Source organism: Solibacillus sp. FSL H8-0538, from assembly GCF_038003525.1.
Lineage (GTDB): Bacteria > Bacillota > Bacilli > Bacillales_A > Planococcaceae > JBBOPI01.
Window position 1 is genome coordinate 1,787,472 of the sequence record NZ_JBBOPI010000001.1, and the last position, 230,686, is coordinate 2,018,157.

General features: G+C 37.7%; 219 protein-coding genes, 3 pseudogenes and 3 riboswitches (2 of these 225 only partly in view). Of the genes and pseudogenes, 93 read left to right on the forward strand and 129 right to left on the reverse strand.

What is annotated here, in order from left to right; all coding sequences use genetic code 11:
• Positions 1-1,155: the 5' portion of a right-handed parallel beta-helix repeat-containing protein gene (locus tag MHH87_RS08405; protein ID WP_340748865.1), read on the reverse strand. 780 nt of this gene lie to the left of the window's left edge; 1,155 of the gene's 1,935 nt are visible here — the first part of the coding sequence; its start codon is at positions 1,153-1,155; its stop codon lies beyond the left edge, outside the window.
• 273 nt (positions 1,156-1,428) lie between these two features.
• Between MHH87_RS08405 and MHH87_RS08410 the strand changes: the two genes are divergently transcribed.
• From MHH87_RS08410 to MHH87_RS08435, 6 genes are all read left to right on the forward strand, one after another.
• Complete coding sequence (locus tag MHH87_RS08410; protein ID WP_340748866.1) at positions 1,429-2,550, forward strand: AAA family ATPase; 1,122 nt, start codon at positions 1,429-1,431, stop codon at positions 2,548-2,550.
• Positions 2,551-2,584: 34 nt separating this feature from the next.
• On the forward strand, positions 2,585-4,078 hold the full coding sequence (locus MHH87_RS08415; RefSeq protein WP_340748867.1) for a vWA domain-containing protein: 1,494 nt from the start codon (positions 2,585-2,587) through the stop codon (positions 4,076-4,078).
• A 94-nt stretch (positions 4,079-4,172) separates the two neighbouring features.
• Positions 4,173-5,003 carry a DUF2785 domain-containing protein gene (locus MHH87_RS08420; protein ID WP_340748868.1) on the forward strand — a complete coding sequence of 277 codons (831 nt, stop codon included), beginning with the start codon at positions 4,173-4,175 and terminating at the stop codon, positions 5,001-5,003.
• Positions 5,004-5,355: 352 nt separating this feature from the next.
• A complete protein-coding gene (gene acnA / locus MHH87_RS08425) occupies positions 5,356-8,061 on the forward strand; it encodes an aconitate hydratase AcnA (RefSeq protein WP_340748869.1) in 2,706 nt (901 codons plus the stop codon).
• A 453-nt stretch (positions 8,062-8,514) separates the two neighbouring features.
• Positions 8,515-10,650, forward strand: coding sequence for a 5'-nucleotidase C-terminal domain-containing protein (locus MHH87_RS08430; protein ID WP_340748870.1), 2,136 nt, complete (start codon positions 8,515-8,517; stop codon positions 10,648-10,650).
• Between the two features lie 357 nt (positions 10,651-11,007).
• On the forward strand, positions 11,008-11,262 hold the full coding sequence (locus tag MHH87_RS08435) for a hypothetical protein (protein WP_340748871.1): 255 nt from the start codon (positions 11,008-11,010) through the stop codon (positions 11,260-11,262).
• 31 nt (positions 11,263-11,293) lie between these two features.
• Here MHH87_RS08435 and MHH87_RS08440 read toward each other — a convergent pair whose 3' ends face one another.
• From MHH87_RS08440 to MHH87_RS08450, 3 genes are all read right to left on the reverse strand, one after another.
• On the reverse strand, positions 11,294-11,626 hold the full coding sequence (locus tag MHH87_RS08440; RefSeq protein ID WP_340748872.1) for a nucleoside triphosphate pyrophosphohydrolase: 333 nt from the start codon (positions 11,624-11,626) through the stop codon (positions 11,294-11,296).
• Positions 11,627-11,722: 96 nt separating this feature from the next.
• A complete protein-coding gene (locus tag MHH87_RS08445) occupies positions 11,723-12,016 on the reverse strand; it encodes a YxcD family protein (protein WP_340748873.1) in 294 nt (97 codons plus the stop codon).
• Positions 12,004-12,477: a hypothetical protein gene (locus tag MHH87_RS08450; protein ID WP_340748874.1), complete on the reverse strand. Its 474-nt coding sequence runs from the start codon at positions 12,475-12,477 to the stop codon at positions 12,004-12,006. Before MHH87_RS08450 ends, MHH87_RS08445 begins: the two co-directional genes overlap by 13 nt.
• Positions 12,478-12,828: 351 nt before the next feature.
• On the opposite strand from MHH87_RS08450, the gene MHH87_RS08455 reads away from it, so the two are divergent.
• The 7 genes from MHH87_RS08455 (at position 12,829) to MHH87_RS08485 (ending at position 19,420) form a co-directional block, all read left to right on the forward strand.
• Complete coding sequence (locus MHH87_RS08455; protein WP_340748875.1) at positions 12,829-13,812, forward strand: diaminopimelate dehydrogenase; 984 nt, start codon at positions 12,829-12,831, stop codon at positions 13,810-13,812.
• 134 nt (positions 13,813-13,946) lie between these two features.
• Complete coding sequence (locus tag MHH87_RS08460; protein WP_340748876.1) at positions 13,947-14,207, forward strand: YhdT family protein; 261 nt, start codon at positions 13,947-13,949, stop codon at positions 14,205-14,207.
• Positions 14,207-15,652 carry a sodium/pantothenate symporter gene (gene panF, locus MHH87_RS08465; protein ID WP_340750940.1) on the forward strand — a complete coding sequence of 482 codons (1,446 nt, stop codon included), beginning with the start codon at positions 14,207-14,209 and terminating at the stop codon, positions 15,650-15,652. The genes MHH87_RS08460 and panF overlap by 1 nt, the downstream gene beginning before the upstream one ends.
• A gap of 245 nt (positions 15,653-15,897) precedes the next feature.
• Positions 15,898-16,632: a GTP cyclohydrolase II gene (locus tag MHH87_RS08470; protein WP_340748877.1), complete on the forward strand. Its 735-nt coding sequence runs from the start codon at positions 15,898-15,900 to the stop codon at positions 16,630-16,632.
• 11 nt (positions 16,633-16,643) lie between these two features.
• On the forward strand, positions 16,644-17,753 hold the full coding sequence (ribD, locus tag MHH87_RS08475) for a bifunctional diaminohydroxyphosphoribosylaminopyrimidine deaminase/5-amino-6-(5-phosphoribosylamino)uracil reductase RibD (protein WP_340748878.1): 1,110 nt from the start codon (positions 16,644-16,646) through the stop codon (positions 17,751-17,753).
• Positions 17,750-18,832: an FAD-dependent monooxygenase gene (locus MHH87_RS08480; RefSeq protein ID WP_340748879.1), complete on the forward strand. Its 1,083-nt coding sequence runs from the start codon at positions 17,750-17,752 to the stop codon at positions 18,830-18,832. The genes ribD and MHH87_RS08480 overlap by 4 nt, the downstream gene beginning before the upstream one ends.
• Positions 18,833-18,850: 18 nt before the next feature.
• A complete protein-coding gene (locus MHH87_RS08485) occupies positions 18,851-19,420 on the forward strand; it encodes a 5' nucleotidase, NT5C type (protein WP_340748880.1) in 570 nt (189 codons plus the stop codon).
• A 65-nt stretch (positions 19,421-19,485) separates the two neighbouring features.
• Here the strand turns inward: MHH87_RS08485 and MHH87_RS08490 are convergent, their stop codons facing one another.
• Complete coding sequence (locus MHH87_RS08490; RefSeq protein ID WP_340748881.1) at positions 19,486-20,163, reverse strand: M50 family metallopeptidase; 678 nt, start codon at positions 20,161-20,163, stop codon at positions 19,486-19,488.
• A gap of 372 nt (positions 20,164-20,535) precedes the next feature.
• Here MHH87_RS08490 and MHH87_RS08495 point away from each other — a divergent pair, with 372 nt between their 5' ends.
• Positions 20,536-21,117 carry a hypothetical protein gene (locus MHH87_RS08495; protein ID WP_340748882.1) on the forward strand — a complete coding sequence of 194 codons (582 nt, stop codon included), beginning with the start codon at positions 20,536-20,538 and terminating at the stop codon, positions 21,115-21,117.
• 171 nt (positions 21,118-21,288) lie between these two features.
• On the opposite strand, the gene MHH87_RS08500 is transcribed toward MHH87_RS08495, so the two are convergent.
• Positions 21,289-21,666 carry a nucleotide excision repair endonuclease gene (locus MHH87_RS08500; protein WP_340748883.1) on the reverse strand — a complete coding sequence of 126 codons (378 nt, stop codon included), beginning with the start codon at positions 21,664-21,666 and terminating at the stop codon, positions 21,289-21,291.
• Positions 21,667-21,926: 260 nt separating this feature from the next.
• Between MHH87_RS08500 and MHH87_RS08505 the strand changes: the two genes are divergently transcribed.
• The 7 genes from MHH87_RS08505 to MHH87_RS08535 all read left to right on the forward strand — a co-directional run bounded on the left by MHH87_RS08505 (position 21,927) and on the right by MHH87_RS08535 (position 26,837).
• Entirely contained in the window at positions 21,927-22,223 is a 297-nt protein-coding gene (locus MHH87_RS08505) for a hypothetical protein (protein WP_340748884.1), read from the forward strand.
• Positions 22,220-22,795 (forward strand): GNAT family N-acetyltransferase, encoded by a 576-nt coding sequence (locus tag MHH87_RS08510; RefSeq protein ID WP_340748885.1) that lies wholly within the window; start codon positions 22,220-22,222, stop codon positions 22,793-22,795. The genes MHH87_RS08505 and MHH87_RS08510 overlap by 4 nt, the downstream gene beginning before the upstream one ends.
• Positions 22,796-23,164: 369 nt before the next feature.
• Complete coding sequence (locus MHH87_RS08515) at positions 23,165-23,938, forward strand: hypothetical protein (protein WP_340748886.1); 774 nt, start codon at positions 23,165-23,167, stop codon at positions 23,936-23,938.
• Complete coding sequence (locus tag MHH87_RS08520) at positions 23,935-24,288, forward strand: GntR family transcriptional regulator (RefSeq protein ID WP_340748887.1); 354 nt, start codon at positions 23,935-23,937, stop codon at positions 24,286-24,288. Before MHH87_RS08515 ends, MHH87_RS08520 begins: the two co-directional genes overlap by 4 nt.
• Before the next feature lie 13 nt (positions 24,289-24,301).
• Positions 24,302-25,003 carry an ABC transporter ATP-binding protein gene (locus tag MHH87_RS08525; protein ID WP_340748888.1) on the forward strand — a complete coding sequence of 234 codons (702 nt, stop codon included), beginning with the start codon at positions 24,302-24,304 and terminating at the stop codon, positions 25,001-25,003.
• Positions 25,004-25,921, forward strand: coding sequence for an ABC transporter ATP-binding protein (locus tag MHH87_RS08530; protein WP_340748889.1), 918 nt, complete (start codon positions 25,004-25,006; stop codon positions 25,919-25,921).
• Positions 25,890-26,837 carry an ABC transporter permease gene (locus tag MHH87_RS08535; RefSeq protein WP_340748890.1) on the forward strand — a complete coding sequence of 316 codons (948 nt, stop codon included), beginning with the start codon at positions 25,890-25,892 and terminating at the stop codon, positions 26,835-26,837. The genes MHH87_RS08530 and MHH87_RS08535 overlap by 32 nt, the downstream gene beginning before the upstream one ends.
• 167 nt (positions 26,838-27,004) lie before the next feature.
• Here MHH87_RS08535 and MHH87_RS08540 read toward each other — a convergent pair whose 3' ends face one another.
• Together MHH87_RS08540 and MHH87_RS08545 are read right to left on the reverse strand one after the other, a co-directional pair.
• The gene (locus MHH87_RS08540) at positions 27,005-27,628 is read right to left on the reverse strand and encodes an STM3941 family protein (protein ID WP_340748891.1); all 624 of its coding nucleotides are present in this window, start codon (positions 27,626-27,628) and stop codon (positions 27,005-27,007) included.
• A 251-nt stretch (positions 27,629-27,879) separates the two neighbouring features.
• Positions 27,880-29,691, reverse strand: coding sequence for an alpha/beta fold hydrolase (locus MHH87_RS08545; protein ID WP_340748892.1), 1,812 nt, complete (start codon positions 29,689-29,691; stop codon positions 27,880-27,882).
• 437 nt (positions 29,692-30,128) lie between these two features.
• On the opposite strand from MHH87_RS08545, the gene MHH87_RS08550 reads away from it, so the two are divergent.
• The 13 genes from MHH87_RS08550 to MHH87_RS08610 all read left to right on the forward strand — a co-directional run bounded on the left by MHH87_RS08550 (position 30,129) and on the right by MHH87_RS08610 (position 42,961).
• Positions 30,129-30,995, forward strand: a complete 867-nt coding sequence (locus MHH87_RS08550) for a MurR/RpiR family transcriptional regulator (protein WP_340748893.1) — start codon at positions 30,129-30,131, stop codon at positions 30,993-30,995.
• A gap of 5 nt (positions 30,996-31,000) precedes the next feature.
• Entirely contained in the window at positions 31,001-32,152 is a 1,152-nt protein-coding gene (locus MHH87_RS08555; protein WP_340748894.1) for a M20 peptidase aminoacylase family protein, read from the forward strand.
• A complete protein-coding gene (locus MHH87_RS08560) occupies positions 32,133-32,942 on the forward strand; it encodes a GNAT family N-acetyltransferase (RefSeq protein WP_340748895.1) in 810 nt (269 codons plus the stop codon). Before MHH87_RS08555 ends, MHH87_RS08560 begins: the two co-directional genes overlap by 20 nt.
• A gap of 4 nt (positions 32,943-32,946) precedes the next feature.
• Positions 32,947-34,053 (forward strand): o-succinylbenzoate synthase, encoded by a 1,107-nt coding sequence (gene menC / locus MHH87_RS08565; protein ID WP_340748896.1) that lies wholly within the window; start codon positions 32,947-32,949, stop codon positions 34,051-34,053.
• 11 nt (positions 34,054-34,064) lie between these two features.
• Positions 34,065-35,120: a YkvI family membrane protein gene (locus tag MHH87_RS08570; RefSeq protein ID WP_340748897.1), complete on the forward strand. Its 1,056-nt coding sequence runs from the start codon at positions 34,065-34,067 to the stop codon at positions 35,118-35,120.
• Between the two features lie 256 nt (positions 35,121-35,376).
• Positions 35,377-35,952 carry a TlpA disulfide reductase family protein gene (locus MHH87_RS08575; RefSeq protein WP_340748898.1) on the forward strand — a complete coding sequence of 192 codons (576 nt, stop codon included), beginning with the start codon at positions 35,377-35,379 and terminating at the stop codon, positions 35,950-35,952.
• A gap of 66 nt (positions 35,953-36,018) precedes the next feature.
• Entirely contained in the window at positions 36,019-36,627 is a 609-nt protein-coding gene (locus MHH87_RS08580) for a VTT domain-containing protein (RefSeq protein ID WP_340748899.1), read from the forward strand.
• Positions 36,628-36,688: 61 nt separating this feature from the next.
• The gene (locus tag MHH87_RS08585; protein ID WP_340748900.1) at positions 36,689-37,420 is read left to right on the forward strand and encodes an alpha/beta fold hydrolase; all 732 of its coding nucleotides are present in this window, start codon (positions 36,689-36,691) and stop codon (positions 37,418-37,420) included.
• A gap of 500 nt (positions 37,421-37,920) precedes the next feature.
• A complete protein-coding gene (locus MHH87_RS08590) occupies positions 37,921-38,256 on the forward strand; it encodes a MerR family transcriptional regulator (protein WP_445683120.1) in 336 nt (111 codons plus the stop codon).
• A gap of 34 nt (positions 38,257-38,290) precedes the next feature.
• Positions 38,291-39,622 (forward strand): hemolysin family protein, encoded by a 1,332-nt coding sequence (locus MHH87_RS08595; RefSeq protein WP_340748901.1) that lies wholly within the window; start codon positions 38,291-38,293, stop codon positions 39,620-39,622.
• Positions 39,623-39,709: 87 nt separating this feature from the next.
• Positions 39,710-40,537, forward strand: a complete 828-nt coding sequence (locus tag MHH87_RS08600) for an EcsC family protein (protein WP_340748902.1) — start codon at positions 39,710-39,712, stop codon at positions 40,535-40,537.
• 371 nt (positions 40,538-40,908) lie between these two features.
• Complete coding sequence (gene abc-f, locus MHH87_RS08605) at positions 40,909-42,546, forward strand: ribosomal protection-like ABC-F family protein (RefSeq protein WP_340748903.1); 1,638 nt, start codon at positions 40,909-40,911, stop codon at positions 42,544-42,546.
• A gap of 79 nt (positions 42,547-42,625) precedes the next feature.
• The gene (locus MHH87_RS08610) at positions 42,626-42,961 is read left to right on the forward strand and encodes a hypothetical protein (protein WP_340748904.1); all 336 of its coding nucleotides are present in this window, start codon (positions 42,626-42,628) and stop codon (positions 42,959-42,961) included.
• A 26-nt stretch (positions 42,962-42,987) separates the two neighbouring features.
• On the opposite strand, the gene MHH87_RS08615 is transcribed toward MHH87_RS08610, so the two are convergent.
• A complete protein-coding gene (locus tag MHH87_RS08615; protein ID WP_340748905.1) occupies positions 42,988-43,815 on the reverse strand; it encodes a TetR/AcrR family transcriptional regulator in 828 nt (275 codons plus the stop codon).
• Between the two features lie 93 nt (positions 43,816-43,908).
• Here MHH87_RS08615 and MHH87_RS08620 point away from each other — a divergent pair, with 93 nt between their 5' ends.
• The 9 genes from MHH87_RS08620 to MHH87_RS08660 all read left to right on the forward strand — a co-directional run bounded on the left by MHH87_RS08620 (position 43,909) and on the right by MHH87_RS08660 (position 54,116).
• Positions 43,909-46,995, forward strand: a complete 3,087-nt coding sequence (locus MHH87_RS08620; protein WP_340748906.1) for an efflux RND transporter permease subunit — start codon at positions 43,909-43,911, stop codon at positions 46,993-46,995.
• A 179-nt stretch (positions 46,996-47,174) separates the two neighbouring features.
• A complete protein-coding gene (locus MHH87_RS08625) occupies positions 47,175-47,822 on the forward strand; it encodes a nitrous oxide reductase accessory protein NosL (protein WP_340748907.1) in 648 nt (215 codons plus the stop codon).
• A gap of 114 nt (positions 47,823-47,936) precedes the next feature.
• Entirely contained in the window at positions 47,937-49,130 is a 1,194-nt protein-coding gene (locus MHH87_RS08630; RefSeq protein WP_340748908.1) for a right-handed parallel beta-helix repeat-containing protein, read from the forward strand.
• Positions 49,127-49,576 (forward strand): nitrous oxide reductase accessory protein NosL, encoded by a 450-nt coding sequence (locus MHH87_RS08635; RefSeq protein ID WP_340748909.1) that lies wholly within the window; start codon positions 49,127-49,129, stop codon positions 49,574-49,576. The genes MHH87_RS08630 and MHH87_RS08635 overlap by 4 nt, the downstream gene beginning before the upstream one ends.
• Positions 49,573-50,391 (forward strand): ABC transporter permease, encoded by an 819-nt coding sequence (locus MHH87_RS08640; RefSeq protein WP_340748910.1) that lies wholly within the window; start codon positions 49,573-49,575, stop codon positions 50,389-50,391. The genes MHH87_RS08635 and MHH87_RS08640 overlap by 4 nt, the downstream gene beginning before the upstream one ends.
• Positions 50,388-51,071, forward strand: a complete 684-nt coding sequence (locus MHH87_RS08645; RefSeq protein ID WP_340748911.1) for an ABC transporter ATP-binding protein — start codon at positions 50,388-50,390, stop codon at positions 51,069-51,071. The genes MHH87_RS08640 and MHH87_RS08645 overlap by 4 nt, the downstream gene beginning before the upstream one ends.
• Positions 51,068-51,601 (forward strand): TlpA disulfide reductase family protein, encoded by a 534-nt coding sequence (locus tag MHH87_RS08650; RefSeq protein ID WP_340748912.1) that lies wholly within the window; start codon positions 51,068-51,070, stop codon positions 51,599-51,601. Before MHH87_RS08645 ends, MHH87_RS08650 begins: the two co-directional genes overlap by 4 nt.
• Before the next feature lie 211 nt (positions 51,602-51,812).
• Positions 51,813-53,012: an iron-containing alcohol dehydrogenase gene (locus MHH87_RS08655; RefSeq protein ID WP_340748913.1), complete on the forward strand. Its 1,200-nt coding sequence runs from the start codon at positions 51,813-51,815 to the stop codon at positions 53,010-53,012.
• A gap of 369 nt (positions 53,013-53,381) precedes the next feature.
• On the forward strand, positions 53,382-54,116 hold the full coding sequence (locus tag MHH87_RS08660; RefSeq protein WP_445683121.1) for a GH25 family lysozyme: 735 nt from the start codon (positions 53,382-53,384) through the stop codon (positions 54,114-54,116).
• Between the two features lie 382 nt (positions 54,117-54,498).
• Here MHH87_RS08660 and MHH87_RS08665 read toward each other — a convergent pair whose 3' ends face one another.
• On the reverse strand, positions 54,499-54,858 hold the full coding sequence (locus tag MHH87_RS08665) for an MmcQ/YjbR family DNA-binding protein (RefSeq protein ID WP_340748914.1): 360 nt from the start codon (positions 54,856-54,858) through the stop codon (positions 54,499-54,501).
• A gap of 241 nt (positions 54,859-55,099) precedes the next feature.
• Between MHH87_RS08665 and MHH87_RS08670 the strand changes: the two genes are divergently transcribed.
• Positions 55,100-55,297 carry a hypothetical protein gene (locus tag MHH87_RS08670; RefSeq protein ID WP_340748915.1) on the forward strand — a complete coding sequence of 66 codons (198 nt, stop codon included), beginning with the start codon at positions 55,100-55,102 and terminating at the stop codon, positions 55,295-55,297.
• A 1,225-nt stretch (positions 55,298-56,522) separates the two neighbouring features.
• On the opposite strand, the gene MHH87_RS08675 is transcribed toward MHH87_RS08670, so the two are convergent.
• Entirely contained in the window at positions 56,523-56,735 is a 213-nt protein-coding gene (locus tag MHH87_RS08675) for a helix-turn-helix domain-containing protein (protein ID WP_340748916.1), read from the reverse strand.
• Between the two features lie 360 nt (positions 56,736-57,095).
• Here MHH87_RS08675 and MHH87_RS08680 point away from each other — a divergent pair, with 360 nt between their 5' ends.
• On the forward strand, positions 57,096-57,299 hold the full coding sequence (locus MHH87_RS08680) for a hypothetical protein (RefSeq protein WP_340748917.1): 204 nt from the start codon (positions 57,096-57,098) through the stop codon (positions 57,297-57,299).
• 80 nt (positions 57,300-57,379) lie between these two features.
• On the opposite strand, the gene MHH87_RS08685 is transcribed toward MHH87_RS08680, so the two are convergent.
• On the reverse strand, positions 57,380-57,616 hold the full coding sequence (locus MHH87_RS08685) for a gamma-type small acid-soluble spore protein (protein WP_340748918.1): 237 nt from the start codon (positions 57,614-57,616) through the stop codon (positions 57,380-57,382).
• Positions 57,617-58,388: 772 nt separating this feature from the next.
• Between MHH87_RS08685 and MHH87_RS08690 the strand changes: the two genes are divergently transcribed.
• On the forward strand, positions 58,389-58,556 hold the full coding sequence (locus MHH87_RS08690; RefSeq protein WP_340751056.1) for a hypothetical protein: 168 nt from the start codon (positions 58,389-58,391) through the stop codon (positions 58,554-58,556).
• Between the two features lie 177 nt (positions 58,557-58,733).
• Positions 58,734-59,159, forward strand: coding sequence for an acyl-CoA thioesterase (locus MHH87_RS08695; protein ID WP_340748919.1), 426 nt, complete (start codon positions 58,734-58,736; stop codon positions 59,157-59,159).
• A gap of 137 nt (positions 59,160-59,296) precedes the next feature.
• Here the strand turns inward: MHH87_RS08695 and MHH87_RS08700 are convergent, their stop codons facing one another.
• Complete coding sequence (locus MHH87_RS08700) at positions 59,297-60,757, reverse strand: IS1182 family transposase (RefSeq protein WP_340748920.1); 1,461 nt, start codon at positions 60,755-60,757, stop codon at positions 59,297-59,299.
• Positions 60,758-61,338: 581 nt separating this feature from the next.
• Here MHH87_RS08700 and MHH87_RS08705 point away from each other — a divergent pair.
• A complete protein-coding gene (locus MHH87_RS08705) occupies positions 61,339-65,103 on the forward strand; it encodes an AAA domain-containing protein (protein ID WP_340748921.1) in 3,765 nt (1,254 codons plus the stop codon).
• 11 nt (positions 65,104-65,114) lie between these two features.
• Entirely contained in the window at positions 65,115-65,873 is a 759-nt protein-coding gene (locus MHH87_RS08710) for a nucleoside-diphosphate sugar epimerase (protein WP_340748922.1), read from the forward strand.
• 235 nt (positions 65,874-66,108) lie between these two features.
• On the opposite strand, the gene MHH87_RS08715 is transcribed toward MHH87_RS08710, so the two are convergent.
• Positions 66,109-67,569, reverse strand: coding sequence for an IS1182 family transposase (locus tag MHH87_RS08715; RefSeq protein WP_340747541.1), 1,461 nt, complete (start codon positions 67,567-67,569; stop codon positions 66,109-66,111).
• A 413-nt stretch (positions 67,570-67,982) separates the two neighbouring features.
• Between MHH87_RS08715 and MHH87_RS08720 the strand changes: the two genes are divergently transcribed.
• Both MHH87_RS08720 and metA read left to right on the forward strand, forming a co-directional pair.
• On the forward strand, positions 67,983-68,873 hold the full coding sequence (locus MHH87_RS08720; RefSeq protein ID WP_340748923.1) for a hypothetical protein: 891 nt from the start codon (positions 67,983-67,985) through the stop codon (positions 68,871-68,873).
• Between the two features lie 61 nt (positions 68,874-68,934).
• Positions 68,935-69,041: riboswitch (SAM riboswitch) on the forward strand.
• Between the two features lie 105 nt (positions 69,042-69,146).
• Positions 69,147-70,085 (forward strand): homoserine O-acetyltransferase MetA, encoded by a 939-nt coding sequence (gene metA, locus MHH87_RS08725; RefSeq protein WP_340748924.1) that lies wholly within the window; start codon positions 69,147-69,149, stop codon positions 70,083-70,085.
• A 103-nt stretch (positions 70,086-70,188) separates the two neighbouring features.
• Here metA and MHH87_RS08730 read toward each other — a convergent pair whose 3' ends face one another.
• The 3 genes from MHH87_RS08730 to plsY form a co-directional block, all read right to left on the reverse strand.
• Positions 70,189-70,818, reverse strand: coding sequence for a YczE/YyaS/YitT family protein (locus MHH87_RS08730; protein ID WP_340748925.1), 630 nt, complete (start codon positions 70,816-70,818; stop codon positions 70,189-70,191).
• A gap of 258 nt (positions 70,819-71,076) precedes the next feature.
• Positions 71,077-71,370: a HesB/YadR/YfhF family protein gene (locus tag MHH87_RS08735; RefSeq protein WP_340748926.1), complete on the reverse strand. Its 294-nt coding sequence runs from the start codon at positions 71,368-71,370 to the stop codon at positions 71,077-71,079.
• A gap of 106 nt (positions 71,371-71,476) precedes the next feature.
• Complete coding sequence (gene plsY / locus MHH87_RS08740) at positions 71,477-72,079, reverse strand: glycerol-3-phosphate 1-O-acyltransferase PlsY (RefSeq protein WP_340748927.1); 603 nt, start codon at positions 72,077-72,079, stop codon at positions 71,477-71,479.
• A gap of 316 nt (positions 72,080-72,395) precedes the next feature.
• Between plsY and parE the strand changes: the two genes are divergently transcribed.
• From parE to MHH87_RS08755, 3 genes are all read left to right on the forward strand, one after another.
• Positions 72,396-74,366: a DNA topoisomerase IV subunit B gene (gene parE / locus MHH87_RS08745; protein ID WP_340748928.1), complete on the forward strand. Its 1,971-nt coding sequence runs from the start codon at positions 72,396-72,398 to the stop codon at positions 74,364-74,366.
• A 2-nt stretch (positions 74,367-74,368) separates the two neighbouring features.
• Positions 74,369-76,795: a DNA topoisomerase IV subunit A gene (gene parC, locus MHH87_RS08750; RefSeq protein WP_340748929.1), complete on the forward strand. Its 2,427-nt coding sequence runs from the start codon at positions 74,369-74,371 to the stop codon at positions 76,793-76,795.
• A 316-nt stretch (positions 76,796-77,111) separates the two neighbouring features.
• Positions 77,112-78,725 (forward strand): SWIM zinc finger family protein, encoded by a 1,614-nt coding sequence (locus tag MHH87_RS08755; protein ID WP_340748930.1) that lies wholly within the window; start codon positions 77,112-77,114, stop codon positions 78,723-78,725.
• Positions 78,726-78,799: 74 nt separating this feature from the next.
• On the opposite strand, the gene MHH87_RS08760 is transcribed toward MHH87_RS08755, so the two are convergent.
• The 5 genes from MHH87_RS08760 to MHH87_RS08780 form a co-directional block, all read right to left on the reverse strand.
• On the reverse strand, positions 78,800-79,234 hold the full coding sequence (locus MHH87_RS08760) for a hypothetical protein (RefSeq protein WP_340748931.1): 435 nt from the start codon (positions 79,232-79,234) through the stop codon (positions 78,800-78,802).
• Positions 79,235-79,961: 727 nt separating this feature from the next.
• Positions 79,962-81,506, reverse strand: a complete 1,545-nt coding sequence (locus MHH87_RS08765) for a solute symporter family protein (protein WP_340748932.1) — start codon at positions 81,504-81,506, stop codon at positions 79,962-79,964.
• Positions 81,503-81,829 carry a DUF485 domain-containing protein gene (locus MHH87_RS08770; RefSeq protein WP_340748933.1) on the reverse strand — a complete coding sequence of 109 codons (327 nt, stop codon included), beginning with the start codon at positions 81,827-81,829 and terminating at the stop codon, positions 81,503-81,505. Before MHH87_RS08770 ends, MHH87_RS08765 begins: the two co-directional genes overlap by 4 nt.
• A 454-nt stretch (positions 81,830-82,283) precedes the next feature.
• On the reverse strand, positions 82,284-83,834 hold the full coding sequence (locus tag MHH87_RS08775) for a solute symporter family protein (RefSeq protein ID WP_340748934.1): 1,551 nt from the start codon (positions 83,832-83,834) through the stop codon (positions 82,284-82,286).
• Positions 83,831-84,175 carry a DUF485 domain-containing protein gene (locus MHH87_RS08780; RefSeq protein WP_340748935.1) on the reverse strand — a complete coding sequence of 115 codons (345 nt, stop codon included), beginning with the start codon at positions 84,173-84,175 and terminating at the stop codon, positions 83,831-83,833. Before MHH87_RS08780 ends, MHH87_RS08775 begins: the two co-directional genes overlap by 4 nt.
• An 820-nt stretch (positions 84,176-84,995) precedes the next feature.
• Between MHH87_RS08780 and MHH87_RS08785 the strand changes: the two genes are divergently transcribed.
• Positions 84,996-85,514 (forward strand): GNAT family N-acetyltransferase, encoded by a 519-nt coding sequence (locus MHH87_RS08785; RefSeq protein ID WP_340748936.1) that lies wholly within the window; start codon positions 84,996-84,998, stop codon positions 85,512-85,514.
• A 252-nt stretch (positions 85,515-85,766) separates the two neighbouring features.
• On the opposite strand, the gene MHH87_RS08790 is transcribed toward MHH87_RS08785, so the two are convergent.
• Together MHH87_RS08790 and MHH87_RS08795 are read right to left on the reverse strand one after the other, a co-directional pair.
• Entirely contained in the window at positions 85,767-86,144 is a 378-nt protein-coding gene (locus tag MHH87_RS08790; RefSeq protein WP_340748937.1) for an rRNA methyltransferase, read from the reverse strand.
• Between the two features lie 528 nt (positions 86,145-86,672).
• Positions 86,673-89,843 carry an ATP-binding cassette domain-containing protein gene (locus MHH87_RS08795; RefSeq protein ID WP_340748938.1) on the reverse strand — a complete coding sequence of 1,057 codons (3,171 nt, stop codon included), beginning with the start codon at positions 89,841-89,843 and terminating at the stop codon, positions 86,673-86,675.
• 289 nt (positions 89,844-90,132) lie between these two features.
• Here MHH87_RS08795 and MHH87_RS08800 point away from each other — a divergent pair, with 289 nt between their 5' ends.
• Entirely contained in the window at positions 90,133-91,512 is a 1,380-nt protein-coding gene (locus tag MHH87_RS08800) for a nucleoside-diphosphate sugar epimerase (protein WP_340748939.1), read from the forward strand.
• A 36-nt stretch (positions 91,513-91,548) separates the two neighbouring features.
• Here MHH87_RS08800 and MHH87_RS08805 read toward each other — a convergent pair whose 3' ends face one another.
• From MHH87_RS08805 to MHH87_RS08835, 7 genes are all read right to left on the reverse strand, one after another.
• The gene (locus tag MHH87_RS08805) at positions 91,549-93,261 is read right to left on the reverse strand and encodes a putative bifunctional diguanylate cyclase/phosphodiesterase (protein ID WP_340748940.1); all 1,713 of its coding nucleotides are present in this window, start codon (positions 93,259-93,261) and stop codon (positions 91,549-91,551) included.
• Between the two features lie 235 nt (positions 93,262-93,496).
• Complete coding sequence (locus MHH87_RS08810) at positions 93,497-93,664, reverse strand: transcriptional regulator (protein WP_340748941.1); 168 nt, start codon at positions 93,662-93,664, stop codon at positions 93,497-93,499.
• A gap of 1 nt (position 93,665) precedes the next feature.
• Positions 93,666-93,821 (reverse strand): transcriptional regulator, encoded by a 156-nt coding sequence (locus MHH87_RS08815; RefSeq protein ID WP_340748942.1) that lies wholly within the window; start codon positions 93,819-93,821, stop codon positions 93,666-93,668.
• Positions 93,822-93,981: 160 nt separating this feature from the next.
• Positions 93,982-94,935: a tyrosine recombinase XerC gene (locus tag MHH87_RS08820; RefSeq protein ID WP_340748943.1), complete on the reverse strand. Its 954-nt coding sequence runs from the start codon at positions 94,933-94,935 to the stop codon at positions 93,982-93,984.
• A gap of 291 nt (positions 94,936-95,226) precedes the next feature.
• Positions 95,227-95,541: a DMT family transporter gene (locus MHH87_RS08825; RefSeq protein ID WP_340748944.1), complete on the reverse strand. Its 315-nt coding sequence runs from the start codon at positions 95,539-95,541 to the stop codon at positions 95,227-95,229.
• Position 95,542: 1 nt separating this feature from the next.
• On the reverse strand, positions 95,543-95,878 hold the full coding sequence (locus tag MHH87_RS08830; protein WP_340748945.1) for a DMT family transporter: 336 nt from the start codon (positions 95,876-95,878) through the stop codon (positions 95,543-95,545).
• Positions 95,879-95,932: 54 nt separating this feature from the next.
• A riboswitch (guanidine-I (ykkC/yxkD leader) is annotated at positions 95,933-96,030 on the reverse strand.
• A 454-nt stretch (positions 96,031-96,484) separates the two neighbouring features.
• The gene (locus tag MHH87_RS08835) at positions 96,485-97,366 is read right to left on the reverse strand and encodes a tyrosine-type recombinase/integrase (RefSeq protein WP_340748946.1); all 882 of its coding nucleotides are present in this window, start codon (positions 97,364-97,366) and stop codon (positions 96,485-96,487) included.
• A gap of 357 nt (positions 97,367-97,723) precedes the next feature.
• On the opposite strand from MHH87_RS08835, the gene MHH87_RS08840 reads away from it, so the two are divergent.
• Positions 97,724-98,521, forward strand: coding sequence for an enoyl-CoA hydratase/isomerase family protein (locus tag MHH87_RS08840; protein WP_340748947.1), 798 nt, complete (start codon positions 97,724-97,726; stop codon positions 98,519-98,521).
• A 24-nt stretch (positions 98,522-98,545) separates the two neighbouring features.
• Here MHH87_RS08840 and MHH87_RS08845 read toward each other — a convergent pair whose 3' ends face one another.
• Complete coding sequence (locus MHH87_RS08845) at positions 98,546-99,361, reverse strand: hypothetical protein (protein WP_340748948.1); 816 nt, start codon at positions 99,359-99,361, stop codon at positions 98,546-98,548.
• 199 nt (positions 99,362-99,560) lie between these two features.
• Here MHH87_RS08845 and MHH87_RS08850 point away from each other — a divergent pair, with 199 nt between their 5' ends.
• Positions 99,561-100,721 carry an aminotransferase class I/II-fold pyridoxal phosphate-dependent enzyme gene (locus tag MHH87_RS08850; RefSeq protein ID WP_340748949.1) on the forward strand — a complete coding sequence of 387 codons (1,161 nt, stop codon included), beginning with the start codon at positions 99,561-99,563 and terminating at the stop codon, positions 100,719-100,721.
• 198 nt (positions 100,722-100,919) lie between these two features.
• Positions 100,920-101,297, forward strand: a complete 378-nt coding sequence (locus MHH87_RS08855; RefSeq protein WP_340748950.1) for a VOC family protein — start codon at positions 100,920-100,922, stop codon at positions 101,295-101,297.
• 225 nt (positions 101,298-101,522) lie between these two features.
• Here MHH87_RS08855 and MHH87_RS08860 read toward each other — a convergent pair.
• The 3 genes and pseudogenes from MHH87_RS08860 to MHH87_RS08870 form a co-directional block, all read right to left on the reverse strand.
• Positions 101,523-101,726: pseudogene (locus MHH87_RS08860) on the reverse strand (IS5/IS1182 family transposase); the annotation flags it as partial.
• A gap of 366 nt (positions 101,727-102,092) precedes the next feature.
• A complete protein-coding gene (locus MHH87_RS08865; RefSeq protein WP_340748951.1) occupies positions 102,093-103,325 on the reverse strand; it encodes an AI-2E family transporter in 1,233 nt (410 codons plus the stop codon).
• Between the two features lie 76 nt (positions 103,326-103,401).
• Positions 103,402-104,340 carry an LCP family protein gene (locus tag MHH87_RS08870; RefSeq protein ID WP_340748952.1) on the reverse strand — a complete coding sequence of 313 codons (939 nt, stop codon included), beginning with the start codon at positions 104,338-104,340 and terminating at the stop codon, positions 103,402-103,404.
• Positions 104,341-104,531: 191 nt separating this feature from the next.
• On the opposite strand from MHH87_RS08870, the gene msrA reads away from it, so the two are divergent.
• The gene (msrA, locus tag MHH87_RS08875) at positions 104,532-105,050 is read left to right on the forward strand and encodes a peptide-methionine (S)-S-oxide reductase MsrA (protein WP_340748953.1); all 519 of its coding nucleotides are present in this window, start codon (positions 104,532-104,534) and stop codon (positions 105,048-105,050) included.
• 177 nt (positions 105,051-105,227) lie between these two features.
• Here msrA and recQ read toward each other — a convergent pair whose 3' ends face one another.
• A complete protein-coding gene (gene recQ, locus MHH87_RS08880) occupies positions 105,228-107,003 on the reverse strand; it encodes a DNA helicase RecQ (RefSeq protein ID WP_340748954.1) in 1,776 nt (591 codons plus the stop codon).
• Between the two features lie 407 nt (positions 107,004-107,410).
• Here recQ and MHH87_RS08885 point away from each other — a divergent pair, with 407 nt between their 5' ends.
• The 4 genes from MHH87_RS08885 to MHH87_RS08900 all read left to right on the forward strand — a co-directional run bounded on the left by MHH87_RS08885 (position 107,411) and on the right by MHH87_RS08900 (position 108,755).
• On the forward strand, positions 107,411-107,614 hold the full coding sequence (locus tag MHH87_RS08885; RefSeq protein WP_340748955.1) for a helix-turn-helix transcriptional regulator: 204 nt from the start codon (positions 107,411-107,413) through the stop codon (positions 107,612-107,614).
• Positions 107,611-107,985, forward strand: coding sequence for a hypothetical protein (locus tag MHH87_RS08890; RefSeq protein WP_340748956.1), 375 nt, complete (start codon positions 107,611-107,613; stop codon positions 107,983-107,985). The genes MHH87_RS08885 and MHH87_RS08890 overlap by 4 nt, the downstream gene beginning before the upstream one ends.
• A 93-nt stretch (positions 107,986-108,078) precedes the next feature.
• The gene (locus MHH87_RS08895) at positions 108,079-108,540 is read left to right on the forward strand and encodes a DUF2691 family protein (protein ID WP_340748957.1); all 462 of its coding nucleotides are present in this window, start codon (positions 108,079-108,081) and stop codon (positions 108,538-108,540) included.
• 59 nt (positions 108,541-108,599) lie between these two features.
• On the forward strand, positions 108,600-108,755 hold the full coding sequence (locus tag MHH87_RS08900) for a hypothetical protein (protein WP_169786300.1): 156 nt from the start codon (positions 108,600-108,602) through the stop codon (positions 108,753-108,755).
• A gap of 553 nt (positions 108,756-109,308) precedes the next feature.
• Here the strand turns inward: MHH87_RS08900 and MHH87_RS08905 are convergent.
• The 4 genes from MHH87_RS08905 to MHH87_RS08920 all read right to left on the reverse strand — a co-directional run bounded on the left by MHH87_RS08905 (position 109,309) and on the right by MHH87_RS08920 (position 112,224).
• The gene (locus MHH87_RS08905; RefSeq protein WP_340748958.1) at positions 109,309-109,911 is read right to left on the reverse strand and encodes a LysE/ArgO family amino acid transporter; all 603 of its coding nucleotides are present in this window, start codon (positions 109,909-109,911) and stop codon (positions 109,309-109,311) included.
• A gap of 393 nt (positions 109,912-110,304) precedes the next feature.
• Positions 110,305-111,084 (reverse strand): ABC transporter permease, encoded by a 780-nt coding sequence (locus tag MHH87_RS08910; protein WP_340748959.1) that lies wholly within the window; start codon positions 111,082-111,084, stop codon positions 110,305-110,307.
• Positions 111,081-111,989 (reverse strand): ABC transporter ATP-binding protein, encoded by a 909-nt coding sequence (locus MHH87_RS08915; RefSeq protein ID WP_340748960.1) that lies wholly within the window; start codon positions 111,987-111,989, stop codon positions 111,081-111,083. Before MHH87_RS08915 ends, MHH87_RS08910 begins: the two co-directional genes overlap by 4 nt.
• A complete protein-coding gene (locus MHH87_RS08920) occupies positions 111,970-112,224 on the reverse strand; it encodes a PLD nuclease N-terminal domain-containing protein (protein ID WP_340748961.1) in 255 nt (84 codons plus the stop codon). The genes MHH87_RS08915 and MHH87_RS08920 overlap by 20 nt, the downstream gene beginning before the upstream one ends.
• Before the next feature lie 188 nt (positions 112,225-112,412).
• Here MHH87_RS08920 and MHH87_RS08925 point away from each other — a divergent pair, with 188 nt between their 5' ends.
• Complete coding sequence (locus tag MHH87_RS08925; protein WP_340748962.1) at positions 112,413-112,955, forward strand: helix-turn-helix domain-containing protein; 543 nt, start codon at positions 112,413-112,415, stop codon at positions 112,953-112,955.
• 99 nt (positions 112,956-113,054) lie between these two features.
• On the opposite strand, the gene MHH87_RS08930 is transcribed toward MHH87_RS08925, so the two are convergent.
• From MHH87_RS08930 to MHH87_RS08950, 5 genes are all read right to left on the reverse strand, one after another.
• Complete coding sequence (locus MHH87_RS08930; RefSeq protein ID WP_340748963.1) at positions 113,055-113,690, reverse strand: pentapeptide repeat-containing protein; 636 nt, start codon at positions 113,688-113,690, stop codon at positions 113,055-113,057.
• A gap of 370 nt (positions 113,691-114,060) precedes the next feature.
• On the reverse strand, positions 114,061-115,026 hold the full coding sequence (locus tag MHH87_RS08935; protein ID WP_340748964.1) for a hydroxymethylglutaryl-CoA lyase: 966 nt from the start codon (positions 115,024-115,026) through the stop codon (positions 114,061-114,063).
• A 37-nt stretch (positions 115,027-115,063) separates the two neighbouring features.
• Complete coding sequence (locus MHH87_RS08940) at positions 115,064-115,360, reverse strand: hypothetical protein (protein WP_340748965.1); 297 nt, start codon at positions 115,358-115,360, stop codon at positions 115,064-115,066.
• 419 nt (positions 115,361-115,779) lie between these two features.
• Positions 115,780-116,742, reverse strand: coding sequence for a hypothetical protein (locus MHH87_RS08945; RefSeq protein ID WP_340748966.1), 963 nt, complete (start codon positions 116,740-116,742; stop codon positions 115,780-115,782).
• A 139-nt stretch (positions 116,743-116,881) separates the two neighbouring features.
• Positions 116,882-118,063 (reverse strand): MFS transporter, encoded by a 1,182-nt coding sequence (locus MHH87_RS08950; protein ID WP_340748967.1) that lies wholly within the window; start codon positions 118,061-118,063, stop codon positions 116,882-116,884.
• A gap of 282 nt (positions 118,064-118,345) precedes the next feature.
• On the opposite strand from MHH87_RS08950, the gene MHH87_RS08955 reads away from it, so the two are divergent.
• On the forward strand, positions 118,346-119,950 hold the full coding sequence (locus MHH87_RS08955) for an ABC-F family ATP-binding cassette domain-containing protein (RefSeq protein WP_340748968.1): 1,605 nt from the start codon (positions 118,346-118,348) through the stop codon (positions 119,948-119,950).
• A gap of 526 nt (positions 119,951-120,476) precedes the next feature.
• Positions 120,477-121,151: a hypothetical protein gene (locus MHH87_RS08960; RefSeq protein ID WP_340748969.1), complete on the forward strand. Its 675-nt coding sequence runs from the start codon at positions 120,477-120,479 to the stop codon at positions 121,149-121,151.
• A 453-nt stretch (positions 121,152-121,604) separates the two neighbouring features.
• Here the strand turns inward: MHH87_RS08960 and MHH87_RS08965 are convergent, their stop codons facing one another.
• Positions 121,605-121,805, reverse strand: a complete 201-nt coding sequence (locus MHH87_RS08965; RefSeq protein WP_340748970.1) for a cold-shock protein — start codon at positions 121,803-121,805, stop codon at positions 121,605-121,607.
• Positions 121,806-122,030: 225 nt separating this feature from the next.
• Positions 122,031-122,330: a DUF1033 family protein gene (locus MHH87_RS08970; protein WP_340748971.1), complete on the reverse strand. Its 300-nt coding sequence runs from the start codon at positions 122,328-122,330 to the stop codon at positions 122,031-122,033.
• Positions 122,331-122,455: 125 nt separating this feature from the next.
• Between MHH87_RS08970 and MHH87_RS08975 the strand changes: the two genes are divergently transcribed.
• The 4 genes from MHH87_RS08975 (at position 122,456) to MHH87_RS08990 (ending at position 126,511) form a co-directional block, all read left to right on the forward strand.
• Entirely contained in the window at positions 122,456-124,180 is a 1,725-nt protein-coding gene (locus MHH87_RS08975; protein WP_340748972.1) for a globin-coupled sensor protein, read from the forward strand.
• Between the two features lie 57 nt (positions 124,181-124,237).
• The gene (locus tag MHH87_RS08980; protein ID WP_340748973.1) at positions 124,238-124,519 is read left to right on the forward strand and encodes an acylphosphatase; all 282 of its coding nucleotides are present in this window, start codon (positions 124,238-124,240) and stop codon (positions 124,517-124,519) included.
• A 223-nt stretch (positions 124,520-124,742) separates the two neighbouring features.
• Positions 124,743-125,393, forward strand: coding sequence for a 5-bromo-4-chloroindolyl phosphate hydrolysis family protein (locus MHH87_RS08985; RefSeq protein ID WP_340748974.1), 651 nt, complete (start codon positions 124,743-124,745; stop codon positions 125,391-125,393).
• Positions 125,393-126,511, forward strand: coding sequence for a toxic anion resistance protein (locus MHH87_RS08990; RefSeq protein ID WP_340748975.1), 1,119 nt, complete (start codon positions 125,393-125,395; stop codon positions 126,509-126,511). The genes MHH87_RS08985 and MHH87_RS08990 overlap by 1 nt, the downstream gene beginning before the upstream one ends.
• A gap of 107 nt (positions 126,512-126,618) precedes the next feature.
• On the opposite strand, the gene MHH87_RS08995 is transcribed toward MHH87_RS08990, so the two are convergent.
• From MHH87_RS08995 to dapF, 13 genes are all read right to left on the reverse strand, one after another.
• Complete coding sequence (locus MHH87_RS08995) at positions 126,619-126,816, reverse strand: DUF6501 family protein (protein ID WP_340748976.1); 198 nt, start codon at positions 126,814-126,816, stop codon at positions 126,619-126,621.
• 402 nt (positions 126,817-127,218) lie between these two features.
• Positions 127,219-127,953 (reverse strand): amino acid ABC transporter ATP-binding protein, encoded by a 735-nt coding sequence (locus tag MHH87_RS09000; protein ID WP_340748977.1) that lies wholly within the window; start codon positions 127,951-127,953, stop codon positions 127,219-127,221.
• Positions 127,954-127,964: 11 nt separating this feature from the next.
• On the reverse strand, positions 127,965-128,699 hold the full coding sequence (locus MHH87_RS09005) for an amino acid ABC transporter permease (RefSeq protein ID WP_340748978.1): 735 nt from the start codon (positions 128,697-128,699) through the stop codon (positions 127,965-127,967).
• Positions 128,700-128,901: 202 nt separating this feature from the next.
• Complete coding sequence (locus tag MHH87_RS09010; RefSeq protein WP_340748979.1) at positions 128,902-129,726, reverse strand: transporter substrate-binding domain-containing protein; 825 nt, start codon at positions 129,724-129,726, stop codon at positions 128,902-128,904.
• 115 nt (positions 129,727-129,841) lie between these two features.
• Positions 129,842-130,025, reverse strand: a riboswitch (Lysine riboswitch).
• 92 nt (positions 130,026-130,117) lie between these two features.
• A complete protein-coding gene (locus tag MHH87_RS09015; RefSeq protein ID WP_340748980.1) occupies positions 130,118-130,975 on the reverse strand; it encodes a transglutaminase family protein in 858 nt (285 codons plus the stop codon).
• 51 nt (positions 130,976-131,026) lie between these two features.
• A complete protein-coding gene (locus MHH87_RS09020) occupies positions 131,027-131,977 on the reverse strand; it encodes an alpha-E domain-containing protein (protein ID WP_340748981.1) in 951 nt (316 codons plus the stop codon).
• Entirely contained in the window at positions 131,970-133,421 is a 1,452-nt protein-coding gene (locus MHH87_RS09025; protein ID WP_340748982.1) for a circularly permuted type 2 ATP-grasp protein, read from the reverse strand. The genes MHH87_RS09020 and MHH87_RS09025 overlap by 8 nt, the downstream gene beginning before the upstream one ends.
• Before the next feature lie 219 nt (positions 133,422-133,640).
• Positions 133,641-134,876: a 2-oxoglutarate dehydrogenase complex dihydrolipoyllysine-residue succinyltransferase gene (gene odhB / locus MHH87_RS09030; protein ID WP_340748983.1), complete on the reverse strand. Its 1,236-nt coding sequence runs from the start codon at positions 134,874-134,876 to the stop codon at positions 133,641-133,643.
• A 100-nt stretch (positions 134,877-134,976) separates the two neighbouring features.
• Positions 134,977-137,784, reverse strand: a complete 2,808-nt coding sequence (locus MHH87_RS09035; protein WP_340748984.1) for a 2-oxoglutarate dehydrogenase E1 component — start codon at positions 137,782-137,784, stop codon at positions 134,977-134,979.
• A gap of 226 nt (positions 137,785-138,010) precedes the next feature.
• The gene (locus MHH87_RS09040) at positions 138,011-139,423 is read right to left on the reverse strand and encodes a HAMP domain-containing sensor histidine kinase (protein ID WP_340748985.1); all 1,413 of its coding nucleotides are present in this window, start codon (positions 139,421-139,423) and stop codon (positions 138,011-138,013) included.
• Positions 139,420-140,091, reverse strand: a complete 672-nt coding sequence (locus MHH87_RS09045; RefSeq protein WP_340748986.1) for a response regulator transcription factor — start codon at positions 140,089-140,091, stop codon at positions 139,420-139,422. The genes MHH87_RS09040 and MHH87_RS09045 overlap by 4 nt, the downstream gene beginning before the upstream one ends.
• Positions 140,092-140,331: 240 nt before the next feature.
• On the reverse strand, positions 140,332-142,386 hold the full coding sequence (locus tag MHH87_RS09050) for a diguanylate cyclase domain-containing protein (protein ID WP_340748987.1): 2,055 nt from the start codon (positions 142,384-142,386) through the stop codon (positions 140,332-140,334).
• Complete coding sequence (gene dapF, locus MHH87_RS09055; RefSeq protein WP_340748988.1) at positions 142,387-143,370, reverse strand: diaminopimelate epimerase; 984 nt, start codon at positions 143,368-143,370, stop codon at positions 142,387-142,389. It lies immediately after the preceding gene.
• 341 nt (positions 143,371-143,711) lie between these two features.
• Here dapF and MHH87_RS09060 point away from each other — a divergent pair, with 341 nt between their 5' ends.
• Entirely contained in the window at positions 143,712-144,260 is a 549-nt protein-coding gene (locus tag MHH87_RS09060; RefSeq protein ID WP_340748989.1) for a GNAT family N-acetyltransferase, read from the forward strand.
• 566 nt (positions 144,261-144,826) lie between these two features.
• Here the strand turns inward: MHH87_RS09060 and MHH87_RS09065 are convergent.
• Entirely contained in the window at positions 144,827-145,906 is a 1,080-nt protein-coding gene (locus MHH87_RS09065) for an undecaprenyldiphospho-muramoylpentapeptide beta-N-acetylglucosaminyltransferase (protein WP_340748990.1), read from the reverse strand.
• 129 nt (positions 145,907-146,035) lie between these two features.
• Here MHH87_RS09065 and MHH87_RS09070 point away from each other — a divergent pair, with 129 nt between their 5' ends.
• On the forward strand, positions 146,036-147,379 hold the full coding sequence (locus tag MHH87_RS09070) for an MATE family efflux transporter (protein ID WP_340748991.1): 1,344 nt from the start codon (positions 146,036-146,038) through the stop codon (positions 147,377-147,379).
• A gap of 53 nt (positions 147,380-147,432) precedes the next feature.
• On the opposite strand, the gene MHH87_RS09075 is transcribed toward MHH87_RS09070, so the two are convergent.
• The 11 genes from MHH87_RS09075 to MHH87_RS09125 form a co-directional block, all read right to left on the reverse strand.
• The gene (locus MHH87_RS09075; RefSeq protein ID WP_340750946.1) at positions 147,433-148,497 is read right to left on the reverse strand and encodes a Ger(x)C family spore germination protein; all 1,065 of its coding nucleotides are present in this window, start codon (positions 148,495-148,497) and stop codon (positions 147,433-147,435) included.
• The gene (locus tag MHH87_RS09080; RefSeq protein WP_340748992.1) at positions 148,473-149,513 is read right to left on the reverse strand and encodes a GerAB/ArcD/ProY family transporter; all 1,041 of its coding nucleotides are present in this window, start codon (positions 149,511-149,513) and stop codon (positions 148,473-148,475) included. The genes MHH87_RS09075 and MHH87_RS09080 overlap by 25 nt, the downstream gene beginning before the upstream one ends.
• Positions 149,510-150,943: a spore germination protein gene (locus MHH87_RS09085; protein WP_340748993.1), complete on the reverse strand. Its 1,434-nt coding sequence runs from the start codon at positions 150,941-150,943 to the stop codon at positions 149,510-149,512. Before MHH87_RS09085 ends, MHH87_RS09080 begins: the two co-directional genes overlap by 4 nt.
• A 116-nt stretch (positions 150,944-151,059) precedes the next feature.
• A complete protein-coding gene (locus MHH87_RS09090; RefSeq protein WP_445683122.1) occupies positions 151,060-151,755 on the reverse strand; it encodes a CAP domain-containing protein in 696 nt (231 codons plus the stop codon).
• A gap of 441 nt (positions 151,756-152,196) precedes the next feature.
• The gene (locus MHH87_RS09095) at positions 152,197-153,099 is read right to left on the reverse strand and encodes a CobW family GTP-binding protein (protein ID WP_340748995.1); all 903 of its coding nucleotides are present in this window, start codon (positions 153,097-153,099) and stop codon (positions 152,197-152,199) included.
• A 67-nt stretch (positions 153,100-153,166) separates the two neighbouring features.
• A complete protein-coding gene (locus MHH87_RS09100; RefSeq protein WP_340748996.1) occupies positions 153,167-154,678 on the reverse strand; it encodes a lmo1851 family serine protease in 1,512 nt (503 codons plus the stop codon).
• 563 nt (positions 154,679-155,241) lie between these two features.
• On the reverse strand, positions 155,242-155,580 hold the full coding sequence (locus MHH87_RS09105; protein WP_340748997.1) for a GIY-YIG nuclease family protein: 339 nt from the start codon (positions 155,578-155,580) through the stop codon (positions 155,242-155,244).
• Between the two features lie 13 nt (positions 155,581-155,593).
• On the reverse strand, positions 155,594-156,343 hold the full coding sequence (locus tag MHH87_RS09110) for a DUF2087 domain-containing protein (RefSeq protein ID WP_340748998.1): 750 nt from the start codon (positions 156,341-156,343) through the stop codon (positions 155,594-155,596).
• A gap of 385 nt (positions 156,344-156,728) precedes the next feature.
• Complete coding sequence (locus tag MHH87_RS09115) at positions 156,729-157,760, reverse strand: beta-carotene 15,15'-monooxygenase (protein ID WP_340748999.1); 1,032 nt, start codon at positions 157,758-157,760, stop codon at positions 156,729-156,731.
• 143 nt (positions 157,761-157,903) lie between these two features.
• Positions 157,904-158,281 carry a VOC family protein gene (locus tag MHH87_RS09120; RefSeq protein ID WP_340749000.1) on the reverse strand — a complete coding sequence of 126 codons (378 nt, stop codon included), beginning with the start codon at positions 158,279-158,281 and terminating at the stop codon, positions 157,904-157,906.
• Positions 158,282-158,517: 236 nt separating this feature from the next.
• Entirely contained in the window at positions 158,518-159,375 is an 858-nt protein-coding gene (locus tag MHH87_RS09125; protein ID WP_340749001.1) for a DUF6612 family protein, read from the reverse strand.
• 918 nt (positions 159,376-160,293) lie between these two features.
• Here MHH87_RS09125 and MHH87_RS09130 point away from each other — a divergent pair.
• Complete coding sequence (locus MHH87_RS09130; protein ID WP_340747541.1) at positions 160,294-161,754, forward strand: IS1182 family transposase; 1,461 nt, start codon at positions 160,294-160,296, stop codon at positions 161,752-161,754.
• Positions 161,755-161,960: 206 nt separating this feature from the next.
• Here the strand turns inward: MHH87_RS09130 and MHH87_RS09135 are convergent, their stop codons facing one another.
• From MHH87_RS09135 to MHH87_RS09145, 3 genes are all read right to left on the reverse strand, one after another.
• Entirely contained in the window at positions 161,961-163,427 is a 1,467-nt protein-coding gene (locus tag MHH87_RS09135; protein WP_340749002.1) for a protein adenylyltransferase SelO, read from the reverse strand.
• 115 nt (positions 163,428-163,542) lie between these two features.
• A complete protein-coding gene (locus MHH87_RS09140; RefSeq protein ID WP_340749003.1) occupies positions 163,543-164,073 on the reverse strand; it encodes a D-glycero-alpha-D-manno-heptose-1,7-bisphosphate 7-phosphatase in 531 nt (176 codons plus the stop codon).
• A 236-nt stretch (positions 164,074-164,309) separates the two neighbouring features.
• On the reverse strand, positions 164,310-164,465 hold the full coding sequence (locus tag MHH87_RS09145; protein WP_340749004.1) for an aspartyl-phosphate phosphatase Spo0E family protein: 156 nt from the start codon (positions 164,463-164,465) through the stop codon (positions 164,310-164,312).
• Positions 164,466-164,760: 295 nt separating this feature from the next.
• Between MHH87_RS09145 and MHH87_RS09150 the strand changes: the two genes are divergently transcribed.
• Positions 164,761-166,425 (forward strand): S-layer homology domain-containing protein, encoded by a 1,665-nt coding sequence (locus tag MHH87_RS09150; protein ID WP_340749005.1) that lies wholly within the window; start codon positions 164,761-164,763, stop codon positions 166,423-166,425.
• Between the two features lie 21 nt (positions 166,426-166,446).
• Here MHH87_RS09150 and MHH87_RS09155 read toward each other — a convergent pair whose 3' ends face one another.
• From MHH87_RS09155 to MHH87_RS09190, 8 genes and pseudogenes are all read right to left on the reverse strand, one after another.
• Positions 166,447-167,499: a hypothetical protein gene (locus tag MHH87_RS09155; RefSeq protein WP_340749006.1), complete on the reverse strand. Its 1,053-nt coding sequence runs from the start codon at positions 167,497-167,499 to the stop codon at positions 166,447-166,449.
• A 429-nt stretch (positions 167,500-167,928) separates the two neighbouring features.
• Entirely contained in the window at positions 167,929-168,396 is a 468-nt protein-coding gene (locus MHH87_RS09160) for a GNAT family N-acetyltransferase (RefSeq protein WP_340749007.1), read from the reverse strand.
• A gap of 272 nt (positions 168,397-168,668) precedes the next feature.
• Positions 168,669-169,015 (reverse strand): annotated as a pseudogene (locus tag MHH87_RS09165) (YrdB family protein).
• 311 nt (positions 169,016-169,326) lie between these two features.
• Positions 169,327-169,869: a GNAT family N-acetyltransferase gene (locus MHH87_RS09170; protein ID WP_340749008.1), complete on the reverse strand. Its 543-nt coding sequence runs from the start codon at positions 169,867-169,869 to the stop codon at positions 169,327-169,329.
• A 95-nt stretch (positions 169,870-169,964) separates the two neighbouring features.
• Positions 169,965-170,390: an NUDIX hydrolase gene (locus MHH87_RS09175; protein ID WP_340749009.1), complete on the reverse strand. Its 426-nt coding sequence runs from the start codon at positions 170,388-170,390 to the stop codon at positions 169,965-169,967.
• Positions 170,391-170,810: 420 nt separating this feature from the next.
• Positions 170,811-170,954 carry a hypothetical protein gene (locus MHH87_RS09180; protein ID WP_340749010.1) on the reverse strand — a complete coding sequence of 48 codons (144 nt, stop codon included), beginning with the start codon at positions 170,952-170,954 and terminating at the stop codon, positions 170,811-170,813.
• 133 nt (positions 170,955-171,087) lie between these two features.
• Positions 171,088-171,246: a hypothetical protein gene (locus tag MHH87_RS09185; RefSeq protein ID WP_340749011.1), complete on the reverse strand. Its 159-nt coding sequence runs from the start codon at positions 171,244-171,246 to the stop codon at positions 171,088-171,090.
• A 198-nt stretch (positions 171,247-171,444) separates the two neighbouring features.
• On the reverse strand, positions 171,445-171,738 hold the full coding sequence (locus MHH87_RS09190) for an RNA polymerase alpha subunit C-terminal domain-containing protein (RefSeq protein WP_340749012.1): 294 nt from the start codon (positions 171,736-171,738) through the stop codon (positions 171,445-171,447).
• A 640-nt stretch (positions 171,739-172,378) separates the two neighbouring features.
• On the opposite strand from MHH87_RS09190, the gene MHH87_RS09195 reads away from it, so the two are divergent.
• Complete coding sequence (locus MHH87_RS09195; protein ID WP_340749013.1) at positions 172,379-172,876, forward strand: sigma-70 family RNA polymerase sigma factor; 498 nt, start codon at positions 172,379-172,381, stop codon at positions 172,874-172,876.
• Complete coding sequence (locus MHH87_RS09200) at positions 172,869-174,062, forward strand: hypothetical protein (RefSeq protein ID WP_340749014.1); 1,194 nt, start codon at positions 172,869-172,871, stop codon at positions 174,060-174,062. The genes MHH87_RS09195 and MHH87_RS09200 overlap by 8 nt, the downstream gene beginning before the upstream one ends.
• A gap of 398 nt (positions 174,063-174,460) precedes the next feature.
• Here MHH87_RS09200 and MHH87_RS09205 read toward each other — a convergent pair whose 3' ends face one another.
• From MHH87_RS09205 to MHH87_RS09280, 15 genes are all read right to left on the reverse strand, one after another.
• Entirely contained in the window at positions 174,461-174,943 is a 483-nt protein-coding gene (locus tag MHH87_RS09205; RefSeq protein WP_340750948.1) for a GNAT family N-acetyltransferase, read from the reverse strand.
• An 873-nt stretch (positions 174,944-175,816) separates the two neighbouring features.
• Positions 175,817-176,329 carry a hypothetical protein gene (locus MHH87_RS09215; protein WP_340749015.1) on the reverse strand — a complete coding sequence of 171 codons (513 nt, stop codon included), beginning with the start codon at positions 176,327-176,329 and terminating at the stop codon, positions 175,817-175,819.
• A 213-nt stretch (positions 176,330-176,542) separates the two neighbouring features.
• Complete coding sequence (locus MHH87_RS09220; RefSeq protein ID WP_340749016.1) at positions 176,543-176,680, reverse strand: hypothetical protein; 138 nt, start codon at positions 176,678-176,680, stop codon at positions 176,543-176,545.
• A 492-nt stretch (positions 176,681-177,172) separates the two neighbouring features.
• Entirely contained in the window at positions 177,173-178,141 is a 969-nt protein-coding gene (locus MHH87_RS09225; protein ID WP_340749017.1) for a transglutaminase-like domain-containing protein, read from the reverse strand.
• 537 nt (positions 178,142-178,678) lie between these two features.
• Positions 178,679-179,209: a hypothetical protein gene (locus tag MHH87_RS09230; protein WP_340749018.1), complete on the reverse strand. Its 531-nt coding sequence runs from the start codon at positions 179,207-179,209 to the stop codon at positions 178,679-178,681.
• 325 nt (positions 179,210-179,534) lie between these two features.
• Positions 179,535-179,744: a hypothetical protein gene (locus tag MHH87_RS09235; RefSeq protein WP_340749019.1), complete on the reverse strand. Its 210-nt coding sequence runs from the start codon at positions 179,742-179,744 to the stop codon at positions 179,535-179,537.
• A gap of 274 nt (positions 179,745-180,018) precedes the next feature.
• Entirely contained in the window at positions 180,019-180,195 is a 177-nt protein-coding gene (locus MHH87_RS09240) for a hypothetical protein (RefSeq protein WP_340749020.1), read from the reverse strand.
• Between the two features lie 32 nt (positions 180,196-180,227).
• Positions 180,228-180,896, reverse strand: a complete 669-nt coding sequence (locus tag MHH87_RS09245) for a ribonuclease H family protein (protein ID WP_340749021.1) — start codon at positions 180,894-180,896, stop codon at positions 180,228-180,230.
• A 437-nt stretch (positions 180,897-181,333) separates the two neighbouring features.
• On the reverse strand, positions 181,334-181,954 hold the full coding sequence (locus MHH87_RS09250; RefSeq protein ID WP_340749022.1) for a hypothetical protein: 621 nt from the start codon (positions 181,952-181,954) through the stop codon (positions 181,334-181,336).
• Between the two features lie 12 nt (positions 181,955-181,966).
• Positions 181,967-182,545, reverse strand: coding sequence for a hypothetical protein (locus tag MHH87_RS09255; protein ID WP_340749023.1), 579 nt, complete (start codon positions 182,543-182,545; stop codon positions 181,967-181,969).
• Between the two features lie 228 nt (positions 182,546-182,773).
• On the reverse strand, positions 182,774-183,787 hold the full coding sequence (locus MHH87_RS09260; RefSeq protein ID WP_340749024.1) for a DUF4179 domain-containing protein: 1,014 nt from the start codon (positions 183,785-183,787) through the stop codon (positions 182,774-182,776).
• Positions 183,784-184,347: a sigma-70 family RNA polymerase sigma factor gene (locus tag MHH87_RS09265; RefSeq protein ID WP_340749025.1), complete on the reverse strand. Its 564-nt coding sequence runs from the start codon at positions 184,345-184,347 to the stop codon at positions 183,784-183,786. The genes MHH87_RS09260 and MHH87_RS09265 overlap by 4 nt, the downstream gene beginning before the upstream one ends.
• Before the next feature lie 258 nt (positions 184,348-184,605).
• Complete coding sequence (locus MHH87_RS09270; RefSeq protein WP_340749026.1) at positions 184,606-185,049, reverse strand: hypothetical protein; 444 nt, start codon at positions 185,047-185,049, stop codon at positions 184,606-184,608.
• 161 nt (positions 185,050-185,210) lie between these two features.
• Positions 185,211-185,594, reverse strand: a complete 384-nt coding sequence (locus MHH87_RS09275) for a hypothetical protein (protein WP_340749027.1) — start codon at positions 185,592-185,594, stop codon at positions 185,211-185,213.
• A 146-nt stretch (positions 185,595-185,740) separates the two neighbouring features.
• Positions 185,741-186,724 (reverse strand): YeiH family protein, encoded by a 984-nt coding sequence (locus MHH87_RS09280; protein ID WP_340749028.1) that lies wholly within the window; start codon positions 186,722-186,724, stop codon positions 185,741-185,743.
• Positions 186,725-186,855: 131 nt separating this feature from the next.
• Between MHH87_RS09280 and MHH87_RS09285 the strand changes: the two genes are divergently transcribed.
• Together MHH87_RS09285 and aspA are read left to right on the forward strand one after the other, a co-directional pair.
• Positions 186,856-187,677 carry a LysR substrate-binding domain-containing protein gene (locus tag MHH87_RS09285; RefSeq protein WP_340749029.1) on the forward strand — a complete coding sequence of 274 codons (822 nt, stop codon included), beginning with the start codon at positions 186,856-186,858 and terminating at the stop codon, positions 187,675-187,677.
• Positions 187,678-187,850: 173 nt separating this feature from the next.
• Positions 187,851-189,272 carry an aspartate ammonia-lyase gene (aspA, locus tag MHH87_RS09290; RefSeq protein ID WP_340749030.1) on the forward strand — a complete coding sequence of 474 codons (1,422 nt, stop codon included), beginning with the start codon at positions 187,851-187,853 and terminating at the stop codon, positions 189,270-189,272.
• A 177-nt stretch (positions 189,273-189,449) separates the two neighbouring features.
• Here aspA and MHH87_RS09295 read toward each other — a convergent pair whose 3' ends face one another.
• The 7 genes from MHH87_RS09295 to MHH87_RS09325 all read right to left on the reverse strand — a co-directional run bounded on the left by MHH87_RS09295 (position 189,450) and on the right by MHH87_RS09325 (position 192,091).
• Positions 189,450-189,776 carry a YnfA family protein gene (locus MHH87_RS09295; protein WP_340749031.1) on the reverse strand — a complete coding sequence of 109 codons (327 nt, stop codon included), beginning with the start codon at positions 189,774-189,776 and terminating at the stop codon, positions 189,450-189,452.
• Between the two features lie 94 nt (positions 189,777-189,870).
• Positions 189,871-190,317: a DUF4362 domain-containing protein gene (locus MHH87_RS09300; protein ID WP_340749032.1), complete on the reverse strand. Its 447-nt coding sequence runs from the start codon at positions 190,315-190,317 to the stop codon at positions 189,871-189,873.
• 29 nt (positions 190,318-190,346) lie between these two features.
• Positions 190,347-190,571 (reverse strand): hypothetical protein, encoded by a 225-nt coding sequence (locus MHH87_RS09305; RefSeq protein WP_340749033.1) that lies wholly within the window; start codon positions 190,569-190,571, stop codon positions 190,347-190,349.
• Between the two features lie 27 nt (positions 190,572-190,598).
• Positions 190,599-190,745, reverse strand: coding sequence for a hypothetical protein (locus MHH87_RS09310; protein ID WP_340749034.1), 147 nt, complete (start codon positions 190,743-190,745; stop codon positions 190,599-190,601).
• A 100-nt stretch (positions 190,746-190,845) separates the two neighbouring features.
• Entirely contained in the window at positions 190,846-191,256 is a 411-nt protein-coding gene (locus MHH87_RS09315; RefSeq protein ID WP_340749035.1) for a hypothetical protein, read from the reverse strand.
• On the reverse strand, positions 191,253-191,468 hold the full coding sequence (locus MHH87_RS09320) for a helix-turn-helix transcriptional regulator (RefSeq protein ID WP_340749036.1): 216 nt from the start codon (positions 191,466-191,468) through the stop codon (positions 191,253-191,255). Before MHH87_RS09320 ends, MHH87_RS09315 begins: the two co-directional genes overlap by 4 nt.
• Before the next feature lie 260 nt (positions 191,469-191,728).
• Complete coding sequence (locus MHH87_RS09325) at positions 191,729-192,091, reverse strand: DUF5412 domain-containing protein (RefSeq protein WP_340749037.1); 363 nt, start codon at positions 192,089-192,091, stop codon at positions 191,729-191,731.
• A gap of 492 nt (positions 192,092-192,583) precedes the next feature.
• Between MHH87_RS09325 and MHH87_RS09330 the strand changes: the two genes are divergently transcribed.
• The 4 genes and pseudogenes from MHH87_RS09330 (at position 192,584) to brnQ (ending at position 196,722) form a co-directional block, all read left to right on the forward strand.
• Complete coding sequence (locus MHH87_RS09330) at positions 192,584-193,294, forward strand: polysaccharide deacetylase family protein (RefSeq protein WP_340749038.1); 711 nt, start codon at positions 192,584-192,586, stop codon at positions 193,292-193,294.
• A gap of 161 nt (positions 193,295-193,455) precedes the next feature.
• Positions 193,456-194,469: pseudogene (locus MHH87_RS09335) on the forward strand (IS1595 family transposase).
• Between the two features lie 120 nt (positions 194,470-194,589).
• Complete coding sequence (locus tag MHH87_RS09340) at positions 194,590-195,033, forward strand: WapI family immunity protein (protein ID WP_340749039.1); 444 nt, start codon at positions 194,590-194,592, stop codon at positions 195,031-195,033.
• A 396-nt stretch (positions 195,034-195,429) separates the two neighbouring features.
• Positions 195,430-196,722, forward strand: coding sequence for a branched-chain amino acid transport system II carrier protein (gene brnQ, locus MHH87_RS09345; protein WP_340749040.1), 1,293 nt, complete (start codon positions 195,430-195,432; stop codon positions 196,720-196,722).
• A gap of 152 nt (positions 196,723-196,874) precedes the next feature.
• On the opposite strand, the gene MHH87_RS09350 is transcribed toward brnQ, so the two are convergent.
• The 5 genes from MHH87_RS09350 to MHH87_RS09370 all read right to left on the reverse strand — a co-directional run bounded on the left by MHH87_RS09350 (position 196,875) and on the right by MHH87_RS09370 (position 201,974).
• Positions 196,875-197,351, reverse strand: coding sequence for a hypothetical protein (locus tag MHH87_RS09350; RefSeq protein ID WP_340749041.1), 477 nt, complete (start codon positions 197,349-197,351; stop codon positions 196,875-196,877).
• Between the two features lie 196 nt (positions 197,352-197,547).
• The gene (locus tag MHH87_RS09355) at positions 197,548-198,813 is read right to left on the reverse strand and encodes a M48 family metallopeptidase (protein WP_340749042.1); all 1,266 of its coding nucleotides are present in this window, start codon (positions 198,811-198,813) and stop codon (positions 197,548-197,550) included.
• Between the two features lie 21 nt (positions 198,814-198,834).
• Positions 198,835-199,479 (reverse strand): SIMPL domain-containing protein, encoded by a 645-nt coding sequence (locus MHH87_RS09360; protein ID WP_340749043.1) that lies wholly within the window; start codon positions 199,477-199,479, stop codon positions 198,835-198,837.
• 137 nt (positions 199,480-199,616) lie between these two features.
• Positions 199,617-200,396 (reverse strand): YqhG family protein, encoded by a 780-nt coding sequence (locus tag MHH87_RS09365; protein ID WP_340749044.1) that lies wholly within the window; start codon positions 200,394-200,396, stop codon positions 199,617-199,619.
• A gap of 48 nt (positions 200,397-200,444) precedes the next feature.
• Complete coding sequence (locus tag MHH87_RS09370; RefSeq protein WP_340749045.1) at positions 200,445-201,974, reverse strand: DEAD/DEAH box helicase; 1,530 nt, start codon at positions 201,972-201,974, stop codon at positions 200,445-200,447.
• 491 nt (positions 201,975-202,465) lie between these two features.
• On the opposite strand from MHH87_RS09370, the gene MHH87_RS09375 reads away from it, so the two are divergent.
• Positions 202,466-202,627 carry an aspartyl-phosphate phosphatase Spo0E family protein gene (locus MHH87_RS09375; protein ID WP_340749046.1) on the forward strand — a complete coding sequence of 54 codons (162 nt, stop codon included), beginning with the start codon at positions 202,466-202,468 and terminating at the stop codon, positions 202,625-202,627.
• 97 nt (positions 202,628-202,724) lie between these two features.
• Here MHH87_RS09375 and MHH87_RS09380 read toward each other — a convergent pair whose 3' ends face one another.
• Both MHH87_RS09380 and MHH87_RS09385 read right to left on the reverse strand, forming a co-directional pair.
• Positions 202,725-202,913: a hypothetical protein gene (locus MHH87_RS09380; RefSeq protein ID WP_340749047.1), complete on the reverse strand. Its 189-nt coding sequence runs from the start codon at positions 202,911-202,913 to the stop codon at positions 202,725-202,727.
• Between the two features lie 67 nt (positions 202,914-202,980).
• A complete protein-coding gene (locus MHH87_RS09385) occupies positions 202,981-203,493 on the reverse strand; it encodes a hypothetical protein (RefSeq protein WP_340749048.1) in 513 nt (170 codons plus the stop codon).
• Between the two features lie 582 nt (positions 203,494-204,075).
• On the opposite strand from MHH87_RS09385, the gene MHH87_RS09390 reads away from it, so the two are divergent.
• Together MHH87_RS09390 and MHH87_RS09395 are read left to right on the forward strand one after the other, a co-directional pair.
• On the forward strand, positions 204,076-204,363 hold the full coding sequence (locus tag MHH87_RS09390) for a PadR family transcriptional regulator (protein WP_340750952.1): 288 nt from the start codon (positions 204,076-204,078) through the stop codon (positions 204,361-204,363).
• Positions 204,350-204,961, forward strand: coding sequence for a DUF2812 domain-containing protein (locus tag MHH87_RS09395; protein ID WP_340749049.1), 612 nt, complete (start codon positions 204,350-204,352; stop codon positions 204,959-204,961). Before MHH87_RS09390 ends, MHH87_RS09395 begins: the two co-directional genes overlap by 14 nt.
• Before the next feature lie 107 nt (positions 204,962-205,068).
• Here the strand turns inward: MHH87_RS09395 and MHH87_RS09400 are convergent, their stop codons facing one another.
• Entirely contained in the window at positions 205,069-205,626 is a 558-nt protein-coding gene (locus MHH87_RS09400; RefSeq protein ID WP_340749050.1) for an NUDIX hydrolase, read from the reverse strand.
• A gap of 180 nt (positions 205,627-205,806) precedes the next feature.
• On the opposite strand from MHH87_RS09400, the gene MHH87_RS09405 reads away from it, so the two are divergent.
• Together MHH87_RS09405 and MHH87_RS09410 are read left to right on the forward strand one after the other, a co-directional pair.
• On the forward strand, positions 205,807-206,358 hold the full coding sequence (locus tag MHH87_RS09405; protein WP_340749051.1) for a glycerol-3-phosphate acyltransferase: 552 nt from the start codon (positions 205,807-205,809) through the stop codon (positions 206,356-206,358).
• The gene (locus tag MHH87_RS09410) at positions 206,359-207,918 is read left to right on the forward strand and encodes an aminotransferase class V-fold PLP-dependent enzyme (RefSeq protein ID WP_340749052.1); all 1,560 of its coding nucleotides are present in this window, start codon (positions 206,359-206,361) and stop codon (positions 207,916-207,918) included. It begins immediately after the preceding gene.
• Positions 207,919-207,964: 46 nt separating this feature from the next.
• Here MHH87_RS09410 and MHH87_RS09415 read toward each other — a convergent pair whose 3' ends face one another.
• The 4 genes from MHH87_RS09415 to MHH87_RS09430 all read right to left on the reverse strand — a co-directional run bounded on the left by MHH87_RS09415 (position 207,965) and on the right by MHH87_RS09430 (position 212,340).
• Positions 207,965-208,687, reverse strand: coding sequence for an AAA family ATPase (locus MHH87_RS09415; protein WP_340749053.1), 723 nt, complete (start codon positions 208,685-208,687; stop codon positions 207,965-207,967).
• A gap of 102 nt (positions 208,688-208,789) precedes the next feature.
• Positions 208,790-209,317 (reverse strand): hypothetical protein, encoded by a 528-nt coding sequence (locus MHH87_RS09420; protein WP_340749054.1) that lies wholly within the window; start codon positions 209,315-209,317, stop codon positions 208,790-208,792.
• Positions 209,307-210,779 (reverse strand): FAD-binding oxidoreductase, encoded by a 1,473-nt coding sequence (locus MHH87_RS09425; RefSeq protein ID WP_340749055.1) that lies wholly within the window; start codon positions 210,777-210,779, stop codon positions 209,307-209,309. Before MHH87_RS09425 ends, MHH87_RS09420 begins: the two co-directional genes overlap by 11 nt.
• A gap of 187 nt (positions 210,780-210,966) precedes the next feature.
• Positions 210,967-212,340 carry a hypothetical protein gene (locus tag MHH87_RS09430; protein WP_340749056.1) on the reverse strand — a complete coding sequence of 458 codons (1,374 nt, stop codon included), beginning with the start codon at positions 212,338-212,340 and terminating at the stop codon, positions 210,967-210,969.
• A gap of 277 nt (positions 212,341-212,617) precedes the next feature.
• On the opposite strand from MHH87_RS09430, the gene MHH87_RS09435 reads away from it, so the two are divergent.
• Together MHH87_RS09435 and MHH87_RS09440 are read left to right on the forward strand one after the other, a co-directional pair.
• Positions 212,618-213,217: a LysE family translocator gene (locus MHH87_RS09435; protein WP_340749057.1), complete on the forward strand. Its 600-nt coding sequence runs from the start codon at positions 212,618-212,620 to the stop codon at positions 213,215-213,217.
• A 175-nt stretch (positions 213,218-213,392) separates the two neighbouring features.
• Positions 213,393-213,590, forward strand: a complete 198-nt coding sequence (locus tag MHH87_RS09440; protein ID WP_340749058.1) for a YwbE family protein — start codon at positions 213,393-213,395, stop codon at positions 213,588-213,590.
• Between the two features lie 317 nt (positions 213,591-213,907).
• Here MHH87_RS09440 and MHH87_RS09445 read toward each other — a convergent pair whose 3' ends face one another.
• Positions 213,908-214,633, reverse strand: coding sequence for a hypothetical protein (locus MHH87_RS09445; protein WP_340749059.1), 726 nt, complete (start codon positions 214,631-214,633; stop codon positions 213,908-213,910).
• 167 nt (positions 214,634-214,800) lie between these two features.
• On the opposite strand from MHH87_RS09445, the gene MHH87_RS09450 reads away from it, so the two are divergent.
• Positions 214,801-215,535 (forward strand): ZIP family metal transporter, encoded by a 735-nt coding sequence (locus MHH87_RS09450; RefSeq protein ID WP_340749060.1) that lies wholly within the window; start codon positions 214,801-214,803, stop codon positions 215,533-215,535.
• Between the two features lie 114 nt (positions 215,536-215,649).
• Here the strand turns inward: MHH87_RS09450 and MHH87_RS09455 are convergent, their stop codons facing one another.
• The 7 genes from MHH87_RS09455 to MHH87_RS09485 all read right to left on the reverse strand — a co-directional run bounded on the left by MHH87_RS09455 (position 215,650) and on the right by MHH87_RS09485 (position 223,268).
• Entirely contained in the window at positions 215,650-216,120 is a 471-nt protein-coding gene (locus MHH87_RS09455) for a homoserine dehydrogenase (protein WP_340749061.1), read from the reverse strand.
• 800 nt (positions 216,121-216,920) lie between these two features.
• A complete protein-coding gene (locus MHH87_RS09460; protein WP_340749062.1) occupies positions 216,921-217,976 on the reverse strand; it encodes a 2,3-butanediol dehydrogenase in 1,056 nt (351 codons plus the stop codon).
• Positions 217,977-218,245: 269 nt separating this feature from the next.
• Positions 218,246-218,938, reverse strand: coding sequence for an AIM24 family protein (locus MHH87_RS09465; RefSeq protein WP_340749063.1), 693 nt, complete (start codon positions 218,936-218,938; stop codon positions 218,246-218,248).
• A gap of 433 nt (positions 218,939-219,371) precedes the next feature.
• A complete protein-coding gene (locus MHH87_RS09470) occupies positions 219,372-219,893 on the reverse strand; it encodes a hypothetical protein (RefSeq protein WP_340749064.1) in 522 nt (173 codons plus the stop codon).
• Positions 219,894-220,046: 153 nt separating this feature from the next.
• Complete coding sequence (locus MHH87_RS09475) at positions 220,047-221,123, reverse strand: LolA family protein (protein ID WP_340749065.1); 1,077 nt, start codon at positions 221,121-221,123, stop codon at positions 220,047-220,049.
• 13 nt (positions 221,124-221,136) lie between these two features.
• Positions 221,137-222,576 (reverse strand): sensor histidine kinase, encoded by a 1,440-nt coding sequence (locus MHH87_RS09480; RefSeq protein WP_340749066.1) that lies wholly within the window; start codon positions 222,574-222,576, stop codon positions 221,137-221,139.
• Positions 222,573-223,268 carry a response regulator transcription factor gene (locus tag MHH87_RS09485; protein WP_340749067.1) on the reverse strand — a complete coding sequence of 232 codons (696 nt, stop codon included), beginning with the start codon at positions 223,266-223,268 and terminating at the stop codon, positions 222,573-222,575. The genes MHH87_RS09480 and MHH87_RS09485 overlap by 4 nt, the downstream gene beginning before the upstream one ends.
• Before the next feature lie 265 nt (positions 223,269-223,533).
• Here MHH87_RS09485 and MHH87_RS09490 point away from each other — a divergent pair, with 265 nt between their 5' ends.
• Together MHH87_RS09490 and MHH87_RS09495 are read left to right on the forward strand one after the other, a co-directional pair.
• Entirely contained in the window at positions 223,534-223,836 is a 303-nt protein-coding gene (locus MHH87_RS09490) for a hypothetical protein (protein WP_340749068.1), read from the forward strand.
• Between the two features lie 842 nt (positions 223,837-224,678).
• Positions 224,679-226,664: a methyl-accepting chemotaxis protein gene (locus MHH87_RS09495; RefSeq protein WP_340749069.1), complete on the forward strand. Its 1,986-nt coding sequence runs from the start codon at positions 224,679-224,681 to the stop codon at positions 226,662-226,664.
• Positions 226,665-226,813: 149 nt separating this feature from the next.
• Here the strand turns inward: MHH87_RS09495 and MHH87_RS09500 are convergent, their stop codons facing one another.
• The 4 genes from MHH87_RS09500 to MHH87_RS09515 form a co-directional block, all read right to left on the reverse strand.
• On the reverse strand, positions 226,814-227,761 hold the full coding sequence (locus tag MHH87_RS09500) for an LCP family glycopolymer transferase (RefSeq protein ID WP_340749070.1): 948 nt from the start codon (positions 227,759-227,761) through the stop codon (positions 226,814-226,816).
• 255 nt (positions 227,762-228,016) lie between these two features.
• Positions 228,017-229,570: a YndJ family protein gene (locus tag MHH87_RS09505; RefSeq protein WP_340749071.1), complete on the reverse strand. Its 1,554-nt coding sequence runs from the start codon at positions 229,568-229,570 to the stop codon at positions 228,017-228,019.
• Positions 229,539-229,973, reverse strand: coding sequence for a DUF4166 domain-containing protein (locus tag MHH87_RS09510; RefSeq protein WP_340749072.1), 435 nt, complete (start codon positions 229,971-229,973; stop codon positions 229,539-229,541). Before MHH87_RS09510 ends, MHH87_RS09505 begins: the two co-directional genes overlap by 32 nt.
• 173 nt (positions 229,974-230,146) lie before the next feature.
• Positions 230,147-230,686 carry the 3' portion of a DoxX-like family protein gene (locus MHH87_RS09515; protein WP_340749073.1) on the reverse strand. 120 nt of this gene lie beyond the right edge of the window, so the window shows 540 of its 660 coding nt (coding positions 121-660); its start codon lies beyond the right edge, outside the window; it ends in the stop codon at positions 230,147-230,149.

The window sequence follows — 230,686 nt, forward strand, 5'->3', positions numbered from 1 at the left end:
CAGCTCTGCACCAATAGCTGTCATTGCAGTATTGGCATTATGAGCCACAATACAATCCACGACGGCACATGTTGCCGATTTTTCAATAAAAATACCCACTTGTCTACCTTCTTTAATGACACTATCTTTCAGTGTACAAATCGAATTCTCAGTAACGAATAGCTGTGACAGAACATTCGCGGCGAACGTTGTTTCAATAAAATTAACGATGGATTTTTCACGTACTTGAACTCCAACACCTTCGCAACTATGCACTTGGCTATAGGTCATATTAAGCCTAGATTCGACCGTTGCCTGCACATTGGCGATTTTATGATGGGCAATAATACAGTGATTGAGCTCTGCTTCTGCATGCTCACGTAGCATAATACCCGATTCCATCCCATGTTGAATATCGCAGTTGTTCGCCTCTAAATTGCTTAGCTGTATCCACAATTGTGGCAGCTGGTGATGTGAAAGAGAAGTACCATGCAGTGTAATAACACTATTTTTAGTAGCATAAATACCATTACCAGACCCGTGTTCAATTGTGCTACCAATATCAGAAAATTGCGATTCATTTTGGACAATTACTTGCGTGCCGGTTTGGCGATGAAGTTTTACATTCTCTGTTTGAACGCGAGACTTAGTTTTTATCCAAAATGCATGCTTCGAATGGTGACATTCACTATCTGTCATAGTAATCGCTGATTGCTCCAGTAAAATATGCGCTTTTCCGTTATGCTCGAACACGCAGTCGCGAATCGTAGCTGAGCTGTCATTTAATAACGCAAGCCCAACGTCAGTAGCGTGTTTAACTGTACAACCAGAAAGCTTAGCGAAACCACCATTTAACGATAAAATCACACTTGTTAGCTGGCCATGCAACGTGCAGTTTTTAAAGATAGCCTTGCCTTCAACGTATATTTGAACAGTAGGTTGTATCGTCAAATTATTAAAGCTTACAGTTACATCTTTTGGAATAATAATTATGCCTTCTAATAACACATCATCCTGTTCTTTTGCATAAATGGTTACGTATTGATTAATTGTTAATGATTCTTTATATTTACCCGATGCGAGCTGGATTTCATCGCCTCGATTTGCTTTATCTACCGCACGTTCAACCGTCTTAATCGTAGAAAAAACAGAGGTTGAAACTTTAATGATCGCCATACGGACCCTCCTAATTTAACAGGCTATTACACATTATTTTCACGAACTTAATCCGTTAAACAAAAAAAATTCAAATTTAGCTTATTTTGGTATTTAATAGGTCTAATAGTTAATAGATTATTTCATAAAAAACCGCTTTGATGGCAAACTGTTTTTTTATTAACACTTTATATATAGTGCTTACAACTGATTTATATGTACCGTTGTCACAATGTTTAAAATTATTGCTCCAGGTGTAACGTTAGAGTAAGCATAAAGAAAGGAGAGCGTGCGATGTCATTCACACGATTACAGCAAATTCAACAAAGTTTAAACAGCAAATTTTACGATCGCGAGGCGGAAATTGAAGCGCTGATGACGGCTCTTCTTGCAAGACAGCACATCTTATTTATTGGACCAGCTGGAACCGGCAAAAGTGCGTTGTCTTCAATGCTAGGTGAAATGGTTGAAGGAAGTCATTATTTCCAACATTTACTGACTCCATTTAGTACGCCAGAAGAATTATTCGGCGTGCTATCACTGAAGGATTTAGAACAGGGTGTCTACAAGCGAAATGTGACAGGGATGCTTCCAGAGGCACATTTTTCATTTATTGATGAAATTTTTAAGGCCAATTCCGCGATTTTAAATTCATTGCTCACGTTAATTAATGAACGCGTTTTTTATAATAACGGCGTACCAATTCAATCACCGCTTATGACGATCGTTGGTTCTTCGAATGAGTATATTGAAGAAGGTGAAGGACTAGAAGCATTATTTGACCGCTTCCTGTTGCGTTATGAAGTCGATTATATTCGTGAGCAGGATGAATTCATTGCGATGTTGAAAAACGATCAAAACTTACTTGTGCCAAAGCTAACATTACAGGAATTGTATGAGCATCAGGAGCGTGTACAGAACGTGCATATTTCAGATAATGTATTCTCCTCTATTGCAAAAATTCGTCAAAGTCTACATGACGAAGGAATTCGCCCATCTGATCGACGCTTTAAACAATCTTTATCCATTTTAAAAGCAAAGGCATATTTGGATAATCGGCAGGAAGTATCACGCTCGGATTTATTATTACTAGTGAACGTTCTATGGGAAACAATTGAACAACGTGAAAAAACTGAAGAAATCATTAATGACATTGCACTTGATACGATTGAATCGTTTATTAATCGAGTTGGTCCAGAATTTGAACTGATTTTACTTCACTTGCAAAATGCGATGATAAGTAACGCTCCGAATTCTCGCTCTAGAATAAGTGAACTGTTAATGCAAGGTAAAACACTGTTTTTAGAAGTGCAGGCGATGAATCGTGAAGCACCAAATCGTCAGGAATTACAAGCATTAAAAAACGATATTCATAAGCGTCTGCTCAAAATGACAACAGATGTCATTGGATTTTAACTATGAAAAGTTGTGAGTAAGTGGGGAAATGGAGATGAATGATATAGCTGTATTGTATAGTCGGTCTATTTTTCAAATTTCTTCCCAGCAACGAACGCGCTTTAATGAGCTTGCAAAAATGGCAAAAATGCTACATGACAGCTGTCAGGAAGGCGAACAAGTATTACCGGGATTTACGAATATTATTGGGGATGTATGGATTGCATTTTATGCATTATACCCAGAACTCATACCGAATGCAGAGCAAATTGATGAAATGCAGCATAAATTTATTGGGAATTTGATAACTACAGATGATTATGTTCGCTGGCATACATTAACAGAGGGTGACGAGCTACTATCAGCTTTAACTGCGATTGCCATTACAGAACAACTGAAAAAAACATTGCAGGATAATAAGGTAGCTCGGCAAGCGTCTGCACAAATAAAGCTTGCGGAGCGAAGTATGGAGCACGCACGTAAGCAATTGCAGGAGCTCCGCAAGAAAATGTTAGACGCCAGTTTGACTCAAGCAGAAAAAGAGCGGGTAGCTATGCAGAAAGATATGATTCAGCGGCGCTTACTAGCAGCAAAACAGGATATGGTACAGGGGAATCGTACACTGTGTCAGCAAGTAGTACAAATGGACGGTAAGCATATTGGGGATATGATACAGTTGAGTGTCAAAAAAGTGAAAAATACGAGGAATGCCATAGTTGCGGTTGGCACGATGGACGGCAGAAAAATGGGGCAGGTCCCGCTAAGCGATCAGTTTGAGCTGGCAATACTAATCCGTCAGCAAAAAACTTTAAAAAAAATCGCGGATATGGCAGGGCGCTTTAAGAAAATGGCGCAAAAAAAGCAAAAAACAAAACAGCGCATGACGATGGAGCGTAAAAATGTCATGTTTGGTCAGGAAGTTTCACGATTATTGCCAACAGAGCTTGCTAATTTAATTTCTCCGTATCGTAAGCTAGATTTTTTAAGACGTTATGGCGAGCAGCAAACGCTCGTTTTTGATATAAAAGGAAAAGATCGCCGCGGCAAAGGGCCTATTATTATTTGTATGGATGAAAGCAGCTCGATGTCGTCCATTAAAGAGCAAAGTAAGGCGTTTTGTATGGCACTGCTCATGATAGCACGCAAGCAAAAACGTGATTTTGCCATCATCCCTTTTGCGAGCAATATCGGTGAGGTGCAAATTTTCCACAAAGGACGTGCCACAATTAATGAGCTCATTTATTTTAGTGAAAACTTTTTAGGCGGCGGTACAAACTACGAAAAACCGCTCCGTGCCTCACTTGATATTTTCATGCAAAGTAATTTCAGCAAGGCAGATTTACTATTTGTCACAGACGGTTCCAGCTTTTTACCGACTTCGTTTATAGAGGAATTTAATACAATAAAAAAGACAAAGCAGTTTGAATGCACGGCTATTTTGCTGACGAATTTATACAATGCCGTAGATTTGACTATTGTTGAACGGTTCTCAGATAAAATCATAGAAGTGAATGATTTATTTGAAGCAGATGACGCGTTTTCTATTTAATGAAATTATATAATCTTGTATCCTTCTCTAGATTAAACGGCGTTGGTCTCGTAAAATGACTAACAGAGGCTGTTCAATGGAGGAGGATTTTTTTTTGAAAGAAAAATTAATGCAACTGCTTGCAATGGACTTTGCAGCACGTCAGCAATATATAAATGAATCAGGCGAAGAATTATTACAGGAAATGCTACTGAACATAGGGGTTACTGACGATGAACTGCGGGATAAACTCAATTACCGTGTGTTTATCGAGCTACTGAGTGCACAACTTTGGACACCTAAGCAAATGACACATCTCGCTACCGTACTCATTACGAATAACTACCTATACTATAAGGTAGAAGAACAGGACAAGGATTCGGTGTTTACGCGCTCGTTTTCTGCGCTTTGGCTAGCGGGGCTATTACAAGTTGATCGCCAGCTACATTTTTTAACTGACGATACGGCTCGTCAGGTGATAAATGTGACATTACCGTATTTGCAGCGTGAACGAGACGTGCGCGGTTTTGTAGAAGAACAGGGGTGGGCACATGCGGTAGCGCACGGTGCAGACTTAGCCGTTGCTGTCGTAAATCATCCGCTATTTCAAGTAAGTGATGCTCCGGTGTTATTACAAGGGGTGAAGGAGGTATTATGGAAGGACTCCGTGTATACAGATGATGAGGATGAACGCCTTGTGAAAGTTATTGAAGCGCTGATCGCCATGGATTTCCCAGAAGAGGTGCTAGTGGAATGGGTTGAACAAATATTTGATAAGCTTGACCTCCACTTATATGAAATTGGTTATACACCCGCATTTTTTGCAGCACGAACAAATACATTACATTTTATAAAAACATTATATTTCACCTTGAAATTTAGTAATCAGTATAATCAGCTGCGGGGTGTTTGTTCCATCTTTATAGGGAAATGGATGAAATATTAGATTTCTATAATTTTAGATTTGTATTAATTGGCAGGATGATTTAGTTTTTATGATAAAAAATTTTGAAACTCACAAAATAGTAGTCAAAACATGAACGTATTACTAATGCTGTGATAAAAAACATTATTTTTATATCACACAAAATAATACGTGAACACGGTATTATTTATTTTGTAGATGTTTGTTTCTATTCGAGCATAATTACGTATTTCCGATAGGTCATAAATAAAACTTATCGCAAAAGATAATAATAATGCAATTTACTTATGTTTAATAATGCGCTATGATAAATCTTGGAGAAAAGAAGCTCTACATAACCTTTTCTATATGAAAAAATAGGGGGAACATAAAAATGGCACAAGAGAATTTACACAACAGCCGTGCTTCATTTGACGTAAACGGAAAGTCTTATAACTACTACCGTTTAGCTGCAATCGAAGAAGCAGGAATTGCAAACGTTTCACGCCTTCCTTACTCAATTAAAGTATTATTAGAATCTGTATTACGTCAATACGATGCTTACGTTATTAAAGAAGAGCACGTAAATGAATTAGCAAAATGGGGTAAAGATGCTAACACTGAAGCAGAAGTACCATTCAAACCATCTCGCGTAGTTTTACAAGATTTCACTGGTGTACCAGTAGTAGTTGACTTAGCTTCTCTACGTTCAGCAATGAAAGAAATGGGTGGAGATCCTGATAAAATCAACCCAGCAATCCCAGTTGACCTTGTAATTGACCACTCAGTACAAGTTGACAAATACGGTAATGCAGCTGCATTACAAGCTAATATGGACCTTGAATTCGAACGTAACGCTGAGCGTTATAACTTCTTAAAATGGGCTCAAACTTCTTATGATAACTTCCGCGCTGTACCACCAGCAACTGGTATCGTACACCAAGTTAACTTAGAATACTTAGCACCAATCGTACACGTTAAAGAAAATGCTGACGGTACATTTGAAACATTCCCAGACTCAGTAGTAGGTACTGACTCACATACAACAATGATTAACGGTATCGGCGTACTTGGATGGGGCGTAGGTGGTATCGAAGCTGAAGCTGGAATGCTTGGACAGCCTTCATACTTCCCAATTCCTGAAGTAATCGGTGTTAAATTAGTAGGCGAACTTCCAAACGGAACAACTGCTACTGACTTAGCATTAAAAGTTACTCAAGTACTACGTGCTAAAGGTGTAGTTGGTAAATTCGTTGAGTTCTTCGGACCTGGCGTACCTAATTTACCACTTGCTGACCGTGCAACAATCTCTAACATGGCGCCTGAATACGGTGCTACTTGTGGTTTCTTCGCAGTTGATGAAGAATCACTTAACTACATGCGCTTAACTGGCCGTGACGAAGAGCACATCGCTGTTGTAGAAGCTTACTTAAAAGCCAACGACATGTTCTTTGATGCAGCTTTAGAGCCTGTATACACTGATGTATTAGAAATTAACCTTGCAGACATCGAAGCAAACCTTTCTGGTCCTAAGCGTCCACAAGATTTAATTCCTCTTACTGAAATGAAAAAAGTATACCGCGAATCTGTAGTAGCTCCTCAAGGAACTCAAGGTTTCGGTTTAAATGAAGATGAATTTACTAAAACTTCAACTGCTAAATTTGCAGAGGGCGATGTAGAAATTCCTGCAGGTGCAGTAGCAATCGCTGCTATCACTTCATGTACAAATACATCTAACCCATACGTTCTTTTAGCTGCTGGTTTAGTAGCGAAAAAAGCAGTAGAAAAAGGAATCAAACCTGCGAAATGGGTTAAAACTTCTTTAGCACCAGGTTCTAAAGTAGTAACTGGTTACTTAGAAGATTCTGGCTTACAACAATACTTTGATGCAATCGGCTTCAACACAGTTGGTTACGGTTGTACAACATGTATCGGTAACTCAGGTCCATTACTTCCAGAAATCGAAGACGCAATCAAATCAAATGATTTATTTGTAACTTCTGTACTTTCTGGTAACCGTAACTTCGAAGGCCGTGTTCACCCATTAGTAAAAGCTAACTTCTTAGCATCACCACCACTTGTTGTTGCTTATGCATTAGCTGGTACGGTTGATATCGATCTACAAAATGATTCTTTAGGGAAAGACAAAGATGGCAACGATGTATTCTTCGCTGATATCTGGCCTTCAACTGAAGAAGTGAACGAAGTATTAAACAAAGTAGTTACTCGTGAATTATTCCAAAAAGAGTATGAAACAGTATTTACTGCAAACGAAGCTTGGAATGCAATTGAAACATCAACTGAGTCTCTATACACATTTGATGATAAATCAACTTACATCCAAAACCCACCATTCTTCCAAGGTTTAGCGAAAGAGCCAGAAGCAATTCAAGGCTTAAATGGCTTACGCGTAATCGCGAAGTTCGGTGATTCAATCACAACTGACCACATTTCTCCAGCTGGTGCAATCGGTAAAGATACACCTGCAGGGAAATATTTACAAGAAAATGGCGTTGCAATTCGTGACTTCAACTCTTATGGTTCTCGTCGTGGTAACCATGAAGTAATGATGCGTGGTACTTTTGCAAACATCCGTATCCGTAACCAAGTTGCTCCAGGTACAGAAGGTGGATTCACTACTTATTGGCCAACAGGCGACGTAGAGTACATCTATGACGCATGTATGAAATACCAAGAAAACGGTACTGGCTTAGTAGTATTAGCTGGTAACGACTACGGTATGGGATCTTCTCGTGACTGGGCTGCAAAAGGTACATTCCTACTTGGAGTGAAAACTGTAATTGCGCAAAGCTACGAACGTATCCACCGTTCTAACTTAGTAATGATGGGTGTTCTTCCATTACAATACTTAGCTGGTGATTCTGCTGAATCTTTAGGCTTAACTGGTAAAGAAGAAATCTCTGTAAACATTACTGATGACGTGAAACCACGCGACATCTTAACAGTAACTGCTAAATCGGAAGACGGCACAGTTATTACTTTCGATGCTTTAGCTCGTTTTGACTCAGAAGTAGAAGTAGACTACTACCGTCACGGTGGTATCCTACAAATGGTATTACGCGCGAAAGCTGCTGAATAATATCTATTTAAAAAAGACCAAAATCCTTAATGGATTTTGGTCTTTTTTGTGGATAAGAAAGTAGTACTATTATGTAATTTCTAGGCATTGGCGCCGTACGCTCGAGGTCGCGTACTTCCTTCAGGTGAAAGTGTTGGATTGGATCGTTTACTTTCGCTTCGGACTCTCGACGCACAAGGACGTGCTAATACCGACAATGCTTGTCGCGTGCAAACGGGGGATACGCTCTTCTTAATGTGCAGGACATGGCCGCCAACTAGATAATGGAAATAAACTGTGGCTGCTGGAATATTCGAACGACTGAGCTGTTTCCCAAAGTCTATTAAACTTACTTTTGAACATAGCTTTATTTTTTACATAAATGTAACTAGAAAGATATGGCGTTATTTGGTTTATTTAGGTAAAATTAAGTTGTTAGATAAAAATTATATAACTGAGAGGGGTTTATTTTTAATGAAGAAATCTCGTAAATTTTATACTGCAGCACTTTTATCATCAGTTACAGCAGTTGCAGTTGGGGTAACAGGTGTATCGGCAGCGCAATCATTTTCTGATGTTAGTGAATCACATATCCATTCTGAAAGCATTGAGCTTTTAACGAAAGCGGGTATTATTAAAGGCTTTAGAGATGGCACTTTTAAACCAGACGCATCAGTAACAAGAGGTCAAGCAGCGAAAATGATCGTTGGAGTGTTAGGGTTAGATACTAAAGATGTGACAAATCCAAATTTTGCAGATATTAAGCCATCAAACCAATATTACAATGCAATAGCTATACTTGAAAATTTAGGATTTGTGAAAGCATTTGAAGATAATACATTCCGTCCTTCAGCACCAATTACACATGCAGAAGCAGCAGCAATTTTTACAACTATTGGTGAACTAACTACCGATGAAGCTCTTGCACTAGTAACTGGATCAGGTATTGAATTCAATCCTACTAAAAATACGACACGTGCTGAGTTAGCTAGTATACTGGCTCTTATTCTTCTCGCTGGCGAAGAAGAGGAAGTTGAAGGTTATGAATTATCAATTCTTCATGTCAATGATACGCACGGACGTGTCGAAACTTTCCCTCAATTAATAACAGCAGTAAAAGAGCAAAAAGCCGAGAAACCGGATGCTTTATTACTTCATGCAGGTGACGCATTTAGCGGGACGCTTTATTTCAATGAGTTTTTAGGACAAGCAGATGTCCAGTTTCTAAATGCAATGGAATTTGATGCAATGACGTTAGGTAACCATGAATTCGACTTAGGTGGATCAGCAGAAGGACACAAAGCATTAGTTGATTTCATAAAAGCGGCGAAGTTCCCAATTCTTACGTCAAACGTTAATTTCTCTGGAGATGCAAAGTTTACAGGCTTATTTACGGACTTGATTTCAAGCGAACCTGAAAACGGCAAAATCTACTCAGGTATGGTGAAAGAAATTAACGGCGAAAAAGTAGGTATTTTTGGTTTAACAACTGAAGAAACGAAAGATATCTCCTTCGTTGGCAGTGTGAAATTCGAAAACTATATTGAAGAAGCGAAAAAAGCAGTTGCAGCATTCGAAGGAATGGGTGTCAACAAAATTATCGCTTTAACTCATTTAGGCTATGACGACAATTCAAAAGTTGACAATGATTTACTACTAGCAAAAAATGTACCTGGCATCGATATTATCGTTGGTGCCCACTCACATACGCAATTAGACGAGCCAATTGTAGTTGATAAAAATACAGTGGGTGAAGCGAAGGATGCGACAATTATTGTACAAGCAAATGAATACGGTAAATACTTAGGTACATTAGATGTAACATTTGATGAACAAGGGGCTGCCATTGAATACGGAGGTGAGTTATTAAAAATCGCTGACTATGTGGCAGATGAAACAGCTACAGCGATGTTAAAGCCATATAAAGAAAAAGTAGATAGCATTTCAAAAATCGAAATTGGCGTCACGCTTAAAGAAGACCTTGTCAGTCCAAGAGCGACTGAAGCACAGCCGAATGCGACAAGCGTTCGTAATAGCGAAACAGCACTAGGTAATATTATTACTGACGGCATGTTAGCGAAAGCACAAAACTTCACAAAGAAAACAGTCGTAATGGCTCTACAAAACGGTGGTGGTATCCGTGAGGCAATTCCAGCAGGTAAAGTTACAGTAGGTCAAGTGATTACAGTACTTCCATATGGAAATACTCTTGCTTTAATGGACGTAACAGGTGCTGAACTAAAAGCTGCAATGGAAGTATCTGTGAAAAATGCACCAGCTGAAAATGGTGGCTTCTTACATGTTTCAGGAGCAAAAGTAGTTTATGATTCGTCAAAAGAGTCAGGTAAACGTCTTGTGTCATTACAATATTTAGATAAAGCAACTGGTAAATATGTTGATGTGAAAGATGGCGAAACATATACAGTTGCAACAAATGCCTTCACAGCAAAAGGTGGAGACGGATTCTCAATGTTTGCAAAGGCATATGAAGAAGGCCGTGTAACAGATTTAGGTCTGTCAGATTGGGAAAACTTCAGAGATCAGCTAAAATCATTAACAGAAATTAAAACAACTACAGAAGGTCGTATTACAGACGCTGCAGTTAAATAAGGTATACCGGGAACTACTCCAAAACAAAATTTTGGAGTAGTTCTCTTTTTTGGAAAAATACTTTTCACACTAGGAACGAAAATGTCCACTAGTGGACATTTTCGTCGGCTATAAGAGTTAACAACTAACTATTAGCCAGACTATTAAGTAGAAACTGTTTCTATATAAACCTGTATAGAAACGGCTTTTCTCTATTGGACTATACTATTTACCTATTTCGTTCAAGCTTCAATTAATATCAAATAACCAATGCCATAAATGTAAATATATAGTAGTATAATAGAAAGACGCATCTTGCCAAAAATAGGGCGAGATACTGTCCTTTCTTATCTACTAAAATAGAATGGAGGGGGTTAAATGGATCGTTTTTTAATATTTGCTTCACTATATGATGGTCGAAATTATTTGCTGCATTTTGATGATTTTGAAGTTTTTGAATGTCTCCATAAAATTCCGACCCCTGAAGGCTTGTGGGCAGTTGGACAATGGCCTTTGTATACGGAAGCGGAAATTACGTTTTTTGTAGAGCTCATTAGCGGAAATGTGAGAAACTATTATATTTTAGATCGTAAAGTGAATCGCAAAGAATTTGTTAATCTTGATATAAAATAAGCACGGGCAGCCAACTAGCTACCCGTGCTTTTTATTCGTCATTATTGGATATTTCGTTTAAAAAAATCCCTTTTTCAAAACCGCCTTTAAGCTTCTTTTTAGCCGAGCGAATACTTTCGAATTCTTCGAGCGAAACGTCATGTAGCTTCACTGCGGCATAAATTAATTCAACTATGTCTACTAATTCCTCTAGAGCCTCGACTTTTCCGCTAGCCGTGCTATATTCACTTAATTCCTCAAATAATTTATTCGTAATTTCATGCTGATGCTCAAGTGGGGATAATAGCTTTAATGAATAGCTACCACCATCTTTTGTCACGAGGGAAGGGACTTTATCGCGTACAAGTTTGTTTAATTGAATCATGTTACAACCTCCTATACATATCCATATCATACCAAATTGTATTAGAAAGTTATACTTGCTTAACTAAAAAAATCGACGCCCGAAGACGCCGATTGGTTACCATTCAATATTCGCAATAATACCTTCTTCATCATGCAAATCAAGCATAATACGCGCAGACATTGAATCGCGTCCAAGCTGCTCATCAATGTAAAGACGAAGTGCAGTAATAAAGTTCACCGTATTGTAAACGTCCATTTGACCATTGAGATAAGCTTCCGCTGAAAAGCCAGCTACATCATCATACATTAGTTCAATTTCTACTGTTTCGGGCTGTACGTTTTTAAAACGTGCATGGAAAAGGCAAAGTGCATTCGTAATATCTTGTTCTAGTAATGTTAGTTTTTCCAACCGTCAGATACCTCTTTGTCTTTTTTACGTGTAACCATTTTAAAGATCTTTACTAGGAAGAAGATAATGGCACCAATTGCTAATGCATTAATCGCAAAGCCAAGGATTGAACCGATTAAGCCCATATCACCAAAAATGCTACCGAAAAGCATACCAGCTATACCACCGATTAATAAACCTTTCATTAAGCCCCCAGCACTAAAGCCACCTTTAGATTTTTCAGGTGTTTTTGTTGAATCTGTTGTTTTATTAGTAGTTGTTGGATTTTGATTTGTTGTTGTGTCTGTATCTTTATTTTGGATGTTTGTATTATTATTCGTGTTTGAGTTGTTATTGTAGCTTTTCTTACCGGATTTGTAAGATTTTGCTTCAACTTGATGTTCATCACCGAAAAATAACGTTGTTCCGACACTAGAAAACATTAATGTCATTGCTAAAAAAATTGCTGTTAGTTGTTTCATGTTGATCCCCCAAAATTTATTAAACATAACGATTGTATGCTTTTACTTTATTAGTATATCAAAATTTTCTGAGACTGAAAAATGATAAGTACGGAATGCTTGTGCATTTACGTGATTTTTTCTTATATCAGGAAGAAAAAATGTTATTATATTTTGATCTAATCAATTAGGAGAGTTTTTTCATATTAACAGATGCCGCTAGTTTTGTTACCATTCTCAGCTTTATTGTAAAAACAGTTGTGTATTTTTATACTTAATTGTATGATGAATTATAAATTTAGAGGCTATTCAGAATTTACATCATCATGTTAATTATTTCGAATTAGCCTGCCTATTATGGGAGGAAATTATATGAGTAAAACTCGAATTGGGATTGTCGGTTACGGAAATCTAGGACGTGGTGTAGAGGCTGCAATCAGTCAAAGCCCAGATATGGAGCTTGTGGCGGTTTTTACACGTCGTGATCCATCTACAGTAAGCATTCAAACAGCTGGTGTTGCCGTACATTTAGTAGAGGAAGCACCTGATTTTAAAGGTCAAATTGATGTCATGATCTTATGTGGTGGCTCTGCAACAGATTTACCAGAACAGGTTCCACATTTCGCGCAGTGGTTTAATACAATCGATAGCTTTGACACACATGCAAAAATCCCGGAATTTTTTGATGCTGTAGACGATGTGGCTACAGAAAACGGTAAGGTGTCAATTATTTCTGTAGGTTGGGATCCAGGGCTATTTTCATTGAATCGTTTACTTGGTGAAGCAGTATTACCAGTAGGAAATACATATACATTTTGGGGTGAGGGCCTTAGCCAAGGTCACTCTGATGCAGTTCGCCGCATTGAAGGCGTGAAAAATGGTGTTCAGTACACATTACCAATTGAAGCAGCTGTAAACCGTGTACGTAGTGGTGAAAATCCAGAACTATCAACACGCGAAAAACATGCACGTGAATGCTTCATCGTACTTAAAGAAGGCGCAGATGCTTCAAGAATCGAGCAAGAAATTATTACCATGCCAAACTATTTCTCAGACTATGACACAACAGTAAACTTCATATCTGAAGAAGAGTTAAAAGCTAACCATGCTGGTATGCCACATGGCGGATTTGTAATTCGTTCAGGAGAAAGTGGCGCAGGGGACAAGCAAATTTTAGAGTTCTCACTTAAACTTGAAAGCAATCCAATGTTTACTTCAAGTGTCCTCGTAGCGTATGCACGTGCTGCACATAAACTAAATGCTGAAGGCGCACGCGGTGCAAAAACGGTATTTGATATTCCATTTGGCTTATTATCACCAAAATCAGCGGCAGATTTACGCAAAGAACTTCTATAATATTTGGACGAAATCGTTTCGGCGGTTTCGTTTTTTGATTTTAAGAAATATGCATGATAAACCTTCCATTCTTCATGCTTCATAAGTATGATAAAGGAGTCTCTTTTTAAAAAGGTAAGAAAGGATTGATTTTTGTGCAAGATAAACGGTTTAAAATTGCACATCGCGAAGCATTAATGGGTGTCGTGTTAGTCGTGATCAATTTTTCGATTTGGTACGGCTTTGCATATGGTTTAGGTTCAGGTGACCCGCTCGAATATAGCTATGTATTCGGTTTCCCTGCATGGTTTTTCTATAGCTGTATTGCAGGAACGATTTTCATGATTGTGCTTATTTCGTTAACAATGAAGCTCTTTTTCAAAGAAGTGCCGTTTGAAGAGGAGGATGATCAATGATACATTGGCAAGTTATCATACCACTTGTAATCTTTTTAATCGCTATATTTGGGATTGGCATTTGGGCAAATAAAAAAGTGCGTACGTCAGATTCGTTTATGCAGGAATATTTCCTTGGCGGACGTGAAATGGGCGGTTTTATTCTTGCTATGACGATGATGGCAACTTACGGGAGTGCATCAAGCTTCATCGGAGGTCCAGGTGTTGCTTATAATAAAGGACTCGGCTGGGTGTTGCTTGCAATGGCACAGTTGCCTGCAGGTTATTTTGTATTAATAGTACTTGGTAAGAAATTTGCCATTGTGGCGAGACGCTTTGAAGCGATTACTTTAATTGACTTCTTAAAGAAGCGCTACGAGAGCAATGCAGTCATTATTATTTCAGCTATTAGTATTATTGTCTTTTTATTTGCGTCCATGACTGCACAGTGGGTAGGGGGTGCGCGTTTAATTGAGTCATTAACTGGATTAAATTACACGGCTTCACTACTTATTTTTGCGGCTTCTGTATTAGTGTACGTTGTTATTGGTGGTTTCCGAGCTGTGGCATTAACGGATGCTTTGCAAGGTTCTGTAATGATTATTGGGACAATCATTTTACTAGTTGGAACAGTTATCGCTGGTGGAGGCGTTGAAAACATTATGCATAGCTTAGTGGCGGAGAATCCGGACTTTATTTCTCCATTCGGTGCTGACGGTTCACTGACGCCGCTGTACGTATCCACGTTTTGGATTTTAATTGGTCTGGGTGTCATAGGACTACCGCAAATTGCGGTACGTGCGATGAGCTATAAGGATTCAAAAAGCTTACACCGCGCGATCATTATTGGTACAATGGGTATCGGGACAATCATGTTCGGCATGCATTTAATCGGTGTGTTAGCACGTCCTGTTTTACCAGGCATTGAAATTGGCGATAAAGTAATGCCGCTTCTGACGTTGGAAGTATTACCTCCATTACTAGCGGGCGTTGTACTTGCTGCTCCTATGGCAGCTATTATGTCAACTGTAAATGCGCTGCTTATTTTAGTTAGCTCGACCGTTGTGAAGGATGTATATTTAAATTTTATTAATCCGAACGCGACCGAGCAGCAAATTAAGTCACGTAGCTTCTGGGTTACAACGATTATCGGAATGGCCGTTGTATTATTTGCACTTAATCCACCAGACTTCCTTATTTGGTTGAACCTGTTTGCATTCGGTGGACTAGAATCAGCATTTTTATGGAGTGTCATTTTCGGGCTATACTGGAAGAAGGCAAATAAATACGGGGCTGTTTCTTCGATGGTTGTTGGTTTAGTCCTTTATATTGCCATTGACCGATTTGCACCACATGTATTTGGTATGCACACAGTTACGCTTCCTATTGTTATTTCACTCATTGTATTTGTAGTAGTGAGCTTAGTCACACAAAAAACGAAAAATTTACAAGAATATCATTTTTAGTGAGTTAATAATAAAAGAAAGCAGGTGAACGTCGCGACGTTTCACACTGCTTTTTTAGTGGATAAGAAATGATAACTTTTCCATCCAGATAAGTAAGGACATCACTTGCCCTATTTTGGGGGAGCTGTATCTTTCTAATACTTTGTAGATTAAGTTACTATGGATTGACGTTCTCGGCTTATTAACGTATACTAGGTTACATAAAGTAAGTTTAAAATAAAAAATTAACGAAATTGGTGATATAGATGAAAAACACAGTGGATATTTTACGTGACAAAATGCAGTTAGTTGCGCGTAATGATCAACAAAATTTAAGCGTAGTAGGACCCGTGAAACTTCCAATCAAGCAAGGCGATTTTGAAGCAACGTTCCAGTGGTATTCATGGTTAACGGTTAATGCAACGGACTCAAAAGAAGATGTCCTACAGTCATTAGCAAAATCAAACTTAGCATTCGGCCAGCAGTCGTCAGTTTTAGTCTATGGTGATTTTGCAAACGCAGATGATGCGCTTATCCGTATGCATAGCATTTGTCACACAGGTGATATTTTTGGAAGCCAGCGTTGTGATTGCGGTTATCAATTACACGAATCGATGAAAATGATTGTTGAGCACGGCTGTGGTGCCATTTTCTATTTAGCCGATCATGAAGGCCGTGGTATCGGATTATTCTCAAAATCATTAGCTTATTTATTACAAGAAGAAGGCCATGATACAGTTGAGGCAAATCATGCATTAGGCTTTGAAGATGATACTCGCTCTTATGAAGACGCTATTAAAGTGCTAGAGGTTCTACGTCAAAAGCCAGTAACGCTCATTACAAATAATCCCAAAAAACTCGCTGCGCTAAAAGAACATGGCTTACTTGCAGCTGGAAACGTACCATTATGGGGCGGATTAACTGATACGAACCGCTTCTACCTAGAAACGAAAGTTAAGAAATCTGGTCATATATTAGAAAAAGAAACTTTAATCGTCTAGGGGGAAGTCTCATGAAAACCGATCAACAGTATATGCGGCTTGCACTTGATTTAGCAAGTAGTGCTAAGGGGAATACCAATCCTAATCCACTTGTAGGAGCTGTCATTGTCAAAAATGGTGTTATTGTTGGCACTGGTCTACACCGTAAAGCAGGGGAGCCCCATGCTGAGGTACATGCGTTTAATATGGCTGGTGAGCATGCAAAGGGCGCTACTCTATATGTAACGCTTGAACCGTGCTCACATTATGGCAAAACACCACCTTGTGCGGAACTTGTAAAGGAATCAGAAGTAGCTAGAGTTGTTGTAGCGATGCAAGATCCAAATCCAAAAGTGGCGGGGCGTGGCATACAGCTCCTACGTGATGCAGGTATTGAAGTAGAGGTAGGCGTGTTAGAGGACGAAGCAAGACGGTTAAATGAACGCTTTATTCATAATATGATTACAGCTCGTCCGTTCGTTATTTCTAAGTTTGCAATGACGTTAGATGGTAAAATTGCTACGCATACAGGTCATTCACAGTGGATTACAGGTGAAGCAGCGCGCGCAGATGTGCATATGCTTCGGCATGAAGTAGACGCCATTTTAGTAGGAGTAGGCACAGTACTAGCCGATAATCCTTCCCTTACGACGCGCTTACCACAGGGCGGCGGCAAAAATCCTGTGCGAATTATTTTAGATAGCAATTTGCGAACGCCACTTGATGCCAATGTGATGAATACGGCAGAGGCAAAAACGATTCTTGTGACGAGTGAGAACGCAGATTTGGAAGCTGTTGCTTTCTATGAAAAAAAAGGCATACAAGTGATGGTCGTTCCGCAAACAGAGCTTGGTCTTGATTTAGAGGCAGTGCTAATGCAACTTTATAAACTAGGTGTTACAGATATTCTTGTTGAAGGCGGTGGTGCAGTTAATGCATCATTCCTACGTGCAGGCCTTATTGATAAATATTTCGTCTATGTTGCACCGAAAGTATTAGGTGGCAGAAATTCAGTTACACCGTTCACTGGTGAAGACATTGAAACAATTGATGCCGCACAGCTGGTTGAATTTGGTGAAGTCGAAAAAATCGGTGATGACTTGCGTATTACGGCGTACCCAAAACAAGGTGATACGCAGTGAATGTGAAAGTTGATGTATGTATTGTAGGGGCAGGTCCGGGCGGCGCGCTCCTTGCTTATTTACTAGCGAAGAAAAATGTTTCTGTTATGTTAGTAGAACGTACAAATCAATTAGCAAAAACATTTCGCGGGGAGCATTTAAATGAAGAAGGCGAAGCGATTTTAAAGAAATATGAGTTATTTGATGAGGTTGAAAAACTCGGCTTATTACGAATGGAAACGCTTGAATACTGGCATGAAGGGAAGTTATTTAAAACTATTGCCCCTGATCCAAACGTCGGTCACTTAGGAATCCATGTCCCGCAGGCGCATTTACTACAAGTAATTACCGATGCTGCACAGAAGTTTCCGTCTTTCAACTATATGTTAAATACGACCGTAAAAGAGTTACTACAGGATGGAAATGGGCGTTATTATGCGGTAAAAGCGCTGCAAGGTAATGAAGAAGTGATTATTGAAAGCGAGCTCATAATTGGTGCAGATGGGCGTTCTTCAACGGTTCGTAAAAAAGCGGATATTGACGTGACGATTCGTAATCATGGCTATGATTTACTATGGGCAAGAATTCCAACTCCGAATAATTGGTCACCATCGATTAAAATGGCGTTAATTGGGGGGATGCAAATTTCCTTATTTACACAGGCAAAAGGCTTTATTCAAATCGGTTGGAATATCGAAAAAGGTTCCTATTCAACTTTGCGTAAACAGCCATTTACACCGTTTATTGAACAACTCATTGCGGCTTTTCCAGAGTTACAAGAAACAGTTCATGGAAATATCCAATCATGGCAGGATTTTGTGCTGCTTGATGTATTTAGTAGTACAACGGAAAATTGGGGTAAAGACGGCGTAGTGCTTTTAGGTGATGCCGTGCATACAATGACTCCAACTGGTGCATTTGGCTTAAACAGTGCAATGAGAGATGCAGATATTTTGTCAAACCTTATTGATAAAAATTATCTTGCACAACTTGATTTATTATTGTGCGCAACAGAACGGCAAAGAGAGGTAGAAAAGATTCAGGCGATCCAAATTGAAAAAGAGCAAGGTTTTGCTGCACAATTTGATATCGTGTTGTAAGTAGTAGGAGGATATACCATGAAATTTGGTTTTGATATTGACGATACATTAATAAATTTACGAGAGCACGCCTTTCATTTATATAATAATAAATTAGCTAAGGAACTCGGACTGGATGTGTTCCGCGCCATTCCAACAGTAGAAATTCATGAACCGTTCGGGCTGACAAAAGAACAAGGCAGCAACATGTGGGTAAACAGTATGGAAGAGATTTATTTTACAGACTGTCCGGCATTTGAAGGGGCTCTTGAAGTGTTACTCGCATTAGAGCGTGATGGTCACGACATATACTATATAACATCTCGTCCGAAGCACTATTGCACGAATACGCGTGAATGGATGAAAGCGCAAGGCTTCCCAGTAAAGGACGAAAACTTCTTTTGTGGAATGCAGGACGATGAAAAAATTGCCACGATTAAAACGCTTGAGCTAGACTATTATTTTGATGATAAGCCAGCTGTACTTGAAACATTAAGGAACGTACCAACGAAAGTATTCGTCATTGATCAATCGTACAATCAAAACGTTGCCATGCCGCGCATGAAAAATTGGGCGGAGTTTAGTAAGTTAGTGTTTTCGATTAAATAAATAAAACAGATGAAATCAAAATGACGATTTCATCTGTTTTTTTTAGTGGTAAGCGCTTTTGAAGATTAAAGAAAGATTAAAGCGCTAATAATTCCTGTAAGTACAGATTGAATCAAAAATAAAAAAGACCAAATCTTTGCTGGAATCCAAGTATTCTTCGACAATGACGTTGCATCATTATCCTCACCAGGAAATTTAAATGTGAAAAGTAAAATTCGAAAGCCGGAGTAAACCGCTGAGATCAATAGTATACTGCTTAAGAAAATGGCAGTATGCGTAATAATGATTGGATTATTAAAATAAAGAATCCAACCAAGTAAACCAATAAACCCAATAATCCAACAGAATCCATATAGATTTCGAATGAAAATAAGTGAAATGAAGGACATAATCATATAAGAAATGATAATCCATTGAAAGTTTTCTAAATACATCAGATTAAAGAAGAAAATCGATATTAAGCATGGTAGCGTGTAACCAGAATACGTAACTAGAACGCGGCTAAACCAATTATTTGAACTACTACGTACATGACCACTCAAATTATAATGTAATTTCATTTCCAAAACCTTTCCTCTTGTAAGAACAGTCGTAATCGCATGAGAAAATTCATGAACAAGTGTATAAGATAACTGGATAATACTACTGAAAAATGAAAGTAATTTACTTGAACGTTTGTAATAGTGAAGAATTTCATCGATAAATACAGTGACACTTGCTAAAACTAGATAACCCAAAATCATAAAAACCTCTTTTAGTATTCTTTTTTATTTATTATAATACACAATTTACAAAAATGAGCTGTAGAAATATGAGAAATAGAAGGGCTTACTTATATTCTATTATTTAGAGTAAAAAGTAAAATACTAGGTTGATGGGTTAGTTGATGAACATGTTCTAATACAAATTTTCAGCAATATATAACCGTGTTGACCAAGCAGTTTTTAATTTTGAACAGAATCCATAATACTTATTTGAAAGGTTGGGGAAAGTTATTAATTAATAATACCAAATTAGGATTCTCTTTTCGCTAGGTGGAAAATATGGTATCGTTTTAGTACTACTCAAGGGTTTGAAATGACCGATAGAGTGATGAGAAAAGGGGGTCATTTCTAATGACAAATAACGATCCGAAAACTCAGTATAATGGCATAATTTTATTAACATCTTATTTACAACGCGTCTTTGTTGCAGAAACAATTTATCAACGTGTTAAAAAGGGCCATTTGGGGATACGTTATTCAGAAGCAAAGGCATTACTAGATGAAACGTATACCATTCTTCCGGTTGTTGAAAAAACGAAACAACTATCAGTGGCTCAAAAAGCACAACTTCAATTAATAACAGAAAAAACACTCGCATTAATGAAGGGCTATTTTAAGCAAATGCCATTATCATTTAATGACAAACTTGCACTTGTTGGATCTTCTCTATATGGTGAGCAAATGATGAATAATGGGGTAATCCGTCTAGGTAAGCTATTTAATGTAGAAGTAAACAAGGATTTTCATATGCGTACGCAGTTTTACGAGGATCGCACAAAGATGGTTGATTTTCTAGTGAATTCGATTCACCATAACGAGCAGCCAGATGTGAACTTAGTGAAACCGATTGAGACATGGGTGGTAGACATCTTACGTCAAAAAGACTATGTACTTGCTGATATGAATAAAATCAGCGAAATGATTGGATTTTAATGGAGAAGCACCTTTCTTATTGAGGAGCGTTTTTTAGTGTAAAACTTGCTCATCCACATAAGTAAAGACATGAACTAGCCCTATTTTGGGTGAGTTGTATCTTTCAATTTTTGATTAGGAAGACAAAAATAAAAACAGCCAGGCGTAAAAAATAGCCTGGCTGTTTATTAATTAACGTTCGAAAAATACTTTATCTAAATTGTATTTAGCACGTAATGTATTGATCGCGTATGTTTCGTAAATTTCACGTTCCATTGGATCTTCGATTTCATATACTTCGATTTTGAAAATTTCATCACGGTGTTTAACCATTGGAGAAACATTATCTTCAAAATGCTTTTTAATACGTTGACGAATTTTACGTGCTTTCCCTACGAATAAAAGCTCGTTTTTTTCGTTGTAGAAGAAGAAAATACCACCATTTTCACGAGTGATTTTATGGAAATCGATAAATCCGTGGTAAGGTGTAATTTCTACATCTCCTGGCTTTAACACTTGTTCACGTTGGCGAATAACTAAGTCTGGTTTTGGTAATTCAATTTTAATCAAAACAATTCACGTCCCTCATATTATTAAGACTCTATTGTACAATACAAATGCCCAATTCGCTATTAAAATCCCTAAAATAATTATTCACGACGAAACTACAGGGTATTGCGGTTATTTGTCGAAAATTAGTATTAATAAAAAACAAATACAATTCATATTATCCGACGCTTAGTGTTCTTTTTTTATTTTTTACACTCGCACCAAATTTTATTGAAAATCAATAATAACAGACGTGAATTACTAATAAAGGAGCACACAAGATGCCATTAGAAGAATCAAACAACTTTAGTCTATTAGCTATACAAAGCTTTATGGGGAAATACACACGTGATATTATTGCTGATTTAAACATCATTCGTGGCTTAGAGGTTGCACCTGGCTTTGCGAAAACAGCAATGGGCGCGAAAATACTTGGAGAAATTGTAGGAAAAATGCTACAGTATTTGTCACGTTTTCATCTAGGTCATTATCATGATAATGCTTACGCATTTTTAGCATCAGACGAGACAAGTTACAATATGGATCATTTACTTCATATGGATGGTGGTATGATATGAAGCAAGATATTATTTTAGAAAACGATGTTGTCCTTTTACGTAGAATGACGATGGATGATGTGGATTCCATTGCATTAGTTGGCTTAGATGAGCGTATTTGGCCGTACTTATCGGTAACACTTAGAACACGCGAAGATGTAGAGCAGTATGTAAAAATAGCAGTTACCAACCAAATAACCGACACAGAATATCCGTTTGTTATTATTGAAAAACAAACGGGCAAGCTAGTCGGCTCAACAAGATTTATGAATATTTCTGAACAGCACAAGCATTTAGAAATTGGCTCCACATGGTTAATACCTAACGTCTGGCGCACAGCCATCAATACGAATTGTAAGTATTTATTATTGCACTATTGCTTTGAAGAACTCGGACTAAAACGTGTGCAAATTAAAACGGATGATGAAAATATGCGCTCGAAGCTAGCCATTGCTAGAATAGGTGCAAAGTTTGAAGGCATTCTTCGTCAACATATGATTCGAAAAGATGGCACAATGCGAAATACGGCTATGTTTAGTGTTGTCTGTTCGGAGTGGCCGGAGACGAAGGGACATATTCAAAAATTACTATAGGTTAATATAATGCAAAAAGCTTAGTCTAATTGGCAGACTAAGCTTTAACCTTATTGTTATTGAACTGCTACAATACCTAAAACTAGAAAATCCCCCACGTCCGAACGACTAATGTATTAATCAGCACAAACGTCGACAATAAAACGGACAACTAAAATATCTCCGGGTAAAAATACAATTCATGTAGAACCATTCCCAATAACCTTAGCTAACCCAATTTAACAGGCCTCATAAATTTCCTTTCGCATATACCAATTTCGAAGTAGGGAAGAGCTTAAAATCAATTATTAATTTTTTCCAATTTTTATTGTATAATTCCTAAATGTTAGTGTATTATGTTACTAGTACACTATGACGTGAGGTGATGGAATGAAGAAATTTAACGGATTACTGAAGAAGGAGTGGGTACTGTACCGCCTTTGGATATTTGCTGCCTTTATGATGGGCTTGGCGATTTTATACTTATTGCCGTTTGCTCTTAGTAAAGGGAATCTAGAATTAATAACGGATGAGTTACATTTTGGTTTAATGATGGCCACATTAGTGATGGGCAGCCTATTTATTCTCATCCAGTTTTTATCAAGCATTCGGAGCGATGTGCATAAAAAGGATATTTGGTTACATTCAACGAGTTCCATAGTGCAACTACTAGGTGTGAAGATGCTATTTACCGGAGTAAGTTATTTAGTCTATATGGTATTGTTTACATCACTTGGTATGTATACAGTAAATGATCTATATGAAGGCAGTTTCCCACAAATATTATTTTTGCAAAGCATTATTGTTGGAGTAGCATTATCAGCGGAAGTTGTCTTCTTTGTAACTATTATAGTTTTTTATGCACTCTATTTAACACTAAAACGTTACATCGGGCGCTTTGCAATCCTCATTACCGCAATCTTATTTTTTGTAATAAATGGGGCAATATTCACCTTTGAAAACACCAGTCTATATGCAGTACTGTTTTATTACGGTCAGATTGATCTAAACCCATTACTAAGTTATTTACCTTCTCCAATAACGCCATCATTAACAATGGCATTTGGCACCATTTATATGGCTGAACAAATCGTTTCCTTGCTACTCCTTGTTATCCTGTTCATAGTTGGCGCAAAATGGACGGAGAAGGTGGTATTAAAATGACAGTGGATTTCTCCAAGGACAAACCTATATACAGTCAGCTAGTTGATCGACTTTGTGGAGAAGTCATTAAGGGAGAATTGAAGCCAGGGGACCGTTTACCGTCCGTTCGAGAATATGCGCTGGAATCAGGTGTCAATGTGAATACCGTACAACGCGTGTATAAGGAGCTTGAAGCGATGGAAATGACTGACACAAAACGTGGGCAAGGAACCTTTATTACGATGAATGAACAACGTATTGCCGAGCTACGTGAGACGATGAAGCGCCAGCTAGCACAGAGCTTTTTAGCATCTATTGAAGCATTTGGTTTTACGAAAGAGGAGATCATCGAGGTATTACGAAACAAATAAAGAGGTGAACAGAATGCTACAGTTATCCAATGTATCCTTTAAATATGTAGGAAAAGACGTCTTGAGTAAGATTGACCTTACAATCCCATCCGGACAAATTATCGGGCTTGTGGGCGAAAATGGTAGTGGGAAATCAACGCTTCTGAAAATAATAACGGGGCTCCTTACACCAACTACTGGGACCGTTACTCTATACGGCGTACCTGTTACACGAAAGAGCGCCAAGTCCATCGCATTTATGCCAGATACTGATTTGTTTTACGAATACTATACGGGCGAAGAGCTCTTTCAGTTTTATGCTTCGCAGTTTAGCGATTTCAATTATGATAAAGCATGTATGATTGCAGTCGATTTGCAAGTTGAGATGCGGACAAAGTTAAAAAATCTGTCAAAAGGAAATCGAGGCAAGATGAAAATGGCTGCGACACTTGGCAGGAATGTTCCGTATTACATTTTAGATGAACCGTTTGGCGGTCTAGATCCCATGGCGAGAGAGGCACTCATTAAAGCGCTAATCCGTTTTAGTGATGCCGAAAGTCAAACGATTTTCTTATCTACACATGAAGTACAAGAAGTAGAGCCAATTTTAGACAAAATTCTACTACTAGCTAATGGGGAAATTGCGGCGCAGGAAGAAATCGAGGATATCCGCAATTTCACGCAGCAAGATGCCGTCCAATGGATGAAGTCACTATATAAAAACGAGGTGAGGTAAATGGAACCAATTGTACAACTTAAAAATTTATCTAAAACAATTAAGGGCAAGCAAATTATTGATCAATTGACGCTGGACTTATACCCAGGTCAAATAACAGGATTCTTAGGTCCAAATGGGGCAGGAAAAACGACAACAATCCGAATGATGACGGGCCTAATGCATCCAACTGCCGGGGAGGTCATTATTGACGGACAATCGCTAACGGAGCATTACGAGGAAGCCATTAGTAAGGTTGGTGTCATTGTAGAAAACCCGGAAATGTACAAGTTTATGTCAGGCTACAAAAACTTACTACATTTCGCGCGTATGCATAAAAACGTCTCAAAAGAGCGTATTAATGAAGTTGTTCGCCAGGTTGGGTTAGAAAACCGCATTAACGAAAAGGTTTCAACTTATTCACTTGGTATGCGCCAACGTCTTGGCCTAGCACAGGCTCTACTGCATCATCCGAAGTTTCTTATTTTAGATGAACCAACAAATGGTCTGGACCCAGCTGGTATTCGTGAATTCCGTCAATACTTACGTCAAATTGCTGAAAATGAAGGCGTATCGGTTTTTGTATCCAGTCATTTACTGTCAGAAATTGAACTAATGTGCGACCGTATTGCCATCATTCAAAACGGTAGGCTTATTGATTTACGTGAGATGAATCAAGACACGGCGACCGTTTATTACGTAGAGGCAACACCAACTGTCGAGGCAAGTGCTGTACTAGACGAGCTAAGCATTTCATACAAAGTAAACGGCAGTGGATTGGAGCTGGATGTGGAAAAACAGCAAATTCCAGCAATCGTGACAACGCTCGTGAATCGTAATATTCACGTATACGCGGTTCAGCCAAAGCAACAAACATTAGAAGATCAGTTTTTAGAAATGACAGGAGGTGGCCAAATTGCTGAAGCTAATACAAAATGAGTGGATGAAACTTTGGGCAAAAAAAGCGTCATGGGTAATGCTTGCTCTACTAATTGTCATCATCATTCTTCCAACAGCGATTACGAAATACTATGAGTTGAAAAATCCAGAAGAACGAACATGGCAGGAAATCGAAGAACAAAACATCACAGCGAATGAAGAACTACTTGCGAGCGGCGATCTACCTCTTGAAAATACAGGTATTATCGACGAGCAAATTGCTATCTCAAAATATCGTCTTGCGAATGACATCCCCAACGACAGTTCAAAAAGTGTGGAAGGTACAGTGTCTTACGGTATTGATTTAATTATGCTCATCACTTTGTTTACGGTCATTGTTGCAGCAACGATTGTTTCCAGTGAATTTTCAACAGGCACAATTAAAATGCTGTTAACGCGTCCTGTATCACGCGCCAAAATTTTAACATCCAAGCTACTAACGGTATTTTTATACGGGATACTGTTAATCGTTGTCAATCTAATCGTTTCATATTTAGTCGGCCTCGTCGTTTATGGAGCAGGTTCAGGGATCGCATTATCGTTTGTGGACGGGGTAGTCGTAGAGGAGAGCGTTTGGGGGAACTTAAGTTACATATTACTGTTATCATTCGGTGACTTTATTATGTCTACACTGTTTGCCTTCTTAATCGGCTCAGTCTTCCGCTCAAGTTCACTTGCAATCGGACTGACAATGTTCATCTCATTTATGGGCTCAATGATTGTCGCCTTTTTAAGCCAATACGCGTTCGTCAAATACATCTGGCTCACACATAGCAATTTAACACAATACGCATACGACAACGTAATGGTAGAAGGTATTACCATGCCAATGTCATTGACGGTCCTCGCGATATACGCGGTGATTTTCTTAGTTATTAGCTATGGGTCATTTATGAAGCGAGATGTGACGGCTTAATAGGTGAAGGAAGGAACACCGTCTTTTCGTAAGACGGTGTTTTGATTTTGGTGGATAAGAAAGTATAATTTTCCCATCCACATAAGTAAGGACATCAACTCGCCCTATTTTAGGCGAGTTGTGTCTTTCTAATGAACGGGGTTGGCAAATACCAGTTAATGTATATTTTATTGTGATGATTGTAAACGAAATTTATAACCTTCAAAAAAGGAATTCATTATATGGTTTAGTTGTTCACCTGTCACATTTATTGCTGTTTGAACAGTAATAGTAACTTGACCAAAACCGAATTTTAAATTTCCGCGCATGGCTATTCTTTTTAGAGCAGGTAACGTATTTATAAATGTATCTCCTTCAAGTAAGTACACCGAAATAAGTTGTTGTCCATTAATAATGACAAGTTCAATTTTTTCAACGGATTCCCACTTAATGAAATCACGAATCGCCAAAGCTGATGAAAAATCATAAAATCCATTTTCATTGACGATTACTAATTTTCTACGACTAAACAATTGTTTAGTCGAATAAAGCATTGCAAAACCAAAAATTATTGTTCCCAATATACCAATTCCAAAATATAAACTGCTATTAACTACATGTTGAATATCAGTAGCACCGAACAATCCTAGAAATAGATTTATAATTTTAAAAGCCTTTTGATTAGAGAAATTATCTTGAACTTCAAAACTTATGGATAAAACAAATAAACTACCTGTAACCATGACAAGTGCGAGAAACGTTAATAATAACAACCTACGTTTACTTTCGTAAACTACAAACTCTCTTATCAAAACATCTCCTCTCTAAATTTCTTCATTTCATAATTATATTATTATTAGTTCAAATTATGAGGCTGAAAAAGAAGAACTACAGTATAAAAGTCAAATACATTTACGACACTCCGTATGAACGTCTAGGGAACATAGAATAATAAAAAGCGTATCAGAACATTCCTAATACGCCTTTTTGTCTTCATATTTAGTATTCTAGTTTGCCAAATCATAATGTACCGAAACTGTTATACATCTCAATGTTTGGACTTTTATTTATTAATGTACTGCTTAAGCGTTGTGACGAGTTTCTCGTGTAAAGGAAGTTTTGGCTGACTATACGTTGCCAGATTAGCAGTCCGATCTGCTGGTGCCTCTTTTAAAATATGATTCATGCCCTCAATGACAATCGTTTCATCCGCTGATTTACGTAATGCTTCTGCATCTGTTACTGAAACTTGAATATCAGTGGAGCCTTGTACGACATATTTTTTTGCAGTCACTTTTTGTAACTCTGCGACTGGATCATAATTCATCCATGAAATTAAGTAGGGCTGAGAAGCAGGGGCAAAAACAGAAGCAAGCTCTGGTGACATCTTTTCAACTGTTTTTCCAACTTTCAATGAATCTATTATTGTTTTACTTTCTGCTAGTAAATTTGCAGGTAGCTGCGCGCTTAACTGCTCGTATAATACTTCTTCAATTGGTCTTCCTGCACCTGCTAGTAAAGTGATCGAGTTTACATCTTGCTGTTGTGCCGCAAGTGTTGCTAGGAGCGCACCTTCACTATGACCAATAATATGAACAGAGCTAAAGCGTACGTCATCCTTCGCAAATTTTGCAATGCTTGCTACATCACTTGCAAAATCATCAATCCTTAATGCAGTAACATCCTTAACTAAGGTAATGTTGTCACCAATTCCACGCTTATCATAACGGATTGTAGCAATGCCCTGTGCAGCTAAACTTTCAGCAAGCATTTTATAGCTATTACTTGTCATACCACCTGCATTGCCGTCCTTATTCGTTGGGCCAGAGCCTGCAACGATGATTGCAACAGCAGAAGGTGACTTTGTAGGAAGTTCAAGGGCTGCTTTTAATGTACCACCTTTAACGGGAATGCTAATTGTTTCATAAGTAAGTTCAATTTCTGGCTCTTTTTCATAGTGGGTGAACGTAATAGGAAATGGCACGCCACTTTGAACAAAGCTTCCTTCAATTGAATCACCTTTTAATGTACCTGAAATAACGACAGGAATGCCTTGTAGGTTAATCATCATTTCAAAAGAATCCCCATTGTAACTTACGGACTTGACAGGGAAGTCTTTTATACCCTGAACTGGAACAGAAAGAGTGCCGCCATTGCCATCTAGCGAAATGATAATTTCCAGCGTGCTATTCGGAATTTCAATTTTGCCCATCCATTGGCCTTGTAATGAAGCGTTGATATTGTTTTCCTCCGCTACAAGTTTCAGTGCACGGTGTAGAAATACAGCGAAATGCTGGCGTGATACGTTCTCTAATGGTTTGAAGTTCCCATTATTTCCGGTTGTTATTTTGTTTGAATAAATTGTCTCAATGTATTCTTTAGCCCAAAAATCTTTCGTAACATCAGGGAAAGTCGTATCTCCTTTAGCGGATAAATTTAATGCCAGGGCTAAAATTTTCGCCATTTGTGCTCGCGTAAGCGGCTGGTCGGGATTAAAATAGCCGTTAGAACCATCTACTATACCTGCACGGTAAAGCTTTTGAATATCCTTATAATAAGAATGAGATGGAGGTACATCTTTAAAGCTAGTAGTTTCACGTATAGGTTCTAGTGGCAATGCTTTTGAGAGAAGCACCGCTACATGCTTCCTGCTTATATGTGCATTTGGATTAAATGAACCATCAGTATAGCCAGTAATAATTCCAAGATCAGTTAATTCGTGAATGATTTTATAATACTGATTGGATTCGGTTACATCTGTAAATTTTTTAGCATATGTTGCAGCCTCTACATAATTAGTATTCATTGGTGATACTGCAACCGGTGTGGCAACTGCAACTGCAAGTACAGATAAAAGAGCTCTCTTTCGTTTCATGTCAATCTCCTCCGGTAATTTCAGATTATTCTCACGAAATATTTTACCATATTTAGGTTGTAATAGAGGAGTTCCGGACGCCCTATTATTGTACTTAAAATATGTTATTTATCGACTATACCTCCTACCAACTTTTTTAAATTCAAATTCCTCTTTTCAGCACACTCCAATAAAAAACTATATTTTCAGAACAGCACACACAATTAATGTTATAAATTTTTTTATTCCCAAATTAACAACTTCTAGCATAAATCCACGTTAGCGAGAAGAGATAAGTATGTTTGTGACGTTTTATTACCAAATAAAGTAACTGAATAGTTCAAATATAACGAAATTTCAGAAAACATATTGAAATCTGAAAAAATGCATGTTAGTATGAAACACATTAAATGAAGCCAAAACTTCTTTAGATAAAATAAATGAAGGAGGAACTTCGTTTGGGGCAAAAAAATTTAGTACAGCACAAAATACAAGCGCATTTTCACCAGTTGTCAAAAGGGCAACAGAAAGTAGCTTCGTTTGTGTTGGAGCAGTTAGATTATGTAGCAATGCATAGTGCTTCTGAGGTTGGAAAACGAGTCGGAGTTAGTGAAACGACTGTTATTCGATTTTGTTTTGCACTTGGACTAACGGGTTATGGACAATTGCAAAAAGAATTGACAGCACAGCTTTTACAAAAAAATGAAAGTACACTTGGTGATTATTTACACGACAAACAATCTCTTTTGACGCAACGCCGTTTTCATGAGCAATCTATATCTCGTGATGCTAAACGATTAGTCGAAGTAGCAAAGCAAATTGATGAACAACAATTTTTAATAGTTGCTGCGGCTATGCATAAAGCAAAGAGTATTTATGTAATAGGGCAAGGGAGTTCCGGAATGGCAGCACAGTGGCTTTATTTTACGCTCAGCTTATTGAGACCCCATGTGAAGCTTGTAAATAATGAATCGAGTGAAATATTAAGAACACTGCAGGAGATTGATAATTATAGCTTAGTCTTTGTGTTGTCGTTTCACCGCTATTATAAAGAACCTCTAGCGTTTGCTGAAGCCGTGAAAGAGCAATGCCAGATGGTCGTAGGTATTACAGATCATATCCTAGCACCTATTACACAAATAGTGCCAAATAACTTCATATTACAGTCCGAAAATACATCGACACTCGATGCCATGCCAGTCTTGATTTCGTTTTTAAATACGTTAGTGGCAGCGATGACTGCTGAAGACAAAGATTATTACGACAAGCAGCGTATTAAGTATGATGATTTTAATGGCAGTTTTATATCAAATAGATGGAGTTGAGAAGCATGAATGATCGTTCGGAATTACAACGAAAGATGCAGGGAATATTTGCACATTTACATAACCATCCCGAGGTAAGCTGGCAAGAGCATGACACAACAACTTATATCGTAAAGCTGTTACAGGAAGTAGGGCTTGAGCCACAAACATTTGATGATATACCAGGCTTATATGTTGATATCGGTCAAGGTACTCCGGTCGTTGGGCTTCGGACAGACATGGATGCTTTATGGCAAGAAGTAGACGGGCAGTTTCAGGCAAATCATTCTTGCGGACATGACGGACATATGACGATGGCGATTGGTGCAGCTTTATTGCTAAAGGAGCAAAAAGATACGTTACCAGGAGCAGTGCGATTGCTTTTCCAACCAGCTGAAGAAAAGGGGGAGGGGGCACTGGCACTAGTCGAAAAAGGACTTGTGGATGATTTATCATACTTATTCGGTGTTCACGTACGCCCTTTCATTGAACTTGATGATGGCAAGTATGCTCCAGCACTGCATCACGGTGCAGCAAAATTATTTAAAGGTGTTATTCACGGGAAAGAGGCGCACGGTGCGAGACCTGAGCAAGGGATTAACACGATTGAAGTTGGTGCAGCTATTGTAAATGGTTTGAGTAGTTTACACATGGATCCAAACGTATCGTCATCAGTCAAAATGACACAATTTCAGGCGGGTGGTGAATCAGTCAATATTATTCCAGGAAAAGCAACGTTTAGTATCGATGCTCGTGCACAAACAAATGAAGTGTTGACCCAACTCGAAGAAGGAATAAAGCGTGTCATTCGTAGTGTAGACTTGCAATTTGGAGCACATATTGACTTAACGCTCGGGGCAAATATTGTCGCCGCACAACCAAATGATCAAGCGATTCGTTTTATGGCGCAAGCGATTGAGGATGTGACAGGTAAAGCTGCTTTAGCCCCTGAGATTATTATACCGGGCGGCGAAGATTTTCATTATTACACATATAAGCGTCCCCATATTAAAGCAACAATGCTAGGGCTCGGTTGTGGGGTAACGCCGGGATTACATCACCCGAATATGACATTTAATGAAGAGCGTCTTATTACGGGGGCATTTATATTAGCAAATACCGTGGAACGGGCATTACAACATGAAAGAAGCGAACTACATGAAGATACGAGAAATTAAAACAATTCAAGAACTTGAGCAAGTCCAACAATTAGAATGGGCTGTTTGGGGTACAGCGACGATTCCCGTGCACCAAACATTAACAGCGGTCAAAAATGGTGGCATCGTCGTTGGTGCATTCGATCAAGATAAGTTAATTGGCTTTAGCTACGGCTTTGGTGGGTTTAAACATGGTAAATCCTATTTGTGTTCACATATGTTAGGTATTGATGAAAATTATCGTTCAAAGGGTATTGGAGAAGCTTTAAAATACGCACAACGCGACATCGCGATTGAAAAAGGATATACCATGATGCTTTGGACTTATGATCCACTCGAAACACGTAATGGCTATTTAAATTTAACAAAGCTACATGCAATCTGTGATACATATGTTGAAAATTGTTACGGTGAGATGCAAGACGGGCTCAATAAAGGGTTGCCTTCTGACCGACTTGAAGTAAATTGGTACTTAACATCGGACTATGCTAAGAAGAAACAACAAATCGAACTAGGTGATGCGAAATATTTAGGAAATGTGACATGGAATGCGGCAGGACTACCGATTTTGACAGCATTGCCAGTAGTCGATCAATTCACTGAGCAAGCGTATATTGTGCCTGTTCCAAAAGACTTTCAAGATTTAAAAACGATCGAACCCGATTTAGCATATGACTGGCGTATGAAAACGCGTCAGCTATTTAAAGCATTATTTGCCCAAAACTACGTGGCAATCCGTCTTGAACAAGATGAAAAGATGAATAAATATATCTTCATTTTAAAACAACAACATTTATTTGAAGGAGCATAACAACATGAAAATTAATGAAATTACAATTCGTCACGTACAAATGAAACTCAAAGACCCATTCACAACGAGTTTCGGAACATTCGACAATAAAGACTTCTTACTACTAGAGGCGCGTGATGTAGATGGCACAATTGGTTGGGGAGAATCCGTGGCATTCCATTCACCATGGTATAACGAAGAAACATTAAAAACGAACTGGCATATGCTCGAAGATTTTTTAATTCCAATGGTGTTACATAAAGAAATCAACCACCCCGACGAAATTAACGAAATGTTTTCAGCAATTCGCAAAAATAATATGGCGAAGTCGACAATTGAAGGTGCAGTGTGGGACATTTACGCACAGCAAACGAATCAATCACTTGCACAAGCTTTAGGTGGGAAAAAAGAGGAAATTGAAGTCGGTATTAGTATCGGAATCCAAAGCTCAATCGAAAAGCTACTTACCCTGGTAGATGGCTACGTTAAAGAAGGCTACAAACGAATCAAAGTTAAAATAAAGCCAGGCTGGGACGTAGAGGTGATGCGCACATTACGTGAAAAATTCCCAACTGTTGCATTCATGGCGGATGCTAACTCAGCGTACCGTTTAGAAGATATCGACATTTTGAAGCAACTTGATGCATTTAATTTAACAATGATTGAGCAGCCTCTAGCATCAGACGATATTATCGACCATGCCACATTACAAAAACAAATTCAAACACCGATTTGCTTGGATGAAAGTATCCATTCACTAGAAGATGCTCGAAAAGCAATTGAGTTAGGTAGTACACGCATTATCAATATTAAAATCGGGCGTGTCGGTGGCTTAACAGAATCGAAGAAGATTCATGACTATTGCGAAGAAAAGGGTATTCCAGTTTGGTGTGGAGGCATGTTAGAGTCAGGAATTGGCCGTGCACATAATGTTGCATTAACAACATTAACAAACTTTATTTTGCCAGGGGATACAGCTGGGTCAAACCGCTACTGGGAAAAAGACATAATCGAACCAGAAGTGATCGTAGAAGATGGTTACATTACTGTTCCACAACAAGCTGGTATCGGCTATGCAGTAAATAAAGAAACAATTGATACATTTACCGTATCCAAAAAAACTTATAATTAATAGGAGATATTATGAAACAGAGTATACAAATAGGGGGTGCCTTCGTCGGCTTAATCGTCGGCGCAGGCTTTGCCTCAGGACAAGAAATCATGCAATATTTTACGAGTTTTGGTATTTGGGGAATTGTCGGAGCCTTTATCGCAACAATTGCTTTTGGGTTTATCGGCATGACGCTTGCACAGCTCGGAACAGATTTACAAACAACGTCACATAAAGATGTAATTTATTTAATCGGTGGGCGCTATGTTGGGTTTATTCTAGATTTTTTAATTACGTTTTTCCTATTCGGCGTAGCAGTTGTCATGTTTGCTGGGGCAGGTTCGACATTTAGTCAAATGTTTAATGTAAACCCGATGATTGGTAGCTTGATTATGATCGTGGCAACAATTTTAACGCTAATGTTAAACGTAAAAAACATTATTAATATTATTGCGGTTGTTACACCTTACTTACTGGGCATTATTTTTATCGTGTTAGCTTATTCGATTTTCACAGCAGATTTAACATTTTCTGAGCAAAATAGTATTGCGCAGCAACAAGCCTCCGCTGCTCCAAACTGGCTATTAGGCGCTCTACTTTATGTGTCCTATAATATTGCAGCCGGAGCGGCAATGTTAATTGTTATGGGTGGAACTGTCAAGGATCGTAAAGTAGCAGGTCGCGGTGGTATTATCGGTGGTATTTTGCTTGGTTTACTCATTTTACTAATTAACTTTGCTATGTTATTAAAAATTGATGTTGTCGGTGGAGTGGATATGCCAACGCTACAATTAGCAAACCAAATTCATCCAGCAGTTGGAATGCTTATGTCTGTCGCATTACTAGGTATGATGTACAATACAGCAGTTGGGATGTTCTATGCATTTGCAGTACGATTTGTAGCACCTGAACATAAATATTTTAAACCGAGCATTATTGGTATTGGGTTAGCTGGGTTTGCTGCTAGTTTAATCGGCTTTACAACACTTGTAGGAAAAGTTTATTCAACAATGGGGTATCTTGGTTTTGTATTAATTTTAGCAGTCATCATTGCTTGGGTTCGTAAACTTCGTAGTTCAAAAGCATAACGCTTTAAATTATCTGAATATTTAAATTTTAATAATTAGTGTTTCAGTTGAATAAATCTAATAAACTTAAAGAAACCTGTAAATCGCAATAGATTTACAGGTTTTTTTTAATAACCCAACCTTAACATTATCCCCTTTTTGAGAAGGAATGAAGTAATATTACTCGTTTTTTAACTGTATATTTAAGCAATATGCTTCTTGCAAAGCCGTTATTTATTAAAGTTAATTATGGCTATTAAAGGAGAGTCGCTAAAAAATGAAAAAAAATCTCTTTTCACTAACAATTGTTATGATTTTAATATTGATAGCTGTTGTTAATTTAACGAAGGGAGAGGAAACGGATATTCAAGTCAAAAAAGAAATCGAAGTAATTGCCAATGACACAGTGGAAGAATCATTTAACGAGGGTAGTCTACTCAAAAATGTAGCACAAGATTTCATATTGGAAACGGCAGGTGGTGCACCGGTGCGTTTGTCGGACTATAAAGGAAAAAAGGTCATTTTAAATTTTTGGACTACATGGTGTCCACCATGTAAAGCGGAGATGCCTCATCTGCAAACATTCTATGAAGAAAATAGACAGGATGAGGTAGAAATTTTATCGATTAATCTAACGCAACTGGATCATGGGCTAAAAACGATCCAAAATTTTATAGATAACTATCAATTAACGTTTCCCGTTGCTTTGGACAAAAAAGACATAGTCGGGCAAATGTATGAGATTATGACAATTCCCACAACATTTTTTATTGATGAAAACGGCGTTATTCAGCAAAAAATTATTGGACCCATGGATAAAGAATCTATGAAGCAAGCAATCGAAACATTCTGAGCTGAAATGAAGTCAGGTGAAATAAAACCAATTTGAGGTGAAAGGGTGCGACAGTTTCTTTTAGAAATGGAGCAGATTGACGTAGCACTGCAAAATTTTCTAGATGAATACGGATTATATATTTATAGTTTGCTATTTTTGATTATATTTTTGAAAACCGCTTTTGTCGTACTAACTTTTTTACCTGGCGATGTAATTGTTTTTGTCAGCGGTGCACTTGTTGCAATGGGTGAATTAAATCTTTTTATTCTATTCCCGTTATTAGTAGTAGCCACTATTTTAGGAGACTGTCAGAACTATTATATTGGGAAAATTGGGAGGAAGTTGAACAAGAAAAGTTTTCTTATTCCTAAAGCTACCTTAGAAAGAGCAAGACAATTCATCAATCACCAAGGACATAATGCCATATTATTTGCCCGGTTTGTTCCCTTTATGCGCACGACAATACCTTTCATCTCCGGATATACCAACTACACATTTCGCACTTTTTTATTATTCAATACAATTGGAGCTCTATTCTGGGTAATATTATGGCTTATGGCGGGGTTATTACTTGGGAAATTACCCATTATTGAAGAACATATGACCGTCTCGCTTGCACTCATTTCCTGTATCCCATTTTTAGTGCCCATCGTTTTGTTCATACGCAAAAAAATGCGAAAAGTCACGTCTTAAAGTTTCATTTCCTCAAAACAAGGCAATGTATATAGTAGCACTAACTTAGGAGGGTTCTACTATGTTACATTACGAAAGAATTGGCGCGGGTGAGGTATTAGTGCTTGTTCATGGTTTTCTTGGAGGCAATACCATTTTTAGCAAAGTGATTGAACGACTTCAGCAACACTTTGACGTCATTCGTATTGATTTACCTGGGCACGGGAAAAGTGCGATGGAGCGAGTGCAGTATTCGGTTTATGATTATGCCGAGGCTATAGCAGAAGTACTAAAGCATGAATATGTGGAGAAGGCATACTGGCTCGGGCATTCGATGGGCGGCTATATTACACTAGCGGCACTAGAGAAGAACTTGGCGCCAATAACAAAGGTGGTACTCGCATATTCTTCGGATGCTTCGGATACGGACGAGGCTAAGGAAAAACGCACGGAGCAGCAGGAAAATCTTCGCCAAGATGGTGTGAAACCACTCGTTGACCGCGTCATAGCAGCATTTTTTGCAGACGATGCGCGTGAAGAAGATATTCAGTTCGCCAAGGAAGTGGCTTATGCAGGAACAGAGGACGGGCTTATTGCAGCGCTACAAGCTATGAAAGAGAGGCCAGATCAGCGCGACTTTCTTCAAAAAATTAGTACGCCAATTTTATTGTTGCAGGGCAGTGAAGATAAAATTGTCAAGCCGATTGAATTAGGCAATTCAAACATTAAGAAAGTGATAACAAAAACAGGTCATCTTGGCATGCTAGAAGATCCAGATGCCTTTGTAAACGCAGTTGTAGGATTTTTAAAGTAAGCTCGGCATATGCTGAGCTTTTTATTTGGACTATAGAAATTTCATTGTTGTTAATATATCGCAATTTGTCTCAAACGGCGAAATTGACATACAACTTATTTGAAATTAAGTGAAAATGGCACTTATTTTTGGTTAAGTTGTATGTCCAAATCGTCTATTTTTATTTTTGGGGAAAATAAATTGCATTGTTGCTATTTTTCAGGGGATTTTTACTCGTATTCACGCCAAGCAAGCCACTAAATCTGTGGCTAGCAAAACGTCACCTCAATGTGACATCCCTTCAATGACTAACATCGAGTTGGCCTCAAGCGAGAATGCTTCAGAAAATCAAAATCAGCAAACTGATCTTCTATTTATTAACAGAGTTAAAAAGTTTGCATACGATATAACTAATACGTTATACTTTAAACCACAACGTGATAGTTTAGGAGTGATTCTTTGGGAACGAGAAACTAAAAATTGGTGAGTTAGCCAATCAATCAGCTGTCACAAAGCGGACGATAGATCATTATACAAACCTAGGACTTCTAACAGTTGAACGCTCTGTCTCAAATTATCGCTATTATGATAAAGAGATGATAGAACGAATTCATTGGATTGAAAAACTAAAGAAAACAGGTAAATCATTAGATGAGATTCGGGCTTTGCTTCAAGTTGAGACGTTAGTTGAAGAAGAAATAGATATTCAAGAAATTCGTCTGCAAATGCGGAAGCTTGAAAAAGATGTAGTCACGTTAATGGGCCAGATGGATGAAAAACAAATACAACAAATGAAAAAAAAGGTGTCGCCAGAAAGTGTGGCACTGATTCAATCACTATTATTGCTTGTACCTTAGGAGGTGACGTTCTACTCCAGAGTAGAACACTTTATTGACCATTATTAATTTAGCTATATTTACAATTTTAATTGCTTTAACGGCTTTCTTCGTCGCAACCGAGTTTGCCGTTGTAAAAGTACGACAGTCACGAATTGACCAACTTGTTGCGGAAGGAAAAAAAGGCGCACTCAATGCGAAACAGCTGACAACACATTTAGATGAATACTTATCTGCCTGCCAGTTAGGAATTACCGTAACGGCACTTGGTATTGGTATGGTTGGCGAATCAACATTTGAATTTATATTACACCCGCTATTTGAAACGATAGGTATTCCAAAAGATAATATTCATTTCTTTACAGTAGGTGCTGCGTTTGTAATTGCAACATTCCTACATGTAGTAGTAGGTGAATTAGCACCAAAAACAGTTGCAATTCAAAAGGCAGAGCAAGTTACTTTATTATTTGCGAAACCTATTATGATTTTCTACAAAATTTTGTATCCATTTATTTGGTTCTTAAATGGTTCTGCACGTGTACTAGTAGGTTTATTTGGCATGAAGCCTGCAAGTGAACATGAGCTATCTCATACAGAAGAAGAGCTACGTCTTTTACTATCAGAAAGCTTTAAATCTGGTGAAATCAATAAAAACGAATTAAAATACGTGAATAATGTATTTGAATTTGACGATAAAATTGCACGTGAAATTATGGTGACACGCACAGAAATAGTAGGTTTTGAGAAGAACACGTCATTCCAAGAAGTGCTTACGACCATTTCGGAAGAGCGCTATACACGTTATCCAATTTATGTGGGAGATCGTGATCAAATTATCGGATTTTTAAATATTAAAGACTTTTTAACACTAGGAATGAGCAATCGAATCACAGAGGAAAACTTCTCTTTAGAAAACTTTACAAATCCAGTCATTAATACGATTGAAACAACGCCAATACATGTATTACTTCAAAAAATGCAAAAAGAACGTATCCATATGGCGATTCTATTGGATGAATATGGCGGTACGTCAGGATTAGTGACAGTTGAAGATATTTTGGAAGAGCTAGTTGGTGAAATTCGTGATGAATTTGATGGAGATGAAATTCCTGACATTCGTAAAGTCGGGGAAGACCATTACATCATTTACTCAAAGGTACTTTTAGATGATGTAGCTAAGCTGTTAAATATCGATTTAAAAAATAATGCAGTCGATACAATCGGCGGTTGGTATTTCACACAAGATACCGAATTAGACGTAAAGAAACCGATCAATTTCCAAGGCTATGCGTTTCACATTAAAGAAAAAGATGGTCATGTTTTACAATATATAGAAGTAAAAAAAGCAGAAAAACCAGCAACACTTGAAACCGTTTTAGTAGATTAACGTTTAAGAGAAGAAGGCATGCTAGATGTCTTCTTCTCTATTTGTATCAAGAGCAAGAAAAAAGCTATGGATAAGGGAATGAATTAAATGGACACTAGAGAACAATTAACAACACATTTGCAAGAAATTGAAGCGTGGGAAAAGGACCAAAAAGGATTATGGTTTTGGGAGAAGTTAGGCCGCCTACCTTTTAAGCTATTAGATAAGATGACACCGAGTTTCATCCAGGATAAAATTGGAGTATTGGTCGCTGAATTAGGGAGTTATATTCAAACCGGTGGAAAATATTTAATCAATGAACAATCCATGATTCAGAAAATACGTAATGAATCTTCCTATAAAGATATCCATACGATACCTGATATCGGGAAAATGCCCTTAGAAGATATGATTACGCTTAGTAAAAAACTTCAAAAGGATCGTGTGAAGTTAGCAACTGTACAAGGTGCTTCTACTGGCTTCGGTGGACTCTTTACACTGGTCATCGATATTCCTGTAATTTTAGGGATGGCATTGAAATCACTTCAAGAGATCGCAATTATTCACGGCTATGATCCAAATGATATACAAGAGCGTATTTTCATTGTCAAATGTCTACAATTCTCTTCGGCTGATATTGTCGGGAAGGAATCGATATTGAACGAACTTTCTTCCATGAATGAAAATAAAGATGCATCGGAAAATATGATTTCTCAGCTTAAAGGCTGGCAAGAAGTATTTTTTACATACCGTGATCAATTTGGTTGGAAAAAGCTCTTTCAAATGGTACCAATAGCGGGTATGATTTTCGGCGCATATGCAAACAAAGGCATGATTCAAGATATTACCGAAACAGGTATTATGCTTTATCGAAAAAGACGTATTTATGAAAAATTTAATGAAATAGAGCAAAGAGAAAATTCCGTGATTGAATAGCTTACGAATTTATAGCTTCTTACCATTTTGCAATAATAAGTTAATTAATGAATTTATTGAGATCCCCATCTAAGTAGCAATTTTACACATTTAGATGGGTTTTATCTATAAAATAAATTACCTAAAATTTGTCTTATCATATGTTTAACAGCACCTACTAATAACAGAAGGGAAGATGGGTGGCCGATGATTAACTAATCTGATTTGTAATATTTGAAAATTATTTTTCAAAGTACAGAATTGGATTAGTCTGCCCATTTTTCTTTAAGCTATTGTTTAAATAGCTCTATTTGGTGGGCAAAATAGGACTAATCCTTCCAAATTTATTTTGGGGGGATTTTATTGTTCCCCCTAATCGAGAGGGCGATAATATGCAAGAATTAGCTAAATTAAATAACGTCAAATTAGAACACGTAGATCGTATGCTATTGGAAAATGCAAATGCAACAATTAGTCACGGAGAGGTAATTGGTTTGATTGGACGTAATGGGGAAGGTAAATCTACATTACTACAACTGATACTCGGACATGTAAAACCAAAGAAAGGCCAAATTGAATGGAAAAATAATGAATTGGAAGTTTATTTAGTGGAACAAGAAATACAACATTATACTGCTGAACATATTAATGCACTCGAAGTTGCAATTATGGCAAAGTGGCATATACCTGATATTTCATATGAAAAGCTAAGTGGTGGGGAAAAGCTCAAAACACGTTTAGCAAAAGGTTTTTCATTAGTTCCACATATTTTGCTTCTTGACGAACCAACAAATCATTTAGATATAGAAAGTACAAAAATATTAGTGAACCAAATTAAAGATTATAAAGGAACAATTGTTGTCGTTTCCCATGATCGTTATTTTTTAGATCAAGTAGTGACTAAAATTTGGTCAATTGAACACCAAAAGCTGATTGAACAAAAAGGAAATTATTCGCACTATATAAATGTTCGTGAACAAAAGAGACGAACGCAACAAAAAGCGTATGAAAAACAACAAAAGAACATGGAACGGATTGAAAATCAAATGAATGAACTCTCTTCTTGGTCACAAAAAGCACATGCTCAATCAACGAAGCAAGAGGGCTTTAAAGAGCATTATCGTGTAAAAGCGAAACGAATGGATACGCAAGTGAAATCGAAGCGTAAACGTCTTACAAAAGAATTAGAGGTTGCAAAGGTTAACCGTGTTGAGGAAGATCAGGCTATCCAATTTTCACTAGAAGCAAATACAAAGGTTGGTAAACGATTTTTAGAAGTAAAAAATTTGAAAAAGACTTTTGGGGAACGGCTTTTATTTGAACGTACAAATTTCACTATTCAATATGGTGAAAAATTGGCGCTTATCGGTCTAAATGGTAGTGGAAAAACAACTTTTTTAAATATGGTGATGAGCAATGAGCAAGCTGAAGGTGAAATTTGGATTTCTCCATCTGCAAATATTGGCTATTTAACGCAACAAGTTTTTGATTTGCCATTAGAACAAACCCCCGCACAATTATTTGAACGAACATCTTTTCAAGAACGAGGCAAAGTGCAAAATTTAATGAAACATTTAGGATTTACTTCATGCCATTGGGATATACCAATTGAGCTGATGAGTATGGGGGAACGGATTAAGTGTAAGCTGATGCTATATATACTCGAAAAAAAAGATGTGCTGATTTTAGATGAACCGACCAATCATTTAGACTTACCGTCCAGGGAGCAATTAGAAATAGCATTAGCACAATATCATGGGACACTTATAGTCGTATCCCATGATACCTATTTTTTAGAAAAAATAACAAACAACCAATTGCTTTTCGAAAATGGGCGTATTGTGAAAAAGATAAGTTCTTCAAGTGAAATACTAGATTCAGTAGAAGAATTACGGTTAAAACTTGAAACCGCACGACAAGAAGTATTGGGAAAACTAAGTTTCTTATCCCCAACCAGTCCTGAATACAAAGAATTGGATGCAAAGTTTTTTGAATTGACGAAACAAATTAAACGCTTAGTAGATCAATAATGAAATTACCTGCTTTCAATAATGATAATAATAATAATTCGAGATACGAAATCCTTGGCGCCTACATGAGGATTTCCGCTTGAAGCAACAAATGGGCGTGTGCGGTTTCCTGAGCATTGTCATGATTGTTGAGAATAATAAACGTCTTAAACTAGTTGGGCAACGCCGCGATGGGGATTATGCGGCTGTCCTTGAAAAATTACTCGGTGCTCCTGTGACAGCACGTCCAATTCCTGTATTAGCAGAAGTACTTAAAAAGGAAAAGTGCTTATTCGCAAAGAAAATTGAAGTGCTTTATGATGTAGCACCGGTTGAACTAAGAGCGTTCATATCACAAGAACTTTCAGCAACACAATTCGAAGTCCAAGAAATTTTAAGCCAGCGCTATTACGAGTATAAATATAATCAAAAATGAGCTACGCAGGCGTGCGTAGCTTATTTTTACTTATCCATATAATTTTTAATAAGGTAACAACACCAATTACATTGCTGATTTTGTTTTAGATTGGCAAGCATCCCATTGACAATGGCTGGTCGTGGAGTTGCAAGCTGTAGCTGCTCGGCTAAAACTGTTAGTGAATCAAGCTCTACTGGATCTGTAAGATTGCTTTCCAGTTCTTCAATTTCCTCCAAAATAGCTTCCTTTGTTACTGTACCAGTTTGAGAAAACATTTTAACCATTGTCTCCGTAACAAAAGTCTGCTTCGAATGGTTTGCTAGTATATTAGTTTTTTCAACTAAGCTTTTTGATAGTTCCTCTAATTTAAAATCCTTCTTTAATGAGTACAGCACTTGGGCATAGGATTTAATAAATCCTTTTATTATAATCATCAAATCATACTTTGTCTGTTCAACAAGTTCACCATATAACTCGTCAATTAATTGAAGTAACGCTTTATTTGAAACATTTTCATAAAATGTGACCTTTTCTAGAAATTCCTCACTTATAGTCTGAACTGGTTCTTTTATAAATAGCTCTGCAAAGCCCGCATAACGCTCCAACACCTTAAACGTAGATACATAATATAAAAACAGCTTTTCTTGTGGATTTTTTATATGACTGACTGCTTGGTCAATCTGCTCAATGATGTTTTTCATAAAGTAATCAATCATCGCCAATATGAGTTCATCTTTTGATTTGAAGGATAAATAAAAAGCGCCTTTTGATATTCCACAATGCTCCGTGATTTGCTGAACAGACGTCGCTTCAATGCCTCTTACAGCAAACAATTCGATCGCTGAATCAATAATTAATTGTTTTTTTGTCATAATATTTCGACGCTCCTTTAAATTGACAATTGACTAATTAGTCATTAGTATAGATTGTGGTAATAAGTAAGTCAAGAAAGGTAAGGTGTACAGGTGAGATCTCTAGTAAACTTCGTCCTGAAAAACAAGCTCGCAGTATGGTTATTAACAATCATCATTACTGTTTCGGGTATTTATTCAGCGACACGCATGAAAATGGAAACCATTCCGGATATTTCGATTCCTTACTTAATGGTTATGGACATTTATCCTGGGGCAACTCCAGAGCAAGTGATGGAAGGTGTATCTATACCTTTAGAAAAAGCAATTGAAAATTTAGAAGACATTAAAGGTGTTTACTCTACATCGAGCTCGAACATGTCTAGTATTCAAGTTGAATATGAATACGGCATTGATATGGACGAGAAAAAACGTCAGTTAGAGTCAGCACTGGATGCAGTAACATTACCTGAAGGTGCACAAGAGCCGACAATTATGGCGATTAGCATGAATATGATGCCAGTTGTTGCGTTATCTGTTAGTAGTTCAGAAGAAGATATTGTTGAATTAACATCAACAGTAGAAAACATGCTACTGCCAAAAATCGAAAAAATTGAAGGTGTCGCATCTGCCACGATTACTGGGCAGCATATTGAAGAAGTAGCCTTCACTTATAATCAAGAAAAAATGGCTAAACTTGGGCTAACTGAAGAAACAGTGAAACAAATGATCCAAGCAAGTGATTTAGCGATGTCTCTAGGTTTATATGAGTTTGAAGCAGGCGAGCAAGTTGTTTCAATAGACGGTAAATTTACGACACTCAAAGACTTAAAAGGCTTGTTAGTTCCGGTAACACCTTCTGCAGCAAATCCATCACCATTTGTTACATTAGGTGATATCGCTACTATCGAAACAGTTGGTCGTGTACAATCCGTCTCTCGTACGAACGGAGAAGATGCAATTGCGATCCAAATCGTGAAAGGTCAAGAAGCAAACACTGTAACGGTAGTAAATGCTGTTAAGGACCTAATCGAAGAAGAACAGGAACGCATTAGCGGTCTACATATTGATGTTACATTAGACCAAGGTGCGCCTATTGAAGATTCCGTTTTCACAATGATCGAGAAAGCGGTATTCGGTGGACTAATCGCGGTACTAATTATTCTACTATTCTTACGTGATTTCAAATCAACAATTATTTCGATTATTTCAATTCCAGTTTCGATCTTTATTGCATTACTGTTATTGAACTGGATGGACATTACGTTAAATATTATGACGCTCGGTGCGATTACCGTTGCGATTGGTCGTGTCATTGATGACTCAATCGTCGTAGTTGAAAATATTTATCGTCGTATGCATTTAGAAAAAGAAAAATTATCTGGCCGCGCACTGATTCGTGAGGCAACGCTTGAAATGTTTAAACCAATTATGTCGTCTACGCTTGTAACGGTGGCTGTATTTGCACCCTTATTATTCGTTGGAGGTATGGTTGGTGAGTTATTTATGCCATTCGCTTTAACGATGGCTTTTGCATTAGGCGCGTCTCTGCTTGTAGCGATTACAATCGTACCAGCGTTATCTCATTTCCTATTCCGCAAAAAACTATATAGCGAAAAAACAGCAGGCAACCATAAAGAAGTCGGCAAGCTTGCATTATGGTATAAAGGTATTTTAGAAAAAGTACTAAACCATAAAATCATCACATCAATTATTGCAGTAGTACTATTAGGTAGTTCACTTGCATTAACACCACTAATTGGTTTTAGCTTCATGGGTTCTGAGGAAGAAAAAGTAATGTACTTAACGTACACACCAAAAACAGGCGAACTGAAAGATAAAACACTTGAAAATGTTGCAGCGATCGAAGAAGAGCTAATAAAACACGAAGATATTAATATTGTGCAAGTATCCGTAACAGATAGCGACAGTGTTGATATGGCATCTGCTATGATGGGCGGCGGCGCTGGTGGTGCATTGATGTACCTAATTTTTGACCCAGAAATGGAAGACTTCCCAGCAGCACGTGAAGAAATCGAAGAATATTTATTTAATATTGGGCAATCGGGAGAATGGAAGACACAAAACTTCTCAGCCATGTCTATGTCATCAAACGAGGTAACATATACATTTTATAGTGAAGACTTAGATAAATTAAATACAACTGTACAACAGGCAGAACAGGCATTACTGAAAGTAGAAGGCCTTGAAGACATTGAATCAAATGCTGAAAACGCTTATGTAGAAAACGTCTTTAAAGTAGACCAAAAAGAAGTGCTACAATACGGCTTAACTACAGGTCAAATTGTTATGGCATTATCGACTACAGCTATCAAAGAAGTACTAACAACTGTAGTAAAGGACGGCAATGAACTTGAAGTCATCGTACAGCAAGAACAAGCATCAATCCCAAAAACATTAGATGAATTACTAGCGACAGAAATTCAAACAGCAGTTGGTCCAATGCCACTTTCACAACTTGTTACAGTGGAAGAAGACACAGCATTAAACACACTAGCTCGTAGCAAAGGTGAATACTATGCGAGTGTAACAGCAAAAATTTTAGACGATGATATTTCAAAAGCAACGTCTGCAGCAGATAAAGAAATAGATAAACTTGATTTACCAAAAGGCGTAACGATGGGTGTTGGCGGTGTTGCTGCAGATATGGCAGAAACATTTACACAACTTGGAATTGCGATGCTTGCTGCGATTGCGATCGTTTACTTCATCTTAGTTGTCACATTCGGTGAAGGTCTTGCACCATTTGCGATTCTATTCTCATTACCGTTCACAGTTATCGGATCTTGGGTAGGGTTACTACTTGCAGGCGAAACGATTTCAGTATCGGTTCTGATGGGGCTACTCATGTTGATCGGTATTGTGGTCACGAATGCGATTGTACTTGTTGACCGCATAATCAAAATGGAGCATGCTGGAATGACAATGCGCGAGGCCATTTTAGAAGCCGGGGCAACACGTTTACGTCCAATTCTGATGACGGCGATCGCGACAATTGGTGCTTTAGTGCCAATGTTATTTGGTGCTGGTGGTGGCGGCCTAATTTCTAAAGGTCTTGCAGTTACCGTAATTGGCGGTTTAACAAGTTCAACAATTTTGACACTTGTTATCGTACCAATCGTATACGAAGTGTTATCAAAACTATTCAAGAAAAATCGTAAAGATATCGAAGAAAACTAATAACTGATTTTTACAGCCTGCGAGGTTTATTCGCAGGCTGTTTTTTTGCGATTATTGCAATGTTTTTGAATGAATTTAACAAATATTTCTATTTCACCAATATTTCTCACTTTCTTCATTCTTATTTCACAGCTGTTATTTATGATAGTTACAGATTAAATATTTGGAGGTAAGTCGAAATGAAAAAGTTTTTATTAGCAAGCGTGCCTGTAATTTTTTTGCTTGGCGCGTGTGGCTCAGATGAAGACGCTTTGAACAAAGATGAAGCGACGACAACTGAGGCGGTACAAGTAGAGAACGAACATGCGGAAGCCGAAGTTGCACTACAAGGTGAGCGTGAATGGGAAGTAGATGAACGCTTGCAAGAACCAGATGAACACACGATTTGTGAAATGTGTAATATGAAAGTGTATATGAAGGAAGAAGAAATGGGCGTGTTCTCTGCACAAGCTGTGAAAACGGACGGCTCGATTGCCTTTTATGATGATATCGGTTGCTTACTAAATGCAGAATATGCACATAAGGAAACAAATGAAAAATTCGTCCGTGATTATACAACGTTAAACTGGATCAATGTCGAAGAAGCTTACGGTGTAAAAACATCATTAAAATCTCCGATGAACTGGGGCTATATTTTCTTTAAATATGAAGAAGATGCACTAAACTATATAACTGAAAATTCAGATGCAGTGTTAGCTGAACTTGAAACAATCCGTGAAGAAGGTATCACACGCTATGAGAAAAAACATGCGATGGACGGTAGCGAAACGCATGAAATGAACACAGACATGCACGGTGAAGCTTCAGAAGAATCTCATAATCATTAATATAGATAAATAAACTAGTGAACCCACTAGTTTATTTTTCGTGGTCAAGAAACACATAAGAAAGGACAACCATTCACCTAATTTAGGGCGATGTGTCTTTCTATTGGAGGCATTATGAAATCTAAACTAATGTTATTATTATTGCTGTACTTTTTAGTAAAGGCTAATTCTTGCTTTGCAGAATCTTTACAGCCATTGATCGATGCTACTCCTAGCGGTGGCCAGCTCCAGCTTGAAAATAAAGCCTACAATGGACCTGGGACGATTACCAAGCCTATTAAAATTATTGGCGATGAAGAAACAGTAATTCGCGCAGAAACAACAGCCATTATAATAAAAAATACAACGAACGTTACATTACAAAATCTTCATATACCGAATAGCCATGAAGGTGTAAAAGTATTCGAGAGTGAAAATATTGTGTTCCAGCAGCTAGAAATTATCGGTGGGGACGGACATTATTCTAAAAAAGGGAATGGTATATCCTTTTATAATGTCAAAAATGCTACGGTTACACATAGTTTGATTCAATCGATGCAGGACGGAATTTATTTGGAGTCTAGTGAGGCACTAACAATTGAAGACAACCAATTACTGAACGGACGCTATGGCATCCACTTTATGTACTCGAACAATGCAGAAGTCATGGATAACCGAGCCGCGGATAATGTAACCGGCATGATGGTAATGATGGTGGATCAATTAACAATTCATCACAATACAATTGAGCAGCAAAACAACTTAAATAGTAATGGGGTGTTCCTGTATGAAGTATCGAATGTCGATGTGCAAAATAATGTGATTCGTGAAAATACGATTGGACTCATTTTACAGAAAGTTGTGGACAGTAGTATGACGGCCAATTCCTTTTACGCAAATGGCACAGCCGTACAGGCAATGAAATCTGGGTGCGTCTCACTTCGTGAAAATACGTTTAGTGCCAATATTTTATCAGCACGCTCTGATGCTGAAGGCGCAATTTTTGAACAGAATACTTACGATGATTACAAGGGCAATGATTTTGATGGAAATGGCATAGGAGATACAGCACATGCACTTGCCCAAAGCTTTGGTCAGTGGATGATACGTCAGCCTTCGTATCAATATTTCATTGAATCACCAAGTGTTGTCTTACTAAACACTTTAGATGCGCAAATTAATCATACAAGTGAGCAAACGTTAACTGACAGTACCCCGAAAATAACCGAGGCAGGCAGTATACAATGGAAACTGAATTTTCAGCAGCTATTGGTCGGAATTAGCGGGTTATTATTGACTTTGTTTTTATGGAGGAAGAACATTCAATGAAAAAACTACTCTTTATACTGACAGCCTGCTTCTTAGTTGGTTGCAGTGAGCAAACATACGAACCACATGATATTAAACCCGAAACAGATATTTGTAAAATTTGTAATATGAGCATTACCCATTCCGAATTTGCAGGTCAAATTGCGTTTAAAAACGGCGATTATGATGTGTACGACGATATCGGTTGTTTAATGAGCTATATTATTGACAACGGGGATGCCGAAATTGGAAAAGCATTCATTAAAGATGCAAATACTAATGTTTGGATGGATGTATATAGTGCTACTTACATTTACTCACAAGACTACTGGACTCCGATGAATTATGGGATTTTGGCATTTGGTGATGAACAAGCTGCGGATGCATACATGGCGGAACATGGTGAAGGTCAAAAACTTCAATATGAAGACCTGCTAACATTTAAGTGGGGGATTCATGTACATTGAGGAATAAAAGCTTTATAGCGCTCGAATGTAAGCAGCTTTTCCGCAGCCGCTGGATTCAAATAGTGAGCGTATTATTTACTGTACTTTTTACCTCTATTATTGTCATACAACAACTAGCCATGCCAGACATTGAAGGTTTTTCAAGACAAACCGCAGCATTATTAAACGGCTTGCTATTTTTACTACCACTGTTTTTATTAACACTTGGTAGTATGAATGTCGCAAGTGACGTAGAGACGGGCTGGTTCGGATTATTAATGACTTATCCAGTAACGGTTTCGCAATATGTGCGCTCGAAGTATAGCGCTATTTTATTTACATTTAGTCTCATGGTCGTGCTCGCGCTCAGTGTAGTTTTTCTAATTGGGGGCAGTATTGGCGGGGTGAAGTTACCGCTCGTTTTTATATTCCTGACAACCGAAACGATTTTGATTTTTGCCTCCATTAGTGTTGCGCTCGGAAGTATGGTAAAAAATCGCTTACATGCCCTCGCCGTCGCACTAGGTGTATGGGTAGTGGTGACACTATTATTCTCGTATATTATTATGGCAGTTGGAACAGTCATTGCTGGACATATGCTACAAAAATTAACGATTGTACTCATTCATTTAAATCCACTGGAATGGATTCGCTTTAGCTATTTTTTATATACTGATCAAACAGCTGTGCTCGGTCCATCATTTTATGATTTTTCAAACTTCTATCAATCAACAGTCGGGTTGATTTTGTATGTCGTCTTCACAGCTTTATGGATTGTAGTTCCGTTATTGTTTGCACGATTAAACTTGAGCAAAAAGGGAGGTAGTAACCGATGATTCACGTTCAACAAGTTTCAAAAGTATATAAAAACGGACGCGGGTTGCACTCGCTGGATGTTACGCTTCATGAAGGACGAATTACCGCACTTGTTGGGGCAAACGGGGCAGGGAAAAGTACATTTATTCAGCTATTAACAAAGCAGCTCTTTCCATCGAGTGGTGCGATTGACTGGCAAGATGTCAATGAAATCCGCTACATGCCGGATGATTTGCAGTTCCCTCCAACTTTAACTGCTCAGGAAATTTTGCAAATGCTCGGACGTTTAAAAGGAGCTACGCAGGAAGAACAGGACGCCGTATTAGAACAGGTAGGGTTAATGGATGCGAAAAAGTTAAAAATCGGTCACTTTTCTAAAGGCATGCGCCAGCGTCTAAATCTTGCACAAAGTTTACTCGGGAATGGTAAGTTTTTCATATTAGATGAACCGACAAATGGGCTGGATCCGTACTGGATTGCACGATTAAAAGATATGCTAATCGTCGAAAAAGCACGAGGTACAATTATAGTATTCTCAACGCATTTACTTTCACTCGCACAAGAGCTGGCAGATGAGGTAGTACTCATTGACCAGGGGCGGCTACTTGCAAGAGGGTCTGTGCAGCAGCTACTTGATGAAAATAACTGCAATCATTTGGAGCAACTATGGCTTCAGTTTTATAAGGAGCGAACACTATGAAGAAATGGATTGGACCAGCAATTATCCTCATTCTAGTAGGAATCTTTGTCTTCTCCTATGGAACAAAAGAATCTGTTCCACAAAAAACGGAGCTGGCAATGGATGCAACAGGCAAACGTACGATGGTCGCTACTGATTTTTCATTATCCACGCTAGACGGTCCTGACATGTCACTGAAAAGTACGCGCGGGAAAAAGGTCATTTTAAACTTTTGGGCAACTTGGTGTGAGCCTTGTCGAAGTGAAATGCCCCATATGCAGGCGTTTTATACTAACCATCAAGATGAATTCGAAATTTTAGCCGTGAATTTAACGCATAAAGATAATAGCATTGAGAAAATTACTAGCTTTGTAAAGAACATGCAGCTTACATTCCCAGTTTTACTCGATGAAGAGGGAGATATAAGTACAAGGTACGGTGCTTTTACCGTTCCAACAACATTTATTTTAAATGAACAAGGTGAAATTTTGCATGAAATCGCTGGCCCCATGGACGAAGCTTTTTTAGACAAGCTTTTGGTGGAAGAATAAGTTCAAAGGAATATAGGACATCATCTCGCCCTATTCCTTTTAACAACAAATAATTGGTATAATTTGACTTTATTTGCACGCTCATTTATAAAAAAGAGAGAGACTATTTTTTGTGGTAAAGAAAGTACCACTTTTTTTACCGCAGGATAAAGGACAACCTATCGCACTATTTTGGATAGAGATATGTCTTTCTAAGAAATGGGGGGTTATAATGTATAAAGCTTATTGTCGTACTTATCAGCGAACATTTAAATTGGCGTCAGGCTTTTTAAATTGGCGTAAACCAGAATTATTAGAAGGAGAAAATAGTTTACTCAAATTACCAGAATTAGTGAAACAGAAAGGCATCAGACGTGTGTTAGTCGTGACAGATCAAGGTATTGCCGCACTTGGGCTAATGGAACCGTTATTAGTAGGGCTAGAAACAGAAAATATTCAATATGTCATTTACGATAAAACGGTACAAAACCCAACGATTACTAATATTGAAGATGCCTATAACATGTACCGGATTCATTACTGTGAAGGTATTATCGCCTTTGGTGGTGGCTCACCAATTGACTGTGCCAAAGGGGTAGCTGCACGTTTAGCACGTCCAAATTTGCAAATTCCGCAAATGAAAGGTCTATTAAAGATTCGAAAAGAAATTCCTCCGTTTTTCGCAATTCCAACAACAGCGGGAACAGGGAGTGAGGGGACGGTAGCAGCGGTAGTGTCCAATAGTGAGACACATGAAAAATATGCGATTAACGATCCCGTCCTAATCCCGCACTTTGCCGTACTAGATCCATTATTAACCGTGAACTTGCCAAAACATATTACGTCTACAACTGGAATGGATGCACTAACCCATGCAGTCGAAGCGTATATTGGGCATAGCAATACGGACGAAACACGCGCATATAGTCGTGAGGCCACAAAACTAATTTTCGAAAACTTATTTATTGCATATATAGATGGAAATAACATTGAAGCGCGTAAAAATATGCAACGAGCAGCTTATTTAGCAGGTATGGCCTTTACTCGCGCATATGTTGGTAATGTGCATGCAATTGCTCATACGCTTGGAGGTTTTTATGGGTTTCCGCATGGCTTAGCGAATGCTATTATCTTGCCTTATGTGCTCGAATTTTACGGTGAAACGGTTTACAAGCCTCTCGCAGAACTTGCTGACTTAGTCGGTATTCGGGCACCGCAAGATTCGGAGGAACAAAAGGCGAAGCAATTTATTGAGGCTATTAAACAATTAAACAAAGATATGAATATCCCAGATAAAGTAGAAGGCATCGTGAATAGAGATGTACCATTAATGGTTGAACGTGCACTAGCTGAAGCAAACCCACTGTATCCAGTACCTAAAATACTGAATAAAAATGAAATGTTCTATCTATATCAAATTATCCAACCCTAATTAAAAACATAACGGGAAAAAGCATGTATACACATGCTTTTTATTTTTGTTAAGGAAATAAACATCCGGAGCGAATCAGACTCCATATTTGATAAATTAGTATTTGTTATGCATAGAATAATTGGGTAATGGATGAAACTGTTTATGCGCATCTACAAAAGGATCTTTAGCAGGAGGGCAACAAATGGGGCTCATGGGGGACACTGAATGCTCTTTTCGTTTCTTTTGAGTTGCATAAAGATTTTCAATTTAAGGGTAGCTCAAAATGCTGTTATTTTGGCTGTACATTCAAGGAGGTAACAAAGTGGGTAAAATCATGCAGGTGATATTGACTGGGCAAAAGCGGCTAAAGAAGTTTCGCTTGCTATAATTCGCACACAATATGGTACTAGTATCATTGACCGTAAATACATACAGAATATAGAAGGTTGTCAGGAAAACAGAATCCCTTTTGGTGTGTATATTTACGTAACATACACAAATAAATCAGAAGCATTAAATCAAGCTGAAGATTTCTATAACCGTGCAAAACCATTCAATCCGTTGTTTTACGTAGTTGATGTAGAGGAGCAAACAACCTCAAGTATTCACCAGTTAGTAGAAGCAACGCAGTCTTTCATTGATTATTTAAAAGACCTTGATATCAAAGTGGGCTTTTACACGGGGCATCACTTTTATGAGCCTTACCGAATGAACACCATAAAAAATTATGATTTCCTCTGGATACCGCGTTATAGTGCCACAAAATCCAAATATGCATGCGATTTATGGCAATATACGGATAGCGGTTCGGTAACTGGCATTAAAGGGAACGTCGATTTGAATTTGATAAATGGCAACAAAAACTTAGAATGGTTTACGGAAGGTGGACAGCAAGAATTGGAATTCACAGGGAAAACATTAAGAAATATGTACGAAAAACGACGTGCTTCTAAGTCGACAATGGCATTACTTGACGATGCCGCACAAAAGATCCTCGGTTTCAAATCGAAACTCAAAGAAGATGGGACACTAGCAGATGGGGATCAAGCGATCATTGCTACTGAATTAGCGGTTCATTTTTATAAACAGCATAAGGAATTGCAAAATAAGGATTTGATATAATATCCATCGCTATGTACATTGTGAAGTTGCTTTCTAAAGAGGTACAAAATGATCACGTTCAAACAAAAGTATAGCTAGAGATGACGTTAATGATTATTAGTGAAAAACAAGTATAAATTCGTTATGTGGAGACAAACCAAATGCATATTGTCTACCATGCAAACTAGTTAATTTGTTGTGGTATAAGGCTAGAAACGTTGATATAAAAATGTTTCTAGCCTTTTCTTATACCTGGGACCCTCTTTAGACCGGAAATTTAGATAAAAAACGAGAATGAGCTTTTGATTGCTCACATTATGATTGAGTAAAGTACCAGTTGTTAAAGTCATGGCTTAAGAAGGGCACTGTACTTTCATTAAAGCACTAAAGGTGTGGTTGAAAATTACTTAGGATTAATTTGGTTCTGGGCTTTTTTTGTTAATTTATCAAAAACAAGGTGATAGGAATGCAGAATTAGATTTTCTACTAGGTCGTCAGATAGATTTGAATCAAAATAAATAGAGTTCCAATGTGTCTTATTCATATAATACCCAGGAATAATGCCTTGATAGGTTTCTCGTAACTCTTCAGCACGAGAAGGGTCGCATTTTAAAGTGATGATAGGCTTTCTTTCAGAGTCTCCTCCCATCATCGCAAACATCTTTCCGCCAACATGATAACGATCCGCTTGCCATTCAACTTGGTAATCATGTGTCGTTCCGGGTAGTGTCAGACAAAATGATTGAAGTCTAGATTTCTCCATATAACAGCCTCCTTTTTATAAAACGAATTCTATATACTCAAACTCTACTACATCTAGTATAATCAACAAATTATGTACTTAAATTAATTTTTTTGTAAATATAGCGGCTTTACTTGTAAAAAAATGAACGGGTTAATGCATCGTTTGCAGAAAAAACTTCATAAAAAATGACCGAAGTCCGTACACCTCAGTCAGAAAAATCATACCTCTATATTATACCACATGAAAGGAGGACAGAAATGTGAAGCAGATGATTAAAATCATTCGCCTGGTGGACTTAGAAAAGCAGTATGAGGAAATCTTATGGCTCGAGCTAGATTATGAGCTTGCTAGTTTGTTCAGTGCGATGCAACAAAATGATGTTGTTCAACAAGGTAAGAGTAAAAAACGATTGACGGAAATACAAGGTGAATTAGAAAGTTTACAATTGTACGCATAATAAAAAGCCGCAGCATAAGCTACGACCTGCTCTTGCATTAATTTAGGTGACACTTGATTATAGCAGGCGGGGGAGCAAATGGGCAAATTCATGGTATAGATTATATGATTAGTCACTATAACTGGTGGAAAAAATCTTTTGTTTGAAATGGATGTTATACGGCGGGCACCGAAGCATGAGTTCTTAGGGCATAGCAGGATACAGTGATGCGAAAAGTATTCGAACGGCTCAAGAATTTGATTGTATGGTGCAAGAGAACGTATTCAAAATGCACGGCTTAATGGAACTTGAATCCTATGTATATCCGTTAGAGATTGCATGTAACCCCTTGAACGAATTAGAACGTATTTGCAATTTAATAAGGTTGCAGTTTAGAATTAAAGGGAGGTCGAACAGCAAGACCAGACACCTCGGAAAGCCTTGTTTTTACCACAATAAAAACAAAGGGCTATAAGTTGCTAATATATCAAGGTCGTATCCATTAGGGTACGGCTTTTTCTATGCACAGAAAGAGGTGATATTATGCGGATTGACCTACAATATGAAAAATGCTGCCGTCCCACAGAAATGGAACAACAGCAAATAGACGAAAAAAGGACTGCTCTATGGTTGATAAGAAGGCAAGTTCAGTTTGCCCATGTGACGGTGAAATTAAACAGATGTACGAGTAAAAAGAGCGATTAGCGCAAAAGAGAGTTGCTTATGATTGCATAAATCGCTAGGTATAAAACTTATATTAATCACATTCGAGCCTCACTACTGGAATTGTGGGGCTTTATATATTGGATACAGTACGCGTGCAATTATAGAGAACACTCAGCAGCAGGTGATTGAGGTGAGGTTTATGGCCCGTGCAGTTTTTAGCGTATGAATAAATAAACTTTTTTTCTGTTAATTTAAAGGTTTCTTATTACCTGTGCCGAATTACCTGTTATGAGGTGATTTTATGGATGGATATGGAAATATTTTGTACCAGAAACCAGAAGAGCGAATAGCAGATCTTAAAAATGAGTGCATGGAAAGAAAGAACCAGGTCATAGATAAGGCCATGGTTGATGAGTTAATCGAGCGAATTGAAAGGCTTTGCTTAGGGGCGTCGAGATGACGTCCTTTTGCATGTCAACCGGGAGCGGCTCATCGAACGCTCCCTAGAAAGCGTCCAGCCAGAACGTAAATCAACCGAAGCTATGATGTAAAACTAGTAAAAAACAGACAATATTTAACGTTATTTGTCTTCTACAAGTTCTAATATATCCTCAATACGTGTAATGCCGAATACTTCACAAATTTTTTCGAGGTATTCTTTACGTATAGACTGTCGTTGATTATTCACTAATTCGCTAATAGCAGCTTGCCTTAACCCCGTCATTTCCGCTAATTGTACCTGAGTAACATTTCGTTCCTTCATTAGTTGCTTCAATTTCACTTCTAATCGCATAGTGTCACCTACTTCTCAATGTGATTGTAATTTCTATTAATCGAGTTATACGCATACCCTGAAAATTTATACTAGCTGTTCCAATTAATTAATCGGTACAACGACTGTTACATCTTCTCAGACAACCATCTTAACAAAACTATTTGTTCTTTTTGATTTTCAGTATAGCAATCTGCTACCAGGCGTAAACCTTTCACCGTAATGGAGCCATGAAACTATGCGAACGTTGCAACCGTAAATTACACTCTCAAAAATCAATGGATGTTTGCATGGGTCCAGTTTTTAAAAAGAAAGATGCTGCGGAACTAGTGCAGTAATGGTTTGAACGTAATCAAATCATAATTTTCGAGGTGATGGGCGATGAGGATTGTCACGTTGTACAAGCCGGATGATAGTGATGAGTTGATCTTAGCAGGGCACAAGAAGGATGAGGGAATCCTAGTACTGACTGCTACGCGAGGGTTATCGTTTACTCAGTCGTACACAGTACAACAAGAATTGGTTGCTCGTAATTGGTATAGCGATAATCCGAGAGCTGTTGTGACAATTGAGTGGGATGCTTGAATGGTGGCGAAGAAAGGGAGAAGTGATTAGGTGAAAGCAAAAAACCGGCAATAAAGATTGCCGGTTTAGGATAAATCAACTTAATTTGTATCGTTTTCGTAACCATTATTTGCAAATTGACCAGAAGCTTGTTTTTTGTTAGCTTCTGCTTGTTGGATTTGTTGTCTAATTTGGTTAACATCAGTCTCATTCCCGAATTCTTCGTTCATTGCATTCGGAGTTGCATTACGACCAGAAGCTTGTTTTTTGTTAGCTTCTGCTTGTTGGATTTGTTGTCTAATTTGGTTAACGTTTTGGTTGTTGTTATTATTTGGCATGAATTTCACCTCCTGAATTTAGTCTGTTCAGAAGGTGTTTTATTATCCTTAGATATTTTCTAATTTAGAAAATTGGTGATGTATCCACTAATACCCAAACCATGATAGGGAACCAAAAATGGGAATAGATTCTATCGATACGGATTGGAGTATAATCGATGATTTTTAATTACAAAAATAGGTGCAAGGAATTTGAAAATGAAAATGGGAAATGCAACGGAATTTTAATTGAACTTCTGAAAGGAAATGTGGAGTAACAGGAGGGATATTTTGAGCAGACAAATTAAACGTAAGTACAGATCAGTACGTGAAGAGTTCAAAAAAGAAATGTTTGCAAAATTTACAGAAATAAGGCGTTAGCAATGATTTGCATAAACACATATACATCATGGCAACATCTTAGACATATTACGAAAGCCTTGGCGATGTTTATTAATCCAAAATTCAAATACTATCAAGCAGCGTATAACGAAACGCTAATGGGCAAATTTATCACAGGCGGAAATGATATATGGCACGCTATATATTTTGTTGATAAAGAATTGTAAGACAAGTATAGCCTTAAGAACCGGGTAACATTCGCTAAAGGTGATGCGTTAGGTGTTGCTTATCGAGCTTTAAAGAAAGGGTGAAGGAAATGGCATGTAAAAAGACTGAAGCCCGTAACACCACAATCATCGATAAAGAATTTGAACACGAAAAATCAACCGCAACTTTCTTAAAAGTATAAATCGTGCCGAATTGGAGAATTTATTACTCGGAGGTGATAATTTTGAAAAAAGAAAATCGCAATAAGAGTACATTAGATCAAGTAGAATTTGGGTCAGATTTAAGTCCTGATGATTTAGATGTGCGTGAAGAAAATGATCTAACAAAAGAACAAATTAAGAATTCTAGTGATGTAAAACAACAAAACAAAAACAATTCCTTAAAAAAATAAATAAAAAAATCCCCAGTATTATACTGGGGAACTAATAAGTATCTCCATTAAATCTCCTTGAAATTAAGTGAAATAATCATTTTTACTAAATTGTGTTCGACAAATCGAAATTAAATTGCTTGCAAATGCTTACATATCAACGTTTTCACTGTATACTACTTAGTAGAGGTGACGTTAATGTTTATTAGTGAAAAACAAGTAGAAATTCGTTATGCGGAGACAGACCAAATGGGTATTGTCTACCATGCAAACTATTTAATTTGGTGTGAGATAGGACGTACACAGTTTGTAAAAGATATAGGCTATGATTATGCAAAGCTTGAGGCGGATGGATATTTATCGCCTGTAATGGATTTCTCAATTCAATACAAAGCAGCCATGCATTACGGTCAAACTGCCACTGTACGCACATGGGTAGAATCGCATTCGAAATTACGTACTTCATATGGGTATGAAGTGTTACATGAAGACGGGACGGTTGCAGCAAAGGCCACATCGCTTCATATTATAGTTAAAAAAGAAAATTTACGTCCAGTTGCACTGTCTAAAATTGATCCTGTTTGGGATGCAAAATATACAAAAGCCGCACGTAATAAAGAATAAAATTTTGACAAGCCTCCCTGGATTTTTGAGGGCACTGAAAAACTTACGTTTTTTATATCGTAACGGTCTCCAAGATAAAAAGAAGGCACTTTCTGTTCGATTTTGAACAGAAAGTGCCTTCTTCCTTTACCTATTTCTTACTCTTTTTCGTTTATTAGCTTTAGTATTCGCTTGAGGTTTACGGCGAATATTGTTGTGGCACCTTGAATCTCCATGCCAAATAGACCCGCAGACGATGCCGTATCGTACCCGTGTCCATTTTTTAACTCACTATTTTTTGCTTCCACTTTATAGCGTTCCTTCGCTAACTGGATAAATTCATCTGTTTGTTGAAAGGCGAGTTGCTCCGCGTGTGTTTCGGATTTTAAGCTTACCGAATAGGTTTTACTTTTCGCACCTTCCTTGTAACACCCAACACGTAATGGACATACTTTGCATTTTTCAATATCAAAATAATGTGTCTCTAATTGATTTTTTTTTCGTCCTTTTTTACCAGTTATTGCTTTTCGTACTGCTAAATGCCCTGCTTTACAGACAAATCGTCCAGCATCCTTGTTGTATTCGAATTTGTCTTCTTCTTTTCGATTGCCTTCTGAGATAACGGGATTTAATTTTGAAACAAGAGCAATTTTTTCTTCTTTTGTATATTCAATATTTGCTTTCTCAGAATAAGCTGTATCTCCAATAACCGTGTCCACGTCCATACCTGCTTGTTTACTTTTTTCAATCAATTCTTGTAAGTACTTCCCATCACTTTTTTCACCTGTCGTGATGACTGCAGCTGTAATGATTCGCTCATTACTTAACGCAATGTGTGTTTTATAGCCAAAGAAAGATGAGTCAGCTGATTTATGACCTTTTCGTGCATCCGAATCTGATGAATAGGAAAGGTGCGCTTGGTAATCCTCCACAACTTCCTTTAACATATTTAAGCGTTCCTTGACAGCAGGTACTTGCGCAACTTGTGGTTCCTTTTCGATTACTTCAATTAATTTTTCACAGTAAGTTACTTCATCTTTTACTTCGTTAGAAGTATTTTTGGCAGGAAACTTGTTTTTCATCGATTCATCGATTTTATAAATTGCTTTTCGGACATTCTTTGATTTTTCTTGTAGGAATTCTTTTGGTGACTTTTGATTGTAACGTGCTTTTGTATGTGTGGCGTCCACAATAATTGTATTACTTTTAATGAGTTTCTTTTCAAGTGCGATTTCAACCGTTTTCCCAATAAGCATGTCTAATAGACCGACATCTTTTAGACGCAGTCTGCGGAATTTTGTGAGGGAACTTGGATCAATGACGTCATCTTCTGGCGCCAAATCTAAGAAATATTTAAAGGACATGTCGTATCTAGAACGTTCTACTAAATCAACGTCTGATACATCGTGAATCGCTTTCAATAATAGGTATTTAAACATACGGATGGGCGGGATCGCATTTCGACCGTTATCCAAACAGTATTTAGTTTTCAGTTCTTCTAGAATAAATGAAAAATCCACGAGTTCATTGATTTGACGAAGCATGTTATCTTTTGGCACAACAAAATCGTAAATCGCCATAAAAGGGCTTAAATTGAGTGTTTCTTGGTTTGAAATCATCGAGAGCACCACCTGTAATTCGTTCCTTTTAGTATACAAGAAAATTACTCTTTTTAGATGAGAGAATGATAAATTCATTCTTAGCCGTTACAAGTTGATTGGAGTGGAGGCGACGACTTCTAGGGGATTAGCGAGCAGCTTGAGACCCTGGACTGAGCGCAGCGAGGGAAGCGGCTCAAGGCTCGCCCCCAGAAAAGCGTTCGCCGCAACGGAAATCAACGACATCGAAGCAAAAAGCCAGTTCTTGAACGATGTCTCGTTCAAGAACTGGCTAAACTACTTTATAGACTTTTTCAGTGCCCTCGGATTTTTGGGAGGTTTTTTAATTGTTAAGGAAATTATAAAATTTCGCCATGTGGATAACATTTAAATAAGTAAATGCAACGTCTATGTGAAGGTAAAGAACGGTTTTGTTCTAGCCAAAAGTTCTACTAAAATAATTCCTATTCGATTTTTTTAATAGCGTACTGTTGGCAATTGTTTACTTTGTTTCAAAAGCGAAACTCTACCACGCCATCGTAGTTCTTGATATAATAGTTTTCGTGACTATTTTGAACGACTAAAGAAAAGGAGTTGTGTTCATGACACCCAAAATTGCTGCAGTAGAGCAGGTTCGTTGCCATATTGTTTTAACAAATACTGCACGAGAAGCGATTAAACAGCATGTTCAAGATGAACACGCCTTTTTTAACTTGCAAAAAAACTTCCTTGTATATGTGGAAAAACTCTCCGTGGAAACAACACAGCTTAATTTAACGCTATTTTTTGATAATGAAAAAAACATCAAGCTAAATCAAAAATTCCAAGACCGCGTTGTCATTATGGACTGTGTGTTTGATTTGAAAACGGGCTTACTTGCCAAAAGCTTCCGAACGCGCGGAAAGGGTACGCCTGTTGCAACGAATCGCCGCGCAGCATTGCAAATTCAATTTGTACCGACGAGAATTAGTGGTCATACATACCAGGAGAAATTTATTCAAACGCTTGCGGCACTTCCTGTCGCACAGGAGCGTTTTGACTATGTCAATAAACGAATTTCGAGTTGGGAAGGCTACTTAAAGGTACTTGATAAAAATGCGGCTATAGAAGATATTAAAGCCAATTTCACCTCCGTTCAGTTTAATGCAGACTTTACACATATGACGCTAAATTGCTCTGGAATCGATCAAAAGCAGTGGAAGCAACTTAAAGGCCTAAGCACACGCATCCAAGGCTTTAAGCAAGAAGTGGGTGAGGTGGTCAAGGTAAACCGAGGCCAGCATTCCGCCCAAATCGAATTAAAGCCAGCCATAGCAAAACTAGCACGCAAAAATGAACTCAATTTCCAATCTGAGACTGTCGAATTTACAAATGCTTCAACGAAATCGCAACTGAAACGCTTGCTAAAAGGCTTTGAACGGTTAAAAGAAGGGTTAGCCGCGAACGCCAATCTCGAAAACATCTTATTTGAAGACAAACCGGTTATTGCCGAGCGTCGAAAAGATGTAGAACTGGAATTCCATAACAATTTAAACGAATTCCAGCGTGATGCCGTTATTGGCGCGATGAGCGCGGAAGATTTATATGTTATTCAAGGACCTCCTGGCACCGGCAAAACGACTGTTATTTCTGAAATTTGCTATCAAAATGCAAAGGCTGGATTAAAAACACTTGTTGCCTCACAGTCGAACTTAGCTGTAGACAATGCTCTTAGCCGTTTACTGTCAAACAAGGACATTCGTATTCTACGCTACGGGCGCACCGAGAGTATTGAAGAAGAAGGCAAAAAGTTTATCGAGGAAAACGTTGCTGCATATTGGAAAGAGCAAACATATGAAGCGATCACAGCAGAAATTTCCGCGCATGAGCAAAAAGAAGCTACGCTAAATTCTGAAATCACAATATGTCAAGAGGCAATAGAGGTCCTTAAAGAAGAACAACTAAAACTTCTGCTAGCAATTGAGCAAAAGGAAGCAGCAAAAGCCGAGCTGCATGTGCTTGCGGACCAAATTACGACATTAAAAAAACAGCTTGCAACATGCAAAAAAGTGCGTGAGGAAACAGAAGTTATACTTGAAAAGTTAACCATAACAAAAGAAACATTAACGTCTGTCGTTGATGCCCTTACAAATCAGCTTGCCACTTTTGACTCAGTTAAGACCATGGCCGAAAAGCTACCGCAGCTAACATCTCAAATGACAGATATGACGAAGGAGCTTGAGCTAGCAAAGAAACAGCATGAACTTCAGCAATTAATGCATAGACTACAGCAGGTTGAACAGCAACAAGCAACAATGCAAATGAGTTCGAATCACGATGCCATTATCGAAAAAATTGGCGAGCTAAAAAAGGTTCATCAAATTGAACAGTTTATGCACACGCACCAAATTCGTAGAAGCTATGTGATGGACCGTTTACTAACGGCACTTGAGCGTATACACCCCCAAATGGAAACGTATAAGCCGTTAAAGGAAATCCGTGCACGTCTTGATAAAGCGATTATTTATAGCGAGACAACTCTTGGGATTCATGTTGAAACACCGAATTTACCAATGAACCACAGTTATTCTTTAAATGAGGTCAATGAATTTTTGACCAAACTTAGTCATGCCTTTGCTACAAAGCGTGTGAATGCAACTAACGGAACGCGTTCGATTCAAGGATTGCACCTACGTAAGCAATATTTAGACCAAGTGCAAGAAAAGTACATGGAATATATTCGCGAGACGCTTATTATTTTTGACAAGCTAAAAGAAGAAATTATCGAGCAGTTTAAACAGCAGAACGGTACACAACAAGCGGTGCTGCAACAATTAACAAACGAGCAGATGACGATACAGCAGCGAATCCAGGAAGCACAAGCCTTTATACAAACCTTGAATATTACTACGGCACGTCCAGTAGAACAGTTACAAGCATTACGTTTACAGCTTGATACAGACTTAAAACAGCTAGAACATAATCAAGTATCACGCGAACAAGTCCAGCAGCAGTACGATTCGAAATTAACTGAGCTCACTTTATTACAAGAGCAAATAATAAATGGTGAGTTGTTACTAGAAGAGAAAAACGACGAATTCAAGCAAGTAAATGCGACCGGATTAGCCTTAGAAAAAAAACGTGAACAGCTAGAGCTTCTCACAAAGCAAAATCCAGAACTCGCACTAGAAAAAACGCACGAGCAAATACAGCAAACAACTGCAGAAATTGCTCAGTTTACACAACAAATTACAATGTTACCAGTAACACAAGCCCTTCAACTGGAATGGCAAGGCCTACTTCAAAACGCAAATGATCACGATCTAAATGAAATTCGCAAATTATACGTAAAGCATGCAAATGTCATTGGGACAACATGTGTCGCTTCTGCCAATAAAGAGTTTATGGATAATTATCCAACATTTGACGTTGTTATTATTGATGAAGTATCGAAGGCGACACCACCAGAACTACTATTACCCATGCTAAAGGGCGCAAAAATTATCCTGGTTGGGGATCATCATCAGCTGCCACCACTCGTTGGCGATGAAACATTTGAAGAAACGCTTGAGCAGGTCATTAAAGATAGTGATACATTTGAGGAAAAACGCGAATTAGAAAAACTCTTAGAAGAATCACTCTTCGAACGTTTATATAAAAATTTACCGCATACAAATAAAAAGATGCTAGCAATCCAATATCGCATGCATGAAAACATAATGGCGACGATTGCGCCGTTTTATAAAAATGAAAACGAAGAACTCCAATGCGGGTTAACAGATTCCGATGAGCAGCGTGACCATAAGCTTGAAAGCAAGTTCATCTCGCGTAAGAATCATTTATTATGGCTTGATATGCCAAGTAAACAAGGCTATTTCGAGGAGCGTATGAAGGAAGGCTCTAGTTTATTTAATGCGGCAGAGCTTGATACGATTAAATCAATGCTGCTTGACCTAAACGCAGCAACGGGAAAAGCGAAAGAAGACGGCTTGATCTCACAAGAGGCATTAAAATCAGTTGGTGTCATATCGTTCTACGCAGAGCAAGTGAAACGTATTAACCGTCTCATTGAACAAGAAATCGAAGTTCCGCATCTCCACATCCGTACAGGTTCTGTCGATAAGTTCCAAGGGATGGAGATGGACGTCATTTTAGTCAGTATGGTGCGTAATAATGACAATAAACACGGCGATATCGGCTTTGCAAAGGATTACCGCCGTCTGAACGTAGCCTTGTCTCGTGCGCGTGAGCTACTCATTTTAATCGGCAGTACGGACATGTTCACGAAGCGTCCGAAACAGGAGCAAACACGCCATATGTACAAGCAGCTACTCGAAGTCGTGAAGGCGCAAAACGGCTATCGTGATGCGCCTCAAGCTATTGTTTAAAGGAGAACGCCATGGAATTACAAGCATTACAGAAAAAACTAGCGAAGCAATTAACTCAAAATCTCAAGGTACGTATCGTGCAGGAAGACAGTTTTTGTATTCCTGTGCATACGTTACAAGTTTCATACCATCCCGTTCAACGCACAGCAATGGATATTTTAATGAAAATGATGCTTATTTCATTTAGCAAAGCAGAAATTGAGCATGTGGAAACGCTCGCACATATATTACTAGTAGAGCCTTTATTTATTAATGATTTAACGAATAAGATGGTAAAAACCGGAATCATTACGAAGGAAACGGGCACATACCAGTTAACATCCAAGGGTGAACAGCAACTCGTGAATGGGATTTTTGAAGAAGAATTAGAGCTCACATCACGCATCCTTCAATACAGCACTGTACACAAAGCCATTTTACATGGGGATATAGAAGAAGTGCTTGAGTTTGGTGAATTCCCCGAATTATTTGCTTATTTAGAACAAGAAGAGCTTGGTGACGTGGATAACTCACTTTTAATTAGTGAACTTGTAGCCATGCAAGATAATACAGATGACGATGACACACCGCAAACGTATATTACTTCGATTGCTTCTACAGAGGAATTACAAATTAATGATGTGCCGTATGTTCAATTTGTTTTATATGAAGCAGCGGAAGATCGTTACTTTGCGCGAATTTATAATACGTTAACAAACAGCTGGGATGAAGTTGTCGAACAACTCGTCAATGAAAAGGAACGAACTAGCTGGCGCGAAAAATTCGCCTAAAGCTAGAAGGTTGTCTCAAAATGTATGAGGCAACCTTTTCTTAACTTATAAGAAAGTATAACTTTTTGATAATGTCTAGGCATTCGCGCCGCACGCTCGAGGTCGCTTCGATCCCTCGGGCGAAAGGAGGGCACTGAAAAACTTACGTTTTTTATGATGGTTTCGTTTTTCAAATAAGAATAAGGCACTTTCTGTTCGAATCGAACGGAAAGTGCCTTATTTCTTTGTCTATTACTTACACTTTTTCATTTAGCAGTTTCAATATTCGTTTGAGATTCACCGCAAATATCGTTGTGGCACCTTGGATTTGCATGCCAAATAAACCCGCTGATATGGCTGTTTTATAGCCATGCGGATTTTTTAATTCACTATTTTTCGCCTCTATTTTATAACGGTTTTTCGCAAGCTGTTTAAATGCATCAGTTTCTTGGAAAGCAGCTTGTTCTTCATGTTCAATTGATTTAATGGTCACATTATAGGTTTTACTTTTTGCCTCATCCTTATAACAGCCCTCACGCATCTGGCAGACTTTACATTTTTCAATATCAAAATAAAATGCCATTTTCGGATTTTTATTCTTATTTTTATTCTTAGAAAGTGCCTTTCGAATAGCTAGATGCCCAGCTGGACAGACAAACATACCAGCATCTTTATTGTAATCAAATTCGATTTTTCGTTGTCCGCTACCGTTTGTAATGACTGAATTTAACTTTGAAATTAATTGGAGCTCTTTTGATTTAGCATATTGTAAGTTATCTTTCGCAGAATAAGCGGCGTCACCAATCACCGTTTCAATTTCCATACCTGCCTCTTTACTTTTTTCAACTAGTTCTTGAAGATAATGACCATCACTTTTTTCACCTGTTGTCACAACCGCAGCCGTAATAATTCGTTCATCACTCATCGCAATATGCGTTTTGAAACCAAAGAAAGCCGAGTCAGCCGACTTATGTCCAACCCGCGCATCGGGATCATTTGAATAGCTTAACTGATTCTCATAATCATCAATCACTTCTTTTAAAACATTTAATTTTTCTTTCACAGCCGGGATTTGTGCAACCTTTGATTGCGTTTCCACCACTTCAACTACTTGACGACAGTAATCTAATTCTTCTGTGACTTCATTTGACGTAGGCTTCTCAGGGAATTTTCCAACCATGTTTTCGTCGAGTTGATACACGGCTTTACGTACATTTTTAGATTTTTCCTGTAAAAATTCTTTTGGCGATTTTTGATTATAACGAGCCTTTGTATGGGTAGCGTCAACGATGACCATTTTACTTAGTAGTAGCCCTTTTTCTAAGGCAATTTCAACTGTTTTCTGAATCAGTAAATCTATTAAATTCACATCTTGGAGACGAAGTCGACGGAATTTTGTCAGTGAACTTGAATCGATTACATCATCTTCTGGTGCCATCTCTAAAAAATATTTAAAGGACATATCGTATTTTGAACGCTCGACAAGGTCGGCATCCGATAGATCATGAATCACTTTTAATAGTAAATATTTAAACATACGAATCGGTGGAATCGCGTTACGGCCATTATCTAAACAGTATTTCGATTTTAGTTCGTCTAGAATAAATGAGAAATCCACAAGTTCATTAATTTGGCGAAGCATATTGTCCTTTGGGATAATTAAATCGTACAACGCCATGTACGGGCTCAAATTGAATGTTTCCTGTTTAGAAATCATGGTCGCACCACCTTTTATTAGTACTTTAATTATACAAGAAATGTGTGCGATTATACGAGGGAAGAGCCCTTCTTGTGATGAAAGTAGTTCCAGTTGATTGGAATGGAGGCGGCGACTTCTGCGGGAACAGCACGAGCGGAAGCACCCGGACTGAGCGAAGCGAGGGAGAAGGCTGGAGCCGTGCCCGCGAAAAGCGTCCGCCGGAATGGAAATCAACGGCATCGAAGAAAAAAAGCGTCCAGTAACGAATTTCCGTTCTTGGACGCTCTTACTTATAGCTGAAGGACTTTTTCAGTGCCCTCGGCGAAAGTGGTGGAGCGTTTACTTTCGCTTCGGGCTCGCAAGCAGCTTGTCGCGTGCAAACAGGCGCGAATGCACTTTTCTAATATACGCTGTGAAACGAGGGATGAACAATGAACGCTGAATTTTTTTGGCATCCAAAAGAGCACATCAAGTTACCTAAATGGGCGAGCTACACAACCCCATTTGAACTATATGCCTTTAGTGCAACAGTTGAAGATGAAGTTCTATTACTCTATAACATAACAACACCAGATACTGAAGAGGATACATTATTTGAATATAAGCTCGTACATTTAAAGGTACATGGTGCAGTCATCTTACACATTAAGTTACCGTTATTTGTCGATCGCATGGATCAGTTTTCAGATGGCTGTTATTTGTTTGTGAGTTCTCGCATTGCTATTGATGAAGGACCAAACGCGATAATTGCTAATAATCAAGGGAAGATTGTTAGTCAATTATTACTCGGTGATGGTATTAATTATATGCAAATTGATGACAGTGACCGCATTTGGGTTGGCTATACCGATGAAGGTGTCTATGGGAATTTCGGGTGGGACCCTAGTAATACAATCGGCCGTGAAGGTGTCGTCGTTTTTAATCGGTCAGGGAAGCGGCTATGGGATGCGCGTATGTTTGACATGGTGGAATGCTCTGCCATGAACATTAATAAGGAAGAACAACTTTTCTTTATTTACGATGATTTTAAGCTCGTGAAGGCCTATGATGATTTAGAAGGAAGCTTGAATTGCGGTTTTTGGTCCATTAGGGAACAATATTTTCAACATTTTGTACGCGATGAGGATGATACATTTATAGTGTCTGATTGGCAGGGGCAAGTAAGGCGTCTTTTCCCGCATAGTACAGACTATTTACCAGGACCCGTAATCAATTTCATGGACGATGCTAACAGTTTACTAGATGGTGAGATTTTGATGCGCGGTAATTATGTATATATGCTGCAGGACGATACGATTTATCGGAAGGAGTTCGGGAGGTAAAAATACATTTATAATTATTGCATAATTCCAAATTGCATGATATTATTAATCCAATTTAATAGTCTTATCAAGAGAAGCAGAGGGATATGGCCCGTTGAAGCTTCAGCAACCTCTAACATGGTTAGAAAGGTGCTACTTCCAGCAAGGGACTCCCTTGAGAGATAAGAACGAGCGATCAACCTCTCATTCTTTTTGCTGGAATGAGAGGTTTTATAATTTCACGGTGCCATATAGACTTCGCCCTTGTTAAAAACTAAAATGGGGGGAATACGAATGCCAATTAATATACCGAAACATTTACCCGCTGGAGAGCGATTGAAAGAAGAAAAAATTTTCGTAATGGAAGAAGACCGTGCGAAAACACAGCAAATCCGTCCTTTAAACATTTTAGTGTTTAATTTAATGCCGGAAAAAGAGAAAACCGAATTACAATTACTACGCTTATTAGGGAATACACCACTTCAAGTAAACGTGACATTTCTAAATACCGCTACATACGAATCAAAAAACGTCTCAAAATCTCACTTAGATACGTTTTATCAAACATTCGATGAAATCAAACACCGCCGCTATGACGGACTAATTATTACCGGGGCACCCGTTGAAAAAATGGACTTTGAAGCAGTTGGTTATTGGGAAGAAATTAAAACCATAATGGATTGGGCAAATGCCAATGTGACGTCAATCATGTATATATGTTGGGGCGCACAGGCAGCACTCTATCATCACTTTGGCATCGGAAAATTTGAGCTACCGAAAAAATGCTCTGGTATTTACTCACATGTCATTACCGATTTAACGGTAGACCTTGTACGCGGCTTTAGTGATGAATATGTCGCACCACACTCAAGACATACATCGGTTTCGATTGATGAGGTACGCGCACACCCTAATTTACGTTTACTAAGTTATTCAGATAACGCAGGGGTCTTTATTGTACAGTCGAAAAACAATAAGCATATTATGATTACCGGCCATCTAGAATACGATGCATCTACGCTCTCGGATGAATATTACCGTGATTTAGAGAAGGGCGACGAAATTGAGATGCCTGTGAACTACTTCCCGTACGACGATTCAACAAAGGCACCTAAAAATACTTGGCGCGCGCATTCCCACTTGCTGTTTTACAACTGGTTAAACTACTACGTATACCAAGAAACACCTTATAATTGGCATTTTGTTGAAGATGCGATTGAATTTCATATTTAGCCCTAAATACGATTTCTCGAAGATCCAAGAGAAATCGTATTTTATTTACATTAAAAAAGCGTAACGACAACGCTAGATGCGGGTCATTACACTTCTATTACTATTATCCAAGAATGGCACTGTCAACGCCAGATACTCGTTGAAATAAATTTATATTTATTGTTAGCGCCCATTGTACAACTGGGCCTAAACCGAATGCCATAATAAGCGTACCGACACCAATTGGGCCACCTAATACAAAGCCAACGACCGCAACGACTACTTCCAACGTCGTACGCGCACGGTTTACGCTCCAACCTAAACGCTGCACAAGAAGGATCATAAGTGTATCACGTGGACCCACACCGATATTTGCAACCATATACATCCCGCATCCGAAACCCAATAACACTATACCTGCAATAAAGGCTAAGAATTGCATAAATAGACCGTCCACTTCTGGTAGTAAATAGATGAAAATATCAAGGAAAACCCCGGATATGATCATATCTAAATAGGTTCCTAATTGCGGCCAACTTTTCGTGATGAAGCCGTTCACTGCAAGTATTATAAAGCCTAAAATTATAGACCATGAACCAATTGTTAGGCCTACTGTTTGCGCAAGTCCGATATGTAATACATCCCAAGAGCCTACACCAATTGCCTGTCCCTTTATAACAAGCGCTAAACCAAAAGATAGCACAAGAATACCTGCTAAAAAGAACAGGCAGCGCCAATAAAATTCTTTTTTCACTTTTTCAAACCCTTCAATCCTGTATATTCTATGTTGTACATTTTATTATAGCTATTTTTCGTAATAAAAACAGATTACTATTTATTCTTATAATTTAGATAAAAAACTGTCTTATCCGGGTGTTAGAAAGACACAACTCGCCCAAAATAGAGCGAGTTGATGTCCTTACTTATGAGGATGGGAAAGTTTTTCTTTCTTATCCACCAAGTCCATTCACAACATATAAAAACGCATGAGGACTTTAATAGTCCACATGCGTTAATTTTTTTTGTAATGATATGCGAGTTCATCGAGAGCCGCATCCACGGATACGTGCAAATCATGTTCATTGAAAAACCACTCGTCACTTTTTTCAACGTAAAAGTGTACTCCATTAATTTCAGTATCCACACCTACTTCATGTGGTTGCTCACGATTCATGCCGAGCGAAAACCCTTCGTGAAACGGGGAAGAGCCACCGTAGCGTGCATAAAAACGAATAAAATCTCCTTGCTCTACTTCCATTTCTTCTAAAAACCAAGTCATTGCTTCCTCAGTAATAATAATATCCAATCTACTCACCTCAATTGTACAATCTTTACTTCTATCTTATTATGAATGAATTATTACGATAAGTATACGAAAAAACCCTCTCAATTATAGAGAGGGCTGAAACAATTTAAAGCCATTTAACTTTTGGTTCTGTGCCTTCTTTAATACGTTTAATATTCTCACGGTGACGATAAATAATGAATGTAAATAAAAACGCAATTAAAATAAATAGTGCAAAATCACCTGTCACAATCCAATACACAATGCTATAAATTAAAGCAACACATACAGAAACGATAGACGTTAAGCTCACCATTTTCGTTAGTTTTAACGTGGTAAAGAATGTGAAAAAAAGTACGATGAATAAGGGTAGCGCGTAACCGAGTATAACACCAGCCGATGTCGCCACTGCTTTACCACCGCGGAAGCGCGCAAAGATTGGGTACATATGACCCACAACTGCAATGATACCAAGAACTAATGGGTGAATAGTGGTATCTGAAAAATACGGTAGCAGTATTAATAATACGGCAGCAGTCCCTTTTAACACATCGATAATTGTTACAACTAAACCCGCCTTTTTGCCTAAAGTCCGAAATGTGTTTGTTGCTCCTAAATTTCCGCTTCCATGTTCTCGAATGTCCGTTTTATAAAATAATTTACCGATCCACAGTGCAGATGGGATCGAGCCAATGACATAAGCACAAATGAGAAGTAATGCATTAACCATTGATGTGCTCCTTTCAACTTGCAGAATTACTAGTTGGTACTAATAGTTTGTATTGAATATTCTACACCGTTTTCACTTTTTGCGAAAGAGGGAATATTTTTCGTATGAATTCTATTGTTTTGCAGGAGAACGACTCTTAAATCGTGAATTGAGATAGAGCGCTAACTTTTAAACAAATCCGTTAGATGGTACAATTAATGTTTAATTGAAGTATACACTTACTTTTTTTAGTGTATCGTATTTGACATGGAATGCTATAATCAGTACGATTAGTAGAGCATCCGAACGTTTGTTTGTTTTTTGGAGGGGAATTTAATTGGCAAAAAATCAGCCAGGGCTCGTCTATAATGATGATGCCATTCAAGTATTAGAAGGACTAGAGGCAGTACGAAAACGACCAGGCATGTATATAGGTTCAACTGACGGCAGAGGCCTTCATCACTTAGTTTACGAGATTGTCGACAATGCGGTCGATGAAGCACTTGCTGGATTTGGTTCACATATCATTGTAAAAATTCATGCAGATAATAGTATTAGCGTTCGAGACTTTGGACGCGGTATGCCAACAGGTATGCATAAAATGGGGAAGCCAACACCCGAAGTCATTTTTACCGTTCTTCACGCAGGGGGTAAATTTGGTCAAGGTGGCTACAAAACTAGTGGCGGTCTGCACGGTGTTGGTTCTTCCGTTGTCAACGCTTTATCGACATTTTTAGAAGTCACGATTTACCGAGACGGACAAATTCACCGTCAGCGCTTTGAAAATGGTGGTAAACCCGTAACGTCCCTTGATATCATCGGTAACACGAAGGAAGCGGGTACATTAGTTCATTTCCTTCCTGATGATTCAATTTTTTCAGTCACTAAATATAATTATGACACACTTGCTGAGCGCTTACGAGAATCAGCGTTTTTACTGAAAGACTTAAAAATTGAGCTAATTGACGAACGTGGTGAAGGTCAACATGATGTATTCCATTATGAAAGCGGTATTGAAGCATTCGTTGCCTATTTAAACGAGGAGAAAGACGTTTTACATCCCGTTAAATATGTAGAAGGAACGCAGCAAGAGATTGAAGTTGAGTTTGCCTTCCAGTTTAATGATGGCTACTCCGAAACAATTTTATCATTCGTTAATAATGTCCGTACGCGTGACGGTGGTACACATGAAACCGGTGCCAAATCAGCAATGACTCGTGTATTTAATGAATATGCGCGTAAAATTGGTTTATTAAAAGAAAAAGACAAAAATTTAGAAGGTACAGATATTCGTGAAGGATTAGCTGCGATTGTATCTGTTCGTATTCCGGAAAATATTTTACAGTTTGAAGGCCAGACAAAAGGCAAATTAGGTACTAGTGAAGCCCGTTCAGCAGTTGATTTAGTTGTGGCTGAAAAACTTTTTTATGTACTTGAAGAGAACGCCGAACTATCTGCTTCATTAGTCCGAAAAGCCATTCGAGCACAGCAAGTTCGTGAAGCTGCACGTAAAGCACGTGATGATGCACGTAACGGCAAAAAGAAGAAGTCTAGTACGCTACTTTCAGGGAAGTTAACCCCTGCTCAGTCTCGTAATGCGGCAAGAAATGAATTGTACCTTGTAGAGGGTGACTCTGCAGGTGGTTCTGCAAAACAAGGCCGTGATCGTAGTTTCCAAGCAATTCTTCCACTGCGCGGTAAGGTTATTAATACCGAAAAAGCAAAGTTGCAAGATATTATGAAAAACGAAGAGATTTCTACAATTATTCATACAATCGGTGCTGGTGTTGGTTCAGACTTCACAGTAGAAGATGCAGCTTATGATAAAGTTGTCATTATGACCGATGCTGATACGGATGGTGCGCACATCCAAGTGTTGCTGTTAACATTCTTCTACCGCTATATGCGCCCACTTATCGAGGCTGGCAAAGTTTATATTGCACTGCCGCCATTATATAAAGTGTCTAAAGGCTCTGGGAAGAAGCAAGTCATGGAATATGCGTGGACAGAAAATGAATTACAAGTAGCCATTAAAAATATCGGAAAAGGCTATATCATTCAACGCTATAAAGGGCTTGGTGAGATGAATGCCGATCAATTATGGGATACAACGATGAATCCTGAAACGCGTACCTTAATACGCGTGAAAATTGATGACGGTGCACGTGCAGAACGTCGTGTAACAACGTTAATGGGCGATAAAGTAGAGCCTCGCCGTAAATGGATTGAGGCCAACGTAAACTTCGGAATGGAAGATGAAACGAATATTTTAGAAAATGAATTCATCCAACATGAGGAGGACAAGTAAGCATGACATTTATTGAGAAATTTCAAGATTTGCCACTAGAAGAAGTTATGGGTGACCGATTTGGTCGCTATTCTAAATATATTATTCAAGACCGTGCACTGCCAGACACACGTGACGGATTGAAGCCAGTACAACGTCGTATTTTGTATGCCATGTTTAATGAAGGCAATATTAACGAAAAACCGTTCCGTAAATCGGCCAAAACTGTCGGTAACGTAATTGGTAACTTCCATCCACATGGTGATTCATCTGTGTATGAAGCAATGGTCCGTATGAGTCAAGACTGGAAATCTCGCCATATGCTGATCGAAATGCATGGGAATAACGGTTCCGTCGATGGTGACCCTCCTGCAGCGATGCGTTATACTGAGGCACGTTTATCTGCCATTGCAGGGGAAATGTTGCGTGACATTAATAAGGGAACAGTAGATTTTGTTCCGAACTTTGATGACCAAGACATGGAGCCGATTGTATTACCATCTCGTTTCCCGAACCTTCTAGTAAATGGTTCTACAGGGATCTCAGCTGGCTATGCAACCGACATCCCACCCCATAACTTAACAGAGGCACTTGACGCAGTATTGATGCGTTTAGATAACAAAGAATGTACTGTGGATGAGCTAATGACCGTTATTAAAGGACCGGATTTCCCAACTGGCGGCATTATTCAAGGCGTTGACGGTATTAAGAAGGCTTATGAAACAGGCAAAGGTAAAATTATTATCCGTTCAAGAGCAGCCATAGAAACAATTAAAGGTAATAAGGAACAAATTGTTATTACGGAAATCCCGTATGATGTAAACAAAGCGAACTTAATTCGAAAAATCGACGAGCAGCGTGTAAATGACCGACGATTAGACGGTATTTCTGAATTACGTGATGAATCAGACCGTACTGGACTGCGCATCGTCGTTGAGTTGAAAAAAGATATTCCTGCACAGGGTATATTAAATTACTTATTCAAAATTTCAGATTTACAGGTGGCCTATAACTTTAATATGATTGCGATTCATAATCGTCGCCCAACGATGATGACACTTCCTCTGATGCTAGATGCTTATATCGATCATCAAAAGGAAATTGTAACGAAACGATCGCAATTTGACTTAAAACGCGCGAAAGACCGTCTTCATATTGTAGAAGGATTAATGAAAGCGTTATCGATTTTAGATGAAGTAATTGCAACGATTCGCGGCTCTAAAGATAAACGTGATGCAAAAATAAATATTCAAACGAAATATGATTTTACAGAAGTGCAAGCAGAGGCAATTGTTAGCTTGCAACTGTATCGTTTAACAAATACGGATATTACAGAATTAGTCGCAGAGCAAGATGAGCTAAATGCATTAGTTGCGAAACTAACGGATATTTTAAATAGCGAAACGAAGCTTATAAAAGTGATTAAAACCGAGTTATTAGATATTCGTAAGCGTTTCTCATTACCTCGAGCATCCGACATTCAAGCGGAAATTGAAGAAATTAAAATTACGCTAGATGTGTTAGTTCCGAGTGAAGAAGTTATCGTAACCGTAACGAAGGATGGCTATGTCAAACGGACAAGTATTCGTTCTCACAATGCTTCGAATGGTAAGGACTTTGCGATGAAAGAGTCGGACTACTTACTGTATGAGGAACATTCAAATACCCAACATCATTTATTGTTGTTCACGAACCGCGGGAATTACATTTATCAGCCTGTTCACGAACTTCCTGATATTCGTTGGAAAGATCTTGGTCAGCATATTTCAAGTATTGTGCCACTTGAGACAAATGAAGAAATAATTAATGTCATTGGTGTTGATAAGTTTGAACAAGACAATGTATTTGTTTTCACAGCAACGAAAGACGGACAAATTAAACGTTCGCCACTTACTGATTATGCTGTAACGCGTTATTCAAAACCAATTAAAACGATGAACGTGAAAATAGAAGATGCCATGATTTATACGGCACTGGTAACGCCTGAGCAAGAGTTATTGCTTACAACAAACACAAGCTATAGCATTCGTTTCCCACTGGAAGAACTACCAGTGACAGGCGTAAAAACAGGCGGCGTGAAAGGGATTATTCTAAAAGAGGATGAAACACTCGCCGCAGTCAATGTATTACAGCCAGGCGGGGAACAAGACATCATCATTGTGACGCAGCGTGGAGCAGTAAAACGCATGAACGTATCTGAAATTGATCTGACAACCCGTGCAAAACGCGGCGTAGTCACATTAAAAGAATTAAAATCAAACCCACATCGTATTTTTGCGATTGTTGTGGTGCATGTATCGAATACAGTTCTATTAGAAACAGAAAAGGGTGTGCAAGAAACATTGCAAGTGATGAACTTATCACGAGCGGATCGCTACTCAAATGGTTCATTACGAATCGATACTGCAAATGACGGGGCATTAGTTCGTGTAACTGTCGTGAAAAATTAATTTAAACGTCTCAGAGAAAAAACTCTGGGACGTTTTTTTATCGTTAAGGAAATTATAAAATTTCGCCATGTAGATAACATATAAAGAAAGTAAATGAAACGTCTAGGCTAAAGCGCCAGCCCCTCGAGGTCGCTTCGATCCCTCGGGCGAAAGTGGTGGAGCGTTTACTTTCGCTTCGGGCTCGCAAGCAGCTGTCGGGGCTAAGCAGGTGTTTTAGCGCTTTTGTTTTGTTCAATATATGACAGATAGGCAATGCTTTTGTACAATGGGGGAATATAAACATACAAAAAATAATTTCCAAAGTGAAGGTGAATTCATGGATTTACATAATTTCGAACAATATATTTCCAAAACGTTTATTAGCCGTGGGAAGAACTATTTCAAACAGGGGAATGTAAGGCAGTTACACCAAATTGCATCGAATGCTTGGCGAGCGGTTGTTGCAGGTAGTGATGATTATCAAGTGTTTGTCGAACTAAAAGGAACTGAAATTAATGAATTCTTTTGTACATGCCCGTTTGATGGACCTACTTGTAAACATGAGGTGGCTGTATTCATCGCTATACGCAATCAGCTCGACACTGTTATCCTACCTAATTTTTCGGTGTCTTTGCTTCAAGGGCTATCAAATGAACAATTATTACAAGTCATTGAAAAACTAGTCGAACAAAACCCATTTCTACACAATCAGGTTCAACAAATGCTGACTCCAAAGAACAAAAAGGCCGTCATTTCTACTGTGCAGCAGGCAAACAAAATGATTTTAAGTTATTTACAACCGTATCTTGACCTTGAAAATATTTTTGAAGAAGAATTTGATGAAGCATTTCACGGTGTTAGTATCGTCATTGATTGGGCGAGAGATTCTTTAATAACAAATCAACAAGGGCAGGCGCTGTCATTATTTTTAAATTGCTATTATTTTGCCGCTCTTACAACAGAGCTATGTAATGATTGGCAAATCGATGAGCTAATGAGCGATATTTACCTAATGATGGTTGAAGTTGTCGAGGAAGTAGAAGACGAGCAAATGGCAATGAACTTTTTAAAGTTTTTCGAGGAAACTATTTTCAAAGATAACATCGACAAATCAAAAATCCTTAAGAGTGATTTATTCGATGTGGCACTACCACTCACAGTTTATGAAAAATGCGCAGCTTATTATAAGTTAATGCTGACACGCCTAGCCACATATCCGAATACAGAGGATTTAGTTGAGACGTTAAGCCTTACGTTAACATTAGAGATTGGATCACCAGAAGAGCAACAGGTCTATTATGAACGAACAGATTTAAACGATTCTATGCGTTCGCTCCTAATTACACATGCAATGGATAAACAACAGTATGAGCAGGCACTAGCGCTTTGTGCAGACGGTATCGAACGTACATCATCAAACACCTATAAAAAGCAAACATGGATGGAAAATGCATATAAAATCCACGATAATCTTAATAACCCGATTGCCAAACGTGCAATTGCGTTTGAATTAGCGGTGAAAGGTAATGAATCCTATTATCGTGAACTAAAAGGATTATATGATACAGAAGAGTGGGCAGTTATTTTAGAACAATTACTGCATTCATATGAGGAAATGAATCACTATCCTTATTTCTATTCTTCAATTCTTGTGGAAGAGCATCTTTGGAGTCAGCTGCTCTCTTATTGTCATCAACAGCCTGAACGCATAGTAAAGTTTGGACAGTTTTTGCAGCCGTTCTATGTGCAGGAGGTAGAAGGACTGTTTATGGCGCATATATTCGACCTAGCAGAGACTTCATCAAACCGAAGTCATTACAAAACAATTCGCGCGGCGTTATCAAGCTTGAAGGCGCTCGGTTATGAGGAAAGCACCTCGCAGTTAATACAGACGTTTACTACACGCTATCCACGTCGTACCGCACTACATGACGAATTAGCACATATTTAAACCACCTATTACCACCACAACTAGGCATACGCATTCGTTATGGTGGTTTTTTCAATTTAACTTCGTACCCTCAGTTAATAGGGCAAATGCTTGACTACTTGTCTGTTTCTCCAATCGGCATAAACCGCTTCAACGAGTTGCCATTTCTCGTCTTTGTCCTGAACGATCCCATTAAACTTTAATGCACCAACACGAAACTCAGTTGCATCTTCATTCAGAATAAATTGTAAATACGTTTCTCCTTGCACCCCTTTATAAATGGCTTCGCCTGATAGTTCAACGACATGTTCACCCGACCTTGCCTCATAGTAGCACCAATATGGACTTGTAAAATATTGATTAAATGCTTCTTCGACTCTTACTTCCTCATAGTTTGTAAGCATTCCATCCTTCACCGCATGAATGTATACATTATCGGTTACTTCATCCTCAGCATTTAAAACAAAACCAACTAAAACACCCATAATCACAACACAAATAAATACCCGAACATGCTGTCCAAATGACATGTACCTCACCCCTCAAGAAATACAGTTTTACCTATCATATCATCTAAATTATTGAATTAACTAGCATTTTTGTAACATTAAATAGAAAATATTAATCCACTCGAATTAACACGATGAAACAACTATAAAAAATTCGCAAGAGCAACATAAAGCTGGAAACACGTCTTTTTAACGTAAAGGGGGGAGGGTTAGTGTCCTCTGTATTAACAACTGCCGAAATCAGCGTTTCCACAATCGTTGTGACCGTTATAACTAGAGATGGGTATAAGTGGATGGTTATCCTTAAAAATGCAGGGAGAAGCTTTGTAGGGCGCTTTTACAAGAAGGGCGTTCATTATGCTTATTTTACGATAATCCTCAGGCTGGTGCGATCTATAAAAGGCTAGTTTTTGAGGATATCGGCTTTTGGAATATGAGACGCTATAAAAAACTACAATAAAAACAAGCATGCTAGATGGCTACTATTTGCGCCGTCAGCATGCTTTTTCGTCATCTGGCAAATTAGAAAGACACAACTGCTCAAAATAGGGTGAGTAGATGTCCTTATTTATATGGATGGGAAAGTTAAACTTCTTATCCATTAAAAAAGCCCCTAACCGAAGTTAGGAGCTAGTTTTTGTCTAGACACCCTCTAGGTCGCTCGATGTCCTCCTACGTGTGTAAGCACACTTGTCGGTAGTCTCCAGCGCTTGTCGGGTATGATTAAGCGTGATTGCTTTTTTAGATATTAGTGTGAAGCGTCTTGAACAGAAATACCTGTTTGAGCTTTAACTTCAACTTCACGGTATTTCGCAGCGTCAGTTTCTTTCGAAAGTAGAGAACCGATGAATCCACCAAGGAAACCAAGTGGTACAGAAATTAACGCTGGGTTTGTTAACATAATTAACGGATCACCTACGAAAATTGCTTTCCCTTCAACTGGGTTCCACACGTTTGGTGAAACTGCTACTAAGATTAAAGCTGAAATTAAACCTGTTAACATTGCTGTTACAGCACCATTTGAGTTGAAACGTTTCCAGTAAATTGTGTAAATGAGTACTGGTAAGTTTGCAGATGCAGCGATACAGAATGCTAATGATACTAAGAATGCAACGTTAAGCGTTTGTGCACCTAATGCTAAAAGGATCGATACTACAGAGATTATGATAGATCCAATTCGAGCAGCCAGAACTTGCTCTTTCTCTGTAATTTTACCTTTTTTAACAATTTGTCCGTAAATATCATGTGAAAGGGCAGATGCACCAGAAAGAACTAAACCTGCTACTACTGCTAAAATTGTTGCGAATGCCACGGCACAAACGAATGACATTAAGATGTCGCCACCTAAAGCTTCAGCTAAAAGTGGTGCAGCCATGTTACCGGCTGGGTTCGCTGCCACAATGGCTTCTTTACCTACGAATGCTGCAGCACCGAATCCAAGGAAGATTGTTAGTACATAGAAACTACCTACAATCCAAGTAGCCCAAATTACAGATGAACGTGCTGTTTGCGCATCTTTTACAGTGAAGAAACGCATTAAAATATGTGGAAGACCAGCTGTACCAAGTACTAAAGCGATTAACACAGAAATCGTGTTAATACCATTTGTGTAAAGTAAGCCTGGTTGTAAATACGCTGCACCAGCATCAGTAGCTGTTGTCATGTGCGAGAACATTTTTAAAATACTAAAATCGAATTTTGATAATACTAAGAATGAGATAATAATAGTACCAATCATTAATAGACATGCTTTAACGATTTGTACCCAAGAAGTAGCTGTCATACCACCGAATAATACATAAATCGTCATCATGACACCTACTAATAATACCGCTACCCAATAATCAATGCCTAAAAGTAATTGAATAAGTGCACCTGCACCTACTAGCTGTGCAATCATGTAGAAAAGAACAATTGTAATTGTACTAAGTGCTGCTGTACCACGAACCTTTGATTTATTAAAGCGGGCTGTGATCATATCAGCTAATGTAAATTTACCAAGATTACGTAGTGGCTCAGCAATGATGTATAACACCACTAAGTATGCTACTAAATAACCGATTGAGAAGAAGAATCCGTCGAATCCGAATAGAGCGACAGAACCCGCGATACCTAAGAATGAAGCGGCTGATAAATAGTCACCAGCAATCGCTAACCCATTTTGCCAACCTGTTAAGCCACCGCCAGCAGTGTAGAAGTCACTAGCAGATGAAGTTTTTTTAGATGCCCACCAAGTAATAACTAGTGTAAGCCCTACGATAGTAACGAAGAAGAATATTGCTGCAATACTCATTTTGAGGCACCCCCTTCGTATTCAGCGATAATCGCTTTTGCATCACGGTCGAAGCTGTTCGCTTTCGCAACATATAAATGCGCTAAACTCCAAGTCATAATGAACAGCCCAGCTGCGTAAAACCATACCCAAGTAATTTCACCGTACGCTTTTTCATGCAGTATTGTTGTGAAAGACGTTAGAACTGGTAATAGCATATACGCTGATAAGAATACTACCGTTAACGACCACAAAAATACATTCTTACGTTTTGCTAGTGTTTTGAATGATTCTTGACTTGCGATTTTGTCATAATCAATTTTTGGTTTTTGATTATTCCCCATAAACATACCCCCATTTGTGATAAGATTTACTGCTTAGTGTGTGTAAAATTCTGTTTCAAGGATTTTACAATTTTCATTCTATTAGAGCGTTCACAAAATTGCAATAGTTTTTGGATAAATTATGCAAAAAAAGTTTCTAGTAAAACAAGTTTTAGCGAGAAAAAATGACACATTTACTAGAATAATAATGCGTTCGATTAAATGAGAAACTCTTGTAAAGTGTTGGTATACCTGCATTTATACAGGTATTGACAAACGAGAAAGAAGCAATTTCGAGAAAGAAAATACAGTTCTGACAATTCTAAATAATTTGTAAAATATTTCACAAAAAAATCGTTTTAATAGAAAAAGGTATACCTGAAAAAGTAATCTTAGTAACGAGAAATAGTAATTTGTAACAAAAAAGAGTGCTTAAAAAGTCTTTTTACTGACTTTTTAGGCACTCTTTTTCTAATTAATGAGAAGCGTCTTGTACAGAAATTCCCGTATTTGCTTTTACACGAATTTCTTTATAAACACGTTCTGCTTCTTCAGCAGATACTTTATTCGTTGTTAAGACCGAACCTAAGTAACCTGCTATGAAACCAAGTGGAATCGTAATAATTGCAGGTACGGCTAATTTCACTAATGGTTCTCCAACAAAGATTGCATTACCTGTTGTTGACCAAACGTTTGGACCCATTGCACCTAATACTAAGCATGACACTAAGCCTGTCACCATTGCAGCTACGGCACCTGTCGAATTAAACTTCTTCCAGTAAATTGTGTATAGAATTACCGGTAAATTTGCGGAAGCTCCAATACAGAACGCAAATGATACTAAGAATGATACGTTTAAACTTTGCGCGAATAACGCAAGGATAATAGAAACAATAGCGATAGAGATCGAACCTGTACGCGCAGCTAACACTTGTTGCTTTTCTGTTAACTTGCCGTCCTTCATAATTTCACCGTAAATATCATGCGAAATTGCAGATGCACCTGTTAATACAAGTCCAGATACTACCGCTAAAATCGTTGCAAAGGCTACTGCACAAATAAATGAAAGTAAAATGTTTCCACCAAGGAATTCTGCAAGCAGTGGGGCAGCTGTATTACCTGCAGCATTTTCCGCAATAATTGCATCAATCCCAACAAAATGCATTGCACCAAAGCCTAGGAAAATTGTTAATGAGAAGAAAATTGCAGTAATCCACGTTGTCCAAGAAATTGATGCACGTGCTGTTTTTGCATCTTTAACTGTAAAGAAGCGCATTAAAATATGTGGTAAACCTGATGTACCAAGTACCAATGCCATCATCATAGACACTGAATCAATTGTTGACGTATATTTCACGCCAGGCACTAAATATTTTTCGCCGTGATCTGCAGAAATCGTATTAAACATTGTTACTAAATTAAAGTCGAACTTTTGGAACACTAAAAACGCAAGTAGGGTAGTACCAAATAATAATAAACCTGCTTTAATAATTTGTACCCAACTCGTTGCAGTCATCCCACCAAATAATACATATGTCGTCATCATTACGCCGACAATTAATACAGCGATCCAGTAATCAATACCAAATAGAAGCTTAATTAATGCACCTGCACCTACTAGCTGTGCAATCATATATAAAATAACAATAATAATCGTTCCTGTTGCGGCAACCCCGCGGATACGTTTTTCATTGAAACGCGAAGTCAGCATATCTGCTAAAGTATAGCGGCCAAGATTTCGCATAGGTTCTGCAATTATATATAGAAGAACTAAATTCGCTACTACATAACCAACCGAAAAGAAGAACCCGTCAAAGCCCGTTAAAGCGATCGCCCCGGATACGCCTAGGAATGCAGCTGCAGATAAGTAATCTCCCGCAATCGCAAAGCCATTTTGCCAGCCCTTAAGACCGCCACCAGCTGTATAGAAATCACTCGCAGAAGAAGTTTGCTTCGCTGCGATGTATGTAACGATTAATGTTAAACCAACTATCCCTAAAAAGAATCCTGCTGATACTAAATTCATCCACGTGCACCTGCTTTCTCATATTCGGCAATTACTGCAGCCGCTTCCTTATCAAATTTCGCTGCCATTTTCGTATAAAGCGTACAAAGCGCAATCGTCATAATGAAAAGGGCCAATGCATAAACCCAAACCCACGTAATGCTGCCAACTGCTTTCTGTTGTAATACAGAAGTAAACGCTAAAATCGGTAAAAAGATGTAAAATGTTAAAAATGAAGCGGCTACACTAAATAAAAACGTATTTTTCTTTTTAACAAACTTGTTAAATGAATCCATACGATCAATCGCAGCATAATCAATTGGTTGTACAATTTGCTTTTCTGTTAAACCTACATTCGTCATTTCAATTCCCCCTAATGAATTATTATTCTTTTTTAAACGGATTATTTCTCTTTCGCCCCGCTACAAGAACTTATTGTAAGAGGGAAATCCTTATTATGCAATACTAAATTATTCAGAAAAGTACGTAAAATTCCGAATTGTATTAATACTCTAAACTTAGAATTACCAAGCTTTAAATAGAAAAAAATCCACCAAAATAGGATAGGGTTTATTGAGAAATAGTATTTCAATAACATGGAAAACAAATAATATGTATGGGTAAGTATTTTCGTTACATTTCATACAAAATAATGTTTCGCTAGTCTAAAATAGTATTTTAGCACCTAAAAGCCGAAATTAGATACATTGTTATATAACATGTAATAAAATGATATTTTTTTGCTATATTTTATTTTTTTAGAAAAGTTGCATTTTTTTTCGTCTGGAGCAAAATATTTATTAATTTACAGGTAAGAGTGGGGAATAGGGATCATTAGAGTCCATTTAGGAAGGTCCGAGCGGGTATGATCTTCGAAATAAATAAAGATCGCCAATTTTCAAAAGAGTTAAAACTTAGTTATCTGATATTAGGAATAAAACCACATATTTTTCAACGCTATCGTAGTACTTGATCTACCTTTAGTAAACCGAACAAACCTTGACTAGTATCTTCTTTTAATAGAAGATACTAAAAAGAGGGTACATGGGAAAATGGTTTTTTATCATTTATCTGCTATGCTTCAAATAAAAACCCGAGTTTTTACTCAACCTCTATCAAATTTTTACTATTTTTATCATTCTGAGACTTTTTAACATAATTCGCGGCAAAGGAGCCAATAGCATGTTACCATTACAAACAAAACGATTACAATTTCAACGTTATTCAAAAGAAGATTTACCATTTATCGAGAGACTAGTGACAGATCCACAGGTGATGCGCTATATCGGTTCAGGAACAGCGCAGGACGCCACATATGCAAAAGCCTTACTAGAACGAATGCTCGAGCAATATGAAAACTTTGACGTGTTTGGACTACATAAGCTAGTTCATAGGCAAACTGGCAAACTAATTGGCCATGCAGGGCTTGTCGCTCAAGTTATTGATGATGCTTTTGAAATTGAGCTTGGCTACTGGATCACACCAGATTGCTGGCAACAAGGTTTGGGAACAGAAACTGCGCAGGCACTTAAAGAATATGCCATTGAGGAGCTGGAGCTTGAGAGATTTATTTCAGTCATTCAAATTAATAACGCAGCTTCCATTAAAATCGCAGAAAACAATGGGATGCAGCTAGAGAAAACAATTGAACATGATGGTCAGCAAGTTCATGTATTTGTGCATTTAATAGAAACAAATTAAGAAAAGTCATAATCGTTTAAATCTGATGCATTGAAATTGAACGGTTTTATCTCATTTTTCGTTTCTGTCTCACTATTTAAAGTATACTTTTCGAGCGAGACCTAACTTCCTATAATATATATTATGACCGTGTCCCTATTTGGAAAATAAGAGAAGCGCCTTCTCTTTTATACTTCGACGCTGGAACTGTACGTACATAGACAACACATCCTTGTCTTTTCAATAAGCTTTTCTTATTTAAAAAATTTCATGTTAATCTAACTTTTCAATACGATATCGGTGTTTTTTACTTTTAATACTCTCCATATCAATATGGTTAATTGCCGCTTCAATCATTTGATTCATCGGTATGCTTAATTCTTTTGATCGGTTAGATAGGCGCTGGAATAAATCAGCATCCATCGTTGTTCGAAACTCTTGCTTGGCGCAGCGAGGTTGCTTAATACCTGTGAATGTATGATCTTGCAATAAATTTTCTATGCCATTTTCAATTACATAACCTATTTCGGTATCATTGTCTTTGGCGAATTCTTTTAAATGCTCTAACACTTCTGGTTTTAAACGTGTTTTATATCGATGTCTCTGTTGATCTTTTGAATGAATAAGCTTGCCATTATGTAAAACCCACATGTATATGCCCCCTTCACTTCCTTATACAATATCTGAAATTGGGACATGGTGCAAATTCCTATTATTACTTAACGTCTGATTAGTTCAAAACCTTATTGTATTTGGTTCAACACCATAACTTGGGGTTGATTTCCGTTCTGGCTGGACGCTTTCCAGGGGGCGTTCGATGAGCCGCTTCCCTCGCTATGCTCAGTCCAGGGTCTCATCTAGAACGCTAATCCCCTAGGAGTCGCCAGCCGCCACTCCAATCAACAATCATCCTGCTCTAGTTGTTATCCCAGTATTTTGGTGATGAGCCTTTTATTTTTCTTTTCATTTATAAATGTAATAGCTTCTATAATTCTTTTATACTTTGGATTAAAAGCACTCAATAAACTTTTGCTTTGATTGGCATGCTTAGTTAATAATCAGCTCCTCTTCAGAATAGCATAAAAACTCATTTGCAATTGATTATTGCAAATGAGTTTTTAATTACTAGCCGCCATCTAGCTTGGTTATAAAAAAAAGGCTTACTTTAAGTATTCTAATTTAATTATTTTGCTCAAGGCATTGGTAAACCGCCATCATATCTCGTTTATTTAACTCCCGAATACGAATAAAAATTGGAATATCTGCAACAGCCTCAATAGTTACGCTTTCAGCAACTACATCACTTACTTTGCCAGTTAGCCATGTTTTTACTGGTATCCCTTCAACAAGCTCCCGAAGGCCATGCTCATTGATGCCACTTGCATAACAACTTACACAAGGAATTGTTAATTTAAACACGCCATCATGGAGCCCGTCTTCCGAAATTACTTTCTTTCCTTTACAGAATGGACATGGCTCGCTTTTTTTAATTTTATTAATTTGGGTAACTAATTTTTTGTAACCAAATACTTCATAAACATACGTCAGTTTTTTGTATTTCCCATTGGTGAAATACTTATCAATGATGGTTTCTCTCGTTTCGGTGATATTATCAAAATCACAGATTGTGACCCGATTATTAAGGCTGATGGATTCGATATTGCCGCTAATACTGTCCCAAAATGGCAGAACATTTTGTAACACCACTTCATAGTGGGCAAAGCTTGCCTGCTCCAGCTCAAGCATTTTCAGCGCGACTTGTGTTTCCCGAGGCAAAAGGGAGACATCTTCCGTCAAAGCCATAGCGCCTCCGACAATGGCCTTCATTTTTTCTAGTAGCTGTAAATTCCCAACGGTTTGCATCACTTGATCAAGAGGCTGTTGAATAATGTCCCGTATATCCGTGTCACCAAATTTCAGCTTTTTATGATGATTCAGTACGGTTCCTTGACAGATTGGACAAGTAATCATTTCTTTGGATTCTTTGATTTGCTCTTTAATAATCGATTTCGAAACAAATATATAGCGCCCAATGAGGAGATTAAAGCCTTCCCAAGTCCTCGACGCCTTGCCTGCTTTATCATAGAATGACTTTTCCCAATACCCATATAAAAAGGTATGTTTTTCTGCTTCCGTCATGTCATTGTAACTTTTACTTATATCCTGCCCGAGCTCATTTTTAATCTCATCAAAGAGGAATTGCAATTTTGGATATTGATAGAATTTTAAAACCTCCATCACGTCTGGATGAAGTAAGCCATCCCAAAATGGCACGGTTTTGTCCTGAATTACAATATCTATATCAAATTTCTCAATCACTTGGCGGCCCGAGCAGGATGGACAATGGTTTTGCTGATTATAGAAATCGAAGCTATACGTATCTTTATTGGTTGGATGCGCCGCGACTATATGGTTGATCAAGCCGCCCATTTCATAGAGAAAACTATATTGACTATACAAGTGACGTTCCAGATCAATGGCGATGACGGGTGCAATTGTATCCGATTCGTATTCACCATAAATTAAACGAGCCATTGATGATAAGCTTTTTAAGATGCCGCCCTTATAGATGTTTTCTGCATTATTAAAATAGGCAATTTGATTTTCTTTTAAATAGTTAATTCCATTTTGTGACTTTAGTGTTGAAGAAATTTGCAATGGAGCAACTGTAGCTGCACTGTTTTGCCTGCGATAATAATCATTATGACTGACAACATCAAGGTGCTCCACAGGTACAGGCTGTCTTTTACCAAAATCAACGATAAAATCAGAGTTTTCTAGCATATAAGCATTATGTTCAATCAATATCATGGAGACAGATTCATCCGTCAGAATGTCCCTGATGCTATCAATGAATTGATTTAAAATATTTTGTGATAAACCTTTTGAAGGCTCGTCAAAAATAAAAAGCGTATGTGGGTTTCTTGAGTTGGCAAACAGCTCTGAAACTAAATGGACACATTGAAATTCACCCGTCGATAAGGACTGTGTTTTTCTTTCCAACGTCAAATACCCAAGTCCAAGTTTAATCAATAAGCTCAAACGTTTATGCGCGATGTCTTCGTTTGGCAGTTCATCAATAATATCTTCAATCGAGCGCTGAAAAATATCTTCAATATCTTCACTATATTTTGTGAGTTTCTTTTTAATATCAAGAAAAGTCGCAACAGTTGACCGACTAGTAATCGATTGGTTCCGATCTTGCCCAACCATGACCAGTTTATCTTTTGGATAGCGCTTCAGAAAATCTTTGGCCATACACTCATTGACAAGTGTCGATTTTCCACATCCAGACTCCCCCGTAAAAGTGACAATTCTATTTTGGGGAATCTGTATCTCAGCCATTTGAATATTACGACAGTAAAGATCCTGAAATTGATAGTATTCTGTGGGTATAGCCCGATTTCGTTCCCAAGTAATTGGTTTTGGACGTGGTGATTCTTCAACAATTTTCCCGCCGTATTTACCACTACCAGGCCCAAAGAACAATTGCTCATTCGTTGTGTCGAGCACCGTGTCAGAATGGTCAATAAGCCAAATTTGATTTTTATAGCCCAATTGTTGAATCTGTTCTAAAATTCCTAATAACGTTTGGTGATCTAGCCCCACGGAGATTTCATCAATTATAATGACCGTATTTTCACTTGTTGCCATGAATTCTGCCAAATAAAGTCGTGTTAATTCTCCACCTGACAATGTTCCCATAATGCGATTTAAAGTTAAGTAACCAATATTCATATTGATGATATTTTTAAGAATATGTTGTTTAGCTTCACTAATATTTAAAACGTCTGCTAGTGAAAAAATGGTCTCAATGCATAAGTCGTTAATATCGGAAATATTCTGTGGTTTATCAAATAATTCAATCATATATTGCCCGGCTTCTTGATTATAGCGCTTCCCCTTACACTTAGGACATTCGATATTTTTAGTAGTTCCGCGACCTTTACAAGCTGGACACCAACCTAATTCATTATTAAACGAAAAAACTTCCGGAGAAAGATTATATTTTTCTGCAAGAGTTACACGTATCTCAGTAAACACGCCCGTATGTGTACCCATTGTTGAACGTGGATTGGAAGAAATTGATGACCTTCCTAGAAAAAGTACAAGAGGCATTTCTTCCATCTTGATGGCACTAAAATTGGTTTCCATAATAGTAGGAAATAAATACTGATATTCAGCTTTTGGCAATAAGGAAACGAGACGCTTCTTAGATTCTTCCCCAATAGTTAGACAAAAAGTTGTTTTACCAGATCCAGACAAACCAGCAATTCCTAACGATTCCTCTCCTGGTAGTACTGCATCTAATTTGTTAATATTGTTCGCAATTAATTGATTTATTTTCATAGCGATCTCCTCTCCACTCACTAATTATAGTATTGCCATGTTAGTGAATCTACAAATGAATTTGTTGTGTTACTTGTTTCAGGTGTACTTGTTTAGTTTATTGCTATGAACTGCCGCGATGCACAGGTGCAGAAAAAACGTCCCTTACGTTAAATGAAGTAAATACGTAAAGTTAAGGTCAAATTGCCTAGTCAGTTGTCAATTCGCAGCGTAAAATTTTTGAAAATGCTGACGCTTTCCCCTACTTCATTGCGTCTAACAGTATATAATAGACCTATGGAGGTAGATTATGCTAAAAATAAAAAAAATCGAATTTATAAAAGTTGTTTATGATGAATCGTTATCACATAATATCTTTTCCATTGCCAATATTACTTTTTCTAATTACGAGCCGATTCATGGTGCGCTCTTATATTGGCGAAAAAATACATCGCAAGCGGAATATACACCTGATGGCGATTATAAGTTCTTTTATGATATGGCAAATGTGATGTATTTTGCATCCGTGAAATTTCCGACGCATACCCGCTTAACACGTGACCAACGCCAGGAACTTGCCTTTATTCTACTCGAGCAGCGTGGTTCGGTTGGCTCTTATAGCTTCCCTACGTCAATACGTCAAAAGAAAACGTTCAATCCGAAAAAGCAGCTGGAAACACTCGCTTTTCCTGAGCATTTTAACGCAAAGGATTTTGGCAACCATGCTTACTTTGAAAAAACTGACGACATTAGCGATTCTGTAGTAAGCCGCTATAGTGCTTACGACCGCGCGTTTGTTGAGAATTATTTAAAATGGCGCTTTCATGCAGCAAAATTGCATCCCAATGACTTAGAACCGTATCTTCCATACATTGACTTCTCATTTATTTGCTTTATTAATTCGAATTTATCGGAAAAGTATTTGATTGAGCATCTAGATAAAGTTGATTTTATGGCCTTACAATTTAATCGTCCGGTGCTAGCGCGTCTTTCAGCATCTTTTAAACGTTATATGATAGAACAACTCCAGTTGCATAAAAAACCGATTCACGACGATTTTAAAGGGAAATTAGAAGACTTCATTGAAGATGACTTATTTTACGATCAATATGAGTTCGTCTACTTGCCTGAAAGTGATGAGGAAGAGGATATTGACTTTCTATTTTTCGAATATGAGCGGGGGGCCAATAAATGGTATGGGAGCGAACATTTGATTAAAGGCATCCCTTCAATGGCATGTAAGTTGTTTGATCGTGATGGGTTTAAAAATCCGACGAATAAAGAGATGGATAGTAAATTTGAGGCGTTCACAGCCATTCAAAGGAAGTTATTTGGGGCGATTGCTGAACCTCACTGGCTGCACCGTTATCGGAAAAATTTAAATTGGCATTTGATTTGTCAATATAATCCGTATTTAACGGAGGATTTTTTAACAGCTCATATGAAATGGATTGATTTTAAAGCACTCGGTTTTAACACTCGCTGTGTATTATCTGAAGATTTTCTCATGGAGCATATGCATCAATTTAATCATCAGCAACCCGTTCCATTAATTTTATGTCATTTAACGGAACATTTGTATTTAACGTATAAAGATCAGCTCGTAGTAGATCTTACCCTATTGTATAAATATATGGACTGTATTGATGAAGCGGAGTTTGAAATCCTTCAGCATTTGTTAGAAGAATAAGTAAAAGCGCCTCTCACGGATGAGAAGCGCTCTTTTTTATTTGTTATTAAGTTGCTCTTCAATTTTTTTTGTAAGATCTGCAACGTTTAACGGCTTACTAAAATAATAGCCCTGTACGTACTCGCAATTATGTTCTTTCAGTATAGCCAATTCTTCCTCTTGTTCGACCCCTTCAGCTATAACAACCAAGTTCAGTGCGTGTGCAAGCGAAATAATTGCCGCTACCATAGCAACGCCTGATTCGTCTTTATTGATATTTTTGATAAATGTACGATCGATTTTTAACGCATCCACCGGGAACTCTCTTAAATAGCTTAACGATGAATACCCTGTACCAAAATCGTCAAGAGCAATCGTAATGCCCATCTTCTTAATCTCTTTAATTTTGAAAATCAGTTCTTCATTATAATCGAGCATGCTCATTTCAGTAATTTCGATTTCTAATTGATGTGGATTAACATTAGTTTCGTCAATGATGGCTTGTAGTTGTTGTACAAAGTCAGACTCCGCGATATGAATAGGCGAAATGTTCACCGCAACACGAAAATCAACGCCGTATGTGTCATGCCATTCTTTTATTTGCAATGAGGCATTGCGTAATACCCACACACCAATTTCAGAAATAAGTCCACACTTTTCAGCAAACGGAATGAATTGATCTGGAGGCATTTGGCCAAGCTCTTCGTCATACCAACGAAGAAGTGCTTCTATCCCTTCCATACGACCTGTTTTAATATCAATTTTTGGCTGATAATGAATTTCAAAGGTATCATTGCGTAACGCTTTGTGTAATTTTGTTTCAAGGAGTAACCAACGATCGTTCGTACCGCGCATATTTTCCTTGTAAACATAGTAGTAATTGCCTTTTTTATTTTTGGCTGCATACATCGCAATATCTGCAGTCCTCAGCATTTTGGATAATGTCTGTCCATGATCTGGATATATGCTAATCCCTAAGCTAATGCTTGCATAAAACTCGTAATCATAAAACGTAAAGCTATTTTTGAACACATTAATAATACGTTCCGCCATTTCTTCTACAAGCGAAATGTCCTCTAGCACATACACGAATTCGTCACCGTTTAAACGGTAAAATGATTCGACTTTAACGTCGATTTCATTTAGACGTCGGGCAATTTCTTTTAGGAAAAGATCCCCTACTTTATGACCAAGACCATCGTTAATATTTTTAAACCGGTTTACATCAAAGAAAAATAACGCAAATTTACTGCCTGTCCGCGCACAGTTCGTAATTTCATTTTCAATGCGCTTCGTTAAATTACGACGGTTCGGTAAGCCGGTTAAATCATCATGGTATGCGATATGAGCAATCTTTTTAATATTTTTTTGAGCTGTAATATCGGTACGAATAGAAATATATTGGTACGGCTGTCCTAACTCATCTAAGAAAGGTACAATTGTTGTTTTAACCCAATATAATGACCCATCTTTCGCTCGATTACAAATTTCTCCATGCCATGTTTGACCGTTTCCAATCGTTCTCCACATTTCTCTGAAAAAAGATTTCGGATGGAAACCCGAATTTAATATGCGGTGATCTTGTCCAACGAGTTCAGTTCTAGTATACTTGGAAATTTCACAAAACTGATCATTCACAAGTGTAATAGTGCCTTTACGATCCGTTACGGCAACAATCGAAGTTTGGTCCAGAGCAGCTTTAATATCTTGTAGCTGGACAACTGAGAAATCCATAGATTCAAGTACTTTTGTATTACTTCCTTGCTGCATTTAACCTCTTCCCTTCAACGAATTTTTATTGTTAAACCTTAATTGACAATGCAATAAAAGGTATCGTTAGTAAATTATACTTATTTGTCTAATTATAATGCTTCACAATGATACAATTCAATGATAAATAAAATAAAACATTGCTACTATTTAGAAAATACATTATTTTTAGCCACAAATTAAAAACAACCTTACATACAGTGACTGTATGCAAGGTTGTTACCGGACATCGCTATTAGCTGGCGAATTCATTTCTTCCTCTTTTCTGCTGTGCACGCTCATTGTACGTATCAAGCTGTTCGTGTGATAAGTTCAAGATGAAATAGTGGAAATTGATTGGTTCAAGACCATGTTCCTCACAAGCTTTTCTATAGTATTCATAGCCACTTCGATAATCAGACATATTAGTTACCTCCCTTCATTGTATATGCTTGCTCATTATAAGCATTTAACTGTTCTTGTGAGAGTTGGATTACATAATAGCGGAAATTGATCGGCTCTAACCCAAACTGCTCGCATTTTGATAAATATACTTCATAACCTTCACGATACATTGTCAAATGAATTACCTCATTTCTTTTTTTGTACTATAACAGAATATGTTTCTTGTATTTAATATAGTACAGAATGGTTGAAGTGTCAATAAATTATCTGAAAAATTTATAAATTTAAAAGAGTGGACTCATCAGGAAATTGAGTCCACTCTTTTAGTTTACATAATCATATTATATTATTAAACGGGTTATTTTTCAGTACTTCTTGAATCTGCTCATCTTCTATATGAGTATAAATTTGCGTCGTAGCAACACTGGAGTGCCCTAAAATATGCTGCAAACTACGAATATCCGCACCCGCCTTATACATCATTGTTGCAGATGTATGGCGTAGCTTATGTGGGGTAAGTTTATCCTTTTTATGCTCGGACTGTGCATTGATTTGCTTGACGATTTTTGCAACCGTTTGGCGGGCAAAACGTGCCCCTTTTTGAGAGACAAAGAGTGGCTCCGGACCGCTTCCTTTAAAAGCATGACGCTCAGTTAAATAGCGTTCTAGCGCGGCTAAACAGGCGTCATTTAAATACACAGTGCGCTCCTTATTCCCCTTCCCTATAACCGTCAAATTACGCCCCTGAACCGAGTTATTGTTTAGTGAACATAGCTCTGATACCCGGATGCCGAGGTTCAAAAAAAACACCATCATACAGTAGTCCCGCGTTGAGTAATGCTGCTCCTGAATCGCCGTAAGAAATGCCTTCGCTTCGTCCATATTCAAGTAAATCGGTGTACGTTTCCCGATTTTTGGCGATTCTAACTCCTCTGCTGGGTTTTCTTCTATTAAACGACGCTTCCCCTTTAAATATTTAAAAAAAGCCTTCAATGTAGCTACTTTACGAGCACGTGCTGCCGCCGAGTTATTTCGCTGTACCTCGCAGTATTCCATAAATAAGTATAAATCCTCAAGTGAGAGCTCGCGAACCCAATCAATTGTTATGTCCGAAATATCAACCATATGTATTTGTGCTGGTAGTACGTCTTCTTGTACGCCTTTTATAAAACGCAGGAATAGTACAAGGTCATATTCGTATTCTTTACGGGTACGCTGTGATTTCCCGGTAATCGTCGTTAAATAGATCAAAAAGTCCTTCAAAATTTTTGGTAATGCCGTTTGCTTCATTTCCCTCACCTCTAAGGGTAATAATACCATAAATAACGTTCCCAAATTCATATTTGGGAACGTTTATAAATTTTTTCGTAAAAAACAGGCTTTTTTCGGCCATTTAAAGAACAAATGTTCCCTAAACATAAAATCGCATTTAAACGCATCGAAATTCCGTTTTGCATACCTACACCCATCTCACTTCGTCTAAGAGCGTTTTATTAAACGTGAAAAATAAGGAAAAAAACTTCCATTTTTTTAAAGTTCAAATAAAAAAAGCCACTCCTCTAATAAGAAGTGACTAGTTAATTAAGAAATAAGTTTTAATCCGATAACCGAAACAATGATGAGGAAGATAAAGAATATCCGCTTCCAGTCCTTTGACTCTTTGTAAATGAGCATGCCAATAATCGCTCCACCTGATGCGCCAATGCCTGTCCAAATTGCATAGGCCGTTCCCATCGGTAAAGTTTTCATCGCCACTGTTAATAATGCGAAACTCGCGGTGAAAAATACAATAAGCAGGACAACTGGCTTCCAGCTTCGTTTCGCGTACATTTCATTCATCATGACAACGCCTAACATTTCACAAAGCCCTGCAGCAATTAATGCAATCCACGCCATTCTAGTCCTCCTCACTTTCTGTTGAATTTGATATGAGCTTCAGCCCTAATACACCACTTAGTAAGACTATAATAAGTGCGACTTTTACGATATCAAACGGTTCGCGGAAGAACACCATTTCCGTAATGACCGTGCCAGCTGTACCAAGCCCTACAAATACCGCATAAACCGTTCCCACAGGTAACCTACCACTAGCATAAATCATACCGCAGAAGCTAATAATGATGCCAATGACCGTTGAACCCCATGTTAAAACTGAGTCTGCATGCTTTAACCCAATTACCCAACCTACTTCAAATACTGCTGCTATGACTACTATAAGCCAAATACGATTCATTTTATTTCCTCCTTCACAACAAATAAAAGCCTAAGAGACCCTGTATGAACAGTTATCTCCCAGGCTTTTATCCTTCCGTGTTACATGCACGTAGCATGCGTTTTCTCTCGGTCCAGGCTAGCAGAAGCTACGGAACCCTAGAAAACTTCAACTATTTAATTTCTTTCTACTGTATCACAAAGTGCTATCAAAATATAGTTACACTGCTTCAACCAATAAAGTTCGAGTAAATATAAACAATAATTATGGCAATTAACAAGAACTTAAGGAACTTGCGTAATAGTTTGAATACAAATGTCACGATAAGTAATACAAGCAAAAACATTAATAAAATTTCCATGAGCCTCTCCTATCTTAAAATAGAAATTTGTGCTCCGTTACGTGTAATTGTCCAGTTCGATGATTGCACATATCGAATCGTTTCTATAATAGTCCATATTAAAGGCTGCCGTATTGCGGGCTTTTTATAGTGTGGCTACTTCATCATATGTATACGGATGCGCTTTTAACGTTTCAATAATATACGCTTCCATAAGTGTAATTGTCATAAATTTAATCCTCCCTTTATTCATATAAATACCCTAGTATTCATTGGATCCAAAGGAACTAACTTCTTCCATGCATGCGATCTTGGCGCTCTTTTAAGACGCCTTTTCGTGCGTAGCCTAATCGTTTGTACAACTCGAAATCTTCGTCAGATTCAGCGACATTTTCACGGTCAATTAAAGTATAACGCACATTTGTACATGTTACTTTAACGCCGAGCTGCTCTGAAATATATTTAAATACACGTTCAATCGTTTTTACAGATATCGGCTCACCTTGTTTGTTACCAACACCTAGCCACATAAAATCTGTAAATTCGGCTGCTGGTAGAAAAGCCATTGTTTCTTTCTTATATTGATGTAGTAAATCCTTTAACATAGATGGCAGGGGTAGTAAGCGGTGCGAACGTGATGATTTAATACGAATTTGCGTATGCTCAATATGTTTCCATTTCATTCGCACGACCTCTGCTGGCTTTAACCCTAATTGGCTTACTGTTTGCACAATTGCAGAATTACGCAGCGCGATCCATCGTATTTCTTCTTCTTGTGCATGTTCATATATCCGATTCCAAACTTGGAGCGCTTCTTTTAACTGCTGCTCGGTTAGTAATTGTAGCTGACTTTTATCGGTTTTTACTGGCAGTAATAATGTTTCTGGGATACTTACATGATGACCACGAAGTTGAAGAAATTGAAGAAAACTGCGCAATGAAGCAATTTTTCGGTTGACACTCGTTTTAGCATTAAACGTCGCCATTAAATGTGCTCGGTATGCAGTTACAGTCTCTACGGGTGTTTGGAATAGATCGTAGGTTTGCTGTTCTGTATATTTAACAAATTGCTGGCAGTCAATTGTGTATTGCTTAATTGTATGTGAGGATTTATTAATATTCATTAAATGAACGCGGAAATGCTCTACTAATTCAGCAAAATCGGTCATAGGACACTCTCCTTATAGCTATACGTGACAGACACTGCTACGATTATTATTTTCGTGCGAGTGCTGTTTGAATTAGCATAACATAAGTGTCGGATAATGCGCAATTGAATACTCTAACATAAATTGGAGAATACTCGATTTATTGTATTTGAGCATCTATACAGTAAGGGATTTTATCTTAATTAGGGACGCGAAACTAGTATTCTGGCATAACTAACGACTAGCCGCGCAAAATCGTTGTTATTCTTGTTTTTTCTGTACGCCGACTCTTTTTACTTGAATATTCACATAATAGTGTGACACTTAGTTATAGTAGGATATAATGAGCGAAATACAGATTTAGGGGGAATTTTGACGATGCAAGTGCGTACGACGAGGCTCGAAGCCGAGGAAGCGAAAATTATTTATCAGGAAACAGCAGGACTTGCGATCATTACAATCCACCGCCCGCAATTGAAAAATGCGTTAACCGCAAATATGTGGGATCAGCTCGCAAAGATTGCGCTCCAAACACTTGAAAATCCGAAAAACAAAGTGCTACTGCTACGAGGGTCTGGAGAGAACTTTACTGCAGGCTCGGATATTAAGGAATTTAATTCTATTTCATTAGATAAAGCGGAGGAAGCGTTTCTCCATATGGAAAAAACGATTTCGACGATTGAAAATTTACCCATTCCAACAATTGGAATCATTAATGGTCCTGCGATGGGGGCTGGATTAGAGCTTGCGCTAGCTTGTGATATCCGCATTGGGTCAGAAAAAACGAAAATGGGCATTCCTGTTGGAAAATTAGGGATTACATTAAATAACAAGTTTGCAAAGCGCCTAGTTGATTTAGTCGGCCCTTCTGCGACAAAGGATTTCGTTTTCACTGGTCGGATGTACAAAGCGGAGGAAGCATATAAAGCAGGGATGCTCAATTATTTAGTTGCTGAGAAAGATTTAAATAAATTTGCAATCCGTATAGGAAAATTAGTTGCTGGGATGTCTCCAGATTCGTTGCTCGCCGTCAAACGTTCTGTGAAAGAGTGCGTGAACTCAACTCCAGAATCATGGACAGGTTCAACGCCGTTCGTCTCACAAACGGACTTTACTGAAGGGGTACGCGCATTTGTTGAAAAGCGTCAGCCACAGTTTACACGTAATACAAAATAAGTTAACAAAAATCGCCTGTGGAGCTTACAGGCGATTTTTCTTTTCAGTACCTTTGACCGTTATATTGATCGTGTCAGGCTCAATATTAAAATGCAGGAAGAACTGCTGTGATATTTGGGCTTGTAAACCTTTCAATTGTGTTCCCACATCATAGTTTACTGGAGCTGCAATATGTAGTGTTAAGCTAATACGCGGTAATGTCACCATTGTAAATTGCAGATTATCAAGCTTAGTCACATAGGGATGTTGCTCCACTGTATAGGTAATGACATCCACATATACAGAGCGCACAATATTAATCGTTTCTTGATGGAAATCAGGACGAACAATAGTTGTTTCACCAAGTTTTTCCCGATTATTCGAGAAAATATCCACGCCCTTTTGAATGAGCCGGTTAAAAAAGTTCTGCTCTACCTGTCTATGAGGTATTGGCATGAGATGCTTGCCTTGTGTTTCTCGGATAAAGCGCGCCATTTGAATTTCACGGTTCGTACGCACATCGTTTATATAATGGAAATGATCTATATCTCCAAGTTCTAAACGTTTCGCGATTTTCTTCGTCATTTTATCGGATGTGCCAATAATAAGTAATGCAGCCACATTAGCCTCCGCTAGCGCTTTTTTGACATCCTCCTTATGCCAGTCCTCCTGAAAGATCGCCCGACGCACTGCTGTTACTGTATTTTTCTCAAATTTCGCCGACGTTCCCCCTCGCTTCTCACCACCCACAATAAGCAGTCCGTCATCGATAATCGCGTCAATATTATACGTATGAGCAAACTGCAAGGCACTCGTACTTTTGCCTGTTCCACTTGGACCACTTAATGAATAGATCAACATAAAATTCCTCCCTCAGTGCTATTAAGTGTAATACATTGAAAGTGTTTTGACGAATAGCTACACCTGCGATTATTCTACACTGCCGCCACCTTTCGCTATATTTTATGAATAAATTCTTTTTTCTGAATATCCATTCCTCCTCTTGCTTTATTATGATAGAATGATGCTTACATTTGAAAGTAATTAAGGAGTGTTACAGTTGATTATTGAACCATCGAAGAAAATGTCGCTTTTTGCGCCAGCTATTTTTAGCGACTTAAAGAACTTCGCAAAACTACAGCAGCAAAAAGGCATGGAGCTAATTGATTTAAGCTTAGGAAGCCCAGACATTCCCCCTGCTGAACGTTTACGTCAACGTATGTCAGAGTTGACGAGTCTCTCTTCTTCTTACGGCTATACGTTAACAGGAATACAAAAATTTAACGACTCAGTTTGTCGCTATTATAAACGAGTAAATGGTGTTGATTTAATTCCAGAAACAGAGGTTGTCCAAACGATTGGCTCACAGGAAGGTCTTGTTCACTTACCTGTTGCCTTTTGTGACCCAGGGGACATTGTGTTAACAACAAATCCAGCTTATGTTGCGTATGATGCCGGCATCCATCTAGCAGGTGCAACACCGTACTACATGCCGCTCACGAAGGAAAACGGCTATTTGCCAGATTTAAATGCTGTGCCTGAGGACATTGCACAAAAGGCCAAGCTGCTTATTTTAAACTTACCAGGCAATCCGGTACCAGCAATGCCATCACTTGAATACTTTACTGAAGTTGTTGCATTTGCAAATAAATACAACATCATTGTGTTACATGATGCGGCATATTCTGAGTTTTACTTTACAGGCGATGCACCGATTAGCTTTCTCGCAACACCCGGAGCAAAAGAAGTGGGCCTTGAAATTAACTCATTATCAAAAAGCTTTAGCTTAGCAGGCACTCGAATTGCGTACATAGTCGGCAATGCTGAAATGGTATCAATTATTAAACAACTAAAATCAAACTTAGACTTTGGCATTTTCGAGCCAATTCAACAAGTAGCCGCACTTGCATTAGATCACGCAGAGGAAGTAACAGCCGAGTTACGTCTAACATTCTCTGAGCGTCATAAAACATTAATGGACGGTTTAACTAAAATCGGTTGGGAAGTTGCACCAAGTAACGGTGGCATGTTCGTGTGGGCAAAATACCCATATGACCTAGATAGTGTCACATTCGCCTATAAAGCGATTGAAGAAACAGGGGTTATTATGGTGCCAGGTACCGTTTTCGGCTCTGCAGGTGAAGGCTACGTGCGTTTAGCGCTTGTACAAAGTGTAGACAAGCTACAACAAGCCGTAGAAAAATTAAAAACAATTCAATAAAGAAAAAGTCGACAAAATTAATTTTGAGAACTTTAATTCAGATAACATACCGAAGATTCTTTACACTTATAAATCGGATGCAGCATTCCAGTAAGTTACTCACTGAGTGGCTTTTCATTATTTTGGCATGTACTATCCAATTATTTAATAATCTATAAAATGAATGTGAAATTAAATACCAGTTTATGGAGGATAAATATGAAAATAACGCATATAGATCATTTAGTTCTGACTGTTCAAAATATAGATAAAACATGTATTTTCTATTCACAAGTCTTAGGAATGGGTATCGTTACGTTTGGTGAAGGTAGAAAAGCGCTTAGTTTTGGGCAACAAAAAATAAACTTACATGAGGTTGGCAAAGAATTTGAACCAAAGGCAGATAAAGCTACTTCAGGCAGTGCTGATCTATGTTTAATTACTGACTTTTCTTTATCTGATGTGATAAACCATTTTAATAAGTTAGGCGTTCCAATTGAAGATGGGCCAATACAAAGAACAGGCGCAGTGGGTCCGATCACATCTGTCTATATTCGTGATCCAGATGGGAATCTAATCGAAGTTTCAAATTATTAAGTTCTAACAATAAAAGATGACCAGCTCGGCTAGATTAGCCTTGCTGGTCTCTGTCGTTTATTTAGCAGTTCGTCGTTGTTAAATCGTAATATACAACCCTACCAAACGATCCGTTGTCATTACGCCATTCTGTAAGCCCTTCAAATGCGATTCCTGAATGATACCATCCTTAACAGCTTGTTCGATGAAGTTTTCTTGTTTCTGTGCGCAGAGCTGATGATGTAGATCTTTAAATTCCTCTGTTTCTTGGAAACCAGCCTGTTCTTCGTGTTCAGTGGATTTGATAGTGATGGAATACGTTTTGCTTTTGTCGCCTTCCTTATAACAGCACTCTTTCAGTGGACACATTTTACACTTTTCGATGTCAAAATAAAACGTCAGCGATTGATTAGTATTTTGGTCTTTCTTCCTTGTACGCGCTTTTCTTATCTACTGAAAAGGATGTTTCTTAAAGAGGAAAAGAAAGTTTTTTTCCTAATAAGCAGATACTAGTTGATTGGAGTGGAAGGCGGCGACTCCAGCCGGAATAGCATGAGGTGAAGACCCCGCAGGAGCGATTTAGGAACAAAGGCTAAGAACGCCACGTCCTGTGGCAACGCCTTCGTGACCAACATCGTGTTGGCCCGAGGAGGCTGAGGCCATGCCGGCGGAACGCGTCCGCCTGGAACGCAAATCAACGGCTCCCCAATTTTAAAAAGCGAGTAATTGAACGATTTATCGTTCAATTACTCGCTTTGAAATACCTTTGAGGACTTTTTCAGTGCCCTCGCATAAGGAGGTTGCTTTTTTTATCTATTATTCATTTCGTTTCTCATATACATTAGATGGATCTGTTTGGAAAAGATTATAACGCTCTTTAAATAAACGATAGCCGTGTGTAACTAATACTTTTAGTAGTGCATAGCCTGGAATCCCTAATACAACACCTGCTACGCCAAATAATGAACCTGCTATAAGGAGAACAAAGATAATCGTAATTGGATGGATATGTAATGATTTACCCATAATTTGAGGCGAAATAAACTTCCCTTCGATTAACTGCACAACGGTCCAGACAATTGCTAACTTCAGCAGCATAAACGGTGACGTAACAACCGCAATTACAGCAGCGGGTGTAATCGCAATAACTGGTCCTAAATACGGCACAACACTTGTAATCATCGCCAGGAAACCTAGTAGTAGGGCATAATCTAGCCCAATAATTAAAAAGCCGATTGTCATCATAACACCAATACAAAATGATACTAAAATTTGCCCTTGAATATATGAGCTAATTTGTTTATCCATATCATGTAACACTTCGCCAACGCCTTTGCGCATACGCGGTGGGAATAGACGTAAAATGAATTTCGGCATCTTTTCGCCTTCATACAATAAGTAGAATAAAATGAACGGTACAATAACAAGGGATAATACAATGCCTGTTAATGCTGAAACGAAGCCTGTAATACCGGTAGCTACACCTGATGCAATATTCGACATTGTATCCTTTACCGTCGTTACTAAATCTTCAGTAAATTTTGTTAGCATTTCATCGTAGTTAAAATTAATTGTCTCAAAATATTCATTAAAGCGTGAGTTGTTGACGAAGGACACAAAATTTTCGACGACTGCCATAAAATAAATTGGAAACTCTTGTACTAAATTCGTAAACTGATCTCGCAGGAACGGATACACGAGTAATACCAGCATCGTTATAATCCCAATTAGTCCTAAATAAATAAGAAGAATTGCCCAAATACGTGGAACCTTCCATTTTATGAGTAGACGTAGGGCTGGTCTTAGCAAGTAAAACAAAATTACGCCGAGCACCCCTGGTAAAATAATGACCTCAAACATTACATGAAGTGGTTCAAATATAAACGAAATTTTATCGAATATAAATATGACACAGCCAATTAGTAGTGTAACTAGCAGTAAAAATAATAAATTCTTGCCGCCAAGAAAGCGGATGAACCGTGTCGAAAAGAGATTCGAATTTTCTTGTAGTAATCGTTTCCCATCATTTGTCTCTATCTCTTTATCCAAAAAAATCACCTCAACAAATTGCCAAATTTTCTACTATTTCTATTTTAACATGTAAAAACGGTCCGTAAACGGATTGTTACTCCTCTAATTGTAAAAAATCATGTAGAAGCTGTTTATTTTGCTCCACATCTAGCTCAATTACGGATCCCGCGTGACGGTAACTATTAAATGTATATGTGCCTTCAGTAGGAATAGACATTTTATCAATTGTGACAGCTCCACCTGCAACAACTGACAATACTGTTTTTAGCTCCTGAGCACTCGTTAAGTCGCTCGTCACATAGCCTTGCGCTGCGCCAACAAATTTGGGTAGATTTTTTACATTACCCGGTGCTAGTAGCTCATTTTTCAATGCTTCAACTACCTTTTGTTGACGTGCTACACGACCAAAATCCCCTTCTGCATCCGCTCGGAAACGTGCATAGCCTAGTAATTCTTGACCATTTAACTTATGCACACCTTGTTTTAGCTCAACATAAATATTTTCAGACATATCTTTTTCAACTTCTATTTCAATGCCATTTGGTGCTAAAATATCGATTAATGATTCAAAGCTTTTAAAATCAATAAGTGCATAATGATGAATGGGTATATCAAACATATTATTTAATGTCTCTTTTAAGAGCTGTACCCCGCCTAAATAATAGGCAGTATTCAATTTATATGACTGGTAACCTGGGATTTCGGCATAAATATCACGCATAAATGACACCAGCTTCATGTCATTTGTATCGCGGTTCCAAGACAATAGCATCATCGTATCTGAACGTGATTTTTCCTCACCACGGCTATCCACACCTAAAATTAAATAGTTCTCGATTTTGTTTACATTTTCATCTGCTGTAAAATCTTCTTTCGGTAGCTTTGTTTCACTCGCATGCTGCAGGCCGCTACGATACTGCGTAACTCCATATGCGGCTACCGCTACAATGAGTATGAGTAGTACTACTGAGATGAAACGGCGCTTACGTAACCGTTTTTTCTTATACCTTGTAGGGCGTATTTCTTCTTCCATAATCAAAACTCCTTTTTAATTCGTGCTAATTAGACGTCATCTATACTTTATTAGTTCCATCACATTTGCCTTATTATACTACTAAGTCCTTTTATACGTAGCATTTCGTACCAAAATCAAGCCTAATTTCTCATTTGTGCACATAGAAAGGAAGTGATACAATACTACATATTTTATGTAGGAGTGATTTTATGGAAAAAGCAACATTTGCAGGCGGTTGTTTTTGGTGTATGGTAAAACCGTTTGCAGAGTGGGATGGCATCGAGAAAGTTACGTCCGGTTATATGGGCGGTCATGTGGAAAACCCTACATATGAAGACGTAAAACACGGTGACTCTGGACACTTGGAAGTTGTTGAAATCCAGTTTGACCCAAAACGGTTCTCTTATATGCGTCTACTTGAAATTTATTGGATACAAATTGACCCGACAGATGACGGTGGTCAATTCCACGACCGCGGAGAATCATATAAAACCGTTATTTTCACACATAATGAGCAGCAACGTTTTGCTGCAGAGCGTTCAAAATCGGATTTAGCAGCAAGTGGACGTTTTAAAAAACCGATTGTCACTAAGATTTGTCCAGCAGAAAAGTTTTGGGCTGCTGAAGACTATCATCAAGATTACTACAAAAAAGAAGAGTCACATTACAAGGAAGACCGTGCCATCAGTGGCCGTGATGAGTTTATTAACGCGCACTGGGAGAAATAGCAAAAATCCTGTGAAATCGATTAGTCGATCTCACAGGATTTTTTTATAGTTAAGGAAATTATAAAATTCCGCCATGTGGATAACATTTAAATAAGTAAATGCTACGTCTAGGCTAAAGCGCCAGCCCCTCGAGGTCGCTTCGGGCTCGCAAGCAGCTGTCGGGGCTAAGCAGGCACTTTAGCTCTTTTGTTTGTTAAATGTGCATATTGCCTCAATAAAGGCTGCTCCGTATTTTTCAAGCTTGCTTTCACCGACACCGCTTACATTTAAAAACTCCATGTCATTCATTGGACGCTTTTCGCACATATCACGAAGCGTTTTATCAGAGAACACAACAAATGGTGGTACGCCTTCACGTTCTGAAATTTCTTTACGAATTTTGCGTAGCGCCTCGAATAGTGGATCATTTTCTTCAACAACGGCTTTCACAGGACGAGCGGCTTTTCGGTATACCTTTTCCTTTCCGAGCAGTATCGCCTTCCCTTCGTCCGAAATGAAAATCGTGGGGAACTGGCCGTTACTAACAAGGATTAGTCGCTCCGCAATTAAAAACTCAATGAAATTAGCAATCTCTTTTGCATTCATAGGCTTTAAGATGCCGTATGTAGGTAACTTTTGAAAGCCGAACTCCAGTATCTTCTTGCTTCTTGAGCCAGCAAGAACTTGCGCGGTCATTTGCTTACCAAATTTTTGCCCCATCCGTACGACGCAAGATAATACTTTTTGGGCATCCTCTGTTACGTCCTGTTTCGGGCGCTCATCAACACAGTTCGCACATCGCCCACAAGTAGCAGCATTTTCCTCGCCAAAATATTTAACAATAAAGCGTTGTAAACACTGCTCAGTATGGCAATAATCAATCATCTTGTGAAGTTTTGTTAGCTCAAAAGGAATACGCGACCGGTCCTGTGCCTGATCGATTAAAAAGCGCTGTGTTTGCTCATCCGATGAAGAATACAGCAACACACATTCACTCGGTAAGCCGTCACGCCCTGCACGTCCTGCTTCCTGATAATAACTCTCCATATTGCGCGGCATTTGGTAATGCAAAACAAAACGCACATTGGTTTTATTAATGCCCATCCCAAATGCATTCGTTGCGACCATTACTTGCACCTCGTCATTTAAAAAGCGGTTTTGCTCATACGTTCGATCTTCCTCAAATAGCCCTGCATGATATTTTGCCACGGCAACACCGGCTTTACGCAACATCTCATAGACCGCTTCCACCGATTTTCGTGTCGCCGCGTAAATAATACCAGCCTCATTTGGACTATTTTTCACGTAGTTTTTCACGAACGTATCTTTACTCTCACCTGCCATGACAGAAAACTTCAAATTTTCGCGTGCAAAGCCTGTAATAAAGGTGTTATCCGCTTCGATTTTAAGCGTCTCGCAAATATCCGCACATACATCCTCTGTCGCAGTTGCAGTCAGTGCAATAACAGTCGGCTTCTGCTCCCATAGCCCTAGCATTTTATGAATTGCCCGGTAGCTCGGACGGAAATCATGTCCCCACTGCGAAATACAGTGCGCCTCGTCAATCGCAATGAGTGGCACACGAATTTGCGCAAGCTCCATACAGAAATGATCATTTTCTAAACGCTCTGGTGCAATATATAGCAATTTTATGCGTCCACTGCGCACGCCGTACATAACATCTTGCACCTCATCAAACTTGAGCGAGCTATTAATAAATGCCGCGTGTACCCCACTTGTTACGAGCATATCTACTTGATCCTTCATTAAGGAAATGAGTGGTGAAATAACGATTGTTGTGCCTTCTAAACATAGCGCTGGCACTTGATAACAAAGGGATTTCCCGCCACCTGTAGGCATTACTACTAATGTGTCTTGTCCGTTTAAAACATTTTCAATGACTTCTGACTGACCAGGGCGGAAAGAATCATAGCCGAAGTACGTTTTTAATTGTTGTTGTGCTTGTCCGATCATATTGTCCTCACTTTTAATATAGTTAACTTCCATTATACATGATTTGTGAGTGGAACGAGTTGTAGGTTTTAGTTTACATAATATAGTTATTAATGTTGTCGAAATATTCAAATTCCCTTATTAATATTTTAGTTTACATAATAAAATTATAATTGATTGAAATAGTTATCGATGCAAGCTGCTTTCTCAATGCCTCTGCACTATCTTCAAATCCGCGGTGAAACTATTCAATAAGGGGTCTCGTCATAAAAATACGGATTTACAACAGTAAGTAAAAAATTTACCAAAACATCTGTTTGGTAGCGTTTTACTTATTAAGATAATTAAGCATTGACATTATTATACATAAAATGTAAATTTATTTTTACGTAAAGTAAAGTTAACTTTACTTTCAGGTAGGTGAAACAATGGAAAATAATATTAAGGACTTACGTGCAAGGTATGATTTTTCTCAAGATGTACTGGCTAAAAAGTTAGGCGTCTCTAGGCAAACCATTATATCTTTGGAAAAAGGACGTTATAATCCTTCAATCACACTAGCATTTAAATTAGCTCGTCTATTTAATTGTCATATTGAAGATATTTTTATTTATGAGGAGGACAATCAATGAAAAATAAAAGAGCAATCTTTTTATTTTTAGGTTTCACTATGCTAGTAAATGCACTTTTAGTTAATGGCGCTTATATTTTTTCAGGCAAGTTTCCAGAATCATTAATGGCAGTTGCTTTAACGATTATGGCGTTCTGTTTAGCCTATTTAACACCCCACTTTGCTACAAAAGATGAGCGAGCACAAAAAATTCGAGAACGCGCCATATATATTAGTTATTTTTGGGGTATTGGTTTTGCAGTTATTTTAATGATGATCTTCAACCCTATCACAAGTATAAATCTTGCTGCCTTTCACGTATTATCACTATTCATGGCCTTATATACTTCTACTGTCTTTTTAAACATGGTTTATTATGCAAAAAAATATTAAACATATTGTTAAATCGGTTCCAAACGATGGTTAGGGAAGGTTTTATTTTAACTAACGCGGCAGGTAAATTAAAACGAGATGGAGAGATTAAATATGAGAGGAATATCTTTTGAAATTCCCAACACTTATGGGAAATACTTATTTGAAATACTAGAAGGCATTAATATAAAAGAATTTACTTGGAAAATTGGTAATGGAGAATCATATTTTATCGATAATAATCAACTAGGTAATTCATTATTTCCAACTTCCTGCATATTCGATGGTAAAAAACTTTATAAGGAAATTTCAAAAGAAGATTATTATCTTATATTTGTTGATTTAAAAGGGTTTACCAAAAAGGAAGATATAAGAAAAGTTGCAACATATCAAGAGTTTATTGAAAGTGAGTGTCAGTTTGTATTACTAATAGTCGATTCCTCATATGTAACCATTTACTCAAAAGATCAGGTCACTCTCAATCATATTTTCTTTAAAGCAGTAAGTGTCGGTTACGAAAACATAGAGTATATTACAGATGAAAATGATACAAGAACAACGTTGATAGCTTTTTAAAATTTTCCCAAACGCCGCTTTGGGAATGTTAAACTTTAATTACACGAGGGGGCGAAAAAATGGATTATACTAAAATCTATAATGAGGAACTGATTGCCTTAGTAAAAGAGAAAATAAAGTCAGTCGGTGAAATTAAAGCGGTGAAGTTTTTGAGAGAGCAAACAGGTATGTCCTTAATACAGGCAAAAAAATTTGTAGATTTTTGTAAAGAATAGACATAAAAATTAGAGTCAATAAATTAACCTGTGTTTTATTGCAACAATGATTTATAAAGCATACAAAAGTTACCCCAAAAACGTTCCCAAATGAAAGTTTGGTAGTACACAAAAAAGCTCGAAATACTGTTATATCAGCGTTTCGAGCTTTTTCTTGTTTGCGGTTGTTATGCATCTTTTTATACAACTACGATTGAAGCCCTTGTAGGATAAGGAATCTGCTATTTCTAGTGAAAAATGCACTAACGCACATTCTGCATAAAATATTGCATAAGGAGCTATTTTTCTTAACGTTTTAAATTCGCGTTTTTCTGTCGGACCCCAATAAGCAAACTAACAATGGCATTCGTTTAGGTATGAAGCGAAATAACTCAGATCTACGGCTTCTTCTAAAACTGTACTTGGATCATTTTGCAAAATAACTTAATTTGCTCATGCAGCGTATTTTAGTAAGTTAATGGCCGCTTCTTAATAAATATTGGGAGGGGTGTGACAAGAGTGATTGTCACGCCTCTTTTTAGCGAATGTGAAAGTGTACTTTTCAAATGTAATTTTAAAACAAACTAATGAGTAAATAAACAGCTGTTCCCCATATAAATACAGCTGATAATTTATTAAATAACACAAACACAGCCGCGCCGATTTGCATTTTCTTTAGAAGTGCCCCTGCAATCGTAAGTCCGAAAAACCAGAGCCAAGACACGACGATACACGTCAGCATGAACAATACTTGCTGTTGCCCGCTATATTTTAAAGCGCTTGTCCCAATGACACCAATTGTATCAAGCAAGGCATGTGGATTCAGCAAAGAAACGGACAGCGCAAACACAATTTGTTTCCTAATTGGCAATGCTTCTTTCCCTTCTAAGCTCGCAGCACCAGAGCTCCAAATGACCTTCCCCATATAAAGTAAAAAGATAATCCCGCCAACAAGTAAGATGAGACGGATCCACTCAAACTGTAAAACGATAACGGATAGGCCAAGAATCGCTAAAACAATTAAAATTGTATCGCAAATGGCGGCCGTAATTGCAGCAGGTAACGCCCTTAACAAGCTCGGTTGCGACACACCTTGTGTAAAGACAAACACGTTTTGAACGCCTAAAGGTAAAATAAGGCCAAATGCTAAAATAATACCGTGAAAAATTGGTTGCATGTAATTAACTTCCCTTCTAATGAAAATTGTCTCATACGTTGGGTTGTTCGACTAGATGGAAAATTGGATAAGATTGTATAACTTTCCTATCCACATAAGGAAAAACACAACTCGCCCTTTTTTGGATGAGTTGTGTTTTTTTACATGATTTGTCTCAATCGGCAAGATTAAGATACAACTTATTTGAAGTTAAGCGACAATGGCACATATTTGTTTATAAGTTGTATATTCAATTCGGCTATTTTAGATTTTCAACAAAATAAAAACATAGATTTTAATTCATCCTATTAAATCACAAGGTTGAATTACAATTTCTTGGGTTGCAAAACTTTGGATAATAAAATGTTAAAAGTGCTACAATAATGATCGCTAACCAACCGGAGTTTTTTCAAATTAAACCTTCTTTTTCGCAATCCAATAATGTGTAATGGCTAGCATGATGATCACAAATAGAAGTGTCATGACCAGACTCATCAACCACCCTGGTCCTGGACTCCCTGTAACTAGCATTGTTGTAGCGCGTAAACTACTACTAGCCGGAGTGAAATTCTCCAGAAAAGGATGTAAACTTGCTGTGAAACGACATAGTAAAAGAACGATAATACTGAGCAATGCAATAAACGCTTGACTGTTAAAAATTGTACTTAACATCGTCACGAACGTAATGATAAACAGTAACCATATACAATAAAGTGCAAACGCCAAAATAACATGCGCAATCGGGATTGCAGAAAATAAATATGCCGTGTATCCATATGACACCAAATACCCAATCGCCATACAAGCAGCTGCCAATGCATAATGCGTGACAATTTTACTTCCTAAGTAGGCGATAATCGATACCGGTCTCGTCAAAATAAATGCCAGCATTCCACTCGCCTTTTCAGCTTGTATCACGCCCATCACTGCAACGACAAGTATGATAATGCCTAACTGGTCAAATTGTGAGTTCAGTGTCGATGCAAGCACCTCACGCCCATCTAGTTTGGTCATCGCTGGATCAATAGTGATACCGTCTACACCACCAAGCGTTGTTAAAATGAGCGGTAAATAGTACATCATGATGGGTTGAGTAAGTCCTAATAGAATAAATACAATGGGAAGCCAGATAATTTTGAAATCGCGGATCATTTGTGCAAATTCTTTTTTACATAAAACAGCAAAGGTATTCATACGTCCACCACCAATGACAAGAATATTTCCTCAAGGGTTTCTTTTCTTCCAATCTCAAACTTACTAAAGCTAATATTTTGGTCAAGTCCGTATTGCAATAATCGCTGTGCATCAACTTCTAACGCCTGCACGACTATTTTAAAAACATCCCCATCTTGTTCAACTTCTTTCACATAGGGTAACTTCTCAACCTTTTTTATCCACGGGAAATGTTCTTTTGGAATCGTAAAATAAATAGCAAATTGCTGATTCTGATTAAGCAGTTGAAGTTTCGTAGCATCTTCAATTTTTCTACCTTCTTTAATAACAACAAAACGCTCACATATTTCCTCCGCATCCGCTAAAATATGTGTCGATAACAAAATGGTCGTTTCTTTTTTGATGTCATTTAGCAGGTTTAACACTTCTCTTCGTCCAATAGGATCTAACGCTGAAACAGGTTCATCCATTACAATTAGTGCTGGTTTATGAAGTAGAGCTTGTGCAATGCCTAAGCGCTGTTTCATACCTCCTGAAAATGTGCCCACTTTGCTATGAACGTCTTTAGCTAACCCTACTTTTTCAAGAATACTTGGAATATCCCTTTGTAATTCGTCTTTACCAATACCTGATAGAGTACCCATAAACAGTAATGTTTCATATGCGGTCATCCAAGGAAAGAAATTTGGGTACTGGGGCAAGTAACCGATGTTCTGTTTCATCGCAGCAATCTTTTTCCCATTAAGTAAAATCTGGCCATCATCTGCAACAAGGATATCTGCAATCATTTGGATAAGTGTAGATTTCCCAGCACCATTTGGCCCGATTAGCCCGACACATTCATTCGTCTCAATTACCATTGAAAAATGATCTACAGCTGTTTTATGTTTAAATTTTTTTGTAATATTATCGATTACTAATCGCATGTTCGTGTACTTCCTTTCTGCCAATAGCAAAGTATAAAATAGGCCCGATTGTATTAAATAAAAGAATAACAATTGTCCACATGAGCACGTTTTCCCTTGTCTTTCGATGACGATATAAATCAATTAACGCAATCATAATCAATAAAAATGCTATTAGAAAAAAAGGAATAAGGATGGGTAAAATACTTCCCCAATCAATTTGCGTTAGTTCCTCAAAACCATAGTGTAATTGCATAAAAATCACCACCTTATTGTTATCATTATCAATAATGATAACAATAACAACTGGCAATTGCACCACCATTTTTTCGCTGTACAAATCGGGAAATTTATAATATATTTTTTGATAACGTTCTCATTTTTGAAAATAAAGATCAGAACTTGCTGATTTAACTACATTAAAATCGTTTGGAGGAACAATACATGCGGAGTAAAGCGGAAGTGTTAATGCATCCCGTAAGAATGAAAATTTTACAAGTGCTCATGCAAAATAAGGATATTGGCCTAAGTACATTACAAATGAGTACAATCATTCAAGATGTCCCACAAGCAACTCTCTATCGCCATATTCAAATTTTATTGGATGAAAATATTATTAAAATCATTAAAGAACGGAAAGTACGCTCAGTTACTGAAAAATTTTATGCTTTAAATGAGGATGCAGCGCGGCTTAACGAAGAGGATTTGAAGCGTCTATCAAAGGAAAAAAAGTTAAACTATATTTCCAACTACCAATTAGTTTTACTCTCACAATATCAAAATTATTTAGCTACACTTGAGAAAATGGAATCAGCTGAAGATACCTCAACATTTTCGCTAATAGAATTAACGTTATCAGGCGAGCAGTTTCAACAGTTTCAACAAGAGTTAAACGATTTAATGCTGAAATATTATAAAATGGACAGTTCAAATGAAAATGCCGAAACGAAAACGATAGCCGTAAACATTATTCCTAAGCCACAATGAATTAGTAATTTCAAGAATATACAGGAGAGCTCGGCAAAAAACGAGTAAAACTCATACAAAGTGTTTTACTCGCTTCTACTTTCTCTTATGAAAGACCCACTATTCTTTAATGACTAACCCCATTAACCCCGCCAGGTTAATCGCTTGATTTACTGACACTTCACAGCCGCGCAGCTTTTCCATCGTCACCTGAATTTCCCCGAACTCGGACGTACTAATATCGATACCTTTTAAAGATGTTTCCTCAAAATTAATGCCATCAATATTACACGAAAGGTACACCGTTTTAACGAGCGTACAGTTATAAAAGTCCGCATTTTTTAACATGGATTTTTCAAAAACAACCTTATTTAAACTGGCATCCCCAAATGTACTTAAATTAAGGACGGAATTTTCAAATGACACGTTGCTTAATCGACCTTCAGTAAAATTAGCACCTAGCAGCTTGCAGTCTTTAAAGTGCACTCTGTGGATGTTGGCCTGGCTGAAGTCCACATTCGAAAAGTCACACTTCTCAAACACGACATCCGTTAATTGTATACGCGGAAAAGCGGTATGCTGGAAAGTCGAATTCGTCACAATCATACTAGATAGGTCCACTCGTTCTATCGTTTCATAGTCAAAAGTAGCATTTGATACGTGGCAATGACTAAGTTCAGGATCCTCTTCCAAATAAATATCTTGAAAACTCGCACTCACTAACTCCTTAGGTAATTTCGGTTGTTCTATTTTCATTTATTACACCTCCTCAATCTTTATATAACACTCGTATGTAGAGGTTACCACAACTTCGCCAATCTCCATACACAACAAAAAGCAGCTGCCGAAACGATTTCATTTCTGCAGCTGCTTCTGTTATCATCCAATTCATTGCAAAGAGTGATAAAGTACTTTTCTAGTATATCATCACCTTCCCCAAAAAGCGAACATTAGTTCTAAATATTTTTCTCATTTAAATTCTTAAATGTTAGGGTCGCAAGAAAAAAGCTATTCGAATGAGTAAATTCGTTTAGTTTCCATTAGCTATACTAAATACTGCACACAATACCAGTGTTGCGTTAAGAATTCTCCACTTGGACAATACCATGCAGTGCCAACACATGTTTCACCTCATCCTAAGCTGAAGCTGTAATAGTAAACGCTTCGTAAAAGCACTTGCTCTATACAGTGCTTTTTCATCAATTCCGGTATGGATACCCATACGGTGGAATAGCTCGACCACCTTTTCTGTTGCTACATTGCCAGTAGCGCCTAGTGAATACGGACAGCCTCCGAGACCAGCTATTGAACTATCAAACTTTGTAACTCCTGCTTGCAACGCGGCAATAATATTTGCTAACGCTAATCCGTTCGTATCATGGAAATGCGCAACAAATGTCGTATCCGAAAATTGCTCCTTTAGCTTGGCAAAACGCTCATAGACGATTTTTGGATGCGCTTGTCCATTCGTATCACCAATAGAAATTTCATCTGCCCCATACTCCACAAAATGACGGACTACTCGTTCCACATTTGCATAAGGAATATCCCCTTCATATGGGCAACTAAAGCACATAGATACATAGGCGCGAATAAACATTCCCTGCTCTTTTGCTCGTTCAAACATTTGCGTACATTCTGTTAAAGATTCCTCAATCGACCGGCGGATATTATGTTGATTAAATGTTTCAGATGCCCCGACGAATACAGCAATTTGTGGTACCTTTTGTTCAATAGCAAGTTCTAATGCCTTACTGTTCGGTGTTAATGCTAAATACTTTATACCGCGCTGATTACTATACGTCGACATTTCGCGTGCATCAGCCATTTGCGGAACCGCTTGTGGATGAACGAAGGAAGCCGTTTCAATTCGTTGGACACCTGTATTGGCGAGTAGATCGACTAACATTTGCTTCATATTCGTCGGTACAAACACCTTCTCATTTTGTAATCCGTCACGCGGGCCAACTTCAATAATTTCAACCTCTTTTGGGAAATACATAGCCTCACCTCCAATAAGATTTAGGTTTTCAATAAATAAATCTGTTGCAGCGTGATTCAACTTGCCGGGTGAAATATTTCCGAAAGACAACTATGCGCCTCCAGACTTTAATAAGTGGATCCCTTTACTAAACCACAGCCGTTAATTCCATCGCGATGCTAGCCCCTTTGCCGCTCGTTATAGACCGCACTTGATTAATATGAATATAAAGCGTCGGATAATCTGTTATAATAATCACTTCATGTGCCACGAATTTTTTAGCTTGCTCGAGTCTTGATGTCACACTGTTTATAACAATCACCTTTTTACCAAATGATTTAGCCACTGCAGCTGCGTTTAACGCAAGCCCACCAGCCCGTTGAATGACGATGGTACCGCCGTATTTTAGGCAGGCTTGTTCACTTCCAAAATATACTGGGGACAACGCACAATTTGCGCTTATTGCAACCTTATTTAGTACTTTATAAAAATATTGATCCGGATGAATATTTTAATGCGTTATAAAGGAACCGTGGAAATGTGGATACTCATGCGCCTCCTAACTAGAATATTCTATTTTTATATTATTATATCTAAAATTTACCATATGCGAAAATTCCGCTCAACATTCCCTCCTACTCCTTTTTTGGCAAGAACAAAAGCGCTAAAGTGCCTGTTTAGCCCCGACAGCTGCTCGCGAGCCCGAAGCGAAAGTAAAGCTCCACCACTTTCGCCAGAGGGCAGACCGCGACCTCGAGGGGCTGGCGCTTTAGCCTAGACGTTGCATTTACTTTTTTAAAGTTATCCACATGGCGAAATTTTTAATTTCCTTAACAATAAAAAAAACCCGACAAAATGTCAGGTTTACTCATAAACTGCAGAAATTAATTTCCATTCATTATTCATTTTTATAACTTTGTATACCGCACGAATGTCCTTTTCTTCCACGTTATTTTGTAGTGTCGTTTTGCATTCCACGCTGTATAAATTATCACTAACATTTATTGACTGCACAGAAAGCTCTCCTAGTTTGTAGGACTCGGTAATTTCTTGAAGTTGCGCAAGTAAATCATCCGAAGCAATATAGGATGAAATCTCCACATCATCTCCACTTTGTAAAAAGTCATTAAAAGTCTTTTGATAACGGTCTACAAACGCCATAAGTGCATCTGGGTTATAGTCAAATGTCGATTTCTCATAGGTTTCTATTTTGTTTAGTAATTCGGTTCCAATTACAGAATAGCTTGATAGCTGCTCATTTTTTGCATAACGCTCTTGCCATTTGAGCGGTTTTTCTTGTGCTTCGGCTAACAAGCTTTTTATCGCAGAAGGTTGCACTAGCGTTCGAGCTTCTTTTCCGTTCTGATGGTTTATTGTTGTTAGTGAAGCAAGCTCCGCGTCAGCAGTCAGTTCAATTGCCCCAATGTCATTTACTACTTCGTTTAAACCGTCCTGCTTAGCTAATGTAAATGGTTCAATCGTTGCCGAATTTTTAAATGTTAATATGGCAATATTTTGCGATTCATCAATTGCAACGACCTGTGCTTTTAAAATTTGACCAGCAGATGTTTCGACTAAAGCATTTGGATGCTCTGAAACGGCGCTAGCAATCGTCACAAGCCATTTTTTCCGTTCATCCACCTCAATAACAAAGCCATTTGTAACAGACGTCAAACCATATACGATGACTGCTGGTGTCACTTTCTCCTTTTGCACAACCTGTTCTGTCGTTTCCGGAAAGTTCGAGCGTACCGAAAAATTTTCTTCATTGCTGCAAGCTGTCAACAACATGGCGACAAGGACTATCAATACAACTTTATTATTCATATTACTATTCACCCCATTTAGAAAGACATATATTGCCCTAAAATAGGCCGATATGATGTCCTCTCTCAAGCGGATATGCTCAAATTTCTACTTTCCTATCCACTAAAAAAAGCAATCCTCATGACGAGGACTGCTCCTATTATACACGACGTTTTTGTTGTTGCATGACGAAAATTGATATAAACATCAGAATAAATAACCCAACAAAAATTACTTTCGTATAGGCATGTGTGCCAGTTGCATCAAACACAACACCGATAACAAGCGGCAGAATAGCGCTCATCATGAATCCGCCTGACAATACCATGGAACTCCATTCATTTGCCTCACGATTATTGCGTGCCTCATCAAGTGGTAACATTAAGCCAATTGGGAATAACCCACTTAATGCGGCACCTAAAATCATTGCGCCCAACCAAATTGACCAGCTTGTATCAATAAATAATACTAGTGCGCCAACCAGCCCTAATGTAATTAATCCAAATAGCCAACTAATACGGTTTGGATATTTGCCAACTAACATTGGAATCGCAATATTCCCCATCAATTGGACAATCGACATCGTTGTTAATACTGAACCAGCTGTTAATAACGTCATCCCCTGCTCCATTGCCATCGACGATAACCACGTCGTTAAGCTGAAGAATAATGATGTTTGTAAGCCAAAGTAAATTAAAATAAGCCAAGCTGATTTAGTTTTCCATGGATTACGCGCTTCATCTTCCACAACATGTTCAGCTGTTATTGGTTCTTTCTTGGCTGCAGCAATTGTCCACACAATAATCGCTACAATTGCTAAAACACCCCAAATACTTAGTGCAATCGGCCAGTTGTTATCGAAGATTTTATAAAATACGCCCGTAAGTCCTGCACTAATTGTAGCACCAGCCCCCATAGCAAACGAATAAAGTCCGATTACTGGAGCCATTTTGTCACCAAATTTTTCTTTAATAAATGCATTAATCATCGGGCTAATAATAGCAATCGAAAAACCAGCAATAAAGCTTGTCATAATTAATCCCATATAACTATCAAACAGGATACGAGCAAAAGTCGCACTCGCGATACATAAAACTAAGCCATTAATTGCGGCGCGGTAGCCAAATTTTTTTTGGAATGGTACCGCTAGTGGCGCAAAAAGCCCCATACAAAACACCGGAATCGATGTTAATAAACTCATTTTGGTACTTGATACGCCCAGATCCTCACCAATCGTACTAAGTAGTGGTCCGATTGACGTTACGGCTGGTCGTAAATTTAAGGAAACTAAAAAGATTGCAATGAACACAATCCATAATTTCCAACTTTTCATCTGTTGCATAGTTGCTCCTCGCTTTTCACTAATTCATTATGATAGTTAAACATAATTTCAGACTTCTGACTACAATATTGTTCCCTGAATAAATTGCTATAATTCAACAATTTAGATGTGTGATGGACTTGCTTGAAGATACGAGAAATGACACGTTGTCCGTAGTTTCAATTGTACGGCAACCATGTTATAATAGAAACATTGTGTACAAAAGAGAATAGCGTTTTAACAACGCATCTTTTTCAAGCAATCTACAAACAAAATACGAAACAATTAAAAGGAGGAACTTACATGATTCAAGTATCTAATGTAGGTCTTCGCTATGGCGACCGTAAATTATTTGACGATGTAAATATTAAATTCAACCCTGGTAACTGCTACGGCCTAATCGGGGCGAACGGTGCTGGTAAATCAACATTCATTAAAATTTTAGCTGGTGATATCGAGGCGCAAGAAGGCCACGTATCTATGGGTAAAGACGAGCGCCTTTCAGTATTACGCCAAAACCACTTCGAGTACGATGAGTATAACGTTCTGGATACAGTTGTAATGGGCAATAAACGTCTTTGGGAAGTAAAAGCTGAAAAAGACGAGATCTACGCAAAAGAAGATTTTTCTGATGAAGACGGTATGCGTGCTGCTGAATTAGAAGGTGAATTTGCAGATCTAAACGGTTGGGAAGCTGAATCAGAAGCTGCTACATTACTTAACGGTTTAGGTATTGGCGATGAGCTTCACTATATGCTAATGGCTGACCTTGAAGGTTCTGACAAAGTCAAAGTGCTACTTGCACAAGCTTTATTCGGTAAACCAGATGTTCTTTTACTAGATGAGCCTACCAACCACCTTGACCTAAAAGCAATTCAGTGGTTAGAAGAATTCTTAATCAACTTCGAAAACACGGTAATCGTTGTATCCCATGACCGTCACTTCTTAAACAAAGTTTGTACCCATATCGCGGATCTGGACTTCGGGAAAATCCAACTTTACGTTGGTAACTATGATTTCTGGTATGAATCTTCTCAATTAGCTCAAAAAATGGCTCAGGATCAAAACAAGAAAAAAGAAGAGAAAATTAAAGAGTTACAAGCATTCGTTGCACGTTTCTCTGCCAACGCTTCAAAATCGAGCCAAGCAACAAGCCGTAAAAAAATGCTGGATAAAATCGAGCTTGAAGATATTAAACCATCTAGCCGTAAATACCCATTCATCAACTTCCAAATCGGTCGTGATATCGGAAATGACGTGCTGACTGTTGATGGTTTAGCCGCATCTCAAGACGGTGAAACACTATTCAAAGACATGCGCTTCTCATTGAACAAAGAAGATAAAATTATCTTACTTGGTAGTCCAATGGCAAAATCAGCTTTAATGGACATCCTTATGGACCGCCGTGCAGCAGATGCTGGCACGTACAAATGGGGCGTAACAACATCTCAAAGCTACTTCGAAATGGATCATGACCAATACTTCACTGGTGGCGAAAGATCACTCGTTGATTGGTTACGCCAATACTCTCCAGACGACGAAACAGAAAGCTTCTTACGCGGTTTCCTAGGTCGTATGCTGTTCTCTGGCGAAGAAGTAAAGAAATCTCCTGGCGTTCTTTCAGGAGGCGAAAAAGTACGTTGTATGCTTTCTAAAATGATGCTTTCAAACTCGAACGTATTATTATTAGACGAACCTACTAACCACTTAGATCTTGAGTCAATCCAAGCACTAAATGAAGGCTTAATCCGCTTTAAAGGCGCAATGATCTTCACATCTCATGACCATCAGTTCATTCAAACAATTGCTAACCGTGTTATTGAAATCTGCGAAGATGGGTCAATCTTAGATAAACCATTAACTTACGATGATTTCTTAGACTGGAAAGAAAAAGAAGGAATAAAATAAGTTGAACTAACCGTCCTTACATGAGGGCGGTTTTTTTTGTGGATATGAAAGTATAACTTTCCCATCCACATAAGTAAGGACATCAACTCGCCCTATTTTGGGCGAGTTGTTTCTTTCTTGTTATGAAAATGGTCTCAAGCCTATAAAAAGTATTGTTTGAGTGAGGAAGAAAATAAACTGAATTTTAGATAAATTGAATAGAAATTATTTATTTAGAATATAATGATTTAGTTTTATTTTCTGTTATTTAATTAAATTTACAGAAAAAACAAAAAAGTCGCTATAAACCCATTAAAAAGGTTCAGTTGATAGAGGAAGAAGAGCTTTTTTGAAGAAGAACAAATAAGAATGAGAAAAAAGGATGCATAACTGACAACTATCAACAAAATCGATAAAGGAAGGAAGATTTCTAAAGTTTTAGATGGTTGACTTTAGGTCGAGAAGTGAAAAAATATATAAGTTTTGCCCCTTTACGAGTAAAACACGGTTACCTAGGACGAGAGGAGTCACTACGATACGAAAGTCCATGATTCTTGTTTTTCTTATACTTGCTGCGTGCTCTAACGAAGAGCAACAAACTGTTGAATCGAAAAGTGCCAGCATAAAAGAAATTGCAAATAGCACAAGGTCCATTTCGCAGCTATTCGAATCTCCAGACATTGCCTCCGAGTACGACTTGGCATTCAGCATGCAAAATACAATGCAGCTTTATTTCAAAGAAGATCAATCAATTGCCTACTTTGAAGGGATAGGTAATGAATTTGCTAGCTACACAGAAAAAACGTCATGGCTCTCCAATGAGTATGTTCGAATTGAATATGATAATGGTGCCGTCCTCGTCGTACAGTACTTCCGCGTTACTGATAAAGGTATCTTCCAACTAACGGAAAGCGTTGAGGAAACGGAGTACTCTATTGCTGAACTAGATACGCTACAACCAATTTCTACGCTGCTTGAGGCACCGCTGCAGCAAGGCGCACAGTTTGGTAACTGGACTATTGTTAGCACAAACGAAGTTAAAGAAACACCGTACGATACATTTACGAAGGTAATCGTGCTCATGTCAGAAAAAGATGGGATAACAGAAATGAAGTACTTTGCACCTGGCTACGGTATTATTTCTACTATCAGCTCAATGGAAACGGAAGATGACCAGCCCTATATTGTACAATCCATGCTTAGTGAAATGATATTTGAATAAAAAAACAGCGATTTCGTTTAACACAAAATCGCTGCTAATTATTATATAATAAATTCATTTACCCCTGTTTAGACGAATATCACCGAGAAACTCCCGATCTTTGTAATCTCCATCAATTTTTCTGCATAAAGATGTTAGTCTCTTAGTGAATTGATCTTCCAGTTTTTTTGTCCACCGTCACTACTTCGCCTGCAAAGAATTTCTCCCCTTCTTCAAACGCCTTAATTGACATGTTCTGAAAAGTGTTCAGATCCTAAATCCAACCAAATCGCTCTTTACTATCATTCGTATTTGTTATGTAATGTTCTAAAGCCTTTATTAATACATAGTATTTTCAAAAAAAAATAGCACACAACAATTACTATACATATCCTGAACAAAAATTAAAAAAGGCACTCTCAAAATTGAGAGTGCCTAGAAATTTTAACGGAATATACGTTTAATTACTGAGAATTAAAGTTTAGTTACGTTAGCAGCTTGTGGTCCGCGGTTGCCATCTACAACTTCGAATTCCACTTTTTGACCTTCGTCAAGAGTTTTAAAACCTTCGCCTTGGATAGCTGAGAAGTGAACGAATACGTCATTTCCGCCATCTACTTCGATGAATCCAAAACCTTTTTCTGAGTTAAACCATTTTACTGTACCTTGTTTCATTTAAGAAAACCTCCAAAAAATAAAAGTGAACAATTTGGAATTGATTTACCGTAAAAAAATTCACATATTACAAAAAGTACCGACAGCTACACCGGTCACGCTTTGTAATATGTGAATCCATTGTATCCGGTCAAACAATTTAATTGTTATGTTAATTATACCCATCTCTTAAACCTATGTCAATTCAATTTCTTGCATATCAGAGGAAATTTTCTTTTATTTCAGTTAATTGGAAATTGACGATTTATTGGCTGACTTTTGTACAATAATGCCATGAAATATTTGGGCATCTTCATCACAAGCCTCACAATATTCACATTCATCTTCGGACCAAAATGCAAAATAATGCCCATTTTTTGATTGTTCATTGTCATAAGCTTGGCGGAAGTTTTCTAAAATTATGTGCAGTGCCTTGTCTAAACCATCCTCAGTTTCATATTCAGTTGTTGAAATTATACATGCTTCCCAGCCGTCAAATTGCCACCAAGGTTCATAATCTGCTTTCATATAAATAATCTTATACATTTAAACAAATCCCTTCTTCCCTTACTTGCATATTTTAATGTCCCCCCTTCTTTATGTCTATTAATGACTACTAACCTATGCTAAAATACTAAAGAATGGATATTTTTTAGGGAGGGAGTAACACTGTGTTTTCATCACTTAAGCCAAAAGCAGATTTAAAAGATTTATTTGCACGCGGGACAGACCTTAAAGCATCAGGGCGCTTTTTAGAAACGCTTGTATTTAACAACTTTAGACAGCATGATCAAAACAATCTTGTAGAAATATATGACCGTATTCAACAAACCACTCCGGCAATGAATGAAATTTTTATTAAATACTTAGAAGAAATTGCTCCTAATGGTCGCAATCCTATTTCTCAAAATCAAATCGATCGTTATTTAAAACAATTTTTCTTAGCAGCACGTGACGAAAATTACATAGCTGCTACAGTCAGTTTCTTCAACTTATTACGTGAAAATCACTTTGAGCCTGGAAAAGTGATCATTATTTTTAATCAGTTCTCCTTCTATTTAACGACACATATTATGCATAATTTTGCGCTAAAGCCTTTTAAAGCGTTTGACTATATGAAGTCTGTTTCAGCAGCTGTGAATATTGACCAGGAATTATTAATTGAAGTTATGACCGAACGCATGCTTGAAAATGTCGTGGAGGAAATTTCTTCATTAATGGACGTAAATGCAAAAATAATGTATATGAAGGATTTAGTGGTGAGCCTAGATCATCAATCTGAAGAAATTGCGACTTCAACTGCTGCTGCACAAGAATTAGCCGCATCAATAACTGAAATTGCCCGTTCATCTACCCGCATTGCTGAGAAAACGAGTGACTCCGTAAATAATGCTGTGCGAGGAAAAGAAGCGATTGAACATGCACTAACAGATATTTTTACAACGGAAGAAACGTTCACCGCCATTGTCGAGAGCTTTACACAGCTTCAAAAGCATGTGAATGATATCGAAAATGTTGTCACATTAATTAACCAAATTGCCGATCAAACAAACCTATTAGCACTAAATGCATCCATCGAAGCCGCACGTGCTGGTGAGCATGGAAAAGGTTTTGCCGTTGTTGCACAAGAAGTACGTAAATTAGCTGAAGGTACTGTATCTGCGCTTGGCGAAGTATCTACGAATGTACATTCTTTAAAAACGTACTCAAATGATATGGCAAAATCAATTACCGAAACGACAGCTATCATTAAAGAAGCGACTACAGAAGCAAAAGAATCTTTACCATTATTAAACTCAATTGTTGATACAATCGAAAGTATTAATATTGATGTTACAACTACAGCTGCCGTATCCGAAGAGCAAGCCGCAGCCATTGATGAAGTCTCTACACGCATGGTACAAATTTCAAGCTTACAAGAGGATATTCGTGAATACGGTGCCAATACATCTCGAGACATCCACTTACTTGGTCAGGAAATTAACCGTTTCCGTAATGATGTCATTTCTAATAATAACGTAAAGCTTTCAAGCATTTCATTATTGCAATTATCGAAAGCCGACCATATTTTATGGAAATGGCGTGTATACAATATGTTCCTAGGTCTAGAAAAACTATCACCCAGCGATGTTTCCTCACATAAGGATTGCCGTCTAGGTAAATGGTACTTATCAGAAAAGGCACGTTCACGTTTCGGTCAGGATGCCTCTTATCGTGAGCTAGATCGCTATCACGAGCAAGTTCATACTTCGGCAAAACAGGCTGTTCAGGCTTATAATAGTGGAAATATTGCAGTTGCCGAGGTGCACTTAAAAGAAATTGAAATTGCATCGGAGCGTGTTCTTCACTATATTAATGATTTAGTACAAATCATATACAAAGAACGGACAATGTAGTAATAATGAGGCAAAACATTTCGGAGTTTTGTCTTTCTTTTAAAAGGAGGAGACAATTTGGCAAAGCGTGCACATATAGTATTTTTTGGCGATGTCGACGGTACTGGCTATCGTTTTTTCCTTCAACAGAAAGCTGTTGACCTCGGCCTTAAAGGATTTATTCAAAAAACGGAAGACGGCAAAATTGAAGTCGACATTGAGGGCAAACCAAATTCTGTGGATGAGTTTATTTCATTTATTGGAAAAGGCGTTAGTTTGCAATCAGAATCAAACTCCTTTAAAGTAGAAATTTTTGAGACAATAATCGGATATACAACACTAAAGTCGGAGCTTGTATAGCCGGCTTTTTTTAGTAGATAAGAATTCATAACTTTCTTATTTGCATAAGCAAGGACAGCATCTCCCCTATTTTGGTCGAGATGTGTTTTTCTAATGGGAGCAAAGAGAAATTTTTTGATTGTCCCATAAAAACGGTGTAGGATAAGTAAGAAACTAATATACAATTTGAAACTTTTTAAGTGTTAATTCGTATAAATAGTATCGATTTAAAGGAGGTACGAAAATGCTTAATACGATGAACTTTATCACTAGACATTTAATTAATTTCTTCGTTGGTTTTGCAGCGTTTATTATAGCAGGCATTAATTTGGCAGGAGCAGCGATACTACTTGCTATTCCAATTTCCATTGCTCTTTATTATGTAAGTAATAAATTAGCATTAACAATTCAAAAAGGCAAACGGAGTAAAGAGTTAGGCATTACACCTTCCGAATATAGTCATATTGAAGAGCAAATTAAACAGGCAAAACAGTTAATACAGTCGTTATCTCAACAATATATCCGTGTCCGCTCTATTCGCTCATTTAAGCTTATTCTTGAGATGAGCAAACTTTCAAAGCGGATTGTGAATATTGTACAAAAGAATCCAAGCAAATTTTATGCAGTGGAGGATTTTTTCTATGCACACCTCCCTTCTGCTGTCGAGTTAACAAATAAATATACCTTATTATCGAACGAACAGGTTACCGGAACGGAGATTCATCTTGCTCTTGAAGATACCCGTAAAACATTAAAGGATTTACACGTAACGATGGAAGATGATTTGAAGAGCGCCCTGGCTTCTGACATTGAAAATTTGAGGATCGAGTTAGATTTCGCTAAATTATCAAACGAAAAACGTAAAGAACGTCTGAAAATCGGTGGTGAGGAGTAGTGATTGAAAAAAGCGGTAACCTTTTTGAAGTCTTTAAAACAACCGGTAGTTCCTCAGTAGAGGTGGCTAGCGAACAATTTGCCATGCATGTTGAAAATAATGTAGCGACACCGCTATTTGCTGCCCTAGACGCACATACAAAAAATCGCGCTATGGATCTTGCAAGGAACCTACAAATGACGAAATATGAGTACGTACTTTCATTTGGCTTACCCGCACAAGATGCTCTTAAGCAATTCACATCGCAAATGCTACTCCATGTCCAGCGTAAAGAAGTATCAAAAGTTGGCGATGTACTCTTTGATTTAATGCAGCATTTAGAGAAAATTGACCCAGATGCACTTGTCGAACAGGAAAAAGGCTTTTTCAGTATGATGTTTTCACGTCAAAAGAAATCAATTCAGGAAGTCATGTCACATTATAAAAAGCTAAGTAACCAAATTGATCGCCTTGGTATTCAGCTGTCTCATACGCAAACTGGACTACTTTCTGATTACAAATTTTTAGACGAACTGTACGGGTTAAACGAAGACTATTTTCATGAGATTAACGTCTATATTGCAGCAGTGGAGATAAAAAAACATCATCTATTGCAAGATGTGCTACCAAAGCTTCAGGTACAAACGCTAGAAAGCGATGACCCTATGCAAAAGCATAAGCTCCAAGATTTACATATGCAAATTGAATGGCTCGATAAACGTATGTATGATCTTGAAATATCGCGTGAGATTTCCATTCAGTGCGCACCGCATATACGTTTAATTCAGCAGACGAACCAAATGCTGATTGAAAAAATTCAGTCTTCTGTTATGACTACGATTCCACTATGGCAATCGCAAATTTCGATGTTATTGAGCATGAACAGTCAGCGCCGGGCTATGCAATCACAGCAGCGCCTAATGGATGTTTCGGACGAGCTCATGCGTAAAAATGGGAAAATGATGGATGTCACAGCAAGAGCTACGCGCAAGCAAAAAGGTGTAAGTCATTCCGATATTGACCGCTTCAAGCAAACTCAGCTTCAGCTATTAAAAGAAATCGAAGACACACTGCGCATACAGGCAACAAGTAATGAAAAGCGCCATCAAGTTGAAACGACCATTCTTGATATGAAATAAAAAAAGCAGTTGGTTTGAATTTCAAACCAACTGCTTTTTAACTGCAACTATGCGAACATTGCTGCTAGCTGTAAAACGATTTTCTCTATTTCGCTAAGAGACTCGTATTACGCAAAGTACTCTTTGTAGTAACCGCCAACTTTACCTGTGTTGTCGATAACGAAAATGAATTCTTCCGTTTCATTTTTCACTTCGTATTCTTTACCTACAGTTAGTACGTTTGATACTAAGTACTTCGATGCATTTGTATGTACACATTTTACTGTGCGAATCGTCGGTGCATCTTTCCAATTTAAATGTAACATGGATTTACCCTCACTTTTTATCTAGCTTACTTTGTCATTTCTTATTTTAAACGATTTTTTATCGTTATGGTAGTAAATGTACAAAGGAATAGCAAATTTAATTGATTTCTCGGTTTGAACTGCCCATTTGATGATGGTACACTACTTCTAAGAGGTGGAATTTATGTCATTTAGTTTCGGTAGCGTGCCCATGTGGTTTTTCGCCATTGCAATCGCTTTTGCTATAATTTTTGTAATCTACTCCGAATGGAATTCGAGACAATAAAAGCTTGCCATCGCAAGCTTTTTTACGTATAAAACATGGACAAAATAGCGATAAACTATACACTGTTTATCCATATTAGTGCCCAATAGTTGACGATCAAAAAATCGACAAACGTAGCTGTTTGCCGATTTGAATGATTATTTTAATGTACGTTTTAGGAATGCTTGTGTACGTTCATGCTTCGGATTCGCTAGTACTTCACTAGGATGCCCTTCTTCTACGATGACCCCTTTATCCATAAAGACAACTCGGTCTGCCACTTCCTTTGCAAACTCCATTTCATGCGTTACGATGAGCATCGTGTTGCCCTGATCCGCGAGCATTCGCATAACTTTTAATACTTCGCCTACCATTTCAGGGTCCAGTGCTGATGTTGGTTCATCAAATAGCATTACATCCGGGTCCATTGCTAGCGCACGTGCAATTGCGACACGCTGTTTTTGCCCACCAGATAATTGGCGTGGCTTGGCGTTCACGAAAGACTCCATACCAACTACTTTTAAAAATTTTGTCGCTGTTTCTGTTGCCTCTGCCTTTGAACGTTTTAACACCTTTTGCTGCCCAACGATGCAATTTCCTAGTACATTCAAGTTATTAAATAAATTAAACTGCTGGAATACCATCCCTAAATGGGTACGGTAATGCTCGATATCATGCTTGTCGTCTAAAATATTTTTACCCTTATAAATAATCTGACCGCCACTTGGACGCTCAAGTAAATTAATACAACGCAGAAGAGTGGATTTACCAGAACCTGATGAACCTATTAGACATACAACTTCGCCTTTTCTTACGTTAAAGTTAACGTCACGTAATACTTCGTGACTACCGAATGATTTACTTAAATGTTGAATTTCAATAATATTTTCCATCGTGATTCCCCTTACATAACGTTTTCTGGCTTGTGAACGGTTTCTACTTGATAAGAATCAGGACCATCTAAACGTCTTTCCATCCAACGTAAAGCTCTAGTTGCTGTAAATGTCATAATTAAGTAGAGTACAGAGGCGATTAAAAATGACTCGGCAAATTTAAAATTTGCGCCGGCAACCGATTTTGTTTGATAAAACAGCTCAGTTACACTAATTACATTTAGAACGGCCGTATCTTTAATATTCATAACCAATTGATTTCCTGTTGCTGGCAAAATATTACGCGCAACCTGTGGTAGAACGATAAATAACATGATCTTCACATGATTCATCCCAATTGCTTGGGCTGCTTCGTATTGTCCTTTATCAATTGAGACAATCCCACCGCGTACAATTTCTGCCATATATGCACCTGTATTCAACCCTACAACAACAAGTGCGGCTATGAAACGGTCTAATTCTAAGCCATAAGAAGCAAGCCCATAGAATACAACCATCGCCTGTACAATCATTGGTGTACCACGGAAAATCTCAACATAGCACGTTAAGATAAAATTGAAGATTTTTAAAATCACGCTTTTGAATGATTTTTTGCGCACCGGAATTGTGTGCATGACTCCGATGAAAAATCCGATAAGAGCACCAATAATTGTACTAACAATTGCAATCGCTAGTGTCATATATGCGCCGCGTAAAAACATCGGCCAGTTATTTTGCAAGATTGAGATAATTGTATCTAAACTCATAAAAAATCCTCCTAACAGCAGGAAGCTGTCCTATTAATAAGAAACTAGCCGCAAATACATGCGACCAGTTGCTTTTAGAAAGACACATCTCGCCCAATATAGGGCGAGATGATGTCCTTACTTATGTAGATAAGTAAGTTATACTTTCTTATCTACCAAAAAAATATTGCTGTCTCGGTTAAAGCTGCACTTAAACCATTTCTTATTGCGCTGCTGGTTGGTTCGCGATTGCGTCTTCCATTAGCTTTTGACGGTCATCTTCTGTAATACCTGCTAGCACTTCGTTGATTTTTTCTGTTAAGTCAAAATCTTTACGAACTCCTACTGCTACCGCTGTATCAGCTGGTTCTGTTGCAAAGCCGTCTTCTAGAACGACATATACGAAGTTTTCATTTGCTGCAGCAGCAGAAATTGCTTCTGGACGTTCTGCTACATACCCATCAATTACACCAGATTCAACAGCTACACGCATTGCTGGGAAGTTATCCATTGCCGCTTGAATTTTTACATCTGGAATTTGGTCAATTACGTTGTAGTTTGTTGTGTTTAATTGTGCTGTAATTTTCGCACCTGCAAAATCTGCTAAATTTTTTGCATTTTCATACACACTACCTTTTTTCGTTACGATCACAAAATCAGATGTATAGTAATCTGACGTAAAATCAATTGATTGTTTACGATCTTCCGTTGGGCTCATCCCTGCAATAATCGCATCTACAACACCTGATTGTAGCGCTGGAACTAAACCGTCCCACTCCGTTTTTACGATCACAAGCTCTTTCCCAAGGCCAGCTGCGATTTGCTTAGCGATTTCTACGTCGTATCCACCCGCGTATTCAGCAGCACCTTCGATTTTCACAGCACCGTTTGCGTCTGATGACTGTGTCCAGTTAAATGGCGCATAGCCTGCCTCCATACCTACTTTGAACACTTCTTTCGTGTCTGATGACGTTTCATCCTCACCACATGCTGAAAGAACGAACATTGCCATCATTGCTGCCATAAATACTACTAATTTTTTCTTCATGTTATCAATCCCCTTTTCTTCAAAATTATGGGCTAATAAAATTGCAAAAAGCGACCTAAAAAGAACTTTAGGTCGCTTGAATTTATAATTAGCCCAAATCCTCTATTGTTTCCCATTTTGAGATAGCACAACTCGAGCATCCGGGAAGACGCACGAGACAGTTCTGTAATTATTCATTACAGACCCAGCATATGATAGTGAGCCTACCATACACTTCGGCGATAATTCCTTCTTCTTCATTTCACCGTTTGCTCGAAACTCCATGAAAAACTAATAAATACCGCGCCTCTACCCCACGAGAAAGTGAGGTTTTGTTATTGAATTATTATTAAATAATACATCAGTAATACTTTTTGGTCAATAAGCAATTTTCAGATATTTAAAAGATTATCTACAAATGTTTAATTTGGTTTACGTCGACAATTACTTCTAGCGTATGTTTTCCGCCCTGATATACCCCTTCAACCGGCGAAACATCACGAAAATCTCGTCCTACACATAGATTAATGTGATTATCTAGCACTTCGACATTATTTGTTGGATCTAAGCCAATCCACCCAATACCCGGCACCATAATTTCCACCCACGCATGTGTCGCGGTATCGCCGATTAAGTCATCACCCTCACCTACATAAAGGTAACCGCTAATATAACGAGCCGGGATACAACAGTAACGAAGTACAGCAAGCATAATATGTGTAAAATCTTGACAAACGCCGACTTTCAAATCGAATGCCTCACTTGCAGTAGTTTCCACAGTTGTAGCCTTCGGATCATACTTAATGACGTTAAATAAATAGGTCATTAAATCGCATGCAAACTTTACTGGATTATTATAATGCGTGCCTATTACACCAAGTACCTCATCTATTTGACGTGGCTCAAGCGTTGTAAAATTTGAAACACTTAAATAAGGTAAATAATGTTCATGAAACATTTGCGAGTAAAATATATTACGCATTTCATTAGAAAATTGAATTTCGTAAATGTACGGCGCTTTTTGCACACTTACAATTGAACTTGACGTAATGATGAGTTCATTATGCTTTTCTGCAATAAAGAAGCTCCCTATATTATTATCCCAAATATCTATATATTCCTTTGTTAATGATAATGGATTAATTTTCACATTGTAAGAGAGCACGCGCTGACATTCATTATTTCGAGGCTTTAAACGAATCGTATTTAACGACTGCTCCACAGGACTTTCATAGCGAAAAATATTTGTATGTTTTATTCGGTATTTCATGTTTATTCCCCTTTAAGTTTATTGAACAGAGTTGCCATGTGGGAAAAGCCTTCAATCAACAAGTATTGGTGCATTTAAATAATAAGTGCGCGCAAAAACGGGACCAAAATTCGAGCACTGTGTATGGATTTCCTTTACCCATTCTTTCCGTTGTTCAACACTCATTAACGAAGCATCTTTTTGCACGATGAGTTCCAGTTGCTCTAGTGCTTCAAACATTTCCTGCGCATATGGACTACTAACCGAATCCTCTTCAATATCAAGTACAGTTCGTTTAATTTTGCGAATACCATAGGCAACAGAGCGAGAGCATTTTGTATCTCCCATTAAGAAATTCAATACGTTGTCAGAAGTGCGTATACGAAAGCGACGAGTATATTCCTCAAACGAATTTGTTAACTGTAGTCCAGATGTTACAGCAATTTCTCGTGTAAGAACATCTTCATTTTCGAGTAAACGCAGGACAATTAATGCTGTTTTTTCAGAACGCTCAATCCACTTACCAATTTTCACAAATTGGAAGCATTCATCACGCGTCATAAGCGAGTCAATAATCCCCGTAGCTGTCAATGATGTTTTTCGTATCTTCGTTAAAAACTCCGTAGTCTTTAATACTGTAAACTCTTCATCTACAGTCTTGACCTGCATCGATAAATATAGTTCATTCCATTCTTCCCAAAGCTCATTTGGAATGAGATCCCGCGTATTCCGGGCGTTATTACGAATGCTTTTAATTAATGAGTCAATGGAATTATAATTGTATTCATCAAATAATAAATAATACACCATTTGCTGCAAATAATAACTTTCATAACGTGCCGAATAGACTTCAATATAACCACAAATATCTAATACTGTATGCCATTCTTTTTCATAACCACAATCATTACGACTTTGCTCCAGCATACGCTCAATTTGTGTGTCAATAATATGTGCGTTCGTTTCTGTTCGTTCGCTATAACGGCCAATCCAGTAAAGTGAGTCCGCAACACGACTAAGCATGCACCTTCGCCTCCTTAATAATCCACGTATCTTTTCCGCCACCACCTTGTGAAGAGTTGACAACGAGCGAGCCCTCTTTTAAAGCAACGCGGGATAATCCACCTGGCAACACATGTGTTTCCGTCCCTTGTATGACAAATACACGTAAGTCGACATGACAAGGATAAAAGCGGCCGTCTTGGTAAGCAGGCGCACGGGATAATTTAATTGTCGGCTGTGCAATATATTGATGCGGTGCTTCTAGTATTTTGTTGCGGAATTCCTCTCGTAGCTCTGGCGTCGAATGTGGACCAATAAGCATATCATACCCGCCTGATGCACCTACATTTTTCACAACGAGCTTGTCTAAGCGCTCTAACACCCATTCACGTTGCGCCTCATCCTCAAGCAAATACGTTTTCACATTATCAATAATCGGCTCTTCATTTAAATAAAAGCGGATCATATCAGGAACGTAAACATACATCGCCTTATCATCAGCTACACCGTTCCCTATTGCATTTAAAATCGCTACGTTGCCCTCTTTGTACGCTGCTAAAATATTGGCTATCCCGAGCATTGAATCCTCCCTAAAGACAGTTGGATCTAAGAAATCATCATCAATACGACGATAAATAATATCGACACGCTTCAATCCATGAATTGTTTTTAAATAGACAATATTATCTTTGACGACTAAATCACGGCCCTCCACAAGCGTAATATTCATTTCTTTCGCTAAAAATACATGATCGTAATAAGCCGCGTTATAAATACCTGCTGTTAGAAGGACTGCATGTAGCTCTTCATGCTCGGACACATTTTTCGGACGATGTGATAATAACGCATCCTGCATATGTACTATTTTCTCCTCTAACGTTTCAATAGCGTAATTACGGAAAAATTCCGGATACATTTTGCGCATGACGTAACGATTTTGATACACGTAACTCATGCCTGAAGGGTTGCGTAAATTATCTTCAAGTACACAATATTTTCCGTTTTCATCACGGATTAAGTCTATCCCAGCTAAGAAAATATGATTTTTCAGCGGGATATTTGCCCCAATAACTTGCTTATAGTAATACGGATTATTATCGATTAATGTTTTAGGTACAACCCCTGCTTGTACAATTTTTTGTTCATTATACACATCATGAAGAAATAAGTTTAACGCCTTTACACGCTGCTTCATACCTTTTTCTATCGTTTCCCACGCCTCTGCTGGAATAATAATTGGCACAAAGTCAAAAGGCATAGTGCGCTCTGTACCACCTTCAGCACCGTACACTGTAAATGTAATACCTTGACGTAAAAAACTCGACTGTGCAGAATTATGTTTTTCAAAAAGCTCTGTTTCAGAAAAACTAATTAGCTGTTCATAAAAAGGAATATAATGTTTTTTTGGCTTGTCTCCATTTAGCATTTCATCATAAAAAGAACTTGAATCATACGGTTTAAACATCCACATTCTCCTCCAAATAAATATGTATACTCATAAAATACAATAGAGGAATAGAAAAACCCTTTTATTTTAAAAATATTTATAAAATTTGAAAATAAATACAAAAATTCAAAAACTTAGTTGTGTGAAATTTATTAAAGAGAATAAGTGGGTATTTTGGCGAATTTTGCAAAACAAAAAGACTTCGACGAATTTTGTCGAAGTCTTTTTGTCGTTACATTAAGAGTTTAGTAATAAATCTTCCGGATTCTCGATTAATTCTTTTACTGTTTTTAAGAAGCCTACAGAGTCTTTGCCATCGATAATACGGTGGTCATACGATAATGCCACATACATCATTGGGCGGATTTCAACTTCACCATTTACTGCTACTGGACGTTTTTGGATTGTGTGCATACCAAGAATACCAGCTTGTGTACCGTTCATGATTGGTGTAGACATTAATGAACCAAATACACCACCATTTGTGATTGTGAATGAACCACCTGAAAGATCGTTAAGACCTAATTTTTTGTCACGAGCTTTTGCCGCAAGACCTGCAATTGTGTCCTCGATTTCAGAGAAGTTTTTACGATCTGCATCGCGTACTACTGGTACTACTAAACCTTCTTCAGTTGAAACAGCTACACCGATATCAAAGAAGTTATTTAAGTGCATTTCGTCACCTGAAATTTGCGCGTTTACATATGGATATTTTTTAAGCGCTGCTACTACAGCTTTTGTGAAGAATGACATGAAACCAAGACGAGAGCCAGTTGACTCGAAGAATTGATCTTTTTTACGAGAACGTAAAGCCATTACGTTTGTCATGTCGATTTCATTGAATGTAGTTAACATTGCAGTTGATTGACGTACTTCAAGTAAACGTTTTGCAATCGTTTGACGACGTCGTGACATTTTTTCAACAGTTACGCGAGACTCATCTACTGCTACTGTTGCTTTAGGAGCTTCAGGTGCCGCTGGAGTTGCAACTGGTGCAATGCCATGAGCTGCTACGTCTTGAACGCGTACACGACCTTGTGGATCTACTGGAGAGATACTAGCAAGATCGATGCCTTTTTCACGAGCCAGTTTACGTGCTGCTGGAGAAGCGACTACACGTTCACTCGATTCTTCAACTACCTGAACTGGTGCTGGTGCTGCTGGTGCTGCTTTTGGCTCTTCTTGTGCCGGAGCTGGTGCTGCTGTAACTTGTGGAGCAGGTGCTGGTGCTGCGCCTTCGCCTGCTTCAACGATTGCAATTACTTGACCTACAAGAACTGTGTCGCCTTCTGCAGCTGTAATTTGTGTTAAAATACCAGCTTCTTCAGAGATGATTTCAGCATTTACTTTATCTGTTTCCAATTCTACGATGAATTCGCCTTTTTCTACGCGATCTCCAACTTTTTTCACCCATTGGGCAATTGTACCTTCAGTAATTGATTCTGCTAATTCAGGGACTTTAATCTCAGCCACTTTAATATCCTCCTTTAATTAACCTGTACTAATTTTTAATTAGTACAAGGTCTGAGTTACTAACAAAGTAGTAACTCATTCAGTAATAATGATGTTATTTTTATTTTTCTAACGCTTCTGCAACAAGTTTTGCTTGCGCTGCTTTATGTGAATCGCCGTCACCTTCAGAAGTAGAGCTCATTGCAGGACGTCCTACATAGCGAACTTTTTTGCCTTCAGAAAGTTCATATAGTTTTTCTAGCATATAACCCCAAGCACCTTGGTTTTTCGGCTCCTCTTGAACCCAAACAATTTCTTTTGCGTTCGGGAAGCGCGCGATAATCTCAGATACTTGCTCAGCCGGGAATGGATAAAGCTGTTCCACACGTAAGATGTGAAGGTGTTCGAAACCTTCGCCGTCTTTTACGCGCTCTGCTAAATCAATTGCTACTTTACCAGTTGCTAGTAACACTTTTTTAACTTTTTTAGTGTCTAAGCCTAAACCTGGTTGTTCAATAACTTCTTGGAAACGTCCGTTAGCTAATTGATCAGCAGATGCTGCAGCTAAAGGATGACGAAGTAAAGATTTTGGTGATACGACTACAAGTGGACGTACACCTTCTGTACCAATTAATGCCGCTTGACGACGTAATAAGTGGTAGTAGTTACCTGCGTTAGAGCAGTTCGCAACAAACCAGTTGTTTTCAGCTGACATTTGTAAGAAGCGTTCCATACGACTTGATGAGTGCTCTGGCCCCTGACCTTCATAACCATGTGGTAATAACATGACAAAGCCAGATTTTTGACCCCATTTAGCGCGCGCACCAGAAATAAAGTTATCAAACATTACTTGTGCCATATTAGCGAAGTCTCCGAATTGTGCTTCCCATACAGATAATACTTGCTCATTTTCTAGGCTATAACCATATTCATAGCCAACAACCCCTGCTTCTGTAAGTGGTGAGTTGTGCACAGTGAATGAAGCTTTAACATCTGATACATGATGTAATGGCGTGAATACATCTCCATTGTTTTTGTCATGTAGTACTAAGTGACGTTGCGAGAACGTACCACGTTGTGCATCTTGACCTGTAAAGCGGACTGGTGTGCCGTCTTGTGTAATTGTTGCATAGGCTAACGTTTCCGCATGACCCCAGTCGATTTTTTCAGAAGCAAATGCTTCGCGTCGTTTTTCTAAAATTTTTCCAAGTTTGTTTTGTGGTTCGAAGCCATCTCCAAACACTAGTAACTCTTCATTAATTTTTTCTAAACGATCTGCTGCTACTGTTGTATCAATTTGTGGGCAGTCCACTTTTAATAGTTCAGGCATTTCTAAATGCGAATGCTCATCTTGTTCCGCCATAGATTTTACATGGTCATAAGCAGCCTGCATTTCAGCGTAAATTGTCGAATCAAGGGCGCTTACTTCATCAGCTGTTAGAATGCCAGATGCCACAAGCTCTGCACCGTATAATGCACGAATTGTGTCATGTTTTGAAACTAATTTATACGTATCCGGGTTTGTAACTGTCGGATCATCTGTTTCGTTATGACCGTAACGACGGTATCCGATTAAATCGATAATAATATCTTTGCCAAATTTTTGGCGGTAAGCTGCTGCGAAGCGACCTACTTGTACTACCGCTTCTGGACTATCAGCGTTCACATGAACTACTGGAACTTCGTAGCCTTTTGCAGGATCAGAAGAATAAACAGAAGAACGCGAATCATAATGTTCTGTCGTGAAGCCGATCATATTGTTTGCAATGATATGAATCGTACCGCCAGTAGTAAAGCCTTCTGTTTTCGCAAAGTTTAGTGCTTCTGTTACAATTCCCTGACCTGGGAATGCAGCATCTCCATGCACTAAAATACCTAAAGCTTTTAAAGGTTCATGTACTGCTGCACCAGATTTAGAAGTAGAATCTTGTGCTGCACGTGTTTGGCCTAAAACTACCGGGTTACCTACCTCTAAGTGAGACGGGTTGTATGCTAGCTTTACATTCATACCAGAATCACGTGTATAAGAAGCACCCATGTGGTATTTAACGTCGCCAGTCCAGCCCTTTGTAATTTCAAGACGACCATCTTTTGGTAGGAATAGGTCGTTTGACACGTGAGCGAAATCAGAGAACATCATATCGTATGGTTTATTTAAAACATGCGTTAACACATTTAAACGACCACGGTGAGCCATCCCAATACGAACATTTTGTACATTGTGTACTTCAGCTGTTTTTAATATTTCATCAAATAAAACGATTTGTGTGTCTAAACCTTCACCAGAGAAACGTTTTTGGCCAACAAATGTTTTGTGAATAAATTTTTCAAAGTTTTCAACACGTGTTAAACGTTGTAATAATGCTTTTTTCTCATCAGCTGCTAACATTGATTTTAATGAACCTGACTCAATTTGAGCTTGAATCCAATCGCGTTCCTCATCTACAACTACATGTGCATATTCGAATGCAATTTTGTCTGTATATACTGATTTTAAGTAGTCAATCGCTTCTTTACCGTTTTTTACACCTACAGGTACATCCTTAAAAAATACGCTCGCTGGGATTTCAGTTAAATCTGCAGCACTTAAGTTGAATGCGCTTTCTTCAATTCCAGATGTATCAAGTGTACGGTTTTTCAGTGGATATAAGTCTGCTGCTAAATGGCCGCGAGCACGAATAGCCTCTGCTAATTTAACTGCAGCTAAAACCTTTTTGTAATCGCTCTGCGGTGCTACTGCGCCTCCCGCTACAGCAACTTCGCCTTCAGCGAATTCAGGTGTTCCGTACTGTTGGAATAATTCTACTAACTCTGCTTCAACCTCTTCAGGAGATTGCAGGAATAAGTCAAACTGCTCCATTACATAACCTAAGTTAGGACCTGAAAAAGCTGACCAAGGGGAACCTGCAGGTAATACATTGTTCGACATGAAAAATAACCTCCAAATTTTGCCTATTGGCAGTTCCAATAATTAAAAAAACATCAATTTCACATAAGATTTTACCATTCTTCTGACAATACTAAAAGTACCATATCATTTGATAATGAAGAACATTTTTTCCATCTCAATCTTACTACTCTTCACAAAAAATACAACTCTTTTTAGCAAAATAAGCAATTATTTTCGTTAACTATCGAAAAATAAAATTTTCTAATTAGAATTGTGCATTTTTTTGAGGAAATCGTAATAAAAATGTGGTACCATTACCAGTTTTACTTGTTACGGATAATTCTATATTATACTTTTCAGCTAGCATTTTCGTAATACTTAAGCCTAAGCCAGTACCCCCAGCTATTTGTCCCCTTGCTTCGTCCACTCGGTAAAAACGGTCAAAAATATGTGGTAAATGCTCTTCCGCAATACCAATCCCGTTATCCTCTATTTGCACAAAAACATTTTCAATTTCATAATGAATAGTTGTGTGCAACCTCGGAACTTGAGCATTGTAGCGAATCCCATTTTCTAATAAATTCCGAAGCACTTGAGCTAGTGCTTGCTCAGACATAAACACATCTTTTTGCTGCCCTACACTACTTTCCGTAAATAGCGCAGTCGGGTGCACTACCTTTAGCTCCTCTACTACCGATGTTAAAATAGTATTAATATTTGCACGCGAATGCGGATCTATTTTTTCACGCCTTGCGAGATTAAGGAGCTCCTCAATCATTTTTTTCATCCGCGAGATTTCGGCTAGCGATGTATCAAGTGACTCCTCTAACACTTCCGGATCATCTTTTCCCCAGCGCTTAATAAGAGATAGATGACCTTCTAACACTTGAATGGGTGTGCGCAGTTCATGAGATGCATCTGAGACAAATTGTTGTTGCTGTGTAAAGGAAATTTCAAGCTCGTTCATCATAGAACGATAAATTGTTAGCAAGTCCCCAATCTCATCATTTGCCGAGTAATTCAACATTGATTGCTCCTCAAACCCTTTATCACGTACGGTTTGCATTGCATCTCGTAATTGTACAAGTGGTCGCATTAGTATATTTGCCAAGTAATAGCTGATTGAAACAGAAAAGATGAGCGCCCCTAATCCAACAATACACATCGTCGTAATTATGTACTTCATCATCGCATCGAAAGTTGTAAGTGGATGAATGAGCTGCATAATACCCTGGAATGGACCGATTTGAACGATTTTGTTGACAACAAATGTATGCTTGCCATTTACCGTTTGCTCAGTTATCTCGGCTGCTAGTAACTTCTCATAATTATTTGGAATTTTTGCAGCAGTTGTTGCATCATTTATGCGAAGTATTTCGATGCCGTCTAAATTAAAAATTCGTACGGTCTGCTCCTGATTTAATATTGCCTTCATTAATGACGTATTATTCTGAATTTCCTGTATTGTAACAGAACCACCTTGTGAAGAAAAAAACGTTGTGACATCATCTACTGTCCGCAGCGCATTTTTTTCTTCATTATTTAATAACCAAGTTTGAAGTGCTACATATAATATGATAGAAATTACAGCAAAGCTTATAAAAATCGTAATGCCAACTGTTAGCATCCATTTCGTTTTGAGCGACTGATTTATGAGTTTGTCTTTAAATTTTTTCATGTGCGCACCACATACCCCACACCGCGCACCGTTTCAATATAAGGTGTATCAGCCGTTTGTAGTTTGCCACGTAAATGACGAATATACACATCGACCACATTCGTTTCGACGTCCGTGTTAAAACCCCACACCATTTCTAAAATGAGTTCACGTGTACAAACGCGGTTTTGATTTTCAACAAGTAGCTTCAGTAAATCATACTCCGTGCGCGTAAGCTCTAATCGCTGTCCTTCAAACAACACTTCGTATGCATCTAGATTAATCGTTAGTTCGCGTACTTGTAAAATATTGGTCTGTTTATCTCCGCTCACACGGCGTAAAATCGAGCGAATACGTGCAAGTAACTCCTCAATTGCAAATGGCTTCACAATATAATCATCTGCACCTGCATCAAGTCCTGCAACTCGGTCCATTACTGCATCACGTGCTGTTAAAAGTAAAATTGGCACATCAGTTTGCTTGCGAATGCGACGGCATACTTCAATACCGTTAAGCTCTGGCAACATCACATCAAGTAAAACACAATCAAAATCTGATGCTAGTGCGGCTTCTAATCCAGAGCGACCGTCATACACGATTGTAACATCAAACTGCTCATGCTTTAGCTCCAGCTCTAAAAAGCGAGCGATATTTTTTTCATCTTCTACAATTAATATAGTGTGTTTCATCATTCGACCTCACAATCAAGATAAATATTTGTTTTATAGTTATTTTGTAAAAATATAAACTGTAGAAAATAGTAGACTATTTTCCCAGAAGACCTGTGTCAAAAGTGGTAATGATTCCTTTTGGCACAGTCTTTCTATTTTTAGTCGATTTTTGCAAGTGTCGACCCTGTTTTTTCCACACAAAGAGGCTGCCCCAAAACTTACCTGAGACAGCCTCTTTCTCATAAAACTGATCGGCGCCTACGAGTTAGAATGCACGCTTGCCGGCCCACTTATTTTATAATTATTTTTTGAAACTTGCTTTGCTTCACACAAAGCGCGGTCCGCTAAGTCAATAAGCTTCTCTAAATTTTCGGAATGCTCTGGATAAAGCGCTATCCCCATTGTGGAAGTGGGTGAAAACGAGAAACCTTGAATTGACCAACCAATTCGCAAGTTCATCCTAATACGTTCAACAATATGCTGTAGCTGACTCTGACGATGCTCAGCGTCACGTGATAAGCCAGTAAGCACAACGATAAATTCATCGCCTCCTATACGCACGACTAAATCATCACTACGTACACTTTTAGATAGCGCTATACTAAACTGCTTTAAAAACTCATCGCCAACATCATGACCATAGTCATCATTCACTTGTTTAAAATTATCGCCGTCAATATAGAAAATAGCAAGCGTTTCAAAATTCGCTTTTGCATTTTCAACTAAATGCGGGAATTCCTTTTTTAAATAACGACGATTAGGCAATTGTGTTAAGCTATCATGATAGGCCATGAACATTAACTTATCTTCTAGCTCTTTTCGCTCTGTAATTTCTCGAGATACCATAATAATTTGCACAATATGATCAACTGACGAATCATGGGTTATCGAATAATTTCCTTCCGTCCATAATATTTCGCCACAATTCGTTCTCAGTTGTAGCTCAATCTTCTTTTCAACTGCTGTAAAGCTACCATCCTCAATCAATGCTTGCCATTCCTGAATACTGTCTTCACATAATAATTTCGAATAATTTTCACCGATCAATTCATGCTCAGGATACCCAAGTTTGCGAATATAGGAAGGCGAAGCATAAATAATATCTCCTTGTTGGTTTGTTACAACAATTAAATCATTCGTATTTTCGGTAATGGCACGAAACGTTCTTTCGATATTACGTAGCTCAATCATTACCTGCTTTTTTTCAGAAACATTGAATTGAACGGTTAAATATTGCCCGGCATGTCCTTGTTGATCAATTAGTGGAATAATCGTTGTGTCCACCCAATAGGTTTTTCCATTCTTTTTGCGATTGCGTATTTCACCGCGCCATACTTCGCCACGCTCTAATGTTTTCCATAGATTCTCGAAAAATTCACGAGGATGGTATCCGGAGTTGACGATGTGATGCTTCTGCCCTAACAACTCCTGAAGCGTAAAGCCTGTCCGTTCAATAAAGCGGTCATTCGCTTCTATAATGCGACCTTGCGTATCCGTAAATGTAACATCGGCAGCCGTACTAATCGCTTTTTTGAACATTTCTAAACCATGCGAAGTTGTTCGCAATACTTCCTCTTGCTTAATATAAGTGGTGATTTCTTGTAAAATCAAAAATACGGCGGCGTTTTCATCATCACGTGTTAGTGGTGAAAATGTCCCTGTAAAGCTACGTTTATCACCATTCCTATCAACGAATGAAATTAACTTAGAAGAAATATTCTCCCCTTTTTGCGCTTCTGTTAAATACAATTTTATTAAATCCACTGAATCTGGGTCAATAAATGGTAAGTCTAAAAACTTTTTACCACGGATTTCTTCAATATTAATATTAAAATCTTCCGTGAAACCTGGATTTGCCTCGATTAACTCTAAATTATTCGAGATAAGTACGGTAGATAAAAACGTTTTAAAGAATACCGAGCGCATAAATAAGTATTTATCCTGTAAATCACGATCAAAAGCAATTTCCTTTGTTGTAGCTAATACATATATATTGCCCTTTTCAACAATGGGAATTATCGTCGTTTCATACTTCCGAACCTCTGCGGTAAAATACGTATAATCTTGAAATTCAATTTGCTGTAGTTTTTCCACAGCTAGATCATAATAATGAAGGATATTTTTTGCTAAGTGAGGCAATGTTGCTTCCCGAACGGTTTTTCCAATTCGATTGCCACCTAGCACATTAATAGCAGAAGGATTTGTATAAATATACTCATAATCTTCGGCATTTTTCTTCATTAAAAAAACAAAATCACGACTGTTTTTAAATAACAAATCCAACTGATCCTTTGAACAGAATGATTGTGTCATTTATGCACCACCTATATCCCTATTGAGAAAAAATTTTGTTTGTTCCCTAACAAAATCAAGACATTTTTCATATTGTAATGATTCTTCACAACATTCGCAACTTAATAGGTTTATATGTTCCTGTGAAATTTCTATTCTATATTTTCCTATGACGGTTGCATTTCCTATTAATATTAGTTTATATGCTTCATCTTCAAACTGTACAACACATTGAACGAAGCCCCCTGGATTAAATACCGTTATTTTTGGCGCATTGACATAACCATTTATTTTCGCTACAAGTGCAGAGGCAGTCATCGCTGTTCCACAAGCATTTGTAAAACCTACTCCGCGTTCATACGTGCGCACAAAAATTTGATCGTCTGCCATCGGAAAAACATAGCTCACATTGACACCATCCGCGCAAAATTCATTTTCGCTATTTAAAAATTTTGCTAATAAAAATTGATGTGACTCATGCTGTATATAATGTTCATTTACAATGCCGATTAAATGTGGATTCGGGACAGAGACAGCAGTAAATTGAATTGTTGGCGAAAATTCTTCAATTATTTGGTGACGAAGCTCTTTCTTTTCTTTATATTGCATAGGTAACGAGTCAAGATCAAATGAAACCGGTGAAATTTCAACCGCGTAAGTTGGTAGCTCCTCAAAAATTGCGGGCTCTTTTTTCACTCGTAAGTTCGCTCGTAGGGTCTCAATGATTGCCTCGGTCACACCGAGCTTTTCACACACATAACGAGCTACACAACGTAGCCCATTCCCACACATCGATGCCTCCGAGCCATCTGCATTAATGACACGCATCTTTGCATCTGCAACTTTAGAAGGCAATACGAGCAATAATCCATCCGCACCCTTTTCGTTAGAAGGATCACAAAGCCATTTTGCCAGCCTCACCCAATTAAATTCATTTTCATTTGCCGCTTCATATAAATAAAAAGTATTTCCTGATCCATGAACTTTTAATAAATTTCGCTCCATCTCTTCTCCTCCAAATCCATATAATTCTATATTAATCGTTCTGCCATTCACGTTCAACCAAGTTTACAAACATATTATTTAGATTATTCAGAATATACTAACTTTTTCGATGAAAATATTGTTTTTTCGAGCCTCGAGCTTGATTAAAGAGTATAAATTATTATATGATATGCGTATAATTTTTATTTCGATATTGTTTTTCAGTAGTAAGACAGAGGGAGACTACGGGAGTTACACCATAGTTGAACGTCTAGTTCTTTTAGGTTGGATCAAGCTCGAAATGACTACTGCCTTGTGATAACAACGGCTCTACCATTTTCCCTTAAAAGGAGGCGTTTCGCATGTTAAAGCATCGGGAACTTCATGACACACCAGAATTATTTGAATTATTAAGTCACCCTTCCGTTTTTCCGTACGTCCGACAAAAAGCGACATCTGCTGATGAATACTTATTTATGACGAAGCAACTAATTGAAGAGGAACAAAACGGCACTGCTGTTTCTCGTACAATTATAGATGAATGGTGTCAACCAATTGGTACAATTAGCATTTTCGATGTCCAAGATGGTGCGGGATTCCTCGGTACTTGGATTGGAAAACCTTTTCAAGGTATGGGCTATAATCAAAAAGCCAAATATGCATTTTTATCTGAATTGTTTTTTGAACTTGATTTCCACACTGTCTTCCTCCGTATTCGCAAGGAAAATGAGCGTTCCAAAGCTGCAGCTGCAAAGCTTCCATATGTAGTTGACGCGGAGCAATCACATCCTGCGCTTTATGGGGAAATTAATCAAGGGGAATTCAATTATCATTTATTTAAAATTACAAAAGACTTGTTCTACTTAACGACGGCATATCACCGCGAAGAGGAAGAAGAGCAAGCAATGTAAAATGTAACACGCATTCCCGCCCGTTCACCCCAGATTGTCAATGCTACGTTTTTGTTGCATTGACAAAATGACCAATATCATGTTGGCCTCAAGCTTCTAGAGAGCCCGAAAGTGTCTTTTCAACTTTCACCCGCAGGATTTTGCAACCGTTGGATGACTCAAATTGATTGAAATCCGATCTTGAGGGTGTGGCGTGAATGCATGGACACAGCCAATATTTTAGCTGTCCTACCCCAAAATGAAACACCATTCCTTATGCATTAGGCAATATTACCTGATGCATAAGGAATGGTGTTTCTTTCTATTTGTACAGGGAATTGTATAATTTCACCTTGTGGATATATTTTACAAAAGTAAATGTAACGTCTAGTGAAAAGCGCCAACCGCCAACCCTTCAAGGTACGGTCCGTCCTCGGGGAAAAGCAAAGAGCGCCTTCACTTTGGACTATCCTGCGCTTGTAAGGGCTAAACAAGGGCTTTACACATTTGTTGTTAAGGGCATTTCTTTTAAGTTTTCACCGCAATAAAATGAGATTACGAAGCCAACGCATCATACCGTATAGTTGTTATTTTTCGTACTGTGTAATTAGTGCGACCATCTCATGTGGTGTTTTTGGACGTTCTGCATCAATCATCGAATCAACTATAGTCTCAGAATTTGATGCTAATTCATCCAGCGCCCCCATGAACGAAGCCTGATTTAATTGTTCTTCTTCTAATACGTGTGCAAAGCCTTGCTTTTTGAACAAGTTCGCATTTAATATTTGATCGCCCCGGCTCTTCGCAGCAGATAAAGGAATAAGTAGCATCGGCTTATGCAATGCTAAAAATTCGAAAATTGAGTTAGAGCCGGCACGGGACACAATCGTATCCGCTGCATGCAGTAAATCGGGTAATTCCGTTGTTACATAGTCAAACTGCTTATAACCAGTCAATCCCTGTAAACTCTCGTCAAGATTCCCTTTACCGCATAAATGAATGATTTGGTACGTCTTAAGTAGCTGTGGTAAATTACTACGAAGTGCGTCATTTAACACAACTGATCCTAAGCTTCCACCCATAACAAGTAATACCGGTTTATAACTCGTAAATCCGCAAAGGGCTAAACCCTTCACTCGATCTCCTTCTAACAGCTGCTGACGAATAATTGAACCTGTGCACGTTGCTTTATCACTTGGTAAATGCTTCACCGTCTCCTTAAAAACTGTAAAAATATGGGACGCAAATGGTAATGCAAGTTTATTGGCAAGTCCCGGTGTTACATCCGACTCATGTACAACCACTGGGACACTCGCAAGTTTAGCAGCAATAACGACAGGAACAGACACAAATCCACCTTTAGAGAAGATTACAGTTGGTTTTACCTTACGAATAACTGCTAGCGCCTGGCCTATTCCAGCAAGCACACGAAACGGATCCGTAAAATTTTTCATTGAGAAATAGCGGCGAAGTTTCCCGCTTGAAATGCTATGATACGGCACATCAGGGAATGCGTTGCCGATTAGTTCTTTTTCAATTCCTAAATGTGAGCCAATATAATGAACCTTATAGCCTGCTTCGATTAAAGACGGGATGATTGCTTCATTTAATGAAACATGACCAGCCGTGCCCCCACCTGTTAAAATAATTGTTTTGTCTTTCTCCATCTTGTTATCTCCTAACACAGTCTTTTCTCACTTGTTACTACTGTATGCACTGTATTTTCTATCCATGCAAATCTTTTTTTGTTAGTATGATATACTACGTTCATACTCTAACTAAAGGAAGACCATACCATGTACGAAACATCAAATTTGAAACAAAAATACAAACTACTGCTAACGATCATACTTCCGTTATTAATTACGCAAGTAGCCGTTTACTTAATCTCATTTTTCGATATTTTAATGGCGAGTAATTACGGGACAGCAGATCTTGCCGGCGTATCGATCGGCTCTTCCATCTGGATGCCGGTATATACGGGACTGTCCGGAATTTTACTATCCATAACGCCCATTGTAGCACAATATGTTGGTGCAAAAAAATCATTTCATGCGAAAAAAGCTGTTCAGCAAGGGGCTTATGTCGCCATTGTCCTTGCTATTCTCATCTTTATTGGGATTCTACTGGCGATTGAGCCGTTATTATCGCTCATGTCACTAGAAACCGAAGTACACCGAATTGCAAAAGGTTATATTATCGCATTATGCTTCGGGTTAATTCCCCTATTTTTATATCAGGTACTTCGCTGCTTTGTTGATGCACTTGGAAAAACACGCGTGACGATGTTTATAACCCTACTGACCACACCGGTAAACATCATCTTAAACTGGATTTTCATTTACGGGAAATTCGGTGTTCCGGCGCTTGGCGGAGTTGGTGCAGGGGTTGCTTCTGCGATTACATACTGGATTATTTTCTTTATTGCATTAGCCGTTGTCGCAAAGCGCACGCCGTTTAAAGAGTTTGCACTATTAAGTAACTGGCCAACAATTGATTTTTCTGAGTGGAAAGAAATTTTACGTATTGGTGTGCCTATCGGTATTGCAATTTTTGCTGAAACGAGTATTTTCGCGGCTGTGACGATGATGATGAGTAACTATTCAACCGCGGTAATCGGAGCCCATCAAATTGCCCTAAACTTTACTTCCCTACTTTATATGGTGCCGCTCTCAGTTGCAATGGGCGCAACCATTCTAGTCGGCTACGAGGTCGGAGCTGGTCGCCTGTTAGATGCAAAGCGCTACAGCTATTTATGTGTCGGGACAACGATTATTTTTAGCTTCATGTCAGCGACTGTGTTATTTTTTTGCCGTGAATGGATTGTCAGTATTTACACGTCAGATCCGCTAGTTATAGAAATGGCCACACAGTTTTTAGTATTTGCGGCAATCTTCCAACTATCGGATTCTATCCAAGCACCTGTCCAAGGGGCACTGCGCGGCTATAAGGATGTAACAGTTACGTTTATTATGGCCATCATTAGCTACTGGATTATCGGTTTACCCGTAGGTTATGTACTTGCTACATGGACAGAGTTTGGTCCATTCGGCTACTGGATTGGTCTCATTGCAGGTTTAACAGCAGGTGCCATTACGTTATCAATCCGATTAAAAAGGATTCAACGAAAAACGGCATAACATTAGGAAGAAAAGGCGCTCTCTAAAATAGAACTAGTTAGAGAGTGCCTCTTTTAATATAAAATACCTGTTTCGACAACGTTCAGCTTTATTTCAGTTGTAATGTTCATCGTTGAAAATTTTTCATGCCAATTTTCCTCATAATACTTAGTATGGTAGGCGCGTGTAATTTGACCGAGCCCAATCGCATCACACTTTGCATCTTGTAATTTTTTTATAACTGCCTCCATATCCTTAGTTATTTGCTCCGTTAAAAATTGGTCGATCTTATCTCGTTTTTTCTTGCTCTTCAAATTATCCTGTGGAAATTCAACAATGGCTACATCTATCTTGTTCATTATGTTAATCTGATCAGAAATATCTAAATTTCGCTTTGTTTCGACAATTCTAATTGACAAAGGATGGCCTTCGTATATATAAGACAAACGTGCTACTTGGCCAATTGATTCATTTAATATATTTAAAAGAATCGACTGTTGCGGATTTAATGTTTCTCCGCTAAATGAGCGCCCTGAAAAAAGTGCGACTCCCTCTCCGACTGGACGCCCTAGCTCCTCATCCATTTTTAAATACGGCAACACTAAGTCCTTTGCTGTCTCAAATAGGATAGTACTAGCCGTTTGCATCGTATAGGGAACCACAAAAGAAGCCTCCTCGAAACTTTTGATTAAGCGTTGGTAATATGCACCGGATTCACTCTTCCACTGCTGACTAAGGTCGAAGAATGGCTTCACATCACCCGAAACAACTACAAGCTTGGCCGTAATCGGACTACTGGGATCGCGAAAATATATATCGAGATAGTCATAAAAATCACCTGAAGAAGCTGTTTTTTCTGAAATTAACAACGTCGATAACATAGACAAATCAAGGACTTGTTCCACTTTTAGTTCTGCTTCACTACGAACTTCACGAGGGGATGCTCCTTTGCCTGTGATGACAACTGTGTTCATTTCTGTTCCTATTGATTCTGGATAGGCATAGTAGCCTGTTATGTCGCCTATTTCCCCTTCAATTCCGGCAAGTGAAACGACTGATAAATTTTTATATAAACGTTCATCCCAACATCCTCCGAGTAAAAGAGCAACAACGATTATTTTGATGAATCGAATTGTGATCTCCCCCTCAGTTTATTGACGCTAATAATAATGATAGGCAACACAATTGCAAACACCAAATTTATATACAATAAAGAATGCTTAAATATCTGTTGCATTGTAATATTAACGAAAAAACACGCCGAAATACCCATAACGGTGAAAAATACGAGCTGCTGAAACTTCTCATATTTGCGCTTTTGTTGAAAATAAACAAGTCGAATCACAAGTACATGATTCACTATCCCAATAATCGTCCATGATACCCAAATATAAATGAAGAAAATATCGAGCCGTTTTACAAAAGTTACTTCCTGTGAATTTAAGATGTATAAAATTGGCTCAGAAATGATATTAATCTCTTCAATTGCAAAATACATAATTGTAAATAATAGCGATACCATATAAAAAGCCGTGAGAAAAGACGCATATATTAACAAAATTCTGCGATTTATTGTCTCGCTTTGCATCACATATTTTCGGAGTATTAAATAAACCTCGACTCCACTAAAGGCATTCGTCGAAAATAGAATCCCCTTAATCCATCGATCAACTGGCTCTTGCATTAACGGAAACAAATTGGTCACCTCTAAATCCGGAATGGACAAGAATAGAAAAAGAAAAAATATAACAAGCATCGGTATCATAACCACACCAATGTTAACAGCCGTCTCCGCTCTGCTCACGCTTGCATAGTAACAAACAGACAATAACAAAAAAACGAGCACGGCATTTGGTGTATTCGGAAACACCCACGACGACAGTATATACAAAGTATTGACGACAAACGCATGAAGATAATAAAACCAGTACAAAATGTAAAGAAACCGAGTAACAGGGTTTAATATAAAATATTGATAAGTACGTTCAAAAAACAATAATAGTAGATAAAATACTAAAGCCGTGATAAGAAATTGTAACGTTGAATCACGTTTCCCATTTTCAATGACTAAGTTTTGAAATGATACATAAACAAAGGCCGTTTGCATAATAAACATTAGCAAAAAAAACTGCACACGTGTAAGTTTAATCGTCATTTCTTCTCACCCTCTTTGGGAGAAAAGCTTGTCGCTTGCTTTTTCGCCTTATAATACGGCTCACGAAGTATCACTTTAAAAATCTCTTTTGGTTGGAAAGGAATAAATGGCGTAAAATATGGCTGTTTGAGTGAACTTAAATTAAATAAATGAATAACCAATAAAAGCGTCCCAATCACAATGCCAAAAAAACCAAAGAGTGACGCCAATACCATAAACGGAAATCGTAATAGTCTTATTGTAGTATTGAGCTCCATAGAAGGCACAACGAAACTTGAAATTGCTGTAAAAGCTACAACAATAACCATCATATTGGATACGAGTCCTGCACTCACAATGGCGTTCCCAATAACTAAACCACCGACAATACCAATCGTCTGCCCTACAGCTTTTGGTAAGCGAATACTCGCCTCTCGAATGAGCTCAATCGTAATTTCAAGAATCATTGCTTCAATAAGCGGATGATATGGAATTTGATTGACATCAATTTTTATTTTATTGGCCAGCTCAAGTGGCAAAATTTCAAAGTTAAAGCTGACGACTGCAATATAAAATGCAGGTAGGAAAACTGCTGAGATAAAACTTAAAACCCGCACAATACGATAAAACGAACCGACTAAAGTTCGTGAATTATAGTCATCCGGTGATTGGTAAAATGTAAAGAAGTTTATTGGGCCAATAAGTGCAGTAGGGGAAACATCGGTCATGACCGCAATTTTCCCCTCAAGAATATTTGCTACAACTCTGTCCGGTCTTTCCGTATTCAGTAGCTGAGGGAATGGTGACCACACATTATCATCCAAATAATCATTAAGCTGCCCCACGCTATAAAACATATCTAAGTCAATGGAATTTAAACGTTCCTCTATTGTTTGGAGCGCTTCCTTATCAACAACATCCTCCATATAAAGATAATACGCTAAACTATTTGTTTCCTTGCCAATTGTCAATTTTTTGACGATGAGCTTATTGTTTTTTATCCGTTTTCGAATGAGCGATACGTTGGAATCAAAATTTTCTACAAGCCCTTCGTGTGAACCACGCAGAACAGACTCATTTTCCGGTTCGTCAGGTGTTCGGTGGACAAATTCTGGACTATTCATTCGAATCATTTCGTTTTGACTTGTTATATAGATTATCGTTTCACCATTGCATACATATTCGATGAACTTGTTTTTTACATATGGCTCAGTCGTTATTGTCAAAGACTCTTCTGTTTTTTTTGCTTCTGTTTTTTTGGAATGCCTCATTAAATATAAATAGCGCTCCACTTCACTCTTTTTTACAAGCGTAGAATAGAAGCATAATATCGCCTGTTCATCCTTACTCCAAGCAATTTCCTTTACAACAAAATCTTCTGATTGGAGGAATTGTTGTTGAATTTCTTGCACTTTTTGTTGAATTTCTTGATTTTGATCTTGTTGTTTCATAGCCCTCCCCCTTCAGATGAAGTATGGGCTTTGGAAAATGGTTTTATTCTTTTGGTGTTTAAACTAGTAGGAGCGGCGCAAAAAGACCACTCTTCAAAAGAAGAGTGGTCTAAATTTTATTGTTTAATAAATTGTTGTGTCCAGATGTTGCCTTCTTTTACATACCCAACGCCAATGTGAGTGAAGTTTTCATTTAAAATATTCGCACGGTGACCTTCTGAATTCATCCAAGCTGTTACAACTTCTTCAGCTGTACGTTGACCTTTCGCGATGTTTTCACCGGCTGCTTGATAGCTAATGCCAAGTGCTTTAAGGCGATCGAATGGGCTGCCGTAAGTTGGACTTGTATGAGAGAAGTAATTTTTATCTTTCATATCTTGTGATTTTTCACGCGCTGCCGCCATCAATGGTGTATAAGCCTGTAATGGTTGTAATCCAGCTTTCGCACGCTCCGCATTTGTTAACTCTACAACCGCTGCTTCAATTGCATCAATGTCAGTTGCAGTAGAAGCCGCTTTTTCTGTTGTATTCGTTGTTGAATTTGTAGTATTTTGAGAAGCATTTGAATTCGTATTTGCTTCAGGTGTTTTTGATTGCTCCGTAGTTGTTTGCGTTACTGGTGCTTTTTCCACCTCTGTATTGGTAGTTGGTTGCTCTGTAACTACTTGCTCTTTTGTTACCTCTTTTTGAGGAGTAGTTTTTTCTGCTGGAGTGGCAGTCTTTTTTTCTACTTTTATAGTTGTAGTTTTGCCTGGTTCTTTAGTAGACTTTTTATCTACTTTTGTAATTGCCTTTTTTTCTAATGCTTTAATATCAAACCCCATTTTTTCTAATTCTTTTAAAATAGGATTCTGCTCTTTTTCCCATGTAATTAATTGTTGTAATTCATTATTGAATGCTATTGAATTATATTTATATGTCTTAATGGATTTAATTTGTTCCTCGAAGCGGTTACCCGTCTCTCCCTCAGTCGTTGTTGCAGCATTCGCTATAGGCGCTTGTGTTGCCAAAAGTACTATTGCACAAAATGTGATAAAGCTCTTTTTCATTTTGTAGCCTCCTTTCGTGTCTCTATCATAAAATAGAATTCCACAAAAAAATGGCCTATAAATTGGTACTGTCTCCAGTGACCAATCTATAAGCCGTTATATAAGCGTTTTAGACTTCAAGATTCGTCCAACAATTGCTAATACATGCGAAATTTACATCTCAAAAGGTATTGACGAGTTGGATGCGTGCATGTTTTTACTCCATTAATCTATGCCGATTACTTGTACGTCTTTAATATTTTCACCGATAAGTACAAGTTTAGCTGGCATTTTGATGAATTCAGGTAACCACTGCACCATGCCATACGCATATTGGAATAACATTGGATTTTTCACACCTTCGATTGGCACAAAACCTTTCATGCGGTACACCGAATCTGGTAGTGTACGCACCCAATCCTCAAATTGCTCCTGCGTGAAGCTCCCTTCGAACTCGACTAAACGCGAGCCGAGATTAAAGCTTGAACCAATTTTTGCTGAGACAATGTCTTCCTTGGCGATGCGTGCTGTAGATTGCATCCCTTTTAAGAGTTTCAGTGGTACGCGGCCGTTTGTAGTTTGTAGGATAAAGGCATTGGGATTAAAGCCTTGCAACTCAAAAACGACCTGTGCTTGCTCCGATTCTGTCAGTAAATCTGTTTTGTTTGCCAGTAATAAGTGCGCATGCCGAATTTGCTCCATAAATAATGAACGTACTTGCGGTGTTAACGTAGCGCGGTCTAACCAAAGTCTACTATCAGCCACAGTGACAATCCCTTTAATATTTAATTGTTCTGCAAAAATTGGCGAATACACAGCATCTAATGCTTCTACGGGATGCGCCGCGCCAGTTGTTTCAATAATTAATACGTCAAAGTCGCTATCATGCAGTAGTGACTGAATTTGAGCTTCAGTTTTCTCCGAGCCTGTGCAGCAAATACAGCCTTCCAGCATTTCTTTCAGCGGCACGTCATGATCAACAGCCTGCGAATCAAATGGTAATTTACCAAGTTCATTCATTATAACTGCCGGTTTTAGTCCGGTCTCTTTTAGCTGACGAATGACGTCGGTTAGCATCGACGTTTTGCCGCTCCCTAAAAATCCACTAAATAAATATACATCCTTCATACGAGTCACATCCTATAATAAAGGGCTGACTGCACCCGAAATAATTCGAATGAGCCAGCCCTTTCAATTAATTTTCTGAAGCTTTAACTTCAGTTCCTAATAATAATTCTATTGCTTTTAGCACTTGTGGATCTTCTTCGGCAATTTTCACACGTAGCGCATCCATTAATGCATAAGTAGTTTCACCAGACAAAATCCCTGTTGGCTCCAACTCATTATCTTCTTGGAAATTTTTCACGGCTTCAGCTGTTGATTCGGTAAATTTAGTATCCACATCGCCTGGCTTATACCCTAATACTTCAAGCATACGTTCAGCAGAAGAAATAACCGCGTCATCTGAACCTATTGTTAATTCTGTAGCCGGGTCCACATATGCTAATGTAGCGTAATCAGGATAATCGACTTTAACATCAGGTTTAATGCCTTTTTCATTAATCCAATTGCCATTTGGCGTTAACCATTTACCTGTTGTAAATTTAAGATTACTGCCGTCTGGCAAGTAGCTCACTGTTTGTACAGTACCTTTACCGAATGACGTTAGGCCAATAATTTTCACACCTGCAGATTCACTTAATGCAGCCGCTAAAATTTCTGAAGCTGAAGCACTACCTTCATCTATTAATACTGTTACTGGCTGCTTGTATTTCTTACCACCTTCAGCATACATTACTTCTGGCTCACTAGTTCGATCTTGTACTTGAACAATCGCTTTGCCTTCTTCAACGAATAAATTTGCAATTTCCAGTGCAGCATTTAAAAAGCCACCTGGATTTTGGCGTACATCTAAAATGATGCCTTTCATACCTTGTGCATCGTAATCCTCTAATACGCCTGCAAGCTCCTCGTACGTATCTTCACTGAATGAAGTAATTTGAATATGTGCGATTTTATCGTCGCCCATTTCGCCATACACCGTTTCAACCGGAATATCATCACGAACGATGACGACTTGCATTGGTTCTTTTGCGTCCCCGCGTTGAATTGTTAACGTTACTTTCGTGCCCTTTTCACCGCGAATTAATAAGACCGCTTCAGAAGCACTCATTCCTTTAATGCTTTCACCGTCAACTTCTAAAATTATATCCTTAGGCAATAACCCGGCTTTTTCAGCTGGGGAATTTTTAATTGGCGATACGACCATAATATAGCCGTTACGTTCCTGAATTTCAGCGCCAATTCCTTGGAAGCTTGACGATAAGCTTGCATTAAATGAATCTGCCTCGTCTTTGTTCATATAATCCGAATAAGGATCACCTAACGCATCAAACATCCCGTTAATCGCGCCATAAATCACTTCTTCATCATCAATATCCATGTAATAATTCTTTTTCAATTCATCAAAAGCTTCATATAGCTTTGTAAATTCTGCTCGTTCTACAGGTACCTTTACTTCCACAACCTTTTTGTCACCGAAAGTTAAGGCGAAGATCGTTAACCCTGCAGTTACAAGAATTGTTAGAAACATTAACATAATGAAAGCGAACGGCTTAATGCGTAAAAATTTGCCGGCAGGTTTTACTGGTTGTTCTTGCTGCTCATTATGTTCTGTTTGTTCCCCGTCGTGTTTTTGATCATCCATAAATTTCACCACTCTCATTTTTGCACTGACATTTTGTCACACTATACCCATAATAGCAGTTTGCAAGCGGTTCGAAAAGGACAGACGCTATTTTTTTTGTTCGGTTGCGATTATAGAGAAATTCTAATGCAACACGAACAATTTTTTTACGTCTTTTCGCCCCATTTTTACACCTACAAACAGAAAATTTGTAAAAACACCTTTTTTGGAAAATAAAAAACTCCCTATTCTTGTTATTATCCTACTCTTGCTGTTTAATATGAACTTTCCCATCATTTGCATAACTAGTTAACAAATGATTATTTAGTCTTACGAAGAATTCTTTACTCGGATTAGAATCTTTTAGAGTATTCCCTATAAATGTAGGTACTCTAATTATATTCATCACTTCTTAATTGAATTTTTTTCTTTATGTATCTAAATAATAAGGCAACCATATCTAATAAAATGACTATAATATTTTATTAGCATCTCCCAATATGAGATATAGAGGTGATTATATAATAAAAAGCACTATCCTGAAACAGGCAAGATAGTACTTTTTACAAAAATATTGCTTCTTTTTAATATTTATCATACAAATTTTCTTTATAACAGTTTACCCATTTCTCTTCCATTTCTGCAAGAGCTTCTTTTTCTGAAATTATTAATTCCTCGATATTTAACGTTTCTAAGCATTCGAATGTAAAATTTTCTTCACCAAATAGTTTCCAGTCCTGTTGTAATGTTTTATGAATATGCGTGTTATTTGATAACGAGAAGCGTACACCATTTAAAGTTTTGAAATTCCGTGTGCTCGCAATAAACACAAGACCATTTCGTTTATTTTCAATTTTGTAGACGCCTGCCTCTACTTTATTTGAATCCTTATATTGTAGTTTTAATTCCTTTTTACGTTCCATTCGTTAATCCCCCCTATTTTTTTACCCAATACGCGCTACCATCTCGTTTTCGATCGAGAAAACCGTAGCTAATGAGATAACGGCGCACTAATGTAATGTCATCCCATAATGTTTTTACAATTTCATTCACTTCTTTTTCTGTATACATTCGACTTTCGTCAAAGCGTTTCGCTAATACAGTAAGCACAACTATACGCTGCTTTTCTTTAGGAGGAAAACGCGTTAAATGACCATTTACATCTGGTAAAAACTTATCAAGTATCGCTTGTTTCTCTGACTCTGTTATCGCGTAACGATCATCAACCATCGTCGCGTTAACATGTGGCTCAATAAACTTCGGGGCATGTTCGTCTTTTTCTTTCAATAAACTCATGAGCGTTAAGAGCGTTTTAGCCTGACGTTCCTTTTCCTTAAATGCAAAACGATGTTGGCGAATTGTCGAAGCACTACCGATTTCTAGTTCTTGCTGAATCTCTTTATCGGATTTTCCTTCATAAAATAATCGTAGTAACATTGTTTGATGCTCCGTTATACCTGTAATTTTCTTGTCAAGCTGAAGGAAATACATGAATACTGATTCATGCTGTAGCTCAATATGCAATTTCATAAAACGCTCAGCCTCATATAATTTCTCCTCATGTGAATATACCAACCCCTTCTCCACATGTTTACTACAAATCAAACACTCAAAAGATTGCGTAAGCTCTTTATATCCTTGTTTCATTTCAGAAAGCGATGCATCCCAAATTTGATTTTCACTCATCGTGTAACCTCCTCTAAACAAAAATCCATTTTGTTTACTTTATTTACCAATAATTTGTTACAAAACATAGTCATCGTCAACTAACAAAGTTACATTACGTTTGTTTTATCAATAAATGAAATCATTATTGTTTATAAAAATAGCGTAAAACTACTTAACGAGTTTAACAATCCGCAGTTCACCATTTATGTATTTACTGAATAAACGACATAGTCAGTCGTTCATATAAATTTTAAAGCATGATACTATTGGTATGTCATATCAATATAAAAGCAAATGTAATTTACCCCGTAATATGGCAATATTTCAAGTGCTTGAAGATTAACTACAACTATTAAAGGCGAAACAAAGTGAAATATCACTTGTGTTTCGCCTCTTCATTTTCTTAATGATATATTTTCAAGTTAAGTTGCTGCAAAAAGCGCGCTGGTTGGTCAACACGTATGGCAACCGTGGTATATTTTTTCTGAACACCTAAATAATACGTTGCTGTAATTGGTTCTTTCATGCGCAAAATAACCTGTGGTTGCAATATTTCAAAATCGCGAACAATAAATTGAAGCGTATCTTTCTTAAGCTTTTGCTCCAATATAGTTGGATCTGTTACGACTTCTTCTATTAAATGGTATGGAATTTTTGTGTGCTTCATTAAGCCAGCTGAAATATACAATTGGTTATCTTCAAATACAATTGGTGTTAAACGCATTGCCTGCAAATCACCTAAAAAGAAGAAGATCGAGTATACATTTAAGAGCAGTAAAACAAAGGACACAATTGGGGCTACCCCATGTAACCACCAATGAATGCCGAGCGTTTCCAGAATGATGGCATGAATAATCATCAATTGCATCGCTACATAGCTCGTGTTTTTATACAGTGTAATGCCTGGTTGTTCTTTTTGACGCCATGTTCCAAATGCATAGTAAAACATGAGTAACTCTGAACTTATGATTTGTACAATGCGGTGCGAGCGGATAAAGCGATTTATTGCTTCCGGAAAGGTGAAAACAAGCGGTAGAGAACTGCTTTTCACGAATCGTACTATTTTCGGCATGTAAATAAATAGTGAAAGAACTAAACTAATTTCTAGTAACAAAATTGCCCCTTCGATCGCAAACCCGAGCCAAGTGAACATGACAAACGGCTCTAAAAAATCCATTGGAATTATAAATCGTGCTGCTATACAGCCAGATGCTGCATAGAGTATAAACTTTTTCACTGAAACACGGTCATGCGCTAGCATTAATGCAAGCGGCACAATGATTGCAAAATCAAGTAACGAACCAATGACAACGCCGCGCTCTTCTACCGTTAACATACTGAGCCCAAACGATGTGCGATATAGTAAAACATTTGATAAAATTACAAGCAGTCCGAATAATATCCATAGATTTTTCTTCCGTGCAATGATAGTCATACCTTCTGCGTCCTTTCTTGTTTTCTCTGGTATCCTATGTAAAGTTCCTTAATTCCATTACATTTATTCATATGTTTAGTCCGATTAAAAGTTTCAAATCCCATAAGTAGAGCGCGAACATTTTAACATCCGCGCCTTGTCCTTTATCCCTTTTCTACAATAGCAAAATAATTATTTTCTGGATCTGCAAAGTTAAATACGCGTCCCATCGGCATGTTAACTAGCTCGCCAACCGTAATGCCCTTTGCTTTAAATTGTTCATAAAGCGCATCTATAGCATCGGCGTAAAGCAATATCGACGGCGTTGCTAAATTAAGTTCCGGTTGCATTTTCGCTATGAGCTGCTTATCATGGAGCACAAATGACGTCTCAGCATCCATTGTCGGCGCGATTTCGTACCAGCGTATTTGCCCATCATCATACGACTCTTTGCTGACAAATCCAATTTGATCTACCCAAAAATTTAATACTTGTTGCTGATCGTTTACATATAACATCACTTGCCCAATTTGTTGGATCATTTTTCATTCGCTCCTTATTGAACGTACGCCTCATGACTAAACTATTCTTCGATGCAGGATTTATTCTTTATGCTGCTATAGCATATACTTCAAAATGTGCCTTGTAACATCCTCGTTACTACGCCATCTTGCTGTAAGTGTTTAACTGCATCCTGACATATTCTTTCTCATTTAATCTAACTTAGTCATTAATAATTTCACTAGCACGCATCCGTTAGATCAAGGCGATTATACGATTAAAATGCTGTTTCTGTTGCTGTATCTAGTACTTCTTGTGGGATCGTAATCGTGTCAACATTATCAAACTCGCTATATGTAACCGTTGATTTTGTGTCGACTTTTGACTGTTGTCCCATAACATCCATATTCATAATGAAATCCATGTCCATTTTTACTGTATCAAATGTTTTCTTATCAATTGTGATGACATACTTGGCATCTTCAAACGTTATGCCCTCTAGTAGTGACTGCTCGTCTTCTCCTAATTGATTGAGCGATCCCATTACTTGACCTAACATTACTTCATTAAATTTTTCGCCATCTGCAACTAATGTTAAAATATATGCATCATCCGTTTGCTCAAATGTAAAATCATTAATAAACCCTTTTAGCTGCTTTAATTGCTCTGAAGCATCCGCTTGCGCTCCCATTTGGGCTAACATATCTTCCGTTAAATTTTCAGGTAGTTTCGACCAGCCGCCTGTCATAAAGTCATTCATATAAAACCCGTCTGCCTCTGTCATGTACATTTGTAGCGGCATATCCATTGCTTCACTTTCGCCTGCCATCTCCATCGTCACCGTGCCATCAACGAAAAAAGCGACCGGTTTCACAGTCATTTCCATATCCATATTCGTTGAGGATGTCATATTCATTTCTTCCCCTTCTAATGTCATCGCTGTAACTTGATCCATTACAATATTCGCCTTTGCACTTTGCATACTTTCTTGGCGTTCAATTGCCTTGTCATATACTTGTTCTAATGTTAAATCTGACTTTTCTGTTGTGCCCGTAGTGAGATCAGCACTAGAACCACATGCTGCCAGTGACAACACAGCCACTCCAACCGTTACACCCATAAATAATTTTTTCACACTATCCATTCCCTTCAAAAATAAAATTGTTACAATACTATATACGGACTAAAATGGGTAAAGTTTCAAAAAAATCATTTTTATGGTTACACACCATAAATCGGGTTTTACTTACGTTCTGACTGGCCTCATTTTTCTAGTTGAGTCGTATAGCTAGATAGATCATTTGAAGAAAAGCGGTCTTTTTTCCTCTTCTATTTTTAATCTTTTACTATTAGCCATAGTAAAATTATTACAAGGTCATTTTAGACAATGCTAATATAATCAATAAAAATTAAACGAGAGGATCATTATTTCAAATAACGAAGGAGTGCTTGACAATTTCTATACGTTCAGTCAATTCATGAGTTCTCGTAAAATATTTTCTCTACCAAAGCTTAACATTATCCTAAGACTTTAAATTCAAAAACATCGTGGCCTTATAAATTTTATTATGTTACTAGTTCCCCCATTCAGTCCCCGAATACAATTAAAAGCGAAGGAAATATCCCTTCGCTTAGTTTTTGTTAAGGAAATTATAAAATTTCGCCATGTGGATAACATTCAAAAAAAGTAAATGCTACGTCTAGGCTAAAGCGCCAGCCCCTCGAGGTCGCTTCGATCCCTCGGGCGAAAGGAGGGCACTGAAAAAGTCCTTCAGCTATAAGTAAGAGCGTCCAAGAACGGAAATTCGTTACTGGACGCTTTTTTTCTTCGATGCCGTTGATTTCCATTCCGGCGGACGCTTTTCGCGGGCACGGCTCCAGCCTTCTCCCTCGCTTCGCTCAGTCCGGGTGCTTCCGCTCGTGCTGTTCCCGCAGAAGTCGCCGCCTCCATTCCAATCAACTGGAACTACTTTCATCACAAGAAGGGCTCTTCCCTCGTATAATCGCACACATTTCTTGTATAATTAAAGTACTAATAAAAGGTGGTGCGACCATGATTTCTAAACAGGAAACATTCAATTTGAGCCCGTACATGGCGTTGTACGATTTAATTATCCCAAAGGACAATATGCTTCGCCAAATTAATGAACTTGTGGATTTCTCATTTATTCTAGACGAACTAAAATCGAAATACTGTTTAGATAATGGCCGTAACGCGATTCCACCGATTCGTATGTTTAAATATTTACTATTAAAAGTGATTCATGATCTATCGGATGCCGACCTTGTCGAGCGTTCAAAATACGATATGTCCTTTAAATATTTTTTAGAGATGGCACCAGAAGATGATGTAATCGATTCAAGTTCACTGACAAAATTCCGTCGACTTCGTCTCCAAGATGTGAATTTAATAGATTTACTGATTCAGAAAACAGTTGAAATTGCCTTAGAAAAAGGGCTACTACTAAGTAAAATGGTCATCGTTGACGCTACCCATACAAAGGCTCGTTATAATCAAAAATCGCCAAAAGAATTTTTACAGGAAAAATCTAAAAATGTACGTAAAGCCGTGTATCAACTCGACGAAAACATGGTTGGAAAATTCCCTGAGAAGCCTACGTCAAATGAAGTCACAGAAGAATTAGATTACTGTCGTCAAGTAGTTGAAGTGGTGGAAACGCAATCAAAGGTTGCACAAATCCCGGCTGTGAAAGAAAAATTAAATGTTTTAAAAGAAGTGATTGATGATTATGAGAATCAGTTAAGCTATTCAAATGATCCCGATGCGCGGGTTGGACATAAGTCGGCTGACTCGGCTTTCTTTGGTTTCAAAACGCATATTGCGATGAGTGATGAACGAATTATTACGGCTGCGGTTGTGACAACAGGTGAAAAAAGTGATGGTCATTATCTTCAAGAACTAGTTGAAAAAAGTAAAGAGGCAGGTATGGAAATTGAAACGGTGATTGGTGACGCCGCTTATTCTGCGAAAGATAACTTACAATATGCTAAATCAAAAGAGCTCCAATTAATTTCAAAGTTAAATTCAGTCATTACAAACGGTAGCGGACAACGAAAAATCGAATTTGATTACAATAAAGATGCTGGTATGTTTGTCTGTCCAGCTGGGCATCTAGCTATTCGAAAGGCACTTTCTAAGAATAAAAATAAGAATAAAAATCCGAAAATGGCATTTTATTTTGATATTGAAAAATGTAAAGTCTGCCAGATGCGTGAGGGCTGTTATAAGGATGAGGCAAAAAGTAAAACCTATAATGTGACCATTAAATCAATTGAACATGAAGAACAAGCTGCTTTCCAAGAAACTGATGCATTTAAACAGCTTGCGAAAAACCGTTATAAAATAGAGGCGAAAAATAGTGAATTAAAAAATCCGCATGGCTATAAAACAGCCATATCAGCGGGTTTATTTGGCATGCAAATCCAAGGTGCCACAACGATATTTGCGGTGAATCTCAAACGAATATTGAAACTGCTAAATGAAAAAGTGTAAGTAATAGACAAAGAAATAAGGCACTTTCCGTTCGATTCGAACAGAAAGTGCCTTATTCTTATTTGAAAAACGAAACCATCATAAAAAACGTAAGTTTTTCAGTGCCCTCGGCGAAAGTGGTGGAGCGTTTACTTTCGCTTCGGGCTCTCCAGCGCTTGTCGGGGCTAAACAGGCGCTTTAGCGCTTTTGTTCTTGAACTAGCTATTTTATGTCCCACAAAATGTTTGATAAGGCCAGTTTGATGGCGCTGGGAGTGTGGCGTATTCCTTCTGCTCGGGCGTGTGTGCGTACGGATTAGCTAAAACCTCAAGTAGTCGCTCCATCACACTATAGTCTCCTTGTTCCACCGCAGCTTTTAGTGCCTCTTCTACACGGTGATTACGTGGGATTACCGCTGGATTGCTGTCTCGCATCAATTGCTGGGATTCGGCTTTCGATTGTTGCTGTCTTCCAAGTCTCGCCTGCCACTTTTCAACCCATTGAGCAAATTCTTTTTTACCAAACAAAACCGTATTTTCAAGCTGATTAAATGTTAAATCCCGGAACGTATTCGTGTAATCCGCGTTATACTTCTGCATCAAATCAAGGAGTTCCTTAATCAAGGACTCATCCGCTGTTTCTTCTGTAAAGATGCCCAGTTTTGCTCTCATTCCCGACAACCATTTAGTGACATACACCTCACCATATTCGTCAATTGCATCTTCAGCTAATTTAATTGCTTCATCTTGGTTTTCATGTAAAAGCGGTAATAGACTTTCAGCAAATCTCCCAAGATTCCATACACCCATATAAGGCTGATGCCCATATGCATAACGTCCCTGACTATCAATGGAACTAAACACGGTTGCTGGGTCATAGTTATCCATAAAGGCGCAAGGACCATAATCAATCGTTTCCCCACTAATCGTCATATTGTCGGTGTTCATCACCCCGTGAACAAAGCCAACGAGTTGCCATTTCACAATGAGCTCAGCCTGCCGCTTTATAACTTCCTGAAGCAATGCTAAATAGCGGTTCGAGAAAACGTCAATGACCGGAAAGTGGCGTTCTATTGCGTAATCCGCCAAAATTTGGAGTTCTACATCCGTACAAAAATTTGTCGCGAATTGAAAGGTCCCAACGCGCAGATGACTAGCAGCGACGCGCGTTAGAATAGCACCAGGAAGTTCAGTTTCACGGATGACGGGTTCACCAGTTGTCACAACCGCTAAGCTACGGGTAGTGGGAATACCCAAAGCATGCATTGCTTCGCTAATGATGTATTCGCGCAGCATTGGTCCAAGTGTTGCTCGACCATCTCCCATGCGCGAGTATGGTGTTCTACCTGCACCCTTAAGCTGAATGTCCATCCGTTCATCATTTGGAGTAATTTGCTCGCCAAGCAAAATCGCCCGACCGTCCCCTAACATCGTAAAATGCCCGAATTGATGCCCCGCGTAAGCTTGTGCAAGTGGTAAAGCTCCTTCTGGAATTCGGTTACCAGCAAGCACCGCTACGCCTTTTTCATTTTGTAGCGCTTTAACGTCTAACCCTAGAGAGTTTGCTAACGATTCATTCAGTATGATTAACTTCGGTGAGTCAACATGGTTTAAATTGAGGCGCGTAAAAAAAGAGTTTGGCAGACGGGCATAACTATTGTCAAAATTCCACCCTGTTTCTGTTGTTTTTGTCATCGTATCCCCTTTTCTTCTTTCACTTAAAGACATTATAATTATAGACTTTCTTCCCAATATTGATTTCCTATCAATACAAACATTATACCTTATCCAAACAAATAGCAGTTCTTTACTACTCCGCTGCTGCGTCCTCAATTATCCAATCTACTGCACTGATTAAATCCGGGTAAACGGCATCGGCTATCGGGTCACTTTCACCTAAGAATACGCTCTTTGTACCAGCCTTCTTCCCTGCGATAATGTCTGTATCCGTATCGCCTACCATATAGGACTTGGATAAATCCACATTATATTTTTCACTAAGATCAGTAATTAATTTGCTTTTTGGCTTGCGACAAGCACAACTGGCTTTTGGCTTATGCGGGCAATATGCCACATCATGAATCGTTGCCTCGCTCTTCTTTAATTCCGTAATCATATGTGTATGGATATTAATAAGTTGTGATTCCTTCATAAACCCTAAACCAACACCGCCTTGATTTGTTACGACAAAGATGAAATCAAAGTAAGCGTTCAGTTTTTTTATGGCTTCTGGCACACCTGGTAAGAAATATAGATCACTTGGCTTATTCACAAATTTTACCCGATCCGTTAGAACTTCATTTATTACTCCGTCCCGATCCAAAAATACAGCCGTTTTCATATAGCTCAGTCACACCTTTACTAAAAATAGTAGAAAAATTTTTGAAGCAATTGTGTAGAAATTACACATAGCATGCTTCAACCTTGCTGACCCAATACGTCAACAGCTTTCATAAATATGTTTTCTTCTGAATACCTCAAGTCCAAAAAAGTGCATAATAAAAGACCTCAGCAAAGAGGTCTTTTAGACAAAGAATATGCAATTTAAGATGTATTTATATTAATTCTTCTTATTAATTAAGACGAATATTTATTAAGTAAAACATCTAACTCTTGGCTATAATTTACTACTTTAGGGTGTGTGAATCCTAAATCCTTTGCCTTTTTATACATAATAATTCTTTTGATTTCAATTAACACCATTAAAACCTTTTTATGCACTAAACGCTTCATCATTAATCCTCCATCAACATTAACTTTTTCACTTTATTCTTGAGGTGATTATCTAGTTGTTTTGAAGCAACTTTTATATTGTATACCATTTAAAATGAAAAAAATGTCATATTACGCATAAAAAACATAAATTCACAAATTTGTCACAATAAGAGTGTATATACAAGCGAATGCAATAAGAAATACCCTAATAAATTATATTTTTACATATATTACCCAAATAATGCATGTTTTTATACTTGAAACTTTCAACTTAATTCTATACCCTTTGTAGAGCCTAATATGGAGGTCTACTATGAAAAAATTATTAATACATAGCATTGCATTCATCGCTACTATATTAGCTGTTCCGTTAAATAGCTTGGCTAGTAGCTTTGAAGAGCCTACACCCTGGGCACAAAATACAGTGTTGCAGGGAAAAACGGATGGGAATCGTTATTTCGCATTACATTTAACAGAACCACAGCGTATTACCGTTACGTTGGAAAACGATAACCTCAAATGGCCATTTGCAGTTACCGTTTTTGATGAAAACCACAATGCATTAGGCTCTGTCGTCTCGACAAAAGCTGATGAAGACGACATAAAAACAGTGAGCAGCATTGATTTACAAGCTGGTCATTATGTAATACAAATTCATTCTTACTACCATCAGCTCCCTGTCGATTTTATTGCTTCTTATCAATTAGAAGATATCGCTTCAACAGACTTGGAACCAAATGACTCGATTGACCAGGCAAATAAAGTCCCGCTAGAAGGCAACATTACTGGCACGGTCCATCAATATTTAAATAGTAATAAAGATTACTATACCTTCGATGTAACCGAACAAGGTCTATTTACAATAGAAGCCTCTACCTTTTCTTCCGCTGTAGATCGAGACACGCCTGCTAATGGTTGGTATGAACTCTATAACGAAAACGGCGTTAAAGTCCTCGATAACCTACTTCGAGACAAAGTGAAAACAAATACGAAAAACTTCGTGCAGCCCGGGACCTATACGTTACTCATTCACTATACAAACCGTGTTGAAACAGAAATGAGCTACACATTAAAAACGTCATTTGAGCCAATAAACGAAAATACAATCATATCGAACGGTACAAATAATAGTTCAACAAGAGCACAACTCGTACCACTAAATACACCAATTGTGGATATGTTTTACAACAATACGAGTTACGGCAGTTGGCACCATTATTACAAAGTAAATTTACCAAAAGATATGCCTATTCAAATTACTGCAAGCTCAGAAACAAGCGGCTTAAGTATTTTTATGGATTATTCGTACAATCCGCACCTTGCTGGAAACTATGTACCTGAACCAATTACGCTCACTACACAAGGTAAAGCGGGCGATAATATATTTGATTTCAAATATGCCTATGGACCAATCACACGTGTAGACTATAGCTTTACAGTAAACGCACAATATTTCTTGGATGTTCCATTTAGTCATCCGTATTTCAATGAAATCGAAACGATGCGTGCAGCAAGTGTAATTCATGGTTATCCGGACGACACGTTTAAACCAAATGAAGCGATTTTGCGTAAACATGTATTTTCACTACTAAACAATGTAGACACTCTTGAATTACCGGTAGTTCGCGCGGCGACAACCTTTACAGACTTACCTATGAGCCACCCGTATCACGATATAATTCAACTGTTTTACAAAGCAGGTATTGTCGATGGCTTCAAAGGAAATATAACACCGGATTCGACGTTATCTCGTGCGCAATTAGCGAAAATTTTAGTTAATACGTTCAATTTAACACTACAAGGTGAAGTAAAATCATTCGATGATGTCAAAACAGCGGATTGGTATTACGAAGATGTCCAAATTTTAGCGAGCTACGGCATTACAACTGGTTCGAACGGTAACTTTATGCCAAACGCCCCTGTATCCCGCCAGCACTTTGCAGCATTTTTAAACCGCACGTTATCTGTTCTAAAATAAGCGAAAAAAAAGAGGTTCGTTTTATAACGAGCCTCGATTTTTTATAAACTGCACACGTTCGTTCACTTTATAGTACAACTGTGATGGCAACTGTGCTTTTTTCCACGCGTCGTAAACTGTGAGTAAGGAAAACAAGATAGATAATACGAGAAACCAAAAGATACTATTATTTACAAAACGCTCGGTTGTCGTATTGAAAGCATTCGCCATATAGACGAGAAAATCCTTATTGAAGATAGTTGGTCGTGTAAAGAGGAAAATTATGCTGGCTGTCGTAAGTATTTCATGTCCTGCTTGAAACAAGACGACTTTCTTAGTCCATTGTCCTTCAAATAGCTTGTACATGCATAAAGCCACTTCCGACATAATAATCATTGTTATTAACATCCACCATGTCATTAACACATTTTGGTTTAATACAGGCAGGACAAAACTTAGTTCGCCTGCTACATATTCATAAATTCCAAGTAGATGGTCCGCATTAAAATAAATAGTGGCCCAGAGCGTCATTAAAATAAGACGACTGAAAATATGAGATTTATAAACCTTTTTTTTAATCGAAATCATTTGCGTATTTCTTAACTCATCTGTTGTCCACTGTGCCGTCGCTAATGGGACACTACCATTCTTTGGCGTGATGCGTTCTAAAATTGAAATAATAATTGTAATCCCGCAAAACGACAAAATCGACACAAATAATACACGCGCAATCCCTTCTCCTAAAAGTAGCATACTTAAGTCGGTCATTGACAGAGTGTGATCAACCGTACCTAAGTTATCTGCGAGCATAGAAATGCACGTAATCATCACGGCCACAGGTACAATTATTTTCAACAACGTACAGTACATATCAAAATAGCGAGGCCCAATTAAATTCATTCGGCGAATTCCAAATTTACTCGCTACAATAGCCGGATTGCCTAATTCAGTCAATACACGTTCCACATCCTGCTCACCATATTCCTCTGGTAACATCCCTTCAATCATTAAACGCATTTCATTACCAATTTTTTCTCGTTTCCTAGCTGGTAAGCAAAGTTGCAATTCATGAACATATTTGTCTATTAGACGCATCTACCGTCATCCCCTTTGTTTAAGTACTCGCAAGTAATCATATTAGAGAGGCAATTATTTATAGTATTTTGCACACACTGACTTCTCTATTAACTTAACATTCAATACGAATAGATATTTCCCCTGCGATGAAAAACCATTCTTATTGTCTCTTTTTGTCACTTCTATGATGGCGAATGGATTTTATAAAGGATAACTGTAGATTTTTAACAAAAAGGATATGCTGAATTACGAGGCCACTGAAAAATTGGGGAGCCGTTAATTTGCTTACTAGGAAGAAACCTTTCTTTTCCCGCAATCACTCCAATTTTAATAACAAAATGACCTCCCTTAGACTAGTTCACATGAGAAATTTTACTATCAGAAAAAACAACAAAGTTTTCGGAAACAGCCTAAAATTAAATGGATATCTACCGCGATAATATCCCTTCACAAACAATAGCTCATTACAATTAGTTCACCCCAACGTCCATTTCGACGCTCTTCTGTATCAATATAGCCACACTTTTCATACAAGCGCCGTGCAACCGCATTTCCACTATTCACACAAAGTACAATTTCATTGATTTCTGGGAAATGAATTTTCATGAATTCAGGTAGCTGCATTAAAGATTGCCTAGCAAAACCTTTTCCTTGCTCATGAAAATCCGTTGAAAAACTTCGTAGCAAAATCGCATGAGGATTATCTGAAAACTCTTTTACGCCACCCTTTTTATGTAAAATAAAAAACGTAACAAGCTTTTCCTGCTCCATGGCGAGAATAGGAAAGCGATCAGCATCCTTTTTCACTAATTTCAATGCTTCCATCGGTGATATCGTGAATTGTAGCTGTTCTTCCGTTAATGTGTAGCTTTCAATCGCAGTACGTAATGTTTCATTATAAAAGACTAACTCCATCTCAACACCCCACCGTTAATATTTCCGCTCACAATAAGCATCAACTATTTCTTTAATATTCCTTACTATCTCAAGCCCAGTCTATGAAAATATATACAAGTGTTATAACAATCCCTCTAATAAAATTTTATAGATATCTATTTTCTATTTCTCTATAAACATCCTATACCGTAAAAATCGTCTTTGATTAAATCCTAAATATAGCCATTTATAACACAACTAAATAAGCGCCACTTCCACTCCCTATGGCTAGTGTATTTGCAAGCTGATTATTACTGGTCAAATATAAAAATAAAAAAACTATTTAATATTACCATAATGGCAAAAACCATTGCGAACATAGGCTTTCCAACATCATACAGTGCATATGTCGATAGTCCAAATATTACCAGATCTAGTAATAATCTTAGAATTCCTTGAACTGGTATCAGAGCAGTTGGAGATCCAAATGTTCCCCAAATTATCGCTATTAGAAGAGGCGTACCAACACCTAAAAAATCTTTAAAAAATAATCATTCCCCATTTCAAATCCCCAATAACCTAATGAAACTAAGGCACATATTTCTAAAATAAAACGTAGTGCTAAATTTGCGGTAATAACAAACCCCTCTTCTCTTATATGACTATTCCATTAACCTTCCTCGCTAGCACAAAAATGAATTTTGCTTAAGCGCGTTCATTACTGCTTAATCATTTCTTTATTAATTAATTGTTTTTTATCGTCCAAATTAATTGTGCCAGGTGTCCAACTAGGAACTACGCCGTAACCGCCAATAATCTCCTATTTTAATGTTGTTTTTGCCACAAGCCATTCTCCCAACAATAAAATCGTTGCTTTATTGCCTTTTAGCAGCATTACTAAAGCTTTCTTGAATTCTGCAACATGAATGATATCACTAAACAGTTACTCGAACCTTTCGTAATGCCCCCTTACATTCTAAAATCCTTTTCAAGTAGGCTAAAAACATAATGGTCAGTGAATTTATCATATAACCATTCGGCATCTCGTAAACACCCTTCTTTCTGAAAACCTAACTTTTCAGGAATAGCCTTACTTTTCTTGTTAGAAGTTGCTACTCGAATTTCTATTCGATTTAGATTCATATCCTCAAAACAATATCGAATAACTGCTGCACATGATTTCACCATCAATCCTTTTCCTTGGAATCCTTCTCCTAGCCAGTAACCAATAGAAGTAGATTTATTAGACCAATTAATATTATGCAAACCTATTACACCTGCAATTTTCCCTTTATAACAAATCGCTAATTGGAAGCCACCATTACCAGCAAATTGTTCTAATGTCATTTTGATGAAATCTTCCGAATCCCCTACAGATTTTGTTAAATCTACCCATGGTAACCATTCACGTAAATAACTCCTCGAACCATGCGTTAATTCAAATAATTCATTGGCGTGTCTTTTTTCTAAAAGACCTAAATATAAATCTTCTTCAATTTTAATTCCAAACAAATACTTCTACCTCCATTTCACTGTCTTTTTCGTTAAGATTTGAAATCCGAATCTTCCTGTAAATCTCCCGCTAGTTGAACTAATGCAGATTTTTTTTACCAATTAAGCAGTTTAACTTTGTCATATGCCATATTTAGAATTTGAATTCTATTGTCATTGTCAGGTTCTGTTTTGGAAATTAATTGCTTAGCTGTTTCTAGGTTAAATATTACATACCCTGATTTCTCACAATCAAAAGGATGAGGCAAAAATTTTTCCACTTTCACTAAATACCAAATTGTATAAGTATCTGAGGATTTCCAATACCAAGAAGCAAATGGAACCCTTTCAGTACCAATTATAATTCCTTCTTCTTCCATTGCTTCTCGCTTTAATGCTGCATCAATTCTCCCCCCAATAGTTGTTAATAATTGTTCTTCATTGTCCCAAGCCATAACAATTGAACCATTCTCAGTAATCGGAATACAATGTACACTAGCAATTCTTTTATCCATCGGGAGATCATTAACCTCATTTAACATCATTAATTTCACCTTTCAATTAATAGAATTCCACATTCTTGTTTAACTAACCTGCTTGCATTAATACTTAAGGTTCTTGGTAATTGGAATTTATTAACTATTAGTATTCCTTTTATTCCAAATAGCATAAAAGAAAATTCTAATTCCACAAAAAATAAAACGTATGAAAAATAATATTTGATCTATACTAGTAAAGATTTCACTTTCAAACCAATGTGACTAGGAGGGTTAACCCGATGAGTGCGAATGATCAATAGCTCTGAAGGACCGTCAATACTGAACAAAGCTAACGTACGGTTGTCTTAGGTAAATCTTAAGATCCAAGCGGAAGCGAGGCAGCGTGTCATGGAGGAATAACTGTAAGTGGTAATCAAACCCGGAAATTTATTTCCGGGTTTTTTATTTGTGGATAAATAAGCATTACTTGCCGATACACAAATAAAAAAAGTTAATTGTATCTGCCACTTTCTTGATGGATGTAACTGACCCACCTTCCATTTTACCGTTCGTTTCAATTGGATTCCAAATAAATGGATGTTCTCCTAAATCTGTTTCTGAATTCATTGCAAACGTAATCGTAACGGTCGTGCCGTCGTATATGGCATCGCCAATTTCGATTGTTTAACCATTGCTCGTCTGTATTGAACTGATAACCGTTGCATATTCATCAAAATACATAAACTGCGTTGTTTCACCATTAAAAATAATCAACGATGTTTTGAACAACTGGAATTTGAGACGTAATTGTTGGGGAAATGAACATGACAGAAGAGCCAATTCCAGTAGAAAGGAAGATCGCTGCAATTGCATAACGAAGAGGCTGGCGCTTTTTCTTCTTCAAAAAAATGTAAAGCAAACGTTTCTTCTCCATCCTCGTCACGCATGCTGGCTCTATGTCATCAAGATTTAGCTGTAGCATCTCTTGTAGCTCATTTGTTCTAATCGCTCTTTTATCATCGGCAATGTCGCCAGTGCGTTGAAGAAAGAAAAAATGAATATTAGCACGCTTCAGTAGTCTTACAAGACAATCAATTAAGTATAATACTTCCGATGTTTAGTTCCTAAATGATAGCCCCTTTTCTTCCAAAGCCGCTCTAAGTTTAGGTAATGAAGCTGGTCCCATACCGTGAAATTTCAAAATCTCTTTTTCACTAAATTTTGATAGCTTCAGCAAAGAAGTTATCTCATTGTTTTCCAATGCCCGTCTTGCTGGTGCAGAGAGAAGTGAAAGAAATTCGTTTTCAGGTTTGCGTTCTAGCTCACAAGTCGGACAGACAAGACAATCGCTACTTTTATAATATTTGTGTCCTTTTTTGCAAATCCTTAACTTTTTTTCTGAAATTGTCATTAATACATGTCTCCTTTTCTTTCGAATTTTTTTATTCTAATGCGAATTTTTATTGAAATGTTGAATTTGTCGAGATTGATCTACAACTTAATATATATTAAGCGTCAATGGCACTTATTAGTGGTTAAGTCGTATCCTCAATTCGTCTAATTTCATTTTTCATCAAAAAAATCACATAGTTGTTCATAATTTCTTTTGGTAGGTGTAGCATTCATAAAGAGTTGAGCGTTCACATTCAACTAACACACGTTTTTAGCTGAGGAATCTTTTTACTATGCCTCAAGCTCTTCACCTTCTAAAATCTGCAAAAGCGTTCTTTTAGGCTTCACCTCAAAAGTCCTTCTAGTTACCATAAACAACATTATCCTTTATACGGATTCACATTACAAAAAATATCCATTTCACCATTTATAAGACGTTCAGTTCTTCCACGCCTACTCCTTCGTTCGGATTTCCAACTCGTGTTCATACCATATGTAGCACACAACCGCCTTATAAAAACATGTAAATTTTACCTTACTCGGTTTTTTAGTTATATAATTATGACAAATCCAAAATTTCCTATAAATTATAATTTGTTGAACAATATTCGAAACCTTTTACGTCTAAGTAGTAATAGAATAGTAAGGTGGTGGTAAATATGGAGCAGCTAGTAGAGGAATACGGAGAGTACCTATTCCATTTAAGCTATTTATATGTGAAGGACAAGCACTTAGCAGAGGAAATTACCCAGGACGTGTTTTTAACATACGCAACAAAGGGTGACGCTTTTCGTGGGGAGGCAGCGCTGAAAACATATTTGACGAGAATATTAATTAATCGTAGCCATGATGAATTACGAAAAATGAAGCGAAAAAACGTGTTGCAATTTTTAACGCCCTTTTGGACAAACGAAAAATCTGCAGAGCAGGAAGTAATGAAGCAGCAACAATTTCAATCACTAATGGATGCGGTGATGGGGCTACCAATTCACTACCGCGAAGTCATTATTTTGTTTTATTATGAGGAATTTGAGGCACGCGAAATAGCGAATTTGCTAGATGTTTCTCAAAATACTGTGCGCACACGATTACGTAGAGGAAAGGATTTACTAAAATCAAAATTATCGTTACAGGCGGAGGTGTTTAACCTTGAATAATTTAAAAGAGCAGCTAAAACAGGAGCTTCGTTCAGAGGCACCATTCAGTGAGGACATGAAGCGCCGGATTTTGATAAATAAACAACCAGGTAAAGCTTCAGTCAAAAAATTAAATTGGCAAGTTTACACTGTTGCGTTGGCATTTTTATTAATATTAAGTTTTATCGGAATGACGCAGGATGAAACAATGGCAACAAAAACGGTGGCGACATTACCCACAAATCAAAATGAACTTTTTACATTATTGCAGGAAAATGAAACTGTGCTTCCAATCATTGAGCCGAATGGAAAATTAGTTGTCGAACCTAAACCTGGTGCCTCATATTTAATGGGTAAACAGTGGATGCTGGCGAACCTCCCAATGGTCATTGAACGAGAAGCAGCTATACAAGTAGGAGATTATATTGCCTACTATGGCCTTAGCGGTGTTAATGTTGCAACTGTATATGGCGTTACAGAAGATAAAGTACAAATGGAAAACGGACAAATAACATTAAATGGCGAATTTTTGGCATTGCCAGGTGCAGTTAAACCCGTTGGCGATCAGGATGCGGAAGAAAAAGAAATTGCTAAGTATTATTTTGGCGAACGGGAGCATTATTTTAAAACGCAAGATTATATTGATGTGGAACTTGAACAATTACGTACGAATGAGTATGCCGTTTATTCGAATGACAACGGGCATACTGTGAAGGTGATCAATGATAACCAGCTGATTGGAAAAGTCGTCGGCATTCAAAAGCTCGAACCTTCTTTTACGTTAACAACTGAGGAGCAATCACTTTATGGTGCGTTTAAAGAAACTTATGATTTGTCTTTACTCTTGGACGTTGAACCATTAACGATTACGAAAATGTATTTACAAGCTGAAATGGAACTGGATTATGAAACCTATTATGCGTTATTGACAGATCGTGATCCTACGCGAACGGTACGAGCGAATTATTTACAAAGGACACAAAAAATAAGGGACTATTATTTTACGGAGGACATCCAAAGACTTCTAAGTGCATACGGCTTTAATGGAATTGAAGAAGGACAGTTTGAGCAGATAAATGAAATTAACGGTATGATTCACTTCTTTCCAACGAGCCCAACTAGTACAAGTTCTCTGGAGACGTCAGCAGGAATGCTCAAAAATGAACAAGGCATTTGGCAACCAGCCTTTATTATGGCGATTGATTAATATGAGAAAAGCCGTTAAAAAAAGCGTTCAAAACATACATTGAACGCTTTTTTCTTAATAATTATTGGGACTTTAGTTGTCTTGATGGAATTGACTTACTTTATCTCGGCTCCTACAGCTCCCATTCCTTGAGTTAAATAACTTTCTATTCTATCTCAAGTTCAGACGCAGCTAAAATTACTGGAGAAATCATTACAAGTAAAAGACTTATACAATCTAAGATACTTGCAACCCACTGGCCTATTTCGCTCGCACAAATGTATATCCAATTAAAAGGTATAACCCTTCAAAACAGCGAGACAAAAAGTAGTGTAATGGCGTTACTATCATATGAAGCCTCCACTATAAACATCTGGAGCATCTATTCAACTAACACGCGTTCGTTGCACCTATATTTGCTATATTTCTAAAGCCATACGAGTAGTCTTTAACCTATATCCATTGAAATCCTCGTCGAATTCTTCAATAAATTTAAATCCTTTCGCATAGTAAAAATTTTTCCCTATCGTATTTTCTGATTCAACATTTAGGCAAATTCTATTAGGTTTTAAGTTAGCTAATCCATATGTGAGTAGCTGAGTACCTACTCCTTTGTGTTGGGCTTCAGGCAAAATATAGATAGCAGATAATTCTATTTCTCCATTTTCTTTAACAGGCGAAAAATTTGCAAATCCAATCAATTCCCCATGCTCTTCCACCACAAAAAAAGGCGTCATTTTCAAACGTTTCATTAGCATCTCTTCGCTATAAGCCACCGCTAAAAAAATATTTTGCACTGTCAAAGGGATAATCCCATCATATGTTCGATTCCAGCTTACTTCAGCGATATGTTGTACGGCTTTAATATCGTCTATATGCATTTTTCGAATTTTAATCGTTATCAATGGTTTATCCATCAAAGTAGCCCCCCTATTTACATTTCGTTAAATTTACCTTTATTTTACATTTTATCACAATAGATGAAGGCTTATTTACGAAAGACGAACTTCAGATTGAATAATTTCATCAAACGCTTTATACTCTGTCCCCATATGAGATGAACAAATGACCAAAATTTGTATGGTTAATGCTGATTAGTTTAAACAAAAATAAAACATGAGTTCGTAGGAGTACCGAACTCATGTAATAAGAAAAGTATATGAAAATCATTATACTTTTGTTCCAAGTAAAAGAAGCAGTGATGTGACGGCCAGGAGAATATATGCAAGTTGACAGATAATAGACATTACTGATTCAAAATGCGTTAGTTTTCTTTCCCTCTTCAACTTATTCAATTGTCTTAAATAAAAAAATGAACATAAGGCCAAAACTACTACACTTGCTAATTGTATATTTTCAAGTAGGCTAATCAAACTAATCATCTCCTCACATTGATGTAAGGTATGTGCGCGCACCATTAAATATACATCTTACTGAATGTCTTTGAAATGAACTTATTTACTACGAATAAGAAAAAGGGTTGTATATGCTAAAACCACAGCAGCAAGTTGACCAATTCTATAGGTGACCAATTCGAAGCGCGAAAATTTTCTTTCCTTCCTCATTTTTTTCAGCTGCCGCAAATAAAAAAATGAACATAATAAAAGAACGGCCATACTTAATTCTTGTAAGTTTTCTAGTTTATTAACCAAAGTCATCGTCTCCTCACACCATTAGTACGCACCACCCAAAAACATCATATTTTCTGCTTAACGTTTGTTTTATTCTCTAATTTCCCGAGAAATAATCTGATTTCATTTCCCGCGTAAGGTCAATTAGTATCTATAGGTATGTCTCTTATTCGGTTTCTTTGGTTTTGTCAGGCTAATATAGATTGCTAACAGCCAAGTCAAAAGCAAAATCGAATGGAAAACGACATGTATGGTGTTCGGTGTAATTCCATTTCGTTCTGGTAAAAACATATGAGTGTTGCCAAACATGACTTGGTATTGGGTAATTAATTCATCTGAAGCTCCGTAAAAATAAGGAACCCACCATGCCATTGCAGCACCAATCATAATTGCTAATAAATGAATGATTAACCAAGCTCTTGCCCATCTAGGATATCTTTTCCCGACAAACAGCAATGTAATAATGATAACAATCAAAATAGATCCGGCATTAATAACTGTCTTCTTGATCAATTCGTCTGCTGTATTTTCTACTTTAACTGCTTCTATATCATTTAAAGAACCAAGTGGCACCCAATCGTGAATGAGCATAAACACTAAAATTAAAAATAACCCCCGCAAGAAATACTTCTCTGAAACACGCATGCTTCTTTTCACACTATTCCCCTTTTACATTTAATCGAGTGATTTGTTTATATATATTCGATTCATGTCCCACTTAACAATATAAAGTAGACATATTCAAAAAAAAATAAGACTTAATCACATTTGCGGTTTACGTCTTACTCTTTTATACGGGAGACTCAATATTTCTTATCGGACGTATTAATCTAACTTTCTTTTTCTGTTTCATTATTTACTGCCTCGCTTTTAAAAGAAAAAATACTGAATAATATTCCCCACAATTAACACAATAGTTAGCCAAATCATACCTTTAAATGTAAAGCCGGTTACAGCAGCTTTTTCAGAATAATAATTTCTTGAATTTCTATGGTTACTCCTCTTCAATTTCAAGTCCCCCTAGAGTATCTATTTAGTTTGCCAGTCCTGTTTTTTCTACTACAACCTAAATTCCACCTTCATTCATCCACGCATTGTTTCGATTGAAAAATTCAGTAATTTGCCTTGCTTTTGAACACAATAATTTACGCATGCCACATGACTGGTAGCAGACAATACCAATATTCACCTCGCTAAAGATTATTGAAATTATCATATTTACACTCAAAAAGCTAGATTATTGTGTTTACTTTTCGTTTACACCTTCTAAAATTCTTGTTACGCATGCATTCCACACTCCCTTTTACGCCAACATACGTATCACATTACCTAAAAAGGCAATTACAAAAAGTACTGCCATAATATAAGTAGACAGATTGCGTTCCTTTCTGAAAACACTGATGGTTATATATAATAGGTAGAAGAAGCCGGATGCTAAATTTATCCAATTAATCCATCCGTACACACTAATAAAATAGACTAGGACACAGGAACTGGTCATTAAAAAATCCAGAGTAGTAAGGCAATATTTTTAGTCGTTAAAAATAGCTGGCGGAGTGTTGATTCTTTCACAATCCACTTCCCCAAGACGAGTTCATTTTTCAATTTTTTCACTTTCGAATGGAGTTTCACGTACATGGGCTGCATATATGGCGCTGTGCCATCAATCGATTCATATCCCCAAGCAAGCTCCCTATCACCCACAACATAGACTGGGAAATTATCAGGAGATGGTTGGTCAATATAAAACGGGGTTAAGGCGCGATCTGTATCAACCGAGAAACAAATGCGCTTCCCTTCAATTGCCCCAAAATACTTGGCCTTTTTAGCAAGAACACTAAAACTATTCAGTGGATTTTTTAATAGGGCAGCTGAACCAATATCAACAGGAATCCAGCCAATATTTTCTACAAAAAATTCACTCCACACATGCGCCCGTGTCTTTCCATTTGACCAAGAAGAGCCAACCATCACTCTACTCGGCATTCCTAAAGACCTACAATAAGAAACAAAGAGTCCTGCAAATTCCCCGCAATCCCCTTTCTTATTCTTCCGGAAACTCATTACCCCACGTTCATAGGTATGGCGCGAGTAACTATACTTTTTTACAATAAAATTAAATATCTTCCTAGCTCGCTCAACGGAGTCCTCTTCCCCCTGAATAATTTCATTCGCCTCGTTTTTTAATTCCTCGTTCACTAGATTGATCGGTGTGGACCTTAAAAAATAGTGCTTCTCTTCTTCTGACAAAGCAATTGTCTCTGTGTGAATTCGAGTTCCGCTCAGTAATGACACTTCGTAGCTACGATATTGATAAGATATATTCAAGCACTCAGCTGATTTAACAACATAATAATTGATCGTATTTAAAAAATGATGCTCGTTCTTTTGTGAGGGTTTTGGCAAAAGAATAAACGAGATTTCTCTTTGTGAATCGGAAGCCAAAGCAAGCGAAAACCAAATTTCCACATCATTATCTGTCGTATTGTCATACTTATGCTTGACAGTGTAGCTACCTACATACTTTTTTTGTAAACAATAACTACTCAATTAGTACACTCCGTTCGCAGAATAATTTTGCTCTTCATGACGACCTTTAACTATGTATGAAAAACGTACGTCCGTTATTAACGATAACTATTTTCTACGAGACGGACCTTCCAAAAGTTTCCTTTTAAAAAATCAAAAAATCCTAAAGGCTGCTGTGAGGACCTTTAGGACTGTGGAACGGTGCATGGCATCATCATTATTCTTTTCGTTCTCTTCAATCCACTCTTTCCACTTCAATAAATCTAACTTACTCAAAACAACGCTATCCTCATCTTCAACATCCCCCGTCACATACGTCGAGCGGCTCGTATAATAATCCAAACTGTCTTTATTGATTTCAGCGTGAAATAGTCATCTTCGTTAATAATCGTGGTGTTACTCCATAAATCGTGAGTAATATATGTATTAAACTTGGTAGGGGATCATGAGGGAGGTTAAATATTTCAAATCACTGTTTTACAATGGTTCAAAATCCACACCTTTTGGATAAAGGGAACTATATCCACCATTTTCTTTTAAAAAGGCGATTTCCACCCCTTCTAATAAATTGTGAGTAGATAACTCTTTCAATATCGTTTCAAATGCAACTTTAACATCTACAACGTATAAATGATGCGTTCCTCCACCATCTCCAATTTCAAAGCCGATAACTTCCCCATTCCCTGTGTTGAATAACGCATGATCCAATAAAACCTCTACAAATAAGCACTTTTCCTCAATTTCAGCAAATTGTTCTTTATCTCCATAACGGTATTGTACAACTATTTGGATTAACGCCTTCTCGCCAACTAATTCATAACCTTGCATTAGCTTTTCTTCAGCTAAACTCCTAATAATTTTTGTTGAGCTGTCGGAACTATTTAGCTTCAGTTCTTCCTTTTCACCACTTACCCCAAGAGTGCCCGACTGAATAAATACAGGCTCGCCCACCTTCCAAACTTGCCAATAAAGCGTTTCGTTATTTATTTTCTTAATCAACCGGATCATATTTCATAGCCTCCCGCATAGTGCTTTCATTTTGAATTTTGGAGGACGGTTAAACTTCTGTTATACATAAAAAAAGACCTGACTTGGTACTCTATACTATACGAGGAGTCCCTAAAAATATGCCTTCCTAGTTAATCGAAAATAGGGCTGAATACTCCCACTCCCAAGAACAATTCACAATGGCACTTCCTACATACAAAGCTATAAATATGGTTATAAAAAAAGACAAAGACGAAAGAATATTCTTTGGCCTTTGTCTTTTCATTCAGATGTGTCATGTGGAAATTCAACCCGCAAGCAAGTACTATTATTTCCTTCAAAAAAATCAACGTGAAGTTCTGGGTGCTACACAATCTGGACAATTTCTCTGATTACTACCTTTAAACTTCGTTAATGTTTTTTCAAAATTATTTCCGCATGAACATTTAAACAGTAATTTTTGAGAGAATCCTACATATTCAGTAGAAAGTAATTCACTATCTGAATTTTTCGCGACAAAATCACGTATATTTTCAATAGTCCATTTTTTTCTCATAATGACACCTCCGATAGATTTCCATATTTAACCACAGGGAGGAGTTTCGAATCCTTTACTTTTAATTAGGCGCAAGACCTCCTAATTTACCTGAGTACCCTATCATACCATGTATTCAATTAATTTTAAACGTAGTCAATACCATTTTTCTTAATATTGATTCTATGTTCACTTTCATCTTTCGCATATCTATCCGACTTTTTATTTTGGTTCAATCTATGTGAAAAGCATGCTGAACTTAGTGAGCAAAAAGTGCCCCCTTTTTGTGAAAACACTACTCTATAACATTCTCCTCAATCCACTCTTTCAGCTTAAGTAAATCATCCTTACTCAAAACGATGCTATCCTCATCCTTAACGCCCTCTATCGCATACGTCGAGCGGATTGTAAAATAGTCTAAATTATCTTGATTAATCTCCAACGTGAAATGGTCATCTTGGTTTATGATCATCGAATGGGCTCCCTAAGTGTATATTAATAACATCAACCCTTTTCCGCATCCAAATCAACTAACGCTGTAATATTAATTCCATTCAGCGCCTGTGTTGCTAGACGGTCCGCTTCAGCATTTTCTTTTCGCGGTATCAGTTCGAACTCTGGTTGAATATGAAGACTGCGTAACTTTTTGTCAATTCGGTTCACTAAATTTGACAAGTCATTCTCCACTACTGCCCATTCCTCATTCATCTGATTAATAACAACTAGTGAATCCCCAATGAAACGGACTGGTAAATGGTGGACATTTAACAGTTCGAGCTCAACAAGGCTCAAATGAAGTGCAGCATATTCAGCCTCGTTATTTGACTTCAAGCCCTCAGCAAATGCATTCCGACGCAATCTGTAAGACTTTCCACTTTGTTCATAATAAATAACGCAGCCTAAACCTGCTGTACTCGTTCCGCGATCATAGCCTCCATCAAAATAGACCGTGATGTTATGCGGTTCCGTTTCGATTTCTTTTAAATAGCCTTTCATTTCTTTGACCGTCCATTGAGTATCGAACTTATCAATAAATAGTATGCTTTTTGTGCGTCCAGTCCGCTCAAGATCTTCTGCAAACAGCAAACCTTTCGCTGCAGGCATCTCCTCGGAACGAAAAACGGTTTCCGCCCCTTTTGGTATTTTGTAAATCCACTCGATTGAGATGTTCATCCTTCATCCTCCTACAGCCCTAAGTTTATATTCACCAAATAGTCTCTCCAATGTGGAGGAATTTATTTTCAGTCAACAAATAATCCTCTCGCTTTTACTGATTAGAAGGTAATTCGATCTCTTATTATATGTTGGTTGGTAAAGTTACAATGAGTGATAAATTCTTTTGCTAATACTCTTTCGATCTAAACTATTTCTTTTTCGTAGTATTCGCAATATAGGTGAATCCATTTCGATTATACCTCATATATTTTCAAATTTATTAATTATTTCCAAACTTTCGTTAACCTCTTTACCCTGTTTTAGTCGCCGCAATTTGTAATCTTCAAAATCCCTTGAAAGAAATCATTAAACATTACCAAAAGCGATACATTAGTTTAACTGAAATGGTTACATGCCTTTAAGTTGTACTAATTTGCAAAAATGTTGGAAAGTTATTATTCAGTAGTTGCTTTTTCATCGAAAGCATCGGGATACACTGTTGTTTCAAATTCTTCATCCGTTGCTGCATCAATCATATGAAATGTTACCTTTAGATCATCTCCATTTTTACCATCGAATGCACCATAATACATTCCTGTCATCGCTAATCCTAAAATTACAAAGCCATCATAGCTCTCCTTATATTGCTCCCGATTTACTCGTACATCAAATTTACTGAAGTCGCTATTGTATAAAATTTCTTGAATGGCAGGATAATCTTTGGAATTTAAAATTTTTTTAACAGTTGTTACTCCTTGCTTTTCCATTACTGTCATTAATTCTTTATGTTTAGATTTTGCCATTTTGTAAGTAACTGTTCCGTCTTTATTCACATTTACATCTGAAAACCCTTTCGATTCTGCATCACTAATAATTTGTTCTTCTGTTGTATCTTTAAAAAAGCTTGCGGGTAGTGTCACTTCAACATGTAATAGACTTTTGTTTACTTCTATGCTTGCCACATCTGACTCTTTTATCGTTGCTGCATCATTTATTTTTTTAAGATTTGCTTCATCTGATTCACATGCTGTTAATAATAGTGAAGCCGAAAATAAAGTAATTAACCATTTACGCATTGTCATTGCCTCCTATTTTGTTGCAAAGAAAACGTTATTCCACTCTGCATCTTCATATACTACGAGTACATCATCGCCAATTTTTACTTGTCCAATAACATAACCTGACGTAGAGCCACCTGTATAAATTTCAGCTCTTAGTTCTGGCTCATACACAAGTGATGTAAACTCATATGATGACCCCTCTGTACTAATAAATTGGAAATCGCCTTCTGAAACAAATAAAGCATAATCCTCCGTTTCAGCTTCTACTAATTCAACTGAAACTTTTAACGCGATATATTCATAACCGTCCATTGGAGCCTTATTATATTGGTTTTGAGAAAGTGCTTCTTGATAAACACTTTTTCCTCTTTTCATTTCATGTATCGTAACATTCACGACAGCACTATAATCTTCTTTACCATTACTGTAAATCCAGTCACTAATCGCTTTCGTTTCACCTACTGGTACTGGGTTAGCTCGGCGACCAATATCAGATTCTGACGCTTTTTGTTCATTATTTACTTTCGTTTTGGATACATTTTTCACATCATCACCGCATCCAGCTAGTAGTAGAAACATGCTTAAATAAATTAGCCATTTATACATTATTATGTCTCCTTATGTTATGAAAATGTAAACTGCATCTTGAGCAGTAGAGGGACCGATTGCTATTAGATTTTTGAAATTACACTATTATGATGCTCCGCACTAATTAATCCTATCCCTGGTAAAGCTATACAAACTAATTTAAACAGTAAAATCCCCGTGATTTTTTTCACGGGGATTTCTTTTTAACTAGTAGAATAATAACTAATCCATTCACTTTATTCTCTTTTATTCCAACTCAATTTCAACCGCATCCATCGCCACAATTTTCGCTACTCCGTTCTCACCAGTTGAGAAATAAATAATCGGTTGTAGTGTAATCGTCGTTGCTTGTTGGTCGATAGCTGACATCGTGTCGGACCAGCTCATTGTCAGTCCTTCGCTATCACCTGTACCACCGTTATTTTGCAATTCATACGTATTCCCCAAATCGTCAACTGCGGTGAAGGAGATTGATGCATATGCCCATTTTGTTAACACCGCGGGGGCATTCAGCTGCTCGTAGCGAATTACAGTCGTCATGTCATTGCGTTCGATTTCTTGAATGTGCACGGTAACGCCTTCTTTTTCTACTACTTCATTGACGAGCTGTGTCGCGCCTGCAAGTTTTGTTAGAGAGAAACTAAATTTCCAGTCGCCGGAAAGGATAGTGCTTGATTCTGTACTTTCAAATCGATCCAGCTTCCACGAAATGTTTACTATTTTTGGAGCCTTTTTGTCAAAAAACGGTGTAATTTTCTCTATGCCGACGTACGTATTATCCTTAATTTTTTTGAGCTTGCCGACACCACTTGTTCCAGACGCACCTTCAACCTTAATATAATTGCTATTCATCGGGCTTTCTCCGAGATCCAAATCCGTTTGAAGCGCATACGAAATCGTAATCGAATTGCCATCATACACTGCTTTTTCAATGACCATTGTGGCTTCTTTACTCGTTTGCACCGTATCAATAGTAGTAGCAAAATCATCGTAAGTGCTATTAACCGGAAAATCTTCATTGAAGTAACTCATGATGTTTTGCACGAACGGAATTTGTGAAGCAATCGAAGGGAACGCAAAGCCTGTTGTAATGGTAGCACCTAGTAAAATCGCTGCCGCTAGTCCCCATTTCCTCAAACGCTTTGTTGCTTTTTTCTTACCAAGTATATGCTGCTTGACGCGCTTCTTTTCATGCGCTGAAACTTCAGCTAGCTCGATATCATCAAAATTTACATTTGCCCACTTTTTATAGTCACTCATACGTATCGCTCCTTTAACGCTAGACTTTTTGCTAATTTTTGTTTTCCTCTGTATAGGCGATTATCGACGGCGGCTTTTGTGATGGCGAGTGTCTCTGCAATTTCAGCATTTTTCATATCTAAGTAGTATTTCATCATAAAAATATCGCGGTCAAGCTCATCTAATTGCGCTACTTCAAATAGTAATTCATTACGTTGCTCACGGGCTAAAACCGTATCCTGGGTATCTCTCACTGTTTGGAATAGTGGCTCGGTATCAATTGTCTGCTCTCGTGAAGCTCGTTTGTCATAAATGCGATAATGATCTATGGCCTTATATTTTGCGACCATTGCAATCCACTTTTTAAAATCGACCGCGTCTCCTTGAAATGTTTGCGCATGTTTCCACACGTCTAAAAATACTTCATTTATACAGTCGTCCACCGCACTAGCCTGCCCCATTGGTTGTAACACTTTTAGCGCAATGGCCTTTACAAGAGGCATATATTCTTCAATTACATATTCAAGCGCATCTTCGTTTTGCTTCTTTAAACGTTTAATAAAATTCATCTCATTCGCCATATGTTGAACTCCCTTTGTATTGTGAAAAAGCTTTTTCATCTACTATAACGAAATAACTATGAGAACATTCTCAAAAACATTTTAGGCAACTACATTTAATTCAGAGTTCGTTCAAGTCAATCGCATTTTTACTTTCGTATATGTACAAAATCTAGTATCCAAAATAATAAGCTATCCTACATGTCAATAGGATAGCTTTTGAATGTTTTTATAAAAATCATGAATAAAGCTGTTTTCGTATGTAATCACTGTGGGTCTTTATGATTCACTTCTATATCGCTTTGAATCTCCTAACGCATTATCCAGCGCTCGCCACATTACTTTTTTAGCAGAAATCCAATGAAGCCATTTTGTAATTTTTATTTCTTCCGGCGAAAATTCTTCGTCATTTGACCAATAAAACGTATCTTCAATTTGGAAAATGGTTGCGCTAAATATAATTGCATCATAATTTTTGGGACACGGATTTAGACAAAATTGCTCGACTTCTTCAAATTTCATTTCGATTACTGAGTATCCAACATTAAACTGGCGTTGAAAAACTAAATAAGCTACTGCCGTTGGATCTACACTCATACTTAATTCATTATTAACAAAACTATTTGAATGAATTAACACTTCCTTTAAGCAGCTATCATGAAAATATCCAAATCCCTCTAGTAATTCTTCGATTTCATTTTGTCCACATAATTCTTTCCACATGATGATTCGTCTCCTTTTTAAACCATCTCAAATAATTAGAAAGACACATCTCCCCAATATAGGTCGAGAGGATGTACTTACTTATGTAAATATGAAAGTTATACTTGCTTATATACTAAAAGACTTGTTAAAGTTCTTTTAACAAGTCTTTTTCAATATTCTTATGAACTTACACCTAATGAGATCGTTTCTGACTCGTTCCCTTCTATTGTTAGTATTATTTTTGACGAAGAGGGCGTTTTCGTTTCAATTTCGAAGGCATCTCCTCGATAATAACTTCCTTCGTCATCTAATTCAATTGTACCTATACCCCAACCCAAGAAGTCAGGACTATCTACAATAACTTTTGTTTTACTTAGATGCTCAAGATTTTCGCCTATATAGGTAATTCTTATACTCTGACTCTCTTTACTCCAAAAATCATATTTCGTAATTAATTCACCACTCCAATTGACACCTTCACCTTTGAATGTAGGTCCACTGTTGTTAACACAAGAGACTAGCATCAATATTAAACCGAACATGCACATAGAGATGTTCTTCAATGAAAACTCCCTCCGTCATTTAGTTGAGCCGCTTTTTAATTATCATAAAGATAGTTTCCACAAAGATTTCAAAAAACCTTTTTAAAGACAAATAAAAGCTGAACTAAAATGAATTTAGTTCAGCCTGAAGTTCTCTTTCCCTTTATTTAAACCATCCAAAATGTAAAAGCAAATAATAGTACGGACGTTGTCGATAGGAGCATAAGTGGTTTTAAAGCCTGCCCTTGTAATTGTTTTAGGTTAATCGTTAAGCCCAGTGCCGCCATGGACATTGTGAGTAGAAATGATGCGAAGCTTGCGATTTGCTGCTGAACCCCTACCGTCATCCAACCATTTTCTAATGCAATCGTGCTAATAATTGAAACGATGAGAAAGCCTACAATAAATAGCGGGAAGGATGCTTTTTGCGTTGTCTCTCCCTGTTTTCGTGACACGAGCCAAGCAATAATTAACGTCACTGGGAACAGTAATAGTACGCGGCTTAATTTTGCCATTAATGCGGGCGTTAGTGAAGCATCTCCGTAAGTACCCCCAGCTAGAGCGGCATGGGCGATTTCGTGTACACTAAAGCCTACCCACTCTCCGTATAGTGCGGCCGGCATTTCTACCAACGAGGCCACAACAGGTGCAAAGAGTGCAAAAATTGTTCCAAGTAACGCAATCATACCTACTGCAAGTGCCGTATCCTCATCCTTTGAGTGAATAATTGGGGCGACTGCGCCGATTGCTGCCGCGCCACAAATTCCCGTTCCGCAACCCAGTAGCAGTGCAAGATTACGGTCCACCCCAAACAGACGGCTTAAAAGAAGCATTAATCCAATACCCACCGCTACAACTAATGCCGCACGTCCGATAAAAGGCAAGCCTTGATCAAAAATGAGCATCATATTTAATCGAACACCGTACAAAATGATTGCGAGACGTAATATCATTTTCGATGAAAACGTAATTCCCTTTTCCCAAACAACGGGTTCAAATATATAGTTGCGAATAATAATCGCAAGAATAATGGCTATTGCAAGTGGCCCAATAACTGAAATAATCGGAAGTTGTGCGATTCCGTACGCAGCTAATGCGATGAAAAACGTAAATAAAATACCTTTGATGAAATTCTGTTGATGTTTTTCCATTTCATTCCCCTCTTTCACTCCCTATCTTAATGAAAAAACATTATAATTAAAAATTAATAATAGCTATAATAATTATAATCATTTACTTATGATAGGGGATATTCAACATAGATACGAAACAACATGTCTTTATGGAAGTTGTCAAACAAGGAAGTTTTTCAAATGCCGCGGAGCTACTATTTATGAGCCAACCCGCTGTTAGTCAGCATGTGAAGCAATATGAGCAGGAGCTTGGTGCCATCCTTTTTGACCGGTCAACAAAAAAATTACGACTAACCGCAGCGGGCCGTATTACGTTTGACTACTGTTTGAAAATGATACGTCTGCAGCAAGAACTTTCGCAGGCGCTTGATGATTTGGCGAACGAAGTAAAAGGTAAGCTAACAATCGGCGCCAGTTATTCATACGGAGAATACATTTTGCCACAGGTCATCGCACAATTTTTGCAACAGTATCCACAAGTAGAACCACAAATTGATATTCAAAATACATCTCATATTGCCGAACAAGTGCTAAATCAGCAAATCGATGTAGGTATTGTGGAAGGAATCGTCAGCCACCAACAACTTGAACGCGTTCGCTTTGCACAGGATCAAATGGTGCTCGTCGCCAACAAGCCACTAAAAACATTATTGGGAAATGAAACATGGATTATTCGTGAGCCAGGCTCTGGGACGCGCGCGGCAGTGGAACGTTTTTGGCATGCTCAGCACTTACAACCACAAAGACTACAGCAATACGGCAGTACGCAGCTTATTAAAGGGGCGGTCATGGCTGGCATCGGGGTGTCATTATTATCAAAATGGACGGTTGAGCAAGAAATTGCCCAGCAGCAGCTTTTTGTCATTGATGCGCCGCGCTTAACATGGAACCGTGATTTTTACTGTATTCAACTAAAAGAGCAGATAAAGTCAAAAGTTGTACAGACTTTTATCGGATTTTTAACAAAATAATTTTGATCATATGCTTTCATATTTTTTCAACAATCCAAAGAATCTAACAATATCAATTTATATTAAAATAATGTCGATAAATAATAAAAATCAGTTATAATACAAATAGAAAGCTAGACAGCCTCAACTGCCTAAATTTCCGAAGAAACATTATTGTTTTACAGGAGGAAAAAATGGAAACAACACGTATTGAAAAAGACTTTTTAGGAACTTTAGAAATCCCGAAAGATGTGTACTATGGTATTCAAACATCACGTGCACTTGAAAACTTCCCAATTACGAAAATGACAATGCATCCTGAATTAATTCGTGCATTTGCAATTGTGAAAAAAAGTGCCGCACTTGCGAACTTAAAAGTGGGGAAATTAGAAAATCATATTGCCTATGCAATCGCTACTGCTGCGGATGATATTTTAGCTGGACAACTACACGACCAGTTCTTAGTAGATCCAATCCAAGGCGGGGCTGGTACTTCAATGAATATGAACGCGAACGAGGTCATTGCAAATCGCGCTCTTGAGTTAATAAATGAGGAAAAAGGCAATTACGCAATCATTAGCCCAAACAGCCATGTTAATATGGCACAGTCAACAAATGATGCATTCCCTACTGCGATTCACATTGCAAGCGTTTTCACACTTGACAAATTAATTGTTGCAATGGAAACGATGAAGGAAAGCTTTGAACGTAAAGCAAAAGAATTTGACCATATCGTAAAAATGGGCCGTACACATTTACAAGATGCAATTCCTGTCCGTCTTGGCCAAGAATTTGCCGCGTATGCAGCCGTTGTAGCACGTGATATAAAACGTATTAAACGTGCACAAGTCGCACTATTTGAAATTAACATCGGGGCAACTGCAATTGGTACAGGCTTAAACGCAGACCCTCTTTATACAGAGCATGCTGTGAAAAACATTGCTGAATTTACCGGCTTCCCATTCACAAAGGTTGAAAACTATATTGACGGCACGCAAAATACAGACGCCTATACAGAAGCATCAGGAATGCTCCGCATTGCGATGACAAACATGTCAAAAATCGCAAACGACCTTCGATTAATGGCGTCAGGTCCAAAAACCGGCTTTGGCGAAATCCGTCTACTAGAGCGTCAACCCGGCTCTTCTATTATGCCAGGTAAAGTAAATCCAGTTATGCCAGAACTAATTAACCAAATTGCATTCCAAGTAATCGGCAATGACACAACGATCACTATGGCATCAGAGGCAGGTCAATTTGAATTAAACGTTATGGAGCCAGTACTTGTGTTTAACTTGCTTCAATCAATAGAAATAATGACAAATGGCTTTACTGTCTTTACGAAATATTGCCTAGATCACATCGAGGCAAATGAAGAACAATTAACAGATTATGTTGAGCGTAGCATCGGTATTGTAACAGCACTTGCACCGTATTTAGGCTATGAACGTTCATCACAAATCGCACGTGAAGCATTGCACTCTAATCGTTCAGTTCGTGAACTATGCCTACAATACGGCTACTTCACAGAGCAACAATTAGAAGTTATTTTAAATCCATTTGAAATGACACAACCCGGCATTGCTGGCGAAGAAGCAATGGCATTATTAAAATAATACCTTAAAAAGACTGTCAAACAGACGAATTTAGTCGTTGTTTGACAGTCTTTTCTTATTCGAAATATTCCAACTAATAAACAGACTTCCCATTTCACTCCGCCAAGGCAAGTTATGTCATCCATTCCTTGTAAACTAGCAATAATATTCGACCAAACTATAAATAGTATCACCTTATTAATGACGTGGTGCCAATAACATTACTGTCACACCAACTAAACATATTCCTGCACCTATCCAATCATATACATCTGGGGTTTTTTTATCGATGCCCCACCCCCATAAGACAGAAAGAACAATAAAAACGCCTCCATAGGCAGCATAAACCCTACCAAATGATGGGAATGATTGAAACGTAGCTATGATCCCATATAACACTAATGCGATTCCTCCAAATAGCCCTAAATAAGCAGACTTGCCATCCCTTAACCAAATCCATATTAAATACCCACCGCCTATTTCGGCTAAACCTGCTAATAAAAAAAGTAATACTGCTTTAAACAAAACTCCCTCAACCTTTCAACATTCTTCCATTCAATTAATAATACAAACCAATTCTAGAAGATTCGAATACAGAATCATCTGTTACAGCTCTTGATTATTTATCAACAATCAAAAGAATTTCATCTATTTTGTTTTCACAACCTATTACTTTATAATCTATTCTTTCGTTCACTTCTACTTTTTCAACAGATCCGCAATAAGTTGTTGTAATTTCTTGTTGACCATATCCGTCTCGCGTTGTATCCACCGTATATTTTATATTATCTCCGTGATATGCAACGTCCTTTAATATTGCATCTCCTTCTGTTGTATAAATGACTATTCGAATGGCATCTTCTTCATCTTCATTAACGTTTTCAACAAATTCTTTAAAACGCTCTAAATTCGTAATATCACCATGCATATTAACAATATCCTCTTCAGTAGGTGTATAAGCTGTACTTTTTGTTGTCGGTAAGTCCATTCCTTGTTCGTTACAGGCTCCACAGGCTACTACCATAAATACTACAGGAATTAAGAATATATTTTTAATAGAACTCATTCGTCCGTCCCCTTTTTGGGTGCATATAGTTAAGAACTAGCGCCACTAATTAAAAATACGAAAGCCTTAACTTCTTTATCATCTGAAATTTTGTATCTTGTATTGGTGTCATTTTTATTCATAATTGTGATTGTATCATCTTCATTTAGCCATAAAAAATACTGCTCTATTGCTATTTGAATGTGATAATCCGGTACCATTATATCGACAATGCCATCAACTTTCACTGCTTTTTCAAATAGCTCTTGTACCATTGCGATGTCAGTAGTATTCGTAATGATTTATAGCGAATTTGGTTGAACTTGTGAAAAATCTATGGCCTCTTGTACTGTAATTTTTTTTGCTAATTGCTCTACACTTTGCTCATTATTACAGGCGCCTAAAACAACAAATAATCCTAGCATCCAAAACACATGCTTTAGCTGCAAACAAACACCCCCCTATTGTAGACTTAGACGGTTAATGTATAGTTAACGTTACAATGTTTTTTATGGATCATGTTTTTAATAACCGGCAAATCAATTAATATCACAATCTTTTCGCTACTAATGCCCCTACCCCAAGGACCATAAATATACCAAAAAGACACATTATAAGTAAGCCTGTTTCAATATATTGAATCCCCATTGCGTATGCAACAAGGAGCGCCGCACCACTGCCAAATAAAATAACGTAAAGAGCGATCATGAAATATTTTTGAATTAACAAGGCACTGCGCTCATCATAATCCGGTACATTGCCATTTCTTTTTTGCTTGAACTTGCGGTTCGCTAAAAAAATAACTAAACCCCCAACACTACCTATTCCCATTGGCAGCAATAGTTCATAATTATATTCCCCAGTTTCCTTACCAATTAAATAAATACCGAGTACTCCACCAATTAACATGGAGCCAATAATGACAAGCCAAAGCGTCGTTTGCAGTCTTTTTACACTCATTTCTCATCCTCCGTTTCATCTAGATAAAATAATTGTTCAAGCGGTACATCAAAATATTTAATGAGCTTCAGCGCCAACTCTAAGCTAGGGTTATATTTGTTTTTTTCAATAGCATTGATCGTTTGTCGAGTAATTTGTAAATCCTCTGCCATTTGTACTTGAGTAATCCCTTTTTTCAAACGAATTTCTTTAATGTGATTGACTACCTTCAACTGTATACCCCCATGAAAAAGTAAAGATATCTTTACATTCATATTATAATAAAAGCAGCTTCATGTAAAGGTATCTTTACACGAAGCTGCTGATTGACCGAATTTATTCTACTTTTTCCATTTCAGCCACTGAAGCAAAAAAATCTTCCATCGTTAGTTCTGCTAAATCAATTCACACGAAGAAGCCCATGTTGTCTTCCAAACTAGAATTTAGTTAGCTTTACATACTAAGTTTATGCACCTTCACCTAAATAAGTATGCTATTGATATCTAAAATCAAACCTATCCCTTGGGACATCTAATGTATGTCCGTTAATTTCAACAGTATCGTTATCCAACCAAGTAATAGCGGCAGTTTTTTCACGATAATTCCAATAAATATTTTTCGTCTTCTTGCCCATTTTATTAAATACCAATTCACCACGCATTGCATATGAAACCGTGGCACCACCGTTTATCACATATGCCTTTAGCGTATATGTGCCATCTAGGGAGGTTTCTTCAGTGAGATACTCACCCGTTGGTAATGAATCCATATCGAAAAATAGTTGATAAATTGCAAACGCAATGAGAACAACGAATATTCCGCCAAAAATGAATAATCCTTTAATAAATTTCTTCATATCGACAAACTCCTTATACTTCCAAATATTCAATAATAAAGGACGTCATTAATTTTATTATGTTTCTTAGATTACTGCTTCAAAGTCCCTTAAATTCCTTTGTTATCACGTATTTCCACAATTCTCCTTTCTGGTGCTATTAACTTGCAGAGGTGACCATTTTCAACATGATAAATAATTTCATCCTTTTTTATTAGAAAGACACATCTCGCCCAATATAGGGCGAGATGATGTCCTTTCTTATCTACAAACAAAATTGCTACTCAGTTCTATTAATTGTTCTACTTCTTGTGTAAGCTCTTCAACCCACAAGCAAAAATGAACAAGCCCTTCACTACTTGAATTTTTTTTTGAAAGCACTTCATCTTGCTTACCCGTTTGAAGCTCAATATAAAATGTACGCTGCGATTTACTCCGAATTTGGGGCAATAGTTAGTTTCTGATATAATAAGAAACTGCCTTAAAAACTCCTAAATTGAAAGAAGAATTTTTATGAAAAAGAAATTACTATTGATTGGGCTAGGGATTTTGTTAGTTTCCCTTCTATTACTTTGTACTTATAAATTAATGAATTCTAGGACATACCAATTATTTGGTGGTTTAACCAAACAAGTGGAGACAAATCAAAAAGTAGTCGCTTTAACTTTTGATGATGGCCCAACTGACAACGTAAATCAGATTTTACCTCTATTAAAAAAGTACAATGCAAAAGCTACCTTTTTTCTGATTGGTGAAGAAATAGAAAGGCACCCAGAGGAAGCAATAAAAATTGCTGAAGGAGGACATCAAATTGGAAATCACACCTATTCTCATAATCGAATGATTTTCAAAACACTTTCTTACTGCAAAGAGGAAATTGAAAAAACAGATCAATTAATACGAAACGCGGGATATCAAGGTGAAATTGATGTTCGTCCACCAAACGGAAAAAAACTGATAGGATTCCCGTATTATCTAAATAAACATAATAGAGACACTATTACTTGGAATATTGAACCAGATAGTTATTACTCCACGGTTTCTGACAAAGTGAATTATGTGACAGAGCATATTAAATCCGGTTCAATTATTTTGATGCATCCAATGTATGATGAAACGGGCAAAGAACTTCAAACAATTGAAGGAGTTTTACAAGCACTTTCAACTGAGGGATATGCATTTATAACTGTTAATGAACTTCAGGAATTATCAGGTATTAAATGATTCAAACGATAAAAAAGTAGCCATTTTTCGTTGTTTTTCTTCTCAACTAAGAATGCTTTTGTTGAGAATTCTGTTTATAAAAGGCTATGTTCGTATAATTTGTTGCTAAGGATGACATACCGTTATAATAATTGAACTTATTATGACAGGAGCAATTTTCGATGTGGCTAAATATGTATGAAAAATTTTCGGACCTTACCAAAGATGAACAGATAAAGCTTTTCTTTGCTATGAAAGAAGATTTGTTTCGCGATTCTACTACCAATATCTCAAATAAGATTGTGGATATTCGGGAGAAACGGTTTTCTAAATGATTAGCCTGTGAATATTGTGGTAGTATGTCTTTTAAAAGAAATGGTACATATAAAGCTCGTTAGCGTTATCTTTGTAAGGATTGCGGTAAATCGTTTAATGATATAGCTGGTAGCCCTTTATATGGGACTAAATATCCGCATAAATGGCTCAAATATATTGAAATGATGGTGAATGGGTGTTCGTTAAGAGCTATCGCTAAAGAATTAAAAATACATCTGAGTACCGCCTTTTATTGGAGACATAAGGTGCTATTTGCCCTGCAATCACTTGGTCATCAGAAACTTTCAGGAACTATTGAAAGCGATGAAACATTTTTCTTAGAGAGGGATAAAGGTAAAAAGAATCTTATTCATCGTAAACCTCGAAAAAGAGGTGGGTCAGCTTCTAAAAGAGGGATATCGAAGGAGCAGATATGTGTTGGCGTCGCCCACGATAGAAGTGGTCAAATCCTTTCTGAAGTTGCTGGTAGAGGACGTATAACAGCAATTGAAATAGATACTGTACTAGGTGATTACTTAGATAATACAGCTTTCCTATTCACAGATACCGCAACAAACTACAAGAAGTTTGCAGCTATGAAAGGAATAAAGCACGAAGCCATCAATGCACGTAACAAAGAATATGTTCGCCAAAAAATCTATCATATTCAGCACGTTAATAGCTATCATCGTCGATTAAAAGACTGGATGGTTCGGTTTAATGGTGTAGCAATAAAATACTTAAACGGCTATTTGATATGGCATCGCTTCTTAGAATTAAAAAAAATATTCCCCTATAAAGAAAATACGAATGAAATGTTATTGAATGCCTGCAAAAAAGCAAATTTCACAACTGTAATCAATATTTGGAATTTTAACTGATTTATTTTTACAAAATTACTTATTTTACCACCAAGGCAATTTATTGAAAGAAGAAAATTTAATTTTAAATTGTTATGGCTATTATTTAACCATTAGCTTTTTAGGAAATGAGTTGAAACTATGAATGGATTTACTATTAAAGGTAAGCAAGGCTTTATCCGAATTGAACTACAAAATGCAAGTGGTTTTCCTAAAGACACAAGCCATTTTGGTGGCTATGATGCTGAGGGCATCGTTGAAATTAAAAGTGGAAATTATTATGTTTTAGGTGAACTGTGGTTTACGACTGGTGATGTATATGAGTTTTATAAGCACTTAGATAAGTGCAATTGTGAACTTAAAGGAATAGCTACTTTTTGGAACTACGAAACTTCTCTTAAATTAGAGGTTGTATTCAATCAATTGGGACAAGTTGTTTTACAAGGTTACTTTAAAGAAAAAGCACATATGGAAAATGAATTACAATTTGAAATGGAAAGTGACCAAAGTTTTTTATCCTCAACATTAGAGGACTTGAGAAAATTTGTTGACCATTACGGAAACTCAAAAGGAATAAAAATATAAACAAAAGAGGACCTTTTTGAGGTCTTCTTTTATTTAATACAGTAGCAACATTCTTTTAGTACATAGTCTTATAAAATCTAAGACACAGAGTTAATTTCTACACTTTTCTAGGATTAACTCTGTATTTTGTTACCACCATTTTTTTACTTAGCAATAATCTTCAGGAAAAAAGCTTTAAATTATTTCTAAAAGCATAGGGAATATGGCTTCATTTCGAGCTTGCGTTAGTTCATTCACTAGTTAGGCGATTCCAAGAGAAGGACACATAGATTCAAAAGACCTGCAAGAAAAATCACAATAAATAATATTTTTAGATTTTTTTAATTATTATACTATGGATTTTCTATTTTCTTATTGTTATAATACATTTTATGATTTTGAAAAGGAGCTTACATCATGAATTCACTTACAACAAAAGAGCTTATTTTCATTAGCTTTATGCTGTTTTCCATGTTTTTCGGCGCAGGTAATCTTATTTTCCCCGCCTTTTTAGGTTATTCTTCAGGAAGCGATGTGTGGGTTTCATTAGCTGGCCTTGTTATTACAGCAGTAGGCTTACCTATTCTTGGAGTTATCGCTGTCGGCAAAGCTGGTAGTTTAAAAACCCTTGCGACGCGCGTACATCCATTGTTTGCGCTAGTGTTCCCAATTTTAATCTACCTTTCAATTGGACCGGGTTTAGCAATCCCACGTGCGGGTACAATATCGTTCGAAATGGGCATGAAGCCATTTTTATCAGCGGATGCAAACGAAACGATGATGTTATTCGTTTATACGCTTGTGTTTTTTTCAATCGTGTTATGGCTTAGCTTAACACCATCGAAGCTTGTCGATCGCTTCGGAAAATTATTAACACCCATCTTATTGATTTTAGTGGCAATTATTTTTGTTAAATCGCTTATCTCACCAATCGATTCGTTCTCACCAGCTGTCGGTTCATATGCTGAAATACCTTTCTTCCAAGGATTTTTAGACGGCTATTTAACAATGGACGCACTCGCTGCACTCGTTTACGGAATTGTTGTCGTTAATACGATTCGTGCGAAAGGCGTAACAGATTCTGCATTGATTTCAAAATATATGCAATTAGCTGGATTAGGTGCAGGGATTTTACTTACAGCCATTTACGGTGTGTTAGCCTATCTTGGGGCTTCTAGCTCTGGTCTTGGCGATGCGACAAACGGAACTGAAGTATTAACACTCGGTATGGATGCACTATTTGGCCAAGCCGGTATTGTGTTACTTGGTGTTCTGTTTATCTTAGCCTGTCTATGTGTTTCGATAAGTTTGGTCATTTCTTGTAGTCAATATTTCTCCGAGCTTTTACCGTTCATGTCTTATAAAGGCTGGGCAGTTGTTATGGCTGTACTAAGCTTAGGCATCGCGAACCTTGGTCTAAACCAAATTTTGGCGATATCGGTACCGATTTTAGGGGCCATTTATCCGCTAGCCATCGTACTTATTGCGCTTGGCCTACTAAATCGCTATGTAAATAATACTGTTTACTTATGGACGATGATTTTCACAGGTATTTTTAGCATTGTGGAAACAATTAACCATTCCTTCTTAGGCGGCGCACTGGATGGTGTATTATCGTTCTTCCCACTTTATACAGAAGGCGTTGGCTGGATTATTCCTGCCATTGTCGGAGCCCTTGTTGGCATGATTGTTCATAAAATGAAGCAATAAAAAACACGCGGCGCAAAACGATTCGTTTGTCGCCGCGTGTTTTCTTTTATAAGCTTCAAAAAAGTACTAGCACGTCAATAGGCTAGCATTGCTATTAATAAACGACTTTGCTACTAGTACGGTAAGATTTTTGGTAGATTAATATAAACTTCTTAATTAGTGAGCATCATATAATAATATGTTGCATCTCGAAATGCAGCATTCAGGTGGATTGAAGTTATAATAGTATAACTTAATGCAGTAACTGCTAATATAGCGATGATCACACCGCCATCTTTGAGCATTTTTTTGTTCTTCTTATGAACTGTTAGCATAGTAATAACAACAATCAAAAAGTATGATGCAACTAGTATGAGTTTAAATATAAGGTATTTAATATCTAAAACAGCAGTTCTAAAACGTTCTAACTCCTCTGTGTTATCCTTATTTTCTTTAATAGTAGAAATATTTTCTTGATAACCAATCTTCCACGTAAATGTATTTTGTTCCTTTATTTCAGCATATTGATAATCACCTGCTTTATCTTCACTGATAACATTTGTAGAATTAGAAAACACATTTGGGACTACTAAAAGAATAAATATCATGACCACAGAAAAGATTATTAAAGACTTCGCTTTCAATTCCATTCTCTCCAAACCTCATTACATTATAATAGCGAGTATTATAGGTTCTTACTTAACCTGCATTGCCTCCTCCAGCTTACCTCTATTTAACCCCACTGGAAATATCATACATCTGCAAATTCTACACATAAATAAAACACACTAAATGGATTCACTCCACTTAGTGCGCTGCTAATTTTTATTGACGGTACGTGTTAAATTACTCTACTATTTCTTTTTCATTCGCTATTTTATTGATTCTTTCGAGCATTGGTGGATGTGAATATCTAAACCATTTTACAAGTAGCGGCGGATTCACTTCACCCAATCCCGCCTTTGTCAGCTCTTGAAACGTTGAGACAGCAGCCTCTCGATCGTCCATTAATTCTATTGCATACTGATCGGCTCTATTTTCCTGATACCTCGAAATGTAATTTGACAGTGGACTTGCTGCAAATAACAGTATGGATGTTAATAGTAAATACAATGGTAACGAATGGATCTCACCTACTCGATTTATTTTTAATCCCGTACCAAAGCGCGCGACAGCCCAAGTCATTAGCTTTGCGGTTAACCAAAGTCCAACAAACATCGTTATAAGCGCTTCAGCGATTCCGAAATAAATATGCTTCTCTACATAGTGCCCCATTTCATGAGCCATAATGAATAGTATTTCTTTTTCGGATAAGCTGTTTAACGTCGTATCCCAGAGTACAATTCTCGAATTACTGCCGATTCCTGTAACATAGGCATTGAGTGAATTTGTCTTTTCCGCCATATTCACTTCATACACATGTGTTGCAGGGATATTTGCTTGCTCAGCTAGCGTGAGAATTTTCGCCTCTAATTCTTTATTTTTTAGTGGGTAGAAATCATTATATAAAGGGTCTATTACTACGGGCTGAATAAACATCAAGAATAAGGAGAATGGAATGGTTAAAGCCCACGCATATAGCCACCATTTTTTTGTACTTTTATTAATAAGCCAATAAAGAACGGTCACAATTACAACGGTCATTCCGAACTCTACCCAAAAATCGATGAGGTTATCCCGCATCCAGGAATTGAAATTTTGGGTGCTAATCCCATAGCTCTTGCTTAAATGATATCTGAAATAATCAATTGGGAATAACAATAGATACATCAAAACGGTTAGTAAAAATAAATATACAGCATTTTGCATAATTGACCATTTCTTTTTCATTGGGGCCCATTTTTCAAACGCTTTTGAAACCCCCAAAATGAGGATGAAAAAATAGACAAGCCATTCAAACGGTGTTGCTACAAAAAAGAGGAAATTCCGTATTTTTGAATACTCCTCACTTAAGTACAATTCGCGCTCCGACATAAACACGTTTGGATCCGCAACCGTCCCTTTCAAAGCTGCTGGTATACCTCCACTTCCGCTCTGAAAAATATAAAAATACATCGCTATCGCATAAATAGCAAATAATAAAAGAGCTGTAAATCCCCATTTTTTCGTCATTCCCACACCACCTCTACTTCATTAGTATTGAAATTTAACTCTTACCGCCGCATTAATTACGATTTGTCCTTGTTCAATCGGTGTCGAGATACTAGCTAAATCTAGCGCACGGTACATGACAGGCTCCGCATTACTTTCTTCTATTATTTCTAACGGCTGTGGATTCAAAATTAAGTGCATCGTATCGGCAATTGTGCGAGCCTTCATTTGTGCATTTTGAAGTGCCAAATTAAGCGCTTGTTGGTAATAAATGTCCGCATTTTCGATTCTAAACTGCATGGCGGAAACATGGTTTGCACCATTTAATACAGCAGTATCAATGACAGTCCCTATTTTATTCATATCAGTTATTTTAACAGTAATGGCATTTTTCACCTCATAGCCTCTAAATACTTGTTTTCCATCAATATAATCATAATTTGGAAATATATTATATACTGCAGTTTGAATTGCCTCTCTTGGAATAGATAACGCGATAATCGATTGGATGACCTGGTTCATGATGTTGGCATTCTCCTGCTGAGCTTCACTTACCTCTTTCCCTTTTGTGCTCACTTCTATTTGAAGCTGCGCATAATTTGGCCTAACAGCAATCTTCCCATTGCCAGTTACTGTGACAACACGTGATGAACAGGATGCTTGTTGAATTACGTTAGGAAAATACATGACATTCCACCTTCCGTATTGGTCATACTGCTCATTCTATGTTTCTATTTCTAAAAACTTGTCTAATAGATTGTAATATTCTCATACTCAGACCAAAACAAATAACCCATACCATCTTATCTGGTACAGGTTATTCTTCATTTCAAATAAAACAATCCCCCGTTTACAATGTCAATTTTTATTTTCGTATCGTACTGTTCTTCAAGTGCTTTTTTTTCCATCTCGTAACATTCTGGTTTATCTTCTACACCTTCATAGAAGTAATCTAATACTTGTTGATCTTTTTGCCATCTTGTTTTTGCTTCTTCGGCCCATGTATGATCATCCTGTTGGATCGTAGTGTCAATTGCCCTATCTAACCGCTCCAACGCACGGTATGGCTTGATGATATACTGCAGTAAAAACACACCATTTGGCTTGTCAGTAATCAAATTCACATTATTAAATGATTCCTGAAATCCATCTAAAATTTGTCCATTCATTAAATTAATACCTAAAGAAAAAAGCATTTCTTTCGTTTGATCGCTAAAATACGATACTTTATAATTAACAGCGAGCCAAGGGGTTAAAAATGGTGTTGTTTCACGATTTTCTACCCGCTCATACATTTTCACAAATGCCCCGAGTTCTTGCGTTGCCTGAAACAGTTGGCTGAGCCGTGGTGAACCGAAGTGGACAACTTCACCTAGTACCCCTTTAGGAAGCCGATTGTGATCCGTAATAAAAGTGACTTGCCTTGGACTCGGCTCCGCACCTATACTTTCAATATATTGCCAATAAAACGGACGATTCATAATTTTCTTATCCATCTCAATTGTTAGTTGAACGGTCATATATTGTTCATTATCACTTAAAATGTCGCAATTCGTTTCTTTAAAAAAATTTTGTAAATAACGATGAACTTGTTGTGGGAACATGTAAATCCTCCTCCAAATGCGTCCCATTGTCTATTAATTTTTGTTCTCTTATTGCACGTTACTGCGGGATAAAATATCATCTAAATCACCGACCACTTTTTCGAAGACGTCAATTTTAATATTAAGCAATTCTAAAATGTCCTTTTCAATGGTGTCTTGGATTGCTAAATTGTAAATATGAACATCATGCTGTTGGCCTAATCTATGGACACGTCCAATACGTTGCTCTAGCTTCATCGGATTCCATGGTAAATCATAGTTGATAACATGGTGGCAAAATTGTAGGTTTATCCCTTCGCCTCCAGATTCGGTTGCGATTAGTACTTGATCGCGTTCCTTAAAGAGTTGCTTCATCCAATCTCGCTTGCTTTTATTGAATTTCCCGTTAAAAAGAACGCTTGAAATGCCATTTGTATGCAAGTACCACTGTAAATACAATTGAGTCGCTCGATATTCGGTAAATATAATAACCTTATCATTTGCCTGTGTAATAATTTCTAAAGCCTTTTCTGCTTTTGAATTTATTACTAATGCCATCAATTTTTGAATAACTTCCTCAACGTAATCAATCTCTTTCTGATCAACGCATTTTTCACGCATTTTCTCCAAGGTCAAGCAAGTCGCTTCCTTACTGCTGCACATTTCTTTTTGGAGCGTAATCATAGAGAAGGAACCCGAAAATACGGACGACATATTTTTTAGTTCTAAAATCATATCGTAAACTTCTTTTTCCTCTTTCGTAAAATGGATTGGAATAATTTGAACACGACGATTTGTCCATTCGATTCCTGTGTCCTGTCTTCTATTTCTTACCATCACCTGATTTACTAATTCCTTTAAATAATCATCATGTTCTAAATCGTGCTTCGTAGCAGAAAACGCCGATTGAAACGTCTCGTAATTCCCTAGGTGACCAGGCTTTAGCAATGAAATTAGGTAAAATAATTCAAACACATCATTTTGCACTGGTGTGGCAGTTAACAACAAACAAAATTTCTTCTTCAAACTTTGCACAAACTCGTATATTAGAGTTTTATGGTTTTTTAGTTTATGCGCTTCATCAATGATAATCATGTCGTAATCTTGTGCTACTATACGTTCTCTATGTGGACTTTTTTTTGCAGTGTCCATACTCATGACAAGAACATCATAGTGCTCAATTGCCGTATTTTTTTTATAAGGAATTGCAGGAATATAAAATTTTTGGTTTAATTCCTCCACCCATTGATTGATAAGGGAAGCTGGCGCTAAAATTAACGCTTTTTTGACAAGCCCACGAACGAGGTATTCTTTCAATATTAAGCCTGCCTCGATCGTTTTACCAAGCCCTACTTCATCTGCAAGAATGGCTTTTCCATTCATCCTTTGAATGACCCTTTCAGCCACTTCCAATTGGTGGGCAAGTGGTGTGAGATTGGATAAGTATTTTGGCGATTGAAGCCCAGAAAAATCAGCTATCAAGTTATTTTTAACTACTTCATAGCTCATATTGTATAATGTCCAATTATCCCAAGGTTCATCATTTTCCAATCGATTTAGAAAGCCTTCTTTCCATTCAGATGACCTTTCAATTATCATGAATATCACCCCACATAATTTTTTCAATATTAGGTTGCCCCAAAATTAAATTGCTATGTTTAATTAAAAAAAAAATTGGAAATTTATTGAATTAAAATTTTGCTAAAAAGGGTGGAATTTCGACTTTTTTCTACTTCTACAGCTGACGAGCACCTGTTTACTTATACGTCCTTTAAACATTGTTCCCACAAGTTTTCATCCTCTTTTCATAAATAATATTAGAATAATACTCTGCATTCTAGATATTTTGTCAAGCATAAATTCTAGAGCTTTTCTCACGCACAAATCCTCTATATTTCTTTAGTTTGCTCGTTTATTCGTTTATTGGAACCATTTTTGTGACGAATCAAAGAATTAAATTTTGTCCCTCATAATGTGACACCCTTTTCATTTTTAGTAGTTTACAATGAAAATGCTTCAACCAAATCTAATAGATATCTAATAGATTCACACTACAAAAATAGTGCAAAACAGATGATGGAGGAATCATAATGCTTAGCTTATTGCGTAAAAAGGTATTGAAGTTTTTAATTGAATTTAAAAGAAAAGTCATGTACAAGAAGGCAAAAGATTTAGGATACACACACCCTGAAGTAGTCAATTACAGTCAAGAGTTAGATGAGTTACTGAATAAATTCGATAAAGCATCATAAATAGAAGTTGATTGTATTGTAGTGGTCAATAAAAAGAGGATGTCTTTTTATGAGACATCCTCTTTACATTGAAAAGCCTTGTATACCGCCCTTTTACTTATTCATTTAATATAGACGGATTGTTTTTTGCTTTCGGCTTTTCTTTGTTTTCATTTTTATTTTGTTTTTTTGCTTGCTCATTTTGTCCGATAACACCTAGATCATCGGCACTAATGTCAAACCCATACCCAAATTCTTCTCGACCTAATCCCTTTTTGTTTTGCTTATCTTTTGTCAAAATGGTCACCTCCAGTAACTAATGTTTCCATTTTGGCCTATTTTATTCTTTTAATTTTGCCTATGTCGTTGAAACCCTAGTGCATCAATTTCTTTTCAAATGCTGTCATTAAAAAGCATGTAAGCATAGCGACAGTAGTAACAACAATGCCTAGTATATAGCCCAAACTTTTCATAAATACATCTTCACCCGGTGTGCTCGGTTCCAGCGTTACATATAAATAAATTAAAATTACAGTAAAAATACTGTAAAAGCTACTGCCAATCATGGCCATGAGCATCTGCTGCGATTTTGTACCTTGCCAACTCTCTCGAACAGCCGCCCAAAAATACATACTCACAAAAATCGCAAGTAACATGAACACCAAATACATAAATGGAATTGTAAGCCACGTCAATAATGTAATGATTCCCCACGTACTGAAAAACAACACTGCATTGCCTATAAATACAAAACCGCCTACCACAATTGCACGATTCATCCATCCATAAGCACGAAGTTTCCTTACTAGCGGACCCTCTTCAGATTGAATCCTTGAATTAAAATAAAAAATACTCACTAACCCGATTATAGAAATTAAAAGTAGCATGTGTTTCCTCCATTACCCTTTTTCAACACAACGAAATGAACTGGGAAAAGTTTCTAAGTTAAAACGAATTAACGTATTCGGGATTTATTTCAATGAGCAACTTCTTAATCCTGCGTGAAAAGGACAATAAAAATATGGGTCTTTACCAAAATATGTCCTTTACTTTATAAGAAAATGTACTACTTTATAGGCACATGGAACGGAAGGCGGCGAGTGTAGCTGACGGCATTCGCCTTTCGCTACAGAGCAAAGCTTCCTGCGGGAAAAGCGTGAGCCTTGAGACCCCGCACGAAGCGTTTAGGAACGAAGGCTAAGAACGCCACGTCCTGTGGCAACGCCTTCGTGACCAACATCATGTTGGCCCGAGGAGGCTCAAGCCACGCCCGCGGAAAGCGACCGCCTGGAGTGGAATGTGCTGTCAAGTTCTTATTTTGATGTAGAGCCAAAAATATTATTTTTGAATTTCCTCGTTATTCAGTTGAACTATATAGTCAAACTGTATATACTGAATTTATACAGTTCAACTGAATAAATGGAGGTGAGAAATTGAAGCGACATAAACTATTACCTTTATCTGAAACAATGCACTACATTTTGCTGGCACTACGAGAACCACTGCACGGCTATGCGATCATGCAAAAGATAGAGGACATGAGCCGAGGAGAAGTCATAATCGCAGCTGGTACATTGTATGGCGCGGTTGATAACTTACTGAAGCATAATTGGATCGCCCCTGCTCCGTCCGAAGATAGTCGCCGTAAAGTGTATGGAATTACAAAAGAGGGCCTACACATCTTAGAAATCGAACAGCAACGCCTCGCCCACATACTATCACTATATGAAACGAGGAATTCTAATGAAGAGGTTTAAACTATTCGCCAATTTAATGAAAGAGGAAGCTTGGATTAACGAACAAATGAGTAGTGGCTATGAATGCACAAACATAAGTCCAATCGGCATCTACACATTTAAGAAAAATTCGGGTGCTTCAAAAATCGCGCGTATTGATTATCAAAATTATATGCCACATGCTAAATTTCACCATTATGTCGCAATGCATGAAGACTTTGGCTGGCAGCATTTAGCTGGTTCACGTTGGACTGGATCCCAATATTGGATAAAAGACGCAAATGGCCACGATGAATTATTTTCAGATGCAACGTCCACAATCGCTTATTTTAAACGCTTAATGACCCATTCCCTGTTCACTGCTATATGGATGATTTTGTTTATGACGTTACTATCAACAGAAAATAATCTTTTCGCCAAATTTTATAGTATAAAAGCACAATACTTAACGCCTGGCTTATGGGATAAAGAAGGAAGTGCCTTCTGGTTCTCTTTCCTTTTTGAAACACCTTTTGCGATGATGCGTTTCCTAATACCTTGGTTTTTCGTCATTAGTGCTGTGATGTTTATTTATTCGTTTATTCAATATCGAAAACATTTAAAAAATTTAACCGAATAAAAGTAAGCTGCGCAAAAAGTGAGATATACACTTTCTGCGCAGCTTATTCATTGTCCTAATGCTTCTTTAATAGATTCGGTTTGCAAATATATAAGAAAGTCACTTTATTAATAGATAATTTCGTCCTTAAACATATTTATAAACTTTCGATGACTCTCGACCATTTTCTCTGGAAGGTTTGTACATTTGAAATTACGTACTTCCAATGTTTCAGATGGATCGATTTGAAGATGACCGTCCACATCCTTTGTAATAAAAACGGCTGTAATACAATATAACTCATCTCCATTTGGAGCTTTCATATAAAATTCATCTCCTGAAAACACATGGAGCAATTTTAAGTTTCGTATATGCAGACCAGTTTCTTCGAATACTTCTCGTTCAGCCACTTTTTCAAAACTCTCTCCAAGATTCATTAATCCCCCAGGCAAGCCCCATTTCCCTTCAGGACGTTTTTGCAAAAGGACTTCTCCACTTTCATTTTGAATGATTACAACAGAACCTGGTAAGATTAAAGGTTTTGTCCCTACATATTGCCTAAGATATTTGTAATACTCCATTTGTTCCAACATTCTCAACCATCCCTTTTCGAATTTATATTCCTCATCAACTGCTGAAGATTCGAGTGTAACATCTTTAACAAAACCGTTTAGAAAATTCCACATCTTCTATCATACTCAGAGAGCGTAGTAGAAAAGATTACTCTCATTATAATAGTTATTATATACTCATTTATTTTATCCTACGATCATTTGACTAGTAGGAACTCTGTGATTGCTTTCATTAACTCACAAATATTTAGTATAATGGAAGAAAAGGAACTTACTTGAAGGAAGGTCGATGGATTGACAATCGCTCTTTATTTAATTAGCTGTTACCTCATTGGCACGATTATGGCTGCGTATTTCGTTGGTAAATGGTACGGCACGAATTTGCGAGAAGCGAATAGTGGCAATCTCGGCGCTCGAAATGCCGGTCGAACGCTAGGCAAGGCTGCCTTTTTTATGACGATGATTTTAGATGCTTTAAAAGGCGCCTCTTCGGTATTATTGGGATTTGCATTGGAGATTTCTCCATTAATAATCGCACTTGGAATCTTTTTTAGTATCCTCGGTCATTTGTATCCATTTTGGCTGAAATTTAAAGGTGGTAAAGGAATTGCGACAATGGCTGGCGGTTTTTTATTTTTCAATCCGCTTTTAATAGCCGCCATGGTTGTAGGCATGCTTCTATCGCTGCCTATTACAAAAAGCCTGACACTTAGTATGATTGGTGGTTTTATTACGTATAGTATTGCAATTATGTACGTGGATGCCAATAGCTATTGGCCGCTTCTCTTCGCCCTCATCTTGATTACATGGGAGCATCGAGATAACCTAAAAGAAAGGGTGAAATAAATGTATTGGTGCAAAATCGCACAAACAGAACACGAATTCGAGGCAATTGCGGCATTAAATTACGAAACATTTGTGGAGGAAATCCCGCAGCATACACCTACCGAAACAAGGCGATTAGTCGATAAATTTCACAGTGACAATACATACATCGTCGTTTATAAAGACCTAGAGCTTGTCGGAATGCTGGCAGTTCGTATTCAGCGGCCATTTTCGTTAGATGGTAAAATCGGAGAGGTCGAGCAGTACTTAAACGAAGAAGATTGTCTAAAGCTATGCGAAATTCGGTTACTTTCGGTGAAAAAACAGTACCGCAATGGTCGTGTATTCCTACAGCTTGCGAATGCATTGTATCGCTATGTTTTTGATGCGGGCTATAGCGCGGCAGTCATATCTGGAACAACACGAGAGGAAAAACTGTATACACAGCTTGGATTTGAAGCATTTGCACCAGCAGTTGGAGCCGAAGAGGCACTATTTTTACCTATGGTGCTACGACGTGCAGACGGGCTTATTTTAGGGGAACGACTACAGCGCAAGGATATTTCATTTTGTCCTGGTCCTGTCGCACAAAAAAATGAACTGACCTATACAGCACTTTCTCATCGTTCGTCTCTTTTCAAATCATTATATGACGAGATGCTCAGTAAGCTATCTGAACTGAGTGGAGCCCGTTATGTGACGCCTGTTGTCGGAACTGGTACGCTCGCAAATGATCTAATGCTTGGACAAATAAAGGCTCAATTTGGCGAGCAACGTGGACTCCTACTCAGTAATGGGGAATTCGGTAACCGGCTTGTTCGTCAAGCACAAAATTGGCAGCTGTCGTTTGACGTATATGATGTGCCATTTAGTGAGCCGTATAGCCTAGAAGAACTTGAAACGTATTTATCTTCAAGTAATTATGCTTGGCTTTGTGTTGTTCACGGAGAGACATCACTAGGAATTTGCAATAATTTAGAGGCCATTACTACAGTTGCACAGCGGTATCATGTAGCAGTATGTGCAGACTGTATTAGTTCTTTTGGAACATTCCCCTTTACGATGGACGGATTATTTATGGCGACAGCGGTGAGTGGAAAGGCGCTTGGTGCACTGGGCGGTCTGGCATTTATTTTCACCAACACAATACCAGTTGACAGTGAGGCACCTCTTTATAGTAATCTTGCTAATTATTTTAAAAACCAAGTTCCATTCACGATGCCTGCTAGTTTTGTAGCATCTACTGTAGATGCACTAAAAAAGTATCCAGAGCGCTATGTGCTGTTACAGAAGCGGCTTAAAATGCTACTAAATGAGCCGCAACTTGATAGTTACCGCATCAAAACACATCATTATCCAATTGTTGTCACATACCAATTTCCCGAAGCGCTTGCTTATTTCGGCCGTGATGCGCGGTTAAATGGCTTTATGTTGCACGATGAAAGTGGGTATTTAAAGCAACATGCACTCACACAAATTTCAATGATACAGCCGCATTTCGAACAAGATTTGCAGCGTCTACTTGCCTTTTTATCTAACTATGAGACAACAATAATCCCATCTGAAAAACGAGGCATTTAGCTTGCCTCGTTTTTTGATTCCTTGTGCCTTATTCCCGCCCTTATCTTTATTCTAAATCGAGAAATAATTCAGCTAAAACTTTATCTTTTGCTTCCAAGTAGCGTCTCGTAAGTATGTAATGAATCGTTTCTTCATAGCGGATCTCATTTATGGGCCCATCGTCAAAATTATAAATCGTGGCATTTGGATAACCTAATAAAATCGGCGAATGAGTAGCAATTATAAACTGCGCATCATGCTCTAGTTCCTTTATAATACGCATTAGACTAAGCTGACGCGTCGGGGATAGCGCTGCCTCTGGTTCATCTAACAGATAAATGGATTTTTCCCCAAAGGCATGACGAAATAATGATAAAAATGACTCCCCATGTGATTGATGATGTAGAGATTTCCCACCGTATGCATCGTACTTCCTACCATCTTCCAATTGATCGATGTGACTTGCAAATTGATAAAATGTTTCAGCACGTAAAAAAAATCCTCTTGCTACTTTTTGCTCCCATGAAAGACGAATATAGTCACTTAAATGCGACCCCGCTTCATGTACATCATAGAGATGATTTCGACTACCACCCGCTGTATTAAAATCACATAAATCCGCAATTGCTTCAAGCAGTGTAGATTTACCCGAACCATTTTCACCTACAAAAAATGTCACATTATTCGGTATATCAAGTTCATTAAAATCTTCTAAAAAAGAAATGTTAAATGGATATCTTTGTTTTTCAGGAATTTTCTCACTTAAATACCGCACCGTTTTTAAATACATAGGCTCTCCATTCTCATTTGAATTTTAAATTTTGACTCAAACTATTTTATATTGGGGTATTGTTGCATTAATTATACTCAAATAACAATAGCCATCACTAATTCATTTCAAACTCCGCCGTTTACGTCTCAATGTGCATTTCATAACATATTCCCAAATCCCACATAAACAAACCACCCCACCAAACAGTCCTAAAAAGACAACCGGTGAGATGATTTTCATAAAAGACAGGCCAAGCATCGTGACCCCAACAATTACATAATGATGCACTGCGTCTAAATGGTAGCTTTTCTGTTGCACATGCCAAGCGCGAAAATAACCTTGCATGGCACCAAGGAACACCTGTAATATGAGCACAACATACAACAGCAGCTCGAATGAATGATCTAACAAGCTAACTAACACATACACAGCGCCCATGCCAATATAAATGAACGAAATAGTCCCCGGTTTTCTTTTCTGAAAGAGCCGATAACCGAACGCCGCCGCAAAGGAATGGAGCGCAAATAACCAGGCAAACATTGTGAACGTCAGCGATACTTGTTTGAGCCAAAGTATATAATACGGAAAAATCACGACCTGTCCGACTGTTACAAGTAGCGGTAAGTATTTCGTGCTTTTATTGTTCATAAGCTGCTTCCTCGCTCAAGTAATTATCATAAAAAAGATTCACAAACACTTCATTTGGGTCTTCGGCTAGCTTATCCTGCTTAAACGTTTTCCAGTTCGGATAAGACTTTTGAAACTGCTCTGTCGTTTGATAACGATAATACGGAAGATAATAGGTACCTGCATGCGCAAGCGTTAAGTCCGTCCACTGCTGGATGATGTTTTGTGCATTTTCTATATCTTTTTTATTTAAGCCATGCTGTATTAAAATAACAAGTCCTAACATATCCTCCCGTGCATAATTCAGTGTTGTCACGTCGTCTTTCTCCACATAGCGCACCGTAATATTATGCACTTTAAAGTCTTCATTTTTATCTTTCGCTGAGAGTAGCTTTCCTAAATCCTTCATATAATCTGCGTACGCGTCAACCGGCACAAAAAACTCCTGTAGTACTTCCACCTTACCTGGCTTCTTAAATTCCATAAATGTTGATTCGGAGCGCATGACGTTATTGCGGGTTATCGTTTCCCCGTCAAGCGAATGAATATAGCGTTTTTGTGTTGTCCAAAATAAATCTTCTAATGGCCCCCCTTGTCGTCCGAGATCTAGTGCAAGCTTACTTAAACGCATGCCTTGCTCACCTTTCAGTGGGGTTTCGGTATCCTGCTTACCTGTTTCGAGATAATTAATCGCATACATTTCCTGTAAAAACGAGCCAGGTGCAACACTTACTCTCGCATAATGCATTGCAATCGTTGGATCATCTAGTACATGATTAAAATACGTTTCATATTCTGTCGTTTTTAGTGCTTCTGTTTGAATCGCGTACAAGTCATTTTCCGTTAGTTCAAGCGTGACATCTAAAATGACTCCGAATAATCCGTAGCCGCCGAGTACGTTAGCTAGTTGCTCCTTGTTTTGTTCATGCGTTAACGTTTGAATATCCCCATTTGGCGTAAGCAGCGTCATTGCCTTCACTGTGCCTGCCATTGGTCCAAAGCGAATATCCCTGCCATGCGCATTAATGGACAGCGAGCCGCCTACCGTGAAAATAGATTGGGATTGCGTTACTTTTAATGCGAGCCCGTACTCCTGAATTGCTTCCTGCACATCCTCCCAAGTTGCGCCGCTCTCTACACGCACTGTCTTTTCCTGCACATTTACTTCGAGTACTTCATTGAATGTTTTCATGTCGAGCACAATGCCATTTTTATAATATGTATGTCCACCCTGAGAGTGTTGTAAACCAGCAATGGAAATGTGCTGTCCTTCTACGTTCGCCTGCTTAACAATTTGCTGCAGCGCCGCAGAATTGTCAGCAGTAACAACACGATCAATTTTTTCCGGCAGTAGTCCTGTATAATCCGTTGTTAAATTCGTTTGTGAAAGTCCATATTTCCGCTTTTCAATCGGGATGTTAAAAAAGATGCCAGTGCCTAAAATGCACACAAGTATAGCAAGAAACCAAGTTTTTTTCAGCATATGTAGTTAGCTCCTTCAGTGGAAATTAATTATTAATACGATTATATAATAAAAGTTCGTTTTTGTGTAATTTTTCACTTTTAGAATAAAAAAGAGAGTAAAGCACCTTATAAAGTGTCTTACTCTCTTATGCTTTATTTTATCGGAATAACCACTTTTGCAGACTTCTCAAGTTGCTTAATTTAACCTAAAATTTCACAAATCCAGTGTCCACATATGTGATTTCACCTGTTACCGCATCAATGCTTTCGATATTTCCACCTGTTGGGGAATCCGGATAATCGATCATATAGGCAAGCTCATATACATTTTCATCGAGATCCGTTCGCTCAAATGTTAATTGCACGTTGACCCGATCGCGAGCTAGTGCATTTGCTTCATCTATAGTAATCATTGGTGGTGTCAGTTTATTTAGCTCTGCATACGGAATTTTAGGCACTGTTAAGGATAGTATTCGTGCGTACGTAAAGTCTATTATCATTTCAACTGCGTGCTCATGTAGTTGAATGTCTTTGAAATGATAGACGAAGCGAATTATTATATAACTTTCCTCGCCCCATGTAGATGGACTAAATAGTGATTTTTCAAGCAATGCTGTCGTATTTGGTGTTCGTTCTAACTTATAATTTCCGTATTCTTCTCCGACAACATATCTCAGCGCTTTAAAAGCTCGTTCATATAATTGCTCCTTCGTGTAATTATAAATAACTGGCTCTGGTACATACAAAAAATTGTAATTATCAATTATTTCATCAATTACGTCGTCTTGCACAATCGACCATGATTGTAAATGATCATCCTCGAATACTTCCACCATTGCTTGTTCATCGTCACCGACAATTAATGTATGAAGTCGTTCGGAGACAACTACATTAGGTAATTCATCATAGCCGATATTTTGTAGCTCTGGAAAATCCGATAAATATTTTATACGGCCATGTACATCGACACCAAATACATTATAATTTGGGACATAGTTATAACTCCAAGGTCGATTAGACGTTTCTAAACCAAGTACAATCAGTTGTTCCTGACGCAGTTTTTCCACTGCCTCTTCCGTTAATATCCATGTTTCAGGATAATTTACCGTATAATCATCATGAAAAAATGAAGCACTACTGAAAGTCCCGTCCTTTTGAATCGTTACATGTGCACCGCTATTCGGAAGCGCCATACCATATCGATCATCGGTTGCCTCAAAAATTGCTAAATAATTTGCATCAAAATCAACGAGCGCATCGAGTGTTAACGGTCGATCATCAAAAGTTTCAATAATTTCATAGGCAAGTGCTCGAATTTGTTCTGCAGGTACCTCTTTAGTCTCGTAATTCTGGCAATCACTCGTTTCGATTATTTCACTATTTGAATAAGTCTCATCTTCATCCTCAAAAAATGGCTCGTTATAAATATTAATACACGTTATACAACCATCTTGTTCATGCACTTCCCCCGCGACATTTTCCTCTTCATCATAGAAAAGCATAATTTCAGCATCAATTATTTTCATTTTAGTTAAAGGTATTTTTGTAAATTTCTGTAGTTTATGTAATATGTCTTTCACTCCTTATCTTTACAAATGCACTTAATTTAACCGATTCTTAAAAAAAGCACTATTGTTATAACTATGTTGATTTTTTGAAAGTAATTCAATACCAAACAAAACGCCTAAACTGAATTCAATTATTAATTCACCCTATACATGAATGTTCGTATTTTCACCCTACCTAAATAAACACTTCTACGCATATTTAATAAAACCTTTTTTAAATTGAAATGGTATGTTTTTTATTCGTATGTTAAATTTATAAATATTACCATATTTAAAGGTGGGATTTTCGTTGATTACTTTTATTTTACTAACTTTATTTGTCGTGATTAGCCCGGGAATCGATACGGCACTCGTTACAAAAACGGCGATCTCACATGGTCAGCAGGCTGGCTATAAAACAGCGCTTGGCATTACGACCGGCTCACTCGTACATACGTTAGCGGCAGCACTTGGCCTGTCTGCGATCATAATGCAGTCCGCTGTAGCGTTTAATGTGATTAAATGGGTAGGGGCGCTGTATCTAATTTACCTTGGCGTATCTGCGTTTATTCAACTTGGTCAAAAGAAGGGTGCTCAGCCGAAGAAGTTGTCTATTGGAGGGTCACCGTTTAAACAAGGGTTGCTTACGAATTTACTCAATCCAAAAGTAGCGGTATTCTTTTTAACCTTCTTACCACAGTTTGTGACGAACGAAGGCTCCGCGATAATCCAGCTACTCGCTATGGGGCTCACTTATGCTGTACTGTCAATTCTTTGGTTCATTTTGTATGTATTTTTCATTGGCTATGTGCGGGAATGGCTCATGTCACCAATCATCCAGAGCCGCATTGAAAAAGCAACTGGGATTGTGTTAATTGGATTCGGATTGAAGTTAGCGTTAGATAATTAAGGTTTAGGTTTCGCCCTAATTGATGTGGCATCCGCTCATAACGGATAGCTAGCCACTCTATTCAACAAATTATGGAACCTATTTCCTCCCTAAACGCACATAAGCTCACTATCCACACACCCACAACAACAGCTATGCTATAATAGCTTCATTAAATAGATTGTGAGGCAACAAAATGAACGGACAGCAACGAAAAGACGTCTATCCAGGACTTGAAGTGGATATTATTTTAAAAAAGGATCAGCGCACTGGGAATAAAACGCGCGGTATCGTTAAGGATTTATTAACAAATTCTTCATTTCACCCACATGGCATAAAAGTTCGCCTTACTGACGGACAAATTGGCCGCGTATGTGACGTTATAGGGAAATAAAAAAGCAATGAGCCAGCCAAATCATCAATGATTTAGCTGGCTCATTTCTTCTTAAAACCTCACAAAATCCCCTTACTCCTATTGACGTATCCACCTGCCATTTAGGTCTATTCAATACATTGTTGTAGTCTTTCATTTAATTTTTTGTAGTTAACATAAAAATCGCGTAACGGAACAGTATAATAACACCATTTATTAGTATGTTTTATATTAAATTTCTAATTCAAATTTAAAGACACACACTCTAAAAAACACCATATAATGCGCCGTTACCATGGTCCGGTGTTGCATTTTATTTTGCCCTAAATAGTGACCTATCAATGTGAATGTGTGTCCGTCTCTGCTTCTGAATCGCCTACATATACATAAAATCTACTAATTTTTTCTTGTTCAATATATTCATCTAAATAAATAAAGTCATCAAATTGAACTAGTGCTCTATTTAGCAATTGTTCGTACCGTTGATTGGCTAGTTCTTCATAAATAAATTCCGTATCTTCGGCAATAAGCATTGGATTTGTTGATTGAATCAATGCATCCACAATCATTGATATTTGTATTCCTTCAGGGGTTTGTCTAAACTTTTCTTCCCCTGTGTAAACAATGGTTTCTACTTCATGTGCAATGCCAATCGCCGTAAGATAGCCATCTTCCGTTACTACTCCAGTTAGTTGATTGGTTGAATTAACAAGGGTAAAAAAGACCAAACCATATAATTGATTATACTCATTTATCGGACTTTTTTCTAAGTTATTCCCTGATTGCTGAACCTGCTTATAGGTTTCATACACTTCATCGTAGACAGTATTATAGGCATTAATAAATTCTTCTACTGTTAGCCTTAATGTTGGTTCTAGTTCAATTTTCTCTTCTGCTATTTCATCCGTAATTACCGTGCGCTCATCTACTGTATTGCTTTTAGTTGGCAACTCACTATTCGATACACCTTTGTCCACTTCTTTGTTCGTTTCATCGGTTTGAGTAACTTCATCACTACACCCCATCAGCAAAATCAATATCGAAAACTGTAATATCGCTCTCACTTCAGCCCTCCTTGAATCGAATAAGTACAATAATACGCTCTTTCCTATATATGCCACATAGACTGAATCATGAAACTTTCATGTAAACCTAATTTGGACTTCCGGCGCTTAAAATAAAAGTGTTCAAAACTGAATATACTGAAGAAACTCTTCGATGGAGGTTTTGTATGATGGTTAGTTTAAAGTTCAGCTTAATGATTATGGTTTTGGTTTTCTTTGGTACGGTTATAGGAGGGGGATTGGCAAAATTTATCAGCACTACTTTAAGAGGAAATTCTAGATATTTACTACTTTTTTGCGGTGGTATTTTGGCTGGATTATTACTGTTGGATTTAATTCCTGAATCGATACATACATACAAGCCGATTGGTATAGTATTAGGTGTAACGATTGGAATCATTTTTATGTTACTTTTACATATCGCTACCCAAAACATAAAAATGTTCCGTGTTGACCAATCTACAAATTATCTTTTATTATTCGTTGCACTCCTTTTCCATGGCATACCAACAGGAATTGCGCTAGGCATGAGTTATCAAAATGAACAATTCCAAAATCCTTCTTTACTTCTGGCAATATTATTTCATCATGTGCCTGAGGGAATGACAATGATGGTAGCGGTATTAATATCGAAATTCAAACTAAAAACCTTTTTTCTACTAAGTTTGTTACTCTCATTTTCCATTATGGTTACAACATTTATTGGTAGCTTTATAAATTCGGACAACTTAAGATTGTATACGTTGTTCTTAGGTGCAGCCATTGGAACGTTGAGTTATATAACTTTTTATGAAATTTTATGGAAAGAATTAAAGAGTTCTTTTACTGTTAAGTTGATTGCATTCGCACTAAGTGGCATGTTATTTTACTATTTTTACCACATTACTGTATTTCAGCATTAACGATGTGGTTTTAACAATCGGTAAGTTTTAATCAGTTATCAACAAAATTATTTAACAGCCAATGAAAAAAACACCCTCGCAGTTGAAAGGTGTTTTAATCTAAGCAAAATAATTTTATTTAGTTACTTCAGTTGCTTCCGTTACATCTGAAGCTTCTGTTACTTCCGTTGCTTCAGTCGTTGTTTCCGTTACTTCAGTAGCTTCTGTTGCTTCTGTTGCTTCCGTTTCTTTTGGCTTTGTATTTACAACATCCAAACACCACTGAAACTCTTCCCAAGCCATATTCCAACCTCTGAAATATTCTTCTGAATCATCCCATTTAACTAGGAAGCTAATTACATCATCATTTTTAGCAATCGATAATGTTAAACTTGCTCCAACTCGATCACTCACAAGAACAATTCGGCCTTGTTCATTGAATTTTTCTTCAAGATTATCCTTGTCCGTAAACGAACGGCTTTGTGCCACCTCGAACAGTGTATTGTTTAAAACTTTATACTTTTGGTTTTGCATTGTTTTCCCAACTTCCATTAATAATTTACTGCCTCTATCTATTTTACATTGCTTTTTAGAAAAAATCGTCATTTTTCTTTTTTTCTTATGTCAAAACTTTGTGCATTTACTTATGAATAACGCTTTTTTAACAACAATCTTATCTTACTCCAAATTGAAAAAAGTATTTATAATTTTGTTAATTGTTTAAAACTTAAACTGAAGATACTTATGCATCATACAAGAATGCTTTTTCTTTTTCAAGCCCCTGAAAATCGTTCTAACCGAAATGCTATCCTTTTCTTACATACAAATCATATTATAAACGCACACTTAATTTAAAAAAGAAATACAATAATAGCCAAAATTAATATTATCATTGCTAATAGGAAACGAACAAATACACTTCATATATTTTCAATATCCTCTGCCCTTTACATCGCTTTTCTAAAATCGAGCACACTAATAATTATTAAAATGGAAATTATGATTAAAATTATTATTTTCAAATACAACCTCACCTATCCTTTACACCTTAAACAAATAGCTATGATTCTCGTTAAGTAAAATTGCCCGCTAATAGAATTACTAAATGCTTGCTAGCTAATCCTACTAAACTATGACGATCTTCTTCCTACGTTATTCTGGATATTTTAGTGTATTGTTATCTATGTATATGGCATGTTCAATTTTTGAATTGACTGCACCTGTCCAATGGATGATACTCGAATTAAACATTAAAAAAGACACAACTCGCCCAAAATAGGGGGAGTTGATGTCCTTACTATTGTGAATAAGAAAATTATCTTTTTTTCCACAAACAAAGCAGGTAGAGAACAATGTTTTATTTTTCTCTACCTGCTTCTGTATGGAAAATAGTACTTTTCGCTCTATTATGCTTGTGAATTTACCAGTATTTTGATGTGATTCTTTTCTTTCATTAATACTTCGAAGCCTTCTGTTACTACCTCATCAAGCCCGATACGCTTTGTCACAAGCTTGTCCGCTGGGAAATATCCTTTTGTCATTAATTCCATCACAGCTGGGAAAATGTCACGATAGGCTATAATTCCTTTTACTGTACGCTCTAAAAGTACGATATTGTTCGGTTGAATGGAAGCTTCTGATTCCCAAATAGAAACGATGATTGTCTCCCCTTCAAAGCTTGTAGAATCAATAGCTTGTTTTAACACGATTGGTACGCCTGTCACTTCAAATGCAACATCGACGCCACCATTTGTTAACTCATGAAGTCGAACTACGGCATCTTCATTTTTTGGATTAATGACTGCTGTCGCGCCTAATTCAATTGCTTTTGCAGCGCGCTCTTCTGAAAGCTCTACCGCATATATTTCAGATGCTCCAGCTGCTCGAAGCGCTTCGATAACGAGTAGACCAATCGGACCTGTTCCAAAAACAGCCGCTTTGTCCCCAGCCTTTAGTTTACTTTGACGAACTGCGTGTAATGCTACCGCTGCAGGCTCTACAAGAGCACCTTGTTCGTATGAAAGCCCTTCAGGCATTTTGTGAACCATTTTTTCGTCCACCATTGTATACTCGGAAAAGCCACCACCGCCACCAGAAAGACCGTGGAATCCTAGATGCTTACAAATGTTATACTTCCCTTTCTTACAAGCAGCACATTCACCACAAGCAAGAATTGGCTCCACCACAACAGGATCTCCTACTTGCACTTTTGTAACACCTTCGCCAATCTCTACTACTTCGCCAGAAAACTCATGTCCCATAACAATTGGCGCAATATCCTTACTTACATAGTGAGGTTGTTCAACGGGAATAAATATAGGGCCAGCTGCATATTCATGCAAATCACTACCGCATATACCTGTCCAATGCACTTTAATTTTCACTTTTCCAGGTGCAATAACTGGCTCTTCCATTGTTTCTACTCGTATATCCCCTGCTTTATACCATCTTGCTGCTTTCATAATAATACAACCTCCTCAACTTTAGTCTTACAACTCTCATTATAACATGTGGTAAATATGGAATATATTTGTGGTGTTAATTTTATATTAAATTAAAAAAATATTAACTCATAAATTTCTTCCATTCCGTTTTATTCTAGATTTTAGTATAATGAGCTTTTTCCATAGAAAGAACCCCGAATAGGAACTTTTTAAAGTGTCCACTATTCAGGGTCCAGTTCAACTTCAAAAGGTGTTTTTATCTGCCCTATATTTGCGGTTAAGAGCCATTAACTCTGTGTTTGCATATAAACTTCTTCAAACGGCTGAACAATGACAAACCCGTTTCCTTCAAATCTCATTTGAATTGATTCTCCACTGCCTCTTCCAATAAAGGTTTTTAGTGAAATATCTGTTTGAAACTCAGGTTGAAGGTTTCCTGACCATGCTACTGTTGCGTTTGGATCTGTAATAATTGGGTTTCCTGGTGTAACACGTAATGTCAGTGGTTCATAATGGGCTGCAATGGCAATCATACCTGTTCCTTCACACCGAACATTAAACAAACCACCTGCCACCATGCTTACTACTTTTCTCATAAGCTTAATATTGTGTTTAATAGATGGCTCGAATGCAAGTAGGTCATTACCATTTACATAAATTGCTTCGTTCTGTAAATGTAGAATAATGATTTTTTTCCCACTGTCAGCAAGATATAATTTCCCTTGCCCACTTGCTTTCATGAGGGCCGCCCCTTCACCAGTCAAAGCCTTTTTGAACATAGCCCCAATCCCATGCTCTAAAACACCTTCTCGTTCAAACTTAATCCTTCCATTATAAGCGACCATTGAACCAGCCTTTGCCCAAACGAGTCCATCAAGATTCACCTCCAGCAGACGCGGTGTCTCTAATTCAAAAAATCCTTCCCCCTTATCAACCTGTTCCGTGTTTTTAATAAATTCTGCAATCGAGTATCGATTCATGCTACACACCCCTCTATTTTTTAACATATACGGAAAAGCAAGCAACTATGCTTCAAAATAATCCGGTTCAATGAATCTAAGCCTCTTCATCTCATATAGCAACTATAAGCCGCTGAAAGAAAAGCACTATTAAAGCAATAAATATTGAAAATGTTGAATTTAATAAATAGGTAATCATCGCTGCGGGAATCGCATATACCTGCGTGATGAGTAGCTTCCAAGAGGCGCCTCATAGCCAAGAGATGAGGGAGTATTGATGGCGATAAGTACAACAACATTAGAAAGACACAACTCGCCCAAAATAGGGCGAGTTGATGTCCTTACCTATGTGAATGGGAAAGTTATACTTTCTTATCCACAAATATATAAATAGCGGTAAACGTGTTTTATTCATAATTCTCGCCTCCCCCAAGTTCTAGTGCATGAACATTTCTTAATCATTTAATAACACGGAAATCCCTTTTAATATTGGCACCCACAGCTCTTTTTGAATGGCTGATTCAAAAATTTCTACGCTATAGCGTTGGCGTTCTAAAAAGTTAGCGAAAAAGGTAGGCGTTCTTGTTCCATTTGCTACAATAATGCCACTCGCCTCCTCTACAATTTCAAAATCCTTTACAGCAATTGTTGGCGAAAATCGGTACGTAACATTTTCTATATCTAAAATCATTTCCTTAAAAATACTTTTCTTGTCCATAACTGGCGCAATTTTAATGCTCCCCATAGGACGTCCAGACGCATCAGTAATAACGTAAACAATATGAAAAGGCTTCTTTTTATAGCGTTTTATTACCCCTTCAAATTTCACTATGCCCTCATGTAAAAACGTAAACTGTGGGTTAATGGCAAGCTTTGTTTTCACAATGACAGAAGTTTGCGACATTTTTTCTGTAATTCTTTCGTCTCGAAGCGCTAGCATTTTACGTTCCATTGGATAAATATACACTACCTGCATCGTACCATCTCTCCTCACTGCTAATAATTTTGACCTTTAGTTATGTATCCCATTTAACTATAGTACGTTCCGGAATGTATTTGGTTTCATTTATATTTTTTACCTTAATTTACAACAAAAATCTATTTGCTTTTGGCAAATAGATTTAAATTATTAATTCAGTTCCATCTGTTCAATATGAGACACTACTTCGTCAAATGTAATATCCGGGTTGTTAATAATGACTCCGTATTGCAGTCCTTCTTCTTCCCACTGAATGAAACGGAAGCTACCCATGTCCATTTTCAAGCCTTTAATACCACGTACCATTATTTCTTGTTCCGAAAGTTCTGCAGTAGAAATTTCTACTTGCGAAGTGTCTCTTTTTACAAGCGTCAATGTTAGAGCCGGCACGTCATCCATGACATATTCAAATGAAAACTCTGGACGCTCCGCTACGTTTACATTTGTTACCGACAATAATTTTATCGCATCTTCGTTAAATTGTAAGAAGCTACCGAATACCGCCTTTGCCTCTTCTATTGTCGATGGATTCAAACTGTAGTCTTCATCATCAATTGTTTCAATCGTCGCATCTGCAGGAAGTTCTAGCTCAAACTGTGCGTCATCAATATTGGCATCAAAATCAATCTTTGTATACTCCGTGATCATCGTAACATCTGCACTTGTGGTAATCGTCTTTAATGTAATCCATGTTTTTTTATCAATCCACAGCTCCATATCACCAATGAACCCATTTGCCTTCTCAGCCTTTGCGACGATGTGATAGCTATCGCGGCCAGCAATTTTCTCTTCACTTGCAATTGATATGTTATGTGTGTCCTGCACCATGTCTAGCAGTAACTGTGCCTGTTCTCTTGGTGACGGTGATGTATTTGAAGTAAGCGCATCCTTGTTCATTTCATAAATTATCGCGCTATTTTCTACTGTGTCATATGTTGTTACAGTGCGACCATCATTAACTGTAATAAAATGCTCGTCATACATGCCTATCATGTCAATGCGGCGCTTGCCTTCCTTCACCCATTCCATAACGGTAGCATTGTCCTCAGCACCACCGAAATCCATTTCGTACTCGCCGTAATACGTTGTTGCCGCTACAGTTTCTTGCATCGCCTGGTCAATAATTTCCTGCGGGGAATACGATGAATCAGACGTATTGCACCCAGTTAGTGAAAACGTGAAAGCGGCTACTACCGCTGCTAAATATATAATTTTTTTTATGTTCATTGTGATCGTCTCCTTAATGTTGCGGTAACCAGCAAATAACAATGGTTCCACTATTTTTTTGTGACACGACTGAAATTGTTCCCTCATGTTTTTCTATAATACGTTTTGCAATACTTAGCCCGAGCCCTGAGCCGCGCTGTCCGGCCTTACTACGAGCACAATCTACTTGATATAGGGGATCAAATAGACGCGAAGCATGCTCTTTATCAATTCCTTCGCCACTGTTTTGTACAATGATATACAGTCCATCCTGTTTTGTGAGCGCCTCTTTGACAAACGGCTCACACCAAGATGGATAGCTGTTTTGGAAAGCAGCAATGCCAATAAACCCGCCCGCTTCTGTATAGGACCACGCATTGGACACTAAATTATCCATGACGCGCATTAGTTGCTTCGGATGTACAGAAAAGTCACCTGTCACGTTCTGTGAAACTTCTACTTGAAAGCCCTTTTCCTTACAAACGGTCTCATAATCGGACAGCAGCATTTCGAAAAATTCCTCACCATCTACTGTTGTTAAATCAAGCGCATAGCTTGGAGATTGTAACAGTGTATACATTGTTAAATCATCTAATAGCTGCTTCATATAGTCCGATTTATTCGAGATGACCTGTAAATACTCACGCTGTTCCTGCTCGCTCAAATCACCTTGACGCAAGCTTTCTGTGTAGGCTTGAATTGATGTGAGCGGGGTTTTTAAGTCATGTGAAAGACTAGCGATCATGAACTCCTTTTGCTGCTGCTCGGCGTTTAGTTGCTGCCGCGTTTCTTCAATTTCCTGTCGCATTGAACAGAAGCTTTTTGCTAGTTCTCCAATTTCATCACTCTTATCATGAAGCTGCGAATCCAGTGTTTCTCCTTTAGCAAAGGCCCGCATTTGCGCCATTAGCTGTTTCGCTGGGTTGTTTAACCGGCGATTTAGTAAATACACGATGAGTGCGTAAAAAACGGCAAGCATTACACTAATAGCTATGGCCACAAAATACGTGCGGTTTTTGACGTTTTCCATCCAATCCGTGCGCAAAAAAGTAATTTCGTAAACGCCGACAAGCTGGCTACCAACATACACGGGTTCTTTGTACACATACTTTTGATAATTTTGCTTTAGCTCATATAAATCTTTCAGCATAAGCTTTTTCGTTTGGAAGCTTGTAGACGTTGTGACGAGCGGGTTGGAGGAATAAAGAATTAGCCCGGTATCCGTATAGAGCGTAATACTTTGCTGCTCATTGACGATTGGGGACAAATTTTTATAATTAGCCCCTTTTTCAAAAAGTGTTGGCTCACTGACAATTTTTTTCAGCGCAGAAAGCTCAGTCCATTGCTCGACATATTCCGCCACATGTTTGTCTTGGTAATAAGCATTGATCGATAAATACAGACCATACACTGCGCCAACTGGAAGTAACATAACAAGTAAATAGGTCAGCAACAGCCATGTTTTAATTTTCATAACGGTTCACCGATGAAGCGGTAGCCCTTACCCCAAATCGTTTGAATGAAGTGTGGTGTTTTCACCGGATCTTGCAGTTTCTCACGCAGGCCCTTTATATGCACCGTCACGGTATTTGTATCTTCTAACTCAAGCTGCTGCCAAACTTGTGCGTAAAGTGTCTCTTTGGTAAAGAGCTGATGTGGATTTTGGGCGAGTAGCTTGAGCAGTGCATATTCTTTTTGCGTCAAGTTAATTTCCTCGCCTTCTAAAAACAACTGCTCCTTGTCAAAGTCAGCCGTTAGCCCGTGCTGAAACTGGACTTTTGCAGATGTATTTTCCTTATTGTTATACCGTTTCCAACGGCGTAAATGACTCGCAACCCGTGCCTTTAATTCCTCTAAGGAAAACGGCTTCGCTAAATAATCGTCAGCTCCCTGCAAGCCTTCTACCTTATCCGCATCCTCTTTGCGCGCGCTAATCATAATGATCGGCACCTCGCTCTCATAGCGAATGCTTTCACATAGCTTCAAACCGTCCATCTCCGGCAACATCCAATCAACAAGCACAAGTTCAAATGATCCTGCTTGGAAATCCTCTAGCCCTTCAAGCCCCGTCGTCGCCCACGTCACAGTGTAGCCCTCTTTTGTCAGCGTATCTTTAATAATGCGCGCAATTTCCGCATCATCCTCAACCAGTAGTAACTGTTCCATTAGCTTCTCCCCCTACTGATATACTATCAGCCCGTTCATCATTCTTTCGAAACTTTATGAATTCTTTATAATTTACGATAACGGAAAAATTTGTGGAGAAATAGTGGAAATTCCAATTTCAAGGGAAAATAGATTTTTTCCAATTAAAAAAAAGCTTTTAAATGGTATTTCTTCACCATCTACAAGCCTTCATTTTACAAGCCTATTATTATTTGTTAAATTTACTGAACAAACAACATATTTCCTAAAGGAGCTGGAGACTTTCATGAAGCTCATTATTGCAAGTAATCGACAACTCCCAATTCGGCATTATCAAGAACCCTTCTGTCAAATTCAGCGAGGCTTCCGTAGTCCATCTCATATCACATTGCCATTCTTTGTAGAAATTCAAGCATCTGATCCCGTACGCTCGGCGACAATTTACATTGAAGAAGTGAAGCGCCAATATTTATCTTCTGAATTTGAAATTTTTTGCTTTGACCAAGATGTTTTACTTCCATTACAACAATACTTTCGAATCGGGCTTGTTGTTAACGAGGTGCTCTGTTTGACTTTTAACACTCGGTAAAAAAAGATTCGAAAATTCGCATCGCAAAACAACATCCAATAATGCGCTGTTGCAAAATCAGATGGTGCATTCTGCTGCTAGCTTTCTGTCTCTAACTCTGCATCTACGGCTAGGTCTTCATTTTCTGATTCGAAAAAAAATTGTAAATATTCTTTAGGATTGGCCTTTACAAATTCATGTCATAGCTTTCTTTGTTTAACAATACATATTTATGGTTAATATTACATCCGCCAATCGCATCCACATTGCCCGTTGGCGTAAGTATAAATCCCAACCTCCATAAGTCATCGTCACTTTACTAAGTCACCATCATTAGAGCCTCTCCCATTGTTTGTATGACCGTTTCTTTAACAATCATTGTTGGATAGCCTACACTATTTCCATCTAAATCTATCAATTATTTTCTTCTCAAACGATAAATAGAAAAACTCGGTAGAAGACAACAGATCCTAATAATAGCTCCGCTACAAAATAAATCCGCAGAGCATTATATGTTTTTATTAATTATTGCGAATTGTGTATGCGTTCGGTGCAAAAAATAGTGAATAGAATTTCAATTCGTTTTGTTATTTTCGGTGGAATAGCTATACGACATATCCATAATTAAGTGACAAAACCCGAAATATCGCTTATTTAAAAATATGTCGTAGGTTCATTTCGTCAATTTCACTTTTGGTGAATTTTATTTTGAACATATTTTCTAACTTTTTAAAATTGTCATAAAATTGTTTTTATTCACACTTAAAAAATACTCAAACAAAAAACAGGATATGATAAACTAAATATGTAATAAAAAGGTTTTTTAAGGTAGGAATATACTTATAAAAAATGAGGGATATAACTTGAAAACTACTAAATCTTTATTGGTAAAAATCATGTTCTTTATACTGTCTGTAACACTGTTAACAACTACTGCTATGGGGTGGCTGAATTATAAAACATCTAAAGATATTATTATTAACTCATTACAAGATAATGCCGAAAGTCAAGTTGATATTCATGCCTCTCAGCTAGGAACGTGGCTTCAAACAAGGCAATCTGAGATGGAAGTAATGGCCAACGTCGATTTAGTTCGCTTCGGACAGCAGGAAGATATTTTAAAGTATTTTGTAGAAGAAAGAAAACGAATGAGTGGAACCTATTCTTCGATTAGTATTGGGGATACGAAAGGTAATCTAACGCTCGATTCTGGAATAACGATTGACATTGGTAGTGAGACTACTTTTCCAGATGTAATGGCTGGTACATCAATTATTTCTGAGCCATTTGTAGATAAAGCTGATGCCAATAATTTGATTATTTCTTTTGAAGTACCTGTGTTTGATGAAAATCAAAATGTAAAAGGTCTTGTAAGTGGTGGCTCCCCTATTAATAAAGTGTTTGAAGAAACAACGAACTTTAAAATAGGGAAAACGGATACTGTATATGTTTTCCAAAGTGATGGATTAATCATTCATCATCCAGACGAAACAAAGGTTTTAAAAGAAAATCTACTAGAATCGGCCAGCCCTGAAATGAAAAAACTAACATCAGAAATGATTCAAAACGGACAGGGCTTTTCACAAGTCGACATCAATGGCGATGAACGAATGCTCTTTTACTCAACTGTACCGAACACAACTTGGACTATGGCTGTAGATGTTCCTTTGAAGGAATTCACATCACAACTAACGCCATTATTAATGATCACAGTTGTCTCTGGCGTGGCAGCGCTCCTTCTTAACGGATTCATTTTACTTCTCCTTTTACGAAAGATGACGAATCGAATTCGTAAAGTAGCTACTATGGCAGAAAAGATTGCAGAAGGTCACTTGTCTTTTGAAAAAGTTGAAGATTCAGGGAATGATGAAGTAAGTCATTTAGCCAATGCGGTAAATCAAATGGCAATTAATTTACGAGAGTTACTCATGAATGTCAATCATGTAACCGAACAAGTAACCGTTGCATCTAATGATTTCATCCAGGGTGTTGGACGGGCTTCAGAAGCTTCCGGAGCAATCACAAGTTCATCTCAGAAAGTATCATCTGCCACGGAGCTTCAATTACAAGCCATTCAGCAAAATACAGAAGCCATCGATCAAATGGCAATTGGTATTCAAAGAGTTGCATCGTCTTCTTTTGATGTTTCTGAGGCTACAACTAGGACGGAACAAGAAGCCGTTCAAGGGAATCATAGTATTTCCATCGTTGTCAAACAAATGGATAACATTTACAAATCTGTTCATAAATCTAGTAATGTCGTTCAATTGCTAGCCAACCGTTCAAAAGAAATTGGCGAGATTTCTGGCATCATTACAAGTATTTCTGATCAAACGAACTTGTTAGCACTAAACGCAGCGATTGAAGCAGCTCGGGCTGGGGAACATGGAAAAGGCTTTGCCATTGTGGCAGAAGAAGTACGCAAGCTAGCAGAGCAATCTAAAAACTCGGCTGATAAAATTTCAAATTTAATTTCTGACATACAAGTAAATACAGAAGAAGCTGTCCAAGTGATGACAGCTGGCGCACAAGATGTTCAAGACGGGAAAGAACTTATCAACCAAGCAGGTGAAACGTTTAATAACATTCTTATAGCGATCAAACAAGTTTCTGATCAAATTCAAGAGGTTTCATCTTCATCAGAACAACTATCTGCCTCAACAGAAGAGATTAGTGCTTCATCTGTCGAAATGTTAGTAATTGCCAATCAGTCTGCCCAGAACGCAAATACCGTTACTACACAATCTGGTTCTCAACTATCTGTGATTGAGGATATGATGAATTCTACAGATGCTTTAAATGATATGGTCATTGAATTACAAAAAGCGATGAGTAAATTTACGTTTTAACGGCATTCTTTGACGGGTACCCTTAACTTTTAATCTCGAACTAAACATAGCAAAACGCTCCGCAGCAGAATGCATCTGCCGCAGAGCGTTTTTTTGCTTTTATTAATTGTTATGAATTGTATGTCCAGTTGATGCAAAGAATCGCCCTCTTATTCTACACTCTCTAAATGTGCTTTCAACACGCCACTTACTTCGGCCAATTCTGCTTCATCTAGTATGTAGTACCAATAGGTGTCGATTCTTTTCCCTTCGCCGTGTTCAAATTGCAGTTGTTCGATATCCTTATTCAATTTCCCGTACAGCTTTTGTAGGTCCATCAGTTGCGTTGTGGAGAAATTCATTTTAACATTATCGCCAAGCACTTCAAAAATATCATTTAGCTGAAGAAACATTTTCGGATTTTTCGCCTCTGCAAATAGCGCTTCGAGCAATTGTTTTTGTCTGATTTGTCTGCCGAAATCACCACGTGGGTCCTCGTAACGAATGCGTGAAAAGACAAGCGCTTCTTCCCCGCCTAACGAAATTTCCCCTTTTGGAAAATGATACGTACGATGCGTTAAATCTAGATCATTTTTCACATCAATGCCGTCAACAACGTCAATAATGGATAAAAACCCCTCCATATTCACCGCAACATAGTGATCAATTGGAATCGACAGCATGTTTTCCACAGTTGCAACTGACATGGCGATACCGCCTCGCGTATAGGCATGATTGATCTTTTCAGTAGTATTATTACCGATAATTTCAACGCGGGAATCTCTCGGAATACTAAGCATTTTAATTGTTCCTAAAGCAGGATTAACTGTAGCCACAATCATCGTATCTGTTCGACCTGAGTCATTTTCACGTTCATCAATGCCTAAAAGAAGGATAGAAAACGGATCTTCCTGAAGGGCTTTACCTGACGTTTCTTTACTAGGAACAGCTGCATTTACTTGCGGTTCATTCATTTTATTTAATGCCTTTTTAAACGAATAAACATTGAAACTCGCAAAAAAGACGATTGCTAATACGACAATGACAATAGAGGAGATCATGATTTTTTTCTTCTTGGCTTTCATTCGTCTCTCCACTCGGCTTGATTTGCTCTCCATAAATTCACCCCTTCATAATCCGCTAAAATGATACTATAATTATTCTTATATATAACTATTCAGTATTTAAAACTCATATCCTTCTAATTATTAGGTTATGATTAAATATATCTTCACCTTTTTTAACTAGAATGAATATGTAATAATTTCAGGAGTCCATTATCAAACAAATAACTTATGATAATGGTACTTACTAATATGCTTGCAAATAATTTCCTAGATAAAACTTCACCTACCTAGAAAATTAATCTTGCTTCACGCTTCCCGAAAAATCTCATAATCAATGTGCAAAAAAGGAATACCGAAAATATGCATTTTATGTACGGCGGTTAAATGTATTGGTGATTGCTCCTCTATTATAAAATGCTCGTGAATGGGTAATTTAAAGACAGCTTTTTTAAAAGCTAAATACGTACCTGCATCCCCGCTAGCATTACTAGTTAAATGAAGTTTTCCGTCCTCTTCATATAAACTTAAAATGCCTGTCATCGCTGAAAAGGGCAGTGGTAAAGCTATATTCATATATGTTTTATCAGATGTGTGTTGTGAATAGATGGCGGTAAATACGGTTTCATCCCCTATTTTCCGAATCCATGCACGAGGAGTACTGCGCCCATCTATTGCAGCATCTACTGCAACCATTACACCCGTCATTTCAACCCGCTGCCGCCCAAGCGGTAAATTAATTTGCTTGATGATGTTACTGATTCCTTTATATATGAACGCAAAAAGCTTAAACCATTTGTGCCACTGTACACTTGCATGCAATGTATAGGAATTCGTCTGCTCATAAAAATGGGCAATGCTCTTAGGTAAATTACCTGTTTCACAATAATCAGATAGTCGATCAACAAGGCCTAAATTTGTTTTTTTAGATAGCGGAAGCTTCCCGCGAATTTGACTCACTGGGAAATCAAAGGGACGCTGTGTTGTTTCAGGTGTTTGGATTGCCCACGCAAGCATTGTTAGCACGCCAAAGAAAATACAATTAATCCAACCATGAAACGCCAACATATCGGGAATAGACACAATATGCATTCCATTCAAGTTGCCAAATGCATAGAGCAATGACCATAATATCGAAACACATAGCGCAACAATCGATAAACGAAGGCAAAAGCCCTGTACTCGAGATAAATGAGTACGCAACGTCAGGATGAGTAATGTATAAATTGCTACAATATATAACAATACGGACACGATTTCAATGATCCTTGAGAATGTAATGCCCACTGCGACAAGCGGTAAACCTGCCATCATTAGAATCGCAACTGGCATATACCATTTACTTTGACTAATTCGCCCAAATAGCCCGACTGATACATTCAATAAAAATCCTGAGTAATGAAAGTGAATCGCCGTTAACCACGTAATGATCGGTGAAAAACCTGTATCAATCCCTGCAGTGTAGGCAAAAAACCATAGTCCTCCAATTAGCATATAAACAAACGCTACATCAATAGTAATTTCAGCTATATTCGTAAAACCCCGACGTAAAAACCGTTTGATCCCAATAAGCGCTATTATCAGAGTTGATAGCACGTAAACTCCTGCACAAATAATCGTAAACAACCCGTTTGGCCAAATCATCATACCTGTTATCGCAACCATTCCAGCAGCAATGATCACCTTCTCATATAGCTTCACCGTAACGACACATTGCAACACAGTTGGTACAAACAACAGCTGCGCCACCGTCAAATATAGAACATATCGCGGACCCGTATTAAAGAAATAGCAAAGGATTAGTAAGATGCAGCCTAAAAGCGTTAATCCATTACAAAGGTTTTTCCGTAAATTGTCCTGCATACATGACTAACCTCCCAAACATGGGGTTATGTATTGATACATGAATCGTGAATACTTCCTTCACATCATCAAAGCCTTCTTCTACAATGACACGCCCTTCTAATTTTTTGGGAATCGGCAATTCTTTTCCCCCTAATACAAATCGTTGTACACTCGACCGAATAAGCAAGCGGCCTTCCTGTGTAACATTAAATTGTAAATCAGAATAGAATAGAGACGGGTCCCCTAAATAGTCCTGCACAACTCCTTTTACTGGATCAATCGTCATTGTCGCATCAAATTTACGAGTCTTTTCGTCAAAATACAACGTTCGCTCCCATAGCACCTTACACCCACCATTCTCTTGCATGACAGTTGTATTGCGAATTGTAAAGGGAATCGCTTCCCCACTCTCTGGAAACAAAAAGTTCACCCTACTTGCGAGCATATAAAAAGGCTTCAACAGCTTGGACCCCGTTGCCACTTACTGCATGACACCTGTTGCATAAAAGGGCTTATCCACAGGTAACTCATATCTATGTTGGAGCATCGGGTGAAGGCACTCAAAATCATCTCCTAATAATGTTTGATAAATGGTCATGCACTATGTCCTCGCTTTCGTTTACACTTCTTTGCAGTCGGTAAATCTTTACTCTCCAAAAAACCAAAAATTGATAATACCCATAGCGCTGCATTGAATGTAACCGGGTTAAATGCAGCTGTGGCAACGTGGATATTTGAATAGACAGCGCGTAATGTTAAAATTGGGAAAACAACGATTTGAAGCAAAAATAATGGCCTTTTCCAAATTGGTAGTAACCATAGAAAAGCGAAGGCGATTTCAGCAACTCCTACTAAATAAACCATCGTTTGTACTGCATCTTGCGGCATCCAGCTTACGTTTGAAAATAGCTTGAGCTCTTCCTCATGCATGAACAGCACTTTTGGTACAAGTCCGTGATAAAACCATACGAAGAAAAATAGCATAATAGTCAAAACAGAAATGACAAGGCGCCGATACTGTGACGCTGGTAACTCGCCACGCTCAATCCATCTTTTCAATACATCAAAACTTAGCGCCGTCGCCCAGCCCATCTGTGGTTTGAACAGACAGTCGAATAAACGACCTAATTTCCC

Bases quoted from the DNA above. Each gene is read 5' to 3' on its own strand.
- MHH87_RS09270 (WP_340749026.1), bottom strand. From the start codon at position 185,049: ATGTGGAAAGAATTATGTGGACAAAATGAAATCGAAGAATTACTAGAG.
- MHH87_RS08520 (WP_340748887.1), top strand. From the start codon at position 23,935: ATGACAGTGGATTTCTCCAAGGACAAACCTATATACAGTCAGCTAGTT.
- MHH87_RS08890 (WP_340748956.1), top strand. From the start codon at position 107,611: ATGAAAAATAAAAGAGCAATCTTTTTATTTTTAGGTTTCACTATGCTA.
- MHH87_RS09060 (WP_340748989.1), top strand. From the start codon at position 143,712: ATGTTAAAGCATCGGGAACTTCATGACACACCAGAATTATTTGAATTA.
- MHH87_RS09255 (WP_340749023.1), bottom strand. From the start codon at position 182,545: ATGTATAAATGGCTAATTTATTTAAGCATGTTTCTACTACTAGCTGGA.
- MHH87_RS09360 (WP_340749043.1), bottom strand. From the start codon at position 199,479: ATGTATTTTCCTAACGTAATTCAACAAGCATCCTGTTCATCACGTGTT.
- MHH87_RS09505 (WP_340749071.1), bottom strand. From the start codon at position 229,570: ATGCAGGACAATTTACGGAAAAACCTTTGTAATGGATTAACGCTTTTA.
- MHH87_RS09385 (WP_340749048.1), bottom strand. From the start codon at position 203,493: ATGCTACTTTTAATTTCTATAATCGGGTTAGTGAGTATTTTTTATTTT.
- MHH87_RS08995 (WP_340748976.1), bottom strand. From the start codon at position 126,816: ATGTTACATTTAAATTGGAAAGATGCACCGACGATTCGCACAGTAAAA.
- MHH87_RS08635 (WP_340748909.1), top strand. From the start codon at position 49,127: ATGAAAAAACTACTCTTTATACTGACAGCCTGCTTCTTAGTTGGTTGC.
- MHH87_RS09065 (WP_340748990.1), bottom strand. From the start codon at position 145,906: ATGGAGAAAGACAAAACAATTATTTTAACAGGTGGGGGCACGGCTGGT.
- MHH87_RS08585 (WP_340748900.1), top strand. From the start codon at position 36,689: ATGTTACATTACGAAAGAATTGGCGCGGGTGAGGTATTAGTGCTTGTT.
- MHH87_RS08665 (WP_340748914.1), bottom strand. From the start codon at position 54,858: ATGGAGAAATCTAGACTTCAATCATTTTGTCTGACACTACCCGGAACG.
- MHH87_RS08720 (WP_340748923.1), top strand. From the start codon at position 67,983: ATGAACGCTGAATTTTTTTGGCATCCAAAAGAGCACATCAAGTTACCT.
- MHH87_RS08555 (WP_340748894.1), top strand. From the start codon at position 31,001: ATGAATGATCGTTCGGAATTACAACGAAAGATGCAGGGAATATTTGCA.
- MHH87_RS08805 (WP_340748940.1), bottom strand. From the start codon at position 93,261: ATGCAGCAAGGAAGTAATACAAAAGTACTTGAATCTATGGATTTCTCA.
- MHH87_RS09190 (WP_340749012.1), bottom strand. From the start codon at position 171,738: ATGACAATTTCAGAAAAAAAGTTAAGGATTTGCAAAAAAGGACACAAA.
- MHH87_RS08685 (WP_340748918.1), bottom strand. From the start codon at position 57,616: ATGCCAAATAATAACAACAACCAAAACGTTAACCAAATTAGACAACAA.
- MHH87_RS08545 (WP_340748892.1), bottom strand. From the start codon at position 29,691: ATGAAACGAAAGAGAGCTCTTTTATCTGTACTTGCAGTTGCAGTTGCC.
- MHH87_RS09355 (WP_340749042.1), bottom strand. From the start codon at position 198,813: ATGACGAAAAAATGGGGATTTACAGCTCTTTTATTATTTGCTATTTAT.
- aspA (WP_340749030.1), top strand. From the start codon at position 187,851: ATGGAAACAACACGTATTGAAAAAGACTTTTTAGGAACTTTAGAAATC.
- MHH87_RS09400 (WP_340749050.1), bottom strand. From the start codon at position 205,626: ATGTGGAATTTTCTAAACGGTTTTGTTAAAGATGTTACACTCGAATCT.
- MHH87_RS09100 (WP_340748996.1), bottom strand. From the start codon at position 154,678: ATGGATGATCAAAAACACGACGGGGAACAAACAGAACATAATGAGCAG.
- MHH87_RS09110 (WP_340748998.1), bottom strand. From the start codon at position 156,343: ATGAGTGAAAATCAAATTTGGGATGCATCGCTTTCTGAAATGAAACAA.
- MHH87_RS08915 (WP_340748960.1), bottom strand. From the start codon at position 111,989: ATGCGATTAGTAATCGATAATATTACAAAAAAATTTAAACATAAAACA.
- MHH87_RS09450 (WP_340749060.1), top strand. From the start codon at position 214,801: ATGATGGTTAGTTTAAAGTTCAGCTTAATGATTATGGTTTTGGTTTTC.
- MHH87_RS09195 (WP_340749013.1), top strand. From the start codon at position 172,379: ATGGAGCAGCTAGTAGAGGAATACGGAGAGTACCTATTCCATTTAAGC.
- MHH87_RS09425 (WP_340749055.1), bottom strand. From the start codon at position 210,779: ATGCTGAAAAAAACTTGGTTTCTTGCTATACTTGTGTGCATTTTAGGC.
- MHH87_RS09050 (WP_340748987.1), bottom strand. From the start codon at position 142,386: ATGACACAATCATTCTGTTCAAAGGATCAGTTGGATTTGTTATTTAAA.
- MHH87_RS08485 (WP_340748880.1), top strand. From the start codon at position 18,851: ATGAAATTTGGTTTTGATATTGACGATACATTAATAAATTTACGAGAG.
- msrA (WP_340748953.1), top strand. From the start codon at position 104,532: ATGGAAAAAGCAACATTTGCAGGCGGTTGTTTTTGGTGTATGGTAAAA.
- MHH87_RS09010 (WP_340748979.1), bottom strand. From the start codon at position 129,726: ATGAAGAAAAAATTAGTAGTATTTATGGCAGCAATGATGGCAATGTTC.
- MHH87_RS08675 (WP_340748916.1), bottom strand. From the start codon at position 56,735: ATGCGATTAGAAGTGAAATTGAAGCAACTAATGAAGGAACGAAATGTT.
- ribD (WP_340748878.1), top strand. From the start codon at position 16,644: ATGAAAACCGATCAACAGTATATGCGGCTTGCACTTGATTTAGCAAGT.
- MHH87_RS09315 (WP_340749035.1), bottom strand. From the start codon at position 191,256: ATGAGTGTAAAAAGACTGCAAACGACGCTTTGGCTTGTCATTATTGGC.
- MHH87_RS08950 (WP_340748967.1), bottom strand. From the start codon at position 118,063: ATGCAACAGATGAAAAGTTGGAAATTATGGATTGTGTTCATTGCAATC.
- MHH87_RS08780 (WP_340748935.1), bottom strand. From the start codon at position 84,175: ATGACGAATGTAGGTTTAACAGAAAAGCAAATTGTACAACCAATTGAT.
- MHH87_RS09480 (WP_340749066.1), bottom strand. From the start codon at position 222,576: ATGAAAATTAAAACATGGCTGTTGCTGACCTATTTACTTGTTATGTTA.
- MHH87_RS09280 (WP_340749028.1), bottom strand. From the start codon at position 186,724: ATGGAAAAACATCAACAGAATTTCATCAAAGGTATTTTATTTACGTTT.
- MHH87_RS09460 (WP_340749062.1), bottom strand. From the start codon at position 217,976: ATGAAAGCAGCAAGATGGTATAAAGCAGGGGATATACGAGTAGAAACA.
- MHH87_RS09250 (WP_340749022.1), bottom strand. From the start codon at position 181,954: ATGCGTAAATGGTTAATTACTTTATTTTCGGCTTCACTATTATTAACA.
- MHH87_RS08870 (WP_340748952.1), bottom strand. From the start codon at position 104,340: ATGGAAGAAGAAATACGCCCTACAAGGTATAAGAAAAAACGGTTACGT.
- MHH87_RS08760 (WP_340748931.1), bottom strand. From the start codon at position 79,234: ATGTCATTTGGACAGCATGTTCGGGTATTTATTTGTGTTGTGATTATG.
- MHH87_RS09415 (WP_340749053.1), bottom strand. From the start codon at position 208,687: ATGTATTTAAAAACGGTGCGGTATTTAAGTGAGAAAATTCCTGAAAAA.
- MHH87_RS08985 (WP_340748974.1), top strand. From the start codon at position 124,743: ATGCTTAATACGATGAACTTTATCACTAGACATTTAATTAATTTCTTC.
- MHH87_RS08680 (WP_340748917.1), top strand. From the start codon at position 57,096: ATGAGGATTGTCACGTTGTACAAGCCGGATGATAGTGATGAGTTGATC.
- MHH87_RS08440 (WP_340748872.1), bottom strand. From the start codon at position 11,626: ATGATTCAATTAAACAAACTTGTACGCGATAAAGTCCCTTCCCTCGTG.
- MHH87_RS09235 (WP_340749019.1), bottom strand. From the start codon at position 179,744: ATGAGAAAAAAATGGACTATTGAAAATATACGTGATTTTGTCGCGAAA.
- MHH87_RS09175 (WP_340749009.1), bottom strand. From the start codon at position 170,390: ATGTTAAATGAGGTTAATGATCTCCCGATGGATAAAAGAATTGCTAGT.
- MHH87_RS08945 (WP_340748966.1), bottom strand. From the start codon at position 116,742: ATGAATAATAAAGTTGTATTGATAGTCCTTGTCGCCATGTTGTTGACA.
- MHH87_RS08430 (WP_340748870.1), top strand. From the start codon at position 8,515: ATGAAGAAATCTCGTAAATTTTATACTGCAGCACTTTTATCATCAGTT.
- MHH87_RS09160 (WP_340749007.1), bottom strand. From the start codon at position 168,396: ATGGAGTTAGTCTTTTATAATGAAACATTACGTACTGCGATTGAAAGC.
- MHH87_RS08765 (WP_340748932.1), bottom strand. From the start codon at position 81,506: ATGAGTATTGCAGCAATATTCTTCTTCGTTACTATCGTAGGGCTTACA.
- MHH87_RS09045 (WP_340748986.1), bottom strand. From the start codon at position 140,091: ATGAAACACACTATATTAATTGTAGAAGATGAAAAAAATATCGCTCGC.
- MHH87_RS08530 (WP_340748889.1), top strand. From the start codon at position 25,004: ATGGAACCAATTGTACAACTTAAAAATTTATCTAAAACAATTAAGGGC.
- MHH87_RS09040 (WP_340748985.1), bottom strand. From the start codon at position 139,423: ATGAAAAAATTTAAAGACAAACTCATAAATCAGTCGCTCAAAACGAAA.
- MHH87_RS08410 (WP_340748866.1), top strand. From the start codon at position 1,429: ATGTCATTCACACGATTACAGCAAATTCAACAAAGTTTAAACAGCAAA.
- MHH87_RS09370 (WP_340749045.1), bottom strand. From the start codon at position 201,974: ATGATAATTGAAAGGTCATCTGAATGGAAAGAAGGCTTTCTAAATCGA.
- MHH87_RS09035 (WP_340748984.1), bottom strand. From the start codon at position 137,784: ATGTCGAACAATGTATTACCTGCAGGTTCCCCTTGGTCAGCTTTTTCA.
- acnA (WP_340748869.1), top strand. From the start codon at position 5,356: ATGGCACAAGAGAATTTACACAACAGCCGTGCTTCATTTGACGTAAAC.
- MHH87_RS08775 (WP_340748934.1), bottom strand. From the start codon at position 83,834: ATGAATTTAGTATCAGCAGGATTCTTTTTAGGGATAGTTGGTTTAACA.
- MHH87_RS09410 (WP_340749052.1), top strand. From the start codon at position 206,359: ATGTATTGGTGCAAAATCGCACAAACAGAACACGAATTCGAGGCAATT.
- MHH87_RS09325 (WP_340749037.1), bottom strand. From the start codon at position 192,091: ATGAAGAAATTTATTAAAGGATTATTCATTTTTGGCGGAATATTCGTT.
- MHH87_RS08905 (WP_340748958.1), bottom strand. From the start codon at position 109,911: ATGCAACCAATTTTTCACGGTATTATTTTAGCATTTGGCCTTATTTTA.
- MHH87_RS09265 (WP_340749025.1), bottom strand. From the start codon at position 184,347: ATGGCGAATGAGATGAATTTTATTAAACGTTTAAAGAAGCAAAACGAA.
- menC (WP_340748896.1), top strand. From the start codon at position 32,947: ATGAAAATTAATGAAATTACAATTCGTCACGTACAAATGAAACTCAAA.
- MHH87_RS08705 (WP_340748921.1), top strand. From the start codon at position 61,339: ATGACACCCAAAATTGCTGCAGTAGAGCAGGTTCGTTGCCATATTGTT.
- MHH87_RS09180 (WP_340749010.1), bottom strand. From the start codon at position 170,954: ATGAATTCAGAAACAGATTTAGGAGAACATCCATTTATTTGGAATCCA.
- MHH87_RS09120 (WP_340749000.1), bottom strand. From the start codon at position 158,281: ATGATCCAACAAATTGGGCAAGTGATGTTATATGTAAACGATCAGCAA.
- MHH87_RS08710 (WP_340748922.1), top strand. From the start codon at position 65,115: ATGGAATTACAAGCATTACAGAAAAAACTAGCGAAGCAATTAACTCAA.
- brnQ (WP_340749040.1), top strand. From the start codon at position 195,430: ATGAATTCACTTACAACAAAAGAGCTTATTTTCATTAGCTTTATGCTG.
- MHH87_RS08570 (WP_340748897.1), top strand. From the start codon at position 34,065: ATGAAACAGAGTATACAAATAGGGGGTGCCTTCGTCGGCTTAATCGTC.
- MHH87_RS08630 (WP_340748908.1), top strand. From the start codon at position 47,937: ATGAAATCTAAACTAATGTTATTATTATTGCTGTACTTTTTAGTAAAG.
- MHH87_RS09300 (WP_340749032.1), bottom strand. From the start codon at position 190,317: ATGAGTTCTATTAAAAATATATTCTTAATTCCTGTAGTATTTATGGTA.
- metA (WP_340748924.1), top strand. From the start codon at position 69,147: ATGCCAATTAATATACCGAAACATTTACCCGCTGGAGAGCGATTGAAA.
- abc-f (WP_340748903.1), top strand. From the start codon at position 40,909: ATGCAAGAATTAGCTAAATTAAATAACGTCAAATTAGAACACGTAGAT.
- MHH87_RS08840 (WP_340748947.1), top strand. From the start codon at position 97,724: ATGCAAGTGCGTACGACGAGGCTCGAAGCCGAGGAAGCGAAAATTATT.
- MHH87_RS08955 (WP_340748968.1), top strand. From the start codon at position 118,346: ATGATTCAAGTATCTAATGTAGGTCTTCGCTATGGCGACCGTAAATTA.
- MHH87_RS09455 (WP_340749061.1), bottom strand. From the start codon at position 216,120: ATGACGATTTTTTCTAAAAAGCAATGTAAAATAGATAGAGGCAGTAAA.
- MHH87_RS08455 (WP_340748875.1), top strand. From the start codon at position 12,829: ATGAGTAAAACTCGAATTGGGATTGTCGGTTACGGAAATCTAGGACGT.
- MHH87_RS09340 (WP_340749039.1), top strand. From the start codon at position 194,590: ATGAATGGATTTACTATTAAAGGTAAGCAAGGCTTTATCCGAATTGAA.
- MHH87_RS09440 (WP_340749058.1), top strand. From the start codon at position 213,393: ATGAACGGACAGCAACGAAAAGACGTCTATCCAGGACTTGAAGTGGAT.
- MHH87_RS09015 (WP_340748980.1), bottom strand. From the start codon at position 130,975: ATGAAATACCGAATAAAACATACAAATATTTTTCGCTATGAAAGTCCT.
- MHH87_RS08655 (WP_340748913.1), top strand. From the start codon at position 51,813: ATGTATAAAGCTTATTGTCGTACTTATCAGCGAACATTTAAATTGGCG.
- MHH87_RS09230 (WP_340749018.1), bottom strand. From the start codon at position 179,209: ATGATCCGGTTGATTAAGAAAATAAATAACGAAACGCTTTATTGGCAA.
- MHH87_RS08575 (WP_340748898.1), top strand. From the start codon at position 35,377: ATGAAAAAAAATCTCTTTTCACTAACAATTGTTATGATTTTAATATTG.
- MHH87_RS09365 (WP_340749044.1), bottom strand. From the start codon at position 200,396: ATGTTCCCACAACAAGTTCATCGTTATTTACAAAATTTTTTTAAAGAA.
- MHH87_RS09375 (WP_340749046.1), top strand. From the start codon at position 202,466: ATGCTTAGCTTATTGCGTAAAAAGGTATTGAAGTTTTTAATTGAATTT.
- MHH87_RS08615 (WP_340748905.1), bottom strand. From the start codon at position 43,815: ATGACAAAAAAACAATTAATTATTGATTCAGCGATCGAATTGTTTGCT.
- MHH87_RS08855 (WP_340748950.1), top strand. From the start codon at position 100,920: ATGAAAATAACGCATATAGATCATTTAGTTCTGACTGTTCAAAATATA.
- MHH87_RS09245 (WP_340749021.1), bottom strand. From the start codon at position 180,896: ATGAACATCTCAATCGAGTGGATTTACAAAATACCAAAAGGGGCGGAA.
- MHH87_RS08515 (WP_340748886.1), top strand. From the start codon at position 23,165: ATGAAGAAATTTAACGGATTACTGAAGAAGGAGTGGGTACTGTACCGC.
- MHH87_RS08525 (WP_340748888.1), top strand. From the start codon at position 24,302: ATGCTACAGTTATCCAATGTATCCTTTAAATATGTAGGAAAAGACGTC.
- MHH87_RS09005 (WP_340748978.1), bottom strand. From the start codon at position 128,699: ATGAGTTTAGATACAATTATCTCAATCTTGCAAAATAACTGGCCGATG.
- MHH87_RS09500 (WP_340749070.1), bottom strand. From the start codon at position 227,761: ATGGAGAGCAAATCAAGCCGAGTGGAGAGACGAATGAAAGCCAAGAAG.
- MHH87_RS09140 (WP_340749003.1), bottom strand. From the start codon at position 164,073: ATGAAAACGGCTGTATTTTTGGATCGGGACGGAGTAATAAATGAAGTT.
- MHH87_RS08495 (WP_340748882.1), top strand. From the start codon at position 20,536: ATGACAAATAACGATCCGAAAACTCAGTATAATGGCATAATTTTATTA.
- MHH87_RS08895 (WP_340748957.1), top strand. From the start codon at position 108,079: ATGAGAGGAATATCTTTTGAAATTCCCAACACTTATGGGAAATACTTA.
- MHH87_RS09115 (WP_340748999.1), bottom strand. From the start codon at position 157,760: ATGACTATCATTGCACGGAAGAAAAATCTATGGATATTATTCGGACTG.
- MHH87_RS08825 (WP_340748944.1), bottom strand. From the start codon at position 95,541: ATGGCGTGGATTGCATTAATTGCTGCAGGGCTTTGTGAAATGTTAGGC.
- parC (WP_340748929.1), top strand. From the start codon at position 74,369: ATGACATTTATTGAGAAATTTCAAGATTTGCCACTAGAAGAAGTTATG.
- MHH87_RS09420 (WP_340749054.1), bottom strand. From the start codon at position 209,317: ATGAACAATAAAAGCACGAAATACTTACCGCTACTTGTAACAGTCGGA.
- MHH87_RS08650 (WP_340748912.1), top strand. From the start codon at position 51,068: ATGAAGAAATGGATTGGACCAGCAATTATCCTCATTCTAGTAGGAATC.
- MHH87_RS08925 (WP_340748962.1), top strand. From the start codon at position 112,413: ATGCGGAGTAAAGCGGAAGTGTTAATGCATCCCGTAAGAATGAAAATT.
- MHH87_RS09490 (WP_340749068.1), top strand. From the start codon at position 223,534: ATGAAGCTCATTATTGCAAGTAATCGACAACTCCCAATTCGGCATTAT.
- MHH87_RS09085 (WP_340748993.1), bottom strand. From the start codon at position 150,943: ATGAAACAACAAGATCAAAATCAAGAAATTCAACAAAAAGTGCAAGAA.
- MHH87_RS09470 (WP_340749064.1), bottom strand. From the start codon at position 219,893: ATGCAGGTAGTGTATATTTATCCAATGGAACGTAAAATGCTAGCGCTT.
- MHH87_RS09070 (WP_340748991.1), top strand. From the start codon at position 146,036: ATGTACGAAACATCAAATTTGAAACAAAAATACAAACTACTGCTAACG.
- MHH87_RS08625 (WP_340748907.1), top strand. From the start codon at position 47,175: ATGAAAAAGTTTTTATTAGCAAGCGTGCCTGTAATTTTTTTGCTTGGC.
- MHH87_RS08930 (WP_340748963.1), bottom strand. From the start codon at position 113,690: ATGAAAATAGAACAACCGAAATTACCTAAGGAGTTAGTGAGTGCGAGT.
- MHH87_RS08900 (WP_169786300.1), top strand. From the start codon at position 108,600: ATGGATTATACTAAAATCTATAATGAGGAACTGATTGCCTTAGTAAAA.
- MHH87_RS08415 (WP_340748867.1), top strand. From the start codon at position 2,585: ATGAATGATATAGCTGTATTGTATAGTCGGTCTATTTTTCAAATTTCT.
- MHH87_RS09135 (WP_340749002.1), bottom strand. From the start codon at position 163,427: ATGACAAAAACAACAGAAACAGGGTGGAATTTTGACAATAGTTATGCC.
- recQ (WP_340748954.1), bottom strand. From the start codon at position 107,003: ATGATCGGACAAGCACAACAACAATTAAAAACGTACTTCGGCTATGAT.
- MHH87_RS08770 (WP_340748933.1), bottom strand. From the start codon at position 81,829: ATGGGGAATAATCAAAAACCAAAAATTGATTATGACAAAATCGCAAGT.
- MHH87_RS09330 (WP_340749038.1), top strand. From the start codon at position 192,584: ATGAAAAAGAAATTACTATTGATTGGGCTAGGGATTTTGTTAGTTTCC.
- MHH87_RS08695 (WP_340748919.1), top strand. From the start codon at position 58,734: ATGTTTATTAGTGAAAAACAAGTAGAAATTCGTTATGCGGAGACAGAC.
- MHH87_RS09150 (WP_340749005.1), top strand. From the start codon at position 164,761: ATGAAAAAATTATTAATACATAGCATTGCATTCATCGCTACTATATTA.
- MHH87_RS08790 (WP_340748937.1), bottom strand. From the start codon at position 86,144: ATGTGGGTTTTACATAATGGCAAGCTTATTCATTCAAAAGATCAACAG.
- MHH87_RS09305 (WP_340749033.1), bottom strand. From the start codon at position 190,571: ATGGTACAAGAGCTATTTGAAAAAGCAGTGAAAGTTGATGGCATTGTC.
- MHH87_RS09145 (WP_340749004.1), bottom strand. From the start codon at position 164,465: ATGAAGCGTTTAGTGCATAAAAAGGTTTTAATGGTGTTAATTGAAATC.
- MHH87_RS08600 (WP_340748902.1), top strand. From the start codon at position 39,710: ATGGACACTAGAGAACAATTAACAACACATTTGCAAGAAATTGAAGCG.
- MHH87_RS08505 (WP_340748884.1), top strand. From the start codon at position 21,927: ATGCCATTAGAAGAATCAAACAACTTTAGTCTATTAGCTATACAAAGC.
- MHH87_RS09465 (WP_340749063.1), bottom strand. From the start codon at position 218,938: ATGAATCGATACTCGATTGCAGAATTTATTAAAAACACGGAACAGGTT.
- MHH87_RS08795 (WP_340748938.1), bottom strand. From the start codon at position 89,843: ATGAAAATAAATCAATTAATTGCGAACAATATTAACAAATTAGATGCA.
- MHH87_RS08885 (WP_340748955.1), top strand. From the start codon at position 107,411: ATGGAAAATAATATTAAGGACTTACGTGCAAGGTATGATTTTTCTCAA.
- MHH87_RS08965 (WP_340748970.1), bottom strand. From the start codon at position 121,805: ATGAAACAAGGTACAGTAAAATGGTTTAACTCAGAAAAAGGTTTTGGA.
- MHH87_RS09155 (WP_340749006.1), bottom strand. From the start codon at position 167,499: ATGCGTCTAATAGACAAATATGTTCATGAATTGCAACTTTGCTTACCA.
- MHH87_RS08755 (WP_340748930.1), top strand. From the start codon at position 77,112: ATGGATTTACATAATTTCGAACAATATATTTCCAAAACGTTTATTAGC.
- MHH87_RS08580 (WP_340748899.1), top strand. From the start codon at position 36,019: ATGGAGCAGATTGACGTAGCACTGCAAAATTTTCTAGATGAATACGGA.
- MHH87_RS09475 (WP_340749065.1), bottom strand. From the start codon at position 221,123: ATGAACATAAAAAAAATTATATATTTAGCAGCGGTAGTAGCCGCTTTC.
- MHH87_RS08970 (WP_340748971.1), bottom strand. From the start codon at position 122,330: ATGTATAAGATTATTTATATGAAAGCAGATTATGAACCTTGGTGGCAA.
- MHH87_RS08490 (WP_340748881.1), bottom strand. From the start codon at position 20,163: ATGATTTTGGGTTATCTAGTTTTAGCAAGTGTCACTGTATTTATCGAT.
- MHH87_RS08910 (WP_340748959.1), bottom strand. From the start codon at position 111,084: ATGAATACCTTTGCTGTTTTATGTAAAAAAGAATTTGCACAAATGATC.
- MHH87_RS08800 (WP_340748939.1), top strand. From the start codon at position 90,133: ATGCTAAAAATAAAAAAAATCGAATTTATAAAAGTTGTTTATGATGAA.
- MHH87_RS09395 (WP_340749049.1), top strand. From the start codon at position 204,350: ATGAAGAGGTTTAAACTATTCGCCAATTTAATGAAAGAGGAAGCTTGG.
- MHH87_RS08700 (WP_340748920.1), bottom strand. From the start codon at position 60,757: ATGATTTCAAACCAAGAAACACTCAATTTAAGCCCTTTTATGGCGATT.
- MHH87_RS09485 (WP_340749067.1), bottom strand. From the start codon at position 223,268: ATGGAACAGTTACTACTGGTTGAGGATGATGCGGAAATTGCGCGCATT.
- dapF (WP_340748988.1), bottom strand. From the start codon at position 143,370: ATGGAGCGAAATTTATTAAAAGTTCATGGATCAGGAAATACTTTTTAT.
- MHH87_RS08645 (WP_340748911.1), top strand. From the start codon at position 50,388: ATGATTCACGTTCAACAAGTTTCAAAAGTATATAAAAACGGACGCGGG.
- MHH87_RS09095 (WP_340748995.1), bottom strand. From the start codon at position 153,099: ATGAAGGATGTATATTTATTTAGTGGATTTTTAGGGAGCGGCAAAACG.
- MHH87_RS09390 (WP_340750952.1), top strand. From the start codon at position 204,076: ATGCACTACATTTTGCTGGCACTACGAGAACCACTGCACGGCTATGCG.
- MHH87_RS08785 (WP_340748936.1), top strand. From the start codon at position 84,996: ATGTTACCATTACAAACAAAACGATTACAATTTCAACGTTATTCAAAA.
- MHH87_RS08960 (WP_340748969.1), top strand. From the start codon at position 120,477: ATGATTCTTGTTTTTCTTATACTTGCTGCGTGCTCTAACGAAGAGCAA.
- MHH87_RS08450 (WP_340748874.1), bottom strand. From the start codon at position 12,477: ATGAAACAACTAACAGCAATTTTTTTAGCAATGACATTAATGTTTTCT.
- plsY (WP_340748927.1), bottom strand. From the start codon at position 72,079: ATGGTTAATGCATTACTTCTCATTTGTGCTTATGTCATTGGCTCGATC.
- MHH87_RS08435 (WP_340748871.1), top strand. From the start codon at position 11,008: ATGGATCGTTTTTTAATATTTGCTTCACTATATGATGGTCGAAATTAT.
- MHH87_RS08920 (WP_340748961.1), bottom strand. From the start codon at position 112,224: ATGCAATTACACTATGGTTTTGAGGAACTAACGCAAATTGATTGGGGA.
- MHH87_RS08845 (WP_340748948.1), bottom strand. From the start codon at position 99,361: ATGTTGATCTATTCATTAAGTGGTCCAAGTGGAACAGGCAAAAGTACG.
- MHH87_RS09285 (WP_340749029.1), top strand. From the start codon at position 186,856: ATGGAAGTTGTCAAACAAGGAAGTTTTTCAAATGCCGCGGAGCTACTA.
- MHH87_RS08715 (WP_340747541.1), bottom strand. From the start codon at position 67,569: ATGATTTCTAAACAGGAAACATTCAATTTGAGCCCGTACATGGCGTTG.
- MHH87_RS09260 (WP_340749024.1), bottom strand. From the start codon at position 183,787: ATGAGTGACTATAAAAAGTGGGCAAATGTAAATTTTGATGATATCGAG.
- MHH87_RS09020 (WP_340748981.1), bottom strand. From the start codon at position 131,977: ATGCTTAGTCGTGTTGCGGACTCACTTTACTGGATTGGCCGTTATAGC.
- MHH87_RS09080 (WP_340748992.1), bottom strand. From the start codon at position 149,513: ATGACGATTAAACTTACACGTGTGCAGTTTTTTTTGCTAATGTTTATT.
- MHH87_RS09025 (WP_340748982.1), bottom strand. From the start codon at position 133,421: ATGTTTAAACCGTATGATTCAAGTTCTTTTTATGATGAAATGCTAAAT.
- MHH87_RS09105 (WP_340748997.1), bottom strand. From the start codon at position 155,580: ATGGAACGTAAAAAGGAATTAAAACTACAATATAAGGATTCAAATAAA.
- MHH87_RS09000 (WP_340748977.1), bottom strand. From the start codon at position 127,953: ATGGAAAATATTATTGAAATTCAACATTTAAGTAAATCATTCGGTAGT.
- MHH87_RS09240 (WP_340749020.1), bottom strand. From the start codon at position 180,195: ATGATCATAAACCAAGATGACCATTTCACGTTGGAGATTAATCAAGAT.
- MHH87_RS09350 (WP_340749041.1), bottom strand. From the start codon at position 197,351: ATGGAATTGAAAGCGAAGTCTTTAATAATCTTTTCTGTGGTCATGATA.
- MHH87_RS08820 (WP_340748943.1), bottom strand. From the start codon at position 94,935: ATGAAGCAAACGGCATTACCAAAAATTTTGAAGGACTTTTTGATCTAT.
- MHH87_RS08510 (WP_340748885.1), top strand. From the start codon at position 22,220: ATGAAGCAAGATATTATTTTAGAAAACGATGTTGTCCTTTTACGTAGA.
- MHH87_RS08560 (WP_340748895.1), top strand. From the start codon at position 32,133: ATGAAGATACGAGAAATTAAAACAATTCAAGAACTTGAGCAAGTCCAA.
- MHH87_RS08835 (WP_340748946.1), bottom strand. From the start codon at position 97,366: ATGACCGATTTTGCTGAATTAGTAGAGCATTTCCGCGTTCATTTAATG.
- MHH87_RS08830 (WP_340748945.1), bottom strand. From the start codon at position 95,878: ATGAATCGTATTTGGCTTATAGTAGTCATAGCAGCAGTATTTGAAGTA.
- MHH87_RS09130 (WP_340747541.1), top strand. From the start codon at position 160,294: ATGATTTCTAAACAGGAAACATTCAATTTGAGCCCGTACATGGCGTTG.
- MHH87_RS08810 (WP_340748941.1), bottom strand. From the start codon at position 93,664: ATGTCTGATTATCGAAGTGGCTATGAATACTATAGAAAAGCTTGTGAG.
- MHH87_RS08470 (WP_340748877.1), top strand. From the start codon at position 15,898: ATGAAAAACACAGTGGATATTTTACGTGACAAAATGCAGTTAGTTGCG.